The following is a 230,686-nucleotide window of genomic DNA, read 5'->3' on the forward strand; positions in this document are numbered from 1 at the left end:
CCGCGATCGGCAAGCATCGCACCCGCGATCGCTCGGACGAGCGTCGACTTGCCCGCACCGCTGGGGCCGACGATCGCCACCACTTCGCCCGGCTCGACCTTGAACGACACGGCATTGAGGATCGCGCCGTCCCGCGTGTCGTTGAGCACCGTGACGCCTTCGAGCGTAATCATTCCGCGCGGCGCCGGCAGCCGCGTCGGCTCGCCAGCTCCGACCACGCCGTCGAGCAACGCGCCCAGGCTATGATAGCTTTGCTGCGCCTGGACGATCGTCTTCCAGGTGCCGATCAGCTGCTCGATCGGCGCGAGCGCGCGCGCGATCAGGAAGGACGAGGCGAAGATCGCGCCGGCGGAGATCAGATTGTCGACCGCGAGCAGCGCACCCAGCCCCAGCGCGAGCGACTGGAGCGCGAGCCGGACGAACTTGGTCGCGGTGAGATAGCCGCCCGCGGCGAAGCTCGCTTCGGTCTGCGCAGTCAGCATCGCCTCGCGCTGGCGCAGCTGGCGGCGCACCATCGCCTCGCGCATGCCGAGCGCGCGGATACTGTCGCTCGCGGCGAGCACCGCATCCTGGCTGGCATAGGAAGCGGAAGCGATCGCCTGGGCGCGGTCGAGCCGCTTGCGCGTCGCGCGTTCATTGCCCCAGGCGAGCAGCGGCAGGACGGTGCAGCCAAGGATCGCGATCAGGCCGATGAATGGGTGCACGAGGAAGCAGACCAGGATGTAGATCGGGATCCAGGGCGCATCGAACAGCGCCAGGATACCGGCGCCGGTGAGCGCGCCGCGCAACGTGTCGAACTCGCGCAGCGCCTGGCGGGCGAAGGGCAGCTCGGGCCGGCCGAGCGTGGCGTCGAGGATCAGCGGGGCCAGCGCCGCATCGAGCTGCACGCCCGCACGCACCAGCAGCCGGCTGCGGATCCGGTCGAGCAGCGAGAGGGTGCCGAGCGCGAACAGCAGCACCAAGGTGAGGAACAGCAAAGTCTGCAAGCCCTGGGTGGGCACGACGCGGTCATAGACCTGCAGCATGTACAGGGTCGGCACGATGTAGAGCAGGTTGACCAGCGCGCTGAAGCCCGCGGCCGCCACGAAATGGCGACGGCACAGCGCGAGCGCCGCGCGCATCGTCCCGAGCGAGCCGGCGTCCTTCATGCGGCCAGCCCCGAACCGACAGCCGCGCGACCCCAGGGATCGCGCGGCATCGAGGAGGGTGCAGGTTCGAAGCGGTTCAAATCGTCACAGTCCGTGGCCCAGGTCCAGCAGCCTGCCGTGGGAGAACAGATCGTCGAGGAAATCGCCGATCGTGTCGAGCACCCCGCCGACACCCGGCTGATGGTCCGAATAATAGTCCGGCGAACCGTACTTGACCAGCTTGGCATCCGCCACGCCGAGCAGGGTCACGGTGCCGCCGGCGCTAAGCGTCAGGACGAGGTCCTTGATGCCGTCGCGGTTGACGTCGGAGATCTTGGCGCTGCGGATCGACACGCCGTCGTCGAGGATGATCTGGTCCTCCGCGGTGTTGAAATCGGCGATCAGGTCGTTGCCGTCGAGCCGGCCGAAATGGAAGCTGTCCGCTCCCGCGCCGCCATAGAGCGTGTCGTCGCCCAGCCCGCCGAACAGCGTGTCGCGGCCGGCGCCGCCCCACAGCACGTCGTTGCCGAGATCCCCGAACAGCACGTCGTTGCCGTCGCCGCCATCGAGCTTGTCGTTGCCCAGGCCGCCGTTGAGCAGGTCATGCCCGCCCAGTCCGTAGAGCGTGTCATTGCCCCAGCTGCCCGACAGATTGTCCTCGCCGGCAGTGCCGTTCAGCGTGTCGGCAAAGATCGTGCCGGTGCGGGTGATCCCGTCGGCAATGCCCTTCACCGTCACATCGACCGTGGCGGTGCTGGTCAGGCCATTGGCGTCGATCACGGTGTAGGTGAAGTGATCGACCGCGGTGGCGCCGGTGGCCAGCGCATCGAACGCGTCGGCATCGGCGACATATTGCAGCGACTGGTGCGCCGCATCGAACACGACATGGCCAAGCGTGCCGCTGGTGTTCACCGCAGTGATCGTCAGCGGCTGCCCGTCCGGGTCGCGATCATTGGCCAGCAGCGTCGCCCAGAGGTTGGCGGTGGTCGCGTCCTCGTTGACGGCGACGGCATTGCCCTGCGCCACCGGCGCTTCGGCGACGTTGCCGACTGCGACGGTGAAGCCCTGCTGCGTGCCAAGCCCGCCCGCATCGGTGACGCGCGCGGTGATCGCGTAGCTCGCCGCGGTCTCGTAATCGAGCGCCGCAGTGGTGGTGACCACCCCGGTCGCCGCGTTGACCACGAAGAGCCCGCCGGCATTGTCGATCAGCGCATAGGCGAGCGTGCCATGCTCGGGATCGCTCGCCGAAAGCGTGCCGACGACCGTGCCTGCCGGCAGGTTCTCGTTCAAGCTGCCGCCGCTGAGCGCCAGGGTCGTCGGCGACTCGTTCACATCGGTCACTGCGATGGTGAAGCCCTGCTGGCTGGTGAGGCCGCCGGTATCGGTAGCGCGGACGGTGATGGCATAGCTCGCCGCGGCCTCGTGATCGAGCGCCGCCGTGGAGGTGACCACGCCGGTCGCCGCGTCGATCGCGAACAAGCCGCCCGCATTGTCGACCAGCGAGTAGGTGACGTGATCGTTCGCCGTGTCGCTCGCCGCCGCAGTGCCGACCACGCTGCCGGCCGGCAGGTTCTCGGCGACGCTGGCGTTGCTCAACGTCACTTCGCTCGGCGCCCGGCCGAGATACAGCAGCGCCACCTGCGGATCGTGATCGGTCGGGCGGCTGCCGCCGAACTGCGAGTTCAGGTGGACCGAGTCATAGCCCGCGCCGCCGATCAGGCTGCTGGTGACCAGGATATTGTCGATCTGCTGGGCATTGCCCTCGAACATGTAGCTGTAGCGCTCGCCCGCGGTCAGCAGCGAATTGAGGTTGGTCAGCACCCCGCCCTGCGCCGGATCGGTGAGCTGGGTCTGCGCGGCCTCGAAATAGAAGCCGTTCCAGTCGCCCAGCACCGCGATGTTGAGTGCGGGATCGTCGGCGAGATGCGCCTGGACATAGGCCTGCACGCCCGCCGCCTGGGCGGTGCGCGCGGCGTCGCCGGCATTTTCCGCAGGCTGGTTGTCGCCCTGAAGCGGCTCGCTGCCGAGACGCGAGGTCAGGTGGACGTTGATCGTGGTGATCGTCTCGCCGGCGAAGCTGAACTGCGCGACCAGCGGGTTGCGCGTGCCGTTATAGGCGGGGCCGGTGATCAGCGCCGCGCTGCCCTCGACATAATCGACCCGGTCGATGTTGTAGAGATAGCCGGTGCGGATGTTTCCGCCGGGTTCGCCGCCGGTCGAGCCGGCCACGGTCGGCGCGATCTCGACATAGGCATAATGGAGCCCCGAGGTGGCGTAGATCGCATCGATCAGCCCCTGGGCAGTGACGGTGCCCGACAGGTCGGAGCCGCTGCCGGCGCCGTCGGCGTCCTGGATCTCCTGCACGGCGATGATGTCCGGCGCGCGGAGATTGTAGACGATGTCGCTCGCCAGGATGTCGAACTTGTGGTCCGACGTGTCGAGATTCTCGAGGTTGTAGCTGGCGATCGAGAGATGATTGGCGTCGCCTGCCAGCGTCGTCGTCTCGCGGGTCAGCGTGGTGTCGTTGGTGACGGTGACGGCGTCGGTGACCAGCACTTCATATTGGTCGAACGAATAGTTCACGATGCCGGTGACGCTGCTCAGCTGGTCGCCGATCGTGTAGCCCGGGTGGAAGCCGGAGAAGATCGCGCTGTCGTCGTCGATCTGGATCTTCTCGGGGTTATAGTCTCCGTCCGAGATGGTGATGCCGCCGCGATCGTTCATGCCGGTAGCGCCGACGCCGTGCGAGGCGACCACGTCGGTCTCGCCGAACGCCGTGGTGTTCGACACCGCCTGGGGCGTGTCGATCGTCACGCGCATGCCTTCGAGCGACTCCCAGAAGTCGAGCCCGTCGTGCAGCGGATCGAAGCTGGTGAGGTGGTCGTCGTCAAGCGTGTGGTTTGGCGGGAGGAGACCACCCACCCCGATCAGCACTGCAGCCGGCAGCGCATTGCCAATGCTCTCCACGCTGATCGCGGAGCTGACGATCTCGGTGACCGTCAGCCCGGCATCGTCTCCGGCATATTCGGAGACGGTGCCGCGCACCGACAGGCCGTCGCCGACATGGACGGTCGGCGCGGTGTTGGTGAAGACGAAGATGCCATCCGACGTCGCCGAATTGCCGTCGCCCACCGCCGACTGAAGGTAGAAGCCGTTGCTGTCGACCGCAGTGACGATGCCGGTGGTGATCACCGTCTGGTTCACATAGGCGGAGAGATGCCCCTCGCCCTGGATGGCGCCGATGCTGAGCGCGATCGGATCGTCATTGGTGATCGTGCCGGTGGCGCGGGCATCGTCGATCACGACGTTTGCAGAGGCGGGCGCGATCGTGACCGAGAGCGTCTCATTGCCCTCGCCCAGCGTGTCGCCGTTCACCGGAATGGTGATCGTCCGCGTGAACTCGCCCGCCGCGAAGGTGACCGTGCCCGACAGCGCGGCGCCGGTGCCGAGATCGTCGGCCGTCGCAGTGCCGTCGAGATTGACGGTGTAGTTGACGCTGGCGGCCGATGCCTGGCCGCCCGAGCGATGGACGGTGAACACCAGGTTGCTCGTGCCGCTGTCGCCCTCGACCACCCGGGCATCGTCGACGCGCAAATGGCTGTCGCCGGTCGCCGGCAGGAAGCCCTGGCCGGCATTGACGCTGCCGAAGCTCTGCGCATTGCCCTCCATCCAGTGGAAGTCCGCCGCGCTCGATCCGGTGCCGACGAGCTGGAGCGACAGGCCGATGGCCGGGGCCGGCTCTTCGGACACGCCGATATCGGTGCTGGTCACGCCTGCCGCCGGGGTGCCGGCCGCGGCGGTGAAGGTGCCCTCATAGGAAAGCAGCTGGATCACCGTGCCATCGGGCGCGATCAGCGCGACGCCGTCGATCAGGCCGTTCTGCAGCCCGTTGACCGGATAGGCGAACGAGACGGCGCCGAAGCCATTGCCTTCGTCGTTGATCACGCCGGTCAGGTTGGTGGTGGTGTAGGTCGGCGCGGCATCGGGCGTGTTGGTGCCGTTGTAGAGCACCAGCTTGTAGCCGCTCAGATCGGTGCCCGCGACGCCGGCGATCTCGATCGCCTCGCCGACATCGGTGCCGGCATTGTCGTAGTGGATCTCGTTGATGAAGACGTTCGCCGGGGGCGCCGGCGGTGCGATATCGTCATTGCTGATCGTACCGACCGCGCTGGCATCGCTCAGCGTCACGCCGCCGGTGGGGTTGCTGAGCGTGACGGTGAAGCTCTCATTCTGCTCGAACGCCGTGTCACCCTGCACGGCGATGCGCACCTCGGCGGTGGTCGCACCATTGGCGAAGATCACCGTGCCGCTGGTCGGCACGCCCGGGCCAAAATCCGCGGCGTCGGTGGTGCCGTTGCTCAGCGTCCAGGTCGCCGAGACCGCGCCGGCACTGCCGCCCGCACGCGTGACGGTGAAGACGATGTCGTGCGTGCCGCTATTGCCCTCCGCGGTGGTGGCATCGGCGATGCTCAGCGCGCCGGCCGAAGGCGGCACGGTTCCGGCGAAGCTCTGGCCGTTGTTCACGCCACCCGGCGTCTGGCCCGAGATCAGCGCCCAGTGGAAATCCCCGGCAGTCGTGCCCGCGCCGACCAGGCCGATCGAGGTGTTGGCCTGGGTGCCGTCCTCATAGATGCCGGTGCCGACATTGACGCTGGTCATGCCTGCGGCCGGGCCGCTGGCTGCGGTGAAGGTGCCTTCCCAGCTGATGAACTGCACGACATTGCCCGCGGCATCGACCAGCGCGACGCCGTCCGGCTCGCCATTGGCGCCGCTGCCGCCATTCTGGATGCCGTTGGCGGCATAGGCGACGCGGATCGTGCCGAAGCCGTTCTGCTGGTCGCCGACGATGCCGCTCAGATTGGTGGTGGTGTAGGCGGAGCGCTGGGTGGGGCTGCCATTGTAGAGGACGATCTTCCAGCCGGTCAGATCGGTACCCGCGGGCGCCGCGATCTCGACGAACTCGCCGCTATCGGTGCCGTCATTGTCGTAATGGACTTCGTTGATGAAGACATTGGTCGGCATCGATATTCCCCTCGATAGCGAAGCGCGTGCCGGTAGTCGGTCTGCCGCGACGACCGGCCCTGCTAACTAGCGAGTATGACAGCGTAATTGCGCCTGTCACCCATCCCGGCCGGTCCGGATTGGCGGCGTCGGCGAACGCCTGCACGGCGCATTTTTCGCAGTAAAGCGCGCCTCTTGGCCCGTTTCGCAGCAATTGCGGCGCGACCGACACCTGCATTTCCACAGGAATCTTTTCGCATTTGCGGCGAAATGCCCGGCGCAGGCGACAGTCTGTGAGGTGGTAGAATTGTACGACAATGCATCAAATACGGTGCAACAACTATTGCCCCACGCGCGCCTGTCCCATAGGATCGCTTCCGACAGATGGCCGTGCCTGCGCGCGCGAGACACATCCGCGAGAGGACCGCGATTGCGCAAAGCCATTCCCTCGAGCCCGAGCTGCCGGCGTCCGCGCCGACCGGGCACGCACCGATCCAAGCTGGCCAACTCCAGACTGGAGCGTGCGTAAAAATCAAAACGAGGAGAGGGTTATAATGAAAAGACAAGGCATCTTCGCGCTCGCGCTGCTTGCGGCGATCGCAGCGGCGGGCGCCACGGCATGGCAAGCCGAAGGCCAGGCGGACAGCGCCGGTTCGGTCGTCACCCCGCTGAGCGAGCAGGCCGAGACCAGATTCACCAGCCCGCGTTCCGCCGAGCCCGCCACGTCCGCGACCACTTCATCGCTCGCAACCAAGGTGGACGCGATCCGGCACGACATCGCCGCGACCACGGTCGACTCCACCGCCGCGCAGAAGAACAATTCGCAGACCGGGGTGCCCAACAAGAACCTCACCCTGGTTCCCACCAGCCCCTCGGCCCGGGTCGGCCGGCTTGCCCTGTTCATCATGGGCACCAACAGCACGGAGACCAAGGAACAGGAGATCGTCTATGCCGGCGCCAAGCGCGGCTACCATGCGATCGCCTTGGCCTATCCCAATTACGATGCGGTGGCGGTGCTCTGCGCGGGCGTGGCCGACACCGCCTGCACAGCGAAGGTGCGCCAGGAGATGCTGACCGGCGTGGACCTGAGCACCAAGGTCACCGTCGCGACCAAGGATGCGCTGGAGACGCGGCTGCAGAAGCTGCTCACCTATCTGAACGCCACCTATCCTTCCGAAGGCTGGGGCAGCTTCCTGTCGGGCACCGCGATCAACTGGTCGATGATCAGCGCGATCGGGCATTCGCAGGGCGCCGGCCATGTCGCCTATCTCGCCAAGCTCCATTCGCTCTACCGCGCGACGATGATCTCGGGCGTCGCCGACAAGACCTCCGCCGGCGCCGTTGCGCCCTGGCTCTCGAACACCAACGTCACCCCGGCAGCCAACCAATATGGCTTCTCGCACACCGCCGATGCAACGGTGGCGATCGCCACCGCCGAGAACAGCTGGAACGCCATCGGCCTGGCGAGCTTCGGCGCGCTCATCGCGACCGACGGCGTCGCCGCGCCCTATGGCAGCTCGCACAAGCTGAAGACGTCGCTCGCTTCGATTGGGGGCACCAACATCCATCTGTCGATGGCCGATGACGACAAGATGCCGTGCAACACCGACGGCACGCCCAAATACGAGCCGGTCTGGGATTACATGGCCTTCCCGTAAAGCCAGTGGGGAGCCGGTTCGCGTTCCGCGCGCCGCCTCCCCTCACTCAGTCGGCCTCGCGCCCGGCTTCCGCCAGCGTGGCTTCCAGCTGGCCGGGCGTGAACGGCTTGATCAGCACCGGCACGGTCTCATCCCCCGGCTGGAGGTTGGGCTCGGCATAGCCGGTGATGATCACCGCGGGCAACGCCGGGCGTATCGCGCGAAGCTGACGAACCAAATCGGTGCCGGAGAGGCGCGGCATCGCATAGTCGCTCAGCACCAGGTCGAACGCGTCGGGCCGCGTGCGGACCATCTCGAGCGCCGCGGCCCCCTCGCAGGCCTCGCATACGCTGTGGCCCAGATCCTCCAGCATCGCGGCGGTAGTCGCGCGGACCCCCTCATGATCATCGACGAGCAGGATCTTGAGCCGGCGCGCCGGCCCGCTCGACACAGCCTCGACCGCGCCGGCGTCGGGCGCCGCGACATCGAGCGCCGCGGGCAGCCATATCTCCACGCGCGTGCCGGTACCCACGTCGCTTGTCAGCCGGATCGCGCCGCCCGATTGCTTGGCGAAGCCATAGACCATGCTGAGGCCCAGGCCGGTCCCCTTGCCCACTGCCTTGGTGGTGAAGAACGGCTCCATCACCTGGTCGATCTGGTCGGCCGCGATGCCGCAGCCGGTGTCCGACACGGCGAGCACGACATATTGCCCGGGTGCGAGCGGAATGCCGGCGACATCCTCGCGCGCGCGCACTTCGCGATTGGCGGCTTCGATCGTGACCGTGCCGCCCTCGGGCATCGCGTCGCGGGCGTTGATGACCAGGTTCATGATCGCGAGCTCGAGCTGCGCCCCGTCGGCGAAGACGTGGTGCAGCGGATCCTCGCGCTGCCAGACGATCTCCACCAGCCCGCCCAGCGTATGCGCGAGCAAGCTGCCGACCGCATTGGCGAGATCGGCCACGTCGATCGCCGCCGGCTGCAGCTTCTGTCGTCGCGAAAAGGCGAGCAGGTGGCGCACCAGCTCGCTGCCCTGCTCGGCGGCGTGGCGCGTCATCTCGACCAGCCTTTTCTGGTCCGGTTCCAGCTGGATGCGCCGCTCGATCATGCCGATGCCGCCCAGCACGGCGGCGAGCAGGTTGTTGAAATCATGCGCGATGCCGCCGGTCAGCTGGCCAATCGCGTCCATCTTGCGGATATGGTTGAGCTGGCTCTCCAGCTCGCGCCGATCCGAGATGTCGAGCAAGGTACCGGCATATTCGAGCGGTGCGCCGCTGCTGTCGCGCACCAGCACCGCCTGGTCGAGGAAATGGCGATAGTCGCCGTCCGCGCAGCGCCAGCGATATTCCACCGAATGCGCCCCGCCCTCCGCGCGCGTCGCCAGTGCCGCCAGCACGCGTTCGCTATCCTCCGGATGCAGCCGATCGCTCCACAGGCCAGGCGTGCGCCGTACTTCGTCGAGCGTGTAGCCGGTCAGTGCCTCGAAATTGCCGCTGGCATATTTGGGAACGCGCACATCGGTACCGACGTCCTCGAGATAGAGGATGATCGGCAGCGATGCGATGATCGCGCCCTGGCGCTGCTCGGCCAGGCGCAGTTGCTGCTCGGCATGCAGCCGCTCGGCATTGGCGCGCAGATTCTCGTCGAGCAGGCGCTTCTGCTCCTCCGCATTGCGCTGCATTTCCTTGCGCATCGCATAGAGGTCGACGAACACCGCGACCTTGGAGCGCAGTACGGTCGGCTCGACCGGCTTGAACACATAGTCGACGGCGCCCATCGCATAGCCGCGCAGCAGATGCTCCATCTCCTTGTTGACCGCGGAGAGGAAGACGATCGGCACGCGCCGCGTCTGCTCGCGCTCGCGGATCAGCTGCGCAGTCTCATAGCCGTCGAGCCCGGGCATGTAGACGTCGAGCAGGATCACCGCGAATTCCTGGCGCAGCAGCTGGCGCAGCGCCTCCTCGCCCGACTTGGCGACGACGATCTCCGCCACATCTTCCAGCACGCTGGCAATGGCGATGAGGTTGCGCTCGTCGTCATCGACCACGAGCACGCGCACCGGATCGACCGGCAGCGGCTCCAAGGTGGTCGTGTTCTCCAGCGGTTCCATGATGATCATCGGTGAGATCGGAACGACCCGTCGCGTCATGTCAGCCATTCTCCACGACGATCAGGTCGGCGGACTGCCTGGCTTCGCGCGAGCGCGCGATCCAGACGCGCAGCAGCGCCAGCAACAGGTCGATGTCGACCGGCTTGGCGATATAGTCCGACGCGCCCGCATCCAGGCATTTCTGCCGGTCGCCCTTCATCGCCTTGGCCGTCACCGAGATCAGCGGCAGGCTGGCGAGTTGCGGCCGCTGGCGGATCTGGCGCATCGTCTCATACCCGTCCATCTCGGGCATCATGATGTCGATAAGCGCGATGTCGATGCCCGGCGTCTCCTCCAGGATCGTGATGCCTTCCATGCCGCGCTCGGCATGGAGCACCTCGACGCCGTAACTCTCCAGCACGCTGGTCAGCGAATAGATGTTGCGGATGTCGTCATCGACGATGAGGATCTTGGAGCCGGCCAGTTCGGGCACCGTGCGCAACGCAAGTTCCGCATCGGGCAGCAGCTCGATCACGGTCTTGCGTCCCTCGATCGTATCGGCGAGCTGCTTGAACACCGCCGCCAGCGCTTCGGCGCCCGCCGGCTTCTCGGTCACGCCCGCCGCGCCCAGGTCGATCGCGTGGGCGAGCTTGTCGGCGCCCGAGATGACGTGCACCGGCAGGTGCCGCGTCTGCGGATCATGCTTTAGCAGGTCGAGCAGCACGAACCCGTCGATATCGGACAGGCCCAGGTCGAGCGTGATCGCATTGGGCTGGAGCTTGCGCGCCAGCGCCAGCGTCCCCGCGCCCGCCGCCGAGATCACGCCCTTCAGCCCGGCACCCCGCGCGATGTCGAGCAGGATCGAGGCGAAGGTCGGATCGTCCTCGACGATCAGCACGAAGGGCGCCTCCTCCAGCGCGTCGCGGTCGTCGCTGAGCTCGAACGCGGCGGGCAGCGCGGGCGGCGCGATCGCACCGCTATTGTCGTAGCGCGCCTGGGTTGCGCCTTCGCTCGGCAGCGACACCGGCGCGATCGCCTGGGGCGGTACGAACAGCGTGAAGGTCGAGCCGCTGCCGGGCGTCGAGCGCACCTGCAGCTCGCCGCCGAGCAGCCGAGCGATCTCGCGGCTGATCGACAGGCCAAGACCGGTGCCGCCATATTTGCGGCTGGTGGTGCCGTCGGCCTGCTGGAAAGCCTCGAAGATCAGCTTCTGCTTTTCCTTGGGGATGCCGATGCCGGTGTCGGTCACCGCGATCTCGATCGCGCGATCGACGGTGCGCAGCACCGGGTGGTTGGTGCTCCACCCACCCTCGGCGGTGCGCACCGCCAGCGTGACCGAGCCTTGCGAGGTAAACTTGAAGGCGTTGGAGAGCAGGTTGAGCACGATCTGCTGCAGCCTCTTCTCATCGGTGCGGATGGTGGAGGGCAGCAGCGCATCGAACTCGACGTTGAAATCGAGGTTCTTGTCGGCCGCGAGCTGGCGGAAGGTCCGCTCCATGTGCTGGCGCAGGCTGTGCATCGGCATCTCGCCGATCTCGATCGACACCGTGCCGGATTCGATCTTCGACAGGTCGAGGATGTCGTTGATCAGGTTGAGCAGGTCCGAGCCGGCAGAGTTGATCGTGCGGGCGAAATCGACCTGCTTGTCGTTGAGGTTGCCCTGCGGATTGTCGGTCAGCAGCTTCGACAGGATCAGCAGCGAGTTGAGCGGCGTGCGCAGCTCGTGGCTCATGTTCGCCAGGAACTCGGACTTGTACTTGGAGGTGAGCGCCAGCTGTTCGGCCTTTTCCTCCAGCGCGCGGCGCGCCATTTCGATCTCGAGGTTCTTGGCCTCGACCTGCTTCTTCTCGTTCTCGAGCAGCTGGGCCTTCTCCTCCAGCTCCTCATTGGTGTTGTGCAACTCTTCCTGCTTGGTGGTCAGCTCGGTCTGGCGCGCCTGCAGCTCCTGGGTCAGCAGCTGCGACTGCTTGAGCAGGCCCTCGGTACGCATCGTTGCGGCGATCGTGTTGAGCACGATGCCCACCGATTCCATCAGCTGGTCGAGGAAGCTCTGGTGCGTCTCGTTGAACTCGCTGAACGAGGCGAGCTCGATCACCGCCTTCACCTCGTCCTCGAACAGCGCCGGCAGGATGGTCACGTTTGCCGGCCGCGCCTCGCCCAGGCCGGAGCCGATGCGCAGGAAGTCGGCGGGCACGTCCTCGAGCAGGATCGGCCGCTTGTCCGCCGCGGCCTGGCCGACCAGGCCCTCGCGCAACTGGAAGGCCGGCTTCAGCGCCTCGCGCCGCTCCGCGCCATAGCTGGCGGCCAGTTCGAGCACCGTGTCCTCGCCGTCGCGGTTGGTGACGTAGAACACGCCATATTGCGCGTTCACCAGCGGCGCGAGCTCGGACATGATCAGGTTGGACACGGTCGAAAGGTCGCGCTCGCCCTGGAGCATGCGCGAGAAGCGCGCGAGGTTGGTCTTGAGCCAGTCCTGCTCGGCGTTCTTGAGCGTCTGATCCTTCAGGTTGCGGATCATCTCGTTGATGTTGTCCTTGAGCGCCGCCATCTCGCCCGAGGCTTCCACGGCGATCGATCGGGTCAAGTCGCCCTTGGTCACGGCAGTCGCCACATCGGCGATGGAGCGGACCTGATTGGTTAGGTTTGCCGCAAGCTGGTTGACGTTATCGGTGAGATCGCGCCACAGGCCAGCCGCGCCCGGCACGCGTGCCTGGCCGCCCAGCTTGCCTTCGATACCCACTTCGCGCGCCATGTTGGTCACCTGGTCGGCGAAGGTGGCAAGCGTCTCGATCATCAGGTTGATCGTCTCGGCCAGCGCCGCGATCTCGCCCTTGGCGTCGAGGGTCAGCTTGCGCTTCAAATTGCCCTGCGCCACCGCGGTGACGACGTCGGCGATGCCGCGCACCTGGTTGGTCAGGTTGGTCGCCATCAGGTTGACGTTGTCGGTCAGATCCTTCCAGGTGCCGCCCACGCCGGGCACCTGCGCCTGGCCGCCCAGCTTGCCCTCGGTACCCACTTCGCGCGCCACGCGCGTCACTTCCGAAGCGAAGCCGTTGAGCTGATCGACCATCACGTTGATCGTATTCTTCAGCTCGAGGATCTCGCCCTTCACGTCCACCGTGATCTTCTTGGACAAGTCGCCGCGCGCCACGGCGGTGGTCACCTCGGCGATATTGCGCACCTGGCCGGTCAGGTTCGCCGCCATCAGGTTCACATTGTCGGTTAGATCGGCCCAGGTGCCCGCGACCCCGCGCACCTGCGCCTGGCCGCCCAGCTTGCCCTCGGTACCCACTTCGCGGGCCACGCGCGTCACTTCCGACGCGAAGGAATTGAGCTGGTCCACCATGGTGTTGATGGTGTTCTTGAGCTCGAGGATCTCGCCCTTCACGTCCACCGTGATCTTCTTGGACAAGTCGCCCAGCGCCACCGCCGTCGTCACTTCGGCGATGTTGCGCACCTGGCCGGTCAGGTTCGCCGCCATCGCGTTGACGTTGTCGGTGAGGTCCTTCCACGTGCCGCCGACGCCCGGCACCTGCGCCTGGCCGCCCAGCTTGCCCTCGGTGCCGACCTCACGCGCCACGCGCGTAACCTCCGACGCGAAGCCGTTGAGCTGATCGACCATCACGTTGATGGTGTTCTTGAGCTCGAGGATCTCGCCCTTCACGTCGACGGTGATCTTCTTGGACAAGTCACCCAGCGCCACCGCGGTCGTAACCTCGGCGATGTTGCGCACCTGGCCGGTCAGGTTCGTCGCCATCGCGTTGACGTTGTCGGTCAGGTCCTTCCAGGTGCCGGCGACGCCTTCCACCTGTGCCTGGCCGCCGAGCTTGCCCTCGGTACCCACTTCGCGCGCCACGCGCGTCACTTCCGAAGCGAAGCCGTTGAGCTGATCGACCATCGTGTTGATGGTGTCCTTCAGCTCCAAAATCTCGCCCTTCACATCGACGGTGATCTTCTTGGAGAGATCGCCCTTGGCCACCGCGGTCGTCACTTCGGCGATGTTGCGCACCTGGCCGGTCAGGTTCGCCGCCATCAGGTTCACATTGTCGGTAAGATCGGCCCAGGTGCCGCCCACGCCAGGCACCTGCGCCTGGCCGCCCAGCTTGCCCTCGGTACCCACCTCGCGCGCCACGCGCGTCACTTCCGATGCGAAGCCGTTGAGCTGGTCCACCATCGTGTTGATGGTGTTCTTGAGCTCGAGGATCTCGCCCTTCACGTCCACCGTGATCTTCTTGGACAGGTCGCCCTTTGCCACGGCGGTCGTCACATCTGCGATGTTGCGGACCTGGCCGGTCAGATTGCCGGCCATCAGGTTGACGTTGTCGGTCAGATCCTTCCAGGTGCCGGCCACGCCCTCCACCTGCGCCTGGCCGCCCAGCTTGCCTTCCGAGCCCACTTCGCGCGCCACGCGCGTCACTTCGGATGCGAAGCCGTTGAGCTGATCGACCATCGTGTTGATGGTATCCTTCAGCGCCAGGATCTCGCCCTTCACGTCGACGGTGATCTTCTTGGAAAGGTCGCCCTTGGCCACCGCCGTCGTCACTTCGGCGATGTTGCGGACCTGCCCGGTCAGGTTCGCCGCCATCAGGTTGACGTTGTCGGTAAGGTCCTTCCACGTGCCGCCGACGCCCGGCACCTGCGCCTGGCCGCCCAGCTTGCCCTCGGTGCCGACCTCACGCGCCACGCGCGTAACCTCCGACGCGAAGCCGTTGAGCTGGTCCACCATCGTGTTGATGGTGTTCTTGAGCTCGAGGATCTCGCCCTTCACCTCCACCGTGATCTTCTTGGACAAGTCGCCCGATGCCACCGCGGTCGTCACTTCGGCGATGTTGCGCACCTGGCCGGTCAGGTTCGTCGCCATCGCGTTGACGTTGTCGGTCAGGTCCTTCCAGGTGCCGGCGACGCCCTTCACCCGCGCCTGGCCGCCCAGCTTGCCCTCTGTGCCGACCTCGCGCGCCACGCGCGTCACTTCCGCCGCGAACGAGGCGAGCTGCTCGACCATGGTGTTCACCACCTTGCCCATGCGCAGGAACTCGCCGCGCAGCGGACGCCCGTCGATCTCGACGGTCATGGATTGCGAAAGGTCGCCCTTGGCCACCGCACCGATCACGCGCGCGACCTCGGCGGTCGGCTGAACCATGTCCTCGATCAGCTCGTTGAGCGCGCGCAGCTTCGCTTCCCAGCCGCCCGTGGCGCCACGGACATGGCCGCGCTGGGTGATCTTGCCTTCCTTGCCGACGACCCGCGAGAGCCGCTCGAACTCGTTGGTCATCTGTTCCTCGAGGGTGACGACCTCGTTGAACAGCATGGCGATCTCGCCATCGGCGCCGGGAAGATCCTCCGGCAGCCGAACCGAGAAGTCCCCGCGCCTTAGGCTACGAAGCGCAGATACGAGTCGGCGGCGATCCAGCATCTCCGAGGATTTTTCGTGCACCCAAGGCTCCAGGCATCTCCCACCCCGCTTGCAATTGGAACGACCCCCCGGCCGCTAGCCGCTGACATAGCAGAGCAATTCGCTTCGTCGCACGAAAAATCGCAACACGCCGTGCCGCCCTTGGCCAGGGGTTGCCTAATCCAGATCAATGGCTAGGAACGCGTTGCCGGTGGGGGCCGACGACCAGGGAGACCTCCCGGGCCATGCCCGCGCGCCGCGAACTATCCAGTTTCATCCGCTCTACCTTCCGCTCGGTCTGGGCGCTTGAACTGCTGTGCTTCCTGCGCAAGGCGCCCGACCGTGCCTGGAACCGTGCCGAACTGGTCGCCGCACTGCGCGCCAGCGACCTGGTGATCGACCAGAGCCTCGCCGCGCTCGCCGCCGCCGGCCTGGTGGTGATGCTGTCCGAGGATCAGGCGAAATATCAGCCGGCCAGCCCGACGCTCGATGCTCTGGCGCGCGAGGCCGAAGCGCAATATGCCAGCAGTCCGGACAAGGTGCGCCGGCTGATCGTCAGCGGGGATGGCGGGTTGAGTGCGTTCGCGGACGCTTTCCGCGTGCGAAAGGACTGACCCTTGGGCACGCTTGCTCCTGCCATCGTCTACATCTTGTGCTTCGTCACCAGCACGGCCTGTGCCTGGCTGCTCGGGCGGACCTGGCGTCGCAGCCACTCGCCCCTGCTGCTTTGGAGCGCGCTCTGCTTCGTGCTGCTTTCGGCCAACAACCTGTTCCTGATCATCGACCTGCTCGTCATCCGCGAGATCGATTTCCGTATCGTCCGCTCGCTGCTCGGGCTGGCCGCGGTGAGCGTACTGCTGTTCGGCTTCGTCTGGAACCTGGAGGAAGAACGCTGATGCTGCTCGTCTTCCTCTCCGGCGCGACCGCCATGGGCTTTGCGCTCGCAGGCCTGTTCTTCCTGCGCTTCTGGCGCCGCACCGAGGACAGCCTGTTCCTTTCCTTCGCCATCGCCTTCTGGCTGCTCGGCCTTGGCCAGGCGGCGCTGACACTGAGCGGCGCGCCCGTTGAAGAGCGCAGCTGGCTCTATCTGCTGCGCCTCGCCGCCTTCCTCATCATCCTTGCCGCGATCGCCCACAAGAATCGCTCGGCGCGCCGCTAAGCGAAACGACAAACCCCGCCTTGCCAGCGCGAAAGAAATTGCGGAATACAATTCCCACTAATTGAGTCGATTATAGTTCCTCCCGAGCCCCTGGGCTCTCGCAGGAGCAACTCATGTCCCCTTTCCGCTTCCTCGCCGCCGCAGCGCTGCCGGTCGCCCTTCTCGCCGCCGCCCCAGGCCCGGAGACGGCACCGCACCTTCCGGTCGGCTCGTTCGAGCAGCTGCCCAAGCCGCTTCCCCTGCCCTATGACGCGAATGCCAATGCGGATGCGGCGGTGGCGGCCGCCAAGGCAAGCGCCCGGCGCAGCGGCAAGCTGCTGCTCATCGATCTGGGCGGTAATTGGTGCCTCGACTGCCGCCTGCTCGCGGGTACGATCGAGCTGCCGTCGCTCAAGCCCTGGCTCGACCGGCGCTTCGAGATCGTCACCGTCGATATTGGCCGGTTCGACAAGAACCTGCAGATCCCCGCGCATTACGGCATCAAGAACCGACTGGAGGGCGTCCCCGCCCTGCTGATCGTCGATCCGAAGACCGACAAGCTGCTGAATGCCACCAGCGTCGCGGCACTGGCCGATGCCCGCAGCCTGTCGCCCCAGGGCCTGGCCGACTGGCTCGCCAAATGGGCGCGCAAGCCGCGGTGATGGGAAAGGGGCCGGCCGGAGCCGGCCCCCACGCGTCAGACCAGCTCGGCGAGCGCCGAACGGTCGAAGCCCTTCAGGCTGGCGACATCGCCGGTGCGGATCTTCTCGACCCAATGCGGGTCGCTGATCAGCGCGCGGCCGACGGCGATCAGGTCGAACTCGTCGCGCTCCATCCGCGCGATCAGCTTCTCGATGCCCGTGCCGGTCGAGGCTTCGCCGCCGAACGCCGCGATGAACTCGCCCGACAGGCCGACCGAGCCGACGCTGATCGTCGCGGCGCCGGTGAGCTTCTTGGCCCAGCCCGCGAAGTTCAGGCCTTCCTCGCCGTCGATCTCGGGGAATTCCGGCTCCCAGAAGCGGCGTTGCGAGCAATGGAGGATGTCCACACCGGCATCTACCAGCGGCTGCAGCCAGTCTTCCATGAGCTGCGGCGTCTCGGCGAGGCGCGCGGCGAAGTCCTGCTGCTTCCACTGGCTCACCCGCAATGCGAGCGGATAGTCCGGGCCGACTGCTTCACGAACGGCGGCGACCACCTCGGCGGCGAAGCGTGCGCGCTCCCTGATCGAGGCGCCGCCATAGCGGTCCGTGCGCTCATTGGTGCCGTTCCAGAAGAACTGGTCGATCAGATAGCCATGCGCGCCGTGCAGCTCGACCATGTCGAAGCCTATCCGCTTGGCGTCGGCCGAGGCGCGGGCAAAGGCGGCGACGGTATCGGCGATCGCTTCCTCGCTCATCGCTTGTCCACGCGGCTTGCCCGGGGCGAGCAAGCCCGACGGGCTCTCGACCTCGGTGCCCGGCTCCCAGCCGCTCTGGCTGATCGTCGAGCCGGTGTGCCAGATCTGCGGGCCCATCTTGCCGCCGGCGGCATGCACCGCCTCGATCACGCCCTGCCAGCCGGCCAGCGCCTGGTCGCCATGGAAGAAGGGTATCCCGCCCTCGTTGCGCGATGCCGGGCGCTCGATCACCGTGCCTTCGGACAGGATCAGGCCGACGCCACCCTCGGCGCGGCGCTGATAGTACGCGGCGTTGTGCTCGCCGGGGATTCCCTCGGGCGCGAAGGTGCGCGTCATGGGGGCCATGACGATGCGGTTCTTGAGGCTGAGGCTGCCGCGTTCGAAGGGACGAAACAGGATATCGCTGTCGGGCATGGGCTATGGAATCCGTGATGGTTGGACGCGCTAAGGTATATCATGTAAACCTAGGCGCAAGAACGCACCTTGGATCGCCTAGGTATATCGGAGGATACTTTGCCCGTCTGCGACCCCCAGCATTTCCAGGCGAACTGCCCCAGCCGCCAGCTGCTCGACCAGATTGCCGACAAATGGTCGATGATGGTGCTCGCCGTTCTCGATGGCGGGCCGATGCGTTTCAATGCGGTCAAGCGGCATCTCGAGGGCGTGACCCAGAAGGCGCTGACCCAGTGCCTGCGCCGGCTGGAGCGCAACGGCCTGGTCCTGCGCCGGGTGCTGCCGATGTCTCCGGTCGCGGTGGAGTATGAGATCACGCCGCTCGGCCGCTCGCTCCAGGGCCCGTTCAAGGCGCTCCACCTGTGGACCTATGAGCATATCGGCGTGGTCGAGCAGGCGCGGCAGGCTTTCGACGCGCGGGCGGCGGCGTAGGGACGAGCCTCGTACGCCCCCCTACCGTCATCCCCGCGAAGGCGGGGATCCAGGGTAGCTCGGGATAAGCGATGCAATAGAGAACAACCCAACCGGATGTGCCGAAGCGAGCCCGGCGCGCTCTGCCCGTGGCTCTGGATCCCCCGCCTTCGCGGGGATGACGGACGTAATTCGGGGGCCATCATGGGCACCCTACCCCAGCTTCGGCCGCCGGCAGAACGGCACCAGCACCAGCGCCGCCAGGAACATCATCGCCATGATCCGGAAGACGTCGTTGAACGCCAGCGTCATCGCCTCGCGCTGGACGAGGTGCCCCGCCACGCTTTGCGCCATCAGCAGCGCCTCGGCGCGGTCGGGCGTGTAACTGCCGGCATACGCAGCGAGATTGTTGATCAGCTCCGCGCCGGTGCGCCCGGCCACCCCTAGCGCCTCGCCCAGCCGCAGCATGTGGAGCCGGGCATTGTCCTGCAGCCAGGTATTGACCAGCGCGATGCCGATCGCCCCGCCCAGGTTGCGCATCAGATTGAACAGTCCGGACGCGTATCGTAGCTCGGGCCCTTCGAAGCCGGCGAGCGCCAGGTTCACGCTCGGCACGATGCACAGCATGATCGCGAAGCTGCGCACCGCCTGCGGCCACAGCAGCGCGTGGAAGCCCCATTCGGGGGTCATGAAGCTGAACAGCCACAGCCCCGCGGCGAACAGGCTCAGCCCGAAGGTGATCATGATCCGCGGGTCGAGCCGTTGCGACAGGCCCGCGGCGATCGGCACACCGAGCATCTGGACGATGCCGGCGATGAACACGGTCGAGCCGATCTCCGAGGCATTGTAGCCGCGCACCGTGCCCAGGAACACCGGCACGAGGTAGGTCGCCGAGTAGATGCCGAAGCCGATCACCAGGTTGAACACGCAGGCGAAGACGAAGGTCGGCTTGCGGAAGGGCGACAGGTTGACGATCGGGTTCTCCGATCGGAACGAGCGCTCGAGGAACAGCAGAAGTGCGACGAAGCTCAGCCAGGCGCCGGTGGCGATGGCGCGGTCCTGGAACCAGTCGTTCCGCGGCCCCTCCTCCAGCACATACTCCAGCCCGCCCAGGAATATCGCCATCGCAAACAAATGCGTCCAGTCGATCCGCTTGAGCATCGCAGGATTGGGCAGGTCGACACGGATCATCGTCACTGCCAGCGTCGCCACCACGGCGCCCGGCAGGATATTGACGTAGAAGATCCAGCGCCACCCCGCGGCGTCGGTGATCCACCCGCCCAGCGTCGGGCCCAGGGTCGGCGCCAGCACCGACACCATGCCCAGGATCGCCGGGATCATCGCGCGCTGCTTGCCGGTGAACATCGCGAAGCCGGTGGCGAACACCGTCGGGACCATTGCTCCGCCGACGAACCCCTGCAGCGCGCGGAAGGCGATCATCGATTCGATGCTCCAGGCGAGGCCGCACAGCGCGCTCGCCAGGGTGAACAGCCCGGCGGACAGCGCGAACAGCCAGCGCGTCGACATCGCCTGGGCAAGGAAGGCGGCGAAGGGGATCATCACCAGCTCGGCCATCAGATAGGCGGTCTGCACCCAGCTGATCTCGTCCGAACTGGCCGAGAGTCCCGCGCGCACTTCGTTCAAGGAGGCCGCGACGATCTGGATGTCGATCAGCGCCATGAACTGGCCGAACGCCATCACCCCGAAGATCAGGAACTTGGTGGAAGTCGGCAGCGCCTGGGGGTCGATACTCTGCGCCATGCCTGCCTCTTGCGAACTGTCCGGCATCCTTTATATGATGCACGTCATATAAAACAAGGAGCGCCTTCGAAATGCGCTATGCGCGCGAACATCGCGAACAAACCCGTACGAAGATTCTGAAGGAAGCCGCCGGCGCGATCCGGGCAAAGGGTCCCGAGGGCGTGGGGGTGGCGGCGCTGATGAAGCAGGCCGGGCTCACCCATGGCGGCTTCTACGCCCATTTCGCCTCCAAGGACGCGCTGGTGGCCGAGGCGATCGGGGTGATGTTCGAGGAGGCGCGCCACCGTTTCGACCGCGCCATGGCCGAGACCGACCCCGCCGCCGCCCTCTCCAACTATGTCGCCTTCTACCTCTCCGCCGGCCACCGCGACGCCCGCGGTCGCGGCTGCCCGGTGGCGGCCCTTTCGGGCGACATGGCGCGGCTGGAGCCCGGCGCCCGCGAGCGCTTCGGCAAGGGCATCGGCACCCTCGCAGGCTGGCTCGGCGAGGCGCTGGCGCGGCACGGCATCCCCCAACCGCAGGCGGCCGGGCGATCGATGCTCTCCGAGCTGGTCGGCGCGCTCCTCCTCTCCCGCGCCGTCGCCGACCCGGCCGAATCCGACGCCATCCTCGCCGATGCCGCTCTGGCGATCCGCACCCGCTACCAGCTCGCGGCAGCAGCATGACCGGGCTGGAACAGGTCGAGGCGCTTCTCGCCGCGGGCAAGCAGCCGCCGATCGGCGAGACGCTCGCCTTCGCGCTGGTGGAAGTCGCCAAGGGGCATGCGGTGTTCGAGGGCGTGCCCGATCGCCGCGCCTATAACCCCCTCGGCACCGTCCATGGCGGCTATGCGGCGACGCTGCTCGATTCGGCGTGCGGCATCGCCACCCATAGCGCGCTGGCAGAGGGGCAGAGCTACACCACGCTCGAGCTCAAGGTCGCCTATCACCGCGCGATGACCGAACAGACCGGCCTCGTCCGCGCGACCGGCACGGTCCTCTCGATCGGCCGTCGCGTCGCATTTGCCGAAGCCAGGCTCACCGATGCCGAAGGGCGCCTGCTCGCCTCCGCCACCTCCACTCTACTGGTGATCAGCCAATGAACGCGCCCGCCGAGATCGAATCCCAGACCAAGCCCCGCCGCCGCCTGCCCCGTGCCGCCCTGGCGGGCGGCGCCGCCGTGCTGGTCGCCGCTGCCGGCGCCCTGTGGATCGCCAGTCCCGCTTCCAGCGAAACCACCGACAACGCCTATCTGCGCGCCGACAGTACCATCGTCTCGGCCCGGATCAGCGGCGAGATCGCGCAGGTGCTCGTCCGCGACAACCAGGAAGTGAAGGCCGGCGATCCGCTGATCCGGATCGAGGACCGCGAGTTCGCGGCCAGGCTCGATGCCGCCCGCGCCGCGGTGCGCGATGCCGACGCAGGCGTCGCCGCAGCGCTCGCCGCGATCAAGTCGCATGGCGCCGAGACGAGGCTTGCCGGAGCGAACGTGGCCGTGGTGCGCACTTCGATCGCCTCGACCTCCGCTGAACTGCAGCGCGCCGAGGCCGATGACGTGCGCTACCAGGCGCTGCTCGCGCAAGGGTTTGCGACCCGGCGGGATGCCGAGCGCATCCGCTCCACGCTGCTCGATGCCCGCGCCAAGGCACGCCAGAGCGGTGCCAACCTCGCCGCCTCGCAGGACAGCGCCGGCGTGACGATCGCGCGCAAGGACAGCCTGCTCGCCGATCTGGAGCGCGCCCGCGCCGGCGCCGAACAGGCCCGCGCGGCGCTGCGCCTGGCCGAACAGGATGAGGGCTATACGCTGATCCATGCCCCGATCGCCGGCGTGATCGGCAATCGCCGTGCCCAGCCGGGCGACCTGGTCCAGTCCGGCACGCGCCTGCTCACGCTCGTGCCCAGCCAGCAGCTCTATGTCATCGCCAATTTCAAGGAGACCCAGACTGCGCGCATGCTCGCCGGCCAGATAGCCAAGGTACATGTGGACGCGCTGGGAGATACCGTGTTGACCGGCCATGTCGAAAGCTTCGCGCCGGGATCGGGATCGGAGTTCACGCTCCTGCCCTTCGAGCCGGGGTCGGGCAATTTCACCAAGATCGTCCAGCGCGTGCCGGTGCGCATCGCGCTCGACCGCGACCAGCCGGCGCTTGCGCGGCTGCGGCCGGGGCTTTCGACGACCGTCACCGTCCGCCTGGCACGATAATCCGGCGGCCCCGGTCGGGCCGTACGGGTTCCCGCGTCAGGAGCGCATCGGATCGAGAGCTATCGTGGCGCCTGTCCACCGTCCTTCGCTGGATGGCCTCACCCTCGGATCCAAATTCCGGAAAAGCTGGAACAGACCTGGGGGCTTCGCAGCCGACTGCGCAGGTATCATGCTGTAATGAAATTCAGGGTCGGACGACGCTGTAACGCAGCTGCACCTCTTGGCGCGAGCTGCTTCCTGCGCGCGACGGATCGGCGGCGACTTCCGAAACGCTGCGCGTCGTCGGCACCGCAGTCCGAGCTATAATCAGCAGCTCGCTGGTTCCCACCTCGTCGTCGACCTCGAACTTCTGGCCGCGGAGGGGCAGGCGCAGCGGGCGGCCGGGACCGGAATGTAGCGATATGCCGGGCAGTATCCGAGTCAGCCTGCCCTTGCTTCCCACTTCCCATATCTCGATCGTCGCGTCGCGGTCGGTGGAGACCGTGAGCGCCAGCGTCTCACCGGGCACATAGACCGGTTTTGGCCTGTCAAACGCGGCGCGCAGGCCGAGCGCACCTTTGCGTTCGCCATCGCCGGCCTGAACCTTCAGGTCGCGTTCGGGCCCGTCCTGGATTCCTACAACGCCAGTGGCTGCGACCAAGAGGACAGCCGACAGAAATCCGTTCATCTGCTCGCCTTTCCATGTTCAGCCGTGTCGGCCTCCTCCATCGCCTTGGCCTTGGCGAACCATTTCTGCGCCTCCTCCGGGCTGGCCGGCAGCGCAACACCGTCGAGCAGCAAATAGCCGACGTCTCTCGTGGCATCGATCGAGCCCGTTGCAGAGGCGCGTTCGAGCCAACCGAGAGCCTCGTTCACGCGCTTTGGGTCAGCCGGATCGCTCTGCCATAGCGCCCGGCCATGATAGGCCATACCGTCCCCGTCCCCCGCCTCCGCCGCCTTGCGCCACTCCACTCGTGCCTGCGCATCGCTGCCGTTCAAAGACAGCGCGCGGCCGAGTTGATAGTGTAGTCGACCGTTCCGCGGCGCCGCTGCGCTGGCTTGGTCGCAAAGCTCGACCGCAAGGGCGATGGCCTCGCGCTCGGTGGGAGGCTGCGGCGTCATCGCGGCTTCGCATCCGCGCGCATCACGCCCCTGCCAATACCGAAAACCTGCGCCACCGGCGGCAAGCAGTGCGACCATAATCACGGCGATTGTCGCGATGCGCCCGGCACCGATGCGACGGCGCACAAGCCACAGCGTCCGCGCGTCGCTCACTTCCCGGCACGGCCGCAGCCGCAGCGTGCCTTCGCGGTGCGCGGCATTCAGCAGATCGCGCACAGCCGGATCGGTGCTATCCCAATTGGCTTCGGGAAACGCGAAATCGATTGGTATGTCGAGCGTGGCGGCATGGTCGACCACCGCCTGCGCCTTCGCTGCAAAGCCTTCGATTGGCCCCACGACGCCACGTCCGCGATTGATTACCGTGCCGGTCGCGATCACCGGCGTTTCCGCTGACCCGATCGCGCGCGCGCGCTGGTCCGCGATCGCCAACGCCAACCCATAGCTCTTCCCACTGAACCCGCGGCCGGTGACGACCACCGATACACCCTCAAGGCGCGCCTCCTTCGGTTCGCCGCTGCGTGCGTCCATCAGTATTTCGATCGCAGTATCGGCCAGGCCGGGGCCTTGGACGAAGCGATCCGCGCGATCGAGCATCGCGACGCGCTCGACATGCACTGTCTCGAAGGTCACGCCACTGGGGGCGACGACGGGAAACAGGACACTGCGCAGCTGGGGCCTCGAACTGGCCATCTCAGTAGAATTCGATGAACAGCCCCTGCCCGCCAAGCTCGTCGCTGGGCGTGGTGCTGTCGTCTTCCCAAAATGCATCGCGGCCGCCAAAGCGGTCGAGCGGCCCTTCGATCCAGATCCGCCCGCCCTTGTCACGCAGCCTCACCGAAATGCCGGGGGGGAGGTCCTCCATCGCATCGGGCGTCAGCTGCAAAGTGACGAGCCATTTGCCGGTCGCGACATTGTGCGACAACCGTACTGTGAAGCCGGAGGCCGCGAACATCGAACTTTCCTCCTTGCTGTCGGCAGCGCGCCTCTCAATCCGGGTATCCCGGCCCCGCTCCGTCCAGCGTCGGCGCGCGGCCGCAGCGGCATCGCGGCGCAGATGCTGATAGAGGCCGCGCGCGGTAGGAGAAGCCCATACCAACTGCTTCGCGGCAGCGGAGAGCGGCGCCCCCCGGCTCAAGGTCTCGCGAACATCGGCGATGAACGCCAACTCATCGAACCCATGCTCTGGCTCAGACTGCCGCTCCAACACATTGTCGAGCAGTTGTCGCATCGCGGGGTTCATCGTGGCAGGCTTTCAAATCGCATCGGTCATTCCTTCGGAGAGCTTGGGGTCCAGGCAATCGCGCAGCGCCTCGAGCGCGCGGTCGAGGACCCGGTGGAAACGCCGCCGATCCAGCCCGTTGCGCTGGCAATAGCCGGCGGTGCTGAATTCGACCGGATCGGTCATCTTGTAGTGGACGAGCACGAACGAGCGCGGTTCTTCCGGCAGCGCATCCAGGCAATCCTGCAACGCCGCACCGGCCGCCTCGCTGCCCTCTGCATCATCCGCCTCGAGTACTAGCGCGACGGGTTCGAAGCCTTCTGGCATCGCCACCGGGCGGCACTCAGAACAGAACTCGTGGAAATATTCCTCGATGCTCTCAATCGTGCGCGGCAGGTTGCGATCGGCGCCGTGATGGGCGCGCAGATGCCCGAGCAGATCTTCGAAATGCTCCAGCGAACAGCGCCCGCCCGCGCCGAGCGGCCGATCGGACCCGCGCTCCACCTCTCGGCTGATTGCGTCGAGCCGACCCCATGTCTTGCCGCGGTGCTCGCTGCCGCCGATCCATGCATCGCGCATCCGCGTCAGCCCGCGCTTGACCACGACCATGCGCACCGCCGGTCCCTGTTCGCCAATCAGGTCGCTGCCCGCCGTGCCGATCGCGTGGCGCAGCGGCTCGGCACTCCCGAAGAAGCTGAGCGCCGTGTCGAACATACGCGGATTGCGCGACCGGCTTTCCATCAGCTCACGCGCAACCGCGCGCTGGAACGCCTTCCAGCTTTCATCGTCAATCTCGCCGTGTTCGGCCGCCGCAGCGATGATCGCCGCAAAATGCCGGGTGACGACGACGCGAACCGTATCGCGCAAATAGGGCCAGCGATTTGCCAGCCACTCCAACTCTTCTTCCGTCGCACGCATATCGCCCCCCACGAACCTTCGGGAGACACTCCCTTTACCCCTTCGGTTGAGTCAAGTGGCGATCCATCCACAGCGAATTCTATCGCATCCGGGTTCGCGGTGCCGTGCATCGATGCTCCCTTTCGCGTTCCGGGCGGGTGGATTCCCCCTCGTCATTGTGATGGGTGGGACGTCCGCGCGATTGTGCGCTCCCGCGTGGAGAAAATTCTGGATAAAGCAAAAGGCCCGCCGCGGGAGCGACGGGCCTTCTGGCAAGGGACGCAGCAACCCCCGAGCTTACTTGCAGGGCGAGTAGCTAGAAATCGTGCCGGTTACGATGCTCCCGCAGGCGCGCTGGCCAATCACCGTGTTGGTGACAGCACCCTTCTGGTGGACGTCGATGGTCAGATCGCCCTTGGTCTTGACTTGGCCAAGTACCGCGCCGGTCCAGATGTGCCCCTGGACGTCCTGGCCGATTACGGTGTTCGTCACAGCCTTATCCTGCTTGACGGTCAGGGTCGCCTTGCCGCCGATATCCACGCCCGCGCCGGCGGTCTGGGCATTGGCTGCGCCGGCAAAGCCCAGCGAAGCAATGGTGGCGGCAGCGGCGATGATGATCTTGGTGCGCATGATGATTTCCCTCTTTCCTCGACTTGACGGCGGAGGCCTGTCCTCCCGCTGACAGGATATTGGGTGGGGGCTTTCCGACGCTGTGCGGGCCTTCGGAAAAAATTTTGGACCCGCTTGTTCCAGCGCGTCCGGGCCAGGCCAAACGGCCATAACGTGGCAGCGACCATCCGACGCGAACAACCTTTGTCCGGAGCGCGCCGAACGCCACTCAACCTCGGTCTTCACCATATTTCGCGTCGCCGCGGCGGGGCTTGGGTGGCGCTCCCGGTCGATCGACGGCGCCATCGGAACCTATGGGACCATTTCCGACCACAGCTGCCACCAAGCCCATATCGGCATCGGAGCGCGGCGGGTGCGCATATCCTAATGCAGGCAAAAATCGCGCCCCGCGCCATTCCGCGCGCACAAAGCGATATTCCCCACCCAATACCGTCACGAAAGAAAAGGAGGACGGCATGTACGGGATAGGAATTCGACTGGCGCTTGGCACGCTAGCGGCGCTGCCGGGGTTGGCATCGGCGCAGACGGCGGGCGCCGGAGTGGACATCGGCGGAGGAGCGACACTCAGTGCGACGACCGGCAGCATCACCGTGGTCTCACTGGGTGGGAACACAACCGCTAGCAGCAACACCGGATCGATCACCAACACCCGCGCTGGCGGATCGGCGAGCGCGCGAGGAAGCACCGGAACGCAAGTCGTCGCCGCGCTTGGCTATGGCTCCTCCGCCAAAGTGTCAGTGGGCAGCATCAACGGCGCCCGCACCGGTGGGTCGGTGAGTGCGCGCGGCAGCGCCAAATCGGTCACCGCGATCAACATCATGCCCTATTCCACCGTCTGCGCGGCAGTTGGCTCGGTGGGGCCCGGCGGCAGTCACGCCTCGGGCTCGGCCGGCCACGTCGCCGTCTACAATTTCGGGTATTTCCGTCACACGCGGGTGCGCATCGGTACTTCCGGCGCCGTTTGCTGACCTAATCGAACCAGGAGAATGAACATGAAGAGGCTTTGCATCCCGCTCGCCCTCGCCGCGATCTTCGCCGCGAGCCCCGCCTGCGCACAGTTCTCGGGTTTCAACAAACCCCGGTTCGGCACCGGCAGCTTCGCCAATGCGCCCAGTTCGGCGACGGCAATCGGCGCATCCGAAGGCGCGCGGATAAACCGCATCCGCTCCGGCGCCGGCGCCAGCCAGTATCGCCCTGTGAAAACCTGCGACACCGACATCGCCTATGGCACCCAGGATGGACGCGGTCCGCAATTGACGTCGCGTCGCAAAGATACCTATGTCGATAATATCGAGGTCTATTCGGGCGGCTTTTGCACGGGCAGCAATCGCCAGCAGAAATAGGACGGGGGAAATCGGATGATCGAGAGTAAACTGCATCGGCTGTTCGCTTGCGCGATCGGATTTGGCCTGCTCGCGACATCGGCAGCGGCCCAGGATAGCGGCGCCGCTATTTCCGCCCGACCTAAATATGTGCCGGAGAATGCCTCCACCAACTTCGAAGCCTCGCTCCGCTGCATGGACGAACTGCTCAGCCGCACCCAATATACCCGCGGCGTACCGATCTATGCGCGCACATGGGACGAGGGTGGCGCCCCCAGCGGGGCCCAGACCCGCGACATGATCATCGCGGCTTTGGCGCGGATGACGGAGAAGAGCCGCTTCTTCGCCATCGGTGTCGAACCCAGTCCCGAGGTGCTGGCAAGCCTTCCTTCCACCTCGCTGGTGGTCGGCGGATCGGTCACCGCGTTCGAGCGCGACGTGACCGGGAAGAATTCCGGTGCCGGGATAACGCTTGGCCCGATCGGGCTGGGCTTCCAGAATGTGAAGAGCGGATCGGTGATGTCGATCACCGTCTATCTTCAGGATGGCAAGGGCGTGGTCCTACCCTCCACCATGCAAAGCCTGTCGATGGTGTTGACCAACCGCAATAAGAGCGGCGACATGAGCGGCGACGTGAAGGTCGGCGGCGGCTTCTTCCAGATGGGCTTCTCGCGCACCGACGGACCATTGTCCGCGATCCGCGCGCTGATCGATCTGGGGCTGATCCAGGCGGTGGGCGCCTATGCGCAGGTGCCGTATCAGCGCTGCCTTACGCTCAGCCAGACCGACCCGCGCGCCGTCGCCGACGCGCGCAAGGCGTTCGACAGAATGAAGCCAGCCCAACAGATCTCGCTGATCGCCGCCGCGCTCGCCCAGCGCGGCATCTATCGCGGCCCACTCACCCAAGTGCTTACCCCCGACCTGCGTGCCGCGATCGCCGAATATCAGGCGCAATCGCGAATCTCCGCGCTGGGCCTGCCCACTTTCGAAGTCTATTATTCGCTTTACGGGTCCACCTACGGCACCCCCGGTACCGCGCCGGTTCCGGTGGTCGCGGGCACGCCGGACAGCAACCCGCTGGGCATTCGCGTCGCACCTTCAGGGCCCTATTTCAAGGCTGCTAGCAACGGCGTTTTCGTGATCGGCAAGGGCTATCGCGCCAGTTTCGCGATCACGGTGGCGCGACCGGCGAATGTCGCTTGTTTCTATATCGACGCCCAAAAGCGCGCGACCAAGGTGTTCCCCAATCCCCAACGCCGCTCCGCAGTCCTGCAGCCGGGCGACACGCTTCAGATACCCGGACCAAGCGATGTTTTCGTGATCGCATCCGAAGTCGAAGACGCGATCGAAACCGTCACCTGTGCCGCCTCGAGTCAACCGGTCGAGCGCTTCCTGCCTGCTGGGCTCCAGACGGACTTTGCCCCCAGCGCGCCGCCGCTACCGGTGCAGGACGCAGAGAGTCTGGAAGCGGCGTTGCGCCGGACGGGCGCCCCTGACCTCTCGGTGCACACGCTGCGCTTCCTTACCAAATGCGTGAATCCGGAGACTCAGGGTTATCTGGCGCGTTGCAGCTGACGCGGGCGGTGATCGGTTACTTCGCGACGACGATCTCAACGCGCCGGTTGGCCGGGTCGTCTGACGGAATGCCCGGGCTCGGCTGGCGCTCCCCCATCCCTGCCGCTCGAAGCCGTTCGGCCGGCACGCCGGCAGTACGCAGCGCGGTAACAACGCTCATTGCGCGCCTGCCCGACAGCTTGAGATTATAGTCGTCGTTACCGCGCGAATCGGTGTGACCGACGATCACGAAGATGTTCTGCGCGAAGTCCGGTGCGCTCAGCACCTGGGCAATGCGGCCGATCATGAGGAGCGATTCTGGAGTCAACCGGTCGGAATCATATCCGAATTGGATAGATCGAAACTCGAGCGGTTGGCCAGCAGGCTTAGCTTGGATGGGCTGCGCGTTGTTGGGATAGAGCGGCTTGTTGTAATCCTGGCCGTTGTTCAGCCACAGCGAGCGCGCGGCCGGATCCGCTTGGCGCTGCGTCTGAATCTGCGCGTTGATCCGCGCACGGATTTCCTCCGGAGACATTTCCTGCGCGGCGGCCGGAGTGGCCGCTGCCAACGCCCCAAGAAAAAACCAGCCAAGTTCACGGATTCTCATAGAAGCCCCCCAAAGAACAACGTCGCTCGCAACGCTCCTGTTGTTAAAACCCTCAACGGTTCGAGTCGATAGGCCCCCGGTACAAAGTCACCGCAAGAATGCAGACCCTCAATCTGCACGTATGGCTTTGTCGTTGCCAAGGCGTTATCCATCTTTTTCGGGGGCAACATGATGATTCGCAAATTCCCGATGCCGGCCTTGCAATCTGGCGTGGTGCGCGCGGCGGCATGCTTATTGGCGCTGCTGGCGCTGTCGTGCTGGCCATTCCTTCCTGCATCGGCGCAGGGTACTCAGGTGCGCGTCGCGCTCGTCATCGCCAACAGCGCCTATGCCTCCGTACCCGCATTGCCCAATCCGGTCGCCGACGGCCGGCTCGTCGCCAAGTCGTTGAAGGCTGCCGGCTTCCAGAAAGTCATGTTGCTGGAAAATCAGGATCGCATCGGCATGGAGCGCGCCTTGCGCGATTTCGCCGCCGAGGCGGAGCGCGCGGATGTCGCGATGATCTATTATGCCGGGCACGGGATCGAAGCCAATGGTGAGAACTATCTAATCCCCGTCGATGCACGGCTGGCCAATGATCGCGACCTCGAGATCGAAGCGGTCAAGCTCTCGACGCTGGTGCGCATGGCCGAAGGGGCCAGGCGTCTGCGCATAATCGTGCTAGATGCCTGCCGTACACCGCCCTCCGGCATGAAGCGCGTCGCCTCCTCGCGCAGCATCAGCCGGGGGCTGGCGCCGGTCGAGCCGGAGGGAGACAGCCTCGTCGTCTACAGCGCGAAGGCGGGCACCACGGCAGCGGACGGCGCCGGTCAAAACAGCCCGTTCGCCGTATCGCTGTCACGTCGGATCGTTCAGCCGGGACGTGAGCTCAACATTCTGTTCCGCCAGGTCCGGGACGACGTGCTGAAGGAAACGAAAGGGGCACAGGAGCCCTTCACTTATGGTTCGCTGTCGAGCGAGGAATTCTATTTCGTCGCCCCATCCAAGGGACCGCTGGCTGCCATCGATATGGAAGCCGAGGCTTGGGGACTGTGTCGCGATGGCGCCACCCGGGCACCGTGCGAAAGCTATCTGAAGACCTATGCCAAGAACGGCCGCTTCATGACGCTGGCAGCCACGCGGATGAGCGACTTCTCGAACGCAACTGTACCGGCGGCGGCCGTAGCACGACCGCCAGCGGTGCCGATTGCGCTTGAGACGGTGAACACGCTCGGCATCAATGTTCGTGCGACGACCGACGGGTCCGGCATCCGCGTCGAATCGGTCGCCTCGTCGGGCGTCGCCTATGGCCAGCTGCTGGCCGGAGACCTGATCGTCGCGATCAATTCCAACGGCCTCCAGCGCGACGTCTCGGCCGGCAAGCAGCTCGGCGATGCGATGGCGGGCGGGCGGGTGAAGCTACTGGTTAGGCGCGGACCAACATCGACATTGGTGATCCTGCGAGCGCAGTGATTTCAGGGGGCACGGGAATGCGATTCAGGGCTTATACTTTAATGTTGTCTGCGCTGTTCGCTATCTGCGCCGCGCCCCAAGCGCTGGCCCAGAAGGAAGTGAAGTACGACGCCCGCTTCCGAGCCAAATATCCGGAGGTGGAGAAAGCTGGCACGATCGGCATTCTGCAGTTCAACGGTAACGACGGCGGCAACTTTACCTCGGCCCTGACGTCGCAGCTGCAGGCAGCGCAGATCGACGGCGCCCAGATATTCGATATCCGCACGCTCGACAGCCTGAACTTCAAGTCGGAAACGGCGATCTCCAAGTCCGAAGTCGCTGCAGCGATCCGCCTGGGGCAGAAGCTCGGCGTAAAGCTGGTCTTCACCGGCGTCGTCGCCGCGGCCTCGGTGCGCCAGACTGATTATGTCCGCGAAGAGAACGTCTGCGTCGAAAGCGCCGGCTTTCTGAAACCCTGCAAGCGATCCGAGACCAAGCGGATTCCGTGCAGCAAAATCGGCGGCTCCTACACCGTCACGCCTCAGGCAATCCGCGTCGATACCGGCGCGGTCGTCTATTCGGAAATGGTGTCGACGCAGGGCGAATATTCGGTCTGCAATGGCGAGCTCCAAGGCCAGACCGGCAATTTTTTCGGCCTATTCGGCAAGAAGGACAAGAATGCGCCGCCCCCCGTCTCGACGCCCGAGGCGCTGCTCAATCGGCTGCGCAACGACGCCGCCGCTATGATCCGTCAACAGGTCGCCCCCTTCAGCCGTTCAATCAACGTCACGATGAAGGACAAGGGCGCCGGCCTTTCCAAACCCGATGCAAAGAGTTTCGAGAACGCGCTCGCCTTTGCCAATGCGGGGCGAATGGACCGCGCCTGCAGCATCTTCGAGACGCTCTATGTAGATCCGAACAAGTCGAATGTGCCCCTCCTCTACAACATGGGCGTCTGCCAGGAGGTGCTGCTTCCGGACGAGCCGGCCGCGGCGCTGGAATTCTACGCCAAGGCCGATCAATTGCTGGAGCGGCCGGACAAGCTCGTTTCCGGGGCGTTCGTGCGCACCAAGGCGATGGTTGGCGAGGCCAGGGCGATCAATAAAGCCCGGCAAGCCGCTCCGCGAAAGAATTGACGGTGAAGCGACCGATTCGCCTCCTGCCGTTCTGCCTGGCGCTGTGCGTCGTGGCCGCGCACCAGGCGCAAGCGCAAGTGGCCCGCGTCATCGGCGGGCACAACGCGAACGAAGGCGACTGGCCGTTCCAGGCTCTGGTAGTGTCGGACAGGGGCGTATGCGGCGGCACCCTGGTGGCCCCGAATTGGGTGGTTACCGCCGCACACTGCACGACCGACGATAAGACCAATCGTCCGATCCCCGCCGAAGCTTTCACGCTACGCATCGGCTCCATCTATCCCAAAACCGGCGGCGAGACGCACTCGGCGCGCCGCGTGATCACGCATGAGGGCTTCGCCTTCCTCACCATGAACAACGACATTGCGCTGATTGAGCTCGACAGCCCGTCCGCGAAACGCCCAGTGCCGCTGGAAGGGGTGACGCTCCCGGTTCAAGGCGGCCGCAAAGTGAAGGCTGATGCCAGCCCTTGGGCGACCGTGATCGGATGGGGCCGGATGGTGCCGATCACAGGGGGAATCGCGACTGTGCTGCAACAGGCGTCGCTGCCGCTGGTGGATGCCGAACGCTGTAACCAATCGCTTTCGCCTCGCCTGAAGCGCTATGGCGCGATCGACCAGCGGCGGGTCTGCGCGGGGCTGACCGAGGGCGGCGTAGACTCGTGCAATGGTGATTCGGGCGGCCCGCTGCTTATCTCCGATGGCGACGGCGGTTGGGCCCAAGTAGGCGTGGTCAGCTACGGGGAGCCGCAATGCGGTGCGCCGAATTCCTTTGGTATCTACACGCGCGTTTCCAGCTTCGCGGACTGGATCGGGCGCAGCATCGGCATGGCCGTGCCGCCCTCGCCTCCGCCTGCGGCCACGCCCATGCTTGGCGCACCAGCCGCCGCGCCGACGTTGATGGCCGAAGCGGCCAAGGAGCGTGGTGACCTGTCGATCTCGATGTCGCGACGCAATCTTCGTATCGGCGACAGCTTCGTGCTCGAAGTGCGCAGCAGCTTTGACGGTTATCTCGCTCTCTTCGATCTGAATGCGAAGAATCAGCTGACCCAGCTCTTCCCCAATCCACGCTCGGAGGTTCTGGCGAAGAAGGGTTTTGTCCGCGGCGGCGCCGTCGTCCGCTTGCCCGACGCGACCTATGGCTTCGAGTTCCGCGCGGCCGATCCTAGCGGGCGCGGGCGCATCTTGGCGCTGGTCGTCTCCGATCCGGCGATGCTGAACGGGATCAAGGCTGGCGACGGGTTCCGGACCCTGGAGAATCCCGACGCGGCGCTCGCTCAGCTGGAACGAGCGGTTCGCCCGGTGCCTGCGACGAGCGACGGCGTGCGCAAATGGGGTGCCGCTTTCATCGACTATGTAATCGAATGACGCGCCTGCTGCTCCTTGCGATCGTCCTCCTCGCGACTTGGCCCAAGCCGGCGCTCGCCGATTGCGATGCCATAGCCGTACGCGCCCATGCAGCGTCCGAGAACGGCGATATCGAGACCTTGCGACAGCTCTATCGCGACAGCGAGTCGGAGAATTGCGCAGCGCTGCGTAAATGGATCGGGAAGCGCGCCGCCGACGCGATCTACAATCAAGCAACTGTCCGCGATCCCACCGACGAGCGACAATTGCTCGCCTCGCTCGAATATGGCCGTAGCTGGCAGGCGCTGGCGACGCTGGGAGACCTCGCCATTGGGCGCCACGATTACGTTGTCGCCGCGGGTCGCTATCAGGAAGCGCTGGTCGAAATAGCCGATGCAAACGCCACACCCGAGGCCCCGCCGGCAGAAGTCATCCTGGCGATCCGTCGACGAGCGGAACAGGCGGCACTGCTGTCGCCCAACTATGTGCCCAGCGCACGCGGCCGCGATGGCGCCAATGCCGGCCTTGCCGCGATGCGGATCCGCGGAATTGAAATCTCAGCCGTGGCGTTGCCGATTCAGTTCAAGTTCGACAGCACGGAATTCACCGAAGCGGGGCTCGCCGCAGTTGCCGATCTCTGCGACATCCTAAAGGCCGATCAGCAGAAGCTAGGCCGGATCACCCTTGTCGGCCATACCGACGCGACCGGCGATTCCGAGTATAATCGACTCCTTTCCGTCCGCCGCGCCCAGGCGGTGCGCGAATATCTGCGCGCACATGGAATTGGCGTGGATATCCAGGCGGAAGGACGCGGCGAAAGCGAGCCATATCAGCCCGACGACGCCGGCCACTACAGCCAGGCCGAGCGTGACCAGATGTCCCGCCGGGTCGAACTGCGCCGCCAATGAGCCTGTCGCATCGATGCGCCGTCGCACTGACGCTGTTGTCGTCGTTGGTCGCGCTCCCGACAGCCTGGGCAACGCCAGCGCGGCCCGTGTTCGCCCTGGTGATCGGCATCGACGCGTATGTGGGGGTTCAACCCCTGAGGGGGGCCGTCAACGATGCGCGCAGCATCGCCGATGCACTGCGAAAATCCGGTGCGCGCCAAGTCGTGGTGCTGCTCAATGCCGACGCGACGCGGCAGCGCATTCTCGACAATATCCGTGAACTCGGCGCACAGGCATCGCGTGAATCGGGCGCGCTGGTTATTACCTATGCCGGGCACGGCGCGCAGGAACCCGAGAAGATACCAGGTGACGAAGTCGACGGGATGGACGAGGTTCTGGTGCTCGCCGGCTTTCGCCCAAACACGGCGGACAATGTTCAGCGCATCCGCGACAATGACCTCTATGTTGCCTTGAAGGCACTCCCGCAGAATGTCGAGGTCCTATTCGTCGCCGATGCCTGCCACAGCGGCACGCTCACCCGCTCGGCCGATCCGCGTGCAGGCGAACAGAGCACTCGCTTGGCGAAGTACGGGCCGATCGTCGACGACAAGCTCGCTTCGCCTCCGTTGGCGAGTAAAGGCGAGGAAGCTGAGGACCTGCCGAATGTCGTTTTCGTTGCCTCCGCCTTGGACAGCGAAGTAACCCCCGAACTGATGATAGAAGGCAATTGGCACGGCGCGGTCAGTTGGTATTTCGCCAAGGCCCTGAGTGGTGCGGCGGATACCGACGGGGACGGCAACACCACACTGGCCGAGTTTCGTACCTACCTGGTCAATCGCGCGCGGTTAATCGCAGAGAGCCGCCAGACGCCGACGGTTCATTATGGCCCATCGCGTGGGCTCGATAGTTTTCCGATCCAGGATGTGTCGGCGACGAGAATGCCTGACGCAGCAAGCCTGCCGATGCTCAAGGTCTGGACGACGGGGGGGAGAGCACCTCCCCCCGGCGCGGTTGCTGCCACGACGCGTAACACCGCGGATCTCATTTGGGACCAAGTAGCGCGACAGGTAGTTGCAAACGCCAATGGCGATGTGGTCGCCGAACAGGGCGCGCAGCAGAATGAAGCGGCGTTCATAGCCGGAACGATCGATAAATGGCGCGTGATGCCGCACCTACGCCAGCTCGTTTCGTCGGGCCCGGTGATTCCACTCGATATCGGGCCGCGGGGTGCTGGTGCGCGTTATATAGGTGGGCGTGTCCGAATAGTGGTGGGGCCTCGCCCTTTGCCGCAACTACGGTACCTGACCATCGTTGATATCGCTGGGGACGGTACCGTGCAGAATCTCTACCCCTTTCCAGGCCGCCCTGCCGAAGCCGGCACCATTGCGCCAGATTTCACCATCGAGCGCGATCTGCGCGTACAGCCGCCCTATGGCGCCGACCATATCGTCGTTATTGCCAGCGCTGAGGAACCTGCCGCTCTTCGCGATGCGCTTCGGGGAATGGAAGGCCGTCAAGCGGCGTCCGAAGCGGCGCGTGCAATCGAGACTTCAATCAAAGGTTCAATCCATGCCGTAAGTCTGGTCGGTTTATACTCGGGACAATAGACTCTGTTTCCGTGACTATAGATCGAGGTGTCGCGGTTGATCGGGGACAGCCCCTGTCTGTTCGGCCTCAGCTATTTGGCAGCGAGCCAATTGATTTCAGAAAGTTGGGCGCTCCATAAGGCGGCCCGATCGGGCGGGCTGCAAGGTCGCGCTCCGCTGCGAGGTTCGGGGCATCGGCGCGGCGATAAGCGGCGCAGGATAGCCTCATCGAAAATCGGACCGCAACGGTTCGCTTGTGAAACGATGCGGCCCCGATCGATCACTGCAGATGAATTACAACTGACACGGCACGGCGGTTCTGGGCGTGTGCGGCTTCGTCCGAGCCGAGTGCTTCGGGCCGCTCCTTGCCATAGGAGATCGTCGTGATGCGGCCCGGTGCGATGCCCTGTTGCGTCAGGAATTCGGCCGCGGCCCGCGCGCGACGGTCACCCAGCGCCAGATTATATTCGCGCGTGCCACGCTCGTCGGCATGGCCTTCGACCAGGAAGGCGGCACGCGGATGCTGGCGCAGCCACTGCGCCTGGCGGGTCAATGTGGCGCGTGCGTCGGCCGACAGCGTATAGGCATCGAAGGTGAAGAAGACGCGGTCACCCGCTTGCGCCGCCAGATCGGCCTGGAGCCGCGCCAGCGCGGGATCCTCGCCGTTTTCGGCATAGGGATCGCCGCCACCGCCGCCGCTAGGCAGATCCGAAGCGTTAGCCGGCACCTGTCGCTTGGTGCAGCCTCCGATAGCAAGCGCGCCCATCACCACCGCCAGCATCAATTTCCTGCGCATACGCTCTCCGAGAAATGTTTCGGAAACATCCCTAGAGAGGCTTGGACTATCGGCGTTACTATAGGTTTTTTATGCATGGACCGCCGCACACCACGGCCATAGTCCCGGCCCCTAAGAACGCGTATCCTGCAGCCCCTCTTGCAGATCTTCCTTGGAAGAGGCGCGTTCCCACCGCGGCGGCGGGCAGGATGGTCGTCCCCCGGCCCAGGCCCGCCGCCCGGACCAGCCAGAGGCACCGCAACGAGCTTGATGACACCCGGAAGACCGAAACCCATCGCCCGCCTGCTCGCAGCGCGCCTGCACCTGGAGCGCGCCGACATGCTGCGCACGGCGATCGTACTGGCGCTTTCCGCTCTTGCCGCATTTGTCGTCTATCCGCTGGGCGAAGTCGCCTCCGCCCTGGTGTTCGTGCTCGGCATTACCATTGCAGGCGCCCTGAGCGGCCTGGCGTCTGCGCTGCTCGCGGCGCTCGCCGCCTTCCTGATCTACAATTTCTATCTGACCGAGCCGGCACTGACGTTCCGCATCGCGACCGGCGGCGACATCGCCCCGCTCATCGTGTTCAACCTGTGCGCGCTCGTATCCGGAGTGCTTGCCGGGCGGCTCAAGGACCATGCTCAGGCGGCACGCTCCAGCAATCTGCAGCTCAACAGCCTGCTCGCGCTGAGCCAGGAGCTGCAATCCGCCATTCGCTTGCCCGATATCGTCGTAACGGTAGAGCGCGCTGTCTACGACATCCTTGGCGCTCGTGCGGCATTGTTCCGTTTCGAGGACACCGCACTGCGCAATCTCTCGGTTTCCCCCGGGGAATCGGACTGGCGGGTCTTTGCCCACGGGGTCGCCGCGCACGCGCCGCTACCGGTCGAGAGCGCGCTGATCGGCCGACGCCTCGAGCCCGCGAACGCGCCCCATGCGGTGCTGGTGCTCGAACCGTTGCGACCAGGCAAGATCGAGCCCGCCTTTGTCGATGCGGTCGCCAACATCGTCGCGCTCGCGCTGGAGCGCGCCGCACTGTCCGAGCAGATTACCGAGCGCCGGGCCATCGCGCGCGCCGAGAAGCTGAAGACCGCCCTGCTCGCCTCGGTCAGCCATGATTTCCGCACGCCGCTCACCGCGATCAGCGCGTCCGCCTCGAGCCTGATCGCCTATGGCGACAAGCTCGATCCGGAAACCTCCGCGAGGCTGCTGCGCGGCGTGGTGGAAGAGTGCGAGCGGCTCAACCGCTACACCGCCAACCTGCTCGAGATGAGCCGAATGGAAGCCGGCGGGCTTGCCCAGCCGCTCCAGATCCTGGGCGTCGCCGAAATGGCCGCCGCGGCGCTGCACCGCGTGCGCCCGCGCGCCGGGGCGAGGCAAGCGACGCTCCAGGCGCCTGGCCCGGACCTGCTCGTCGCCGCCAATCCCGCCCTGTTCGAGCTCGTTCTGATCAACATCCTCGACAATGCGATCCTCTACAGCGAGGCGGATGCACGGATCGAGATCCTCATATCGACGGAGGATGGCGCATGCCGAATCGATATCGCCGATAGTGGCCAGGGCATTCCCGAACATGCGCTGCGGCGCGTGTTCGACCGTTTCTACCGCGCCGGCAAAAGCGAGACCGCCGGGCGCGGCAACGGTCTCGGGCTGGCAATCGCCAGGGGATTCGTCGAGGTATTGGGCGGCACGATCGACGCGACCATTCCGGGATTGGACAGCCGTGGCACCCGCATCACCATCCGACTTCCGGTCGCCGAGACATCGCAACCATGACGAACATCCTTCTGGTCGACGACGAACCGGCACTGATTGCCGTGCTGCAGCCGGTGCTCGGGGCCGAAGGCTATGGTGTGGCCATCGCCTCTGGCGGGGCGGCAGCGCTGCGCATCGCGGAGGACATCAAGCCCGACGTGGTGCTACTCGACCTCGGCTTGCCGGACATCGACGGCAAGGACGTGATCCGCACGCTGCGCGCCACCAGTTCCGTGCCGATCATCGTCATTTCCGCCCGCCACCAGGAAGGCGAGAAGATCGCAGCCCTCGACAACGGCGCCGATGACTATGTCAACAAGCCCTTCGAGATCGGCGAGCTGATGGCGCGTATCCGCGCAGCGATCCGTCGCAGCTCGAGCCTGAAGAACGCGCCCAGCACGTATCGTAGCGGGCCACTTGAGATCGACTTCCCGGCGCGGCGGGTATCACTGGGGGGCGATACGGTGAAGCTTTCTCCCAAGGAATATGACCTGCTGCGCACGCTCGCGCTCAGCGCTGGCCAGGTGGTGACGCACAAGCGGCTCCTCGCCGTGGGCTGGGGCAGCGATACCGCGGACAGCCAGTATCTTCGGGTCTATATCGGGCTGCTCCGCCAGAAGATCGAGGAAGACCCGAGCGCTCCCCAGCTCCTCGTGACCGAACCGGGGGTTGGCTATCGGCTCGCCAGCGCGAGCTGATCTGCGCGGAATCCCGCGCGCCCGCCAGGGCATCCAATATAGGGCGACCAAATAGTCGCATCAAAAACGGAACTGAGCCTTGGAAACCGTATCGATCATCCTGTTCCTGCTGCTCGCCGTCGTGGTCAGCGGCGCATTCGCGCGGATGCTGCCGTTCGGCATGCCGGTACCGCTGGTGCAGATATTGCTGGGTGCGGTGATCGGCCTTTCCACCGCGCACCGCGTCGAGCTGGATCCCGACCTGTTCCTCTTCCTGTTCCTGCCGCCTTTGCTGTTCTTAGACGGCTGGCGCATACTCAAGGATGAACTGTTCAAGGACCTGCCCACCGTGGTCGAGCTCGCCCTCGGGCTGGTGCTCCTCACGGTGGTCGGCATGGGGCTGCTGATCAACTGGATGATCCCGGCGATGCCGCTCGCCGTGGCCTTCGCCCTGGCTGCCGTCATTTCCCCGACCGATCCGATCGCGGTATCGGCGATCGCGGCACGCGTGCCGATCCCGAAGCGCATGATGCACATCCTCGAAGGCGAATCGCTGCTCAACGACGCATCGGGGCTGGTCTGCCTGCGCTTCGCCGTCGCTGCTGTGCTGACCGGCAGCTTCTCCGCTGGCGAAGCGGCTCTCACCTTCGCGTGGGTCGCGGGCGCGGGGCTGGCGATCGGTGTGTTCGTCACCCTCGCGGTCTCGGCCACCAAGGCCTGGGTGACGCGGCGCTGGGGCGAGGATACCGGCTCGCAGATCCTCGTCAGCCTCCTGATCCCCTTCGGCTCCTACCTGCTCGCCGAACATTTCCACGCCTCGGGCATCCTGGCCGCTGTCGCGGCGGGCGTAACGATGACCTTCGCCGAAATCTCCCGCCAGGCGATGGCAGTCACCCGCATGCGGCGCAACTCGGTGTGGGATACGCTGCAGTTCACCCTCAATGGCGTGATCTTCGTGCTGCTCGGCGAGCAGTTGCCCGGGATCGTGGCGGGTGCCAGCGAGACCGTGCTGATGACCGGCCACCACTCGCCCTGGTGGCTGGGCGTCTATGTCGTGGTAATCGTCGCAGGCCTCGCGGCGCTACGCTTCGCTTGGGTGTGGACCTCGCTGCGGCTCACGATCCTGCGCAACCGCACGGGCAGCCCGCAGGCGCGCAGCCCCAATTGGCGACTCGTCGCCGCCACATCCTTTGCCGGTGTGCGCGGCGCCATCACGCTCGCCGGCGTGCTGACCCTGCCGCTCGTGCTGCGCGACGGCACGCCCTTCCCGGCGCGCGACCTGGCAATCTTCCTGGCCGCGGGCGTGATCATCGTGTCGCTGATCCTCGCAAGCGTCGGGCTGCCGATATTGCTCAAGGGACTTGCTCTGCCGCCCGAGCCATCGCGCCAAGCGGAAGAAGAAGCCGCCCGCAAAGCCACGGCCGAGGCGGCGATCCGCGCCGTCGAACGGCACCAGCACGAGCTTGGCGAGGCGCACGACCATCCGGACCTATACGCCGCAGCGGGTGTAAGGGTGATGAGTTTCTATCGGGAGCGCATCGAAGGGCTGAGCGACAGCGGAACGGACGAAGCCCGTATGCAGGAACGTCTCGCCAGCGAACTCAGGCTTGTCGGCATCCGGGCGGAACGCACCCAGTTGCTCGAACTCGGCAGGAAACGCGCGATCGGTAGCGAGACCGCCCGCAAGCTCACTCGGGAGCTCGATCTGGCAGAGACACGACATCGCGAGTGAAACGTGCTTGAAACTCGGATTTCAGAGACTTGGCCGGAAGCCCTCGAATATCCTCGGCCCTTTTGCTCACGTTTCGCGTCCTCGGGCTCGAAATATGATCGAGGTGGCGCTGCGCATTCCGTCCGGCGCGCGGGTACGCCGTGTGCCTTTCCTGGAAAATCCCTGGAAAATCACGGACAAATGCCCCGGTCGTCAATGAAATCGGCATCACGGGATATGTCAGGTGCCGATAGGCGCTGGCCAGGCAGCCCTGGCGGCGGCGGCGAACCCAGCCAATATCGGCACCGGCGGCACCTGAATGCAGATGCCGCCAGTGCCAGGGGATCCTATTTGGCGACTTCGGTCTTGAGATTATCAAAAGCGACCGTGAACCATTCCAGATTGTCGATGAACAAGGCGGGGCTCATCCCGCCATCATCGAGATCGATATCGAACTGGAGCGTGGGGTCCCCGTCGGAATCGAGCGTGGCACGCCCGAACCGGCGCTTCTGGTTCCAGCTGTTGATCACCTGAAGGTCCAGCTTTTTCGGGGCGCGGGACGCGGCCAGGAACGACACCGACCGGCAATCGGCGTTGTTCTTGCAACCGAAGAACATCACCATCATCTTGTAGCCCTGAGAATCGATCAGGATCAGCGGGTCGCCGCTATTGTCCTTCTTCATCTCGGGCTTGTAGCCGTTGCTCTCCAGCGCCGCCTGCACGCTGGCCGGCGAGCGCGCCTCGACCGTCTGCGCCGATGCCGGCACCGTTCCCCATGCTGCCGCGGCCGCCGCGACGATCGCCAAACCTGTCTTGTACAAGATGCCCCTCCTGAAAAATCGTGGAGGTGACCAATTAGGCGATCGCGCGAAACGGCCTATCCCCTGTACGGGGGAGGTAGTTTCAGAGATGCAGCCCAATCATCGCCTGCACTGCCCATCATACGCCGACTGCAACATCGCGACGATATGCCGGGCAATCGGCTCGGCGCGGGGGGCTTCGGGGACAGGCGTCGCCTTGCTGACGATGCCGATCACGCGCTTGACGTCCTTGCACTGGGCCTTGCCGCTTTTGTACATCCACTCCTCTTTGAGAACGGTGCACACCTGGATCAGTCCCTGCGCCCAATAGGGGACCGCGAAACCCATTCCCACCACGCTGCCGGTGACGCCGGTGCAGGCGGTCTTGATCTCGGTCTTGAAGCTCGCTTCGCCGGAATCCATCGCCGCTTCGATGCGTTCTGCGCGAGCGACCCACCGGGCCCAGCCCTCGGTCTTGTCGCCGGCAATGGCGGGCGCGCTTGGAAGCATCAGCAGACTGGCGGCGAGTATCATGGTCAGGCGCATTATGATTCCCCTCTGGCGGGCCGGCCCGGCGGACCGGCGTCCCTTTGTCGCTAGGGCGCCGAAGACCAGCGGAGGATACCCCGTTCAGGGTAGGCAGATCAGGTCAGGCCGCGCTTGCGCGCCTCGATCGCGGCCTCGGCACGCGAGGTGATCTCCAGCTTGCGGTAGATGGTCTTCACATGGGTGGTGACGGTCTGCGGGCTGATCGACAGCATCTCGGCCACCTCGGCCGCCTTGAGCCCGCGGCCGATCAGCCGGAGCACCTCGGTCTCGCGCGGCGAGAGCGACGCGTCGCTCGGCTCGTCGCCGCGGAAGCGCTGGAGCAGGCGGCGGGCGATCCCGGGCGAGATCGGCACTTCGCCATGCTCGATCATCGCCAGCCGATGCTCGATGCCGGGGCCATCCTGATCCTTGAGCAGATAGCCCTGCGCGCCGGCAGCGAGCGCCTCCATCAGCGACTCATCGTCGTCGAACACGGTGGTCACGACGACCAGCGCGTCGGGATAGCGCGTGACGATCTCGCGGATCAGCTTGGCGCCGTTGCCATCGGGAAGGCCGAGATCGACCAGCGCGAGGATATTCTCACCCGGTCCGCGCGCGCGCAGCCAGGCACGGCCTTCGCGCAGCGACGCGGCGTCATGCGCGGTCGCGCCGAATACCTCGGCGATGCTGCCGACCAGCCATGCACGCGTCTCGGCGATGTCCTCGACGACGAGATAGCTGCGGGGCGATCGGCTCATCACCGGCACACCTATATCTCGGTAGCCGGAATGGCCCATAGCCCGCTCCCCTTCATTCGCGTTGACGCATGATAGCTTCTTTCCGGATTGCACGATGATACCCCGAACAGGGGATGCCGCCCTTTTCGAGGGAGTGCGAGACACTCGCAAACCTTGGGGGGCAACCAATTGCGAATCGTCTCTATCAGCCTGGCCGCCGCGCTCGCATGCGTCTCCGCGCCGGCACTCGCGCAATCGGACGCGCTCCTCCAGGACGCGATGGCACTGCAGGCGCAGGGCAAGGCGGAGGCCGCCTACCAACTACTCGCGCCCCAGGCGGACGCGCGCGCCGGCGATCCGGACTTCGACTATGTGCTGGGTCTCGCCGCGGCGGACAGCGGGCGCTACGCGGAGGCGATCACGGCGCTCCAACGCGTGCTGGCGGTACGCCCGGCCAATGCCCAGGCTCGTGCCGAGATCGCGCGCGTCTATGCACTCGCCGGTGATATCGACACTGCGCGCGCCGAGTTCGACACGGTCAACAACGACCCGACCGTCCCCGATCCGGTGCGCCAACGCATCGGCAAGCTGGTGCGTGACTATGAGAAGCAGATCGCAGGCGGTGGCAGTGACGTAACCGGCTTTGCCGACGCCGAGATCGGCTATGACAGCAACATCAATACCGCCACCGGACTGAGCTCGATCACGCTGCCGGTGTTCGCGTTCCTGGGGCCGGCGGCGCTGACCGGCCCGGCGACGCGGATGGATGACGGCTATTACCAGCTCCAGGCCGGGCTGAGCGGCTCGACCGCCGTCTCGCGCCAGACCAAGCTCTATGCCTCGGCACTCGGATCGTGGCGCGACAATTTCGCCAGCGACTTGTTCGACCAGGCAGGCATCACCGGCACCGCGGGCATGAGCCACGGCTTCGCCAATCACGACGTGCTCTCGCTTTCGGGACAGGTGCAGCGCTTCTGGCTGGACCGGAACGGCTATCGCACCAGCCTGGGCGCGATCGCGCAATATACCACGCGCCTGTCCCGCGGCAGCGCGCTGTCCGGGCAGCTCCAATATTTCCGCAGCAAGTATGACGGCGATCCGCTGCGCGACGCCGATCGCTATGCCGCAACGCTGACCTATGCCGATCGCTCGACCTTTGCCGGGCTTGGCGGCGGCATCGAGCAGACGGTGCGCAGCGGGGCGCGCAATCTCGGTTACTGGTTCCTGGCCGGCCAGGCGGGTACCGAGGCGCCGCTCGGCCACGGCGTCGCGCTGCTTGCCGGCGCCAGCGTGGAGCACCGCGACTATCGCGGCACCGAGCCGCTGTTCCTGAAGGGGCGCATCGACACCCAGCTCGACGCCTCGATCGGGCTGCGGCTGAAGCTCGCCGAGCAGCTGAGCCTGCGACCGCGCGTCACCTTCACCCGCAATTTCAGCAACATATCGCTCTATGCCTATTCGCGTGTGACCGGCTCGGCCGGCATCCGCTTCGAGTTTTGAGGGGAAACGACATGAAGCGCACCTCGCTGAAAATCCTGATCGCGACCGTCTCGTCGCTGGCGCTTGCGTCGCCGGTGTTCGCCGCCCCGCAGATCATCTTCACCACCGCCTCGCGCGACGGCACCGCGCTCGCGGCGGGGACACTGAACGGGCCGATGCGAGTCACGGGCGGCATTACCCAACTGCGGCTCGATGACGGCGCTATCGTCTCGTTCGTCGGCGACGCGGAGTTCAGCGTCGACGGCGATGGCCGGCTGGTCGTTACCTCAGGCAGCTTCACCGTGGGGGTCGGCGGCAAGCCCCTGACGATCCTCACGCCGAATGGCGGAACCGTGGCACTCCCCACGCTCGGTTCGGTGGCGGGCCTGCAGGTCGATTCGAAGGGCAACATCAGCGGGTTTTCGCTCTCGGGCTCGCTAAGCGTCTCTTCGGGTGGGGAAAAGCGCAGCTTCCCCGGCGGCAGTGCCTTTTCGGCGCAAGCGGGCAGCACACCGGAGGCCGTGGTGTCGGCCGGGGTGCAGCCGTTGAGCGCCGGGCAAGGCACGCTGATCGATCAGCCGGCCACGCTTGCCCAGGTGCTGGCCAATGCGGCACTGCTGCCGGGACTGATCGGGACGGGCGGCGTGCCGTTGGGGCAGAACCCGGTGATTCCGATCAGGACAGCGGGAGGCTTCATCCCAACGCCGGCTCCGCCCCCCTCGCCTACGCCAAGTCCGACACCTACTCCGGCGCCCACGCCTACCCCAACCCCAACCCCAACGCCAACGCCAACGCCAACGCCAACGCCAACGCCAACGCCAACGCCAACGCCAACGCCCATTCCAACACCCACGCCCACGCCCACCGCAACCCTGACTGTCGCGCCGTCGGGCATATTCTCCGGCGGCCCGTCGGATCCCAATCAGCTGACAATCGGACTGGCCGCTGACGGGCGCCCGGCCGATCTCGGCTTCTACGGTGCGCCGGGAACAGCACGGTTGATCGAATACACGGCGCGCGACGGGTGGATGATCGGTCGCTTCGGCGATGGCACCTTCGGCGCCGGCGCGAGCGCGCAGAGCTTTGGGCCCAACCAGGGCGTGCATTTCGCTGCGCAGCAGCCGCTCACCAATCAGCCCGCAAGCGGAGGCGTGCTCTATTCGGTGGTCGCCAACACCATTCCGACGCTGACCATAACGGGGGCGCCGGCGATCACTGCGAACCAGCTCGTGCTCAATCTGGGCGTGCTGTTCGGCAGCGCGCCGAAGTTCGGCTTCGACGGTTCCCTATCTGTCACCGCGGGCGGCGAGCAATCGCTGGTCGCCTTTTCGACCACGGGCGGCAGCGCCGCGCCGTCGCTCACCACGGTCGACAGCGCCACGGCGCGTCTCGGCCTCTACGGTAGTGCACCGCTCACCGCGGCGAGCGGCCCGCTGTGCGCCTCCCCGTCCGCCTGTCGGATCAACGCCAATTTCATCGCGGGCGGCGACGGCGCGGCGACCTTCGCGGCTGCCTATGGCATCGTAACCGCGCCCGGCGGCACCTCGCTGCTAAACGGCGCGGCCATCCTGAGCAGGAGTGGCACGGTCACCGTGCCGACGCCGCCTGCGGTGATCGCCTTCGAGAATGTCGCCGGCACCCGTTCGACCAACCAGTTCCTGGTCCGCGTGGATCCGCGCAACGTCATCGCGTCCTCGGGGCCGGTGACCGCGGTTACCGATAGTTCGGGCCTGGCCGCATATCGGAAGAACTCGACCACGGCCGAAAGCCCGCAGCGCGGCACCGCGACCGGCGGTGAAAGCGGCAGCGCCGACAATGTCGTATTCTGGGCGCGTTGGGCCGGCGGCACCACAGCGGGCGACTTCAACGGATCCTCGGGCTTCGATCTTTCGGCGAACCAGGGCTGGCACTTCGTCTACGGTACGGCGGTAAGCGCGATCCCTTCCGCCGGAGTCGCCACCTACACGCTGGCCGGCGCCACCAAGCCGACAATCATCGACGGGTCGCTGACGCCAGGCACCTTCAGCGGCAGCGCCGCGGTGGCGTTCGGAACCTCGCCCAGGCTGGGCCTCGACTTCACGGTAAATATCGGCGGCGTCGACTATCGCGCGATCACCACCGGTGGTGTCGCAAGCCCCTCGACCAGCCAGGTGAGCATCAACAGTGACGGCAGCTTCGAGAACTTCTCGAACATCGCCACCACCGGTACCGGCGCGGTCTGCCCGCACGGGACCTGCACGGCCGGGGTCATGGGAACGCTTGCGGGCGCGGGCGCCTCCCACCTCGCCTTCGACTATCTGCTCAGCGAAAGCGGGTCTGCCGGCCTGCGCACGGCAGTGAGCGGTGCGGCGGGGTTCCGGATGGGCAGTTCGAGCGGACTGCTCGCCAATGCCGACGCACCGACCGGCTTCAATTCGAGCTATACTGCGCAGGGGTCCTACGCTCAGATGGCAGTCGTCACCGCCAGCATTGTCTCGACCACCGACGGCAGGCTCACCTCGGCGACCGGGCCACAATCCACCCAGCGCGGCACCGCCACCGATATCGAGCATGGCGGAGCCGCTGGGGTGATCGGTTGGAGCCGCTGGGGCAACGGCACCGTGACGTTTTCCAGCTCGCCGATCCCGCTCGCGGGCGACCAGGGCATCCACAGCGTCTGGGGCAAGGCGCTCACCAACATGCCTACCTCCGGGAGCGCTACCTACGCGCTGGTTGGCGCCACCAGTCCGACCATGGGCAATGGATCGGTTGCGCCTGGCACCTTCACTGGCGCCCTTGCCGTGTCGTTCGCCCAGATGAAGGTTGGCTGGGAATCGACGATCGCGATCGGCGGCGCCAATTATGTGTTCAATTCGACCGGCGGCCTCGCAGCACCCTCGGTCAAGCTTGGCACCGATGGCCGCTGGATCGGTTCGTCCGCGCCGGTTGGCGGCATCGGCGGACGCGCCTATGGCTTTCTCGCCGGAGACGGCGCGAGCCATGCGGGCATGAGCTATTTCCTGCCGACCACCAGCAATGGCGCGGCGACGACGACGATCTCCGGCGTGGCTGCCTTCGCCAAGCAATAGAAGATGTTGCGCGGCAAGGTGAAGAAGCGATCGTCGTAGACAAGGAGCGTGCCGACGGGCACAAAGTCCGGCCATGGGGGGAATTGCTGTCGAGGCAGTAGATAGGCCGATCCGTCGACCGCAACGTCGGCTCCTGGAGTTGTCGCTGCTTTCGCTGCTCGCGATCGCCGTCGCGCTGATCACGACGCTGCGTCTGCCGATCGCCGACATCAAGATCACCCGCTATGACAACGCGCGGGTCACGCTGCACGTGGGCAATGCCTCTGCCATATTGCCTCGCGAAACGCCCGTGCAGCTCGTCCGGGCTGATGGCCGGACACTGGCACTGCGTATCGATGCATTGATGGACGGGATCGGCGCCAAAGGTAGCCGGGCGGAAAAGGAAGCCTGGTGGGCCCGACGCGAAGCGATTGCCGAAGCATTGCGCGCGGGCAGTGTCACGCTACGCTTCCCCGACGGTCGGACGATCCCGGCCACGATCCGCCCGCGGCGCCTGGACGACCTGACCGGCGGCTTCTGGGCCGCTCTAGCCACCGGCTTCGCGGCGTTGCTGTGCGGGATATGGATTCTGGTCCTGCGTCCCCGCAACAGCGCGGCGCGGACCTTCGCGGTAATGAGCATCGGCCTGTTCGGCGCCGGCTGTACCCTGGCTGCGGGCAACGATCCGTTGCTGCTGGGCGGCACTTATCGCTGGCTGATGCTGCTGGACCATGCCTGCGCCCAGCTTTTCGCCGCCGCGATCCTGATGCTGTTCTGCCGCTTTCCGACAGCGCTTGTCGGGCGCCGCTGGACCTGGCTGATCGGAATCGCTGCTGCCATCGTTCCCGTCGCCGATGCGTTCGACATGCCGGCCGACGCCATCCAGGCACTGTTCGTTGCGATCGCAGTGGAGTTCGTGGCGCTTGTCCTGCTGCTGATTGCGCAAGCCTGGGCGGTGCGCAACAACCCGGTGGGCTCCGCCGCGATGCGGCTGATAGGATCTTCCGCCATCCTGTCGTCCACGCTGTTCATCTGCACGGTCATCCTGCCGATGCTGTTCGCCGGAGCGCCGTTGCTGAGCGAGGCGATCGCATTGCCGCTGCTGTTGGTCATCTATGTCGGATTGGGCGCGGCCATAGCGCGCACGCGCCTGTTCTCCGTGGACGGCTGGGCCCCTGGCCTGCTGCTTTCGGTGGGCGCCGCGATCGCAGTGGCCGCGGCCGATGTTGCCATCCTGTCGATGGCTGCGGGGTCGCACGGTCCGGTATTGCCCATCGCGATCGTGGCGGTCGGGCTGATCTACCTGCCGATCCGCCTGGCGCTCTCCCGTCGCGCCGACCGGCGCCGCGATGCCACGGCGCGGCACAGCCTGGGGCTAGCGAGTGAGATTGCCTTCGCGCTCAGCCCGGAATCGCGCGCAGAGCGCTGGCAGTCGGGCCTCGCCGCGTTGTTCGATGCGCTCGAGGCGAGACCCGACGCCGCAGCCGTCGATCGCCCCAGCATCGTGGAAGACGGCATCGGCCTCAGGTTGCCGCCCGTCAGCGACATGCAGGGCATCATCCTGCGCTATGCGCAGCGCGGCGCGCGCGATTTCGACACGATCGACCTCGACCAAGCGTGCGCACTCATCGATGCGGTGGGCGCGCTGACCGAGGCGCGCGACGCCTATATGCGGGGCGTGGCGAAAGAACGGGCCCGCATTGCGCAGGATCTCCATGACGATGTCAGCGCGCGCCTGTTGACCAGCCTACATCGCCGCAACGCGAACATGATGCGAAAAGATGTGCGGGAAGCAATGGCGGATATCCGGGCCATCGTTGCCGGCACCGCAGAGACATGGCGCCCCTTGGAAGACGTGCTCGCCGATATGCGGTTTGAGACGATGAACCGCTTGGAAGCACACGACATCGCGCTGGACTGGCCGATCCTTTCCGGGCTGCTACCGAGCCACTTCATTGATTACGCAACGGCTCGGCATTTGACCTCGATCGTCCGAGAGCTCGTGAGCAACGTGGCACGGCACGCACAGGCGTCCAGGGTCTCGGTGGATGCCGTCGTCAATGTCGGCCGGCTACAATTGCAGATTAGCGACGACGGTGTTGGCCTGGATGCTGAGGCAGATTGGGGAAACGGACTGACAAACAGCGCCCGGCGCGCGGCCCTGCTCGACGGTGTTTTTCATATTCGAGGCGGCGAGATTGGCACCGTTGCATTGCTGGAGGTCGCGCTGGGGGACGAAAGCTCCCGCCAGACGTCACTCGGGGATATTTAGGAGCATAGCCCTTTATGTCGGGATCGGAGCTGCAACGCTCCTCCTGCCTTGCAAATAGGGGCAGTGGGATACCCGATCCGGCTTGAGATTATGCAAGCCAATGAATTTGAGCAAGCTTCTGAAAACGCTCAAGATATGAGACGTTTCAAGCTGCTTGAGACACTATGAGAAAGCGTAGTTGGCGGAGAGGGTGGGATTCGAACCCACGTTACGGTCTCCCGTAAACCGCATTTCGAGTGCGGCGCATTCGACCACTCTGCCACCTCTCCGCGAGGCGATTCTTACGCGGGCTAGCCCGTGTTGGTCGCTGTGAGCGGGGGCCACTAGCGCAGCGTTGCGGATACCGCAAGCACGTCCTTGTACCTAAACGAAGAGATATTAGATTGAAGCCATGACTCAAACGCCTGGTGCCTCGCCTCCTCCCTTCGAACCCGGAGTTCCGATGCCCCCGGTCGCCACCGCGCGTTTCGCCATCGGCGACGTGGTGTGCCACCGCCAGTTCGATTTCCGCGGCGTGGTCTTCGACGTCGATCCCGTCTTCGCCAACAGCGACGAATGGTATGAGGCGATTCCCGAGGACGTGCGCCCCCGCAAGGACCAGCCTTTCTACCATCTGCTCGCCGAAAACGCCGAATCGAGCTACATCGCCTATGTCAGCCAGCAGAATCTGGTGGCCGACGACAGCGAGGAGCCGATCGACCATCCGGCGATCAACGGCCTGTTCGACGGCTATACTGCCGGCCGCTACACGCTGAAGCGCACGCACCGTCACTAAACCGCCCTTATTGGGTGGAAACCCGGTTGACTTCCGCGGCGCCCTCCCTTAGCTGCGCCCTTCCTCCTGCCGGGGTGCAACCTTTGGCGGGCACAAGCTTTTGAACCAGAGAAGAGACCCGATGTTCGCTATCGTGCGCACGGGCGGCAAGCAGTATCGCGTTGCCGCGGGAGACAAGATCGTAGTCGAGAAGCTCGACGGTGAGGCCGGTTCGACGGTCACGCTGGGCGACGTGCTTCTGGCAGGCGAAGGTGGTGATCTGCAGTCGACGGACGGCATCACCGTCTCGGCAGAGATCATTGCGCAGGCGAAGGGCGAGAAGGTCATCGTCTTCAAGAAGCGCCGCCGGCACAACTATCGCCGGAAGAACGGCCATCGCCAGAACCATACCATCCTGAAGATCACCGCCATCGGTGCGCAGGAAGAGAAGAAGAAGGCCGCGCCCAAGGCGAAGAAGGCCGCCGCTCCCGCCGAGGCTGAAGCCCCGGCCGCAGAAGCGTAAGCGAAGATACGAGGAGTATAGACCATGGCACATAAGAAGGCAGGCGGTTCTTCGCGTAACGGTCGTGATTCGGCCGGTCGTCGTCTTGGCGTGAAGAAGTTCGGTAGCGAAGCAGTCGTCGCCGGTAACATCATCGTGCGCCAGCGCGGCACCAAGATTTATCCGGGCGTGAACGTGGGCATGGGCAAGGACCATACCCTCTTCGCGCTCGTGGACGGCCGCGTGTCGTTCAAGGAAGGCAAGCTTGGCCGCAAGTTCTGCTCGGTAGACATGATTGCGGAAGCTGCCGAATAACATCGGGTAACCGGCCGGGTTGCCCACCAGGGTGACCCGGGTTCGGCGAACGAACCAGCTGAAAAGGGAGACGGGTCACCCCGGCTCCCTTTTTTATTTCCTCCCTGACACCACGACGCAACAAGCTCGTCACACTAGCGTGGCGTGGGGCGTCGCAGGACCGAGGAGATGGTCATGTTCGTGCGAACGCAGAGACTGACATTGCGGCCCGGCTGGCCCGAGGACGCCCCTGCCCTGGCCCAGGCGATCGGGCATGAAAGCGTGGTGCGCAACCTGGCGCGCGCGCCATGGCCCTATCACATGGAAGCGGCCGAAACCTTCCTGACCAGCTTCGGCGACCCGCTGGAGCCCAAGTTCCTGGTGTTCGAGCACCAGGGCGGCGCCGTCCGCCTGGTCGGTGGCGTGGGCCTGAGCGCGTGGAAGGACGAGCCCAACGAACTCGGCTATTGGTTCACCCCCGATGCCTGGGGCCGCGGATTCGCCACCGAGGCCGCGCGCGCCACGCTGCATGCGGCACGGTCACGTGGCATCCGCCGAGTGACCGCGGGGCATTTCATCGACAATCCGGCCTCGGGCAAGGTGCTGCGCAAGCTCGGCTTCCGCCCGACCGGCCAGCTCGTCCCGATCTATTCGCGCGGTCGCGCCTGCGAAGCTGCGACGGCGCGCTACGAGATCGACCTTTCGGAGGGCGATTGTGGCGGCGGCGATGCGGACGACCGAATGGCGGCGTGATCATCCTCCCCGGGCCCGCCTCGGGGAGGACCGCCTGATGTCTGTGCTTTCGCCTTTGCAAAACCTGGCCTAAGCCGTGGGTTTACAGGGGCAACACCACACAAGATGACCGTCGCACCACGCAAACGCCTTTCTCCCGAAGAATCCCGCGACGCCGCACTGGAAGCCGCACGCGAATTGCTGCTCGAAGCCGGTCCGCAGGCGGTGACGCTCAAGGCGGTCGCCGCGAAGATCGGCCGCACCCATGCCAATCTGCTCCACCATTTCGGCTCGGCCGCCGGGCTCCAAAAGGCGCTCGCCGCCAATATTGCAGACGGCGTGACCGAGAAGATCGGCGCCGCGGTGCAGCGCGCCCGCGCCGGAACGGACCATGACGATCGCGAAGTCGTCGACATGACCTTCGATGCTTTCGACAAGGGCGGCGCCGGAGCGCTGGCGAGCTGGATGATCCTGACCGGCAACCAGGACGCGCTCGATCCGATCCTCGAGGCGATCCACCGGCTGATGGATCAGCTGGCCGAAGGCCATGACGACAAGACGCATTCGCTGCACGAGGAGACGCTGCAGCTGGTGCTGATGGCGCTGGGCGACGCACTGCTCGGCGCCCCGATGGCGCGCGCGCTCGGCTTGCCGCGCGACAAGGCGCGCGAGATCGCGGCGGCGCAGCTTTCGCGTACCATGGGCGAGCATCATCAAGACGGGGAACGCCACACATGATCCTGTTCTCGCTGGCCCTGCTCATGCTCACGGCGCCGGACAAGAGCTGCAACCTCTCGGCGCAATGGGGCACCAAGGCGCCGAAGAAGGGCGCCAATGCCTATGAGGTGCGCGACCAGAACGGCCAGGCCTTGTGGGGCTTCATCCGCGCCAGCGACACGTCGCTGGAGGATTTTGCCAGCGGTGCCGGCCGCGAGACGCCGCACCGCCCCATCGTCCTCTACGCCGCCGAGCCGAATTGCGCGGTAGTCGAGCACTATGCCGCGATCATCGAGGCGGCCGCCAATTGCACGCCGGACTGGTGCGTGGTGAGCTACAAACCTGCTCCGCCGCTTGCGACCCCGCCCGCATCCGCACCAGCCGCTTCGCAACGCTGAGCCGGTGCGGGCCGTTATGGCTCCATGGCCAGCGACATCCAGGGCGTCGGCGAAGGCGTGCATGACGAATGGGACGATAGGCTCGTCCTGAGCCTCGAGCGCGCGCTCGGGCCTGGTTATGCGGTGCACTATCCACCCATGCCGGGCTGTATGCGAAAGGCGATTCCGCAGGCGAAAATCCCGTTCTGCCACGTCGCGATCACCAACTGAGCGACGATCTGGGCGAAGTCGCCAAGGCGATCCTCAGCCTGTAGCGACTATTCCGTCGCCTCCCGCCCAGTCCTGCGCGCATGCTGCGCCACCGCTTCGTCCACTGCCGCCGCCAGTCCGGCGATCGTGAAGGGCTTGCGCAGCACGGTGCGGCCTTGGAAGATCGCCGCATCCGCCTCACCCGCGAAGCCGGTGACGAACAGCACCGCGACACCGTCTATCCGGCCCGCCAGCCCTGCGATCATCTCCGGCCCGGTCTGGCCGGGCATCAGCACGTCGGACACGATCAGATCGAGCGAAGACCGCCCGGCAATCGCTGCAGGTGCGGCGAGAGGGTCGTCGCAGCCGGTGGCATGGTGGCCGAGTTCCTGCAGCGCGCCCAGCGTCGCAGTGAGGACGCGGGGATCGTCTTCCACCACTAGTATCTCAAGCGCGCGACCGGTGTTCGCGGAGGCCTCTTCCGTCACCGGCGCTACCTCGGGTGCGAGTTCGCCCATGTGGCGCGGCATGTAGAGTGTCACGCGGGTGCCCTTGCCCGGCGCGGTATCGATGCCGATCTCGCCGCCCGACTGGCGAACGAAGCCGAAGATCTGGCTGAGCCCGAGCCCGGTGCCCTTGCCCACCGGCTTGGTGGTGAAGAAGGGCTCGAACACGCGTTCGGCCACTTCGGGCGTCATGCCCATGCCGGTGTCGCCGACTTCGATCGTGACATAGTCGCCGGCAACGCTCTCGCCGACCTGGTTCTCGGCCAGGCTGGTGCCGCCGGTGACGATGCTGAGCGTGCCCTGCCCCTCCATCGCGTCGCGCGCATTCACCGCCAGGTTGAGCAGCGCATTTTCGAGCTGGTGGCGATCGACCCAGATCCGCCAGCCGACGCCGGCGTCGCGCGTCTCCACCGCAACCCCGTCTCCCAGCGTGCGGTCGAGCAGCTCGGCCATGCCCTCGATCAGCGTGCCGGCTGCCACCGCTTCGGGCAGCAGCGGCTCGGCACGGGAAAAGGCGAGCAGGCGCCGAGTGAGTGCGGCAGCGCGATTGGCGCCCTCCATCGCATTCTCGATATGCTTCTGCGCATCGGGGCCGCCACGATGAAGGTGGCGCTTGGCAAGCTCCAACCCGCCCAGAACCACGGCCAGCATGTTATTGAAATCATGGGCGATGCCGCCGGTGAGCTGGCCGACCGCTTCCATCTTCTGCGCCTGGCGAAGCTGCTCCTGCGCCGCCTCGCGCTGCATTCCCTCGGCACGCAGCTGCTCGGTCGCCTCCGCCACCGCCTGCTGCAGCTCCTGCGAGCGTTCGCGCTCGGCATCGGCATTGGCATCGGCGACGGCGCGCTCGCCCTGTGCCTCGATCGCCAGCCAGCCGAGCAGCACTGCGCCGAGCACGATCAATATGCCGAAGCCGGTCAGCACCCGCGACGCGGTGCCCGAATTGGCAAGCGAGTCCGCCGCTGCCTTGGCGCGCTCGTTCAGCTGGACGCGCTCCGAATCGGCGACTTCGTTGAGCAGCGTCTCCAGCCGCGCCCGCGCCGGGCTCTGACGGACCTGGTAATAGCTGCCCCAGGCATCGCCGTGGCGCTTGTATGCCGAGTAGAGCGCGGTGGTGGAAAGCTCCTTGCCGCGGGCGTCGAACGCACGTTGCAGCTCGGTCATGCGGGTGCGCTGGCCGGGATGGTCCGCGGTGATCTGCCGCAGCCGGGCAAGCTGCTCGGCAGCGCGGCTCCATTGGTCGCCATATTGGCGGCCCAGCCCCTTGTCGGCGCTTACCACATAGCGGCCCAGCGCCGCCTCCGCCCCCGCAATCGCGCCGGAGAGCTGGCTGGCGCGCATGATCACGTCGAACGTGTGCTGCTGGCGGGCGATCGCCTGGTCGCGCGCCGCATCGCTGCGCTGCTGGAGCACAGCGACCGACGCGAGCACGGCGATGCCGAGCAGCGCGAGCGCGCCGAGCAGCATGAACCGCCAGTTGGTCGCCCGGATGGCGCGTTCCAGAGCGGGGTTACTCTCACTCATTACGCCGACGATTCTAGTCGAGCCGGGCAGTGTAGGAAAGCGCCCTCAGGCGATAACGCCCACGGCCTGGCCCGCCGCCTTGAACATGCCCAGCACACGCTGGATCTGCTCGGGCGTGTGCTCGGCGCAGAGCGAGCAGCGCAGCAGGAAGGTGCCGGCCGGCGTCGCCGGCGGGCGGGCGAGGTTCACATAGAGGCCGCCTTCGAGCAGCGCCTGCCACATCATCGCGCCCTGCACCTGGTCCTCCAGGATCACCGCGATGATCGCCGAATCCGGGTTCTCGGTGCCGAGCTTGAAGCCCATTTCCTTGAGACCGCCATGCAGCGTGCGGGCATTTTCCCACAGATGCGCGCGCTTGTTGTGGGCGTGCATCAGCTTGCGGATAGACATCGCCGCGGTGGCGACCACCGACGGCGGCAGCGAGGCGGTGAAGATGTACGGACGGCAGGCGAGGCGGATCGCCTCGAACTTCGGGTGGTTCGACACGCAGAAGCCGCCGACGGTGCCGACCGACTTGGAGAAGGTGCCGACGACGAAATCGACCTGGCCCTCGAGTCCCTGCTCCTCATAGACGCCGCGGCCGTTCGGGCCGAAGAAACCCATCGAATGGGCTTCGTCCGAGAGCACCATGCACCCGTGCTTCTTGGCGACTTCGACCATTTCCTTCAGCGGGGCGATGTCGCCTAGCATCGAATAGACGCCCTCGAGCACGACCAGCTTGCCGGCCTCCGGAGGAAGGCGACCGAGACGCTTGTCGAGATCCTCGACGCTGTTGTGGCGGAAGCGGACGATCTCGGCATTGCCCTGCTTGCAGCCGTCATAGATCGAGGCGTGGCTGTCCGCGTCGAGGATGACATACTCGCCCTTCCCCACCAGCGTGGAGATCATGCCGAGATTGGCCATGTAGCCGGTCGAGAAGACGATCGCGCCGGAGACATCGTAGAAGTCGCGCAGCGCCTGCTCGACTTCCATATGGTCGCGGAAGGTGCCGTTGAGCATGCGGCTGCCGTTGGTGCCGGAGCCGAACGCGTCGAGCGCGTCCTTGCCGGCCCGGATCACGTCCGGATCGAACGTCATGCCCATGTAATTATAGGTGCCGAGCAGGATCGTGTCCTTGCCCTTGATCACCGCCTCGGTGGGCGACTTCACCTGCTCCATCACCACCGCATAGGGATCGGTGACGCCGCTGGCGAGCAGGCGCTCGCGTTCGCCGATGATTGCGTCGAACTTGCTCATCAGATCGCGCTCAGGGGCGACCTCAGCGGGGTTCACGGGCAGTGCGTCCGGGGTGTTCAGGCCATCGGTCACGTCAAATCAGCCCTTGAGCTTCTGTACCGCGTCGACCAGCTGGCCGATATTCTCGATCTCGGCCTGCATGTTCATCGTGATGATGATGTCGAACTCGTCCTCGATCGCCGCGACGAAATCCATCACGGTCAGGCTGTCCCACTCGAGATCCCCCGCGAAGGTGGTGCTGTCGGTGAGCGCGACGCCCTTCTTGTTGAAGGGCTCGATCTGGGCGGCGATGGTCTCGAAGACGGAAGCGCGGTCGGTCATGGGGTCCCTCTACTGGTATCGTTTCGCAGTGCCAAGCGATTGCGGCGGAAACGGGCCGCCGACGGGGCAATGCGCGGCGCAAAGTGAAGGGAGTCTGGGGAAATCGTTTCACTTTGTTTTGGGGCAATCCCCGGTGGCGCGAAAGCGCTTTTCCCAAAGCGATGGGGCCCGCACCCGATCATGGGAAGACGAAACCAGACGAAATCCTACATTGCAAGCTTGTCGTCATCCCCGCGCAGGCGTGGATCCGGGGTTTCTCTGACGTACGGCTTGTGACTCTGGATCCCCGCCTGCGCCGGGATGACGGGATTGAGGTCCGGATTTGAGCCCCGGCGCATTCCCCGCTAGAGGCTCGCGATGCTTCGACTGTCCGGACTCTATCTGCCGCTCGACCACGCGCCCGAGGCCCTGCCCGCGGCGATCGCCACGCGGCTGGGCATCGAACCCGCCGAGCTGAAGAGCCACAAGGTTTATCGCCGCGGCAACGACGCGCGTCGGCGCAATGCGATCCAGCTGGTCTATACCGTCGATGTCGAGCTGGCCGACGAGGCGGCGGTGCTGGCGCGGTTTCCTGGCGACAAGGACCTGCGCCCCACCCCCGACATGGCCTACGACTTCCCGGTGATGGCGCCCACGGGCTGGAGCGGATTGCGCCCGGTGGTGATCGGCGCCGGGCCGTGCGGGCTGTTTGCCGGGCTGATCCTCGCCCAGATGGGCTTTCGCCCGATCATCCTCGACCGCGGCAAGGTCGTCCGCGAGCGGACCAAGGACACCTGGGGCCTTTGGCGCCAGGGCAAGCTCGACCCGGACTCGAACGTCCAGTTCGGCGAGGGCGGCGCAGGCACCTTTTCGGACGGCAAGCTCTATTGCCGGGTCAAGGATCCGCGCTTCCTGGGCCGCAAGGTGCTCGAGGAGTTCGTGAAGGCCGGCGCGCCCGACGATATCCTGTGGGAGGCGCATCCGCATATTGGCACGTTCCGCCTGGTCACCATGGTCGAGAGCATGCGCGCGACGATCGAGGCGCTGGGCGGCGAATATCGCTGGGAAACGCGGGTCGACGATATCGAGCTGGCGCGCACGCCGGACGGCAACCAGCGGGTGCGCGGGCTGCACCTGCATGACCTTGCCACGAGCGCGGGCAGATTCCTGGAGACCGACCATGTCGTGCTCGCGGTGGGGCACAGCGCGCGGCCAACCTTCGAGATGCTCCATCGGCGCGGCGTGCACATGGAGGCCAAGCCCTTCGCGATCGGCGTGCGGATCGAGCATCCGCAGAGCTGGATCGACCGGGCGCGCTTCGGCCAATGCGCGGGGCATCCGGACTTGGGCGCGGCGGCATACAGCCTGGTCCATCACGCCTCGAACGGCCGTTCGGTCTACAGCTTCTGCATGTGCCCGGGCGGGCGCGTGGTGGCCGCGACTTCCGAGGAGGGCCGCGTCGTCACCAACGGGATGAGCCAATATTCGCGCGCCGAGTTCAATGCGAACTCGGGGCTCGTCGTGGCGATCGATCCGGCGAAGGATTATCCGGGCGGGCCGCTGGCGGGCATCGAACTGCAGCGGCACTGGGAGGACCTGGCGTATATCGCCGGCGGCTCCAACTATCATGCGCCGGGGCAGAAGGTGGGCGATTTGCTCGCCGGCCGCGCCTCCACCGAACTGGGCCAAGTCATCCCTTCGTACAAGCCGGGGGTGAAGATGACCGATCTCTCGGAGTGTTTGCCCGGCTTCGTAATCGAGGCGTTCCGCGAGGCGCTGCCGGTGTTCGGGCGGCAGATCCCGAATTACGATCATCCCGATGCCATCATGACGGGGGTGGAGACACGCACCTCGTCGCCGGTGCGGATCACGCGGGGAAAGGATCACCAGAGTTTGAATGTGGCGCAGCTGTTCCCGGCTGGGGAAGGGGCTGGCTATGCGGGCGGGATCCTTTCCGCCGCGATCGACGGGATCAAGACGGCCGAGGCCGTGGCGCGGAGTTTGGTGGGGAGCTGACCAACCTATTCTTCGTTCGTCATGCTGAACTTGTTTCAGCATCCAACTCTCCACCAGCGATATCCCCTGCGGCACGTTGGACCCTGAAACGAGTTCAGGGTGACGATAGTAGTTGTGTATCGGCGGTGGCACTCGGCCGCCGATGCGCCGCAAGGCAGTTGATCACGCTCGCCACCACCAGCACGAAGGCGACTGCCTCCAGCACCGTAGGACCGCGATGCTCCCAGGCGAAGGCGTAGAGCAGCGCGAACAGCGTTTCGAAGGTGATCATCTGGCCGGCGAGCGTAAGCGGCAGCAACCGGCTCATATTGTTCCACAGCGCGTTGCCGATCACCGAGGCGAACAGCGCGACGCCGATCGATACGGCGGCGAACAGGGCCCACTCCCCCGCCCCATGGCGGCCGACGCCCAGCAGCAGCGCCAGCGGCACCAGCGCCAGGCTCTGCGCGCCGGTGACGATGCCGAGGAGCAGGCTCCAGTCGTGCGCCGACACGCCCTTGACCCGGCCGAGCATGTGGCTGTTGCCGACGGCGAACGCGCCCCAGGACGCCAGTGCCCCGAGCGAGCAAAGCAGGCCGGCGAGCTGCGCGGCCACCGGGCGCGTCGAGGGCAGGAACAACGCCTGCCCGCCGATGCACAGCACCCCACCCGCACAAAGCAGCAGCGAAGGGGCGAGCCGGGCGAGCGATACCGCGTCCTTTGCCCGGCTGCCGGCGATCGTCACCACTACGGGCAGGAAGCCGATCACCAGCGCGGTGATCGCCGCGCCGCCGAGCTGCACCGCGCTGGCAAGCAGGAGATAGTAGAGCGTGTTGCCGGCGAGGCTGAGCCAGACGAGGGCGCGCCATTCGCCTGTCCCGACATGCGCGACGACGCTGCGCCAGCGCGGGGTGATCAGCGCGGCCGAGAGCAGGCCGTACGCGAGATAGCGGCCAATGGTCAGTTCGAGCGGACTGAAGGCGCGGGCTAGTTCGGGGGCGAGAAACACCAGGCCCCAGAGTGCCCCGGCTGCGGCGCCGCACAGCATGCCCAATATCGTCGATCCGCGTTCGCTCGGCATGCCGCCTTCCCTTCGAAGCGGGGCATATCATCGCACGAACGGGCTGAGCGCTCTTGATTACCCGTTCAAATGCAACAAAAACTCGTCGCATGGCCAGCGAACAGGACAAACCCGCGCGGACGCTCGATTCCTTCGATCGGGCGATCCTTCGACTCGTGCAGGCGGGCAACAAGATGCCGCAACGAAAGATCGGCGAGGCGGTGAACCTGTCGGCGGCGGCAGTGCAGCGGCGGATCGCGGCGATGGAGGTTATGGGCGTGATCGCGCGCAACGTGGCGATCGTCGATCCGGAGGCAGTGCCGCTGACCATCACCTCGATCGTCGAGGTGCAGCTGGTCGATGAACGCGCGCCAACGGTGGAGCAGGCCAGACACCTGTTCCTCGACACGCCTGAGGTGCAGCAATGCTATTACGTCACTGGTGGGGTGAGCTTCGTGCTGGTGATCGTGACGTCGGACATGCGCGCCTATTCCGCGCTGACCAAGCGGCTCTTCGCCGAGAAGGATTTCATCGCCAGCTATCGATCGCTGATCGCGCTCGACCGGGTGAAAGCCGATACGGGCATCATCATTCCCTAGAAGTCAGGCGGCTTCGGCTTCGGCCTGTTCGCCGCCGCCGAGCGCCACCGCCTCGATCCAGCAATCGACCTGACCGGCGATCTGCTGGAGCAGGCCGGCGTGGAGATGGGTGACGTCGGCCATCTCGTCCGGACCGGCGAGATCGGCGACGTCGAGCACCCAGAGATGCTCCGGATTCTCGCGCGCGGCCTTGCGCCAGATCGCGTTGAGGCTGCGGCAGCGCTCGGGGGTCAGGTTGAGGCCGGCGCGATACTTGTCCGCCGGCGCATCCTCGGGCGGTAGGACGACCAGCATGCGACGCTCCTGCTCGATCAGCATGATCAGCGTGCGGATCACGCAGGTCCGGTAGAGGCCGAGATCGACCAGCGGCCAGCGCTCGCCCCAGCGATTGTCGAGATAATCGACCGCCGCGCCATAGACGAGGAAGGGTGGGAATGTCTGATCCCGCCAGCTGCCATCGTCCATCATGCGCATCATGAAGACGCGAGGATAATGGTCGAACTCGATCGCCGGGCGGAAGCGGCTGTAATGCGCGATGCCGCCGGACTGGCAATCGAACATGATCCGGACGGCCGGCTCCTGCATCACCGCGGGGAGCTGCTCGGCAAGGATGGCGCCGCGAATCTCCGGATCGTGGAAGTCGGCATCGGCGATCCAGTCCGGGTCGGTGCGGTCGAAACGGCCGTCCCAGGCGCTGGTGTCGAGTTCCGGCCATTTCGCGCGAACCTTTGACAACGCATAAGCTTCCAGGCCCATGTGCATGATCCGGCACGAGAAAGTGAAGTGAACGAGGCGTTCGTCAGCACGGTCGACCATGACGAAGCCGACTAGGCCGTGGCGGCCATAATCGTCCCAGGCGAAGATCGACCAGCTGTCATAGGCCATGACGTTGACGATCTGGGCCTCCAGCGCGGCCTGCTCGACGCGCGAGCCGGTATAGTTGAGCTGGTTCGATCGGTTGATCAGGTCGGTGATGCACGCCGCGAAGTCGAGATTGTCCATCAGATAGGGCGCGGTGGCACGGATGCCGCAGGTGCGAAGGAACTCGTGGTTCGACAGCGCAGGCACGGCGGCGCGATCGGCCTTGCGGCGCTCGAGCATGCGGTAGCGCGCGACGCGGCTCTTGCCCGGCGGCGTAGTCGCGAGGAGGCCGGCGAGATGGTCGTCCGCGCCCGGAGCGGTGATGTCGAGCAGCTGGATATCGGGGATGGCGTGGGCGACTTCGCGCAGGTTCACCGGGTTGTCGTCAATGAAGAGGACGTCGGCCGCGCGGAGCTGCATGTCCTCGACTATCGCGCGGATCGCCTCGGGCTTGGGGGTGAAGGCAATGTGCGGGAAGACGAACTCCTCCCAAAGGCCGAGCGATTCGAGCTGGGCCTGGGCGGTGGCGAAGTCGTTCTTCGAGCAGATTGACGAGACCACGCCGCGTGCATTGAAGGCGCGGACCAGCTCGGCGCGGTGCCGGTGAAGCGCCACGGCGTCGCCATCGGCGAGCGTACCGGCCCAGAGCGTGTCGTCGAGGTCCCAGATGATGAGCTTGAGCATCCTTCATTTTAGGACGCTCCGCGGCGCAGCGGGTTTAGAGCAGGCCCTGCTGGCGATACCAGGCGGCGGTGGCCGCAAGGCCGGCATCGGTTTCGACCTGGGGCGTCCAGAGATTGGCGGGCGGGCGCCGGGTGGAATCGATCACCCAATCCTCGTGGCAGAAATAGGCGACGCGGTCGGGCGTGAGCTTGGCGTTCTTGCCGCGCACCAGCCGATCGAGATGCGCGCCGGCCATCAGTAGCGGGCGGGGCAGAGCGAAGGAGGCGACGCGCTTGCCGAGCGCGGCACCTATGGCCTCGGCGAACTGCTTGTGACTCCAGCCGCTCGGCGTGCCGTCATCGGCGTCGAGGATCTGGTTGCAGCCATCGGTGGTGGCGAGCGCCAGCAGGAGGCGGCCGAGGTCGCTCACTTCGAGCAGCGAGACGCGGCCGCCGCGCGGCATCAGCGCGAGCCCCTTCTTGGCGAGCTTGAACAGCTCGAGCATCTCCAGGTCGCCGGGGCCGTAAATGGCGGGCGGGCGGACCATTGCCCAGTCGAGGCCCGAGGCCATGACCAGCTTGTCCCCTTCCGCCTTGGACCAGCCATAGGCCGAGAGTTCCGGCTCGCGCGCGGCGAGCGAGGAGACGTGGACGAAGCGGCGCACGCCCTTTGCCCTGGCGGCCTCCAGCATGTTGCGGGTGCCATCGATATTGCCGGTGGCGAAGCCGGCGCGATCGGGCGCGTTGACCACGCCGGCAACGTGGATGACAGCGTCGGCGCCTTCGCAGAGCCGGGCGAGCGCTTCGGTATTGTTCAGGTCCCCCTGGATCCAGCCGATGCGATCGCGCTCGGCCTGGGGACGGCGCGTCAGGGCGCGTACCTGGTGGCCGGCTTCAACCGCGAGGGCGATCAGGCGGGTGCCGACAAAGCCGGTGCCGCCGGTAAGGGCAATGATACTCACAGCAGCGCCATATGGCTGCGGTGCACGAGTGTCGAGCGCGGGGCATAGCCGAGCAGGTCGGCCTGGTCCTCGTTGCGACGGCCGAGGATGCGTGCGGCGTCTTCGCTGGGATATTCCGCGAGGCCGCGGGCGAGCGGCTTGCCGTCGGGGCCCGCGATCACGACCAGATCGCCGCGGGCGAAGCCCCCCTCGATACGGTTTGCTCCCGCGGCGAGCAGGCTTTTGCCCTGTTTCAGCGCCTTGACCGCACCTTCGTCGACATGAATGGTGCCGTGCGCGGTGATTCCGCCGGCCAGCCAGGCCTTGCGCGCAGGTGCGGACTTCTCCGCGACGAAAAGGGTGTGCCGCGCCTCGGTGGCGAGCGGGTGCTCGATCCGGCCCGAGGCGATGGCGAGATGCGCGCCGGCGGCATTGGCGATGCGCGCCGCGGCGATCTTCGAGACCATGCCGCCGGAGCCCATGCCCGAGGCCGAGCCCTTGTCGGCCATGTCCTCGATGCCTCCGTCGATCCGCTCGACGCGCGGGATATGGACAGCGCCGGGCAGCGCGGGGTTGCGGTCGTAGAGCCCGTCGACATCGGAGAGCAGCACGACGCCCCCTGCCCCCGCCGCCTGGGCGACGCGCGCGGCGAGGCGGTCATTGTCGCCGAAGCGGATCTCCTCGGTGGCGACGCTGTCATTCTCGTTGAGCACGGGCACGACGCCGAGCCCGAGCAGCCGGTCGAGCGTGGCGGCGGCGTTGAGATAGCGGCGGCGATCCTCGAGGTCGCCGAGCGTGACCAGCATCTGCGCGGCGGTGAGGCCGTTTGCCCCGAGCACATCGGCCCAGACGCGGCTCAGCTCGATCTGGCCGGTGGCAGCGGCTGCCTGCGCATCTTCCAGGCTGGCGCGGCCGCCCTTGGCGAGCTTGAGCCGGCGGGCCCCCAGCGCGATCGCGCCCGAGGAGACCACCGCGACCTGCTGCCCGGCGCGCGCCCGTTCGGCGATGTCGGCGGCGATGCCCTCCAGCCAGGCGCGACGCACGCTGCCGTCCGGATCGACCAGCAGGGCCGAACCGATCTTGACGACGATGCGCGGGCAGGATGCGGGCGGGAAGAGCAACATGAAGCCGCGTTAGCGGCTAGCGCCCTCGCCGCCAATCAGCCGCGCGCGAAGATTTCCTTGTGGGGAATGGTGATATCGAGCGAGGGCAGTTCGAGATCAACCGGATCGTCATAGCTTGTCTCGCTCCAACCCTTTGGGCCGGTGCGTTGAACGATCCGCAGGCGCTCGCTGGCGATATCGACGAATATGATCGTGTCGACACTCGGCAATGCCTGATATTCCGGCTGCTTGATCATAAGATCGGTACGGGCAGTGCCAGCCGACTGGATCTCGAAGATCACTCTGGGATCGTCGAAGAACTTGGCGTCGTCGTCCTTCGCCCCATCCCGCCCGCAAAATACGGAGACGTCGGGATAACGCACCGAGACATCTCGGGTCCGCGTCGCCATGTCCGAGCCATAGGGCGTGCAACCCGATCCACGGAGACGCTGTGCAAGCGCCATCTGGATATTCAGCTGAACCTTGGTGTGCCGCGCGGTACCGTCAGCCATCATCCGGATCACGCCATTGTCGAGTTCGGCCTTGTGCTCGCCGAAATCGATCTCGAAAAACTCAACCGCGGTCAGCGACGGATAATGAGCCTGCGTTGCCATTTGCAGACTATATGCGATTGCAGACTATCCCGAAAGCGCCCTCAGAGCGGCGACCACTCGATCGCTTCTTCGCCCTCGTCGTCCTCGGCCACCTTGGCGTGATCGACGCCGATCGCTTCGAGCAGCAGGTCGAGCACCCAGTCGACGCCGACGCCGCTGGCGCCGGAGATCGGGATAACCTGGCCGCCACTCGCTTCTTCCAGCTCGGCGGAGAGCGCGGCGATCAGTTCGTCGTCGAGCGTATCGATCTTGTTGAGCGCGACGATCACCGGCTTGTCAGTGAGGCCGGCGCCATAGTTTTCAAGCTCGCCGCGGACGATGCGGTAGCTTTCGGCCACGTCCGGGTCGTTGGCGTCGATCAGGTGGAGCAGCACGCGGCAGCGCTCGATATGGCCCAGGAAGCGATCGCCGATGCCGGCACCTTCCGCAGCGCCCTCGATCAGGCCGGGAATGTCCGCGACGACGAACTCGTTCATCTTGTGGCGCACCACGCCCAGCTGTGGCCGGGTGGTGGTGAAGGCATAGGCGCCGACCTTGGCCTGGGCGTTGGTCACCTGGTTGATGAAGGTGGACTTGCCGGCATTGGAAAGGCCGACCAGGCCCGCGTCCGCAAGCAGCTTGAGGCGCAGCCAGACATAGGCTTCCTCGTTCGGCCAGCCGGTGCCGTGCTGGCGCGGCGCGCGATTGGTGCTGGTCTTGTAGCTGGCATTGCCGCGGCCGCCATCGCCGCCGCGCAGGAAGACGACACGCTCGCCTTCCTTGGTGAGATCGAGCAGCAGCGTGCGCTCCTCGTCATCGGCAAGCACCTGGGTGCCGATCGGCACCTTGATGACCAGATCCTCGCCGCCGGCGCCGGTGCGGTTGGAGCCGGAGCCGCCATGGCCGCGCTGCGCCCGGAAATGCTGGGTGTAGCGGAAGTCGATCAGCGTGTTCAGGCCAGCGACCGCTTCGAAGATGATGTCGCCGCCCTTGCCGCCATTGCCGCCATCGGGGCCGCCATATTCGATGAACTTCTCGCGCCGGAAGCTCACGGCGCCGGGGCCGCCCGAGCCGGAACGGACGAAAATCTTGGCCTGGTCTAGAAAATGCATCGCCGCCCCATAGGCGAGAGTCGCAAATCCGTCACCCCATGGTGACGGACTATTTACCGCGGAGGGAGACGATCCCGTCGGAAATCATTGCGGGGATTGGGGCAAATGATCCGTGAAGCGATTATCGGTGCCGCGCTGCTGTGTGGTGGTGGCTATTATGCGATGTCGGCATCGCAGGGCGCGGACATCGTCCGCACGGTAAACGCCAGCCCGCACGATACGTGGCGCGGCTTCGATCTGGTGTTCAACCAGTCGAGGGGCAGCTGGACCGGTTATGGCCCGCAGGGCAGCACGCCCGGCAAGGGCATGAGCTTGCCCAATGTGACGAGCGTCGATTCGAAGGAGATCGACTATAGCGTGCGCAAGGACGGCGCCGAGGCGATCCACTTCAAGCTGCGCTTCGAACCGTTGGAGAATGGCCGCAAGACCAGGCTTTCGTTCGACGCCGACTTCAAGGGCCAGGCGGCGATGGCCAATTACAATCCCAAGGTGCGCGAGGCGATGGCGCAGGTGCTCGACGAGTTCATCGTCCAGATCGAGAATGGCAAGGCGATCAGCTCGGCAGAGCGGTTCATGGATTTCGATCGCCAGCTGCATGCCAACGCCAGCTATGCCGAAGCGCAACGGCAGAACGAGCAGATGCGGCAGCATGCGGCGCAATCGGCCGCAGCGGCCCCGATGATCGATCCCGACAAGGGCCGGCTGGACCCCAAGGGCGCCGATGCGACGCCCGGGAATCCGCGCCCGCGTTACTGACGCGCAACTTTCCTGCTGGCGCCGCACGGAACCGGGAGTATAGGCTTTCGGTTCATTGGGACGGCGCCGAGACGCGCCGGCGAGAAGCAATCAAGGCAACCGTCGCGCGCAGATGAACTCGATCGATCGGTACATGGCGCGGCTGATCGCGGTGCCCCTGATATCCACATTGCTGATTTCGGCGATGCTGCTGGTGCTCGACCGCATGCTGCGCCTGTTCGAGTTTGTCGCGACCGAGGGCGGTCCGGTGAGCGTCGTCTGGCGCATGCTCGCCAATCTGCTCCCCGAATATCTCGGCCTGGGCATCCCGATCGGTCTGATGCTGGGCTGCCTTCTCGCCTTCCGCCGGCTGGCCACCTCGTCCGAGCTCGATGTGCTGCGCGGCGTGGGGATGAGCTACACGCGCCTGCTCAAGGTGCCGTACATGTACGCCTTCGCGCTGGCGCTGCTCAACCTGGCGATCGTCGGCTATATCCAGCCGACCTCGCGCTATAATTACGAGCAGTTGCGCTTCGAGCTGCGCTCGGGCGCGCTCGGCGCCTCGATCAAGGTGGGCGAGTTCACCAGCTTCGGCGCGAAGATGACGCTGCGCATCGAGGAGAGCAAGGACGAGGGCCGCAAGCTTTCGGGCATCTTCGTGCAAATGATGACCAAGGACGGCACGCCGGTGGCGGTGACGGCGGAAAGCGGCCAGTTCCTGCGCTCCGACGATCCGGACGTGATCATCTTCCGCCTGAGCAACGGCACGCTCGTCCATCAGGACAAGGGCTCGCCGGTGCCGCGGGTGCTGACCTTCACCACGCATAATCTGCCGATCCCGCTGCCCAAATACGAGCAGTTCCGCACCCGGGGCGGCAAGAATATCGAACGCACCTTGCCCGAGCTGGCGGTGATCGGCCGCAATCCGCAATCGAGCGAGGAGGATCGCGAGACCAGCCGTGCGGCGTTCCACTTCCGCCTCGCCGAAGTCGCGTCGATGTTCCTGCTGCCCCTGCTCGCGGTGGCGCTGGGCGTGCCGCCCAAGCGCTCGACCTCGGCGCTGGGCATATTCCTGTCGATCGTGATGATCGTGACCTATCACAAGATCAACGAGTTCGGTCAGTCGTTCGGCAGCGGCGGAAGCATCGATCCCATCGTCGCGCTATGGGGACCCTTCGCGCTGTTCGCCGCGCTGGTGATCTGGATGTATTACCAGATCGCCTATGTGCCCGGCGCCCAGCCGATCGGCGCGCTCGAGAAGGTCTTCTCCAAGCTCACCAAGGCGATCCTGCGCTTCGTGCCGGGCCGCCGCCGCAAGCGGCGCCAGATCGACGAGGCCGCCGCATGATGAGCTCCTTCTTCCCGTCGCGGACCATGTCGCTCTACATGGCCAAGATGTTCCTGGTGCGCACCTTCTCCATCCTTGGAGCGCTGGTGCTGATCCTCCAGTCGCTCGACCTGCTCACCGAGAGCGGCGCGGTCCTCGCCCATGCCGGAAACGGCGATGCGGAGATCTGGCGCTATGTCGGCCTGCGCGTGCCGCAGATCGCGGCGACCTTCCTGCCCTATTCGGTGCTGCTGGGCTCGATCCTGACGCTTTTCCAGCTCAACCAGAACAGCGAAGTGACGGCGATGAAGGCCTCCGGCCTTTCCGCGCACCAGATCCTGGCGCCGCTGCTGCTGACCGGTGTCGCCGTCGCCGGAATCTCCTTCATGTTCAACGACCGGATCGTGACCCGCTCCACCGCGACGCTCGAGCAGTGGAAGAAAATATCCTATGCGCCGCTGCCCATCGATCGCGGCGATCGCAGCAATGTGTGGGTGAAGGGCGACAACAACCTGATCCAGGTGCAGCAGGTCCGCGGACGCGGCGAGGCCGCGCAGCTCTATGGCATCACCGTGTACGAGCGGCAGAACCGCTCGCTGGTGGGCATCCTGACCGCGCCGCACGGCGTGCGCGACGGCGATGGCTGGCGCGTGGACAATGCCGAGCGTTTCGTCGTCGCCAGCGGCCAGAAGACCAAGGTGGGCAACATCGTGATCGGCCATAATATCCGGCCGGACCAGTTCACCCTCGCCCATGTCGATGCCGATTCGATGGGGTTCTTCGCGCTCAACGAAGCGATCGGCGACCTGAAGGTCGCCGGCCGCCAGACCGACGCGCTGGAAGGATCGCTATGGCACAAGCTCTCGGGACCGCTCTCCGCGATCCTGATGCCGCTGCTCGGCGCGGTCGCCGGCTTCGGCCTGGCGCGATCGGGCAAGCTGTTCCTCCGCGCGGTGATCGGCATGGCGCTGGGCTTCCTGTACTTCGTCGCCGACAATTTCGCGCTGGCGATGGGCAACCTCGGCGCCTACCCGCCCTTCCTCGCCGCCTGGGCGCCGTTCCTGCTGTTCCTGATGATCGGCGAAGCGGTGCTTCTGCGGACGGAGGAGTAGCGGGCTACGCCTGTATTCCTCTTCTTCTCCCCTCCCTGGAAGGGAGGGGTCGGCGGTGGGTCGGCCTGCCACGGGCCTCGACTTCCGCGAGTATAGCCTGGGCCACGCCATCGGGATTGGCCGTCACCTCCGAATTCCAGAAACGTACTACTTTCCAGCCCAGCGATTCCAGGAAAGCCGTATGCTTGGTGTCATACGCTGAATCGATGTGCTGCCGTCGAGTTCGATAGCGAGCTTTACGCTGCGGCAGGCGATATCGAGGAAATAGGTACCTACCCGGTGCTCACGGGTGAAGCGTGGTCGGAAGACCGAGACCCGCTGCCAAACAAGCTTCTCAGCCTCAGTAGGATTATTGCGCAACGCGCGGGCGCGTTCGGTCATTTTGGGCGGCACGCGGGGCATTGCAAGAAACTGGCCCTGCGGCGCGTGGAGAGCAACCCATCCCCACCCCCTCCCTTCCAGGGAGGGGAGTCTAAAAAAAGCCGGGCATCGCTGCCCGGCCTTTCCGTTTCCCTCCCGCGGGAAGTTCAGCGGGCGCCCATCGTGCTGCGGGCAAGGCGGTGCATCAGCCCGTGCAGCGAGGGATAATTCGCCTTGTGATAGGACGACGCCTCTTCGAGTGCGCCGGCGATGCGGCGGTGCGCTTCGTCGAGCGCGTGATAGGGCAGGCTCGGCAGCAGATGGTGCAGCGCGTGGTAACGCAGCCCGATCGGCGCCCAGAGATAGGCGAGGAAGCCCGGCGTCGGCACGTTGACGCTGTCGAGATACTGCGCCGTCACGGTCAGCGGCTCGCCGTCATTCTCCCAGAGATGCGCGACGAGGGTGCGGACCTGGTTGATCACCGCCGCACCGGCGACGACCGCGAGATAGATGCCGAAGGCGCGCAGCGGGACCAGCCCCGTCGCGACCGCAGCGAGCAGCGCGATCGAAAAGATGCTGGCGCCGGCTTCCTGCCAATACCATTGGGTGCGGAACTCGCCCTCGGGCGCGCGGCGCTCGAACTTGGGGTTGATCTGCAGGCCCGAATATTTGGCGACGACGAGGCGACGCAGCTTCGGGATCACCAGCGAGAGTGGCGTGAGCACGCCGAAGCGGATCAGCATCGCCACCGGCAGCAGCAGCGAGACGAGCAGGAACATCGGCAACGTCCACGGCTTCATCAGCGCGAGCGGCAGATATTCGGGATCCTCGAGCGTGCCATAGCGCGTGCGGGCATGGTGCATGGTGTGCACGCCCTCGTACATGAACGAAGGCAGCAGCAGCGGCACGCCGACCAGCACGTTCCAGGCGAGGCGGAAGTTCGGCAGCAGCGAGTGCTTGAGATGGGTCAGCTCGTGGATGAACAGGCTGGCGCGATAGAGCGCGAGCACCGCCACCACACCGGCGAGCAACGCCAGCGGCACGCTCGGCACGAAGATGGCCGTGGCAAGCGCGCCATAGCCGATACCGGCCGAGAGCAGCATGTCCGTCCAGTAGATGCGCGGATTGGGGGTGTGCAGGTCGCGCGTCAGTTCGGCCGCGGCGCGCAGCATCGCGCGGTCGTCGGGCACGCCGGAAAGCTTGATACGCGCCGATGTCGTGGCCGTTTCCGGCTCTGCGTCGTGGATATTCAGGGCAAGCGATTTCGTCATGATGTCTGCCATTTGGCGAGAGATAGTGGCTTTATGGTGGCATTCCAGGGGTTAGGAGGAGGCACCTCACTCGCCGCAATGCCGTGCTTGACACTGGACGTTCGGCGAAGGACTGCATTGCGCTGAATCAAACCCAAGAAAGGGCTTACCCCTTGCCCAGCGGCCCGCTCAGCATCCGTCCCGTCACGACCAAGCGCGACACCAAGGCCTTTATCGAGGTCGCCTACACGCTCAATTCCGGCGACCCGCACTGGGTGCCGCCGCTGCGCGATGAAGTCGCCTCGACGATCAGCCCGAAGAAGAATGGCTGGTTCAGCCATGCCGAAGCGCAATATTTCCTCGCCGAGCGCGACGGCAAGGCGGTGGGCCGCATCTCGGCGCATATCGACCGGCTGGCGCTCGAGATGCCCGCCGAGCAGGGTTTCGGCCCGGGCACCGGCTTCTGGGGCTTTTTCGACGCCGCGGACGAGAATGCGGCCAAGGCGCTGATCAACACCGCCGAGGACTGGCTGCGCGGCAAGGGCATGACCAAGGCCCTCGGCCCGGTCAGCCTGTCGATCTGGGAAGAGCCCGGCCTGCTGGTGAAGGGGCATGACCACTCGCCCACCGTGCTGATGGGCCACCACCCGGCGCATTACCAGAAGTGGATCGAGGCGGCCGGCTACAAGGAAGCCAAGAAGCTGCTCACCTATGACCTGCGCGTCGACACCGGCTTCCCGCCGCTGATCAACCGCATCGTCGCGAATGGCGAGAAGAACCCCAAGATCCACATCCGCAAGGTCGACAAGTCGAAATTCGCCGAGGAAGCCGCGATCATCCTGGCGATCCTCAACGATGCATGGTCGGACAATTGGGGCTTCGTGCCGCTGACCCAGCCCGAGATCGACGATGTCGGCAAGAAACTGAAGCCGCTGGTGTTCGAGGACCTGATCATGATCGCCGAGCTCGAGGGGGAGCCGGTGGCGTTCATGGTCACCCTGCCCGATCTCAACGAAGCGGTGAAGCCGCTGAACGGCTCGCTCCTCCCCTTCGGCTGGGCCAAGCTGCTCTGGTGGCTGCACAAGCCCAAGGCGCGGACGATGCGCGTGCCGCTGATGGGCGTGGTCAAGCGGCTGCAGTCGTCGCGGATGGCGAGCCAGCTGGCCTTCATGATGATCGAATATATCCGCCGCGCGGCAGTGGCCAATTATGGCGCGACGCGCGGCGAGATCGGCTGGGTCCTGGACGACAATCAGGGCATGAACGCCATCGCCGATGCGATCGAATCGAAGATCAACCGCGAATATGTGATCTACCAGAAGCCGCTCTGAGGCTTCTGCACGGCCACGACCGGCCTGCTCCCGGTTGCAATGGGAGCAGGCCGGTGCCGGCCTAGGGAACCGGGGGAAAACACCCGCGGCGGCGAACGCTTACAAGCCGCCACGGGCGCCCTCCCTGGGCTTTCAGCGCGCCTGCTTCATCAACTCGAGGGGGTCCACGCCCTCATTGAGCCAATCTGCACGGGTGCGGCATACCCGCTTGGGCACCCGCGTTCCGGTGATCTCGGTGTCGATGCAGTATTTGCGGCTGTCGGCCTTCGGCGACTGCTGCTCCTGCCTGGGCTTGGCTGGGTCATTCACGACAGCGGCGGCGGGGGAGACGGCACCGGCGGCGAGCGTGACACCGGCCAGCAGGGCGGCAGCGGCGGAAAACAGGGTCTTGCGGTTCATGGCGGGGGGACTCCTTGGGAGGACGGAGCGCGTCGCGGCGAACTGGGGGATGCCGCCGTTCGCCGCCGCAGCTGGGATCAGTTCTTCTTGGCGGGATCGTAGTTGAAGCGGGCGATCCACTCGGCGCGGGTGTGGCACTCGCGCTTGGGCATCAGCGTGCCGGTGGTCGCGCCCTGCTGGACGCAATACTTCTTCTGCGCTGCCTTGTCGGCCTGGTCGTCCTGCTTGGCCTTGGCTTCCTTCGCCGGATCATTGGCGCGCGCCATGGCGGGCGAGACGGCGCCGGCGACCAGCATGGTGGCGGCTGCAGCGGCCAGGAACGCGGACTGGATGGGCTTGCTGTTCATATCCTAAACTCCTCTAACTCGGACAGGACAGGCGCTCATTCCGCCTGTTGCCTCCTGCTTCGCAATCGGCGTGCCAGTTTCGGTAGTTACGGGAATTCAATGACTTAGCGCATTATGACACAGTGATGACGTGCCATAACACGGCAATACACACCAAATGTTGGTGCGCAGGCGGAACGGCCGTCCGAAAACGGACACTGCGAGTGTCCGGAACCGGTCAGGATCTAGCGGAGGGAAACCCAGGTGGGAGCGTGATCGCTGGCCTTTTCGCGGCCGCGATGGGGCTTGTCGACGCCGGCGCCCAGGAAACGGTCGGCGGCGATCGGGCTCAGCAGCAGGTGATCGATGCGGAATCCCGCGTCGCGCTGCCAGGCGCCGGCCTGGTAATCCCAGAAGGTCCAGATGCCGCCGCTCGGGAAGCGGGTGCGCAGCGAATCGGTCCAACCCTGCGCGAGCAGCGCGCGATAGCGCTCGCGGCTCTCGGGCTGCATCAGCGCGTCGCTGGCCATCGCGCGGACCGAGAAGGTGTCGTCGTCATTGGGGATGACGTTATAGTCGCCGGCGAGCACCACCGGCCGCTCCTCGGCGAGCAGCGCCTGGGCGCGGTCGGCGAGGCGCTCCATCCATTTCAGCTTGTAGTCGAACTTGGGGCCGGGCTGCGGATTGCCGTTGGGCAGATAGATCGACGCGACGATCAGGTCGCCGATCTCGGCCTCAAGATAGCGGCTGTGCGCATCTTCAGGATCGCCGGCCAGGCCGCGCTGGCGCTCCACCGGCTGCTGGCCCTTGGCGAGCACCGCGACGCCGTTGAAGCCCTTCTGCCCGTGCCAGACGGCGCCATAGCCGGCCGCCTCGATGTCCTTCACCGGCAGCGTCTCGTCGGCGCCCTTCAGCTCCTGGAGGCAGACCACATCGGGCTGCTCCTCGGCGAGATACTCCAGCAGGCGCTCCATGCGCGCCTTGATGCCGTTGACATTGTAAGTGACGATCTTGGGCAAGGCGGTTCGCTCTAGACGGAGAAGCTGGTGCCGCAGCCGCAGCCCGAGGCGGCATTGGGGTTGGTCACCGCGAAATGCGCCCCGCCGAGATTGTCGATATAATCGACGCTGGCGCCGCGGACGAGATCGAGGCTGATCGAATCGACCACCAGCCGCGCGCCGTCCTGCTCGGCGACTGTGTCGTCGCCTTCCACTGCGTCCGCAAAGCCGAACTTGTACTGGAAGCCCGAACAGCCACCGCCCTCGACCGAGAGGCGCAGGATCGCCGGCTTGCCCTGCTTGGCCGCAATCGCCGCGACGCGCGCGGCGGCGGCGGGGGTAAAGCCGATCTCGGACTGGGTGAGCGTTGCCATGGGGTGGAGATAGTGGCGCGGGCGGCGGGTGGCAATGCGTCAGGCGCCGTCCGCCGGCTCTCCGCGGATCGCATCGGCGAAACGGCGCGTGAGCCGGGTGAACGCGTCAAGTTCCTCCGTGCTCCAATCCGCGAACACACCGCCCAGGATGCGTTCGCGCGCGACGTCGATACGGTCGGTCATCGCCTTGCCCGCGGGTGTCGCCACCGCCTCACGCACACGCTTGTCGGTAGCGCCGGCGCGGCGCTCGACCAGGCCGAGGCTCTCGAGCTTGGCGACCTGGCGGCTGACGGTGGTATAGTCCCTCCCCAGCCGGTCCGCTGCCTCGACCACGCCGATCGGGCCGAAGCGCTCGATCCCGACGAGCAGCGGGAACAGCGCGCGATCGAGCTTGATACCAGCTGCCCGGATCAGCAGCGCATCGCGCTGCGGGCGGTTCATCACCGAGAGAATGTCTAGCAGGGCGCTGTGCAGCACCGCCAGTTGCGAGGATATATGTGTATTTTGCACATTATTGCTTGACGGCACTCGATACCCTTTCCAATATATGTGCATAATACACATATTCGTGTCGAAGGGAACAGGCGATGAAGGCAGCGATGGTGACCCAGGCCGGGCAGAACGCGCCGGCCTATGGTGATTTCGAAGAACCGGTGGCAGGCGCGGGCGAGGCTATCGTCCATGTCGCCGCGGCGGCGATCAGCCCGCTGGTGCGCGGGCGGGCGGCGGGAACGCATTACAGTAGCGGCGGTGCCTTCCCCTTCGTGGCGGGCGTGGACGGTGTCGGCAAGCTCGACGACGGGCGCCGGGTCGCCTTCGCCTTGCCCCGCTCGCCGTTCGGCAGCATGGCCGAGCGGGTGGCAGTGCCGGTATCGCACATCGTTCCGCTGCCCGACGCGCTCGACGACGTGACCGCGGCGGCGCTGATCAACCCGGGCATGTCCTCCTTCGCGGCGCTGACCGAGCGGGCACGGCTGCAGCGCGGCGAGACGGTTCTGGTCAACGGCGCAACCGGCGCGGCGGGCCAGCTGGCGGTGCATGTCGCGCGGCATCTCGGCGCGGCGCGGGTGATCGCGACCGGGCGCAACGCGGCGGCGCTTGCGGCCCTGGGCGCCGATGCAACCATAATATTGGGCGACGACCTCGATGCGCTCGAGATGCAGTTCAAGGCAGCATTCGCGCAGGGCATCGACGTGGTGATCGACTATCTCTGGGGGTCGAGCGCCGAACGGCTGCTGATCGCTGGCGCCAAGGCTGGGCTGGACGCGGTGCCGGTCCGTTTCGTCCAGGTCGGTTCGGTGAGCGGCGGCGAAATCGCGCTACCGGGTGCAGTGCTGCGCGCTTCGGCGATAGAACTGATGGGCAGTGGCCTCGGCAGCATCCCGCTGGAGCGGCTGGTCGCGGCGATCGGGGGCATGCTGCAGGCGGCGGCGAGCGACGGCTTCGGCATTCCGGCGCGCGCGGTGCCACTGGCGGAGGTGGAGCAGGCTTGGGCATTGGAGGGCGGCGCGCGTATCGTGCTCACTGTATAGCGCGTGGCCGGAGCGGGCGAACAACCCGCTCCGGCGGAATTGGGTCTAGTTCGTCGCGCATCTCCAGCAGAGAAGCGGTCCATCCTCCTCGTCGATACGCATGCCCAGCTGCGTGAAACCTGCCTTGGCGAGGACACGCTGCGAGGCAAGGTTCTCCGTGCTGGTCTCGGCTGTGATCGCCTGCACACGCGGGTCCTCGCGCGCCCAGGCGACGATGGTGCGCACTGCCCGGCCGGCAAAGCCTTGGCCTCGCCGGCTCGGGGCGATGCCATAGCCGATGTCGATCACGCCTTCCGTGGGCGTCCGCGTGACCGAGCACAGGCCCACCAGTTCGCCTTGCTCGACGATCAGCCAGGATGCCGGGACGAAGTCCTGCGATATGCGCGCCGCGAGATCGGCCAGCATCCGGAGGATCTCGGGCGCGGCGACCGGCGTGTCGGCGAGGGCGTGGTTTCTCGGCGCGCGGCCGAGCAGCAGCGAGGCAAAATCCTCGCTATTCATCTCTACGATCATTGGTGTCTTTCGAATGAAGGGCGGCGCGGCATAGGCGCCGGATCCGCTTCAGCCGATCGGGATCGCGCGCGCTTCGCGCACGTCAACGCTCGGCCGCAGCAGCGGTCGGAAGCGGACGGTGAGCAAAGGCGTTCTCCTGGGCACGCGGCCGGGAATGGCTGCGCGCGTCATGGGCTTATCGCCGAGGCGCTCCAAAAGAAAGGGGGCCGCCTTCGCGGGCAGCCCCTCTCCTCTCCTACCTCGGAAAAGCTTACTTGCTGGTCGCCGGGCCGCCGACGCCGCCCTGGACGCGATCCTGCACCGCGACGAGATACTCGCCGGTCTGCAGGAACGGGATCGGGTTCACCGCCTTGCCGTCGACGCGCACCTCATAATGGAGGTGGCTGCCGGTCGAACGGCCGGTCGAGCCCATCAGGCCGATCAGCTGGCCGCGCTTCACGCGGGTGTTGTCGGCAACGAGGATCTTCGAGAGGTGGCCATAACGCGTCTCGATGCCGCGGCCATGGTTGATCTGGACGAGGTTGCCATAACCGCCCTGGCGGCCGGCATGGCTGATGATACCGTCGGCGGTCGCATAGATCGGCGTGCCGAGCGCGCCGGGGATGTCGACGCCGGCGTGCATCGCCGCGGTGCCGCGGAACGGATCCGAGCGGACGCCGTATTGCGAGGTGAAGGTCAGCTTGTCGACCGGCTGCATCGACGGGACCGAGATCACCGTCTGCTCGAGCATGTCGAGCTTCTTCCAGGTGACGAACAGCGCGCGGAACTGGGCATCGGCGGCTTCGGCCGAGGCATCGCTGCCGTTCGCATTGTCGTTGTCGATCGGCTCATAGGGGCCGCCCATCGCCGGCACGCTCACATAGCGCTCGGGCGAAAGGCCCAGGCGGCGGAGTTCGCCGGCGGTCTGGTTGTAGCGGGCTTCGCCGGCGGCGCGGGCCTTGCCGGCCATCGCGACCTGGCGGGCCTCGACCTGCTTGAGGGGTGCGAGCACTTCGTTGGCAACGGCGCTGGTGCGGCCGGAAGCGTTCGGCAGCGGCTGTTCGATCACGGCGCGGTCGCCCTTGCCGGTGAAGGTCGCGCTGATCAGCGCCTGATGCTGTTCGACGCGCGCGGCCTGGAGGCGGGCTGCCTCCTTGGCGGCAGTGACGTCGGCCTGCATCTTCTCGACCTGATCGCGCATCTGGGCGACCTGCGCCTCGGGCGACGAAGGCGTGCTGGCCACGCCGCTGATCGCGATCGCGCCGACGGCAGCCTGGGCCACGCCGTACGCCGAGAACACCACGGTGACCCCCGCCACGCCGGCGAGCAGCGCCTGGGTGCGCCCGGCGATGCTGAAGCGCTTCAGATCGCGACCGTCATGGAAGATAAAATCACGGGTGGTGAAAAAAGCACGGAACCGTCGTCCCAGCGTAACCGTTTTGTTGTTCGACGCCTTAGCCATGAGTCCCCGGCCAGTTCATGGAAGCAAGCACCGAAAAGCGACCCGGTTGCCGTACTTCAATTATCCCGTGTCTCAGCAAGCAGCCCCTCCGCCTCTGGACGGTGGCTTGTGACCCGAGGGATCACTCCACGGCAAGGGCTTGGTAATAATGTCGGGACAAACCGGCTGAACTGCGCGCCGAGTCGTTGAACGGTGGCTTAATCACCCCGTGGAAGTAGCGCGTCACCAGGGCCTGCCAGGTCGTTTCGGGGGCAAGTCCCTTTTCGCGACAGGCCGATTCGAACCACACCGTTCCGGACCTAACATGGCGGATCTCGTCGTTGAGAATGCGCATGAGGATGCTGCGTGTAACTATATCATCTATCGATGAAAACCGCTCGATCATCGCCGGCGTGACGTCCAGTCCGCGCGCCTCCAGCACCATCGGCACCACGGCCAGCCGCGCGAGTGCATCGTGCGAGGTCTCGGCGGCAGCGTCCCATAATCCGTCATGCGCAGGCATCGCGCCGTAGAAGCTGCCGAGCGTCTTCAGCCGCCGATCGAGCAAGGCGAAATGCATCGCCTCGTCCGCGCCGACATGCATCCAGTCGTCGGTGAAGCTGCGGGGGAACTGGCCGCCGAAGCGGCCGACCATGTCGAAGGCCAAGTCGATCGCGGAGAACTCGATATGCGCGATCGCATGGATCAGTGCGATGCGGCCGCGCTCGGAGCCGCCCTTGCCGCGCCGCGGCATGCGCGTGGGCGCCAGTAGCTCGGGCTGGTCGGGACGCGCCGGCCTGTCGGGCATCGAGACATCGAATTCGAACGCGAGCCGGCCCCGCCGCCAGTCGCGCGCGGCGGCGCGGGCTGCCTTTACCTTTTCGGCCGGCGCTGCGGCGCCGAGCACCGCGCGGCAGGCCTGGGCGATGCTGCGCTCGGCCATCAGGGCTTTGCGGGCGGCGCGCAGCTTGCCGGCATCGGCGGCGGGGCGGCGTTGCCAAATTGCAGCGGCATGGGGAACCAATTGTCGCGCCCGCCCTCGCCGCGCTTCGCCTTGGGCCAGTGCAACTGGCGGACCCAGGCGACCACGGTGGCATCCCGCGCCGTGTCGCCGGTCGAATCGAGCACAAAGGCATCGACGTTACCCGCCACATCGATCTTCGCGCAGACCATCGCCGCGGTATCCTGCAGGCTGGCCGGGATCGGTGGGAGCTTCTGCGCGTGCGCGGCAACCGGAGCGGCCAACAATGCGATCAGGGCGAGGAAACGCTTCATCGCCGAGCCTGCATTTCCTTGATCGATTCGAGCACGTCCACTGCATGGCCGGGCACGCGCACGCGGCGCCAGGCGCGGAACAGCGTGCCTTCCTCGTCGAACAGGAAGGTCGAGCGGTCGATGCCCATATAGCGCTTGCCGTAGAGCTGCTTCTCCACCCACACGCCGAACTGCTCCATCGCCGCGCCCGAGGTATCGGTGGCGAGCGGCACGGTCAGGTCGTATTTGTTGATGAACTTCTGGTGCTTGATCGGCGGATCCTTGGAGACGCCGACCACCTCGGCACCGAGCGCGGCGAACTCGGGCAGCAGCGCCGAGAAATCCTGCGCCTCGCGGGTGCAGCCCGACGTGTCGTCCTTCGGATAGAAATAGAGGACGAAGGGCTTTCCGATCTTGTCCGCCAGCGCGATCGCCTCGCCTTCGGTCCCGTCGAGACTGACCGCGGGGATCTTGTCGCCTTCCTCGATTGCCATCTGCTTCTCCTCAAGACCCGCCGCGCACCGCTGCCCAGCAATCGCGGACCTCCTGCCGGGTCTGCTCCAGCTGCGCAACCACCGCGTCCCAGCTCTCGAGCTTGAGCGCGCGGGCGATCAGCGCCTGCGTGGCGAGGCCGGGCGGCTGCGCATCGGGCGCGACCAGGCGCATCGTCACCAGCAGGCGGGTCAGGAAGTCATGCGCCGGGCGCATCGCGGCCGGCAGCAGCCCCTTCCTCACCAGTTCGTCGATTGCGGGCCCTAGCCGCGATTCGAAGCCTGTGTGATGAAGCAATTGCGTCACGTGCACCGCGAATTCGAGATCGACCAGCCCGCCATCGAGCAGCTTGGCATCGAGCGGCCCCTTGGGCGGCTTGTGGCCGGCCATGTCGGCGCGCATCTTCGCCGCTTCGGCGGGGATGTCGCGATCGGGCCGGGCGCCACCCAGAACCGCGTCGATGATCGCCTGCACCTTGCCGCGCGCCGCCGGCGAGCCATAGACCGGGCGAGCGCGAGTGAGCGCCATATGCTCCCAGGTCCAGGCGTCTCCGCGCTGGTATTTCTCAAATCCCTCGAGCGAGACGACCAGCGGCCCCTGCGCGCCCGAGGGACGCAGGCGGGTATCGACTTCGTAGAGCGGCCCGGCGGGAGTCGGCACCGAAAGCGCTGCGGTGACGCGCTGGCCGAGCCGATTGTAATACATCACCGCGCCGAGCGGCTTGGCGCCGTCGCTCTCCGCCGCATAATCGCCGGTGAAGAGATAGACGAGATCCAGGTCCGAGGCATGGGTGAGCGCCTGCCCGCCCATCCGCCCGAGCGCGAGGATCACCAGCTCGCTCTCCGGCACCGCACCATGATTGCGCGAGAATTCCTCGACCGTCGCCGCGGCCAGCGTCTCGATCGCCGCCTCGGCGACGCGGGCATAGCCGCCGGAGACTTCCAGCGGATCGCTGACCCCCGCGACGATTTGCGCGCCCAGGGCGAAACGCTTCTCGTTTACGAAGCGGCGGACGAACTCGAGCTGGAACTGATAGTCCGACCCCGGCTCCCAGCCGCGCATGCCGGCGGCGAGCGCTTCGACATCGGGAACCGGCTCCAGCGCAGTCGCGTCGATCAGCCCGTCGAGCAGTTCGGCACGGCGACCCAGCTGCTCGGCGAGCGTCGGCGCCAGCGCGAGAATCTGGCCGAGCAATTCGGCCAGGCCAGGTTGGGCTTCGAGCAGGCGGAAGAAATTGATCGCGCTCGGCAGGCGCGAGAGCATCGCGTCGAACCGCGTGATCGCGTGGACGGTGTCGGGCGCCTTGGCGAAGGCCTGGATGAGCCCGGGCAGCACGGACTCCAGCGCCTCGCGCGCCGCGGGCGTGCGGAGCGCCGGATAGGTGCCGCCGCGCCAGCCCTGGACGATCCGCGCGGCCGCGACCGGATGCTCGAAGCCGGCGGTCCCCAGTTCCCCCTCCAGCGCCTCCGTCTTGCTCGGCAGGCGCTGCTCGCCCTCGCCGGCCAGGCTGTCATAGACCGTGCCGACCCGCACGACATGCGGGCGCAGCAGGTCGGTCAAAGCGGTGCCATCGGCCAATCCCGCCAGGCGCGCGACATTGTCGAGCGAGGCCGGGTTCTCGGGCAGCTGGTGGGTCTGGCGATCGTCGACCATCTGGAGCCGGTGCTCGATCGTGCGCAGCGTGACATAGGCGTTGGTGAGGTCGCGCGCCTCGTCCTCGCCGATCCGCCCTGCCTCGGCCAGCGCGGCAAGCGCATCACGGGTGGCGGGGGCTCGCAGCGCCGGCTCGCGGCCGCCATGGATGAGCTGGTGGATCTGCGCGAAGAACTCGACTTCGCGGATGCCGCCCCTGCCCCGCTTCAGGTCATAGCCCGGGCCGAACAGCTGGGACTGCGAATAATGGTCGCGGATGCGGCGGCTGATGTCGCGGATCTCACGGATCGTGCCGTAGTCGAGCGCGCGGCGCCACACGAACGGGCGAATCGCATCCAGGAAATAATCGCCCAACGCCCGGTCGCCGGCACAGGCGCGTGCGCGGATGAAGGCGGCGCGCTCCCAAGGCAGCGCCTGGCTTTCGTAATAGGAGATCGCCGCCTCTACCGGCAGCACGATCGGGGTGGCTTCGGGCGAGGGCCTGAGGCGCAGATCGACACGCAGCACATAGCCGTCGCCATCGCGCGCCTGGAGCAGCTCCACGACGCGGCGGCCGATGCGCACCGCGGCTTCCTGCACATCCTCGCGCGGGCGGCAGGGCAAGGTCTCGGGGTCGAAGAGCAGGATCGGGTCGATATCCGACGAGTAATTGAGCTCGCGGCTGCCCTGCTTGCCAAGCGCGATAGCGGCGAAGCCCTGGGGGGAGGCATCGGGGGTGCGCTCAAGGATCGCCGTGCGAATGGCACGGTCCAGCGCATCGTCCGCGAAATCGGTGAGCAGGTGGGTGACGCGCGTGAGGTCGAACCGGCCGGACAGATCGCCGAGCGCGACGACCAGCGCGAGCCGCCGCCGCTCGATCCTCAGGCGCGCGCCCGGCGTCCGCTCCCCTTCGAAATTTCGCGCCGCGGCGAGGGGATCGGCAAGTGCCATCTCCAGGTTGCCGACCAGCTCGGCTTCACGGCCAAGCAGGTTCTCGAGGAAGGGAGCATGTGCCTGCGCCCGGGCGACGGCATCGGCAAGATCAGCGGAAGAAGAAGTTTCCGTCACGGAATCAGTCACCTGCGAAACGATGCGTTACAATCTGTCAAGCAACAAAAAGAGAACTGAATTGTTCTAGCAATATGAGCCACTCGACCTCATCGGCCACCGACGCCCAGCAGCCCGCATATCGGGTCGAGGCGCCGCGCGCCAGCGACGCAATCGCGCTCTCGCTGCGCGATGCCTATGCGCGCGAGCTCGGATTGCCCGACGACATGGCCGCGATGCTCCGGCAGCTCAATCGCGACGAATCGTACGCCAACTGAATTTCAAGTTCGGAGGAGTGAAAAGGCCGCGCTCCCTTTTGGGGAACGCGGCCTTTGAACCTTGGGGCTGAAAGCCGGCCTATTTCGCCGGCAGGTCGCGATCTCGGCTGAGATCGTCGACCTCGGCCATGATCGTGTCGAGCGCAGTCTTCCCCTCGGCGGTGCCAGGCTCGATGCGGCGCGACGGCAGCTGGCCTTCGGACAGGAGATGCTCGAGCGCGACTCGGCCACGCGCGACGCGGCTCTTGATCGTGCCGACCGCCACCTGGCAGATTTCGGCCGCTTCCTCGTACGCAAAGCCGCCTGCCCCGACCAGGATCAGCGCTTCGCGCTGCGGCTGGGGAAGATGAAGCAAGGCGCGCTGCATGTCGGAAAGCTCGACATGGCGATCCTGGCTGGCCGGGGCTGCGAGCAGCCGGTCGGCGACCAGATCGTCCCACTCGCCCTTGAAGCGCGCGCGGCGCATCTGGCTCAGATACAGATTGCGCAGGATGATGAAGGTCCAGGCACGCATGTTGGTGCCGGCCTGGAAGCGCTTGCGCGCCGCCCATGCCTTGAGCAGCGTCTCCTGCACCAGATCGTCGGCCAGGTCCCGGCTTCCCGACAGCGAGCGCCCGAAGGCGCGCAGATGCGGGATTACCGTTGCCAGCTGCTTCTTGAACTCGGGATCCGAGAGCGAAACATGCTCGTACGGCGCCTCGGTCCCCGTGTCCTCAGGCTCTTCCGACTGACTCATTCGATCCCGCTTGTTTAGGTGGGCCGGATGGAACCGGCCCTTTCCAGAAATAGGTGTTGCAGCAGCGATTGCCAGCATAGCATGCCCCTCGCTTTCGTTCTGCTCAGAAAAGAAGAATGATCGCGAACGCGACGATAACCAGTACCAGGCCGATGCCCAGTACATAGCGCGTCATATGCGGCGTGGCGCCGGCGCGGGCGTCTTCCGTGTCGAGATGGACGGATTTTTCGTTCTCAGCCATGCCATCTCAACCAACGAAATCCGTTTTGGGTCCGTACCATATGGAACCCGCGCCGGTTTTTTCGCAGGATATCAGGCGGGGACGGTCGCCTGATCGAAGAACAGCGCCTGGCTGATCGTCGTCTTCACGGTCTCCCGCTGGAACGGCTTGGTGATCAGGAAGGTCGGCTCCGGGCGCTCGCCGGTGAGCAGGCGCTCGGGGAAGGCAGTGATGAAGATCACCGGCACCGAGAATTCGGCCAGGATGTCCTTCACCGCATCGATGCCCGAGCTGTCGTCGGCCAACTGGATATCGGCCAGCACCAGGCCCGGCCGGTCCTCCATCGCCAGCGCCACGGCTTCGTCGCGCGTGACGGCGACGCCAGTCACCTCATGACCAAGGTCGCGGACGATCTGCTCGAGATCCATTGCGATCAGCGGCTCGTCCTCGATGATCATCACGCGGGTACGCGTCTGACGCTCGATCTCGGCCACGGCCTCCCCAACGAGTTTCTGCACCTGTCCTGCATCCTCTTCGATCAGATAGCCCGCGTCCTCGATGCTGAAGCCCTCCACGGTGGTGAGCAGCAGCGCCTGGCGCGACAGCGGAGTGAGTTGGGCGAGCCGCTTGCGGGCGATCGCCTCATTCTCATTGGTGGTGTCTTCGATGACGTCCTCTTCCTCGAGGTGCGTCGACTGCCAGATCGCCTGGAAGGTGCGATACAGGCCAAGCCGCGGATCGACTTCGCGGGGGAACTGATCCGGCGCTGCGACGATTGCCTCCAGTGCCGCGCGCACATAGCGGTCGCCATCGGCCTGGCTGCCGGTGAGCGCACGCGCATAGCGGCGGAGCAAGGGAAGGTGCGGCGCGAGTTGCTGTCCAAGCGACATTGTAGAGTCATTCTCCATACGAGTGCGGAACGGGGTTGTTTCATCCCCGTTCCAACCTTGCAAACTTCAATTTATGCTACCCGTAGGAGCCCCTCCCCGGAATATGCATCGCCTGTGGAACAAACGACGGGCTATTTGGTTTCATGGCGGATGCTGCGTAGTGTTGCTGCTCAGACGTCGGCGCCATGCGACCGGTGTCTTTCGTTCAATTCCGGACATTGCATCCGGAAGAGGTCGCTTTTAGTCCGGGCCGTGGCTGGGGCCATGGCACAGGGGGGAATTGGTGCGTTCCGCGGATGACAATATGAAAAAGCCGCCCAAGTCTGATGGCGGGAAGGAAACCGGTCGCCCGGGTCGCAATGTCGGCCAGGCGCTGCAACAGGCTTATGATGAGGCCTTGAGCGAAGCCGTGCCCGACGATCTGCTCGACCTGCTCAAGAAGCTCGATTAGTCCGGAGGTGATGGGAATCACGGACGACGAAACACGCGCCGGCGTTCGCCCGGCCGCGGCGCTGGGGGCTATGCCTACCGGCGCCAAGGTGTTTTTCTACCTGATCCTCAGCCTGTTGCCGCTGGCGCTGATCGCGCTGTTCACCACCCTGCAGAGCACCCGCAATTCGGATACCGAGGCACGCGCGCGCCTTGGCGCCGCGGCGAGCGAGAGTTCGGGCGTGCTGCGAGACCTGCTGGTCAATCACGTCAGTCAGCTCTCCAGCGCGATCGAGGCCCTGGAAGTCAATCCGCATGATGCTCCCGCCTGCACCCGCCTCGCCGGCACCTTCGCCACCGCTGCGGGCGCACGTTTCGCCATCACCGACAGCAATGGCCAGCTGATCTGCGGGCAGAATTTCGCGATTGCCGGCAAGCAGGTGCTCCAGCCGCGCCAGGTTCGCACCGCGCTCACCGACGACGGGATGACGCTTCGCATCGGCGGCAAGGCCGGGGGCACCGCCACCGCCTTCTATCCGGTCAGCGCGCTGGCGACGATCACCCAGCCAAGCGGTTTCGTGCCCGACTATGGCGCGGCGCTGGTCCGCCATGGCGACCGGCTGGCGCTGCGCAAGCTCGAAGGCGCAGGTCCGCTCGCCCGGCGCGAGACGATCCCCAACGATCTGGGCATCGACGGCGTATCGCTCGAAATGTCGATGCTCGGCACCCCGATCACCTCGCCGATGATCATCAATACCATAGTGCTGGTGCTGATGTGGCTCGCGGCCGCCGGGATCAGCTGGCTCGTGGTCGATATCCTGCTGATCCGCCCGCTACGTCGCCTGCGCACCAGCGTGGGCGCCTACAAGCCCGGCGAAGTGCTCGACATCAAGCGCCTGAGCGACATGCCCGCCGTCGAGATCCGCGAGCTGGGCGACACGTTCCGCGAGATCACCAGCACGGTGCAGGAGCATGAAAAGGACCTGGCCGAGGGCCTGCTGCGCCAGACCAAACTGACCCGCGAGGTCCATCACCGGGTGAAGAACAACCTGCAGGTGATTGCGAGCCTTATCAATTTCCACGCCCGCAGCGCCAAGAGCGAGGAAGCGAGCGAGGCCTATGCCTCGATCCAGCGCCGCGTCGATGCGCTCGCCGTGGTCCATCGCCACCATTATGCCGAGCTCGAGGAAAATCGCGGGCTCGACCTGCGTTCGGTGATCGGCGAGCTGGCTGCGAACATCCGTGCCACCGCGCCGGAGCGGGCCCAGGGATTGAGCGTCGTGCTCGAAATCCAGCCCGTGCTGGTAAACCAGGATGTGGCGATCGCCGTCGCCTTCCTGCTCACCGAGATCGTCGAGCTGGCGATGAACTGCAATCCAGCCGCGCACATCCGCATCGCGATCAAGCTGATCGACGACGACGATACCCGCGCCCTGTTGCGCGTGACTTCGCCTGCACTGGTGGAAAGCGCCATGCTCGAGGGCCTGGTGGAGAGCCGTTATGGCCGAGTGATCGGCGGCCTTGCCCGTCAGCTACGCACCAAGCTGCACCACGATCCGCTGACTGGCGCCTATGAAGCGGCGATCGCGATCACCGGCCGTCCCTGAGGCAAAACCCCGGATAAAAAAGTTCGAAAAAAATTCGAACTGCGTGGAACCCCAGACCGGATGGTCCGTTTTGTACTTCGGATAGTGACCTTTTGCCCCCCCGCTCTCGCTATCCAAGACATGGGCCCGGAAGCGTCAACCCTCCCCCCCCGGTGACGCTTCCGGGCCTAAAACTTTTCGGGGCCTCCCAATCTCCCAAATCACAGTGCCTGGCTCCGCCAGGGGCCGGCGATTTGCTCCGCAGACGGAACGTTTGCGCGGCGCCGCGCATTTGATTCCCGACCCCTTTGCGGTCCGGTATTTTGGAGAGAGTTATGCGTAAGATCATCGCATGTGCCGCCCTTGCGGGCGCGGTGCTGGTTTCGGCCTGCAACACGGTCGAAGGCGTGGGCAAGGACGTTTCCTCGGCGGGTTCCACCGTCGCCAAGACGGCCGACGACGCCAAGTAAGCCAGTCGCAAGAAGCTACGAAGGCCCCTCCCCTGCCCGGGAGGGGTTTTTCGTATCAGGCGACCTCGGCCGCTTCCGTCTTTTCCTGGGCAGTCCGCCGCCGGCGGGTGAACCAGATCGCTACCAGCGACAGGAAATAAAGGCCGACCAGCGGGAAGGCGAGCAGCAGCTGCGAGCCGATATCGGGTGGCGTCAGCACCGCGGCGATCGCGAAGGCAGCGACCACGGCATAGCGCCAGGCGCTCTTGAGCTGCTCATAGCTGACGATCCCCGAACGTTCGAGCAGCATCAGCAGCACCGGCAACAGGAAAGTGATGCCGAAGGCGAACAGGAACTGCATCACGAAATCGAGATATTTCTCGGCCTCGGGCAGCGCCTCCTGCGTGACGCCGCTGTTGCCCAGATTGCCCTGATAGCCGAGCAGAAAGTGCAACGCCGTGGGGATCGCAACGAAATAGGCGAGCGACGCGCCGCCAATGAATAGCAAAGGTGTGGCGAGCAGGAAGGGCAGCAGCGCCTTCTTCTCCTGCTTGTAGAGCCCCGGCGCGATGAACTGCCAGAGCTGGGTCGCGATCACCGGGAAGGACAGCATCATCGCGGCGAAGAACGCCACTTTCAGCTGCACGAAGAAGGCACCGAAGATCTGGGTGAAGACGATCTTGTTCTGCCCCGCCGCTGCGAGCGGATGGACGAGGACGCTGTAGATCTCCTTCGAGAAATACATCGAAACGAAAAAGGTCACGAGCAGCGCGGCCACGCAGTAAAGCAGGCGGCGGCGTAGTTCGATCAGATGCTCCAGGAGCGGCTGCTGGGTGTCGTCGATGTCCCTCATTCGGCTGCCTCGGCCTTGGGCTTGCGGGCGCGCGGCTTCGATGCGGGCTTGGGCGCAATCTCGGACGGAGCGGCAGCGGATGTCTTGCGCGCGCGTTGCTTCGGCGCAGGCTTGGCGACCGCCTCTGCCGCCTCGGTGGCGTTGGCAGGCGCCTTGCGGGTACGCTTGGGCTTGGGCGCGGATACACCGGGCGTCTCGCCGGTGATCGCCGGCTGCTCGACCATGACGGGCGCCGCATCCTCGGTAACGAGGTGCACGTCAGCCTCAGGCGCGGGAAGTGCCGCGGGCGGATGCTCGGACATGATCCGCGCATTTTCCTCGGCCCATTGCTTCTCCAGCTCGGCCAGCTCGGCTTCACGGACCATGGTGTCGAAGCCCGAGCGGAATTGGCGCGCAACGGCGCGCGCCTTGCCGAACCATTTGCCCACGAAGCGCATCGCCTTGGGCAGATCCTTGGGCCCGATCACCAGCAGCGCCACGATGGCGACCACCACGAATTCGGGCGCGTTGAAATCTAGCATCGATTAATTCGCCAGAAGCGGCCCCCGGCACGCAGGCCGGGAGCGGAAGATCAGAGCTTCTCGTCGCGCGCGGGCTCGGCCTCGCGCTGCACGGGCGGCTCGGGCGCGGCCTTGCCTTCGATACGGGTCGCCGGCTTGTCGTCGTCGTCCTCCGTCATGCCCTTCTTGAACTGCTTGATGCCCTTGGCCACGTCACCCATCATGTTCGAGAAGCGGCCGCCGCCGAGCAGCAGGATCGCGACCAGGCCCAGCAGAAGCCAGTGCCAGATGCTGCCCATACCCATAACGAAATCTCCTTGATTCAAGCCCTATCTAGGCTCCGACGGAACCTGCGGCAATGGCCGAACGGCCCCTATTCGTCGTCTGTTACACTTTCGATTTCGGCGGGTTCTGGGTCTTCGTTCCCTTCGCCGAGCGCTTCGATGGCGAGATCGACCGGATCGAGCAGGCCGGCGGCCTTGAGATCGTCCATCCCCGGCAGATCGCGCCGGCTGGACAAGCCGAAATGGGTGAGGAAGCCCGGCGTGGTGGCATACATGAGCGGTCGCCCAGGCACTTCGCGGCGTCCGGCGGGGCGCACCCAGCCCGCTTCCATCAGCACGTCGATCGTGCCCTTGGAGATCTGCACGCCGCGGATCGCCTCGATCTCGGCGCGAGTGACGGGCTCGTGATAGGCGATGATCGCCAGCGTCTCGATACCGGCACGGCTGAGCTTGCGGCTCTCCTCGCGGTCGCGGCGCAGCAGATGGGCGAGGTCGGCGGCAGTCTGGAAATGCCAGCGGTCACCGCGGCGGACCAGCTCGATGCCGCGTCCGGCATAGAGCGCCTCCAGCTCCGCCAGCGTCGCGCGTACGTCCAGCTCGGGGCCGACATGCGCGCGGATCTCCTCCACGCTCAGCGGGTGCTCGGCGGCGAAGATCACGGCTTCCACCGCGCGCGAGGCAGCATCCTGGGGAGTCATTCGGCGGCCTTGAGATAGAGAGGGGCGAAGGCCGATTTCTGCCGGAGCTCCACCCTGCCCTGCTTGGCCAGTTCGAGCGCGGCGACGAAGGACGAGGCGAGCGCCGACTTGGCGAACGGACCGCTCGCGTCCTCGGGCAGGAAGGACTGGAGCGTGCTCCACTCGATCCGCGTGCCGATCAGCGACGAGACGCGCGCGATCGCCGCCTCCAGTGTCATCACGTCGCGGTGGGCGACGACGTGCATCACCGGCCTGGTGCGCGCGCTGATCCGGCCATAGGCGGCGATCAGGTCGTATATCTCGGCTTCCCAGCGCGCCTTGCGCAGCACGCGAAGCCCCTCGGGTGCCGCGCGCAGGAACACGTCGCGACCGGTACGGTCGCGCGCCACCAGCCGCGCGCCGGCCTCGCGCATCGCGTTCAGCCGCTCGAGGCGCAGCTGCAGGCGCAGCGCCAGTTCCTCGGGGCTCGGCGTCTCTTCGGGATTGCGCGGCAGCAGCAGCGCGGACTTCAGATAGGCGAGCCAGGCGGCCATCACGAGATAGTCGGCGGCCAGTTCGAGCTTCAGCTCGCGCGCCTGGTTCACGAAGCCGAGATATTGTTCGACAAGCTGGAGGATCGAGATCTGGCGCAAATCCACCTTCTGCGTACGCGCCAGCGTCAGCAGCAGATCGAGCGGCCCTTCCCAGCCGTCGATATCGATCTTCAGAATGTCGGGTGTTTCGACGTCCATCGCCGGACTTAAGCAGTCCCGGCGCGCCCGCTCAATAGAGTTGGCCTTCGGAGGCGATATGGAAGGGATCGGTGCCCGGCGTGCAATCGGGCCGGATGGGCAGCCGCTCGACCAGCAGTTCGGTGTCGCGCATCTCCACATTGCCGTTCGCGGCGATGCAGATGTCGGAGCGAAACAGACTGGTCTTGAAAACGACTGATGCCGTTAGCAGGATCGTGCCCTTGTCGATTCCGCAATAGAGCACCGGCCGGATCTCCACCGCCGCGGCCGCGATCTCGGCCGGACCGGCATCGGCGTGCCAGGCCAGGTCCTGACCCGATTCAACGATCCGGAACCGCCCCTGCGGGCCGCCGACATGATCGAAGAAGAAGGCGGCATAGGCCGGCGCATTGTCGGGATCGACGTCTATGCCGAACCGAGCATTGTGCGCATAGATCGGCTTGTTGCTGTGATCGAGAAGCACCGCTTCGCCGCGCGCCATCAATGCGAACCGGCAATTGGGTACCCCCCGGCTCTGATCAACTATCTTCACCAGATCGGTATCGGCATGGAAGAGTAGCGGCGCGGACCAGACCTGCACCGTCTTGGGATCCAGCGGCGACGGCCGAACCTGATCGTTTACCGCTCCAAGTAACTTCTTCGCCTCGCCTTCCTCGACGTGGCGCCACGCATAACTACGAAGCTTCATGCTCGCTCCCCCGCGAGTGAACAATCCCCGCGAGAGAGCATGCAGGCCGGCTCCTGTCCCGGCAATGAACTGAATCAAATCAGCGCGAGCAATTCGTCCCGTTTTGCCACGAGTTCGCGGAAATCGGTGTCGGGTTCGTCGGCCCCCGTAGTCGCCATCGCGCGATCGAGCCGCTCGATGCACTCCGGCGTCGTATCGGGCAGCAGGCCGGTGATCTCTATCATCTCGTCCATCCGCGCCCAGCAATCGAGCACAACGTCGCAGCCCGCGGCCAGCGCCTGCGTCGCCTTCTCGCCGGGCGTGCCCGAGAGCGCCTTCATGTCTATATCGTCGGTCATCAGCAGCCCGTCGAAACCGATCCGGCCACGGATGATATCGCCGATCACCTTGGGCGAGAGCGTCGCCGGGCGCTCGGCGTCCCAGGCCTCGAACACGACATGGCAGGTCATGCCCATCGGCGCGTTCTTCAGCGCTTGGAAGGGGGCGATGTCCTGCTCCAGCGCGGCGGCATCGACCTTGACGCGCGGCAGTTCGAGATGGCTGTCGACCAGCGCGCGACCGTGGCCGGGCATGTGCTTGACCACGCCGACCACGCCGCCCCGACGCAGCCCTTCGATGCAGGCCTGGCCGAGCGCGGCGACCCGCATCGGCTCGGCGCCGAACGCACGGTCGCCGATCGCCTGGGTGACTTCGGGCGTGACCACGTCGAGCAAGGGCGCGCAATCGACGGTGACGCCCGCCTCCGCCAGCATCAGCCCAAGCGCGTGGTAATTCGCCCGCGCCGCCTCGATCGCCGAGATCGGCGCGATATCGTAGAGCCTGCCGAACACCTCGCCTGCCGGAAAGGCCGGCCATTCGGGGGGCACCATCCGGCTCACCCGGCCGCCCTCCTGATCGATCAGGATCGGCAGATCGGCCCGGCCGCTGAGCTCGCGCAGCTCCTCGGTGAGCGCGCGCATCTGGTCGCGGCTCTCGCAGTTGCGCTTGAAGAAGATATAGCCGAGCGGATCGGCGTCACGGAAGAAATCGCGCTCCTCGGCCGTGAGCGACAGGCCGGATACGCCGAAGATTACTGGCTTCATGCGCCCCTCCTAGCGAAGCGGGAGCCGCCGGATAAGCCCCTCCGAGCTGGTTGGCCATGCCTGCGCGGCATGGCCTCGACCTCAGTTCGCCACGTAGCAGTTCTCGCCGGCAACCTTGAGCTTGCCGCACAGCTCCTTGGCCTGGCCGTTCGAGCCCGTGTTCACCCGCAGGCGGAACACGGCCTTGCCGTCCTTCTCGCCGCGCTCGACCGACTTGCCGAGCGGCGCCAGATAGGAAAAGCGCTTCGAGAGCCGCGCCCAGGCGGCGTTGGCGCCGCCTTCGTCCGGGAAGGCACCGAGCTGGATCAGCGCGCCCGATCCCGCCGCCGACGTAGCGGCCGGTGCAAGCGCAGGGACGCGCTTGGGCTGGTCCGCAGCAGTCGTACCCGACGGGATGGCGACCTTGGCGGCCTTCTCGCCGGTCAGCGACGGTGCCTTGTCGGCGACCTTCCTGCCATCCACCGGCGCTTCGGGAAGCGCGTTGGTGTCGATGCTCGAATTACCGGCATTGCCCTGGCTGGTCGCGAAGACGGTGTCGCCCTCGCCTTCCACCTTCATGCCGCCCGGCTCGTCGGGCTTGACCTTGTACTCGCCCGCCGGCGCGGCGATCAGCTCGCCATTGCCGACCAGACTGCGTTGCTTCTGATACCAATAATAGCCGAACGCCACCGCGCCGATGACGGCGAGGAGCAGGAGGACGAGCAGAAGAATACGGCCGAAGGACGGGCCTTCGCGATAGTCCTCCTCCACCGTCTCGAGCCAGGGAAGGCGGTCATCGTCTCCGAATCCGGCCTCCCCCCCACGCATATTCATTCCTTACATCTCCTGGACGGCCTCTACGCCCATGATGCGGAGGCCATTGCGGATAATCTGCCCGATAGAACGCGCCAGATAAAGCCGCGCGCACGTTAACCCCGCCTGATCCACAATCAGGAATCGACGGCTCGCATCATCCTTCCCAAGATTCCACAGGCTGTGGAGCTCGCCCGCCAAGTCGTAGAGATAGAAAGCAATTCGGTGCGGCTCCCGGGCCGATGCCGCAGCCTCGACGATGCGCGGGAACTGCGCCGCCGCCTGCACCAGCCGAAGCTCTTGTGTATCAAGCAGAGACAGGTCCACATCGGGACACTCGATCCCCGCCTCGACGGTCCGCCGCTGCAGGGAGGCGACCCGGGCATGCGCGTACTGCACATAGAACACCGGATTGTCCTTCGACGCCTCGACGACCTTGGCGAAATCGAAGTCCATCTGGGCGTCGGCCTTGCGAGTCAGCATGGTGAAGCGGACCACGTCCTTGCCCACTTCGTTCACCACGTCGGCGAGCGTGATGAAATTGCCCGAGCGCTTCGACATCTTCACCGGCTCGCCATCGCGCAGCAGCCGGACCATCTGGACCAGCTTGACGTCGAACTTGGTCTCGCCGCCGGTCAGCGCCTGCACTGCCGCGACGATGCGCTTCACCGTGCCGGCGTGATCGGCGCCCCAGATGTCGATCAACGCGTCGGCCGACTGCGCCTTCTGGAAGTGATAGGCGAGATCGGCGCCGAAATAGGTCCAGGCGCCGTTCGACTTCTTGATCGGGCGGTCCTGGTCGTCGCCGAACTGCGTCGAGCGGAACAGCGGCAGCTCGACCGGCTCCCAATCCTCGGGCGTCTCGCCCTTGGGAGCCTCGAGTACGCCGTCATAGACATAGCCGCGCTCGCGCAGCCACGCCTCGGCCTGCTCCGGCTTGCCCGCGGCCTGCAGCTCCGCCTCGGACGAGAACAGGTCGTGATGGATGCCGAGCAGCGCCAGATCGGCGCGGATCATGTCCATCATCGCAGCGACGGCCTCCTTGCGGAAGATCCCCAGCCACTCGCTCTCCGGCGCGCCGACATATTTGTCGCCGAACTCGGCGGCGAGCTTCGCGCCGACGGGCTTCAGATATTCGCCCGGATAGAGTCCCTCGGGAATCTCGATCGTCTCGCCCAGCGCCTCGCGGTAGCGCAGCTGCGCCGAGCGCGCGAGCACGTCGACCTGGCCGCCGGCGTCGTTGACGTAATATTCGCGGATCACCTTGTGCCCGGCGAACTCCAGCAGGGTCGCCAGCGCGTCGCCCACCACCGCGCCGCGGCAATGGCCCATGTGCATCGGGCCGGTCGGGTTGGCCGAGACATACTCGACATTGACCGTCGTCCCCGCGCCCACCGTCGAGCGGCCATAATCGTCACCGGCGTCGAGGATCGTGGTCAGCTCGCCGCGCCAGGTGTCATCGGTGAGCGTGAGGTTGATGAAGCCCGGACCGGCGATCGAGACCGCCGACACTTCGTCCAGCTTCTCCAGCTCGGCGGCGATCTTCTCGGCAAGTGCGCGCGGATTGGTGCCGGCCGGCTTGGCGAGCACCATCGCGGCGTTGGTCGCCAGATCGCCATGCGACGCGTCGCGCGGCGGCTCCACCGTGACCGCGCGTCGCTCCAGCCCCGCGGGCAGGTCGCCGGCGAGGACGAGCGCATCGAGGGCCAGGTTCAGATGCGCGGTGAAGCGTACGTAGAGCGTCATTCAGGGTTCCAGCAATCAAGGAAGCGCGCGCCTTAGCGGATGCGGCTGAAACTTCACAGCCCCCGCCCAAACTTCCCTAAGCTCGCGCTTGCCGGGTATAAAAACAGCAGCCGAAGTTCCTACTATGTTCCATGCGGCTATGGCAGGTTCCGGGCCTGTAGGACAGCCTCTATTCGGCCGCGGCGACGGCGCGGGCCTTGCTCGGCTGGACTCCGTTGAGCAGCAGCGCGGCAAGCGGCGACCGCCGGACGATCAGGCGGTGCGCCAGATAGGAAAGCCATCCCGCCAGCCCCACCGTCAGCACATAGGCGGCATAGGGATCGAGCCGCAGCGGATCGAGCAGCATGTCGAGCAACAGGATCATCGGGAAGTGCAGCATGTAGATGGTGAAGCTTGCATCGGCGACGCGCCGGAACAGCGCCGGCGTCTCGCGGATCCCCAGCGCCGAACGCAGGATCAGCACGGTGACCGCGGGCGGACACAGCCCGGCGGTGATCACGTTGAGCGGGCTCATCGGCGTGGCGAACAGGCCGTCGCTCCCGCCAGGCAACATGCGCGAGGCAAGGCAGAGGGTGAAGACCAACGCGAGGACGGTGAGCGCCGGCCCGGTGCGCGCCGTCACCCGGCGAAGCAGTGCCGGCGCCCCCGCCAGCACCAGGCCGAACAGATAGAGCGGCGCGAAGCTGACGATCTGGTGCAGCGTCCAGACGGCGTTCCGATACGGCCCGGCAAACGCCGCCAGCGCGACGATCGACTGGACCAGGATGGTCGTCACCAGCCCCACGCCGAGGATCATCATCGTCACCGAGGGACGCTTGTCCTCGACCCAGGCATCGATCGCGGCGAACAGCCCGGTTTCCCGATCGGTGCGATACAGCCAGACGGTCAGCGGCGCGTAGAGCAGCAGATCGACCAGGAACCAGAAATGCCACCAGCCCAGCGCCGGCAGGCCCGGCACCGCGCTGCCATACCAATGCCAGCTGAGGCACATGCTCATCAGCGGCGCGAGGACGAACAGCCCGACGATCGCGGGGAAGCCGATCTGGAAGAGCCGCCGCGCCAGCCAGGCATCGGCGCCATGCTTGCGGACCGCGTACAGGCTGAGCAGCCCCGCCACCGCGAAGAAGGCCCCCATGCGGAAGTTGGCGGATATCCGGGCGATCAGATCGAACAGGGGCAGGTCGACTTCCTGCACCATGGTCGCATGCAGAAAGATTCCAGCGAGCATCAGCAATGCCCGCCAGTTATCCAGCCCGGCTATACGCTCGCCTTGCAAGATCATCCCCCAGGTGCCGCGAAATGCAGCGTGGCGAGGCTGATCTAGGTTAAACTACTTAATCAGTTGTTCCGGTTTCGCACCGAATTGGCGGACACCGCGATTTTTCAGGTCCTGCCCGGATTGCAGCGTTCCAGTACGGCGGGCGTGAAGCGCGCATCGAGCGTTCGGCGCAACGCGACCTTCCAGCGCCGGTATCCCTCGTCATTGAGGTGCAGCCCATCTTCCTTGAAGAATGGTCCCGGCCGGCCGTTCTGGAGCAGAAGCGGCACGATATCGACATAGGCGATGTCCGTCCGCTCCAGCGCGATACCCTTGGCCGCGACATTATACTGCTCCTGCCCCGCGCGCTGGTCCCACCGCGTCGGGCTGGGCTTGAGCGAGATCAGGAAGACCGGCGTCTTGCCGAACAGGCGCGACTTGATAGCCAGGAATTCGCGCAGATCGGCCACCGCGTCGTCCACGCTGCGGCCAAAGGCGAGGTCGTTGTCGCCGGCGTAATAGACGATCGCCTGGGGCGCGTGCTTCGCTTCGTCATGCGCGAAATGGAGATTGAGCTCGGACATCGTCGCCCCGGCGATGCCGCGGTTCTGCGCCGTCCAGGGCTGGAGGTCCTCCTGGAGCGAGGTCCATCGGCTCATCGACGAGCTGCCGACGAACCACAGCACGCACGCGCCCTCGCGCGCCGAGGCGCCGGGCAGCGGCTCACGGGCCCGCATCCACATATAGGTGCCGAAGATCCCCGCGAATATCGCGAGCGCGAGCATGCACTTGCCGAATGCGGCAAGCGCCGTGCGCCAGGGAGCTGCCAATACTGGTTGCGTGGACAAGCACGACCCTCAACTTGCAATCCGCGCAGCATAGCGGCTGCTGGTTAAGGACGGGTTGGCGGGCTTGCCTGCGATATCAGCGCATTACCCAGTTTCCCTCGCCGCGGATGACACCGATATCACCTTATCGGCCACGGCGGCGCGCTTTGCGGCGTCGAAAACGGGACGCACCGAGGAAAATAGCGCGTAGTTCCAATATCCTGGACTGACGTCATACCAGCACAATCTACGCCTTGACTGCATCTGACACCGGTATCAAGATAGATGGTGGAGAATGGATCAGGACAAACCTGACCATCATATGGGGAGAGGCGAAATGAAACTGCGCGCCACAGGTGCGAGCATCGCACTTATACTGGCATTGTCGGCATGCAACGGAAGCGACAGCGGCTCGGTCGCGACGCCGACGCCGAGCCCGAGTGCCACACCTACGCCCGGCGCCGCGGTTACGGGCGTCCTGCCCGCCAATGGCGAGACAGCCGCGTACAAGGACACGCTGCTCAAGCTGACCTTCGCCGGCGCACCGGTGGCGACCGGCAGCGGGAAGATCCGAGTCTACAAGAACGACGGCACGCTGGTCGACACGATCGACACCTCGGCGGACGTGGTCGTCGCCGGCGGCGAGACCCAGGTCGCGCTCGGCAACGGCAACACCGAGATCGACAAGATCGGCAACGGCGTGCCCAGCCTGACCCAGTATCGCTTCACCTATTATCGCCCGGTCAAGATCGCGGGCAACACCGTGTCGATCAAGCTGCACGACAATGTGCTGGCCTATGACACCTCCTACTACGTCACCGTCGACAAGGCGGCGTTCAACGGTTCGTTCAACGGTTCGAGCACCTTCCAGGGCATCAGCGGCGCGACCGCGTGGACCTTCAAGACCAAGTCGGCGCCGACCTCGACGACCGCCGTCACGGTGGATGACGACGGCGCGGCGGACTTCCGCTCGGTGCAAGGCGCGCTCAACTACATGATGACCGTGGGCTGCAGTTCGTGCGGCGCCGGCAACGCCGCCGCCAAGACGATCGCGATCAAGAACGGCACCTATGACGAGCAGCTGTTCCTGCGCAACGTCAGCAACCTGACGATCACGGGCGAAAGCCGTGCCGGCACGGTGGTGACCAACAACAATTGGGAAGCGTTCAATCCCGGCGTGGGCGGCAGCCGCGCGGCGGCGAACACCACCTTCACCAACATCGGCGGCGCGTCGGCGCTGGGCAACCGGCTCTCGCTGGGCGGCGGCCGCGCAGTGTTCCTCGTCGAGGGCGGCGACCTGATCAAGGTGAGCAACTTCACGATGCAGAACACGCATGTGAAGGACGCGACCCAGAACAGTCAGGCGGAGGTGATCTATTACAACTCCGCCAACATCAACGGATCGCGCTTCATCGGCACCGACATGAACTTCCTGGGTACGCAGGATACGCTGCAGATGAAGGGTTGGGTGTGGATCTACAACAGCCTGGTCGCCGGCGATGTCGATTTCATCTGGGGGTATCCCTATGCGATGGTGCTTGAGAATTCGGAGCTGCGCACGGTCTATGACCCGTCGGCACCGACTTCGGGCGGCTATGTCTTCCAGGCGCGCTCGGCAAAGGGCTATCCCGGCTTCGTGGTGCTCGGCGGATCGCTGACCGCCGATGGCACCGTGCCCGCCGGATCGACCTATCTCGCGCGTTCGGGCGGCGTGTACCAGGCGGGCGGCTATTGCCAGACGATGCTGGTGCTCGGCGGCGGATCGGCGGCGAACGGCACGCAATATTGTGACAATGTCGCCTATGTCGGCGTGAAGATGGGTGCCCATGTCGCCACGGCGGGCTGGTGGATCAATCCGATCCCGAACCTCTTGCCGAGCGCGAGCGAAGGCTGGCGCGAGAGCGGTTCGCTCAATGCCGCGGGCACCGCGCTGTCGATGACCGGCCGCAACACCACCTATGGCAGCAGCACCGCCAACCTTTCGGGGATCAACACCCGCGCCAAGGCCTTTGCGCAGTGGAACGGCACGGTCGGCTGGAACCCGGCACCCTGACCTATCCGGGCGCCATCGCGGGGACTTCCCCGCGATGGCGCCCGATATCTTCGCGGCGCCTCAGCTTCGCGGAGGAACGACTCGGTCGAGGTGGAGATAGCCCGGATCGAAATCGCCGATACGCGCCAGCTGATCGAAATCGAGGATACGGACCGCGCGCTTGGCGCGCTCGATCAGCCCTTCCTGCTCGAGCGCCTTGAGCGTCCGGTTGACATGGATGCTGGTCAGCGCGAGCGCATCGGCCAGCTGCTCCTGCGTCATCGGCAGCGTGAAGTCGCTGGCCGAGCCCAGCCCGGCAACCGACAGGCGGACATTGAATTCGCACAGCAGATGCGCGGTCCGCGCCCGTGCATCGCGGCGCCCGACATTGAGCGTCCATTCCCGGAAGATCGCGGCATCGACCAACGTCTCGTACCACATCGCCTGGCCGACCAGCGGATAGTCGGCAGCGAGCTGCTTGACTGCGGCGACTGGGATCATCGCGACTTCGACCGAGGTCAGCGCCTGGATATTGTGATCCGAACGGCGAAGGATCGAGTTGTGGAGATCGACCACATCGCCCTTCATGTGGATCGAGAAGATCTGGCGGCCGCCATTGCCGGCGATCTTGTGCCGGATCGCGAAGCCCGAGATCAACAGGCAGCAATGGGTGGGCCGATCGCCCTCACGCACGATATATTCATGGGCGCGCAGCGTGCGGACGATATGCGGAAGCGACAGGATCGCGGCCTGCTCCCGCGTGTCCAGCGACAGCCAGAGCTGCAGCTTTTCCAGCATCGGCGCGAGAGCAGAAGATGTCACGATTCGCTCCTTTCTGACGGGAGCGCATCGCATCTCTCAGCCATCGACAGCCAAGTGTCTGGCCGATGGTGAGCTTATCCTAGACCACAACCTTTGACGTGTCGCTGCATTATTAAACTAGGAAGCTAATCCATATTATCTTATGCGTCATCGATCGCCGGTTTCGTCCTTGAGCGCCCGCGGCTGGGAGGCCCTGTACTCTCGCTCGACGGAGGACGAACATGCTCAACGGACTCCCCATTCTCATCGTCGAAGACGAGCCGATCGTCGCCCTCGAGCTCATGCTCGCGATCGTCGAGCTGGATGGCCGGCCCGTAGGTCCCGTCGAAACCGTCGCGGCCGCTCTGGAACTGGTCAAGGAAGTGCCGGTCAAGGCCGCGATACTCGATGCGAACCTGGCCGATCGGGACGTCACGCCGCTGGCGCTCACGCTGATCGAGCAGGCGGTGCCGTTCGTGATCTACTCTGGAAAGGGATTGCCGGACGAACTGGCGACGCGGCATCCCGACCTGCCCCTCGTCATGAAGCCCGCCCGGCCGACCAAGGTCCTCGCTGCGCTGCTCCAGCAGGTCGCGCCAGGTCACGACATGCTCGACGGGGATCAATTGCACTAATCCACCCGCTAGCGGGGGTCCCCCCGGCGACTGAGCGCCGGGGACAAGGGCATCAGGCGCGCAGCAGATCCTGCATCGGCTTGGCCAGTTGCAGTTCCGGGAACAGCTTCCTGGTCGCGGTCTGCGGCATCAGGTCGAAATGCGCGGCGACGGTCGAACCGATCACCGTGTCGAGCCCGGTGGTGGGCTTGAGATCGCGATTCTCGTAGAGCGACGCGTCGGCCAGGCCCGGCCAGTCGGCGAGCACCCTGCCCCCGTTGACCGCGCCGCCCATCAGCATCGCGCACGATCCGGTGCCGTGATCGGTCCCCTGCGTGCCATTGACCTTCACCGTGCGGCCGAACTCGGTAGCGACCAGCACCACGGTGTTGCTCCACAATGGCCCCAGGCCCGTCTGCAACGCGCCGATCATCTGGTCGAGGCCGTTGAGCTGCCCCGCCAGGCGCCCCTTCTGCCCGGCATGCGTGTCCCAGCCGCCGGTCTCGATCATCGCGATGCGCGAGCCGTTCTCGGCCGAGAGCATCTTGGCGGCCAGCGCGCCGGTATCGGCGGCGTTCTTGCCGTTGTTCGAGGCCAGGTCGCTGGTCAGCACCTTGGTCGCGGTCGCCTGTTCCCAGATGCCGTGCAGTTGCTGGTCGCCCTGGTACATCTGGCTGACGCGCATCAGCAGGTCGTCCGAGGCGTCGGGCAGCGACGAGGGCGCATAGCTCGCGACTTCGACCGGGCCGCGCAGCGCCAGCGGCACCGTCGCGGCGAGCGCGATCGCCTTGTCGTCGGCCGGGAGCATCGAGAGCAGCCGGTTCAGCCAGCCGTCCTTGACCTGATAGGCCGAGGTGCCGCCGGTCTCGAGCACGTTCTGCCCGTCGAAATGCGAACGGTCGCGATAGGGCGAGGCGACGGCGTGGAGGAACAGCGCCTGCTTGGCGCCGTAGAGCCCGTAGATGTTCTTCATCGACGGATGCAGCGCGAACATGTCGTTGAGCTTGGGCGCGGTAGCGAAATCCTCGGCGAGCTGGCCGCGCTGGCCGGCATAGGCGGGGTCGCCCACCGGCGCGACGGTGTGCAGGCCGTCGGCGGCACCGCGCTGGATGATGAAGACGAAGCGGCGATCGGTCTTCGCCCGGGCAAAGGCCAGGTTCGAGCCGAAGCTGGTGGCGAGGACGGCGGAGGCGCCCAGCGCCACGAAGGTACGACGGGAAAGAGCAGTCATCGGACTTACCTCCGCATGAATTCGGGCGAGACGAGCATCAGGGCGAGGCCCTGGCCCGGACTTTCGGCACGGGCGATCGACTGGGCGGTGCCGGGGCTGAGCGCGCCCGGGAAGAGCTCCGTCGCACGCGCGCGGGCGTCGATCAGGTTCTTGGTGCGCTGGGCCATGCGCTCGGCCGCCTCGACGCGGCGCATCACTGCGTCCGGCCCGGCCCAGGCGCCGGCGACATCGTCCCAGCCCGCCGGCGAGCCCGGCTTCCAGGTCGGCTGGCCGAGCTGGCCCATCAGGCCGTTGACCGCATTGGCCTGCACCTGCTGCGTGCCGAGCGCGCGCATCGCCGAGATCGACCATTCCCAGGGTGACTTGAACTTGGCCGGCACCGGCGACCAGCATTCGGGCGCCGCGATCAGCGCACGGTAGACCGTAGGCAGGTCGCCGCCCGAGGACAGGAACGCCTTTTCGAGCCTGGCGACCAGCGCCGGGGGCGGATCGTCATTGGCGAAATGGCGGGCGAGCTTGGTGGCGATATGATGCGCGGTCGCCGGATGGGTGGCGAAGAAGTTCAGTACCGCGGCGGCCTGGGCCTCGCCCTCCTGCCCCCATTGCCTGCCCAGGATCGTGCGCGTGCCCGGCTCGTGCACCCGGTCGGCGAAGACGAAGCTGCCGGGCTCGCCGCCCAGATTGCCGGCCCCGCGCGCACGGCCGATCCCGGCCAGGGTGAAGCCGGTCATCGCGCGGGCGAATTCGGTCACGTCCGCCTGGGTGTAGACGCTGCGCACGCCGAGCGTGTGGAGCTCCATGATCTCGCGCGCGAGATTCTCGTTGAGCCCGCCCTTGCGCGCCTTTTGCCGTTGCATCGCCGGGCTGTTGGGGCCGACCGACACCGCCTGATCGAGATAGAGCAGCATCGCCGGGTGGCGCTCGACCGCGTTGAGCATGTCGCCGAACTTGCCCATCACATGCGGGCGGATCGCCTCGAACTCCAGCGTGCCGGAGAGGCCGACCAGCTCGAGCTTGTCGGCGGAGACAGCGAAATGGTTCGCCCAGAAATGGACCAGCCGCTCGGCAAAGGGCGTCGGCGACGTGATCGCGGTCAACGCACGGGCAGAGACCATGCCGACATAATATTGCTGCTGGACACGCCGCGCCTCACGCCGGGCGAGCATCGCCGCGTCCTCGCCCTGGTAAAGCGGCTTGGCCGCGGGCTGCATCGAGGCCCCCGGCTGCATGCCCTCCTGCATCGTCGCCGCACCTTCGGCCATCGCGGGCTGAGCAGCGGCAGGCTTGGCAGGCAGGGCAGGCTGGGGCTGGCCCTTCGGCTTGGGGTTTTCCAGGCGGAGCAGGCGCTGGCGCTCGTAGAAATCGGCGAGATCCCGCGCCACCTGGGTGCTCGGCACCTGCGAGGTGATCGCCTGGGGCCTGGGATCGAAGGCCGCGATCTGCGCGGCCAGCCATTTGCGGGGATCGCTCCCGGCATCCTCACCCGGGCGGGCGCCGAGTCCGAAGCGATTTAGGGCGATACTGGCGTCCGTCATGCGACTCCCCTGCGATCTTATATTTCAGGCCTAGACCTAAACTGTCGCAGAAGTTTGCCATAGATTCGGTTCACCGCCAGCCCGCCCCGCCTGGTCGCTTGCGTTTCCTGCACTCGCCGAGGCCGCGCTTTGCGGTTGCTGGATTTGCTGCATCGCAACATAAGTTGACGCAAGAACAGAACAATTTGGATGCCGATCTGGCTCTTTACCAACAAGGAGAAAGATCGTGACGAAATTCCTTTTCACGGCAGCTGCCGCCGCACTGACCTTCACTGCCACCGCCGCGATCGCCGGCGAGCGCACCTTCACCCATGAAGGCGTGACCTACACCTATTCGGTGACCAGCAAGGACAAGGCACAGGTCCTCGAAGGCAAGACCAGCCAGGGTGGCGAATTCCGCCTGAACGTGAAGAACGGCTGGGTCGACGGCTACGTCAACAGTACCCGCGTCTCGTTCCGCGCACCCAAGGAAAAGACGCCGGCGCAGCTCGCAGCGCGCTGAGCATTTCCCGCAAGGGGTAGAAGAGGCCGGGGCGGCGACGCCTCGGCCTTTTCTCGTAAGGGGAGGGACCTTTCCGCCAGCCGTCACCCTGAACTCGTTTCAGCATGACGAAGAAGGATTGCCTCTGCCCTAGAAACCTTCGGGCAGGTCGATCTTTCCGACAAGTTCGCGGTAGCGCGCCACGGCATAGCGATCGGTCATGCCGGCGATGAAATCGGCGATGTGGCGGCTGCGGGCGGGTTCCGCCGCCGGCAGCGCATCAGCCCATTCGGCCGGCATCTGCGCCGGATCGGCGCGGTAGAGCGCGAACAGGCCGGCCACCACAATGCTCGCCGCATCCGCCGCGGCGAGCTGGCTGGGATGGTGGTAGAGATTGGCGTACATGAAGCGCTTCAGGCCACGCTCCGCGTCGCGCATCGGCGCCGAGAAATGAGCGAGCACCTGGCCGGCTGCGCGCACGTCCGCCACCGTCTCGACGCCGCTCTCCTTGATGCGCGCGCGGGTGGCGTCGATCAGGTCGTTGACCATCGCGCCGATCTGGGCGCGGATCAGCTCCCCGATCAGGCGGCGGCGCTCGCAGCCCGGGAATTTTGCCTCGACCTGGCGCCAGCCCTGCTCGATCATCGGCACCTCGAACAGCTGGTCGAGCTGGAGCAGCCCGGCGCGCAGGCCATCGTCGATATCGTGATTGTCATAGGCGATGTCGTCGGCAATCGCGGCGACCTGCGCCTCGAGCGACGCCCAGCTCTCCAGTTCGAGCGGGAATTGCCGGTCGGCCTCGGCCAGCGCCCATTCGGGCTGGACGATCGGACCGTTGTGCTTCGCCAGACCCTCGAGCGTATCCCAGGTCAGGTTGAGCCCGTCCCAGGCCGGATAGGGCCGCTCGATCGCGGTCAGGGTACGCAGCGTGTTGCCGTTGTGATCGAACCCGCCCTGCCCCGCCAGCGCCTCGCTCAGCGCTTTCTCGCCGGCATGGCCAAAGGGCGGATGGCCGATATCGTGCGCCAGGCACAGCGCCTCGGTCAGGTCCTCGTTGAGCCCCAACGTGCGCGCGATCGCCCGGCCGATCTGCGCGACTTCGAGGCTGTGGGTAAGGCGCACGCGGAAATGATCGCCATCGGGCGCCATGAACACCTGGGTCTTGTGGCGCAGGCGCCGGAAGCTGATCGAGTGGATGATCCGGTCGCGGTCGCGCTGGAAGGCATCGCGCGGCCCGCGGGCGGTGCCGCCGGGCTCGGGATGGAGACGCCCGCGGCTGGCTTCGGGGGTGGAGGCCCAGGAGGCAATTGCTTTCACCGGGCGGCTCCTATCAGCCTCATCCTTCCTCGTCATGCTGAACTTGTTTCAACATCCAACGCGTCTCCAGCGATATCGCCCGCGGAGAGTTGGACCCTGAAACAAGTTCAGGGTGACGATATTTGCGGCACCCTGTCTAAGGTGCCAGCTTCGTCACCTTCTGCCCGGCTTCGCTGGTGAACACGAAGCCAGACACGCCCGCCTTGCCCAGCGTGTTGACGAAGGCCTGGGCCTCGGCGCTGGTCTTGAACGGGCCGGTGAGCACGCGGTTGGTGGCGCGTAGCGGCGCGGTCCAGGCGCTCCTGCCCTTCATCGCGGCGGGCGCCTTGGCGACGACACCCTTCCAGGCCTTGGCGAGAGAATCCGCATTCGCGCCGCCAGCGACCTGCACCCAGATGCGCGACGGGTCGGCCTTGGCCGGATCGGGCTTCTTGGGATCGGGCTTCTTCGCCTTGGGATCGGGCTTGGCGCCCTTCCCGGCATCCTCGGCCTTCGCCTTGGGATCTGGCTTGCCAGCCTTTTTGGGGTCCTCGGCCAGAGCCTTGGCCTTGGGGTCCGGCTTCTTGGGGTCGGGCTTGGCCGCGACCGGCTCGGGCTTCGGCTTGGGCGCCGGTGCCGGCCTGGCCTCGGCGACGCGCACCGGCGCGGGCTGCGGCTCGGCGACCGGCTCCTCGGGCGGCGGCGCCGAGACGGCGGCGAGCTCGTCGGCCGGAATGGTGATGTTGCCGACGATCGACGCCAGCACCGAATCCTCCTGTCCGACCTTGACCGGCCCTGGCGGCGTCGGCTCGGGCCGCGGCACCGGCTGCACGACCGGCTCGGCCCGAGCGAGCGTGACGGCGGGAGGCGTCAAGGTTGGCGTGAACGTGGGCGTGGCACGCACCAGGGTCGGCGCCGGCGCCGGGGTGGGCGCGGCGCGCGCCGGCACTGGAGCGGCAGCGACACGTACCGGCGCAGGCGGCGGCTTGCGCTCTACCACTTCCGCCGGCTCCTCTTCACGCCTGGGCACCGGGATCGGCTGCACGATTTCCTGCGCAGGCTGCACGAAGCGCGGCGGCGGCGGCAGGTCGGCGTCGGGCGCCGGCTGGGGCGCAGGTGCGGGCTGGCGGGCGGCGGCGATGGCGGCGAGCTTGGCGTCGCGCTCGCGCTCCTTCCTGGAGCGGCGGTCCTTGCCCGCCGGCGCGGGCTGCGGCAGCGGCTGGGCGGTGGCGACCTGGACTGGCTTCGGCGCCGGTACATAGCGTGGGAGTTCGGGCGCCAGGCGCGCATCGGCAAGGCGCGCCTGGGTCGGCGAGAGCTCGCCGAAATGCACCGCAAAGGCGCGGTCGGCCGGTGCCAGGATCGCGAGCCGGCGGAAGAAGGGCGAGAGCGCCTGCCCCATCGTACCCGGCATCATCGAGGAGGCGATCTTCTCTGCGCCCGCCGTGTCGCCATTCATCGCCAGGATGAAGGCGCGGGCGCGCCACGACGCACGGTCGCTACGGCGCAGCAGCGGCTCGAGCGTGCGCATCGCGTCCTCGCGATCCCCCGAGATGCCGAGCGACAGCGCATAGCGGCGCAGTGTCTCGTCGTCGCGCTCGCCGGCGGAAAGCGCGAGCTTATAGTCGCGCTGGGCGAGCGCCGGCTGGCCGAGCAGATCATAGGCGAAGCCGCGGTCGCTGGCATATTCGCGCGGATTGACGCCGCGCGCCTCTGCTTCCTGGAACAGGCGGAGCGCCTCGCCCGGCCGCTCCAGCCGCACGAGCGCCATGCCGCGCCCCGCCGCGATGCGCGGATCGCCCGGGCTGATCGTTTCGGCACGCTGGAAAAAGGCAAGCGCGGCGGAAGTGTCGCCCAGCCGCGCGCTGGTCATCCCTGCATCGAGCAGCGTGCGCACGTCGCGCGGATCGCCGGCGAGCATGCGGATGTCGTTCGCCAGCCGGTCCGCATCGGGATTGGCCTGGGCGACGACTTCGGCCTGGGCAAAGGCAGGGGCAGTCTGGGCAGCGGCCAAAGCCAGTGCCGCGACGCCGATAAAGCGAATCCGGTTCATGTCCCCGCCAGCCTGCGCATCATTACGCTGAACCGCCAATGGACGGCGCCGGCCGGCTCGCCGAAGCGGGGCCGGCCGGCGACGAATGGCTTACTGGTTGTTCTGGCTGCGCAGGAAGCGCGGAATGTCGAGCGGATCCTTGTCCGCTTCCTCATCCGCCTTGGCAGCACCGCGCGAGGCCATCGCCATGCGCTCGAACAGCGTGCCGCCGCTCTTCTTCGCCGGCTTCTCGGCCGGGATCGACGGCGCTGCGTCCTCATCGTCGCCGCCGGTCAGCCAGCGGCGGCGCGAGGCCGGTGCGGGGGCCGGCTCGTCGATCGGCGCGGTCGGCGCCTCGGGAACCAGGCTGTCGGCACCGAGCACCAGCTCGTCCTCGTCCTTGCCGTCATCGACCCAGTTCGCCTGGATCGGCTCGGGCTGGAGCTGCGGCTCGGGCTCATAGGCTTCGGGAACGGGCGGCGAGAGCGGCTCGGGCTCATAAGCCTCGGGAACCGGCGGCGAGAGCGGCGCTTCCTCGGCAACCGGCTCAGCCGCATATTCGGGCTCCGCCGCAGCGGCCGGAGCCGGCTCGGCAGCCGTGGTGCGGCGCGGCGTGGAGAAGGAGAAGACGCGCGGTTGCTCGGCGGCGCGGGGTGCGGCCATCGGCTGCGCATCGGCATCGATGCCGGTCGCGACGACCGAGACGCGGATCTTGCCCTCGAGCTCCGGATTGAAGGCCGAACCCCAGATGATGTTCGCGTCCGGATCGACCAGTTCGCGGATATGGTTGGCAGCCTCGTCAACTTCGAGCAGGCGCATGTCCTCGCCGCCGGTGATCGAGACGATCACGCCCTTGGCGCCGTTCATGCTCACGCCGTCCAGCAGCGGATTGGCGATCGCCTTCTGCGCGGCGATGAGCGCGCGGTCGTCGCCCTCGGCCTCGCCGGTGCCCATCATCGCCTTGCCCATCTCCTGCATCACCGAACGGACGTCGGCGAAGTCGAGGTTGATGAGGCCCGGCATGACCATCAGGTCGGTGATGCCGCGCACGCCCTGCTGCAGCACCTCGTCGGCCATCTCGAACGCTTCCTTGAAGGTCGTGTTCGCATTGGCGATCAGGAAGAGGTTCTGGTTCGGGATAACGATGAGGGTGTCGACATACTTCTGAAGCTCGTCGATGCCCGCTTCGGCCGAAGTCGCACGGCGCTTGCCTTCGAAGGCGAACGGCTTGGTGACGACGCCGACGGTGAGGATGCCCATGTCACGCGCCGCCTTGGCGATGACCGGTGCCGCACCAGTGCCGGTGCCGCCGCCCATGCCGGCGGCGATGAACACCATGTGCGCGCCCTCGAGTGCCTTCTGGACGCTGTCGATCGTCTCTTCGGCCGCGGCGCGGCCGATCTCGGGACGGCTGCCGGCACCCAGGCCCTGGGTGATCTTGGCGCCGAGCTGGATGCGGTGGCCCGCGCTCGACTGCTTGAGCGCCTGCGCGTCGGTGTTGGCGACGATGAAGTCGACGCCCTGCACGTCCGCGCGTATCATGTTCGCGATGGCGTTGCCGCCCGCGCCGCCCACACCGACCACAGTGATCTTCGGGGTCAGCTCGTCCACTTCGGGCGGAAGGAAATCGATACTCATCGCCTTGTTCTCCCTGCGCCTGCGTGGCTGTCACAGGCGCGTAATTTGGCCCCGTTCTGCACGATCACCGGAGGCGACTCTAGAGGGAACGCGAAGTTACCAACGCATTTCTTCTAATAATTAGCCCGGAACGCCGCGATTAGCCGCTGGATCAGGGCTCCGGGGCTCGCCTTGGTGACCAGCTGGTGATTCGGCTCGAGCGCGCGCAGGTCGATCGGATCGGACGCCGCGAAGCGCGCCAGGCCCGCCAAAGTGGCGAAGGCCGGCCCCGCATGCGCCTCCGGAAGCGCCACCAGACCCTTGGGCCGGCCGACGCGCACCGCGCTGCCGAGGAACTGCTGGGCATAATCCGCCACGCCCTTCAGCTCGGCGCCGCCGCCGGTCAGGACGATCTGGCGGCCGGCCGGATCCTCGAACGAGAGCTTCTTCAGCTCCTTCTGGATCTCGCCCATCAGCCGCTCCAGCCGCTTGCGGATGATCGCGTTGAGCTGCGCCTTGGTGATGCGCGGGCCTTCGCTGCCGTCATCGGGGATGGCGGGCACGACGTCGATCATCTCGTGATTGTCGCGGGGCGAAAGGTTCGCCGAGCCGTGGAAGCACTTGGTGCGCTCGGCCCATGCACGCGCGGTGCCGAAGGACGAGGCGATATCGTCGGTGATGTCGGACGAGCCCATCGGGATCGAGGCGAGGCCCGACAGCACGCCCTGCGCGAACACGCTGACATTGGTGACGCCCGCGCCGATCTCGACCAGCGCGACGCCGAGCTCGCGCTCCTCGTCGGTGAGGCAGGCCAGCCCGGTAGCGACCGGCGCGGCGATGATCGAGCGGACTTCGAGATGCGCCGAGCGGACGCAGTGATCGAGGTTCCGCACCGGCGCGCCGTCGGTCGCGACGACATGGATGTCGACGCCCAGGCGCTCGGCATGCAGGCCGAGGGGACGGCGCACCCCGGCCAGGCCGTCCACCGTATAGCGGGTCGGCTGCGCGTGGAGGACCATCTTGCCCTGCGGATCGATCGCGTCACGGCCGGCCTTGAGCAGCTCATCGACATCGTTCTGCTCGATACGGTGGCCGCCGAGATCGGATTCCAGGCGGACGATGTCGGAGATCAGGCCGCCCGCGGAGAAGCTCACCCAGACGTCCTCGATGTTCTGTCCGGCGATGCGCTCCGCCTGCTCGACCGCCTCGCGGATCGCCAGCTCGGTCGCATGCATGTCGGCGACATAGCCGCGCTTGACGCCGCGGCTCTCGCGCTGGCCGGTGCCGAGCACGACCAGCGTGCCGTCATCCGCCTTCTGCGCGATCAGCGCCGAGACCTTGGACGAACCAACGTCCAAAGCCGTGATCAGACCTTCCGGTGCAGCCTTCGCCATGTGCCCCTAATACCCCAAAAACGCTTAACCGACGATTCACCTTATGAATCAGTCTTTTGCCCCGAGCGCAACTCCGGTTTTCATCATAAGCCCGTCGGCGCGGGCCCCGCGAGCGCCGCGGGCTTGCGCACCACCAGCTTCTCGGTGTCGCGCATGTCGAACCCCAGATAGCCGCGGCCGAGCAGGCGCGCCGACCCGTCCTTCTCCGCGAACTTGCGCAGCGCGTCCTTCGCTTCCTGGTCGCCCTCGGGCAACTGGAGCTTCTCGCCGGTGTCGAAGATGATGTCCCAGCGGCGATTGCCGACCCAGGTCGCGGCGCGGACGAGCGGCTTGAGCGCGGGCGCCGAGTCCATCAGGTCGCGGCGTGTCGGCTCCTGGGCATTGCCGCCGTCGCCGATCAGCAGCGGCAGGTCGGGCATCGCCTCACGCGAGACCGGCTCCAACGGCACGCCGCTGGGGTCGATCAGCATCAGCTGGCCATGGTTCTGCCAGATCGCCGCTGGCTCGCGCTCGACGATGTCGATCAGCAGCTTGTCCGGCAGGCGGCGCGAGACACGCGCGTCCTTGATCCAGGGATAGGCGAGCAGCTTGTCGCGGACATCGGCCAGATCGACCAGCGGCATCGCGCGGGCATTCTGGTCGAGCACCTGCTGGTACACGGTCATGCGGTCCATCCGCTTGAGCCCGTTGATCTGGATCGTGTCGACGCGCAGCCCCGCCTCGCCCACCGCCTGGGCCGCACCCACGCCGATCAGCTGCGGCACGCCGAACCAGGTGGCGACGGTCAGCAGGCCGACCGAGAACATCGCGACGATGCCCCAGGTCGCGATACGGGTGAGCGTCGCCTGGCTGAACGGCAGCGCGGCGAGCGCCTGGTCCATCAGGCCGGGCCCCTTCTTGCGCGCGACCTGCTTGCGCTTCGGCGCGGGCTTCGCGCCGCGCCGCGTGGCCGTCCGCTTGGCGGGTTGGCGGCTCATCCGGCAATCGCCTCGTCGACGATCCGCTGGCAGAGCTGCGGATAGGAGATGCCGAGATGCCTGGCTTGCTCGGGCACCAGGCTGAGCGGCGTCATGCCCGGCTGGGTGTTCACTTCGAGCAGGAACAGCCCTTCCACGCCCTGGCTGTCGTCCCAGCGGAAATCCGAGCGCGAGGTGCCCTTGCAGCCGAGCAGCCTGTGCGCCTCGAGCGCGATACGCTTGCAGGCGTCGGTGATCGCGTCGGGCACCTGCGCGGGATAGACATGCTCGGTCAGGCCATCGGTGTACTTGGCGTCATAATCGTAGAAGCCACTCTTGGGCTTCAATTCGGTCACGCCCAGCGCCTCGCCCGCCAGCACGGCGGTGGTCAGCTCGCGGCCACGGATGAAGGGCTCGGCGAGCAGCTCGTCGAACTCCTGCCACGGACCCTTGGCGTCGGGCGCGATCGGGTTGCCGTAATTGCCTTCCACGGTGACGATGGCGACGCCGACCGACGAGCCTTCGTTGACCGGCTTGAGCACATAGGGCCGCGGCAGCGGATCGGCCTGGTACAGCTCTTCGGTGCGCACCATGCGGCCGCCGGGCATCGGGATGCCGTGCGGCACCAGCGCCTGCTTGGTCAGCTGCTTGTCGATCGCGATCACCGAAGTGACCAGTCCGGAATGCGTGTACTTCACGCCCATCAGGTCGAGCATGCCCTGCACCGTGCCGTCCTCGCCGGGGGTGCCGTGCAGCGCGTTGAACACGACGTCGGGCTTCGTCTCGGCGATCTTCGTCGCGACGTCGCGGCCCATGTCAATGCGGGTCACCTTGTGGCCCAGGCTCTCCAGCGCGTCGGCAATGCCCGCGCCGGACATCAGCGAGACTTCACGCTCGGCCGACCAGCCCCCCATCAATACGGCAACGTGCAACGCCTTCACTTGTCCACCCCTATGCGTTCTTGCCTGCGTCGTCGGCAAGCATGCCGACACGCTGGATTTCCCATTCCAGCTCTATACCCGACTGCGCCTTCACCTTGGCGCGGACTTCCTCGCCCAGCGCTTCGATGTCGGCGGAGCTAGCATTGCCCAGATTGAGCAGGAAATTGCAGTGTTTTTCGCTGACCTGCGCATCGCCGCGGCGAAGCCCACGGCAACCCGCATCATCGACCAGCCTCCAGGCGCTATGGCCCTGCGGATTCTTGAAGGTCGAGCCGCCGGTGCGCGACCTAAGCGGTTGGGAAGCCTCACGTTCCGCAGCGATACGGTCCATCTCGGCGCCGATCACGGCCTTGTCGCCGGGGATGCCCTCGAACAGCGCCTCGACCACTACCGCCCCTTCGGGCAGCTCGGAATGGCGATAGGTGTAGCCGAGTTTGGCCGCCGGCCAGGTCTCGATCGTCCCGTTTCGAGTCACCAGCGTGACTTCGACCAGAATATCGCTGGTGTCGCGGCCATAGGCGCCCGCGTTCATCCGCACCGCACCGCCGACCGTACCTGGAATGCCGCGCAGGAACTCCAGCCCCGCAATACCGGCATCGCGCGCAGCACTCGCCACGGTGATCCCCATCGCCGCACCGCCTGCGCGTACGCGCCATGAATCTTCTTTGGTGCCGGGTTCGATCGAGACCTTGGCCATCGCCTTGGGCAGCCGCACCACCACGCCGGGCACGCCACCGTCGCGGACGATCAAGTTGGACCCTACCCCCACCGGCAGCACCGGCACCTCCGGGTCGAGCGCCGCCAGAAACGCCGCCAGCCCCTGGACGTCATCGGGCCGCACCAGCCATTCGGCCGGGCCGCCGGTGCGGAACCAGATGAAGTCGGCAAGGCTGCCCTGATGCTCGACCGAGCCGCGCAAGGGAGGAAGCGCGGTGCAGACTTGGCTCACGCCGTCGCCTCCGCCCGGGCGTCCTCGATCGCGCCGGCCAGGTTCGCAGCCCATTTCGTGATGTCGCCGGCGCCGAGGCAGATCACCATGTCCCTGGGCTGGATCACGCCGGCAAGCGCGCGCGCCAGGCTGTCCTCGCTCTCGACCGAGGCGACCGCGCGGTGCCCGCGCCGCTGGACATTCTCGACCAGCGCGTCCGAGCTCACACCGTCGAGCGGCAGTTCACCGGCCGCATAGACCGGGGTCACATAGACCATGTCGGCGTCGTTGAAGGCCTGGGCGAACTCGTCCATCAAATTCTTCAGGCGTGTGAAGCGGTGCGGCTGGACGACTGCGATCACCTTGCCCTCGGCGCTCTCGCGCGCGGCGGCGAGGACGGCGCGGATCTCGACCGGGTGGTGGCCATAATCGTCGATGATCGTGACGCCGTCCGTCTCGCCGACCTTGGTGAAGCGGCGCTTCACGCCCCCGAACTTGGCGAAGCCCTGCTGTATCGTCGCGTCGGGGATGCCCAGCTCCAGCGCCACGCCGATCGCGGCGAGCGCGTTCTGGACATTGTGGCGGCCGGGCATCGGCAGCTCGATGCCTTCGATCGAGCGCGTAGTGCCGTCGCGGTGGCGGATGATCACTTCGAAGCGGTTGCCGCCATGATGCGGCGTCACGTTGACGCCGCGCACATCGGCGCTGGCGGCAAAGCCATAGGTGACGATCCGACGGTCGCGGACGCGCGGGATGATCGCCTGCACTTCGGGATGATCGAGGCAGAGCAAGGCCGCGCCATAGAAGGGCACGTTCTCGACGAACTCGACATAGGCATCCTTCGCCCGCTCGAAAGAGCCGTAATGGTCGAGATGCTCGGGATCGATATTGGTGACGATGGCATAGGTGCCGTCGAGGCGCAGGAAGCTGCCGTCGCTCTCATCGGCCTCGACCACCATCCACTCGCTGTCGCCCAGGCGCGCGTTCGAGCCATATTGGTTGATGATGCCGCCGTTGATCACGGTGGGATCGACCCCGCCCGCATCGAGCAGTGCCGCGACCATCGACGTCGTCGTCGTCTTGCCGTGGGTGCCGGCCACCGCGATGGTCGACTTGAGGCGCATCAGCTCGGCGAGCATCTCGGCGCGGCGCACCACGGGGATGCGGCGCTGATAGGCGGCCTCGACCTCCGGATTGGTGCGCACGATCGCGGTGGAGACCACCACCACCGCGGCATCGCCGAGATTCTCGGCATCATGCCCGATCGTCACCGGAATGCCGCGGCTGCGCAGGCCCTGCACGACATAGCCTTCGGCCACGTCGGAGCCCTGCACGATATAGCCGAGATTGTGCATCACTTCGGCGATACCCGACATGCCGATGCCGCCGATACCGACGAAGTGAATGATGCCGATGTCGGTTGCGACGCCCTTCATGCGCCCAAATTCCTCATGCGAACGCTGGCCTTCCTTGCATTGCGATGCGGCGAAGCCCGCTCGGGGCCTCCGGCGCGTGAATCGATTCGACGAGATCGGCGAGGTCGCGCGTGGCGTTGGGACGGCCCACGCTGCGCGCCCGCGCCGCTGCGTTCTCCAGCCCGACCGTGTCGAGCCCGAGCTTCTGGATCTGCTTGGCGAGCTCCGCTGCGGTGAAGCCCTTCTGCGAGATCGTCCGCGCCCCGCCCGCTGCAGTGATCTCGCGTGCGTTCGACGTCTGGTGATCGTCGGTCGCTGTCGGCAGCGGCACCAGGATCGCCGGGCGGCCCGCCGCGGTCAGCTCCGCGATCGTCGAGGCACCGGCGCGCGCGATCACGATATGCGACCAGGCGAGCGTATCGGCCATGTCGGTGATGTAGGTCGAGACGTCGGCCGGAATGCCGTGGTTCTGGTACTTGGCGCGCACCGTCTCGATATCCTCGAGCCGTGCCTGGTGCGTCACCTGCAGGCGGCGGCGGAAATGGACGGGGAGCAGCGCGAGGCCATCGGGCACCACCTGGCTCAGCACGGTCGCGCCCTGGCTGCCGCCGGTGACGAGCACGCGGAAGATGCCGTCCTCCTCGAGCAGCGGATAGGGCCGGTTGCGCAGCGCCAGCACCGCCTCGCGTACCGGATTGCCGACGAGATGCGTCTTGGCTTCCCAGCCCGGCTTCAAACGGTCGACCTGGTCGTACGAGGTCGCGATCGCATCGACCCGGCCCGCGACGAAGCGGTTCACCCGGCCGAGCACGGCGTTCTGCTCGTGGATCACGGTCGGCACGCCGGCACGGAACGCGGCGAGCAGTGCCGGCAGCGCCGGATAGCCGCCGAACCCGATCACCGCCGAGGGCTGCATTTCCTTGTAGAGCCGCAACGCCATCGAGCGCCCGGCCATGATCTTGCCGGCGGCGCGGATATAGCCGAGCGGTCCGCCGCCAAGACGCCCCGCGGGGAGGACATGTGTTTCGACGCCCTCGAACAAGCCGGGGAAGCGCACGCCGCGATCGTCGCTCACCAGGGCGACGTGGTGCCCCCGCTCGGCCAGCTCCGCGGCCAGCGCGGCAGCAGGCACCATGTGCCCGCCGGTGCCGCCGGCTGCGAGGACATAGCTTCGGGACTGAGTCATGCGTTGGTGCTCCAGCGGCCGGTATAGGGCGAGCGCTTCAGATACGGGTTTCGCCGCGTGAAGGCGAGAAGCAACCCATAGCCGATCGCCAGCGCGATCATCGACGATCCGCCATAGGAAATGAAGGGGAGTGTCATGCCCTTGGACGGCGCAATGCCGGTGTTCACCGCCATGTTGATCAGCGATTGCACGCCGAACTGCGCGGCAAGCCCGGCCGCGGCGAGCAGGCGGAAGGCGTCGTCTTCGTCGAGCAGCTTCATCAGCACGCGGATCACGATGGCGAGATAGAGCGTCACGATCACCGCGCAGGCGATCAGCCCGAACTCCTCGCCGATCACCGAGAAGATATAATCGGTATGCCCCTCGGGCAGCCGGAACTTCATCTGGCCGTTGCCGGGGCCGGTGCCGAACAGTCCGCCCGCGGTCAGCGTGTCGTGCGCCATCTCCACCTGGTAGCGCTCGGCGAGCGCGGCGTCCTTGGTGGGGAACAGGAAATTGTCGATGCGGGTGCGCGCGGTGCCGTAGAAGAGATAGGCCGCGACCACGCCGGCCACCGCGGTTCCGCCCAACCCGGCGATCGCCATGGGCGAGATGCCCGAGATCATCAGCAGGATCAGCCACACGCTGCCGAACACGATCGTCTGGCCGAAGTCGGGCTGGAGCATCAGCAGTATGCCGACCAAAGCGGTCAGTCCGCCGGTGAGGAACAACACCGGCAGCTGCGGATCCTTGGCGCGGAAGCTCAGCATCCAGGCGGTGGAGACGATGAACAGGGGTTTCAGGAACTCGGAAGGCTGGAAGGCAGCGAATTCCGGACCGATCCAGCGCTTGGCGCCATTCACTTCATGGCCGATGATCGGCACGAGCGCGAGGCAGACGAGGAAGATCCCCGCCCCGATCAGCGCGAGGCGCCGTGCGAGCGTCACCGGCAGCATCGACACCGTGATCAGCACGGGCACGGAGATGCCGACCCAGACCAGCTGGCGCCAGAAATAGTGCATCGCCGGCATGATGTGGCTGGCGTCCGAATAGCGGCGCGCGGTGGCCGGCGATGCGGCGGCGACTGCGACCAGACCGATCGCGATCAGCAGCAGCGCCAGCGTGAGCAGCACCCGGTCGACTTCCCAGAACCACATGCCGGCACGCGTCTTGCTCGCGCGGCCGAGTTGTGGCTGGCCGCGGCGGCGGGCCTCGGGCACCGCTTCCTGCGGCACGGCGTCGCTCATCCCAACGCCTCCACGGCATCGCGGAAGGCCTGGCCGCGGGCCTCGTAATCCTTGAACTGGTCGAACGACGCGCAGGCCGGCGACAGCAGCACCACTTCGCCCGGCCGGGCCTGGGCGGCGGCGCTCCGCACGGCAGCGTCGAGCGTGCCGGAGCGTTCGACCGGCATCTCGCCTTCGAGCAGCTTGGCGAACATCTCGCCGGCATCGCCGATCGTGTAGGCTTTCACGACATGCGGAAAGCCGGGCCGGCAGGCGTCGAGATCGTCGGTCTTGGCCTTGCCGCCGAGGATCCAGTGGATCCTGGGGTACGCCGAGAGCGCCGGCGCGGTGGAATCCGCGTTGGTCGCCTTGCTGTCGTTGACGAACAGCACGCCGTTCCTCGTCGCCACCCGCTCCATGCGGTGCGGCAGGCCGGGGAAGCTTTCCAGCCCCTTGTCGATCGCGGCGTTGTCGATCCCCAGCGCCTCGCACGCGGCGATCGCGGCGAGTGCGTTCTGGGCGTTGTGCGGGCCTTGCAGCGCAGGCCAGCGCGACTGGTCCATGCACACGCCCGGGGCGATCTTGGTCAAATCCTCGCTGCGGCCATCCACCGCTACCTGGCGCGCGATCGCCGCCGAGGGCGCGTCGCCGATACCGATCACCGCGGCATGGCCGGGCGTCTGCATCCCGAACAGCCGCGCCTTGGACGCGGCATAGGCCTCGAACCCTGCATAGCGGTCGAGATGGTCGGGCGTGATGTTTAGCAGCACCGCGACGTCGCAGTCGAGGCTGTGGGTCAGGTCGATCTGGTAGCTCGACAATTCGAGCACATAGACGCCGCCTTCGGGCAGCGGATCCTGCCCCAGGATCGGCAGCCCAATATTGCCGCCGAGCCGCGCGGGGATGCCGGCGGTTTCGAGGATATGGTGGATCAGCGCGGTGGTGGTGGACTTGCCGTTGGTGCCGGTGATGCCGACGACGCGGTGCGCGGGCATCTCGGCCCGCGCCTCGGCGAACAGCTCGATGTCGCCGATGATGGGGACATGCGCAGTCGCCGCCTTGAGCGCGATCGGATGGGTGTTGAGCGGCACGCCCGGCGAGACGACGACGCCTGCGAAACCGGTCAGGTCGATTTCGGCGGGATCGGCAAGCTCGGCACCTTCGGCCTTGGTCCGCGCAGCCTCATTCGAGTCCCACGCGACGACCTCCGCCCCGCTCGCGACAAGCGCGCCAACCGTCGCCAGCCCCGAGCGCGCAAGCCCGAGCACCGCATAGCGTCTGCCGCGCCAGGCGCTGCTCGTGATCACCGAAGCTTGAGCGTCGCCAGCCCCGCCAGCGCCAGTACGAAGGCGATGATCCAGAAGCGGATGACGACGGTGGGCTCGGACCAGCCGAGCTGCTCGAAATGGTGGTGGATCGGCGCCATCTTGAAGACGCGCTTGCCGGTACGCTTGAAGAAGAACACCTGGATGATGACGCTCAGCGCTTCCATCACGAACAGGCCGCCGATGATGCCGAGCACCAGCTCGTGGTGCGTCGTGACGGCGATCGTGCCGAGCGCGCCGCCCAGCGCAAGGCTGCCGGTATCGCCCATGAACACCGCAGCCGGCGGCGCATTGAACCACAGGAAGGCAAGCCCCGCCCCGACCATCGCGCCGCAGAAGATCGCCAGGTCGCCCGCACCCGGCACATGCGGGATGCCCAGATAGGTCGCGTAGATCTTGTTGCCGGCCAGATAGGCGATCAGCATGAACGCCATGCTTGCGATCACCACCGGCATGGTCGCAAGCCCGTCGAGCCCATCGGTGAGATTCACCGCATTGCCGAACGCCACGATCACGAAGGCGGCGAAGGCAATGTAGAAATAGCTGATGTCCGGGTGGAAGCCGCTGAAGAAGGGCACATAGAGCTGAGTGCCGTTCTGCGAGCAGATGATCGCCGCGGCGATGCCCGCGATGGCGAACTCGCCGATCAGCCGCACCTTGCCGGAAACGCCCGCGGTCTTCTGCTTCCGCACCTTGTCGTAATCGTCGAGGAAGCCGATCATCCCGAAGCCGAAGGTGACGAACATGCAGGCCCACACATAGGGGTTGCGCAGGTCCATCCACAGCAGCAGCGACAGCATCAGACTGGTCAGGATCATCAGCCCGCCCATCGTCGGCGTGCCGCGCTTGGCAAGGTGGCTCTGCGGCCCGTCATCGCGGATCGGCTGCCCCTTGCCCTGGCGGACGCGCAGCCAGCCGATGAAGCGAGGACCGATCACCAGGCCGATCAGCAGCGCCGTCGCCACCGCACCGCCGGTGCGGAACGAGAGGTAGCGGAAGAGATTGAGGAGGCCGGGAAAGCCCAGAGTCTCCGCGATCCAGTACAACATCAGGCAGGAGCCCTTTCCGCCAACGCCGCGACAACCGACCCAAGCCGCACGCCGTTCGACCCTTTTATGAGAACCGCGTCGCCGGGCTGGAGCATGGCATCGAGCCTGCCCAGCGCAGTCACCGCGTCGGGCACATGGACGAAATCGACGCGACCCTCAAGCGCCTCTGCGAGCGGTTCCATCGCTTCGCCGACGAGAATGGCATAATCAACCCCGGCCGCTTCGATCGGACCCGACAATTCGGCATGGAACGCATCCGAATGCGCGCCCAGCTCGCGCATCTCGCCGAGCACCGCAAGCTTGCGGCCCTTTTCGTGCGCGAGCACGTCGAGCGTCGCGCGCATCGAGGCTGGATTGGCGTTGTAGCTCTCGTCGATCACCAGCGCCTCGCCATTGCCCGCCGGCACCATCAGCCGCGCGCCGCGTCCGGCGATCCCGCCCAATTCGGCGAGCGCCAGCCCGGCCAGTTCCAGATCGCCATCCACCGCATCGACCGCGGCGAGGATCGCCATCGCATTCGAAACCCAGTGCGCGCCTGGCTGCGACAGCGTGAAGCTCAGCTCGCGCTGGCCGAAGCGCGCCGTGACGAAGGTGCCGCCGGTGCGCGTGCGCATCTGTTCGACCGCACGGTAATCGGCGCCGTCCTGCAAGCCGAACGTGACGATCTTCGCCGCGTACGGCCTGGCCGCGGCGATCAGCCGCTCGCGGTGCGGGCTGTCGAAGGGCACAACTGCAGTGCCGCCCGGCTCCAGCCCCTGGAAGATCTCGCCCTTGGCGTCCGCAATGGCCTCTTCCCCCGAGAAGAAGCCCATATGCGCGGGCGCGATCGTGGTGACGATCGCAACATGCGGGCGCACGAGTTTCGTCAGCGCCGCCAGCTCGCCCGAATGGTTCATGCCCATCTCGAACACGCCGTAGCGGGCGGTGCGCGGCATCCGCGCCAGGCTGAGCGGCACGCCGGTATGGTTGTTGTAGCTCTTGACCGAGCGATGCGCCTCACCCGGCGAATTGCGATCGAGCGCGGCGAACAGCGCCTCCTTGGTCCCGGTCTTGCCGACCGAGCCGGTGACCCCGATCACCTTGCCCTGCATCCGCGCCCGCGCCGCCACGCCCAGCGCATCGAGCGCCGCGGTGGTGTCGGCGACCCGTACATGCGGATTCGGCGTCGGTTCGGAGACGATCGCGCCTGCTGCGCCCTGCGCGAAAGTCTGGTCGAGGAACTTGTGCCCGTCGGTGCTCTCGCCCTTGAGCGCCAGGAACAGGTCCCCCTGCCCCACTTCGCGGGAGTCGAAGGCGACGCCCGAAGCCTCGAAGTCCGCGGAAGCCGTGCCGCCGGTCGCCTGCGCGATCTCGTCGGAAGTCCAGAGCCTCACGCCGCGCTCTCCCGCGCCACCGCGACATCGTCGAACGGCAGCACCATGTCGCCGACGATCTGGCCCTGCTCATGACCCTTGCCGGCAATGAGGACGATATCCTCGCTCTCGGCCATGTCGATCGCCGCCTTGATCGCCTCGCGCCGCCCGCCGATCTCGATCGCACCCGGCGCGCCTTCGAGCACTTGGGCGCGGATCGCCGCGGCATCCTCGGAGCGTGGATTGTCGTCGGTGACGATCACCACATCCGCGCCGGCCGTCGCCGCCTGCCCCATCGGCGCGCGCTTGCCGGTGTCGCGGTCGCCGCCGGCGCCGAACACGATGATCAGCCTGCCCTTGGTGTGCGGCTTGAGTGCCGAGATCGCCGCCTCGAGCGCATCGGGCGTGTGGGCATAATCGACATAGACCGGCGCGCCGGCCTTGGTGATCACCGCGCGCTCCAGCCGCCCGCGCACCGGCTGCAGCCGGCCGAGGTCGCTCAACGTCTGAGAAACGTCCCCACCCGTCGCCACCACCAGCCCCGCCGCGACCAGCGCGTTGGCGGCCTGGTAGGCGCCGATCAGCGGCAGGTTGACCTTGTAGGTCGTGCCGTCATTCTCGATCGTCAGCCCCTGGCCCAGCAAGGTCGGCTCGCGATCGATCAGGCGCAGCGTGCTGCCATGCTCGCCAACGGTGACCAGCTTGTTGCCCCGCTGCCGCGCCAGATCCTCGATCCGCAGCGCGTTGGGGTCGTCGGCCCACACCACCGCCGTGCCGCCATCCAGGTCGAGCACATCGGCGAACAGCCGCATCTTGGCGTGGAAATAGGTTTCCATGTCGCCGTGATAATCGAGATGGTCGCGGCTCAGGTTGGTGAACGCCGCCGCCCGCACCGGCAGCCCTTCGGTGCGGTACTGCGAAAGCCCGTGCGACGAAGCCTCGAACGCGACATGGCTCACGCCCTCGCGCGCCAGCCCGGCGACATTGGAGAGGAAGGTCACGATATCCGGCGTGGTCAGCCCGGTCGAAACCGTGTCGTTGCCGGTGGTGACGCCAAGCGTGCCGATCGAAGCGGCATGGAAGCCGCGCATCCGCCACAGCTGGCGAGTCATCTCGACGGTGGAAGTCTTGCCGTTGGTCCCCGTGACCGCCACCGCGGTCGCCGGGAAGGGCGCGAAGAACTTCGCTGCCAGCCGGGCGAACTTCTCGCGCGGGTTGTCGTCCGCGATATGGACTGCACCCTCGACCTTCACGCCGGGCCGCGCGACGATGGCGACGGCACCCGATTTCACTGCGTCGGCAATGAAGTCCTCGCCGTTGAACCGCGCGCCTTCGAAAGCGCCGAAGATGGTGCCGGGAGCGACCTTGCGGTGGTCGATGGCAAATCCGGTGACGACGGCGCTCTCCCCGCCCCCCGTCAGCGTGCCGAGTTTCATTCGGGATCCTTCTTGTCGGCGTCCGGGCCGGCCCAGATCAACGGCAGCAGCTCGCGCTCGTCAATATCGCGATTGGCATCGGGCACCACGCCGAGCAGCGAGCCGGTTCGGCTCACCACGCGCGCCACCACCGGCGCCACCGTCCAGGCGGCGGTCGTGCGGTAGACGCCGATCGAGGGGTTGGCTTTGGGCGAATCGAGCATTGCGATCATCACATAGCGCGGCGCGTCGATCGGGAAAGCCGCCGCGAAGGTCGAAACGTTGCGACTCTTGTCGTAACCACCGCCCGCAGCCGCCTCCGCGGTGCCGGTCTTGCCGCCGATGCGGTAGCCGATCGCCTCGCCCTTGCGGCCCGTGCCCTTGAGCACGATCAGGCGGAGCAGCTGGCGCATCCGGTCGCTGGTCGCCTGCTGGAATACCCGCGTGCCCTGGGGCACATGCGCCGGATCGACCTTGCGCAGCGTCGCTGCACGCAGGATCCCGCCATTCACCAGCGCGGCATAGGCGGTGGCGAGATGCAGCGGCGTCACTGCGATGCCGTGGCCGTACGCCGTCGTCATCACCGTCAGCCGGCCCCAGCTCGCCGGCCAGAGCGGCCTGGCCGCGCCCAGCTCGATCTCGGGCTTCTTGTCGAAGCCGAGACGGCGGAAGACTTCCTGCATCTTGGCCGCGCCCAGCTCGTCGGCGATGCGCGCGGTGGCGATGTTCGAGGAATAGATCAGCGTCTCGGGGATGTTGAGCCAGCGAAACTGCTCGTCGCCCGGATCGTCATGGATCTTGAAGCGGCCTACCTGCAGCGGCACCGTCGCATCGAAGCGGCGCGACATCGATGTGATCGTGCCGGTATCGATCGCCGCCGCCACCGCGATCGGCTTGAAGGTCGATCCCAGCTCATAGACGCTCTGCGTCACGTTGTTGCGCGGCGGCGGGCCGTCGATCTGATTGGGATTGAAGGCGGGCAGCGACGTCATCGCGATCACTTCGCCAGTCTGCACGTCGAGGATCACGCCCGCGGCGCCGCGCGCCTGGAGCTGCGTCATCGCCGTACCGAGCTCATTCTCCAGCGCCGCCTGCACGCGCAGGTCGAGCGAGAGCGCCACCGGCTCGCCGCGCTTGGCAGGGTCGCTCAGCTGCGCGTCGAGCACCTGCTCCATGCCGTAACGGCCATGGCCGGTGCTATCGATATAGCCGAGCACATGGGCGGCGAGTGTGGATTGCGGGTAGAGCCGGTCGTTCTCGCGCTGGAATTCGATCGCCGGCTGGCCGAGCGCGTTCACCTGGCTGACCAGCTCGGGCATCGCGCTGCGCTTCAGATAGGCGAAGCCGGTGCCCGACTTGAGGATCGCATAATAGCGCTCGGCGCTCTGTTCGGGCATCAGCGCGGCGAGTTGCTTGGCCAGTTCGGCCTTGTCCCCGATCACCTGGTTCGGGTGGATCGCGATCGTCCAGGCGTCGATCGAGCGGGCCAGCGGGGCTCCTCTGCGATCGGTGATATCGCCGCGCGGTGGCACCAAAGTCGTTGCGATGTCGCGCGCCGTCGCCGGCTCGGCCCAGATCGCGAGGAAGGCTAGCTTGCCGACCACCAGCAGCATGCCGAACCCGAACAGGATCGACAGGATCATCAGCCGTATCTGGGCAGTGGCGACAAGCGCCTGCCGGGCGTCGCCCGTACGGCCCTTGCGGGCCGGCGGGGCGACGACGACGATCAACGGAGTGCCAGCTTCTCGCGCTGGGCAAGCTTCTTCAGGTCGTCGATAGTGGAGGTGCTGAGCACGCCCTTGTCCACCATCGCCACGCGCTTGTCAGCCTTTTGCATGAGGTCGTGAAGCTCCCTGTCCTGCTGCGCCACGCTCTTGCCCGAAACCGGCGTCGCCGCTGCCGGGGCCGCCTGCACCGGCTGGGCCGATGCCGTCGCCACCGCTGCGGCAGGCTGAGCCACCGGCGCGCCGGTCGGAACGATCAGCGAAGCGTTCTGGAGTTGCGCAGGCTGGTCGAGGCTGGCCAGCGCCGTCTCGCCGCTAAGATACTGGCCGGGCGCCGGCGCGGCAAGCGCCAGCACGTCGCCGTTCCAGCGCTCGATCTGGGCGAGGTTGGCGCGCGTCTGGAACTCGGTTTCCAGGCTGCGGATATCCTTCTGCGCCTGCAGGATCGCGCCCTTCATCGCGTTGAGCCGGGTCTGCTCGGACGCGCCGTGCGAATTCACCATGTAGCATGCCGGTGCGACCACGACGCCGCACAGGAACCACCCCAATCCCTTGAAGCTCTGGGCCAACATCTCACGCTACTCCTTCACTGGACCACGGCGCCGCTGCAGTCCGCCGCGCGACGCGCAGCGTGGCCGAGCGGGCACGCGGATTACGGGAAACCTCTTCGTCGCCCGGCTTCACGGCCTTGGCGGGAGGTTCGAAACTGGGTTCGGCGCGCGGGCCGACTGCCGGGCGATGGCGCGAACCGGCGGGCTCGCTGCCGCTACGCTCGCGCAGGAAGCGCTTCACCAGGCGATCCTCCAGGCTGTGGAAGGTCACCACGGCGAGGCGGCCGCCGGGCTTGAGCACGCGCTCGGCCGCGGCCAGGCCTTCCGCCAGCTCGTCGAGCTCGCGGTTGATGAAGATGCGCACCGCCTGGAAGGTCCGGGTCGACGGGTCCTTCTTGTCGTGCGGCTTGTAGCCCAGCGCCTTGCGGACGACGTTGGCCAGGTCCGTGGTGGTGACCAGCGGGCGCGCGCGGACGATCGCGCTGGCGACGCGGCGCGAGCGCGGCTCCTCGCCATATTGGTAGAGGATGTCGGCGATCTCGCTCTCATCCGCTTCGTTCAGCCATTCGGCCGCGGTCATCCCCTCGCCGGCCATCCGCATGTCGAGCGGCCCTTCCTGCTGGAAGGAGAAGCCGCGCTCGGCCTGGTCGAGCTGCATCGACGAGACGCCGATATCCATCGTCACGCCGTCGACCGGCACCAGGCCGCGGGCCTCGAGCTCGCTTTCCAGCTGGCTGAACGGCGCCTCGATCAGGATCAGGCGGCCATCGGCCTGGGTGACGAGAGTTTGGCCGCCTTCGATCGCACGGGGGTCGCGATCGAAGGCGGCCACCTCGGCACCCCGCTCGAGGATGGCGCTGGTGTAGCCGCCGGCGCCGAACGTGCAGTCGACATGGCGCTCGCCGGGCACAGGGGCGAGGCCGTCGATCACTTCGGTCAGCAGCACGGGGATATGGGGTTCGGCCAGAGTGCCGGGACGCGAGCTCACAGCGTGACTCCCCTGGCCTGGCACAGATATTCGCAGATCTCGCGCAGCGTGGGGTCTGCCTGCGGATCGCTCATCAGGCGCTCGGGCGCCCAGATGTCGAAGGTCTCGCCGCTGCCATAGAACAGCGCCCATTTCTGGATGCCGGCCTTCATGCGGAAGAAGGGCGGGATCACGAAGCGGCCGGAATCGTCATAGGGGGCCTTTTCGACCTGGCCGAAGGCGCGGCGCTTGGCGCGGTAATCCACCTCCTCGCCACGGTCGGCGTCGAGCTGCTCGCGGCGGTCGATACGGTCGTATTTTTCCTTGGACCAGCTCAGGTCGTGCGCGGAGAGGCATGGGTCGAACGGGTGAAGACCCACGACGATCTGGCGGATGTCGGAATTGCGCTCGGCGGCAGCGCGCAAGTCAGCGGGGATGGCGACGCGGCCCTTCTGGTCCACCGCCTGGAGCGCAAATCCCTCGAAGAGCTCCCTGTCCGCCACGCCAAAAACCCCAATGGGCACAGCTTTCCCGCCTCCGGAATCGACCCCCACGGCCGCGCCGGCGTTTCAAATGACGATGGAAAGGGTGTGCCCCCTCTTAAGCATCTCGTTTTACCAACAAGTGCCCAGGGATACAACGGGAGAATTGGGGATGGAGCGGGAATTTGCCCCACTCAGCACTATTTTTGGGAGATATTCTAGCTTGAATCGTGTTTTGTTCGCATTTGTTCTCTTCTCCGGCTCCGTAGTTCCCGCAATCGCTACGGGGTTTTCCTGAAAGTGGGGGCAAATCCCCGGCGACCCCGGAAACGCCCAAGTGGCGCAATTTCCCTGGTTTTCTTGCGAGGCATGTAGCAGAGGCGGTTCGGGCCCGACAGGTGCAGGACTGCGAAAAAACGCAGAAATCCGGCGAGTCGCCGCGAAAGCGGTGCGCTGTTAACCAGGCCCGTTAGGAGTTCAAGGCTTTCCGGGCGCCGATTTCGAATAGTTGTGGATGGAATAGCCCCGGCTCGCCCATCCCTTTGACGATTCAATCCGGATTGGCGTCGTGGGGCGAAACCCCACGCCTGGAGCCCTGCTTACTGCGCGCGCTGCTGGGCCTGTTGCCGCCGCGCGATCTCCGCGGCATCGACCTTTTCGGTCGAGGTGGTGCTCGGCGCCGCGCCCAGTTCCGCGAGCGGCTCTTCCTTGGTCTTCTCGCCCAGCGTGTTGCCGACCCCGGTGATATTGGCGACGACGCTGGTATTGGCCCCGCCGATCGCCGAGATTCCGACGTCGTTCGAACGCCAGGCGACGACCGCGCTGGCAAGCACGATCAGCACCGTCACGACGGCGAGCCCGGTCAGACCAACGTAGACCCGTTGCATCGTCTGGGCGGTATCAGGCGATCCCACACTCATATCTGTTGCATAAATGTAACGCCGAACCGCCCCGCTGTCGAGACGTGTCGTTCAACCGCGCGCAAGCCACGCGGGAACGGGCAGGCCCTTCGCGCTAAGCCACTGCGCATTGTAGAGCGTTGAAAGGTAACGGAAACCCGTGTCGCACAGGATCGTGGCGATGCGCTTGCCCGGGCCCAGCTCCCTCGCCAGCCGCACGGCGCCGGCAACATTGATGCCCGAGGACAGGCCGAGGCACAGCCCCTCCTCCTTGAGCAGCCGCTCGACCCATTCGAGGCCTTCCTCGTCGGAGATGCGGAACTGCGCGTCGATCGGCGCGCCCTCGAGATTGCCGGTGATCCGCCCCTGGCCGATGCCCTCGGCCACCGAGCTGCCCTCGGCCTTCAATTCCCCGCACTCATACCAGCTGTAGAGCGCAGCGCCGTGCGGATCGCTCAGCGCGATGCACACCTTCTCGTCCTTGGCCTTCAGCCCCATGCCGACCCCGGCGATCGTGCCGCCGGTGCCCGCCGAGCAGGTGAAGCCGTCGATCCGCCCGTCCATCTGCGCCCAGATCTCTTCGGCGGTGCCGTGGATATGCGCCTTTCGGTTGGCGATATTGTCGAACTGGTTGGCCCAGATCGCGTTCGGTGTCTCCTCGGCGATCCGCCTGGAGGTGTGGACGAAATGGCCGGGGTTCGAATAGGGCGCCGCCGGCACCAGGACCAGTTCGGCGCCCAATGCGCGCAGCGTGTCCATCTTCTCGCGGCTCTGCGTCTCGGGCATGACGATGATCGTCTTGTAGCCCTTGGCATTGGCGACCAGCGCCAGCCCGATCCCGGTATTGCCCGCCGTGCCCTCGACGATCGTCCCGCCCGGCTGGATGGCCCCGCGCTCCTCGGCGTCGTTGACGATGTAGAGCGCCGCCCGGTCCTTCACCGAGGCGCCAGGGTTGGCGAACTCGCACTTGCCGTAGATTTCGCAGCCGGTGGCCTCGCTAGGGCCCTTCAGGCGCACCAGCGGCGTGTTGCCGATCAGTGCCAGCGTATCGGATGTGGAATGCATGGCCGCTAGATGGAGTGCTTTCCCGCGCGGGGCAAGCAAGCGCTGGCAGGGGCGCGCCAAGCCGGGCTTTCCACCTTTACGAAATGCTTATGCAGGCTCCCGAAATCCCTCTCGAAGCTTAATGGCCCCGCGCCCTATCTCCCGCTCCTGTTCAACCGGGAGTGCATATGGATCAGCGTTGCGAACATGTCCTGCGCGTCGGCCAGGATCGTGACGGCCATTGGGTCGTGCAGGAGGAGGACGGCCTGCTCGAAGGCCTGTTCCGCTCCCGGGATGCGGCGATCCGCTTCGCCCTTTCCGAATGTCGTGCCTTTCCCGGATCGCGGATGGTCCTTGCCACTGCGCCGCTCACTTCCATTCTCTGTCACTGAAGGACCCGACATGCTTGCCAGTCATTTCTCGCTCGGCGGCCTGCTCCGTCGCACCACCGAACCCGGCGGATCGCGCCACGGACCGTGCGACGCGCGGATTGCCAAGGCGCTCGCCGAGCTGCGCAACCACGGCCACCGCGCGGTGCGCCTGCTCGACCTCGACTGCGCTGATGGCGGACGCCTGCTCCGCGCCGCAGCCAAGGCGCGCGAACTCGGCTTCGTCGCGATCGAAGGCCGCGGCGTGAGCCTGTGGACCGCCGGCATCCGCCACGCCCGCTGGCAGGCCGAGATCGACGCCCATCCCTCGACCAGCCTGACCTTCGACATCGCCGAGCCGATCGCCGCACTCGCCGCCGAGCATGACGGCGCCGCCGACCTGATCCTGCTCTCCGAACCGATGCCCTATCCCGCCAGCCCGCTCGGCGCGGCGCTCGCCCGGATCGGCGGCCGGGTGCTCGCCGATGGCTAGGCCGGCACTCCCGCCCGCTCCAGGTGCGGCTCCAGCTTCCCCGCGAACCACAGAAAGAACATCCGATAGTCCGACGCCAGCGACCACAGCGGGTAGGTGAAGGTCGCCGGCCGGTTGTGCTCCACGCCGAAATGCGCCGCCCAGGCAAAGCCATAGCCGGCCAGCGGGATCGCCAGCCACCACCACCAGCCTGCCCCGCCCAGCGCAAGCAACAGGAACCAGAGCGTAAGGACGGTTCCGATATAGTGCATCGCCCGCGTCTGCGGCCGCGCATGCTCGCGCAGGTAGAAGAGCCAGAACTCGCGATAGGTGGTGATGGTGCCTGCCATGACGTCAGGCTAACGCGTGCACATGGATATGCGCAAGCACAGCTTCCCGCCCGTCACCGATGTTCGCACCCGCCTGCTCGTCCTCGGCTCGCTGCCGGGCGAGCGCTCGCTGGCCGAGCAGCGTTACTATGCCCATCCGCAGAACCAGTTCTGGCGGCTGATTTCCCCCGCCGCCGGCTGCGACCTGGCCGCGCTCGACTATGATTCCCGCCTCACCGCGCTCCGCCACGCGCGCATCGGACTGTGGGACGTGGTTGCCAGCGCGCATCGCACCGGCAGCACCGACGCGGCGCTCCGCGATGTCGAAGGCCATGACATCGCCGCGCTCGCCGGTACCCTGCCCGGTCTCCGCGCGATCGCCTTCAACGGCGCCACTGCCTTCAGGACCGGCACGAAGCAGCTTGGCGACGCGGCGCGTCTTTATGCCATAATTGCCCTGCCTTCTTCGAGCCCGCTCCACACGATCGGCTTCGAAAACAAGCTGCCGCAATGGGAGGCGCTCGCCGCGCACCTGACTTAATCCCATAGAAACACTAGGTATTTTCCGCTTGCCGGGATCGCCCCAATCGTGCCACATTTATGGCAAGATTAAGGCAAACTATGGCAAGGAGGGAATGCATGCGCGTCAAATTCCTCGTTTCGGTCGCCCTTCCGGCGGTTCTTCTCGCCGGGTGCGGCCAGCAAGGCGGCAGCTCGGCCAGCTACCAGCCCGGCCCGCAGGAGATGGCGGAGGCCGCCGACTATGCCGCCGCGCCCGACAACGCCGAGCGCTATGCGAAGAACGATGTTGCCGCGGTCCGCTCGGTTGCGCAGGAGCCGGTTTCCACCTTCGCGGTGGACGTCGACACCGCCGCCTATGCCAATGTCCGCCGCTTCTTGACGCAGGGTCAGGTTCCGCCCAAGGACGCCGTGCGCTCGGAAGAGCTGATCAACTATTTCCGCTATGACTATCCCGCCCCGTCGGATCGCGGCGCGCCGTTCAGCGTCACCACCGATCTCGCCCGGACACCCTGGAACCCGGAGACCCGGCTGCTCCGCGTCGGCCTGCGCGGCTATGACCTCGCCCGCGCCCAGCGCCCGCCGGCCAACCTCGTCTTCCTGATCGATGTCTCGGGTTCGATGGAAGAGCCCGGCAAGCTGCCCCTGGTCAAGCAGGCGCTCGGACTGGTCGCGGACAACATGAAGCCCGACGACCATGTCTCGATCGTCGTCTATGCCGGCGCTGCGGGCGTGGTGCTCGAGCCGACGTCCAGCGCCGGCGAGGTGCGCGAGGCGCTCGACGATCTCGCCGCGGGCGGCTCCACCGCGGGCGGCGAAGGCATCCAACTCGCCTATTCGATGGCGCGCGAGAATTTCCGCGAGGACGGCATCAACCGCGTGATCCTCGCCAGCGACGGCGATTTCAATGTCGGCATCACCGATCAGGGCCAGCTCGAGAAGCTGATCGAGAAGAACCGCGACGACGGCATAACCCTCTCCGTGCTCGGCTTCGGCCAGGGCAATCTCAACGATGCGATGATGGAGGCGATCGCCGACAAGGGGAATGGCAACTATGCCTATGTCGATGGGATCGAAGAGGCGCGCAAGGTGCTCGATACCGAACTCGCCTCCACCTTGTTCACCATCGCCAAGGACGTGAAGGTCCAGGTGGAGTTCAACCCGGCGATCGTCAGCCAGTATCGCCTGATCGGCTATGAGAACCGCGCGCTGCGGGAAGAGGATTTCAGCAACGATCGCGTCGATGCCGGCGATATCGGTGCCGGGCACCAGGTGACCGCGATCTACGAGATCGTGCCCGCCGGTTCCAGGGGCTGGCTGCCCGATCGCCACTTTGCCGCCAATCGCCGTCCCGAGGGCGCTGCCGGCGAGCCGAACGGCGACCTTGCGCAAGTCCGGCTGCGCTACAAGCTCCCCGAGGGCGGCGCCTCGCGGCTGATCACCCGCCCCGTCTCCGCCAGCCAGCTGCAGGGCGCGCCATTGCCGAGCGGCGACCTCGCCTTTGCCGTCGCGGTGGCCGGCTTCGCCCAGAAGCTGCGCGGCGACGATCTCCTCGGCGCGTGGAGCTTCGCCGATGTGAAGCGCCTCGCCGGCAGTCAATGGGGCTTCAGCCAGCAGGCGCGCTGGCGGAGTGAATTTCTGCATCTGGTCGATCTGGCGGCCACGCAGGACCGCACCGCTTCGGTGCCGCAGGAACACCGCCCGCTCTAGGCCAGGAGATCCGGCGGCGAGCTAGGGCGCCGCCGGCCGCCGCGGCCTGGCCTGTTCCCCCGGAGGCCGGGCCGCGGTTACCAGCCCGTGTGAAGAACGGAGAGCTTAGTGACTGTTCTCGACCGCATTCCCGGCGACGGCGTTGTCCGCCCCATGCATCGGCTCGGGGATCGGCTGCGAATTCAGCCCGTCCGCCGGCCGCGCGCCGGCACATCCGTGGAGCATTTTGTCGCCGATCTTCACCTCCGCCGTCAGCGGCCGGTCGATCGCCGGATCGCCGCCTTCGGTGCAACGCATGTTGGTGAAGGTGATCGTCACCGCCGTGCCCAGCGGATCCTTGGTGTTCCATACCGCCTTGTCGCCATCGACCTGTGGCGAGAGCGGATAATATTGGGTGACGCTGCCTGCCGCCCCGTGCCCGGCAAAGCGCGTGAGCGTGATCGAACCGGGCGCGACTTCGAGTGACCAGGTCAGCGCATTGTCGGTCGCCCGCAGCGGCTGGTCGAGCGACACCTCGCCGAGATGCGGCCCTGCCGGGCTCGGCGTGGCCGCGACAGGGTCCTGCGCTTTTTCCTTCGAACCGCAGGCGGAAACCATCAGCAACGAGGCAATGGCGAGTGCGCGCATTAACTATCCTCCTTGCGCGACGCTGCACGGCCAGCCCGGCGCCAGTCAAGATACAGAAACATTTGCCGACCCGGAACGGCTGTCGCGGGCACCGGTGTTCCTATATTGTTCCGGCGATGCCGGATGCGACTCGCCCTGTTCCCTTGCTCGCCTTCCCGCCCCGGCCGCTGCGCTGGCTCTATCTCGATCTCAATTCCTACTTCGCCAGCGTAGAGCAACAACTGGACCCCGATCTTCGCGGGCGTCCGGTGATCGTCGCGCCGGTGGACAGCGACACCACCGTCGCCATCGCCGCCTCGGTCGAGGCTAAGAGATACGGCATCGGCACCGGCACCCCGGTGTGGGAGGCCAAGCGCCTGTGCCGCGACCTCCTCGTCACACCGGCGCGGCACGAGAAATATGTCGAGTTCCATGAAGCGATCCTGGCCGAGATCTGGAGGCACATCCCCGTAACCCATGTCTGCTCGATCGATGAGGTCGCCTGCCGGCTGCTCGACAATGAGAACAGCGAAGAGGCCGCCGTGGCGCTCGCGCACCGGATCAAATCGGGCATCCGCGCAAACATCGGCATCTGCATGACCAGTTCGGTGGGCATCGCACCCAATCGCCTACTGGCGAAGCTGGCCTCGGACATGCAGAAACCGGATGGTTTGGTGGTGCTCAGTGCGAGCAAACTTCCCCAATGCCTGTATCCACTGCGCCTGCGCGACATATCGGGCATCGGCGCCAAGATGGAGAAGCGCCTGGCGCAGGACGGCATCCTCGACATCCGTCAATATTGCGAGCGCCGCCCCCGCGATGCCGGCAATGCCTGGGGCGGCGTCAATGGCGACCGGCTCTGGTACCTGCTCCACGGCGTCGAGCTGCCCGACAAGCCCAGCCAGAGCCGCACGATCGGGCACAGCCACGTCCTCTCGCTCTCCCGGCGCGGCCTCGAGCCGACCCGTCTCACCGCGCGCCGCCTCGCGCTCAAGGCAGCCAGCCGCCTGCGCCGCAAGGGCTATCGCGCCCGGCTGTTGGTGCTCCACGGCAAGTTCGAGGACGACAAGTCGGGCTGGCGCGCCTCGATCCGGCTGCCCGCCACGCAGGACAGCTTCGTCGTGCTCCACGCGCTCGACCAGCTCTTCCCCCGCCTGGCAGAGGCGGGGCGCGGCCGGCCCGGCGGCTTCCGGCTGCGCATGGTCGGCGTCACCCTGTGCGAGATCGAGACGGTGGAGGGGGAACAGGGCTCGCTCTTCGCCGCGCTCGACCCCGATGATCCGCTTGCCCGCGAGACCCGCACCCTGTCGCTCAGCCGGGCGATGGACCGGATCAACGAGCGGTTCGGACGCAATGCCGTGTCGGTCGGGCCGCTGCACGGCGGCAGAATCGATCGCGTCGGCACAAAAATCGCGTTCGGACGTATCCCGGAAATGAGCGAATTTCATGAGTGACACCGGTGGATGTCATTGATCCGCAACATTACGGATGCGTTATTGCGGCGCACAATTGGTATGTAACTCTATAACACGAATCGCTTGACGATTCTTGCTTGGTAAACGAAAGCTCCCGCCCGCTATGAACAAAGCCCCCATTTTTGCCGCCGCCGCTGTGCTCCTGTCACTTGCAGCCTGTGACCAGAAGCCGGAGGAAGTCACTTCGGTCAGCCAGGATCCCCAGGCTGAAGCGCTGAAGAACGCCCCCAAGGTCGAGCTGCCGCCGTCGATCGAGACCTCGGTTTCGATGCGCTGCAAGGACAACAGCATCGTCTTCGCCGACTTCTACAAGGGCGCCAAGCAGGTGCTGGTCAAGGAGACCAAGGACGGTCCGGGCCACATGCTCAAGGCACCCGAAGCAGGCCAGCCCTTCGTCGCCGACGGCGGCTACAAGGTCACCGGCACTGCGAAGAGCGCAACGATCGAGATCCCGGGCAAGGGCGCACGCGTCTGCCACGGCTGATCGCCAAATTCTGAATTCACCAAGGGCCGGCGGGCATTCCCGCCGGCCCTTTTTCATGCGAGGCTTTGCCGCGAAGGGAGCGAATCCAGGTGGCGACGATCGCGGTCTACAGCCTGAAGGGCGGTGTCGGTAAGACTACCCTGGCGGTGAACCTGGCCTGGGCCTCGGCCACGCTTTCGGCCCGCCGCACGCTGTTATGGGATCTCGATCCCCAGGCCGCGGCCACCTTCCTCGCCGGACCACAGGGCAAGACCCGCGACCAGGCCCAGGCGATCTTCACCAAGGACGTCGCCCCCGCCAAGCTGGTCCAGAACACCGGCACCGAGCGGCTCGACCTGATCGGCGCGGACTCCTCGTTGCGTGGTCTTGACCTGACTTTCCACGAGCTCGACAAGAAGAAGCGGCTGGCCAAGCTGCTCGGCGAACTCGACAAGGCCTATGACCGGGTGCTGCTCGATTGCCCGCCGGGCCTCACCGAGACGAGCGAACAAGTGATGCGCGCCGCCGACCTGATCGTCGTGCCGGTGATCCCTTCCCCGCTCTCCATGCGCGCTTTCGAGGAAGTCTCGGCGCACCTGGCCCGCAAGGGTGGCAAGGTGCCGCTGATGCCGGTGCATTCGATGGTCGATCGCCGGCGCAAGCTCCACGCCGAGGCAGTCGCCGCACATCCCGACTGGCCGGTGATCCCGATGGCGAGCGTCGTCGAGGCGATGAGCGTGCGCCGCGCCGCGCTGGGCAGCTTCGCACCGCGTACGCGCGGTGCCCAGGCCTTTGCCGAGCTGTGGCAGGCGATCGAGCGGCGGTTGGCGGGCAAGAAGCATTGAGCCGCGCCCAGCCCCCGCAGCAGGAACTCGATCCGGACTTGGTGCTGCGCGCCTATGCCATGGGTGTTTTCCCGATGGCCGATCACCGCGACGCGGCGAGCGTCTATTGGGTCGAGCCCAAGCTGCGCGGCGTGTTGCCGCTCGACGGGTTCCACTTCTCTCACTCGCTACGCAAGGTGATCCGCTCGGAGCGCTTCCGCCTGACCGTCGATGCAGCGTTCGGCCCGATCCTGCGGCTATGCGCCGAAAGCGCCGAGGACCGGCCGGATACCTGGATCAACGGCCCGATCGAACGCGTCTTCCTCGAGTTGCACCGCCGCGGATTCGCCCATTCTATCGAATGCTGGGACGGCGAGCGGCTCGCCGGCGGGCTCTATGGGCTCGCGCTGGGCCGGGCGTTCTTCGGCGAATCGATGGTCACCCGCGTGCCCAACGCATCCAAGGTCGCCTTTGCCCATCTGGTCGCGCGGCTGCAGGCGGGCGGGTTCACGCTGCTCGATTGCCAGTTCATCACCGATCACCTGACCACGCTGGGCGCGGTCGAGATCCCGCGCGACGATTATGTCGCGTTGCTGGCCGGGGCGCTGGGCGAGACGGCCGCCGGGCTCTCGCTCGGCGCGCCTTCGGTGGACGGCGACTTCTTCGCGCTCGACGCATTGCCCGACCCGCTACCGCCCGCCGCAGGTGCCGCAACCGTGTCCGGCCCGCTGTCGCGGAAAGTCATCGCGCAGCTCTTGGGCCACACATCGTAGATCGGGTGCTGGACGACGTTGAGCGCAGGACGCTCTGCGAAGAGCCAGCCCGAATGGACGCGGTGCCACTGCTTGTCGAGTTCGAGCACATCGACCTGGACGAAGGCGCCGGTGAGCTGGTCCGCTTCCCAGGGCGCGGTCCTGTCGCAGGCCTTGAGGCGGACGATGACGTCGCCGATCTGCACGGCTTGGCCGGGCTTCAACTTGAACTCGCGGGCCTCGCCATTGCGCTTGTTGAGCAGGCCGAGCACCGCGATGCGGTCCTTCATCGGCGTCGCGCCCGCGTCTTCGACCGTCTTGCCGTCGCGGCCGACGGTGATCACGTCGGAAGGCTGGCCCGCTGAGTCGCCGGTGGTGACGACTTCGTCGCTCACCATATTATTGGCCGTGCCACCACCGCCCGAGCATGCGCCGAGGGCGAGCAGCAGCCCGGCCGCGGCCGCTCCGGCGGGGCGCATGATCATGCGCCGGGGGTCCAGGCCTCGTAGTCGCCGGTGGCGGCGGCGCGGTGGCCGCCCTTCTCCAGCGCGCCGCTGGGGCGATAGGCGAGCTGCGAACCGGTGAGGTTCGGCTCTGCCGGGATTTCCCACGCCTTGGGCGCTGGCAGGGCCTGGTCGGGCGCCGAGTCGATCTGATGGTGCAGCCAGCTGAACCATTCCGGCGGCACGCGGCTCGCGTCGTTGGAGCCGTTGTAGATTACCCAGCGGCGCACGATGCCGTTGGGGTCCTGGCCGCCCTCGTAATAGACGTTGCCCAGATCGTCTTCGCCCACGCGGGTCTTGCCGCGCAGGCCCATCCAGGTGCCGAAGGTGGCGCCGTTCCACCAGGTGAAGGGATTGAGATTGAGACCCATGGGCGCGGATTAGCGAGGAGCGCAGGGCGAGGCAATAAATTACCGCGTCGCCGCGGTTGGCAATTCCCACGTCGCCGCGATCGGCTTTACGGCTTGTCCCAGCGCACCTTGTCGTCGGCCTTGATGCCCAGCTTCGCCGATACGCCGGCATTCAGCTCGAGCACCGCCGACACCGGCTCGCCCGACACCAGTGTCTCCTCGGAGAAGGGCACCGCATTCTCGGCGATTCGGGCGATCGTGCCGTCTCCGCGGATGAACAGGATGTCGAGGGCGGTGGGCGTGTTCTTCATCCAGAAGCGCGCCTCTCGCGGCGGTCCGTCTGCCGGATAGGGCGCGAAGAGCATGCCACCATCTTCGGGGATGTTAGTGCGGAACATCAGTCCGCGTTCCTGCTCGTCGGCGCTGCGGGCAAGCTCGGCATGGAAAACGCGCGGGCCGCCGGCGCTGTCGATGGTCACGCTCGTCTTCTGCGCCGCCTGCGCCGCAACGGGTCCAGCCACCGGCTCGCCCAGAGACACCCCCGAGACGAGCAACACCGAAGCGGCAAGCGCCGCTTCCAACCCACGCACGAACTTCATCTGACTAGCTCGTCCTTTCAACCGCCACGGCCAGCGGTCCTTTTTCGCCGTCGACGATGCGCGCGCTGAGCGGCAGGCCGGGCTCGATCTCCTCGATCTCCGCGCGGCGCAACGTCTCCATATGGACGAATATATCCGCCGAGTCGGAGTCGCGCACCAGGAATCCATAGCCCTTGAGGCGATTGAACCATTTGACGGTGACCGGCTCGAATGGGCCGGCGGTGGCGATCAGCTTCACCCGGTCGGCGCGGTCGGCCTGGCGCTTGGGCGCTTCGATCGCCTGGCTCAGGTCGATCGAGAGGATCTCGCGCGCCTGCAGCCCGCGCTGACGCTTGACTGCGGTGCACTCCACCCGCGCGCCCTCGGGCAACGAGCGGCGGCCGTGATCCTGAAGCACCGTGAAGTGAATGAGAATGTCGCCCACGAGTGCGTCATCGGCGACGAGAAAGCCGAAGCCGCGTGTGACGTCGAACCATTTCACGACACCGGCAAAGACCTGGTTGTCATCCCCCTGGTCCCCGCCAATCCCCTCTTCCAAGTTCGGCGCGTCTATATAGTCGTCCTGCGCAACCTGTTGGTCAGCACGCATTTTTAATGCCCCCCGGATGCCGACATTAACATAGTATTTTCCATAAATGGAATTGCCTTTGTTGCTGATCGGTATCAAGCGTCGCCAAGTGTGGCTTCCGGGTCATCCCCCGGCGCCATGCGGACGATCGCTCGGGCCAGACCGGGGGCATGGCCGGCGCGGATCATCGCCCCCATCCACTTCTCCTGCAGCACCCGGTCCGCCGCCTCTTGCGCATAGGGACCGATCCGCTTGCGCCGCGCAAAAGCGATTGCGCTGGCCTGGGCACCTTCCTCGATCGCGGGGGCCAGCGCCGCTGCGTCCCCCTCCTCCACGCCATCGAACCGCAGCGCCTGGCGTACGCGCCGCGCGCCTAGCCCTCGCCTTGCCATCGCCCCGGCCTTGGATTCGGCATAGAGCCGATCATTGACGTAGCCGAGCTCGGCCATGCGCTGGGCAAGCCCTTCAACATCGGACGATTTTTCTCCGTCCCAGCCCCGTTCCCGCAATTTTCGGGACAGATAGGAGGCAAGTTTAGCCCTTGTCGTAGCGTAACGTTCGACATAGCGGAGCGCATAACGCTCCAGATCGGCGCTGTTCAGCGGTGGCAGCGGGCGTCTCGGGGCGGTCATGCGCCATGATTGTGCCACAGTGGCAACCGATTTTGAACGCCAGTGCGTAGCAGAGGCTAGCCTCAAATTTCGTCGTGGGGGCACGACGTTGGCTACCACGCAGGGGCACGGAATAAAGAATGGTATTGGACGTTACGGGATCGCTCGAGGCTGAAAAGGAAGCGGGAACGCTCGCGCCTACGCCTACCGACGACAGCCTGCCGCGTCGCCTCGCGGATTTCGAAACGCTGGGCGAAGCGCTCGACTATGCCTCCCAGGGCAAGCGCGGGCTCAACTTCCACGATGCGCGCGGGAATCTCGTGCGCCCCTATCCGTTCGCGGAACTGCGTGAGGACGCCCTCAAGCAGGCCCAGCGCCTGATCGCCGCCGGCGTGAAGCCGGACGACCGCATCGCGCTGATCGCGGAGACGGGCATCGAATTCGCCTCGCTGTTCTTCGGCTGCATCTATGCCGGCGCCTGGCCGGTGCCGCTGCCGCTGCCGACCAGCTTCGGCGGCGCGCAATCGTACATCGACCAGCTCAGCGTCCAACTGCAGAGCTGCGACCCGTCGATGCTGATCTACCCGCCGGAAATCGGCGCGATGTGCGCGGAAGCCGCGCGCGCCAACGACGTGCCGGGAATCGACTGGTCCGAGTTCGGCCAGCGCGAGGCGAATCCGACGGCGCTGCCCCAGGCAAAGACCGACGACATCGCCTACCTGCAATATTCGAGTGGCTCGACTCGCTTCCCGCACGGCGTGGCGATCACCCACAATGCGCTGCTCAACAACCTGGCGGCGCACAGCCACGGCATGGAAGTGACCGAAGGCGACCGCTGCGTCTCCTGGCTGCCCTGGTACCATGACATGGGCCTGGTCGGCTGCCTGCTCTCGGTCGTCGCCAACCAGGTCTCGACCGATTACCTCAAGACCGAGGATTTCGCCCGGCGCCCGCTCGCCTGGCTCGACCTGATCAGCCGCAATCCCGGCACCACGCTCAGCTATTCGCCGACCTTCGGCTACGACATCTGCGCCCGCCGCATGTCGAGCCAGACCAAGGCCAGCGACCGCTTCGACCTCAGCCGCTGGCGCGTCGCCGGCAACGGCGCCGACATGATCCGCCCGGACGTGATGCAGTCGTTCGTCGACGCCTTCGCCGATGCGGGCTTCAAGGCGACTGCCTTCCTGCCGAGCTACGGCCTGGCCGAAGCCACGCTCGCCGTCTCGATCATGCCGCCGGGTGAAGGCATCATGGTCGAGCTGGTCGAAGAGACCCAGCTCTCGGGCGGCGAAGTCGCCCGTGGCGACCGCCCGCAGCGCTTCCGCGCGATCGTCAATTGCGGCGTGCCCGCACGCGACATGACGATCGAAATCCGCGAGGAAGACGGCACGCCGCTTCCCGAAAAGGCGATCGGCAAGGTCTGGTGCAAGGGCCCGAGCGTGATGGTCGGCTATTTCCGCGACCAGGAAGCGACCGACGCCTGTCTGAAGGACGGTTGGCTCGACACCGGCGACATGGGGTATATCAGCGAAGGCTATATCTACATCGTCGGCCGCGCCAAGGACATGATCATCATCAACGGCAAGAACCACTGGCCCCAGGATATCGAATGGGCCGTGGAGCAGTTGCCGGCGTTCAAGCAGGGCGACGTTGCCGCCTTCGCGATCACCACGCCGGGCGGCGAAGAGACGCCGGCGGTGCTGGTCCAGTGCCGCACCTCGGACGAGGCCGAGCGCCTGCGCCTGCGCGACGAGATCCGCGAGCGCGTCCGCTCGGTGACCGGCATGAACTGCGTGATCGAACTCGTGCCGCCGCGCACGCTGCCGCGCACCAGCTCGGGCAAGCTTTCGCGCGCCAAGGCCCGCAACCTCTACCTGAACGGCGAGATCAAGCCGTACGCGCTCGCCGCGTGAGGCTCAGGCCCGGCGGTTCGCCGTCGGGGCTCGCCATCCCTGTCTTCAATTCGGTCGCCACCCTGGCTTGTTCCAGGGTCCAACCTTCCACGAGCGATAGCCCGCGCGGCGCCTTTGGATGCTGAACAAGTTCAGCATGACGGCTTGGACCGATCCAACATCGCGCGCCGAGCCGACTCGCCAAAGGTCGCGAAGTACATGCTAATGGCGCGTTTTTGCGGCGCTTAAGTTGACTATTTTCCCGGAAACGCCGCGCATCTCGCAAGTTCCTTGCGTGCGCGTGATCCTATCTTTCCAACAGCGTCAAAGAGCGGGCAGACTGTAAATCTGCTGCCTCAGGCCAACACGCGAAATCCTACATTGCAAGGCGAGCCGGCGCCGGGTTCGCCACACACCCTGTCCTCGTTGGGAGTGACGCGGGAGCCGCCCGTACGGCGATAAAAATCAGCACTTTCCCCTGCCCGCCTAACCACTCGTCAACCAACCTCGCGCTACACCCGATGGGTGACCAGCCAGACGACCTCTCAATTCGCCCGGCCGCGCATCGATGCGCGAGCGCTTCTGGGCCTGTACGACCCGGCGGACACCACCGACTGGGGACCGATCCGCGCGGCCCAGCTGCATGCAGGCAGCCAGCTTTCGCTGTTCATGCTCGCCGCAAACGTTATCGGCGCCTCGCTCGTAACCATGATCCTCGCCCCGCTGGTGCCGCTGTGGCAGCTGGCAAGCTGGAGCGCGATCGTGGCCGCGGTGGGCGCCGCCGTCGCCTTTCGCCGCCTGGCCCGCCGCCACCGCGAAGCCGTCACCGCATCGCTAAGCGATGTACGCGACACGCTGCTCGATGGAGTCGCGCTGGGCGCGGTCTGGTCGATTCCGCCCCTCGCCTTCGGCAGCCTGGTCGATGCCAATGCCGCACTCGGCCTGTGGATCGTGCTGTCGCTGCTGATGACCGCCGGCGCAGTCGCCATGGCAGCGCTGCCGCTCGCCACCATTTCCTTCATCACGATCGTGGGCGCGGCGCTGGTCGTCACCCTGTCGCTGATCGCATCGCCGATGCTCGCCGCCGCCGCCGGGCTGTTCACCGTGCTGCTCGTCATGGCGACCTTCGCCCGCGGCAAGGCGCTGGTGGTGATCAGCGCCGGCGAGATCGCCATTGCCGACCGCGACGAGACGCTGAGCCTGCTCCTGCGCGAGACCGAGCGCGAGGGTGAGGCCGACTGGCTGTGGGAGATCGATGCCCAGCGCCGCGTCGCCCGGGCCAACCCGCGCTTCTCCAAGTCGCTGGGCGTCGACCCCAAGACGATCAACGGCACCCCATTCCTGCAGGTGCTGGCCGGTTCGACCTGGGAGGATGGCAATTTCGCCGCCGGCCTGCGCGAACTCGCCGAGAAGCTGAAGACCCGCGACGCCTTTCACGATCTGCTGCTTCCCGTGGTCGTCCGTGGCGAGGAACGCTGGTGGGAGATGTCGGCCAGCCCGCGCTATGACGATGCCGGTGTCTTCATCGGCTTCCGCGGCGTGGGCTCGGACGTGACCGAGGCGCGTGCGTCGGCCGACCAGATCAGCAAGATGGCACGGTTCGACACGCTGACCGGCCTGCCCAACCGCCTGCTGCTCAACGAGACGCTGGCGCGCGCGATGGCCGAGGCGGACAAATGGGGCTCGCGCTGCGCCTTCATGATGATCGACCTCGATCGCTTCAAGGCAGTGAACGACACGCTGGGGCACCCGGTGGGCGACCGGCTGCTGATGCGCGTTTCCGAGCGGCTCAAGCAGCTGATGAGCGACAATGAGATGATCGGCCGGCTGGGCGGCGACGAGTTCGCCGTGGTGGTGCGCGACGCGACCGATACGGCTGGCATCGAACGGCTGGCCCAGGCGATCATCGATACGGTCTCGCGCCCCTATGAGATCGACCAGAACACGCTTTTCATCGGCGCATCGGTCGGCCTCGCCGTCGGTCCGCGCGACGGGCGCACCACCGAGATGCTGATCCGCTCAGCCGACCTGGCGCTGTATCGTTCGAAGGACAGCGGCGGCGGCGCCTATCACAGCTATGAGCCGCAGCTGCACATGGCCGCCGAAGAGCGCCGCGTGCTCGAGATTGCGCTGCGCAGCGCGGTCGAGAATGGCGAGATGCAGCTGGCCTATCAGCCGGTGGTCAACGCGGGCACCGGCAGCCTGATGGGCTTCGAGGCGCTGCTGCGCTGGACGCATCCGGAGTTCGGCGTGGTCTCCCCCGCCAAGTTCGTGCCGCTGGCGGAGGATGCCCGGCTGATCCCGCAAATCGGCGAATGGGTGTTGCGCACCGCCTGCCAGGAGGCGGCGGGATGGGATTCGCAGATCCGCGTGGCGGTGAACGTCAGCCCGGAGCAGCTTCATTCGCCCGCCTTCGTCACCATGGTCGCGCAGGCGCTCGCCCAGTCGGGCCTGCCCGCCGAGCGCCTCGAGCTGGAAGTGACCGAGAGCGTGTTCATGCGCGAGGGCACCCAGGCGATCCAGGTGCTGGAAAAGGTGCTGGAGCTCGGTGTGAAGCTGAGCCTGGACGATTTCGGCACCGGCTATTCGTCGCTCGGCTACCTCGCCCATACCCGGTTCAGCACGATCAAGATCGACCGCAGCTTCGTGCAGGGCGCGTCCAAGGGCACCAAGGAAGCGATCGCGATCATCCGCGCGGTGGTGGCGCTCGCCGACAGCCTGGGCATGGCGACCACGGCCGAGGGCGTGGAGACGGAAGAGGAGCACCTGATGGTCCAGGACCTGGGCTGCTCGAAGGTGCAGGGCTATTATTTCGGCCGGCCGCTGCCGGTGCAGGAAGCGCGGATATTGGCGGTGCGGCCGCACGACGGCGCGAGCGCCGCGGCCTGAGCCGGGCGCCCGCGCTATCGATTACCCTGGCTTGCTCAGGGCGCCTTGCCCGGGTTGAGCTCTAGGTCGAGCTTGCCTGCGGCGACCTGGAGCGTGTTGCGCTGTCCGATGAGCGCGCGGAGTTCCGGACTCCATTCGTCGCCCTCCGCCTGGACGCGTTCGGCGATCTGGGCATCAAGCGCTTCCACCTGATCCTGTTGCGCCTGTAGCGTTTCCGCATTTTCCTCAGCCATCGTGTCTCTCCCGTCCGGCATGGACGCGGGGAGCCTATTCCAGTGGGAAGTAGCGGCAAGGGCATCGCACCGGATCGGATGCTTCTCATGCGCCCGCCATCGCAATTGCCAGCCAGGTCGCGCCGGGCGGCGCGCTTCCGGAACGCGATCCTGGCGACATCTGGGCGGTGGTGCTGGAAGACGGCCTGGAATGACCGGCATGGGCGCAAACCCGTTTTTGTCGACGGCGATCCCAAAGGGCTCACCCCGGTCCTGCCGCAGCCACCGCAGCATCGATGGAATGACCCTCGACATCCAGTTTTCCGTTTATATGTCATAGGCTTAAGATAAATTGAACACCGCCCTTGCCCACTCCAACGCACCGCGCTAGATGCGTGCCCGCACAGGGGCGTAGCTCAGCTGGTTAGAGCGTCGGTCTCCAAAACCGAAGGCCCTCGGTTCGAATCCGAGCGCCCCTGCCACTCTCTCAGAGTCGGCACGATTTACCTTTTAATTTCAGTATATTGCACCCAAAGTTCGAATTTCATCCACGATGGGTGGGTATCTCGAACCTTGAACCAAGCGATTGATAATCCAAAGAGATTATTTTCTCCGTAGTTCGAATCGACAGTGTCGTCGGCCAATCGCGATCATGGCGGCGGCTCAAGCCCTGCCGCAATAACGGCGCCACAAGTAAATCGGGCAGTCTGGCGACGCTTCGGGATGGCCCCTAATCGGCGCGCCTCTTCAGATTTCGTTGCACGTCCTCGATGAAATGCCCCGAAGAATTCGCAAGCATTCCGGATGATGTCGCTTGCCTCTCATCCGATAGGCATCTCCCGTAGAGTGGCTCCCAAACCGCCTTGGTCTCCTTTATCAAAGCGTCGGAGAACCCTTGGGATTTTCGATGTGAATGAACACCGCCATTGAAAACCCAACGCCTCGCTCTTTTCCTATTCATCGGGTCCTCCTCGCCGCTGTAAAACGCAACGCTTTGAAGGAGGCCCTCGTGGTTTGGACAATCATGCCTGGAAACCTTCACGGCACATCCGCGCAAGGATAGCAGACGTTCGCCATCTTGGAGTGCGAGACGACGGAGCCCGGGACGGTCCGGCAACGCTTCGCCACCGTCACCAGCGCGTCGTCCTTCGCTGCCAGATGCGCGCCCATTCCCACTCCTCCGCGCGATCGACCAGCCGCGCGCGTACCGGATTGAGCGATACATACCGCATCGCATGTGCCAGGCGCTCGTCGTCCATCACCACCGCGCCGAACCGCCCCTGCCACAAATGCCCGTTCCAGCGCGCCCGTGCGTTGATGAAACCGGTGTAGCGGCGATGCGCATCGGCGAACGTACGGCGCAGGCCGTCTTCGTCGACCGGCACACGATGACATGAACGTGGTTGGGCATCAGGCAATAGCCCAGATCTGCGAACCCGCGCGACGGGCCGCGTCGGCCAACAGGTCGCGATAGAGCACGAAATCGCCGTCCTCGAAGAAAGTCTGTTGCCGCCGATTACCGCGCTAGGTGACGTGATAGGGATAGCCGGGTAGGACTAGGAGAGGAAGGCGAGCCATGAGCGAGAATTTGGCGCGGTTTGGGGGTTTAGCAAACTGTCGCCGTAATACACCGTAGTACAAATCGGGATAAATCCAGGCGCTCACCACCTGGTCAGTAGCAAGCTTGATCTGAGATGGATCGAACGGCTCCAGCACCTCCAGGAACGCACGGTAATTCTCGGCGATCTTGTAAACACCACTCTCGATTTCGTGATCCCAGGATCTGCAATAGATTACGCAATTAGCTGTCTGTACTTAACGTTCTCGCCTTCGAATATCCTCCCCTCCGATTTTAAATTCGAAATTAAAAAATTCTCTCGCGCAGTTTGCAAATCGCCCCGCTCGAAAGCTACCTTGCCGATCATAAATTCCACCTCTCCACGATCTTGACGTTTTTGTGCAAAAGCGGGCGCCAGTGCCACCCACTTTTGAGCTTCATCGAGATCGCCTATTTTTATGGAACTTGCTACGCCGTATTCCAGTATCAAATATGCGTTTAATACATCTACCTTCGGCTCAGGAATATCGTTCCAAAGCTCATGAAGATTCTCCAGTACGGTGCTATACTCACCTGCTCCGATCAAAGGAGCGAGCCCCCTCAACGCAGACATAACGTCCATGACAAGTCCCTATTTTGTTGGAGGTAGGTATCTTACACCGGAGTTGCTCAATTTTGCACCGGACGATCGGTTTATGCTGAATAGGTCAACTGTATAGTTATCTGATTTCAGCATCCACTGGCGAACCTCTGGCGCCTTCGCCCCGTAGGTTCGACCGGTCGAGTTCCACCAGGTAACGGCATCAACGTTGTGAGACATATCTCCAAGCTTGAGAGGATACCACTGCCCGTCACTGGCCTGGAACATTTTCCCGAGGAACGGATCATCCATGATCGTCCCTTCGGCCTCCATTCGATTGATCACAGCTCTACCAGTGGCGGATGATTTGCCGGGGGTTCGCCCAACGGTACTGAGGCGATCCCAGGTCGTCACCTCATCGGCAGCGCCAAACCCCTTTGCCGCCCATGGCCCACCGAACTTGGCGAAGGCGGCTTCTGCAGCCACGCCCCACCAGGGGGAAGACACGAACCCGTTGCGACCTCCGGTCACAATGTAGGGGGATGAGGATCGTTCGGTCAGCAGGATTGTCGGCGGCGCCGCGGCGGTGGTTGTGAAGCCGAGGTTAGTTTCCCAAAGCCCGAAGGTCAGATTGCCAAAGCCTTGTGTGATATAATTGCTTGTCCCTCGCCGCTGGGCCTCCGACGCTTCCATAGAGTCGCCGCCCGCCATTCTGACGCGAATACCGGCATCGAGACTGGGCTGATTGGCGAACCATCGATTCAGGGATACGGTCGGCCATTCCCAATCGCCAAACAGCCAGTCGAGGAATCCCCCGCTTTCCGGTTCTGAAGGGGTATTGGGCACGACCGTCGTGTGACTGTCATCTGCCCACCGATAGGGACTGGATTCGGGTCCGCTTCCCTCCGGCGTCCATATATATTTTCCCGTCGCAGTATTCAGGACTCTGACTTCAACCTGGCCATTCGCATTAACCCGTCTTTCGGGGTCCTGCCCTCCGGCCGGTAGGGTCACCTGCGCCGAGAACGCCATCATCATCGGAGGGCCGCCAATCCAGACCTTGGTCGAACCTGCCCGCTTGCCCGTCACGACAATTTCGCCGTCCTGAGGCTCCGTTGCGCTCCCATCTTCCCTGCCGGGTGCGGGAGATCCGTCTACCGATCTGCGACCGTTCCTAGCCACGCCATTGGCCACCAGATCCCCGATCGTCTGCGCGATGATGTCCGGCAGTACCGCGATGATGTTGTCGCCGAAATCGGTGCCCTCGATCACGCTGCGCGTTGCGGAGCTGGCAATCGCGGATGCGGTGCGGACGGCGGTGCGTATCCCGAACTGGCCAAGCTTGGTGTTGCCGGTGCCGAACTCCGTGCCCAGCGCGTTGCCAACGCCCGCCGATACGCCAGCCGCCGCTAGGCCCGCGAAATCGAACTTCGACTGCAGGCCGGTTGCGATCCCAACTCCCTGGCCGATAGCGTTGCCGAGCAGCCCCTTGGTCACGTCGCCCAAGAACTTGCTGCCCGCGATCTTGTCGAGGCCCGGTATGCTGTCCAGCCCGCCAGCGATGCCGCCGGAGATGCCGGCCATCGCTACCGCCTTCCAGCTGAACTTATCCTGGATACCAGTAGCGAGCCCGAAGATCTGGCTGCCCGCACTCGCCGCGACACCGACCGTCGCGCCCGTTGCGATGCCTGCGGCGATGGCGCTCGTGGCCCCCGCTGCGGTGGTCGCTGTCACACCGAACAATCCGTTGAAGAAATTCGCGACCGGCGCCTTGATCACCAGCGTGATCGCGATCGCCACCACCGCCAGCATGATCGCCCCGAACACGCCGCAATTCTTCTTAGCCTTCGCTGGCGTCTGCGGCGTCGGGGTCGTCGGGCTGGTGTCACCCAGCGCTTCGGTGGGGTCATAGGGCCGGAACGTCGCCGCGGTGTTCGACGAGCGCATCACGCCCGCGGGGATCTTCAGGCTTTGGCCGGGCGAAAGCGCCGAACCGCCGGCCAGGCCATTGGCGTCGGCGAGGCGGAACCACAGGCTGGAATCGCCCCATAGCGCCGCGGCGATCGACTGGAGGCTCTCGCCGCCCTGGACGGTGTAGCTGCCGCCCGCGCCGCCCTGGCTGAAGCTGGTAACCGGATTGTAGAACTGGTCGAAATCGGCATAGGCCGCGCCATAGGTCGAGCCGCCCCGGAAGGCGCCGGTGCCCGTGGTGAGCGGGCGGCTGGCGACCGAGCTCAGATAATCGGTGTCGAGCGTGCCGTTATTGCCGGTATAACCCATCTGGCGGCCACCGAACCGGTACCAGGCTTCATGCGGATCGCCCTGGGCGACATAATCCGCCTCGTCGCGGCGGATGGTCTGGCCACTGGCGTCGTTGGTGAAGGTCACGCCGCGCGGGCGACCGTCCTGGATCCAGGCGCTGGTGAGCTGGCCAAAGCCGTTATAGCTGTAGGTAGTGGTGCCGCCGGTCGTGCCGGTCACCGTCGTGGTGTTGAGCGCGGCGCCGCCATACCAGACATAGGTGTTGCTGACGCCCGTGACCGAGAACTGCACCTGCGAGCGCCAGACATTGGTGGAACTGCTTACCAGCGCGCCCAGCGCATAGCTGCTGCCAGAGCCGTAGTCGTTATAGGTATCGGTAACCTGGATGATGCCGCCCTGGCGCTGGAAGACCTCTTCATAGGTCACCTGCCCCTTGGCGTTGTACTGGATGAGCCGGTCGTAGGTCGCCGAGTTCAGCGCGTTGGAATCATAATCCGGATCGGTCGACCAATCGATCTGCCGCTCGAGGCGCCCTTGGGCATCATACCAGTAATTCGCCTTGCGCGAGCCCGTTGCCGGCGGCGCGGTGACAGTGACGGTGCCGTCACCATTATCGGAATAGCCGCTCTGCGCGACGCGGACGTCCTTGATCTGGCCATCGTTCCAATAGGTGTAGTCCTCGCGGTTCTCGGCTTCGTAGGCGACGTCCTGATAGCCGTAATTGTAGCCGCCCCAGCCGCCATACATGTTGGGATCGTAATATTCGTAATAGACCTGGCCATAGGCCGTGGTCGTGGTGGTCGCCCGGACCCGCTGGCCCGCGGCATCGTAGAGCAGGTCGACGCCCTGGCTGCCGCGTACGATCGCCCCGCCGGAAAGCACGCCCTTGGCGGTCACCACCCGGTTCATGCTGTCATAGCGGTACCAGTAATCCTGGGTGCCGGTGAAGGAATAGGCGCTGCCGTTCTGATCGAGCGCATGGAAGGTGGCGACGCTGCGGCGGATGTTCGAATTGGCGTCATATTCGTAGGACGTCGATGCGGCCGGCATGATGCTGGTCGCTGCCGCCGACCAATAGGTTAGCCGCCCGAGCGAGTCATAGCTGGCCGACTGGCTCGAAAGGACGGTATTCGATGTCTGATACTGCCAGTCCGAGACCCAATATTGGTCGTAATAGCCATAGTCGTAATTATACTCGTAATGGCCATAATCGACCCAGTCGCCGCTCAGCCGGGTAAGCACCTCGTTCACGCTGTTGCCGAGCAGATCATAGGTATAGCTGGTGCGGTCCTGCTGGAAGGCGATCTGCGAAGCCGAGCTGTCCACCCCGATCGTTACCAGGCCGACCTTGCCGTTGTTGAGCCAGCTGTAATTCGCGACGGCGCTTCCCGAGACGCGCTGCGTCATCCGGCCCGCGATGTCATAGGTAACGCTGGTCTGGTTCCCCCCCAGGTCCCGTGACGTGATGGTGCGCCCGAACAGGTCGCTACGGTCCTCGGAATAGCGGCCGTTGATATAGGTGGTCGTGGTGAGCCAGCCGCCGAACGTTCCCATGGCGCCAGTCGAGATACCGGCCTGCCAGTTGTAGCTGGTCGTGGTGTAGTCGCCGCCGAACGCGACCTGCAGCGTCGCCCGGCCCATCAGGTCGAACTGCGTGCGCTCGCGACCGGCATAGCCGGTGACATTGTTCCAATGGCCGATGCGATTGCCAAGGATATCGTACGCGTAATAGTCGGTCACCGAGCCCGTCGAGTTCGCCGGGTGCATCGCGACGGTCAGGCGACCGAGCTGGTCATAGGCCATGCTGGTGTAGCGGCCGAGCTCGTCGTAGCTCGCGACCTGATCGCCGAACACATTGTAGCTAGCAGTGACCGAGGTTCCGTCCGCATGCCATTCGCGGGCGACCAGTGCATCGCCATCGCCATAGCCGGTGCCTGCGACCAGTTGGCGCGTGGTCTTGACGCCAGAACCGGTCCAGACGCTGTTGGCGTCCTGCGTGCCGATCAGGCGGCCGGCGATGTCGTAGAAGTAATTCTCGGTGGGCCGGGCCGTCGATTGGCCGCCATTCTCGGCCGTGACCCACACCGTCGGGCGCTGGATCTGAAGGACCCGGCCCATAGTGTTGTAGCTATAGTCGGTGCGGTGGCCATAGGCGTCGGTTTCCCACGTCACTTCGCCGAACGCCGTATAGCCGCGCTGGTTGTAGAGGTCGGTCCGCGCGCTGCCGACACTGGTCTCGCGCTGTCGCAGGATCGTGTTGATCACGAGCCCGCGCCCATCATATTGGATGACGGTGGCGTTCAACCCGTCGGTAGTGCCGTAGGCCACGGCCTGGGACTGGCTGTAGCCCGAAATATCGGTGCCTTCGCTCTCGACGATCATCGTCTGGTGGCCGGCGGCATCGTAGACATAATGGCGCCACACCCCGTCGCCCGCGTTGGAGCGGATCAGGTGGCCGGCATTGTCGTAGACGAACTGCTCCTGCCAGATGCCGTTGGTGCCGCGATCGGTGACCTCGCCGAATGCGTTGTAGACCATCCTGGTGTAGCTGCTATCGACCCAGCTGCTGCCGCTGACCGTGTTGATCGCCTGGCGGATGACGTTGCCGGACAGGTCATATTCGTAGGAAATGCCCTCGACCGCCGTGGTGCCCGCGCCCTGGTAACTGCCGTCGCCCAGTTCGCGCGTATAATATTCGCCGACTTTCCGGCCCACGGCGTCATAGAGATAGTTCTTGGACTGATTCTCAGCATCGGTGGTTTTGATCAGGCGTCCCGCCGCGCCGTAGAAGTTGCGGCTGATCCGATCGCCACCGGCGACATAATAGTCCCCCTGCCGCGTCATGGTGAGCTGGCCGAGCGCGTTATAGTAATAGCGTATCGTCGGCGTGCCGCCGCTGAAGGCCGGGCGGCTCTCCTGGATCATCCGGCCGGCATCGTCATAGGTATAGGTAGTCGTATCCGCGGCGCCCTGGGGCACACCGTTCACCTCAAGGCGTGCCTCGGTCTTGGTGACGACTTCGCCTAGCGCGTTGTAGGTGTAGCGGATCAACGAGATGCCGGATGCGTCGTACAGCTGTCCGTTCGACGTATTCAGCGACCATGCCGAGACACCATAGCGGCGCTCCGCCGTGCGCCGGCCCATCTTGTCATATTCGAACTCTGTGACCCGGTCGTCGGCCGTAAGGGCCGGCGTGATGTAGCTGCTGCTGGTGGCGCCACTGGTCTGGGTCGCGAAACGGCGCTCGCCCAGGACGTTGCCTTCGGCATCAAGCGTCCAGCGGGTGAGATAGCCCTCCTGATCGATCTGCGCGATCTTGCGGCTGTTGGCGTCATAGTAGGAATAGACGCTCTTGCCGGCCGCGTCGGTGGTGCGCACCAGGTCGCCGACCGCGTTGTATTCATAGGCGGTGCTCAGCGTGACGCCGGTCGAATAGACGTAGGAGCTGCCGTTCCAATGGCCGATGGTCTGGTCGGTAACCCGGGTCCAGATCAGGCGATCAGCGGCGTCATATTCATAGCCCGTCCCGCGGTAAATGCTGTTGGCCGGCGAGGGCGGCGTGCCGCCGGCAGTACCGGGCATCGCGATCATCGTCGCATAGGTGCGGCTCGCGGAGAGGTTGCCGACGGCATCATAGGTGAAGGTGCTCAGCACACCCTGCGGACCGCTCGAAAGCCCCGCTGGCGTCACCGTGGCTATCTTGCGGTCGAGGTCGTCATAATAGAACAGCGTGCGTGCGCCGGCCGCGTCGATGCTCTCGATCAGGTTGCCGCGCGTGTCGTAGCGATAGGTCTCGCTCGGCGTGACCGGAGTCGATGACAAGCCCACCGGAACCGCATCGATCCACTTGGAGGTCAGGCGATCGGCCCTGTCATAGGTGAACCAAGTGTCGCGCCGTTCGGCCTGACCGTAAGCCTCGATCTGATGCACGAGGTTCCCGCGCGCATCATATTCGTAGATGTTGCTGTAATAGCCCGAAGAAGTCTGATTCCCATATGCGTCATACACCGGCGCGTTCACATATTCATGGCGCAGCAGGCCGCGGCGATCGCTCCAATAGTTGGTAATCCCGCCCAGCTTGTTCTGGAAGGCACGGACGTCCCCAAAGGCGTTGTACCAGTTGGTCTCGACGCCGCCTTCGGCATCGGTGGTTACCAGCAGGCGCCCGAGCTTGTCGTAGCTGAACTGGGTGATCGCGTCGCGCGCATCGACCACATAGGCTGGCCAGTTGGCCGCCGCGGCGGTGTTGGTCGCCTTGTTATAGACCTGCTTGACGTAGCTGAGGTCGCCAAAGGCGTTGTAGCCGCGCTCGGTAACATAGCTTTCCGCATCGCGCGTGGCGATGACGCGGCCGGCATTGTCGTAATAGCTGTAACTGGTGAAACCGCGCGCGTTGGTGACGCTGATCTGCTCGCCGAACGCGTTGTAGGTGAAATCGGTGGGTGAGCCGAGCGCGTTGGTCTGGCGGACTACCCTGCCGGCATGGTCGTAGGTGAACGACGTCGTATGCCCGTCGGGATCGCTGACCGCGATCAGGTCTCCCAGGCCGTTGTAGGTGTATGTGGTGATCGCCTGCTCGGGCGTGCCGTAGGCGGCGTATTCCGCGGCTTTGCGGCCCGCCGCGTCGTAGACGTAATAGGTCCGGCTGTCGTCCTGACCGCCCTCCAAGAGGATGTCCCAGGCGAGCAGGCCATTGGCATGATAATAGAAGCGCCGCGTATTGCCCTCGCCGTTGATGGTGAGAGTGACGCGGCCGCTTGCGTCGTAATAGGTGCTCGTGGTGACCTCAGTGCCGGTTTGCGCGGCACTTGCCGTGTCGATCGTCCAATTATTATTGGCCGAAACGGCAGTATTCCAACGCACGACGAATATGATGCGCCCGGCGGCATCATAATCGGTGCGGGTCATGAAGCCTTCGGCGTCGACGGTGAAGCGCAACTGGCCGCCCGCATTGTAATAATAGCGGGTGATGCGATCGTCCGAAGTGGGATAGGCGGCCGCCCAATTGTCCCAATCGGCCTTGGTGTACAGCGCCGTCGCGGCGTTGAGCGTGGCATATTCGGTCTTGCGGATTACCTGGCCGAACGCGTCATAGACGAAACCGGTCACGCCGCCGCCGGAATCGATCGAATAGGCGACCCGGCCCGCGGTATCATAGACCGCCCAGCTAGTGCGGTTGGCCGTATCGCTGGCCAGTGCCGCCACCGCGCTCTTCACGCTGGCATAGCTATGGCTCGAGAGCGTGGGCAGCGTGCCCGCATAACGGGTGGTCTGGCGCACGAGGCCAAAGGCATCCGAACCGCTGCCATAACCATATTCGGTGACGTGGTTGAGCGCGTCGATCGCGAAGCGCAGCAGCCCCTGCCCGTCATAGACATACCGCACCGAGCGGTCGTTCGCGCTCGTGCCGACGCTGTCGATCAGGGTCTGGAGCGAGCCGCTCGCGCGATAGGCGGCGTTGGTCGCATTGGCATAGGCGATCTCCTGCACCTTGCGCCCGGCCCGGTCATAGATCGTGCGGCTGAGATAGCCCTCGCCATCCAGCGTGCCGATCGTCCGGCCATCCTTGTCGTAGAAGATGCGCGCGACGCTGTCCTTGGCGTCTGTCGCTGGAAGCACCGGTGAGGTCGGCGCCGCAGCCTGGAAGCTGGCGATCTGCCCCGCACTGAGCTTGTTGGCATAGCCAGTCGTGCGCACCAGCCGGCCCGACGCGTCATATTCGTACGCGGTGACCGAGCCATCACCCTCGATCGCCTCGATCACCCGGCCTTCCTTGTCGTAGACCGACCAAGTCCACAGATCCGAGCCGCTCACGGCCGGACGGATCGACGCCATGTCGATGTTCGAATTGGGATCGGCCAGCTGCGCTACGACCCCGGCACTCACGGCGATGGCGTGGTGCGTCGTCGCGACCAGCCGATTGTCTACGTCGTAGAGATATTCGGTGGCGCGGCCATATTCATCGACATCGGCGACCTTCCGGCCGAGCTTGTCATAGACATAGAAGGTCCGAAAGTTGGTCGCGTCGGTCATTACCCGCAGGCGGCCATCCTGGTCATAGGCGTAGCTTGTCGTGCCCTGCTGAACATAGGCGCCTGTCTCCAGGAAGCTGACCAGTTCGCTCATCTTGTTGTAGGTCGACGTCTGGACGAAGCCGTTGGTCAAGGTGATGACGGTCTGCGTCGCGGCGTCGTTGAAGCCGATGCTGGTCGTGTTGCCGTTGACGTCGGTGCTGGCGATCACGCGTCCGAGGCCGTCGTACACGAAGCTTTGCGGATTCTGACCGTCTACATATTGGCTGAGCAGCCGACCGGCGGAATCATAGGCGAAGCGCTCGTTCCTTTCGCCCCCCGCACCATTGTACCAGGCATAGCCGGTGTTGGCCGAAGCGGTCTGGCGCAGGATCACGTTGCCGCGCGCATCGAACGCCATCGAGCTGAGCTGCGCGCTCGATGTGTCGCCCAGCCCTGCGCACCAGCTGTCGAGCTGTGACTGGCTGAACGCCTGGTTTTGCGCGACGCCGTTCAGGTCGTAGCGGTTATCGGGGAATTCGCTGGTGAAGTAGAGCTGACCATAGCTATTGTACCAATAGCGCGTGACATTGCCCTCGGCGCTCACCGTGTAGACCAGCCGCCCGGCGCCGTCATAGGTGTAGCGGTTGGTGTGATAGGCTGCGGCGCTATCCGCATCCGACCCAATCTGTGTCTCGGTCAGCACCTGGTTCGCGGCGTTGTAGGTCCGCGTGACCACGTTCCCGAGCCGGTCGGTCGAGGTCAGCAGGTTGCCGTTGGCGTCGTATGTATAGGTCGATGCCTGGCCAGCGGGATCGGTGACGCTGATCAGGTCGCCATTGTCGTTGTACGCGAACTGCATGACCTGCGCCTGGGCAGTGCCATAGGCGGTCGTGATCCTGGTGAGCTGGCTGGCACGCTCGGTGGAGATGTCGCGAGTCAGCTTCGGCCCGCCAAAGATCAGCGAGCGGCCAGCCCTAAGTCCAAGGGGCCGGTCGATATAGGTGTATATTCCGCCTGTTTCCGGCCGATCATAAGTGCGAGTGATCTGGATGCGGGTCGCCGTGGTCGTGGAAAGCCCGGTGACATTGAACAGGCCGCCCACTTCCTGCGAGATGGTACCTGGCCCGGAAATGATGCGAGCGGAGGCCCAGCTATTGTCGCCCCACCCGCTTATATCCCCATAGGCGCCGATCGAGGTCGCCGTGCTATCGCCAACGCCCAGCAAGCTGACCGTGTAGGTGAAGGTGTCTCCCCGTCCGGCGGTGAGCGATCCATAGACCACCGGCCAAGTCGCACCAGGCTGGATGGTATATTGATAAGCTGTGCTGTTCTGGATGTTGCCAGCGCCCTGCCGGGCAGTGTCGTAATAGGACCAATTGGCTTGATCCATCAGGGAGAGATTGCTGGCCGTGTCGCTCTCATAAATCTCCGAATCCGCAGCGAGCACGCCTTCGCCCGCGCGCCATCCCGACATACGGTCCGGATAGAGGTAGAAGGAGAGCTGGTCGGCGTGGGTAACTACGCGGGTGATCTCGATGCGCGTGCCGGTGGTGGTCGAAAGGCCGGTGACGTACCAAAGGCCGCCGACCTCCTGCACGACTTGGCCCGGCCCGGAGACGATCCTGGCGGAAGATAGCGCATCAAAGCCCCAGGCATCGGCAGAATAGATGCCGAGCGACTGCGTGGTGGATGAGCCAACGCCTTGCAACGTGATGCTCCACGTCACCGTGCCCCCCGCCGGCGCCGAGACATAGCCTTGCGAGACACCCGCCCATGCGCCGGTGCTCTGGACGATGAACTGCGTCGCGGCACGGCCGTCGATGGTGCCTGGCGTCGATGTCAGATTGCCCGTCGGCCAGGTGCTGATCTCGCCGCTCCGGTCGCCCGAGGCATAGTCCAGGCGCGTGACCTGTCCGAGCGGATCGGTGATGGTGGTATAGTCGGCACCATAGCCGATCGAAGTCGTGCGGGTGGTGCTGCCGCTCACGGTCTCGGACCAGCTGGTGACGCGGTTGGCGCCGTCATAGCCAATCACGATCGTCGACCCATCGGTCTGCTCGATCCGCGAGATCAGGTCGGTGCTGCCGACATAGCTGTACCAGGTCGAATAGAAGGTGCCGCCGCCCGACGCCAGCTGCACCGCGACCTGCGAGAGCCGACCCTGGCTGTCGTAGTTATAGACGGTCGAGGTGCCGTCGCCCGAGATCACCTCGCTGATATGGTTGCCGCTCCACACATAGCTGAGCGTCTCGCCGTTCGCGGTGGTGATCGTGGTCAGCTTGTCGCCGGTATAGCCATAGCTGAGCGTATTGCCGGAAGTGTCGGCCTGCGTGCTGATCCGCCAATAGCTGCCATAGCTGGCATAGGTCTCGGTGACCTGGCTGTCGCCGTCGGTCCAGGTCCAGGCCGAGCCGTCATAGCTGAGCTTGTCGTAGCTGCCCGCCCCGTCGGACGTGACATAGGACGAGCCGTTCCAGCTGTACGTGATCTCGCTGCCGTCCCCCGAGCGGCGCTTGACCGTGCTGCCCCAGCTGTTCGCGGTGCCGGTCAGGTCGAAGACGCGCCGATCGGTGCTCTGCTGCCAATTGTCGCCATTGTCGTCGGTCTGCGCCCCCAGGCTGTTATAGGTGCGCCCAACGCCGGCATCGGGGCCGCGGCCGACCAGGAACTCGTCCTGCCGGTTGATCAGCAAATTGCCGTTCGCCGCATTGAGGAACAGCTGCTCCCCGCTGCGCCCGAACCCCGCCGAACCCAGCAGCCCAGATCCGCCCAGCACATTCCCCGAACCACGCTCGAAACCCGTGCCCGCACCGGTGAAGATGGCAACCATTTGTCCCCCCACAACCCAACACGGACAGCAGGATGGCCCGCCCGTTTGAGAGAGTTGTCAGCGGAATTTCGCGATCGTTTAGGCCTGGATTGGAATTTTCCGGTGAAAGGATGCGAACGGCGTTCGCCGGTCGCGCCCGGCGGCGATCATGCAGGCCGAATCATGTACGAACCGCCGGCTCGACTAACGATTCCGCGGCATTTCGGCTGGCTTTTCGCGAAGCAACGCGCCGGACGCGCATGGCGGAATTTATCAAGCGTCCAATTTCGTCGCGACGAAGTCCATCCTCGTCTTATCAAGGTTAGATTTCTGTTGCGCAAGCAACACATATAGACCTGAAAATATTTCGAACGACATTCAAAACATTTCAGCTTCTTTACAACCAAATCGGAGCCGAACAGTCTTGCACGCGAGAAGGCATATTCGGGGAAATCCTTCTCCATACCAAGCCAGGCAACCGCCTGAAGAATAACCAGGGAGAAATGACTTTGAATCAGAATTCGAAGCTGTGGCATCTTGCCCGCAGCGCGGCCCCGCTTGCGCTCGCGCTGGGCATGATCGCCGCCCCCGCCCACGCGCAGGAAGCACCCGCCACCGCCGAACCGAAGGCCGATCCTGACGTCGCCGAGGACAGCGCATCCATCACCGTCACCGGCTCGCTGTTCCGCCGCGCGGATGCCGAGACGCCGTCGCCGGTTACCGTGCTGACGTCGGACTCGCTCGCCAAGGCCGGCATCACTTCGATCACGGACGCGGTCCGCTCGATCTCGGCCGACAATGCCGGCTCGATCAGCACCGGCTTCACCAGCGGCTTCAGCGCCGGCGGCGCCGCAGTCTCGCTGCGCGGCCTTGGCGTTTCCTCGACGCTGGTGATCGTCGACGGGCTTCGTTCGGCCAACTTCCCGATCAACGACGACGGGCATAACGCCTATGTCGATCTGAATTCGGTCCCGTTCAGCCTGATCGAGCGCGTCGAAGTGCTCAAGGACGGCGCCTCGTCCACCTACGGCGCGGATGCGATCGGCGGCGTGGTCAACCTGATCCTGAAGAAGCAGTTCAACGGCGTCGCGGGGCTGGCCGAAGGCGGCATCAGCGGCCACAACGACGCCAAGCGCCTGCGCGGCAACCTGACCGTGGGCACCGGCAATTATGAAGAGGCCGGCTGGAACGTCTATCTGAACGGCGAATATCAGCGCGACGGCCGGGTCAGCGCGCACAGCCGCGGCTTCCCGTTCAACACCGCCGACCTGTCGCGCATCGGCGGTTTCGACGGCAACAATGCCGACGCCTCGATGACCGTGGCGTCGCCGACCGCCTATGTCACTCGCGTCGCCCAGACCAATCTCAACGATCCGTTCGCCGGAGCAGCCGGGACTCCACCGACGGGCCAGTATCAGGCGCTCAACCTCAACTGCCCGAACGGGACCTTCACCTCGACGACGGCAGGTGCGAGCGGCACCGGCTGCAAATACGACCTCAACGACATGTACAGCCAGATCCAGCCGCTGCAGGAGCGCTGGTCGGTCAATGGTCGCGCCAGCTTCCGCCTGAGCGACACCATCGAAGGCTATGTGACGGGCAGCTATTCGAACAGCTTCGTCAGCATCATCGATGCACCGCGCTCGATCAAGAACAACCAGCCTTTCGGTGCGTCACCGGCGCTGTCGACCAACAACCCTGGCGTCGTGCTCCCAGTCTATGTCTGCGCCGCCGGCACCAACTGCGCGACTGCGGCGGATCGTCGCCTTAACCCGAACAACGCCTATGCCGCCGCCTATGCCAATGATCCGGCCAATGGCGCCGCGCGCATCTACTATCTGTTCGGCGACATCCATGCCGGCAGCGAGCGCACCAACGAAGTGTTCCGCGGCACGATCGGCTTCAACGGCACGATCGGCGAGGACTGGAACTGGCGCGTCGAAGGCGTGGGCGCGAAGGACAAGCTCGAGATCACGCAGCACGGCTGGGTCAATGTGAACGGCCTGAAGCAGGCGATCAACACCGGCGCCTACAACTTCGTCAATCCGTCGCAGAACAGCCAAGCGGTGCGCGATCTGGTGTCTCCGGATATCGTCACGCCGTCGGAATCGTCGCTTGTGTCGCTCGACGCGTCCGTCACCAAGACGCTCGGGACGCTCGCGGGCGGGCCGCTCCAACTCGCGCTCGGCGGACAGGTTCGCCGCGAGACGCTGACCAATCGCAACCAGAATGCCAGGCTGGATACGCTGGGCCTTACGACCTCCTCGGCGTTCGGCAAGCACACCGTGTCGGCTGGCTATTTCGAGCTCGACGCACCGGTCACCAAGAGCCTCGAGTTCAACGTGTCGGGTCGCTTCGACCATTATTCGGAAGGGTTCAGCCACTTCTCGCCGAAGCTCGGCGCGAAGTTCACGCCGATCAAGCAGGTGGCGGTGCGCGGCACCTATTCGCAGGGCTTCCGCGCACCGACCTTCGCCGAATCGAACCCGCTGAGCAGCTTTGCCGGCTTCTCGAGCTATACCCCGCCGGCGAACTTCGTCGCGGCGCATGGCGGATCGACCAACCCCTATGCCCAGACCTATGGCGCGGGTCAGGCGGTGCAGGGCAATCCCGACCTGAAGCCGGAAAAGTCGCGCAGCTTCACGCTGGGCCTGATCATGCAGCCGGCGCCTTGGTTCAGCTTCACGATCGACTATTACAATGTGAAGAAGTCGGACCTGATCATCGCCGGCGCGCAGACCGGTGAGGCACGCACCGCTTACTATTCGCAATCGACCCTGGCGGCTGCGGCCGCGGCCGTCGCGGCGATCGGGCCAGGCTATTCGGTGAACCTGGTCGATGCCGTCGACCCGCTCTTCCCGAACGCGCTGCCACGCCTGTTGATCGTTAATGCGCCCTATGTGAACGCGAAATACTCGCAGACATCGGGCATCGACTTCTCGGCGACCGCGACGGTCCCGCTTTCCAGCGGCATCAAGTGGACCAGCCGGGTCGAAGTGACGGACGTCATCCAGTATGACCTGCACACAGAGACGCGGGTGCAGAAGTTCGCCGGCACGCTCGGGCCGTACGAGCTCTCGTCGGGCAACGGCACGCCGAAATGGCGCGGCAACTGGCAGAACACGCTCGACTTCGGCAAAGCTTCGATCAGCGCCACCGCCTATTGGGTGGGCCGCATTAAGAGCATCGCGCCGGACGAACGCGTGCAGCGCAACTGCGCGACCGGCAACCAGTACCGCACCGGAGACGCAGTGCTGGGCGAGCGGTTCTGCTATGTCGGCAGCTTCATCAACGTGGATCTGAACGCCACCGCGAACCTGGGCGACAACATCACGCTGTTCGGCAATGTCGGCAACGTGCTCAACGCGCGCGCGCCGATCGCGCCGGCATCTTATCCGAGCGCGCCCAATCGCCTGGTCAGCTGGCACTATGCCGGCCTGATCGGCCGCACCTTCCGCGCGGGTGCGTCCTTCCGCTTCTGATCGGACAATCTGCCCTGAACTATCGGCGGCGGCCTCTCGTGGGTCGCCGCCGTTTTCCAGATCGGCACATGTCAAATCGTGCCTGGCCATGTAGCGCTTCGTGACCTGGAAGCCCGCCTTCAGGCGCCCGCCAATCAATCCACCTGCGTAATCACATACGGATAGGGCTCACCCGCCGCATTCACGAAAACATATATTTCGTTACCGATAAATAACCGATAATAGTTTTCCGTGGATTCAGCGGCGCCTTCAAATAAGTCCATCACCAATTCGCGCGGCGCGCCATCTACCAATGTGTATTCAAAGTTCATATTCAATTGGAAAAGGAATTCTAGCTTCTGGCCGTCGTCAAGAGCCGACGGAGTCTCATCTTCCATCCGCCAGACAGGCTCCCCTCCTACCGCACCCAGCACAAGCCCCTGCTCCGCGGAACCCAGATCGATCTCCTTGAAAGAGATCAGGGGTTTATATTCCTCCAGAATATGGAGATTCTCGTTTTCGAAGAATTCAACGGAAAAATTCTTCTGATAGGATCGAATGAAATCCCTTGGGACAACCGCTCCCTTCAATTCCCCATCGATCATATCCGGTATGAGATTATCCTCATGTAACGACGACGTGCATTGAAACAGCGCAACAATCCCTCCCGCCCTGCTACAACCTTCGGGCATTTCCAACTGAAAGAAGAAAGTCTCAGGATTTCCGCAAAGCGAACATTTAGGGGGATTGAAATTCACAGGAACCAAGGGACGACCGCCGACGAAGGAGATTTGCTTGCCTTGCGGAACTTCCAAAACATTCAGAAAATTCTTATTCATATCTTAATTCCCAAATACTCTGGACGTCGTCTTACCGTTTATCCTGACCTGGTAGAGCAGCTCGTATGGTCGAGTTTCATTCGGCCGATACCGCGGCACTATGCGACCGAATACTTCGTCACCTGCCTGGACACGCTTGGCAATTGCCTTTTCAAACTCGCGATACGCCCCGCGATTAACCGAAGGCTTCTGCGGGAAGATGTTTTTTGATCTAGCGCCACCAGCGCCCCCGAGCAACTGCCCCCAGCCATGGCCAGCGTCGTCACCGGCATCGCCGAGCTTACGGGCAAACGCCCGCGACGCCGCGTTGGTCGGGGTGCCCGCACCGATATTTTCAGGCTTGATGTGCGCGAAGGTCGATAGCAACTCGCCCTTCTCACCGACCCTGGCGCGATAGGCTAGGCGCTTCCTGACATCCAGGCCGCGTTCGAAAACGTCCGACGCCCCCCCGGCTACCATATCGACGAGCGCGCCGCCGACCTGTCCTCCACCAAAGCCGATTTCGGGGGCGCCGATATTCAGTACGGCGCCGCCGAGATTGATGTTGAAAGCCCAGCCGTTCGCGTTCGCCAACATCGATACGAATGTCTCGGTTTTCTGGGCTACAAAGTCGGCTGCCATACCCTCAAGCTGGTCGCCGACTGCGCCCAAAGCGCGCTTGACGATGGTTTTGGTCGGCCCTCCAACAATAACCGACAACACACCGAAGCCAATATTCGCCAATATTGGATGATCGTTGTAATACTCGGTAAATCCATCCAGGGCTTGGATGCCGCCAGAGATCGTCTTGGAAACGATGGTTTCGCCACTGGGCCCCGCTGGCGCACTATCCATAACGAATACTGCGCTAAGCATGGGGACCTGATTGCCGTTTTTATCAAGCAAGTTCCCATTAGCATCTAAGGTTAACCCGTCAGGTAGCCCGGCATGACTATCGCTGGGCACAGGCACCATGCTGTCGAGGAAACTCTCGGCACGCTCGACGGCGGCATCCTCGGATATCCCGCCCGACCGCGTTGCATCATAGTCAACGAGAGAGGCATGGATGCCTGGAACGGCAAGCATATCCAGGATTTCGTTGCTGGTCATGCTCTTGCCGAGAAGAGCACCAACGAAGGTTCGCGATACTTGCGTGTCTTCCCGACTGCCGGTGATGCCGGCGCTATGCAGGATCTTGTTGATCCTGCCTTCCTCGATGGCCCCCTTCCCAAGCGAGACAGCGAACTGCGCCAGCGTGTCCGGCAACGCCGCAAGTATGTTGTCCCCGAAGTCGCTGCCGTCGATCAGCGATCGCGTCGCGGCGTTAGCGATGCCACCCGCCATGCCGGCGGCCAAGCCCTTGAGCGAGTTCTCCAGATGGAACCCCTTCAGGCTCCCATCGAACTTGAGGGCACCGCCCACAGCCGCCCCGGCAGCGGCTCCCACGCCGGCAGCCGCCACACCAGCCCAGTCGAATTTCGGCTGTAGCCCGGTTACGACCGCGATACCCTGGGATATCGAACTGGAGATCACGCCGTTGATCGCGGCGCTCGCGACCTTGCTGCCGGTATTGACGACCATACCGAGCTTATCCAGGCCCTGCGCCACGCCCGCGGTGATCGCGGTCATCGCGAGGCTCTTGAAGCTGAACTTGTCCTGGATGCCGGTGGCCACGCCAACGCCCTGGCTGACGACGTTGCCGGCCATCGCAGCGCCGACCGGCCCGATGACGGGCGTCAGCACGGCCGTCACTGCGATCGCCACCACCGCAAGCAGGATCTGCCCGAAGACGCCGCACTTGTTCTTCTTCGGGCTCGCCTTTTGCGGCTGCGGCGTGGTCGGGCTGGTGTCGCCCAGGATGCTCGCCGGATCATAGGGGTTGAACGTCGCTGCCGTGTTCGACGAGCGCATCACGCCCGAGGGGATGGTCAGCGTCTGGCCCTGGACCAGTCCGCCCGCGCCGCCCATGCCATTGGCTTCGGCCAGCTGGTACCAGAGCGAGCTGTCGCCCCAGAGCTGCGCCGCGATCGATTGCAGCGTGTCGCCGGTGCGCACCGTATAGCTTCCGCCGCTACCGCCCTGGCTGTAGCTGGTGATGCCGCTGAAGCTCTGGTCGAAATCGGCATAGGCCGAGCCATAGGTCTGGCCATTGGCGAAGGCGCCGTTGCCCGGCGTCCAGGTCCGCTGGTTGATCGAGCTCTGGTAATCGGTGTTCTGGGTTCCGTTGTTGCCGGTATAGCCCATCTGCTTGCCGTTGAAGCGGTACCACACTTCGTGCGGGTCGCCCTGGCTGTAGTTGTTGTCGGTCTCGTCGCGCCGGATCGTCTGGCCGTTCATGTCGTTGGTGAAGGCGATCGAGTGCGGACGGCCGTCGCCGACATAGACCGACAGCAGCTGGCCGTTGGCGCCGTAATAATAGGTCGAGGTCTGGGTGCCCTGCCCCGACTGGCTGTAGCTCGTGCTCGCCTGCACCGCGCCGGCATACCAGGCGAAGCTGTTCGAAGTGGTCGAGGAGGACTGGTAGCCGCCGTTCTTGTAGGTCGTCGTCGAGACGCTGACCGCCGAGCCCAGCGCATAGTTCGAGCCATAGCCGAAATCGGTCGAGCTATAGGTGGTGATCGTATCCGCGCCCTGACGCTGGACCGTCACGTCCGAGTAGACCTGCCCCTTGTCGTTGTAGCTCAGCGTATGGTCATAGGCCGCGGTGTTGCCGTCACCCAGCCAGTCGACTTGGTGATAGAGGCGCCCGGCGCCGTCATAATCGTAATTGGCCTTGAGCGCGCCGGTGCTCGGCGGCGCGGTGACGGTCAGCGTGCCGTCGCCATTGTCGTAATAGCCGCTCTGCGCGATGCGCACCGTCGAGAGGTGCCCGTCGGCGTCATAGGTGTAGCTCTCGCGGCTCTCCGCCTCATAGGGCACGTCCTGATAGCCGTAATTATAGCCCCCCCAGCCGCCATACATGTTGGGGTCGTAATATTCCCAATAGACCTGGCCATAGGCAGTCGTGGTGCGCGTGGTCTGCACGCGCTCGCCGGCCGCGTTATAGGCGATGTCGACGCCCTGGTACCCGCGCACCACCCCGCCGGACTGCTGCCCCTTTGACGTCACGACCCGGTTCATCGAGTCATAGCGGTACCAGTAATCCTGGGTCGTCTGGTACGACGCACCGCCATTCTGATCCAGGATGTAGTAAGTGGCGTAGGAGCGGCGGACATTGCCGTTCGCGTCATAGCTGTATGCGATGCTGGCCGCGGGCGTGGTGCCGTTGCCGCTCTCGCTCCAGCTCGCCATCCGGCCGAGCGCATCGTAGCTTGCGCTGCCGTTCTGATAGGTGGTTACACCGCTGGAATATTCCCAGTTGGAGACCCAATACTGGTCGTAATAGCCATAGTCATAGCCATATTCGTACCAGCCATTGTCATACCAGCCGCCATTCTCGACCGTGTACGTCTCGCTCAACTTGTTGCCGGCCGCGTCATAGGCGTAGCTGGTCTTGTTGATCTGATAGGTTTCGCCGAAATTGTTCTGCGCGCTGGTCGGCGAGCCATGGCCGCTGGTGATCGCGTTGACCAAGCCGGTGTTGAGATAGTCGTAGTTGACCGTCTCGCCGCCGGTGCGCTGGATCATCCGGCCGGCATAGTCGTAATTGTACCAGGTGCCGTGTCCGCCCAGGTCCGAGGTGTAGAGGACATGGCCGAACATGTCCTCCTGCTCGACCGAGCTGCGGCCGTTCGTGTAGGTCGTGGTCTGGTACCAGCCGCCATAGCTGCCCAGCCCGTTGGTCGATTGCCAGGACCAGACATAGCTGGTCGTGGTGGTATCGCCGCCATAGGCGACCTGGCTGATGACGCGGCCCTGCTGGTCATAGTCGGTCCGCTCGACATTCGACGTGTTATAATAGGAGTTCCAGTGCCGGATGCGCTGGCCGAGCACGTCATAGGCATAGGCTTCCCACTGGCCGCTCGGGCGCGTGACCTGCGTGAGCCGGCCCATATTGTCATAGGAGTTGACCGTCTGCCGGCCGACTTCGTCGGTGACGGTGCGCAGATCGCCGTAACGGTTATAGCCGTTGGTGACCACGCCGCCGTCGGCATGGAACTCGCGGGCGACCAGCACTTCGCTCTGGCCATAGCCGGTGCCGGCGAGCAGGCGACGCGTCGTCAGATTGCCATTGGCATCGCGCACGCCAACCGTGCGGCCGGAGATGTCATAGTAATAATATTCGGTCGGATTGGTCCAATAGCTATAGCCCGTTTCGGTGGTGACGATCACCGAGGGCCGCTGGATCGAGGTGACCCGGCCCATGCTGTTATAAGTGTAGTTGGTCTGGTTGCCGCGAGCGTCGCGTTCCCAGGCGGCTTCGCCGAACGCATTGTAACCACGCGCAGTGCTGACATTGACGATACCGCCGGATCCGCCGAGCTGGCGCTGCGTCTGGATCGTCGCGGTCGCCTGATTGCGCCGGTCATAGGCGTTGATCGTGACGTTGACGCCGTCGACATATGCCTGGCCCAGATAATAGGCGAAGCCATAGGTCGCCGCCGAGATCGCGCCATCGAGCGAGTTCGCGCCGATCCAGCTGCCCTCACTTTCGATCGTCGCGGTCTGGTTGCCGTTGCCGTCATAGACGTAATAGCGCCACACGCCGTCGCCCGAATTGGAGCGATAGAGCCGGCCCGCGCCATCATAGGCGAACTGCTCCTGCCAGCCGCCGTTGAGGCCGCGCTGCGATACGTCGCCATAGGCGTTGTACGCGGTCTGCTGGATATCGCCCTTGTTCCAGACCGAGCCGTTCCAGACGCCAATGGTCTGCGATGTCACACGGCCGAGCACGTCGCGCGTGTAGAGCACGCCTTCGTAGCTGGTGCTGGTATCCGAATGTTCGCGGGTATAGTTCTGGCGGACGATGTTGCCCATGGCATCATAGTAATAGGCCGTGGTCGCGCCGTTCGCGTCGACCATCCAGTCGAGCCTCTGGCCCATGCCATAGCCGTACCGCGTGACGCGGCCGCCCTGCCCGGCATCCTCGACGCCCTGCTCGGTCCGCGTCAGGTTGTTGAGACCGTTGTAATAGTAGCGAACCGTCGGCCGGACCGCGCCATAGACGTTCATTTCGTCGAAGGTGCTGCGGCGCTCGGTGATCAGCCGGCCGCTGGCATCATAGCTGTAATCGACATAGTCGCCGGTTGCCTCGGTCTTCCGAACGACCAGGCCGAGTTCGTTATAGCTATAGCTGACCGTCGCGGTGCCATAGGTGCCGTAAAGCTGGCCGTTCTCGTACACGCCGTAGGAATCGACGGTCGAGCGCTCCTCGGTGAGGCGGCGGCCGTTGCGGTCATAGGTGAAGTTGGTGACCCGGTCGTCACTCAAGACCGCAGGATCCCAATAACCGTCGATCGCCTTCAGCGTCCAGCGGCGCTCGTGCACGACATTGCCCTGCGCGTCGTAGATCCAGCCGGTGATATATCCTTCGGCATCGATCGTCCGGATCTTCTGCCCGACCGCGTCGAAGCGGTTGATCGTCACTCCGCCATTGGCATCGGTGATGCTCACCACATCGCCCACCGCGTTATAGGCGTAGGTCGTGGTGATCGCAGCGGTGGTAGTGACGAATACGGAGCCGTTCCAGCTACCGGTGCGCACCCCGCTTACCGTGGAGGTACGCATGCGGTTCACCTGGTCGTAGGTAAAGCTCGTCTCGCGATACTCCCCGCCGGGCGCCGCGGGCGGTGTGCCGCCGGCCGTCGACGGTTGCGAGATCGCCGCACCCCAGGTGCGCGACAGCGTGAGGTTGCCGACGACGTCATAGCTGTAGGTCGATAGCGTGCCGGTCGCGCTGATCTCGGCGATCTTGCGGTCCAGATCGTTATAATAGAGCAGCGTCCGCGCGCCATTGGCATCGACCGTCTCGATCAGGTTGCCGCGCGTGTCATAGGTAAAGCGCTCGATCAGGTTGGTGTAGAGCGCACCCGCATGATTGGACTGATCGAGATAGAGGACGGTGTCGCCCCGCTTCTCAGTCAGGCGATTGGCCCTGTCATAGGTGTAGGCGGTGTAGCGCTGCTCGGCGAGCCCGACCGCTTCGCGCATCCACACGCGGTTGCCGCGGGCGTCATAGCCGAACGTGTTGGTGACCGTCGCCGAGACGGTGCTGCCCCACATGTCGACCGAGGCCATGGGCAGCGTCTCCGAGACGAGCAGCCCGCGCCGGTCATAGGCGTTGGTGACGGTACCGCCGACCTTGTTGCGCACCGCGGTGCGCTGCCCGAAGGCGTCCAGCGTGTACTGCTCGTAATAGCCGAGCGCATCGATGGCCTTCGTCAGCCGGCCCAGCTTGTCATATTCGAACTGGGTGACGGCATCATGCACCGGATCCGCCGTGTAAGCGGGCCAGGTAGACGCACCGGCTGCAGCATATGCCCTGTTGCTGGCCTGCTTCACCCAGATGACTTCGCCGAAGCTGTTATAGCCGGTCTCGGTGACGTAGCTTTCCGCATCGCGCGTGGCGATGACGCGGCCAGCATTGTCGTAATAGCTGTAGCTGGCGAAGCCGAGCGCGTTGGTGACGACGACCTGCTCGCCGAACGCGTTGTAGACGAAATCGGTGGGCGAGCCTTGCGCGTTCGTCTGCCGCGTCACGCGGCCGGCATGATCATAGCTAAACGACGTCGTGTGCGCATTGGGATCGTTGATCGCGATCAGATTGCCCAGGCCGTCGTAATTGTAGGTGGTGATCGCCTGCTCGGGCGTATCGTAGGCGGCGTATTCCGCTATTTTGCGGCCGGCGGCGTCATAGACATAGAGGGTGCGACTATCGTCCTGCCCGCCCTCGGAGAGGATATCCCAGGCGAGCAGGCCCGTGGCGTAATAATAATAGCGGTGCGTATTCCCCGCGCCATTGATGGATAGGGTGACGCGGCCCTGCGAGTCATAATAAGTGCTCGTGGTGGTCTCGGTGCCGGTTTGCGCAGCACTGACCGTGTCGATCGTCCAGCTATTGGTAGCCGAAACGGCGGTGTCCCAGCGCACGACAACGGCGACGCGGCCTTCCGCGTCGTAATCGGTGCGCGTGATGAAGCCCTCGGCGTCGATCGTGAAGCGCAGGTCCCCGTTGGCAGCGTAGTAATAGCGGGTGATGCGATCGTTCGACGATGGGTAGGCTGCGGCCCAATTGTCCCAATCGGCCTTGGTGTACAGCGCGGTCACGGCGTTGGTGCTCGCGAATTCGGTCTTGCGGACGACCTGGCCCATGGCGTTGTAGATAAAGCCCACCACGCCGCCCATGCCGTCGATCGTATAGGCGACACGGCCCGCGTCGTCGTAGATGGCGAAGCTGAGGCGATTGGCCGGATCGCTGGCGAGCGCCGCGACCGCGCTCTTCACCGAGGCATAGGTGTAGCTGCCAAGCGCCGGGATCGCCCCGGCATATTGGACGGACTGGCGGACCATCCCATAGGAATCATACACCGTGCCGGTCTGGTAGACATATTCGGTGACGTGGTTGAGCGGATCGATGGTGAAGCGCAGATGACCCTGCTGGTCATAGACATAGCGCACCGAACGATCGCTCGCGTTGGCGCCAACACTGTTGATCAGCGTCTGGAAACTGCCAGACGCGCGATAGGCTGCATTGGTGACATTGGCATAGGCGATCTCCTGCACCTTCTGCCCGGCGCCGTCATAGACCGTTCGGGTGAGATAGCCTTCGCCATCCAGCGCACCGATCACGCGGCCGGCCTTGTCATAGAAGACCCGCGCGACGCTGTCCTTGGCATCGCTCGTCGGCAACACGACAGTCGTCGGCGCGGAGGATTGGAAGCTCGCGATCTGCCAGCCAGCCAACTTGTTGGCATAGCCGGTTGTCTTCACCAGCCGGCCCGAGGCGTCATATTCATAGGCGGTGACCGAGCCATCGCCCTCGATCGCCTCGATCACCCGGCCTTCCCTGTCATAGACCTGCCAGGTCCAGACGTCGTACGGATGACTGGCCGGACGGATCGTCGCGACGTCGAAATTGGCATTCAGGTTGGCGGCGACCTGCCCCAGCCCGGTTGTGCCCAAGGCATAGTGGACCGTCGCCACCAGCCGATTGTCCAAGTCGTAGCGATACTCGGTGACCTCGGTATTGTCGTTGATCTCGGCGGTCTTCCGGCCGAGATTGTCGTAGAGATAATAGAATGTCCGGTTGGTCGCGTCGGTGAACGCCCGAAGCCGGCCATCGCTGTCATAGCTATAGTGCTGCGTGCCGCTCTGCACGAAGGCACCGCTCTCGATATAGCTCACCAGCTCGCCGGCCTTGTTGTAGGTCGAGGCCTGGGTAGCGCCGCCGGCAAGCGTGACGGTCGTGGTGGTCGCGGCGTCGTTGAAGACGAAGCTGGTCGTGCCGCCGTTGATGTCGGTGCTGGCGGTGATCCGGCCCAGACCGTCATAGATATAGGATTGCTGGTTCTGCCAGGCCGCGACCTGGGTCAGCAGGCGCCCCGCGGTGTCATAGGTGAAAAACTCGTGCTGATAGCCATCGGCGACCGAAGGATTGCCCCGGCCATAGGACGCGCCGAAGCTGATCCGCTGCAGCAGATTGCCGCGCGCATCATAGACGAACTGGACGCTTTCGATCTGGGTCTGATCGGCGATACTGCCTGCCCAGCTCACCATCTGCGTCAGGTCGAGCTCGGTGGTCGAGCCGATGCCGGCTAGATCAAATTTCGTGCGATACTGGCTCGTCAGCCAGACCTGTCCCAAGCTGTTATAAAGATATTCGGTGACGTCGCCTTCGGCGCTGACCGTAAAGCATAGCCGGCCAGCGGCGTCATAGACGTAGCGGGTGGTATGGCTGGCCGCAGCGGAGTCCTTGTCCGAACCTACGCGCGTCTCGGTCAGCACCTGATGTGCCGCGTTGAAGGTGCGCTCGATCGTGCTCCCCAGCCGATCGGTCTCGAAAACCACATTGCCCCAGCTATTGCGCGTGTAGCTCGTCGTCTGCCCGGCGGGGTCGGTGATGGCCGAGAGGTTGCCGTCCTCGTCATAGCCGAACTGGACGGTCTGCTGTGCGGCGCCTGCATAGGCGGGCGGCGCGGTGATCTGGGTGAGCGCGCCCTGCCAGTTATAATATAGCGTCGTCGCCAGCCCGGCCGGGTCGGTCACGGTCGTGTAGCCGGAGCCATAGGCCAGGCTGGTCGTGCGCGTGACGCCCGACGACACCGTCTGCGTCAGGCTGGTGACGCGGTTCGATCCGTCATAGGCGATCGAGACATAGGAACCGTCGGTCTCGCTGATCGTCGCGACCAGCTTCGAACTGCCATGATAGGTATAGGTGGTCGAATAGACGCTGCCGCCGCCGCTCAGCTCGACATCGACCTGGCTCAATCGATCATAGCCGTCGTAATAATAGCGGGTGAGCGTGCCATCCCCAGAATTCACCTGGGTGATATGGTTGCCGCTCCAGGCGTAGGTCAGCGTCTCGCCATTCGCGGTGGTGATGGAGGTCAGCTTGTCGCCGGTATAACCATAGGTCAGCGTATTGCCGCTCGTATCGGCGACGGTCTTCAGCCGCCGCCACTGCGTCACGCCGTCATATTCATAGGTCTCGACCGTGCCGGTATCGCCATCGGTCCAGCGGAAGACTGACCCGTCCCAGGTGATCTTGTCATGGACGCCGCTGCCCTCGGTGGTCACATAGGCGGAGCCGCTCCAGTAATAAGTGACCTCCGAGCCATCTCCGAGGCGATGGGTGATCGAGCTGCCCCAAGTGTTGAGCGTTCCGTTGGGATTGAGCGCACGCTGGGTGCTCTGACGCCAATTATCGCCATTGTCGTCCGTGCCGGCGGCCAGGCTGTTATAGGTCCGGCCGACGCTCGCATCGGGCCCGCGGCCAACCAGATACTCGTCCTGGCGGCTGATCAGCAGGTTGCCGTTGGCAGCGTTGAGCAGCAGTTGCTCGCCGCTGCGCCCGAACCCCGCCGAACCCAGCAGCCCCGACGACCCCAGCGTGCTTCCCGAACCGCGCTCGAAACCCGTGCCGGCCCCAGTGAAGATCGCAACCATTCCATTCCCCAGCTCGATGGCGGACAGTGGGCGCACCGTCCGTTCGGAAGTAAGTCGGGGGAATCTCGCGATAGTTTAGCGTGATCGCCGCATTCGAAACGACGGTGGAAGCAATTGGCCTCGAAGTCGTTGAAATCCTGGCTTCCGCGTCGCTTCACCTTTTAATCCGTTATGGTTCCATCCCGGCGCATTGCGGACTTGGCGCGGCCGGGGAAATCCAGCAATTCGCCGGATCGATCGCGCGCTGCATCTGGCTCCTCGATACCGCGCCAGATTTGCAACGCGGCCCCGACGCGGCGAATTCTCCGCAGCTGAAAAATTGGGACCAAAGCCGTTGAAATCACGGCTATTTGCTTTGTCTGATCTCTATGCCGGATTATGGTTAACGTGATTGCGGGGAATCGTCGATTCGCCGTGGTCGATCAGAAAATCCGGGGGGATTTCGTGGAAGCTGACCGCGCGCTCAATTTGCTAGACGATATGTTGTGGAACTGCCTGATCGTCGCGGGGCCGGTTCTTGTTGCCACGCTCGTGGTCGGCGTTTTGATCAGCATCCTGCAGGTCGCGACCCAGATGCAGGAAATGACGCTGAGCTATGTGCCCAAGCTGCTCGTGGCCGCGCTGTTGCTGATCACGCTGGGGCCGTGGATGATCGCGCGGATCACCGATTTCGCGCGGGGGCTCTACCTGGTGATCCCGACGCTCGCAGGCTGATCATGGGCGACCTCACCGACCAGGCCGTGGCGGTGCTGCTGCTGAGCCTGCGCATCACGCCGACGCTCGGCTTCGCCCAGCCCTTCACGCTGCTGCGCATTCCGGCGACGGTGCGGCTGGCGCTGGGCATCGGCCTGTCCGCATGGATGGTAGCGGGCAACCCCGACGCGACCTGGCGCGCGCCCTTCTGGGATGGCGGCCTGCCGATGGCCGTCCTGGGCGAGCTCTTCCTCGGCATCGCGCTGGCGCTCGCCCTGCAACTCGCCTTCGCCGCCCTGCTCACCGCTGGCCGCGCGATCGATATCCAGGCGGGGTTCGGCCTGGCCGTGCTGGTCGATCCGACGACCCGTGCGCAGATGCCGCTCGCCGGCACGCTGTTCGCCTATGCCGGCGCCGCGGTGTTCTTCGCGATCGGCGGGCCCGAAGACCTGCTCGCGATATGGGCGGCCTCGGTCGAGAAGGTGCCGCTTGGCACTGCGTCGCTCGGTGGCGATCCGGCACCGATGATCGAATATATGGGCGTGGTGTTCCTGATGGCGATCGGCCTGGCCGGAATCGTGCTGCTGGTCCTATTCCTGCTCGACCTGATGATCGCCTTCCTGTCGCGCACGCTGCCGCAGATGAACGTGCTGCTGCTCGGCTTCCAGGTGAAGGCGATCGCGACGATGGCGGCGTTGCCGCTCGCCCTCTCCTTCTCGGGTGCGCTGTTCGCGCAACTGATGCGCACCGCGCTCGAAACCATGCCGCGGCTGATCTGACATGGCCGAGCAGGAACAGAATCGCAGCGAGGCGCCCACGCCCTTCAAGCTGAAGAAGGCGCGCGAGAAGGGCCAGGTCGCGCGCAGCGCCGAACTGGGCTTCCTTGGCGGGCTGGTCGCGCTCGCCGGTTTCGGCGCGGTGGCGGGACCGGCGATGGTCGGCGAGATCGCCGAGCTGATGCGCAAGGCCTTCTCAGCCGGGATCGACCGCGCGGGCGATCCCGAACAGGCCCAGGCGATGGTCGGCGACCTCGCCTGGGCGGCGGTGCGGCCGCTCGCGCTGCTGGGCGGCACGATCGTCGCGGTGGTGATCTTCCTCGAGATCCTTCAGCTGCGCGGGCTGATCTTTACCGCGCAGCCGCTCAAGCCGGACTTCAGCCGGCTCAACCCGGCGACCGGGCTCAAGCGGCTCTTCTCGATGCGCATGCTCAAGGAGACGCTGAAGACGGTGCTCAAGTCGGCGGTCTACGCCATTGCCGCCTGGTTCGTCCTCCACGACGCCATCGCGCGCTATGCCATCGCCGCAAGCGATGGCGAGCGGCTGGCCGAGGCGCTTGCCGGCGCCGGGCTGCGGCTGCTGTTCGTGTTCATCGCGATCGCCATAGGCTTTGTGATCCTCGACCAGATCCTGGTGCGCGGCGAGTTCCTCAAGCAGATGCGGATGAGCCGGCGCGAAGTGACCCGCGAATCCAAGGACCGCGAGGGCGATCCGCGGATCAAGCAGAAGCGCAAGCAGCTCCACAACGAGTTCGTCAAGCAAAGCAAGGGGTCGGGCGCGCTGCCGGGATCGGACCTGGTGGTGGTCAACCCCGAGCATTTCGCGGTTGCGCTACGCTATGATCCCGAGCGGATGATCGCCCCCGAGGTCTCGACCAAGGGCCGCAACCGCTTCGCGCTGGCGATCAAGGACGAGGCCTTCCGCCTAGGCATTCCCATCCTCGAGCGGCCGCCGCTGGCGCGCGCGCTCTTCCGCGCCTGCCAGGCGGGCGGTGCGGTTCCCCCCTCCCACTACGAAGCCGTGGCGGAGCTCTACATCGAGCTCCGCCGCGCCTCGCATCACCCGGAAGCCGCATGATGTTCCAGAAGCTGTTCCGCAACCAGAAGGACCTCGCCCTGGTCGGCGCCACGATCGGGATCCTCGTGATCCTGTTCGTGCCGATCCCGCCGGCGTTTCTCGACCTGGCGATCATCGTCAATTTCGGCTTCGGGCTGACGATCATGCTGCTGACCTTCTATGTCAGCAAGCCGGTCGAATTCTCCACCTTCCCCTCTCTGCTGCTCGTCGCGACGCTCTATCGGCTGTCGCTGAACGTCGCCGCGACCCGCCTGATCCTGACCGGCGGCAATGCCGGCGACGTGATCGGATCGATCGGCGCCTTCGCAGTGCAGGGCAATTTCGTCATCGGCCTGGTGGTGTTCTCGATCCTGGTCGTGGTCCAATATGTCGTCGTCACCTCGGGCGCACAGCGCGTCTCCGAAGTCGCGGCGCGCTTTACGCTCGACTCGATGCCCGGCCAGCAGATGAGCATCGACGCCGACCTCAACATGGGCCTGATCGACCAGAAGGAAGCGATCCGCCGCCGCGAGGGGCTGGAGAAGGAAGCCAGCTTCTACGGCGCGATGGACGGCGCCTCCAAGTTCGTGAAGGGCGATGCGATCGCCGGGATCATCATCCTGCTGATCAACATCATCGCCGGCTGGATCGTCGGCGTCAGCCAGATGGGCATGGAATGGTCCGAGGCGCTCGCACACTTCACCCTGCTGACGATCGGCGACGGCATCGCCACCCAGTTGCCCGCGCTGATCATCTCGATCGCGACCGGCATCATCGTCACGCGCTCGGCGGCCGACAAGCAGCTATCGACCGAGATATTCCGCCAGCTCGCCTCCGAGCCGCGCATCCCGCTGATCGTCTCGGCGGCGCTGCTCGCGCTGATGCTGATGCCGGGCATGCCCAAATGGCCGATCCTGCTGATCGGCGGGCTCGCCGCCGTCACCTGGTGGCGCCTGCGCCGCCGCACCGCTGCCGAGGAAGCCGCGGCCGAAGACGCAGCGAGCGAGACCACCGCATCGGGCGTCGCGCAGGTGCCCGCCGTCGAGATCCGCTTCGGCGCGGAGCTTGGCCGGATGTGGGAGAAGGAAGGCGCGATCATCCTCGAGCGACTGGCGGGCCTGCGCCGCGCGCAGGAGCAGGAACTCGGCATCGGCTTCCCGGCAGTCAAGCTGATCGACGGCCATGGGCTGGGCAGCTTCGAATATGAGATCCGCCTGTTCGGCGCGCGCTACGGCGCGACCGACATCCATCCGGACCGCATGCTCGCGATCGCCAGCCACGGCGCCAAGAACCGCCTGGACGGCGAGGAGGTCGTGGATCCGGCCTTCGGCATGCCCGCATTCTGGATCGGCGAAGGCCAGGCGCAAGCTGCGCGCGACGCCGGCTATACGATCGTCGATCCGATCACGCTGATGGTCACGCATTTCGGCGAGATCGTGCGCAGCGAGACTTCGACCCTGCTCACCCGCGCGACCGTGGCCGGGCTGCTCAGCGAAGTGCGCGAGCGCCAGCCCGGGCTGGTCGAGGACCTGGTCCCGAACACGCTGACGCTCTCCGATGTTCAGCGGGTGCTGCAGAACCTGCTCGCCGAAGGCGTGTCGATCGCCAATCTCGACCTGATCGTCGAGCATCTCGTCGATCTGGCACGGACCCAGAAGGACCCGATCGAGCTTACCGAGCAGATCCGCCAGCGAATGAGCTATGCGATCTGTCACCAGCTGCGCGGCAGCCATGGCGACCTGGCGGTGCTCAGCCTCGATCCGCGCGTCGAGAACCAGATCGTCGCGAGCATCGGCGCCAATGCCGGACACGGCTCGCTCGCGGTCGAGCCACGGCTGGCCGAACAGATCATCCGCCGCCTCGCGCCGATGAGCGAGGATATGTTCCGTCAGGGCCGTGCACCGGTGCTGCTGTGCGGCGGTGAGATCCGCCGCCACTTGAAGAACCTCACCCGCCGCAGCATCCCCAAGCTCTCGATCCTGTCGGTGAGCGAGATCCCGATGCGGGTGAGCCTGAAGTCTTTCGACGTGGTGCGGCTGGAGGCATGAGGCCTGGCGGGCGCTCCGCCCGCCAGGCCCGATTCATCGCCAGGAACGGCAGGCTGGGAAGTCCTGGGCGAGCCTTGTCGGTTCTTTCACGCGCGCTACCCCGGCCTTGTGCGACCCCCGGCACAAGTCTGGGGGCCGGATCGAGCCGCGATCCCGTCGGCCTTACCGCGATCCCAGCCGCGCCAGCGAATGCGCCAGGGTCTTGCCATCAGGGGTGATCGGAGTGTGCAACGCGGTCTCGAAGATCTTCGTCGCGCGCTCCTTGTCCCCATCTCCTGCAGAGAGCAGCACCGATGCAAGGGCTGCGGAGAAGCTTTCCCGATCCAGGCGCAACGCAACCGCGGTGCGCCGACGCGCTTCCTCGATCTGGCCGTCGAGCAGATCGACCACCGCGAGCGAGCCCTGCGCCTCGCCGAAGGTATCGTCGATCGCCAGCGCCTTTTCGAAGCGGGCGCGTGCGGTGACGCGGTCGCCGGCCAGGACATGGGCCCAGCCCGCGGCGATCCACGAGCCGAGATGCGTGCCGAACATCTCGGCGCCCTTGTCGAGATCGAGCGCGGCCAGCGCCTGATCGCCGCCGAGCATGCGCGTGAGTCCAAGGCCGATCCAGGCGCGTGGCGCCTGGGGGGCGCGGGCAAGCGCAGCCTCGAACAAGCTGGTCGCAGCCTCCGGATCGTCCTCGCCGAGTGCGAGCGTCCCCAGGGTGATGAGCGCATCGGGATGATCGCCGGCGACGCGCGCGGTGCGCTGTGCGAGATCGGTATCCTCGATATCGATAGCGAGTGTCGAGACGATCGCGTTGAGCCCGCGATGCTCGGGATGGATTTCGATCAGCGCGCGCGCGCGTTCCGCCGCGCGGTCGAACTGGCCGAGCTGATGGAGCAGCTGTACCTCGAGCTGCGCGGCCTGGGGCAGCTGATCGCTGGTCGCAGCGTCCAGCAGGGGAAGCGCGTCTTCGAAGCGCTGCACCATGGCGAGCGACCAGGCGAGGTTGAAGCGCACCGGCGGCGCATCGGCACCGGATTCCAGCAGCGCGGCGTAAATCTCCGCGGCGCGCGCCCAGTCGAGCTGGCGCATCGCGATCAGCCCGGCGAGATGCTGCGCCTGGAATGGCAGCGGCGCGAGCCGCGCGTGGCGCGTGAGCAAGTCGCCGGCAGCATCGAACCGCTCCTCGGCGAACGCGGCTTCGGCGGCGTCGGCAAGCAGCGGGAGGTTGTCGGGATCCTCGCTGAGCAGCGCCACAAGACGATCATGCCGGCTCTGCGCGGTTGCGCTCTGGTTCATTCTCGGGATTCCCTCAACTGGGCCAAGGCCCTGTCCATCAATTCGCGCCCTTCGGGCGTCTCGCCGATCATCCGGCTGACCTTGTCGACGATCGCGATCAGAGCCGGATCGTTGCCGACTGCCTCGCCGAACTGCTCGGCGAGCAGCCCGCGCACAACGGCGCGGCGCAATTCCTCTTCGCCAAGCGTATCGAGCGCGGCGAGCGCACGGATCCGGTCGAGCGGGCGCGCGGACCTGGCCTCGGACTTCGCCGCCTTCCCGGTACGCGACGTCTCGCGGTTGCGGCCCGCCCGCTGCAACTGCTCGCGCAGGAGCAGCAGCACCTGATCGACATTGCCGACGCGTGTCATGCCGCGCGCATCCTCAATGCGTCGTGCCCCGCCCGATCTGATCGAGCAGGAACGACGTTGCCGATGCCTCTTCCTCGAAGACCTGCGGTTCGGGAGCGCCCCCGACGAGCCGGCTGCATTCGTCGATGATCAGCTGCATGTCGCGATTGAGCGGAGGGTTCTCCGCGTTCACCGCGATGCCTTCGGTCAGTTCGCGGATCGCCTCGCCGAAATGGTCCTGGATCAAGTGGCGCAAGCCGCGGACGAAATGCGCGAGATAATGATCGCCGGGCAGGCTATCGAGCGGTTCCCAGGTGGCAAGCGCGCGCGCCGCCTCGCCCGAGGTCAACTCGAAGAAGCCAAGCTGGAAGCGCGCCAGCGCGAAGTCCGGGGCAAGCTCGATCGCGCGGCTGAGCGAAGCATGCGCTTCGATCGGGCGGCCCGAACCGGCAAGCATCGAGCCGCGCAGGAAGTGGAGCCGGGCGTCGTCGGGATATGCCTCGATCAGCCGCTCGGCCAGGCTGACCTCGTCGGCCGCGCTCGCGTGCATCGCGCCCAGCAGCTGCGCCATCTCCTCGTCACTGCAAAGCGTCATGTCCATCCTTTCCGTCATCGATATCCAATCCGGGTCCGCAGCTTGGCCAGCGCCAGGGAGTGTAGCTGAGAGACGCGCCCCTTCGAAAGCCCGAGCAGCTGGGCAATCTGGGTAAAGCTTACGCCGTTCTCATAATGCTGGCGAATGATCGCCGCCTCGCGCTCGGGCAGGCGCTCGATCTCGCGGGCGAGCTGTGCGTTGAGCTGGCGCCAGGCCAGGCTCTCATATGCATTGGGCCGCTGGTCGGCGCCGTCCTCGGGCGCGATCAGGTTCGTGCCCTCGAGCATCAGACCGATTGCGAGCGCCGCGGTCAGATCGGCGAGCGCACCGAGCGGATCGGTCTTGCCGGCATCGGCGGTGATCGAACGCAGGCGCTCCGCTTCGACCCTGCGGCGATAGCTGTACTGCGCGTCAATCTCGTTCATCTGCGCCGCACCATCGGCGATGCTGCCGATGATCCGGCGGCGCGCGAATGCGCCGAACGGGATGCCGCGCAGCGGATCGTAGCGATCGATCGCAGCGAGCAGCCCCTCATAGGCGAATTGCTCGAAGTCGTTCAGCTCCACGCCGCTACGCGGCCGCGCGCGGAGTTGGCGCTGGGCAATGGCACGCGCCAGCGCACGGTAGCGCGTGAAAATCTGCTCGCGGCATTTGAACTCCTGCTCGAAGCGGAAGCGCCGCCACAGCGACGCCTCGACCCGCGGCGGCACCAGCAGCAGGCCAAGGCCTGAAAAGGCGGCGCGCGGGCGCTGCTTCACCTGAAGCTTCCCAGCACGCCTTGCAGGATCAGGCCCCAGCCGTCGATCAGCACGAACATAAGGATCTTGATCGGCAGCGAGATCGTCGCCGGCGGGACCATCATCATGCCGAGCGCGAGCAGGATCGAAGCGACCACCAGGTCGATGAGCAGGAACGGCAGCAGGATGACGAAGCCGATGGTGAAGGCGACGCGCAGCTCGTTGAGGATGAAGGCGGGGGTAAGCTTGAGCAATTCGACCTGCTCGGGCCGATCGGGCACGGGCACCTTGGCGATCGCGTAGATCGCCTCGATGTCGCTGTCGCGGGTCTGGGCGAGCATGAAGGTCCGCAGCGGCGCGCTGCCCTTGTCGATCGCCTGCTCCACCGTCGCGGTACCCGCCATCAGCGGCTTGAGCGCGTGGGCGTTCACTGCGTTGAGCGTCGGGCCCATAGTGAAGGCGGTGAGGAACAACGCGAGGCTGATCAGCACCTGGTTGGGCGGGGTTTCGGGCATGCCGAAGGCGTGACGGACCATCGAAAGCACCACGACGATGCGGATGAAGCTGGTCATGCAGATGAAGATCGCCGGCGCGACCGCCAGCAGCGTGAGCAGCAGCATCGTGCGCACCAGATCGGTGCTTATGCCGGGCACGTTGGCGGCGAAGGCCGTGGCGGGTACAAACAGGCCGGCGGCGAGCAGGCCTGCCTTGAGCGTGGATGACAGGCGCATCACGCTGCCCCCTCCTGCGAGGCCGGCTCCGGATCCGCGCAGCTTTCGCGCAGCACCATCTGCTGCTCCTGCGCGCACAGGATCAGATATTCGCGCCCGTCGCATCGCAGCAGGCAGACATCGGCATATTGGCTGACGCGTCGCGTCTCGATCACTTCCACGCGGCGCTGCGCCGGCAACGTCGAGATCAGGCCGCGCAGCCGCGGAAGATCGATACGCCCCCCGCCCCGCTTGAGCGCGAAGGCAGCGAGCGCGGCCAGCATCAGGCACAGGATCAGCGCCATCACGATCCGCGTGAGCGACAGGTTGAGCGAGCCGCCGCCGCCCAGCCGCGCCGGATGCGCGAGCGCGACCGGCGACGAAAGCAGATACACTACGATACATGCGAACCCCGTAGTCAGTCGGGCCATTGCGCGATCTCGGTAAGGCGGACCCCGAACTTCTCGCCCACGGCGACCAGCTCGCCGCGTGCGACGGCGATGCCGTTGAGGCGGAGTTCGACCGGCGTGTTGAGCTGCGCGTCGAGCGATACCACCGCGCCGGTGGAAAGCGCGGTCAACTCGGCGACGGTCATCGGCGCAGCGCCGAGGAATGCCTCGAGCTGGACGCCGACATTCTCGATCAGCTTGCTGCTCACGCGCGGCGCCGCGGTATCGGCCTTGGGTGCGATTTCGGCGGCCTTGGTATCGGCGGCCAAGGTGTCGGTGGTTTCAGTCACGGGATCCCTCATCGGGCTGGAGCTTGGACGATCGAGAGCGCGAGGCCGCGCTCGGCTTCGACGACGGTGCAGCTGCCGCGCGCCAGCGGCACGCCGCCGACCGCCAGGGGCAGCACGTCTTCGGTTGCGCGGTCGAGCATGAGCACGTCGCCGCAACCGAGGCCGGAAAGCTCGGCGACGGTGATGCCGCAGCGGCCAAGCACTGCGGAGAGCGAGACCGGGATATCGGCGAGCGCCGCACTGCCTGCGCCGAGCGGTACGCCGGGCACGGGATCGGGGAGCGCGTCCTGCACGAAGCAGGCGAAGCAGGCGGACGAGAGCTCGAGTTGCAATGTCAGGCCGCGGGTGGCGGTGACGATCTCGAGCCGATGCACCACGCCCTCGCCGCGCCCCGCCTCGGACTGGTGCCAGACCGGCCTGCCGAGCGCGAGCCGCTGGACGAGGCGCGACTTGAGGCTGTCGAGGCACTCCTTGCCCAGCGCCTGCAGCAGCGCGAGATCATGTTCGTTGCGCTGGCCGGCAGCGGTCTGGACGCCGAGCACCATCGCGCCCAGTGCGGCGGCGCCCGCCGGCGGCAGGCCGATCGCGACGCCTTCGTCGCAGCCGTGCCACACGGCCTTGCGCAGTTCGCCCCGCGCCGCGGCGACGCGTGCCAGCGGCCCGGCCACGCGCATCGGCTCGCCGGCGAACCACTCGCCCGACCAGCTTTCGACCAAGTCGGCGAGCGCGCGCTGCGCCGCGACGGGCGCGACGGCGCCGTCGGGCAACCAGGATCGGCAGGGAAGCGTCATCCCTGGCCTCGGATGCCGAAGAGCTGCTGGATCATGTCGTTGGAGACGCTGACGATCTGCGACGAGGCCTGGAAGCCGCGCTGGATCAGGATCAGGTCGCCGAACTGCTTGGAAAGATCGACATTGGACGCCTCGAGCGACTTGGCCTTGACCAGGCCGACACGCGGATCGTCGCTGGCGAGATAGACGTGCTCGCCCGTCCCCGAATAGCTGAACAGCCCGCCATCCTTCTCGCTCAGCGACTGGGGATCGCGGAAGTCGGCGAGCGCGACGGCGCCGAGATCGACCTTCTGCTCGTTCGAATATCCAAGCTCGAGATGGCCCGTGGCATTCACCGTGACGGTGGTCAGCGCACCGACGCCGTGCCCGTCGATCGAGCTGGCGCGCAGGTTCGACACATCGGCCGAGGAATAGGACTGCACCGTCGAGAAATCGAACTTCACGGTGAAGTGGTTGGTCTGGTCCTCGATGTCGACCGTCGCGCTGGCCGGATCGATGATGCTGGCGTTGAACTTGATCTGCTTGGTCGCGACCACGCCCTTGTCGTCGCTGACGGTGAGGTTCCAGGTGCCCGCCACGGCATTTGGCGAGCTGTCCTTCTCGAACTTGGCGCTCCACTTATGCGCGCCGCCCTGGGTATCGTAGACAGTCAGGTCGTTGACCGTGACCGCCTGGGTGGCGGTGAGCGAGAGGTTGTCGGTGAACTTGACTGTGGTGGTGCCAAGCGGCGCGCTGGTGCGCGAATTGTCGATCGACAGGCTGACCGGCTTGCCGCTCGAATCTAGCGTCGCCAGGCGATATTCGGTGCCCGCGAGCACGATGAAGCCCTTGTCGTCGACCTGGAAGCTGCCGGTGCGGGCATACAGCATCTTGTCGCCGTCCATCAGCACCAGCATGCCGTTGCCGTCGATCGCGAGATCGAGGTCGTTGCCGGTCTGGCGTAGCTGGCCTGCGCTCATGTCGAGCCGGCTGTCGCCGATGCCGACGCCGTTGCCGCTGCCCTTGCTGTCGCTGCTGTGCGAGAGCCCGCCCTGGCTTCCGCTGCCATAATAGTTCTGGAAGGTCACCGTCGAGCCGCGGAAGCCCGACGTGTTGAGGTTGGTCACATTGTTACTGACCTGCTCGAGCCCGCGCGAATAGGCGTTGAGGCCACTGAGACCGATATAGATGGCTCCAAACATGGCTTAGTTCCCCTTCCTGACTTGCGAGATGCTGGCGATCGCTAGGTTGCTGATCGTGCGGGCGTCGGCGGTCTTGATCGTGATCCGCGGCGTGCCGTTGTCGAAGGTGATTGCAGTCACCGTGCCGGTGAGCGTGGTGGCGCCGGCCGGGATATCGACCGTGGTGCCAAGCAGGCTGGTGGCCTGGCTCGTCGCCTGGGCCGAGACCAGCACTTCGAGCCGGTCGTTCATCGTCTGGCTCTGCTGGATCTGCGAGAATTGCGCGAGCTGCGAGACGAACTGGAAATTGTCCATCGGCTTGAGCGGATCCTGATAGGTCAGCTGCGTCAGGATGATCTTGAGCAACGCGTCGAAACCCAGGCCGAAGGCATCGGTCGCCGCTGTAGCGGTGTTCGCGTTCTGCTGGGCGGTCTGGCCGGTATCGGCCGCCGTCACCGGAGCGGTCTGGGGTATCATCGTTCACTCTCCCGGGAGGATACGGCGTTGATCTGGATGCGGGCAGCGGACAGGCCGTGACGGCTGAGCAGCGCGGCGATCTCGTCGTGCAGCTGCCGGCGCTCGACTTCGTCCAGCCCTTCGACGCGCGCGGAGACCTGCAGCCCGTTCTCGAGCTCGCGCAGTGCGACGTACAACGGCGAGCGCGCGGCAGGCGAAGCTCGCAAGGCGCCGCGCTGCAGGGGGGTGAGCGCCTCGGCTTCCTCCGCCTTGCCCGTCGCCGCAAATGCCAGCCCCTCGGCCACGGTAGCGGGCGTTGCCGCGACCGGCGACGACCCGCTTTTGAGGACGCGCATCACCGGGCTATCCGGGGTCGCCGGCACGGCCTTCGCGCTGACACCTTTGCCCGCCGACAGGAACGCCTCCGCACGCTCCGCCGATAGTTCCGCCAGCGGCTCGGACGGCTCGACCGCAGCACCGTCGCCCGGCAGCATTACGGCCTGGTCCGGCGCCTGGCCGGCATGGCCGAAGAAGCCGTCCTGGTTGAACACGCGCGCGAGCGGCGCGGGCTGATGCGCCGCGGCGTCAGTCCCCGACGGCTGCTGCCCGGCGAGTTCGGGTGTCAGCGCCGGGCTCTCGGGGGCCGCGCCGGCGTCCGGCGTCGCGAGCATCGGATCAGCCGCTACAGGCGATCCAGCGGACGCGCCGAGCAGCTGCGCGAACAGGTCGCTCGGCGCCTGCCCATCCTGCGGGGCACCCGGATCGTTGCGAGCATCGAGCGGCGCGATGTGCTTTTGCGGCACGGGGCCTATCATGATCGTCTCCATTTCGAAGCAGTGCGGTCCGCAAGCGCCGCGAGTGCAGTTTCGTCGCGGTCGCGGCGCAGCGCGCGACGGCTGGTGTCGAGCGCGCGATCCGCGAGCCTGCAGCGGGCATCGCCGTCGTGCCAGGCGCTCTCGGCCGTATCCCGCGCCTCCTCCATCCGTTCGCGATGCTCCTGCGCCGCCTCACTCGCCCGGCCATGATCAACCAGCTCGCCAGCGAGCGCGCGCGCGAATTCGGGGGCGAAGTCGCTGCTGCCGAGATGCGCGTCCCAGGCGGAAGCCGCCGTCGCGGTGCGCATGTCGGCGCGGCGCGATGCATCCTCCGCCTCGCGCTCCCGCTCCTGCGCCACGATCAGTTCCTGGTGCCTGGCCATGCGCTGGGCGGTACGGAGCGCGGCGATGTCGGCCAGCGCACGGTGGGCGCGGCGGTCATGCATGGCTGGCACTGCCCGCTATGGCGCCACCCAGCGTCGGGTTGCCGAAGCCCCCACCGATCGCGGAACGCAGGCCGGAAAGCGTGTCGGCAAAGGCCGAGTTCTCGCCCTGGCCCTGCCGCAGAAAGGTCATCAGCTTCGCGCGCATCGCGATCGCCTGGTCTATCTCGGCACTGGCCCCGGCCTTGTAAACGCCGCTCTCGATCATCACCCGCGCTTCGTCGTAGACGCCGAGCTGGGTGACGGCGCTACGGGCGGCGTCGGCATGTGAGCGGTCCATCAGCCGCGCGGCTTGGCGGCTGATGCTGCGCGACACGTCGATCGCGGGGAAATGTCCACGCTCGGCGAGGGTGCGCGAAAGCACGATATGGCCGTCGAGCAGCGACTTCATCACTTCGACGATCGGATCGTCGACATCGTCGGTTTCGCTGAGCACGGTCATCACCGCGGTGATCGCCCCGCCGCCGCTGGTGGCGCCACAGCGCTCGACCAGCCGCGGGAGCGCGGCGAAGACGTTCGGCGTATAGGCGCGCACCGTCGGCGGCTCTCCCGCGGCCAGGCCGATCTCGCGTAGCGCCATGGCGAGGCGCGTGACGGAGTCGACCACCAGCAGCACATGCTCGCCCCGATCGCGCCAATGCTCGGCGATGCACAGCGCGACATTGGCGGCGCGGGCACGCAACGCTGCCGTCTCGTCCGAGGTCGCAGCGACCAGGGTGAAGCGATCCGCATCGGCACGCTTCGAAAGCGTGCGCCAGATGCCCTCCACTTCACGCCCGCGCTCGCCGACCAGGCAAAGCACGACGCGGTCGCATTCGATCTGCCCGGCAAGCTGATCGAGCAGGCTGGTCTTGCCTACGCCGGCGGCGGCGAAGATGCCGACGCGCTGGCCCTCGGCAAGGGTAAGCAACCCGTCGATCGCGCGCAGGCCGGTCTTCACCATCCGCGCAGGCGCAGCCCGGTCGAGCGGGCGCGGCACCGACCCGGCCAGCGGAGCCTGCGCCTCTGCCGCAACCCGCCCGTTGCCGTCGAACGGGCGGCCGAACGCATCGATCGCTCGGCCCGCAAAGCCATCGCCCACCGCCGCCGATCCGCCCCCCTGTAGCGCGACGACACGCGCGGCCGGCCGCACTTGGCGGTTCTGCTCGAGCGGCACCAGGATCAGCCCATTTTCATCCACCGCGGCGACTTCGGCGCGCACGGCGCCCCCTTCCCCGGCGATCTCGCACAGGTCGCCGACAGTGCAGGCCGGGCCGGTCGCCTCGAAATGCCCATGCGCGACCTTGCGCACGAAGCCGACGGGGCGGACCAGCTCGGCATCGCGCAGCCGCTCGAGGAAGGGATGGACAGTCACCCGGCCATCTCCGCGAGCAGGTCGGACAACGCCCGCCACTGCTCTCGCACGTCGAGATCGATCTGGCCGAGCCGGCATTCGATCCGGCTGGCGCCGGCGCGCAGCTCGCGATCGGTCTCGACCCGCAGTGTGTCCGCGCCAAGCGCGGCGGCAAGCGCCTGCGCGTCCGGGAAATCCTGGGGGCTCACGCAGATCGCCACCACGCTGGCGCGGCGCAGCACAGCGAGCTGCCTCGCGAGCATCGCCTCGACGGGGGCGGCCCAGCCTTCGGCATCGGCGAACAATTTGGAGAGTGCCGTCCGGGCCAGCTCGGGCGCAAGCCCGTCGAGCACGTCGAGCCGCGCGGCGAAGCGCGCACCGGCCTTGTCGAGCCCTTCTCGCAGCGCGGCGATCGCGTCATCTTCGCGCCGCTCGGCTGCGGTAAGCCCTTCGCGCCGGCCGTCCTCACGCGCGGCCTCGATCGCACGGCGGGCATCTCCCGCTTCTTCCTCACGCACGCGCTGGAGCCGTTCGATCTCGGCGATCAGCTGGGCGCGCTCGATCTCGCGCGGGTCCGGCGTCGGTGCCTCTTGATGCGTCACCGGTGCGCGCATGCCCGCGAAGCTGCGGACCGGGACGCCCGCGTCGGACTTGATCAGCGGACTCACAACGGCTTCCCGCGCGGACGCAGCAGCCCGCCCATCGCCTGGGCGAGCGTGGCGCCGCGGCTCTGCTCGGCGCGCGGCGCGGCCTTGCTCGCCGGCATCAGGAATGCGTCGAGCGCCTTGCGCCCGGCCACGGTGAGCCCGGTGTCGCTCGCCTTCAATCGCGCGGCGATGTCCGCCGAATAGGGCGAGACCGGCTCGACCGGTTTCGCCGGCGCCTTGCTCAACTCCTTGCGGACGCGGCGGCGCTCATCGGGGCCGAGCCGCACGAGCACGGCCTTGCGATCGGCGGCGGGCATGGTCCGAAGCTGGTCGATCAACATGTCGAGACGCCCCTCAGGCAGCAGCATCACCGGCCTCCTCGGTCAGGTTGAGCTGACGCCGCAGCCGCTGCGCGAACGCTTCGTGCTCCTCACCGCTCAGCCGGGTGCCGGGCCCGCGAAAACGCCAGATCAACAGCGCTGCCAGCGCGACGCCTGCGACCAGCCACAGCCAGATCGGCGGCCAGGCAAAGCCCGGCTTGGGCGGCACGGCCGCCGGCCCGGCTACCGCCACTGCCGCGGCAGGGACATAGCTGGCCTGGGCGATAGGCGACGCTGCGACGGGCGCGTCGATCGGCCCGGTCTCGAACGCCAGTGTGTCGCCGGCCCGATCGTTGATCCCGGTCGCCTGGACGATCGCACCACGCACGATCTGCTGGTCCTCGGGATTGATCGGTGCCTCGCTGATGAACAGCACGCGCACACGGTAGTTGCGCGCGGCGCCGTCGCCCGACGGGGCCCAATCGGCCGGCGCGATCGTAGCGGGATTGGCACCGGTTGCCGGATCCGACCCGGCGGATATGGCAGTGCTCGGGAAGACCAGCACGCGCAGGCCGAAGCGCACGCCGGGCATCTGCCGCTCGATCGCGCCCCGCGCCCGGGCGCGGTAGTAATTCTCCACCGCCGCGCGCTCTTCCATGTCCGCGGGGCGCTCCGTGCCGGCGGCGCTCTCGACGGCCGGCGCGGGGCTGATCACATGGCCGACCGAGTCGAGCACCACCACCTTGCCCTCGGGCAGGTCGGGCACCGCGGCGGCGACGAGCTGCTGGATGCCGGAGACGCGCGCGGCGTCGGCGGTCTGGCCCGGCTTCATCGTGACCGTGACGGCCGCCTTCGGCTCGACCCGATCGCCGCGAAACAGCGTCTTCTCCGGCAAAGCGAGATGTACGCGTGCGGTCTCCACGCCGTCCATCGCGGTGATCGTGCGGACCAGTTCGCCCTGCAACGCACGCTGGTAGTTGATCTTCTGCGCGAAGTTGGTGAGCCCCATGTCGGACTTGTTGAACAGCTCGAAGCCGATCTGGCCGCGTGCCGCCGCGTCCGAGCCGGCGATCGCGACGCGCGTCGCGTCCGCCTGGCCCTCGGGCACCAGGATGGTCGCGCCGCCGTCACGCAGGCGATAGGTACTGCCGCGCTTGTCGAGCTCAGCGACGATTGCCGAGGCATCGGCGGGGCGGAGATCCTGGGCGAGCACGACGTAATCGGTGCGCAGGAACAGGAAATAGCCGAGGCCGAGCAGCACCAGCACGACGGCAAAGGCACCACCGAGCAGGTAGAGCTGGCCGCGCTGGACGGCGCGATCGGAGACAGGATTATCCATCGGAATTCAGCCGATCAAAGGGGCATGTTCATGATTTCGCGATAGCCCTCGACGAGCCGCGAACGGACCTGCATCGCGAGCTCCACCGAGAGGCGGGCCTGTTCGAGCGCCATGGTGACCTGGTGCACCGGTACCGAGTCATCGACCGCGAACTGCTGGACCAACTTGTCGGCGGTGGCGATCTTGTCATCGACGCCGCGCAGGCCGCTCATCAGCACCTCGCTAAATCCCGGGCCGCCGTTCGGCTGCGCCATCGTGGTCCCGCCAGTATCGCCCAGGCGCATCGCGATCGGCGCCGCGTCTGCGCTGCCGATCGCCGCAATCCCTTCGACGCCGGTCACGACTGCTTGCCCAGTTCGGCGGCGCGCGAATACATTTGCTGCGCGATGCTCATCGCCGTGAGGTTGGCCTCATAGGCGCGCGAGGTCTTGATCAGCAGCGTCATTTCCGACGCGTGATCGATGTCCGGATAGGTTACGAATCCATCCGCATCCGCATGCGGATGCCCCGGCTCGTAGACGCGCCGCGAACCGCCAGCCATTGGTTCCACACCGAGCACCTCGACGCCGCCAGGCTTCTTGCCGTCCGCGCGCACCAGATGCGCGAAATCGACTTGCGGGCCCGAGAGTAGCCGCATCGGATGGAAGGGCTCGCCCGCTGCCGTACGGCTCGTGTTGATGTTGGCCAGGTTCTGCGCGATCACTTGGAGGCGCTGCCATTCGACGTCCAGGCCGGTGCGGCTGATAGCGATGGCGTCCATCTCAGCGGCCTCCCGACACGACGGTGCGCGCCAGATCCATCTGGCGGCCGAGGATGGAGAGCAGCGCGCCGTAGCGCATCGCGGTCTGCGAGGCGTTGGCGATCTCGAGATCGAGCCGCATCTCGCTGGCGATACGCGGCGTCGGTTCGAATTCCACCTTGGGCTCGACACCCGCGATCGCTTCGCGGCCTTGCGTCGCGGCGCTGCGCAGGCTGTCCTCGAAGCTGACACGGATCGGCCGATAATTGGGCGAATTCGCGTTGGCGATGTTCTGCGCCGTCGCCTGATAGCGCGCGGTCAGCCCGTCGAGCGCTTTCGCGATCAGCGCCCCCGAAATACTCTCCATGATCCCCACCCTCTTTGAAACGCTACTGAACGATGATCTCCGCGTGCAGCGCGCCCGCAGTCTTGATTGCCTGGAGGATGCCGATCATCCGCCGCGTATCGACATGCGCGCGCGACAATGCCTGGACGAGATCGGCGATCGACGTGTTCGGAAACCGGAACGACTGGTCGCCCACACCCTGGTCGACTTCGAGCTTGGTGTTGGTGACGACCAGGCTCCGCACATCGCTGGCAAAGCCGCCATAGAAGCCGCCAGGCTGCGAGGCCGAGCGTTCGGCGGTAACCGTCACCTTGATGTCGCCCTGTGCGATCGCGACGCTCGAGATCATCACGTCACCGCCTGCCACCACCGTGCCGGTACGCTCGTTGATCACCACGCGCGGCGAAACGTCAGGCTCGACGCGGACATTCTCGAGCTGCGCCACGAAGCCGGTCACTTCGGTGGGGGCGCCGGCGAAACGGATTCGAACCTCGTCGGCATTCTTGGCGAGCGCGGTGCCGAAGCCGAAGCGCGCGTTGATCTGCTCGGCGATACGCTGCGACGTCGAGAAGCTGGGCCGCGCGAGCAGGAAGGACAGTTCGTTCCCGCCGCGCAGCACCGCCGATTCGACCGCCGCCTCGATCGTCGCGCCGCCCTGGAGCACTGCGGTCGTCGGATAGTTGCGCTGCTGCTGGTTGAGATCGGCGTCGAAGCGATAGCCGCCGACGAGCAGCGGCCCCTGCGCCAGCGCATAGGTGTGCTGGTCCGGTCCGAGCAGCGGTGTCATGATCAGCGTGCCGCCCGCCAGGCTGCGCGCATCGCCGATCGACGAGACGGTGACGTCGATCCGGTCGCCGACATTGGCGGACGGCGGCAGCACCGCAGTGACCATCACCACCGCGACGTTCCGGCTGCTGATATCGTCTTCGGTGACGCTCGTGCCGAGGCGGCTGAGCACGTTGCGCAGCGCCTGGCGCGTCACCACGCTGCGCCGGGTGTCGCCCGAGCCGGCAAGGCCGGTGACAAGCCCGTAGCCGACCAGCGCGTTCTCGCGCCAGCCATCGAAACGGCCCAGTCCCTTGAGCGGCACCTGCTGCGCTATCGCCGGTCCGGCCGGCATCAGAAGGACAAGGAGGGCGGCCGTGGCGGCGGTTCCGAGGATACGCATCAACCCAGTCCCAGCAGAGAAAAGATACGGTTCAACAGGCCCGGCTTGGCGCTACGCGAGACGAATCCCTTGCCGTCATAGTTGATCTCGGCATCGGCGATCCGGCTGGAGAGCACGCTGTTGTCGCTGCGGATGTCCTCGGGCCGGATGCGACCGCGCACCGCGATCAACGTCTTCTCGCCGTTCACGTGCATCCGCTGCTCGCCGACGATGCGATAATCGCCATTGGGCAGCACTGCCTCGATCGTCACGCTTAACTGCGCGACCAGCCGCTCGCTGCGCCTGGACTCGCCGCGACCGGTATAGCCCCCGCCGAACGAGAGCTGGCCGCGCTCGTTGACGGAGCCGGCATTGAGCCCACCGGAAACGTCGGTGCTCTTGCGAGTGGAATTCTGGGTGGTGTTCGAGGCCTCGGCCACCTGCGAGACCACGACGGTGATCGCATCCCCGATCGCACTGGCGCGGCGATCCGCGGCCATCGACGACCAGTTGCCACCCTTGTAGAGATCCTGCGCGGCAGCGGGCGTCGCGATCAGCAGGGCGATTGCGCCCGGGGCGAGAAGGCGCTTCATCGAACGTCTTCCGCTTGGACCAGCGTGAGCGGCGCAGCGAAGACCTTGCCTTCTGAATCGCGGACGAAAAGCTTGCCGCCCGAGCGGCCTGACTGCATCGCCGTCACCGAACGCTCGATCGTGACCGGTCCGGCGGTCGAGCGCAGGGTGAGCGCCTTGCCCTTGCCGACGGCGCTGCCCGGCAGCCGCGCGAGCCGGCCAAGATAGCCTCCCGCCGGTACCGCTTCGGACGCCACCACCAGACCCGCACGATCGTAGCGAAGCGCCGCCGGCGCGCCCTTGCCGCACTCGGTAGCGGTGACGTCGCCAGTGGCGAGCGCGGTGCCGGCCGGTATCGCAGCGGCGGCGGCGAAGCATTCGCCGGAGACGCGCGCGGGACGCTCAGCGATCGCCGCGCGAATCCGCACCGTGCCGCCGGCGGGGGTCGCAAGCCGCAGACCCGGCACGCGGCGACGCACCAGCGCCGCGACATCAGCCGCGGGCATGTCGAGTTCGGTAACGCCGCGTGGCAGCCGCGCGACCACCAGCGCGGCGACGCCTGCCGGCAGCCGCGCCTCGACCAGGTCGCCGACACGCAACTCGGCCGCGTGCACCGGCACTAGCGGCTTGAGCACCGCCTCCTCGCCTGCCCCCGCCACGGCGGCAACGAACGCCAACATGATGACCATCCCCCCAGTCATCACGCTAGCGCCGCAGACCGTTCGCTACGCCCATCAGCTGATCGGCGGCCTGCACGATCTGCGCATTCGCCGCATAGGCGCGCTGGACGAGCATCAGCCGGACCATCTCGTCGGTCAACGCGACGTTCGATTGCTCGAGCGAGCCCTGGACGAGCATGCCCGCGCCATCCTCGCCGGGCACCGCCTCGGTAAGCGCGCTGCTATCGTCGACACGGTAGAGCCCGCCGTCGAGCCGGGCGACCGCCGAGGGATCGTTGATGCGGACGAGCTGGATCTGGCCGAGCTCGACCGGATCGGCGCTATCCGGCACGGTGGCGCGCACGGTGCCGTCGCTGCGGATTTCGAGCGCGGTGGCGTCGCTCGGCACCGTGATCGCGGTACGCAGCGCGATGCCATGGCTGGTTGCCAGCTGGCCGTCGTCGTTCACCTTGAGCGCGCCGCCGCGCCAGAGCAAAGTCTGGCCGCCGGGGCCCATCAGCTCGATGAAACCCGCGCCGTCGATCGCCAGATCGAGCGGCTGGCCGGTACGCTCCAGCTCGCCCTGCTCGTTGAGCATGAACTGGCTGTCCAGCATCACGCCGGCGGTATCGGACGGAAGCTGGGCAAGATCGGGCGTCGCCACATCCACCGGACGACTGGCGATCACGTCCGAGAAGCGCAGCTGCGAGCGCTTGAACGCAGGCGTGTTCACATTGGCGATGTTGTTGGCGATGCCGTCCAGCGCGCGCTGCTGCGTCTGAAGGCCCACCGCACCCACGTAGAAAGCGTCGCTCATCGTGTCTGTCCCAAGCTGGAGATCGCGCGGCCAAGCAGATCGTCATAGATCTGCACCAGTCGGGCCCCGCCCTCCGATTGGCGCAGCGCAGTCATCATCGACACCATCTCGTCGCCCATTTCGACGTTCGAACTTTCGACCATGCCCTGGCGGATGATCGGTCCGCTGACCGACTCCATCGCCCCTGCCCCGGCCGAGAAATAGGATTCGCCGACCGGCTCCAATGCCTGCGGATCGGCGGTGGCAAACAGATCGATCCGCGCGACCGGACGCCCGTCATCGAGCACCGTGCCGTCCTGCTGGATCACCGCAGTCTCGCGGCCAATCACCAGGTCGCCGCCGCCCTGCTGCTGCAGGACATAGCCCTGGGGCGAGACCAAAGTGCCATCCGCGGAGAGCTTGAACTGGCCCTGCCGCGAATAGACCATGTGATCGCCGGCACGCAGCTGGAAGAAGCCATCGCCGCTGATCGCGAGGTCGAACGGATTGCGCGTTTCGCTGAGCTTGCCCTGCGCAAAATTGCGACGCACCGCGACCTCGGGAAGCGGAGCCGCATCCTGCTCCGAAGCCCGGAGAAGTTGCGAAAATCCTACCTGACGCTTGAAACCTGGTGTGGCGATATTGGCGACATTGTGCGCCGCGACTTCCAGTTTTCTTTCAGACGAGCTAAGAATAGCCATCGCCGCATCGACGAGACCCGACATGCAAACCCCCCGGTTACTGTCCCGATATGAGACAGATAGGGGTGTTCTCCGTCAAGTGGCTGGAATAATAAATATTTCAACATGTTTCGGGCGCGACGCAACCTCAGAAACATCGCGATTCGCGGCAAAAGTGCCGGGAGGTCTCGACCTGCCAACAATAGGTCGAATCGCTTTTAAGCCATTTTGGCTTATTCTCTTTGGCGATTGTATGTGGCGTTTGGATTCGCTGGGGCCGCGACCGGATTTGGCGCACCTTGGGCGCCCTACAAAGCAGCAGGACGACGTCTTCCGCGTGCATAGATGCCGGCGGGCCGCAGCCCGCCGGTAGAGGGCAAGATCAGTCGGGGATACGAACGCCCGAGATGCGTGCGCCCGCGGGGAGCCCGCGTGCCTGACGCAGGAGATCGACGCTCACCGACCAATAGACTTCCATATCGATCAGCTCGAGATTTTCGGTCGTGTCCTGCCCGCCCAGGAACAGTGGGCGGACATAGCCCACGCACTGGTTCACGGTCGGCGCCGGCTTCCCGCCTGCGCGCCAATTCTCGAAGAACTCATCGGCGAGCGCGGCGTCCGGCGCATCGACCAGCTCTTCGTCATGGAAGGTCAACACGTTGCACGGAATCTCGAGCGCCGACGCCGTCCCCGGCTCGAACATCATCACACCGTCACGGCCATAGATGTCCGTCTTGCTGCTGGTCGCGAAGATCCGCCCCAGCCAATCGCTTCCGAAGACGGTTATGGCACCGGCGAACTCCGGAAAGCCCTCTTCCACCATCGCATTGTACTTGGGCAGCTGGATGGGATCGAACACCCGGTAGATCCCCCCATTGAACGAGACGCCGCCGAATCGCTCGAACAATTCGGCGAGCCCGTCGTCCCCCGGGCGGACAGGCAGCGGGACGGGCGGGCGATCGAAATCGGGAGTGAACGCCTCAGTGAAGTCGTCGAACACCTGCTACCTCGCAATGCTAGTGTATGATCCTGATGCCCGATACTCTCGTACCATTTGGCACGCCGCGCAACTGATTGGCGATCTGCGCACCAAAGCTTCGGTTCACACTCAGGTCCAGCGGCCGCATGTTGCGCAGCGCGTCGGCGCCGCCCAGCTGGAGATCGACGATGTGATCGACGTCCGCGCCCTTCGGGATGGCATTGCCGGCCTGGCGATAGCGGGCCGCAGCCGACGTGCCGCTGCGGACCGATGGAGTCACGCGCAATTCGGCCGAGTTGAGCGCGTTGACTTTCTCGAGCGCGGCGGCACGCTGTTCGGCGTTCCACCCGCTCTTCATCTTCACGGTCAGCTCGATGGCCTCCTCTGCCCGCGTGACGGCACGCGCAGCCTCGGCGCCACGGACGCCCATCGCAGCGACGCGGGTGCCGCGGATCGCAGTCGTCACAACGCTGGAGCTGCCCAGGGTTGCGACGGTCAGGCCGACCTCGCCCACGGCGAGCAGCCCCCAGCCCGCGGCTGCCCAGTAATTGCCCGACTGATAGGCCTCCCAGGCCGACTTGCCGCTACCATAGCCCGGCACCAGGATCTGAGCGGTCACGTCCGCCACCTGGCCGACCGTGATCCCACCATCGTCCTTGGACTCGCCGCCCGCGCTCGCGGACGTCGTGAGGGGCGAAACCGGCGGCACGATATCCGCACCGACGCTCAGCTTGATGCCCAGGCCCGGGATCTCGACCGTCCCGCCGGTGTAGACGAAGGTCTGTCCGCCGCCGGTCGACATGAAGCGCGTGGCGCCGCCGCTGTGCTCGAAGGCGGCCCAGAAGCTGTCGACCGTCATCGACGTACCGGTGAAGTCGATGTTTATGCCATCGGTGCTGGCAACCGCGACACCGTCCCTCGCCAACCATGCCGGCAGCGACGTCTGCATATATTGGTGATGGTCGGCGTCGTTTACGAAGGTTGGGTCGATGCCTGCACGCAGCTTCGGCTTGTCGTCCGGAGCGGCCGAGCCGCGGGCATTGGCGATGCCGCGATCCCGCATGGCAGTGATGTCGCCATTCACCAGCACGCCGTTATCCGTGACTTCGAAGGTAATGCCGTAATCGGCATAGGCCTTGAGGTCTTCCGGCGTACGCGTATCGAGCCAATATTGTCCGGCCGTCCTGACCTCGCTGACCGGCTTGATCGGCTCGGGCGCCTTGAGCGTGACGCCGCGCAACATGACATCGCTCAACGCCTGCCCGATGACATCGGGCAGCGACGCGACGAGGGTGTCGCCGAAGCTGGTGCCCTCGATCGCGCTGCGCGTCGCCGCGCTCGCCACCGCTGCCGCGGCGCTCTGGCCAAGGTGTGCGAAATGGTTGCCGATGCTGGTGTCGCCGATGGTGATCGACCCATCCGCATTGGTGACGTCGGTGAACGACTTGGCGCCGAACAGCTTGCTGGCCTCGAAGCTCGCCATCGCACCGATGCCCGCCGCGGCGACGCCTGCCCAGCTGAACTTGTCCTGGAGCCCGGTTGCGACACCGATCCCCTGGGTGACCATGCTGCCCGCCGCCGACGTGACGCCCGCGCGGATCACGCCGCTCTTGATCCCGTCGAAGATCCCGCTGCCGCCGATACCGGCGCTGACGCCGCCGCCGATCGCCGCGAGGCCGACTGCCTTCCAGCTGAACTTCTCCTGGATGCCGGTCGCTACGCCGATCCCCTGGCTGACCACCGAACCCACTGCCGCGGCGCCCGCGCCGATCGCGATCGCTCCGCCCAGGCCGATGCCCGCAGTGGTGGCGAGCGTGCCGCCGAGCACCGCCGAGATGCCGGCGCCGATCGACGAGATCGACGGCGCAAGCGCGGCTGCCGCGGCGCCGGCCGTGACCACCGTGACGGCGATCGCGACCACCGCGAGCAGCACCATGCCGAGCACGCCGCACTTGTTCTTCTTCGCCGCCGCCTGGGGCTGCGGCGTCGTCGGGGTGACATCGCCGATCGCTTCGGCGGCGTTGTAGGGCTTGAAGCCGGTTGCGTTGTAGCCCGTCTTGATGACGCCGCTCGGCAGCGTCAGCGTGCGGCCTTCGGCCAGCGCGGTGGCGCCGCTGATGCCGTTGGCATCGGCGATGCGGTACCACAGGCTCGAGTCGCCCCACAGCGCGAGCGCGATGCCCTGCAGCGTGTCGCCGGCCCGGACGGTATAGGTGCCGCCCGACGAACCCTGGCTGTAGCTGTTGATCGGATCGTAGCTGTTGGCGAAATCGGCGTAGGAGCTGCCATAGCTCGCGCCGTTGCGGAACGCGCCTGGCGTGGTCGGCGAGACGGTCTGCCGCTCGCCGATCGACTGCTCGGTCGTGACTTCGCTGGTGCCGTTGTTGCCGACATAGCCAAGCTGGCGACCGTTGAAGCGGTACCAGATCTCGTGCGGGTCGCCGTTCGACCAATTATAGTCCTGCTCGTCACGGCGAATGATCTGGCCTTCGCCATTGAGCTTGAACGAGATGCTGCGCGCGCGCGCGTCCCCGACATAGAGCGACGTCAGCTGGCCCATGCCGTTATAGTAGAACGTCGTGTAATAGGTCGTCGACTGGCCGGTGTTCGGCTTGTGCGCGATCTGCGACTGCACCGCGCCGTCCCACCAGGTGAAGCTGTTGGTGGTCAGCGTGTCGGGCGCGTTGGCGTTGTTGTTGTCGCGATAGTTGATCGTCGAGACGCTGATCGCGGCGCCGAGTGCATAGTTCGAGCCATAGCCATAATCATAATAGGTGTATGACTGATAGGTGTGGCCGTCATACTTCTTGGTCGAGCTGCTCTCGTACGTGATCTGGCCCTTGTTGTTGTAGCTCGCATAGCGGCTGTAGGCGATGGTCGAGCCGTTCGCCTCATAATCGTTCTGCGTGGTCTGGTGACCCATCAGGTCATAGTAGAAGCGCGAGCGGACCGTGCCGGTCGATGGCGCCGCGGGGATGGTGCCCGGGGGCGTCGTGATGCCGGTGTAATAGTCGTAATTCTCCATGACATAACCGCCCATGGAGGTCTGGATCTCGTACACGCGGCCGGCGCTGTCGTAGATGTAGTTCTCGCGGCTCTCATAATAGCTGCCGGGGTAGTAATAGCCCCACTCGTAATCATAATAGCCCGGCGAATATTCGGTGCGCATCACCGCGATGCGCTGGCCCGCGAGATCGTACAAGATGTCCTGCCCGCCACCGGTGCCGTACACCGATTCACCCCGGACGATCTGGCCGCTGCGCAGCACGCCCTTGTCGGTGACGACACGGTTCATGCTGTCGTAGCGGAACCAGTAATCGCTCGTCGTCGAATAGGACGAGACATTGCCCTGATAGTCGAGCGTCCGGTAGGTCGCCGTGGTGCGGCGGACATTGCCGTTCGCGTCATATTCATAGGCGATGTTCGCCGCCGGGATCGACGTCGTGCCGGCCTCGACGAAGGTCTTCAGGCGGCCGAGCGCATCATAGGTTGCGGTCGAGCTCTGGAGTGCCGCCGAGGTGGTGTAATAGCTCTCGTCGACCCAGTAGCTGTTATAGACATACCCATAATAGGGGTCGTATTCCTCATACCAGTAACCCGGCGTGTAATAGCCGGCCTCCTCGCTGGTCTGCTCGGTCAGGCGCTGGCCCAGCTTGTCATAGCTGTAGCTCGAGATCGTACGCGCCCAGTTGGTGTTCACCGCCGGAGTCGGCGTTCCCACGATCGTCGATGCGATCATGCCGGTGTTGAAATAATTGTAGGTCGTATAGACCCCGCCGGTACCCATCTGCGTCATGCGACCGGCTACGTCGTAGCTGAAGGACCACACATGCCCGCCGAGATCGGTCTTGGCAGTGCTGTGGTTGAAGATGTCCTTGCTTTCGACGAGCGTCTTGCCGTTGGCGTAGGTGGTCGTCTGCGTCCAGCCGCCGAACGTGCCGAGCCCGCTGGTCGAAATTCCGGCATTCCAGCCATAGGAGAAGCTGGTGACATCGCCGCCAAAGGCGAGCTGGCTGGTGATACGGCCGAGCGAGTCATACTCGGTCAGCGCCTTCTCCGGGGTGTAGCCGATGATCGGCGTGTAATATTCCCAATGGCCCCCGCCATAATAGCCGCCATAGGGATCATAGGGGTCATCGACCCAATAGGATTCCTCGGGGCCGTAGACCGGGTTCTGGTACAGGTTGTTCCATGCCTGGATGCGCTGGCTGAGCCCGTCATACGCATAGCTCTCGACCAGGCCGCCATAGTGCGAGATCGTCGTGACGCGGCCCATCGCGTCATAGTCCTGCGTGGTGACGCGGCCGATCTGGTCGGTCACCCGGCGGACATCGCCATGGATGTCATAGGCGTTGGTGACCTTGCCCCCGTCGGCGGCGAAGCTGGTCGCGATCAGCGCCGCGCTGGCGCCGTAGCCGGTACCGGCCAGGAAGGCGCGGGTCGACTGGTTGCCGTTCGCATCACGGCTCCCGATCAGGCGCCCGCCCAGGTCATAATAATAGTTTTCCGTAGGCCGCATGTTCTGCTGCGTGCCGTCGGCCAGCGTGATCGAGACCGTTGGGCTCTCGCTTTTGATCAGCTTGCCCATCGTGTTGTACGTATAATCGAGCGTCGCGCCGAGCGCGTTGGTCTCGCTCGCGATCTCGAGAAAGGCGTTGTAGGTCCGATTGGTGACGATCTGGTCGGTCGTCGAGGCGCTCAGCTGCCGCCCTTCCTCGACCACCTGCACCGCGAGGTTGCGCTTGTCATAGGTCGTGTAGCTGGCGTTGACCGTCGCCCAACCGACCAGCGTCAGCGCGCTTGCGAAGGACTGCCCGGTCAGGCTGGTGCCAGCCGAGGTGATGATCACGGTCTGGTTGCCGTTGCGATCGTAGCCGAAGAACTTCCATGCGCCGTCGCCGGCATTGGTCGCGCTCAGGCGCCCGGCATTGTCATACTGGTTCTCGGTCTGCCACAGCCCGTTGACGCCGTTCTTCCAGACCTCGCCATAGCCGTTATACTGCGTCTGGCTGTAGTCGAGCATCGCATAGGTGCTGCCGTTCCAGGTCGCGACGCCCTGCAAGGTCTTGCGCCCGACCAGGTCGTAGCGGGTGGCGATCGCGTCGGTGACGGCGCCGCCGGCGGCGGTGGCGCGGGTGTAGCTCTCGCGCTTGACCCGGCCGGCCACGTCATAGGCATAATAGCGGGTGAAGCCCGATGCATCGGTCATGCTGGCAAGGCGGCCGCCCGCGCCATAGCTATAGGTGGTGACGCGGGTTGGGGCATTGGTCGCGCCCGACTGGACGGTGCGCGAAAGGTTGCCGAGCGCGTCATATTGATACTGGGTGGTGGGCGCGACCCACTGGCCGTTGAAATCGACGAATGCCGCGCGGGTTTCCACCGACAGCCGGCCGCCGCCGTCATAGCTGTAGTTGGTCTGGTCGCCGGTGGCCTCCGTCTTGCGGATCACCTGGCCGAGGCCGTTATAGAGATACTGGATCGTCGCGGTGCCGGTGACCGAGGTCAGCGCGCCGTTGCTCGTGTTGATCGAGTAAGCCTCGACCGACAGCCGCGATTCCGAGGTCCGGTTGCCGTTGCGGTCATAGCCATATTGCGTGACCCGATCGGCGCCTGCCGTCGCCACCCCCGGCGCGCCGGCAACCGACGCCGTGCCGGTGAAGCGCGTGGCATAGCGGCGCTCGCTGGTGACGTTGCTGTCGGGATCATAGGCCCAGCTCGTCAGATATCCCTGGGCGTCGAGCTGCCCGGTCTTGCGCCCGAGCAGATCGTACCAGCTGAAGGTCTCGCCGCCATTGGGATCAGTGACCTTCTGCAGGTTGCCGTTCGCGTCATAGGCGTAATAGGTGACGAGGTCCGCCGCGGCATAACCGCTCGCATAAGTGCCCGAGATGACCCCGGCGACCTTGCTCCAGGTCAGGCGGTCGAGCGCGTCATAGTTGAAGAAGGTCTCGCGATAGGCGCCCCCGGGGACCGCCGGCGGCGTGGTGGCAACAGTGCCGGGCAGCGAGATCGAGCCGGCATAGACGCGCGTGCTCTTGAGGTTGCTGTTGGCGTCGTAGGTATAGGACGTATAGCTGTTCTCGCTGGCCGAGGTCTGCTGAATCTCGGCCGTCTTGCGATTGAGCGCATCGTAATAGCTCAGCGTGCGGGCGCCCGTCGCGCTGATCGTCTCCTTGACGTTGCCCCGCGCATCGTAGCGGATCGTCTCGACCGGGGCGACCGACGTCACCGTAACCAGATCATCGGCGATCACGTTCACGGCGTCGCCGCGCGTCTCGATCAGCCGGTTGTTCTTGTCATAGGTGTAAGTCGTGGTGCGGCGATAGCCGAGATTGTCGGCTTCGACCTTCTTGGTGCGATTGCCGCGCGCGTCATATTCGTAGCGATTGGTGACGACCGAACTGGTGAGGTTGCCATAGGCGTCATAGGTCGCCATCGGCAGCGTTTCGGTGAGCAGCTGCCCGAGCTTGTCATAGGTATAGGTGGTCGCGGCACCGGTGACGGCGCTATCGGTAGCCGACTTGGCGGTAACCGAGAGGCGGCTGCCGAACGCATCATAGCTATAGGTCTCGAAGAAGCCCATCGCGTCGGTGGCGCGGGTCGTCCGGCCCAGCTTGTCGTAGAGGAACGAGGTGACTGCATCCTCGGTGCCGTTGGCGGTGACCGAAGGCGGCGTCGCCATCGCCGCGCCGCCACTCACTTGGTTGAAGCGGCGAGTGAGCGTCGAGATCTCGCCGAACACCGTATATTGGGTCTCGGTCAGATAGTCGCCGGCGTCGCGGACATGCGTGACCCGGCCCAGCTTGTCGTACCAGCGATAGGTGGTGCCGCTGCCCGGATTGGTGACCTTCCAGGATTCGCCGAACGCATTGTATTCGTAGCTGGTGGTGCCGCCGAGCGCGTTGGTCTTTACCTTGAGCTGGCCGAGCCGGTCATAGCTGTAATAGGTCGGGTTCCCGTTCGGGTCCGACATCTGGATGAGGTTGCCCAGCCCGTCATAGGCATAGTTGGTGCTCGACGTTTCCGCCGTGCCCCAGGCGCGAACCTCGGTGACGACGCGGCCGGCCGCGTCATAGCCATAAGCGGTGATGACCTGGTCGCTGGTGCCATAGGCATCATAGCGCGCGTTGAGCCTGCCGGTCGGGGTGTAGTCGAACAGCGTGACGACGCCGAGCGCGTCGGTCTCGGTATAGACCTTGCCGTCCGGGTGATAGGCGAAGATGTGCGCGGCATAGTCGCCGGCGCCCGCCGACGCGGCATCGACCTGGCCGATCGTCGTCGCGTTCGAGACGGAGACGCGGTTGTTCCAGACGACTGTCGCCGCAACCTTGCCCGAGGCGCTGTAGTCGGTGCGCGAAACATAGCCTTCCGCGTCGACGACATAACGGGCTTCGCCGCGCGCGGTGTACCAGGTGCGGGTGATCCTGTCGGAAGCACCCCCGGCGTTGCTGCCCGACCAGCTGTTCATCGTCGCGACCGCCGGCAACGACCCGCTGACATATTTTGCCGCATATTCGACCGAGCGGATCACTTGCCCGCGATTGTCGTAGCTCAGGCCGGTGACGCCGCCATCGGCATCGATCGAGAAGGCCAGCCGCCCAGCGGCATCATAGACCGCCCAGCTGGTGCGGTTGCTGGCATTGCCCGCCATCGACGCGGTGAGCGCCTTGACGTTGTCGTAGGTATAGTCGCCGGTCGCGGCCATGGCGGCGGCGTAGCGTAGCTCGCTGATCTGCAGGCCGGCCGCGTCGTAATCATAGGCGGTGACCTGGTTGAGCCCGTCGACGGCGTAGCGAAGCAGCCCCTGCCCGTCATAGACATAGCGCATCACCCGATCATTGGCCGAGGTGCCGACGCTGGCGACCAGGTCGTTGAAGCTGCCGGTCGCGCGCAAGCCCGCAGCCACGGCATTGTACGACGCGATCTCTGCGACCTTGACGCCGGCCTTGTCATAGACGTTGCGGACAAGGAAGCCCTCGCCGTCCAACGTGCCGAGCATTCGGCCATCGCGGTCGTAGAAGCCGCGGGTCACGGCCGCGGTCGCGGTCGGCGCGGGGATATCGGTGAGCAGCGGCGGCGTGGTCTTGAAACCGGCGATCTGCCCTGCGGTCAGCTTGACCGCATAGGCCGTGGTGGTGACCAGATGGCCGGCATTGTCATAGGCCATGGTCGCCACGCTGCCGTCGCCCGCGATCGAGGCGACGACCTGGCCGAGCTTGTCGTAGACCGACCAGCTCCACAGGTCGGAACCGCTCGCGGCCGGGCGGATCGCGCTCGGCTCGAACACGCTGTCCGGGTTCTGGAGGATGGCGATCTGACCCGCGGTGAGGCGAGTCGCGTAGCGCGTCGTGGCCACGATCCGGTTGTTCGCATCGTAGCGATATTCGGTCATGTCGCCATAATGGTTGACCTCGGCGATCAGGCGGCCGGCCTTGTCATATGCATAATAGCGGTTGAGCCCGACCGGATCGGTGGACATGCGCAGCCGCCCGAGCTTGTCATACTGGTTGGTCGCGGTGCCGCCCGCGACATAGCTGCCGCTGTCGACCTGGCTGATCAGGTCACCGGCCTTGTTGTACGTGCTGACCGTCACATAGCCCGATGCGAGCGTGACCGTCGTGGTGGTCGCGGTGTCGTTGAAGACGAAGCTGGTGGTCCCGCCATTGACGTCCGCTGCCGCCGTCATGCGTCCCATGCCGTCATAGACGAACGTTTCGGCGACCTGTCCGTCATTGTTGCGGGAGAGCAGCCGGCCCGACTGGTCATAGGTATAGTAGGTGCGGCTCGCGCCTTCAGCCGCGGATTCCACGCCTGCGGTGTTGGCGATTCCGAAGCTGCGGGTCGAAGTGATGTTCCCGCGCGTGTCATAGGTATTGAGCGTGACCTTGGTCGACGAGCGATCGGCCAGGCCGTTGCGCCACGCGTCCATCGTCGCTTCGCTGAGCGCGCTCGAGCCGATCGCATAGCTGTGCTCGGGATATTCGATCGTGTACTGGACCTCGCCTGCCACGGTGTAGCGGTATTCGGTCACATAGCCTTCGCCGCTGACGACGTAGCGCAGGTGATTCTCGACATCGTAGACGAAGCGCGTGGTGACGCTCACCGCCGCGCCGCTCGCATCGGCCGCGATGTGCGTCTCGGTCAGGACTTCGTTCTTGCTGCCATAGGTGCGCGTGACGACATTGCCGAGCACGTCGGTTGCGGTCAGGACGTTGCCGTTGCCGTCATAGGTGTAGGACGCGGCGTTGCCGAGCGCGTCGGTGGTGGTGGTGAGGTCGCCATTCGCATTATAGGCGAACTGCGCGATCTGCTGCGCGGCGCCGCTCGAGGCGGGCGGCGCGGTGATCTTGGTCAGGTTCCCTGCGGCGTCATAATCGAGCCGCGTCACCTGCCCAGTCGCATCGGTGACCGTGGTGTAGCCGGCATAATAGGCAAGCGTGGTCACCCGGCTGACGCCCGAGCTGGCGAGCTGGGTCAGCGTCGCGACGCGGCCCGATCCGTCATAGGTGACGGACAGGCTCGACCCGTCCTTCTGGGTAATGCTGTTGACTCGGCCGGCGCCGTCATAGCCGTAGCTCGTCCAATAGGAATCCGCATCGCTCGGCAGCGTGTTGTCGGCGGGAGTGAGGTCGGTGCGGACCTTGGTCAGCTGCGAACCGGTATATTCATACCAGACGCGCGACAGCGCCTTGGCGGTGCCGGTCGAAAGGTCGGTATAGCCCGTGGTGACCTTGGTGATGTTGTAGCCGGACCAGCTATATTGCACCCAGGATCCGTCGGCGGTGGTCGCCTTGTCCAACTTGTCGCCTACATAGGTGTAGCTGATCGCGTTGAGGTCGGTATCGCCCTCCCAGACGATGCGCCCGCCATTGAGGTCGTCATATTTCTCGACGCGCTGCGTGCTGCCGTCGGTCCAGATCCACTGGTTGCCCGATTTGACGATCAGGTCATAGGCGCCGACGCCTTCCTTGGAAACATAGGCGGAGCGGCCGGCGTCCCAAGTGTAGATCGTCTCGCTGCCATCGGCGGAAACGCGGCGGACGGTGGAACCGGCGACAACCGTCGTCACGCGGCGATCGGTGCTCTGGCGCCACTTGTCGTTGTTGTCGTCGCCTGCGGTCGCCTGGCTATTGAAAGCGCGTCCAAGCCCGACATCGAGGCCGCGGCCGACGAGATACTCGTCCTGGCGCGACACCAGCAGGTTGCCGTTCGCAGCGTTGACGAGGACATTGTCGCCCCCACGCCCCTGCGATGCGCTGCCCAGAAGCCCTGAGCTTCCTAGAACCGAACCCGATCCGCGCTCGAAGCCCGTGCCAGTGCCCGTGAAGATCGCAACCATCCGCCCCTCCAGATCGACGAGGCAGCCGCTCTCTGCTGCCTGTGATTGGTAATCGGGGGATTTCCGGCAGAGTTTAGTGTTCTTGCTTCATTTCGGATTTATTTCTGAATTCTGTCCGCAAATCTGGAATGCTCGTTCCCGACTTTACCGGAGGCGAAGAATTCTGCCGCCTGTACCCGGGCCTCAACATAGCCACCGGTGCGTGGCGAGCAGCGCCAGTTGTCCGGCGTCGAGAGGCCCCCGCCCGATGACGTCCAGGCTATTCTCGACATGATGGCGCGTGCGCATGCCCAGCGCGATCGTCGATATGGCGGGATGCGACGTCGCGAAGCGCAGCGCCATGCCTGCGAGATCCGCCTCGCCGAAGTCGCGCGCCAACCGCTCGACGCGCGCAAGCGTTTCTTGGCGATGCTCGGGGTAGAAATGGGCCCGGCGCCAGTCTCCGGCCGGTATCGCGTCACCCGACAGCGCCGAGCGCCAGGCCAGCGTGCCATGATATAGCGGCGCACGGGCGATCACGCCTATCCCGTGGCGCCGGCAGAGCGGCAGCAATGCCCCCTCGCCGCCGGGATCGAAGATGTTGCGCATCAGCTGCACCGCATCGACTGCGCCCTGCGCCGCCGCATCGATGCCGGCATCGGTGTCGTGATCGAACAGCGAGATGCCGATGCCGGCGATCTTACCGTCCGCCCGAAGCCGGTCGAGCACCGTGCGCCAATCGCCTTCGTCCAGCCATTCCGGGCACCAGGCAGGGAGCTGCAGCAGTGCAAGCCGCTCGAGGCCCAGCGCCGCCAGCAGGGCTTCGACTTCGGCCCGCAATGCCCGGCCCGGATAGGCCAGGTCCACCGAAACATGCGGCGAGGGAAGGTCGAAGCGCACCAGCGAGGTCGCACGCGCGAGCACCTGGATCCGGTTGCGGTCGCCTCGCCTGCGAAGCACCGCGCCGAGCAGCGCCACGGCAACTGCATCGCCGGCGTCTATCTCTACGCCGTTCACGCCCCGATCGAACGCGAGCGCGAGCGCCGCCCGCGCCTCATCCGCATCGCATCCAGGTTGTGCCAGGCCGCCCGTTCCGATGGTCAGGTCGGACACCTCGATACCGGTGCGGCCGAGCGGGCGCAGGCGCATCAGCTTCGGTCCGACGCGGCGGTGATCACGACCTGGAAGCCCGGCACATCGCGATTGGCCCAGGATGCGCGGTGATAGGTTCCCGGCTGGACCGGCGTCGCGATACGGTGAATGCTCGCCGCGCCGGGCGAGACTTCCACCTTGCGCTCCGGATCGATCAGGAAGGGGAAGCGGCCGATCCGCATCGCCTCGAGCTGGGCCGGGCGATGCGCCCACAAGGCCTCCAGCGTCGCGCCCGCGCGCAGCACCTGCGTGTCGAGCGCGCAGAGCAGCGGGAATTCGCGGCGCATGAAGGCGTGGTAGATTTCCGCGTCGATATTGTCGGTGGGCGTCACGCACATCCCCGCGGGCCGGCCGAGCGGCCAGACGAAGCGGAACGCGGTGCGTTCCTGGACGCGGTCGACATGCCAGACCAGGTCGCCGGGCACGAAATAGCTGCGCACCGATATCGCCGGCCGGCTTCCCGTCAGTGCCTGCGCCAGCGTGGCGAGTTCCGCTATATCGGCGGCGAGCAAGTCGCGCTCCCTCCGGAAAGCGTTCGCGCCGAGCAATTGATCGGAGACCAAAGCGAGCGCCGCGTCTGGATCGAGCCGGTTGAAGTCGAGCTTGAACCCCGGCGCACGCAGCAGCCTGCGGACGAAGTCGCGATAAGGCGTGTCGTCGAGCCCGGGCCGGGGGATTTCGACCGCGCCCAGCGGCGCATCGAGCAGCCGGCGCACCGCTGCTGCCTGCGCGATCGGGACGATGGGTAGCGCAGGCAACAGGGCGGGCGTCCCCATCGGGAAGCCCGCCCCGCGCGTCAATTGCCGAACTGGATGCGCGCCCCGGTCATCACGCGCCGGCCACCATATTGCAGGCGCATGATCTTGGGCGTGCCGTCGGCGAAGTCGGTATAGCCGCCGGTCGAGATCGTCTGGGCCTCGCGCGTCATGTTGCGCGCCTCCATATAGACCTGGAAGTTGCGGTTGATGTTATACGAGACCTTGAGGTCGATATAGGCGCTCGAGTCCGTGAAGCGCGGCACGCCCGGATTGTAGCCCGGCGCCACTAGGCGGACATTGGTCCACTGCTCGCCCGGATAATTGATGTCGGTGGTGTTGCCGCCGCACGGCGTGATGCAGTTGAAGCGATCCGTGCGGTACTGATACGAGACGCGCATGTTGAGCTTGCCGTCGTCATACCAGAGCGAGGCATTGGCGTAATATTTGGACTCATCGGGCGGCAGCATCACATCGCCGGTGAGCGGATCCTGCTGCCCGCTGGTCACCACCGAGCTGAGTACCGACAGGTTGGCGTCGGTGCCGAGATATTTCAGCGGTCCCGGCAGGAAGCTGAACGCCGTCTTGACTCCGAACTCCCAGATGTTGCGCTTGTAGCCCGGGCCATTGGCATAGGTGGGCACCAGGAACTCGATATCGGCGAGCGGCTTGCCGGTGATCGGATCGATCTCGGAGCTGCCGGCATAGGGCTTGTCGAGCACGGTCACCTGGATCGGCTTGCCGATCTTCACGTCGAGCCGACCATAAGCGACCGAGAAGACCGTGTCGGCGTTCGGATACCATTCGAGCGAGGCGTTGTAGCTCCACGCGGTGAACGGCTTGAGGCCCGGATTGCCGAGGCGGCCCGAGCAGTCGAAGCTGTCGTCGGTCCCGGTATCGAGGATGTCGCGCTCGTCGACGGTGCAGGTGCCCGCCGGCACGAGATTGTCGATGTTCGGACGCGCGATCGTCTTGCCGCCATAGAGGCGGAAGACGACGCTCTGGTCGAAGCCCCAAAGGTTGAGGTTGACGCTCGGCAGCCAGTCGGTGGTGCTGCGCTGCACGTTGATCGGCTTGCTGAACGACTGGGTGGTGAAGCCCGCAGCCGCATTGGGGTTGGCCGGCGTATAGGCAGAGGTCACGCGGATCGCCGCGATCGTCTGCAGGCCCGATGCCTTGTCGGTGGTGAACACGCCGCGGATGCCGGCGTTGCCGTTGAACAACAGGCCGAACGGCAGGCGCTGCTCGAAGTCGAACATGCCATAGACGTTCTTGATCGTCTCGTTCACGCGGGTGACCGGCTGGGCGTACATCTTGCCATCGCTGCCCATGCAGGTCTTGAGGCAGTCGAAGTTCATGAACTGCGACGCGCCCAGCGCGCTGAACAGCTGGTCGGTGCGGATGCCCTGCCACGCACTGGGCAGGTTGCCGCGATTGGGCAGGCCGCCGAAATAGGCCGATGTCGCCGGTTCGAGCGTGCGTTCGAACAGCGCGCGCAGTTCATCCGGCGTCAACGTGTCGACACCCGAGCGAACGTTCGCCGGATTGGTGCTGGGCACGAAGCCATAGTTGCACGACAGCCCGCCCGCCGCGGACGATCCGGTGGTGGGCTGGCAGGCGCGATAGGTGCCGCGCACGATGGCGGTAGGCACGATCACTGCCGGGACGTAACCGGCTGTGCCGAAGGTGCCGACCGCAGTCGCCGCGGTATAGCCGCCATTGCCCCATTTGCTGATCGTGTTGTTGCGGTACATCGCGCCGACCTTCACGCGGCTGATGAACGGGATCAGCCCCTCGGTCCGGAAGGAGAGGTCGAACTTGGCATCCTTTTCGGACGCCTCGCCGAGCGACGGCGTGTACTGGACTGAGAAGCTCGGCGTGGTCAGCGGCATCTGCGAGACGAGATAGGCTGGAGTCGCCGGCCCGGTCGCGCTCGCGGCGACGGCATTCTGGCCGGTACACGTAGCGGGGTTGGTGCCGCCGGACACGCAGGCCGGCGCGCTCAGCTGAACGAAGTTGAACGGGTTGGTCTCGTCGTAATTGGCCGGCACCGCGATGTCCCACAGCCCGTTCGGCTGCAGCGCCAGCGTCGCGTCGCCATAGGTGTAGGTGCGCGAGGTACGCATGTCGGCGCGGCTGGAGCGGGCCTTGGTATAGGCACCCCACAGATCGATCTCGAGCCGGTCACCGCGATATTCGGCGCCGACCTGGGCGTATTTGCTCTTGATGTCGATCTGGTTCTCGATCTGGTCGATCGCCACCGCATTGTTGGTGGTCGTCATCTTGGTGACGTTGTGCGCGCTGTCGACGATGACGCTGCCCGGCACGATGTTGAGCACGTTGCCCGTCACCGCGTTGGTGACCGCAGTGGACCCGCTGCCGGTGGTGACTGCATTATAGCCATAGAGCGGATCGAACAGCGCATAGCCCGCGGGCGCATTCGGCGAGACGGTGCGGCGGCGCGGATAGCCGGCGGCACTATCGACGAAGGTGCCCGCGATGTTCTGGTTGAACAGAGTCAGCGGCGTGCGGCTGCGGTTCTGGTCGTGGACCGAGCGGTTGGCGATCGTGCCCTTGGCGAAGACCGTCAGATTGTCGGTGATCCGGTAATCGACCCGCGCGTCGAACGAGTAACGCTTCTCGGTCTGCTCGTTCATGAAATTACGGATCAGCGACGGCGTATAGTCGTTCCACTGGTTCAGGCAGGTCTGCTGCTCCAGGATGCGCTGCGTGTGCTGGGCGTTGATCACCGTCTGGGTGAGGCCCGCACTGTTGCCGGTCGGATTGTCCGGGAAGAGCTGGAGGCACTGCGCCTTGCTCGTCGCGCCGGCGGACATCTGGACCAGTTCGCGCGGGGTCAGCGTGCTGCCGTCGGGCGCCATGCTGTTGGCGAAGGCGACATCGGCCGCGTCGGTGCCCAGCGTCGCGGGGTTGTAGCTGAAGGTCTTGTTGGGCGAATTGTCGAAATCATACAGGCGGGAATAGCCGCGATTGTTGCTCGTCGTGTTCTCATAGGCGTGGCCGTTGTTCTGGACCTTGGCATAGCTGCCGCTGACGATCACGCCGAGCCGGTCGTCGAAGAACTTGTTCGCGGCCACCGCATTGAAATCCGGCGTCCAGTCGCGGCCGAGCGAATTCTGCCCGGCGCCGCCGCGCAGCGAGAAATAGGGCTTCTTGAAGTCAAGGCCGCTGCGCGTCTTGATCTGAATGCTACCGCCCAGCGAGCCTTCGGTCATGTCGGCGGTCGAGCCCTTGACGACATCGACGCTCTTGATCAGTTCGGCGGGAAGCTCGCGCATGTCGGCGTTGCGGCCCTGGCCCGATGCGATGGCGAGGCCGGCGGTGCTCTGCACGCCGACGCCGTCCAGTTCGACGCGGGTCAGGTCTGCGCCATTGCCGCGCACCGCTACGCCGTCGCCTTCACCGAATTCGTTGCGGCTGAGCGCCACGCCCGGGATACGCGAGATCGCTTCGTTGACGTTGCGGTCGGGAAAGGAGCCGACATCGTCGGCGACGATGGAATCGGTCGCGGTCTTCGCGTTCTTCTTGCGCTGGTTGGCCGATTGCTGGCTGGCACGCGAGCCGACGACGACGATCGCGTCATTAGCCTGCTGGGCCGGGTCATCGGCTTCGGCCGGCACTGCCTGGCCGCCCGCATCGGGCGCCGTCTGGGCATGGGCTTCGCTGCCATAAGCGAGCAACAGGCCGAGCACTGCCCAGGAAGCCGTAGCCGCAGCGCGACGGCGCGAATCGAGTCGCTTCATCAAATGTCCCCTCTCCTGCCCCGCCTTCACGGGGGCCTTGGACGCGGGTCATCGTTTTGATTGTCCCCGCGAGCGCCCCTCTGACCGTTTGACCCCCTGCCAAACTCCCATAATGTGAGACGCTTATTCAGCTTGTAGAACTTATCACATTTTTGCGCCGGCGCAACCCGGTTTGAAATAGTGTTGCAACATGTAGGATTGCGTCAGTCGACAGGTCCATGGAAGTCCGCTTCCACGATGCCCAGGCGCCAGCCGGGTGGCACCGCCTCGGCACCCGTATCTCCCGCCTTGCGCGCGGTATCGAGCTCGACGACCTTGCCGAAGCCGTCGCGGTCCTCGACCGGGCCGATCTGCTGGATGCGCAGCACCTGGCCCCTGCCGGGCGCGAAGGCGATATGGGCATAGCCAATCTGGCGTTCGGTCTCGCCTTCCCACAATGTCCGCCCGTCGAGCGTGATCCGCAGCTTGTAGCTGCGCGAGCGCCAGCCGATGAGCTTGAGGTCGATCTCGCTCAGCACTGTCGGCGCGGCGAAGCGATATTCGATCCAGGCGGTCTCGGGCCTGCCGTCGCTGTTCCAGCGCGACAGCTCATTGTCGTCGATCGAGCGATCGGCCGTGTCGCTATTCGACCCGGCAACGACGCTGGCGGGCAAAGCGGTCGTGCGGCTGATGCGGAACGAAGGCGTGCGAGGCGTCGGCCCGCGCTTCAGTTCGCCGGGCTGGAACCGCTCGGGAAAATCGCTTGAGAGCCCGCCCGGCGCCGGCGCGGGAAGCCGTGTCGGTATCGCCAGGGTGACCGGCGCGAACCCCTTTGCAGTGGCGGTGACACGCACCACCCCGCCCTGCGTGCCGGCGCGGAGCAGGACGCGGTTTACCCCGGCTTCGACCGGCAAGCTGCGCGAGAGGATGTAATTGTCGTCGCCCCGCGCGGCGCCGTCGGTGTGGGTGACCTGGTCCTTGCCCGGCGCCGCCGGCGCGGTATCGACAACCGGCACCGCGCGCGGCTTGCCCGAGCTGTCGCCCTGCGCGATGCCGCCGCGCCATTCGGCCGGGCCGTCCAGCGTGAAGCGGATCATGTCGTGCGCGGTCGGCACGCGCCGCCCTTTGGTATCGATGACCTCGACATCGACCAGCGCGATATCGGCGCCGTCCATTATGAAGCCGCGCGGCCCGGTATGCGGCGTGAGGCGTAGCGCGGCGGGCGGCCCCACGGTCTCGGCGCTGTCCTCCGAGCGGCGGCCATCGACATGGGTGGCGACGGCGAGCAGCGTTCCCGGCGCCCAGGCGACCTCGGGCCAGCTGAACAGGAACCCCGCGCTGCGCTGTCCCATGCCGAGCGACTTCCCATTGCGGAACAGCTCGACCGACTCCCCGTTCGAGACCACCGTCACCGGCTTCTTCGTACCGGGCGCATAATTCCAATGGCCGATGATGTGCGTCGCCGGGGTGACACTATCGACCCAGTCGGACCACATCACCTGGTGCGCGTAGAAGCCCTGCTTGGGCAAGCGCACCGCATCGACTTCACCGGAGCGGCGATAGTTGTTGTCGCCGCGGAAATGCGTGTTCGAGTCCGAGAAGACGATGTTGACCCCACCTGCGCTCACCCGTCGCCCGGTGCCCGGCCGCACGCGATAATAGTCGTACCAGCGGCGCACATCCTCGGCGGCGTGGCTGTCTTGGTTGCGGTTATAGTCCGGTGCGTCCGCATGGAAGGGCGGCGTGAAATCGTCCTGGAACGCCCGACCGCCCTCATCGCGCGAATATTCCATCGCCCACATCGGGATGTTGCCGCTCTTGTTGATGTAGAGCATCTCGCCGCCATATTCGGCGACCTTGCTGTCGAGCATCTCGCGCGATCCGATCGCACGGCCGCCATGCGGATCCCAGCGGTCGCGGATCGCCTTCATCTCGGCCATGTGCGCCTCGCTGATGCTCTCGTTGCCGCTCTCGTAGAACAGAATCGAGGGGTTGTTGCGGTTGTAGACTATCGCGTCGCGCATCACCTCCCTGCGCTGCTCCCAGCGCCGGCCGGTGACGTCGCCCTCGGCATCGCCCGCCGGCATCGCCTGGATCAGGCCGACGCGGTCGGCGGATTCTACGTCCTGCTTCGAGGGCGTGATGTGCATCCAGCGCACCAGATTGCCGCCGCTCTCGACCATTAGCCCGTTGGAGAAGTCACTGAGCCAGGGCGGCACCGCGGTGCCCACTGCCGGCCATTCGTTCGAGGTCCGCTGGGCATAGCCGTGCATCTGGATCACGCGGCCGTTGAGGCTGACCATCCCGTCGGCGAAGCGCGTCTGGCGGAAGCCGGTGCGGATATCGACGCTATCGACCGGCTTGCCATCCTCGATGAGGCTGGTGGTGACGGTGTAGAGATAGCCATAGCCCCAGCTCCAGAATTGCAAGCCCGAGAGCCGGCCGGAGGCGGCCAGGATGCGCGTCTCGCCGGGCTGCAGCAGCGCGGTACCACCGCCGAACCCGCCGACCCTGCGCCCGTCGCGGTCGCGGATCTCGACGCGGTAGCCCAGGCTGCGCGGGCGGATGTCGGCGTTGCGCACTTCGCTCTCGGCGTGGATCGTCGCGGCGCTGCGATCGAGGTCGAACGCGTCGGCCCAGACATATTGGCCGATGGTGCCCAGCCCGGCGGTGAGCGGCAGCGTCTGATAGGCGGGCCCAGTCAGGTGCAGGCGGACGTTCCTGGTTATGCCGCCATAGTTCACGTTGAAATTGTCGTTGTTCCACTGGAAGCCGCTGCCGGTGGCGCGCTCCTTGTACTTCCAGTCGCTGTCGACGCGCACCGCGACCAGATTCTCGCCGGGCACCAGCGCGGCGGTGATGTCCGCGCCGAACGCCGTCACGCCATTCTCCGACAGCGCGACCGAGCGGCCGTTTACCCACACTTCCGCCGCCTGGCGCACGCCCTCGAACTCGAGCAGCGCCCTGCCCGCCGCGCCCTTGGGCCCAAACCCGCCCTTCGGCAGGGTGAAGCGCTTGCGGTACCAGGTGATGCCGGTCGACAGCTGCTTGATGTCGCGCGCGAACGCTTCGGTCTCGTTGAAGGCGTTGGGCAGCGTCACCGCCCGCCAGCCGCCATCGTCGAAACCGGGCTTCTCGGCGCCGGCCTGCTCGCCGGTCGCGCTGCGCCAATCGGAATTGAAATTATAGGTGCCGCGCGGCGAGCGGACGAAGGTCGAGGCATACTGCGCCAGCGCGTCGATCGGCGTTGCCAGCGCGAGCAGGGCCAGGCAGGACAATCGGCGCATCTGCACTCTCCATATTTCCATATTATGGATGGTAGGTGCAATAATTGGAAACACTGGTCAAGCCAATGGTCAGGCCAATTATGTACCGACGATTTGCTCGAGCGACTTGCCTTCGTTGCGCGGCGCCCAGATCAAGCCGATCATGCCGCTCCCCACCAGGAAGCCGGTCAGGATCCAGGCAAGCGTGGTGAAGTCATGCGCGGCCAGCGTCGGCACCGCCAGGCTCCAGATGCCCAGGCCGATGCGCACCACCGCGAACGTCACCCCTTGCGCAGTCGCGCGGATCGCGGTGGGGAACAGCTCCGCCGACCAGAGCTGGAAGAAGCTCTGCGCGCCGAAACCCGCCGCCACGCCCATGATCACGACGTGGAGGATGACGATCTCGAGCCGGAACCCGAACAGCGCGAGCAGCGCCATGCCGATGACGTGCATCGCCGCCGAGATGCCGAACAGCAGCCGCTGGTTCACTCGGTCCGCCAGCGTCATGAAGATGCCGAGGATCGAGATCATCCCGATCAGGAAATAGCTCGCCGGCAGCATCGTCGCGGTCCAGGCGGGCAGATGGTTCTGCGCGATCAGATAGGGCGTGAAGAAGCCGTTATATCCCGCCCACAGGTTCCAGAAGCCGTACATGCCGGCCAGGAACAGCATCGCGCCCAAATAGCGCGGGCTAAGCAGCGCCCGCCAGTTCGCGGCGCCCGCCGCGCGGCTCTCTTCCCAGCGCGCGGATTCGCGCATCCGCTTGCGCAGGAAGGTCAGCGCGATCGCCAGCACCGCGAGATGCGCAAACAGCCAGCGTATGCCGGTAATGCCAAAGGGCTGGAGGAAATAGGCCGCAACGAGCACCGCCACGGGACCCAGATACCAGAGCAATTGCGCCACGCCGGAATGCGCGCCGCGCCGGGCATCGGGCGCCTGCTCCGCGATCAGCGACCAGGACGCAGGGATGTCCGCTCCAACTGCCAATCCCACCAGCACGAAGCCGAGCACGATCATCCACGGCGTGCTCGCGAACACCAGGAAGAGCATGCCGAAGGCATAGAACAGCATGTCGTACTGGTAGATCGTCTTGCGCCCGAACCGGTCGCACAGCACGCCGCCGATCAGCGCGCCCACGCCCGCCGAGATCGCATTGGCGCTGAACGCGCCGATCAGCCCGACGAACCCGTCGGACAGGCCGTAGCTCTGCCTCCAGAAGCCCAGCGCCACCGAACCGGCGACGATGCTGCCCGCGTCGATATAATTGGCGAGCCCCGCCAGGATCGTGTCGCGCCACCGATGCTCGGGCGCGGTCATCTAGAGGTCCAGCCCGAGCCGGTAGATGCGATTGGCATTGCCCGCGAACAGCGCGCGGCGCTCACCGTCCGTGAAGCCGGCGGTGATCGCGTCATAGGCGTCGAGGTGCTGCGCGAAGCTGCCGAACAGCTTGTCGGTCGGGAAGTCGCTCGCGAACATCGCGCGCTCGGCGCCGAAGATGTCGATCGCCTCGAGCACATAGGCCCGCGCCTGATCGAGCGTCCACGGCCGATGCGTGAAGCCCATGCCCGAGACCTTGGTCGCGACATTGGGGAGCGCCGCCAGCGCGCGCATCCCCGCGCGCCATGCCTCCCATTCGCCCGGCAGCGCCATGCCCGTATGGTTGACGATGACCGGGATTTCGGGATGCCGCGCGATCAGCCCGGCGAGCGCGGGAAACTGGCCGGGATAGGCCTGGAGATCGAAGCTGAATTCGTATTTGGCGAGCAGCGCAAAGCCGTCCTGCCACGCTTCGTCCTGCGTGACGTCGCGCGGCGAATAGGTGCGCTGCGGATCGGCATGCCAGTTGACGATGTGGCGGATGCCGCGGACGTTGCGATGCTCGGCATGTGCTTCTAGCAGGGCGTCGATCTGCGGATGATCGAGCGGCGCGAAGGCGATGATCGCATTGGGCATCCCGCGTTCGTCGGCGATGCCCTGGAGCCATTCGGTCTCTTCGAGCGCGAGGCTCGCCTCGGCGCCGGCATCGACATGGACGATCCCGCGCACGTCCCAGCCCGCGGCATCCGCCAGATAATCGTCGAGCAGATAGGTTCGCGCGATACCCTCGACGCTGCCGTTCGGCCCGTCATCGGCGAAGGGCGGCGTCAGCCACGGATAGGCGATCCGGTCGAGGTCCCAGAGATGCACATGGGCATCGACGAACGGCAGGTCGCGCGCCATCTCCCCTCCCCGTTTCGCTCAGTATGTCGTCCGCCCGCCCGACGTGTCGAAGGTCGAGGCCGTGGTGAAGCTGCATTCCTCGCTCGCCATGAACAGGATCATCGCGGCGCTTTCCTCGGCCTCGCCCAGCCGCCCCATCGGGATCTTCGAGCGCATGTAATCGACCTGGCTCTGCGGCAGCTGGTCGAGGATCGGGCTCTCGAAGGTCGCGGGCGTCAGCGCATTGGCGATGATCCCCTTGCCCGCCAGCTCCTTGCCGAGCGACTTGGTCAGGCCGATCACGCCGGCCTTGGACGCCGAATAGGCCGAGGCATTGGGATTGCCTTCCTTGCCGGCGACCGACGCGACGTTGACGATCCGGCCATAGCCATTGGCCAGCATGTGCGGCACCACGGCGCGGCAGCAATAGAACAGCCCGTTCAGGTTGATCCCGACGACCTGCTCCCAGCTTTCGATCGGATATTCGTGCACCGGCGCGGTCGCCCCGGTGATGCCGGCCGAGCAGACCAGGATGTCGACCCGGCCGAGCGCATCCGCGGTTTCCTGCGCGGCGCGTGCCACGGCATCGGCGTCGGCGACGTCGATCGCCGCAGTGGTCGTGGCACCGACTTCCGCGGCCGCCTCGGCGAGCGCGTCGGCGTTGACGTCCCACAAGGCGACCTTGCCGCCTTCGGCGACCAGCCGCTTGGCGACGGCGCGGCCCAGGCCCGATGCGCCGCCGGTGATGATCGCGGTGCGCCCCGCGAAACGTCCTTGATAGACACTCACCCGAGCACCGCGTCGCCGAGGTGGCGCCATGCGACGACCGGCTGCTGCTGCTCGCCGAGCCCGGCGATGCCCAGCCGCATCGTGTCGCCTGCCTTGAGGAAGATCGAGTCCGGCTTCTTGCCCTCGCCCACGCCCGGCGGCGTGCCGGTGATCAGCAGGTCGCCCGGATAGAGCGTCATATACTGGCTGACATAGGCGATGATCTGGCGGACATCGAAGATCATCGTCCGCGTATTACCGGTCTGCATCCGCGCGCCATTGACGTCGAGGAACATGTCGAGATCCTGCGGGTCGGCGATCTCGTCGGGCGTCACCAGCCAGGGGCCGACCGGGCAGAAACTGTCATGCCCCTTGCCCTTGCTCCACTGGCTGCCGCGCTGCTTCTGGTTGAAGCGCTCGGAGACGTCGTTGGCGATGGTATAACCCGCGACATAAGAAAGCGCGTCGGCTTCCTCGACATAGCGCGCAGTCTTGCCGATCATCACGGCGAGTTCGACTTCCCAGTCGCTGTGCGTCGAATCTCGCGGGATCATCACTTCGTCGTTCGGGCCGGTCAGGCTCGACAGCGCCTTCATGAACATCACCGGCTCGGTCGGGATCGGCAGGCCGGATTCGATCGCATGGTCCTCATAGTTGAGGCCGATCGCGACGATCTTGCCGATGCCCTTCACCGGCACGCCGAGCCGCGCGCCCGCGGGCACTTCCGGCAGCGTTGTCGGGTCGATCGCGCCCAGGCCGGCGATCGCCTCGACGGTAAGCTCGGCGATCGTGCCCGACAGGTCGCGGACCGCGCCATTGGCGTCGATCAGGCCGGGCTTTTCTTGTCCGCGGGGGCCGTAGCGGCAGAATTTCATGGGCTGGGTCTCTCGTGCTCAGTGCGTATGGGGTCGGTGCATGTCGAGCGCCCGGTTGAGCTCGACACCGAAGCCGGGCTTGTCGAGCGCGCTCGTGCGAAGGCGGCCATTCTGGGGAACGGGCTCGCCGATCAGCTGCGGGTGGAACATCGGCACCACTTCGGTTGGCCCCGGATGCATCATCAGGAACTCGGCGAACGGGCTGTTATGCCGCGTGACGACGAAGTGGTAGGAATAGACGCTCGATCCGTGCGGCACGACGAGCTTGCCAAGCGCATCGGCCAGCGCAGAGATCTTGAGCAGCTCGGTCACGCCGCCGCACCAGCCGACATCGGGCTGGATGATGTCGCAGCACTCCATCTCGAGCAGCATGCGGAAGCCCCAGCGCGTCGCCTCATGCTCGCCGGTGGTGACCAGCAGGCCTTTGGGGGCATTGCGCTTCAGCTCGGCATAGCCCCAGTAATCGTCGGGGCTGATCGCTTCCTCGATCCATTTGAGACCGCATTCATGCCACGCCCGGTGGGCGAGCCGGGTGGCGTAATCGACGTCGAGCGCCATCCAGCAATCGAGCATCAGCCAGAAATCCTCGCCGACGCGCGATCGCATCTCGGCCAGTTCGGCGATGTTCTTGTGCATCCCCTCCTCACCCTCGGCGGGGCCGTGGTGGAGGGGCATCTTGCCACCGATGAAGCCCAGTTCCTTGGCGATGTCGGGCCGCGCGCCGGTGGCGTAGAATTGCAGCTCGTCGCGCACCGCGCCGCCGAGCATCTGGTAGACCGGCTCGCCGCGCAGCTTGCCGAGCAGATCCCAAAGCGCGAGGTCGACGCCGGAGATGGCGTTCACCACCAGCCCCTTGCGCCCGTAATATTGGGTCGAGAAGTACATCTGGTCCCAGATCTTCTCGTACTCGGTCGGGCTGCGCCCCTCGAGGAAGCGCGCGAGATGCTTTTCGACGATATAGCAGGCCGGCTCGCCGCCGGTGGTCACCGCGAAGCCGATCGTGCCGTCCTCGGCCTCGATTTCCACCACCAGCGTGCCGAGCACGTTGATGCCGAAGCTCTGCCGCGACTGGCGGTATTCGGGATAGCGCGCCATCGGCGTGGCGATGTGATCGTCGATCCAGTGGCCAGCGCCCTGGTCGTGATAATCGGCGCCGCCACCCCGCACGGTATAGGCGCGCACCTGCTTGATTTTCGAAAGTCCGGCTGCGCCCACGCTTCGCAATCCCTTTCGCGCTCATATCCTAAATAGGAGCGCCCCTCGACAATATGTGAAAATTCCCGCGCGCTCCGTACCATCATGTGATACGCCGCCCGCTTAAGGATCAATGTTCGGTTGAATCAGAGCCTCAGCGGCTCCGCGGCCTCGCACTCTCCTGCGCTTTACTTTCTCACTTTATGGGATAGGATGTTACTTGATGAGACGTACAACGTCAAATGCTGATTCCGAGGCCCCCGATCAGGAGGGCGTTGCCAAGGGCGCCAAGGTGCAGGGCACCCAGACGCTCGTCCGCGGACTCGACATGCTCGACAAGGTGATCGACGGCCCGGTGAAGCTTGCCGAGCTGTCCGCGCGGATGGGGCTGACCCGCTCGACCACGCACCGGCTCGCCAACGCGCTGATCGACCGCGGCTTCCTCACCTATATGCAGCGCGACGGCTATCAGCTCGGCCCCAAGCTCATTCAGCTGGGCTTCCTCGCGCAGAGCCAGGCCGACATCGTCCAGATCGCGCGCCCGCGCATGGAAGACCTGGCGGCGCGCTCGGAGGATACGGTGCATCTCGGCCGCCTCGACAATGACTCGGCGCTGTATCTGGACAAGATCGCCGGCCGGCGCCGCGTCGAGATTTCCAGCCGCATCGGCGATCGCCAGCCGCTCACCTCGACCGGGCTCGGCAAAGCATTGCTGATCGACGAGCCGGAGGCCGATTGGGAACGCCTGTTCGACACCGACCAGGCGCATGGCGCCCCGCGCGCCGACCGCGCGACCTGGTTCGAGCGGATGCGCGGCTATGCCGAGGCAGGCCATGCCTATGACCTCGAGGAGAACGAGGATCTGATCCGCTGCGTCGCCGCGCCCGTGCGCGACGTGTCCGGAAAGATCGTGGCGGCGATCAGCGTGTCCAGCGCGGCGCAATATATGGACGACGACCGCATGGCGGAGCTCAGCGCCGAAGTGCGCGAGACCGCCAGGCAGATCAGCACCGATCTCGGCTGGAGCCCGGACGTCCGTCCGCCGCGCAGATCGAGACGTTAAGGGGAGAGAGTCGTGAAGCTGTTGGAAGGCAAGACCGTGCTCGTCACGGGCGCCTCGACCGGGATCGGCCGCGCGGCCGCGGTCGGCGCGGCCAGGGCGGGCGCGGACGTGGCGATCAACTATCACAGCCGCGACGACGATGCCGAAGCGTGCATTGCCGAGATCGAGGCGGCCGGGCAGCGCGGGATCGCGGTGAAGGGCGATGTCGCCGATCCCGCGACCGCCACGGCCTTTGTCGCCAAAGCGGTCGAGGCGTTCGGCAAGGTCGACGTGATGGTCTCCAATGCCGGGATCTGCCCGTTCCACAGCTTCCTCGACATGCCGGTCGAGACCGTCGAGCGCACCGTGCAGGTCAATCTACTCGGGGGCTATTTCATGTGCCAGGCGGCAGCCCGGCAGATGGTCGCACAGGGCCAGGGCGGCGCGATCGTCGCGGTCTCGTCGATCTCGGCGCTGGTCGGCGGCGAATACCAGACGCATTACACGCCGACCAAGGCGGGGCTGCACTCGCTGATGCAGTCCGCCGCGATCGCGCTGGGCAAGCACGGCATCCGCTGCAACTCGGTGCTGCCCGGCACGATCCTGACCGAGATCAACAAGGACGACCTCGCCGACGAGGCCAAGCGCAAGTACATGGAGAGCCGCGTCCCGCTCGGCCGGCTCGGCCAGCCCGAGGATCTTGCCGGGCCGATCGTCTTCCTCGCCTCCGACCTGGCCGCCTATGTCACCGGCGCGGCGTTGCTCGTCGACGGCGGCGCATTCGTGAACCTCCAATGAGGGGGCTGCTGCTCGCCGCCACGGGGCTCATGGCCTTCGCCTCCCCCGCTCTCGCCCAGTCGCGCATCTTCGTCGCGAGCGATTCGACGGCGCAGTTCTACGGTCCCGACCGCTATCCGCAGACCGGCTGGGGCCAGATGCTCAAATGCGGGCTCACCCCCGATGCCGAAGTGATCAACCGCGCTATCGGCGGGCGCAGCACGCGCACCTTCCTCTCCGAAGGACGCTGGGACACGCTGCTCGCCGACGCCAAGCCGGGCGACCTGGTGCTGATCCAGTTCGGCCATAACGACGCCAGCGCCAACAAGCCCGAGCGCTATGCCCCCGCCGCGACCGTCTATCGCGACAATCTGCTGCGGATGATCTGGGAAGCACGCGGCCACGGCCTCGTCCCCGTGCTGGTCACCCCGCCGGTCCGCCGCAACTTCGTCGACGGCAAGGTGAAGACCGATTTCGCCGCATACAGCCAGGTGATGCGCGAGCTGGTCGTCACCACCGGCACGCCGCTGCTCGACCTCGAGGCACGCTCAGCCGAGTATATCGGCCATCTCGGGCTCGACGGATCGAAGGGCTATTATCTCCACCTCCGCCCCGAGAATCATGCCCCGGGCTTTCCCAAGGGCGTCGACGACGACACCCATTTCAGCGAGCTCGGCGCCCGCGCGATGGCCGAGTTGGTCGCGCAGGAGCTCAAGGGCCTGAAGCTGCCGATCGCCGAGAAGGTGCTGGCCGAGCGTCCCGACCTGACCCGCACCACCCCGCTCGGCAGCACAGCCTGCCGATGAGCGCGCGCCGCCAGGTCGCGCTGTTCGTCACCTGCCTCGTCGATGCGATGCGGCCGCGGATCGGCTTCGCGGCGATCGACGTGCTGGAGGCGGCCGGCTGCGACGTGGTGGTCCCCCGGGGCCAGACCTGTTGCGGCCAGCCGGCGCTCAACTCGGGCGACCGCCGCGATGCCGAAGCGCTGGCCCGCGCGACGATCGCGGCGCTGGAGGGCTATCCCCATGTGGTCGTCCCCAGCGGCTCCTGCGCCGGCACAATCCGCGTCCATTATCCCGAGATCCTTGCCGACGATCCCGAGTGGCACGCTCGAGCGCAGGACCTGGCCGGCCGCACCTGGGAGATCCTCGCCTTCCTCGACCAGGTGTGCGGCTGGCGCCCTGAGGGCGTGACGCTCCCGCTCACCGCCACCTATCACGACAGCTGCTCGGGCCTGCGCGAGCTCGGCATCAAGGCCCAGCCACGCCGGCTGCTCGCCGCGGTCGAAGGCCTGCGCCTCGCCCCGCTCGCGGGCGAGGAGACGTGCTGCGGCTTTGGCGGCACCTTCTGCGTCAAATATCCCGCCATCTCGAACGCCATCACCGACGAAAAGGCCGTCGCCGTCGAGGCGAGCGGCGCGGAACTGCTGCTCGCCGGCGATCTCGGCTGCCTGATGAACATGGCCGGCAAGCTCCACCGCCGTGGCTCTGCTGTACGCGCGATGCACACGGTCGAGGTCCTTGCCGGCATGGGCGCCGGACCCGCGATCGGCGAGGAAGGATGAGCGCCGGCTTCAAGGCCCGCGCGGCGGAGGCGCTCGCCGATCCGCTGCTCAAGCTCGCCGTCGAACGCACCGCCGGTACCGCCGAGGCCAAGCGCGCCGCTGCCATCGCCGCCTTCGATCATTTCGAGCAAGCCCGCACCCGCGCCGCTGCGATCAAGGACCATGTGATCGCCAATCTCGGCGAATATCTCGCGCAGTTCGAGGCAAATGCCGTGGCCGCCGGCGCGCAGGTCCACTGGGCTGAGACCGCCGACGAGGCCTGCCGCATGGTGATCGACATCTGCCGCCGCGCCGGAGCGAAATCGGTCGCCCGCGCCAAGTCGATGCTGGGCGAGGAGATCGGCCTGCCTCATGCCCTGGCCGAGGCCGGGATCGAGCGGATCGAGACCGACCTGGCCGAGCACATCATCCAGCTCGCCGGCGAGCGCCCCTCGCACATCGTCTGGCCGGCGATGCACAAGACGCGCGAGCAGGTCTCCGCCCTGTTCCGCGCCCGCCACGCCGAGCCGCATGTCGAGGAGAGCATCGCCGCAATGGCGGAGAGCGCCCGACGCCATTTGCGCGCCGCGATGCTCGGCGCCGATGTCGGCATCTCGGGCGCCAATTTCCTGATCGCGGATTCGGGCGCGGTCTGCACCGTCACCAACGAAGGCAATGCCGAGCTGTCGGTCGTGCCGCCGCGCGTGCATATCGTCACCGCGGGGATCGAGAAGCTCGTCCCCTCGATGGACCACGCCGTCCATTTGCTGCGCCTGCTCGCCCGCTCGGCGACCGGCGCGGCGCTGACCCAGTACACCAGCTTCTACACCGGCCCGAAGCGCCCCGAGGACCCCGACGGCCCCACGGAGATGCACATCGTCCTGGTCGATAATGGCCGCACCAGGATGCGCGCGGAAGGGCTGGCCGAGATGCTGCGCTGCATCCGCTGCGGCGCGTGCATGAACCACTGCGTGGTGTTCCGGCAGATCGGCGGCCACGCCTATGGCGGCACCTATCCCGGCCCGATGGGCGCAGTACTGACACCCGCGCTCGACGGGCTCGCCGCGTCGCGCGACTCGCCCCAGGCCTGCACGATGAACGGCAAGTGCCAGGAAGTCTGTCCGGTCGCCATCCCCCTCCCCACCTTGCTGCGCGGCTGGCGCGAGAAGAGCTGGCGCGAGGGGCTGGAGCCCGTCTCGACGCGCGGCGCGGTACGGCTCTGGGCCTGGGTGGCGCGGCGCCCCCGCCTCTATCGCTTCACCTCCCGAATCGCTGTCCGCGCGATGCGGCTGTTCGGCCGGCGCTGGATCGCGACGCTGCCGCTCGCCGGCAGCTGGACCCGCCACCGCGACTTGCCCGCGCCGCAGGGCAAGACCTTCATGGAGCTTTACCGCGAGAAGCGCCGATGAGCGCCCGCGACGCGATCCTGCGCCGCCTCGGCACCGGTCCCGCCGCCGATCTCGCGGCCGAGGCGCGTGCGCTGCTCGACCGCCCCGAGCGCCCGCCCGTGGATCCCGGCGCGCTCGCCGCGACCTTCGCCGAGCGCCTCGCCGGCCCGAGCGTTGCTGCCACCCTCGCGCATGTTGCGGCGCTCGACGCGCTCCCGGCCGCCATCGCGGCCTATCTCGCGGACCACGCGCCCGCCCCGCGCCTCACCCTCCCGCCCGACCCGGTGCTGGAGGCGCTGGACTGGCGCGGCATCGCCCGCGACCCGACGCTGCCGATCGATGGCGCCGCCGTGCTGGCGGTAGCCACCGCCGCAGTCGCCGAGACCGGCACGCTCGTGCTCGACACCGGCCCCACCGCGCCGATGCTCCCCAATTTCCTGGCGCTCCACCATCTCGTCCTCGTCCGCGCCGAAACCCTGGTCGCGCATCTCGAGGACATCCCCCCCCCCACGGGCTGGCCGCGCGCGCGCTATTGGGTAACCGGTGTCTCCGGAACCACCGATATCGAGGGCCAATATGTCCGCGGCGCCCACGGGCCACGCTTCCTGCATGTGTTGCTGCTCGGACACGCCGCGAGTTAGTCAGACTAATTATCCAAAATTGCGCTTGCGATCATGCAAAACCGCGTCATACATAGTGGGACATAATAACAGAAAATGAGATTCCGTAGACGCCAACAGGCGCGGCGGAGAGGATAGCTAGAGAGGAGGGGAAGATGATTCGTCGTTCCTATTCCAACGTCCCGACGCTTACCGGTCGCGGCGTTTCGAGCCTGGCGCTGGTCGCCGCACTCGCCTGGGTTCAGCCCGCATTGGCGCAGGACGCGCCGAGCAGCGACACACCCGCCACTGCAGCCCAGGACAGCCAGGACGCCGAGATAGTCGTCCAGGGCTTCCGCGCATCGCTCAACAGCGCGCTCAACCAGAAGCGCAACGAGACGGCCGCGGTCGACTCGATCGTCGCCGAGGACATCGGCAAGTTCCCGGACAGCAATCTCGCCGAATCGATGCAGCGCGTCCCCGGCGTCGCGCTCTCGCGCGGCGATGGCGGCGAGGGCCGCAACATCGCGGTGCGCGGCCTCGGCTCAGGCTTCACCCGCGTGCGCATCAACGGGATGGAAGGCACCTCGCAGACCGGCTCGTCGGACATCTATGGCGCCGGCAATTCGGGCCGCAGCTTCGACTTCAACGTCTTCCCGACCGAGATCTTCTCGGCACTGTCGGTGCGCAAGACCACGTCCGCCGATGTCGAGGAAGGCTCGCTCGGCGCCACGGTCGATCTCAAGGCGCCCAAGCCGCTCGATTTCGCCAAGGACTTCGTCCTCAGCGCCACCGCGCGCGGGGTCTATAACGAGCTCAGCAAGAAGGTCGATCCGCGCGGCTCGCTGCTCGTCTCGAAGAAGCTTGGCGACAGCTGGGGCATCCTCGCCTCGGTCGCCTATCAGAAGCGCCATATCCGCGAAGTCGGCTATTCCGCGGTCGACGTGCTGTCGGCCAATACCAACGGTCTCGATCCGGACGGCGCCGGCCCCGCGGTCATCCAGCCCTTCTGCACGCCGATCGGCTATCTGCCGCAGAGCCCGGCCACCGGTACCAAGGGCGCGACACCGGCCCTGTGCAGCACCGACAATCCGCGCACCAGCACGGTGGCGGCCTATAACACCGTCACCGCCCTTCGCCGCGCGGACCTGCCCAACACGCCGGGCAGCGGCGCCTTCCTGCCGCGCCTGCCGCGCTATGTGAACTCGACCCAGGATACGGAGCGCCTCGGCGGCACGATCTCGCTGCAATTCTCGCCCGACGATGACACCGATATCAGCGTGGACGGCCTCTATTCGCGCTACGACGTGACCCGCCGCGACAATTATATCGCCGGCATCTCGTTCGGCCGCTCGGTCACCAATAACGGCCAGCCGATGGTCTCGGTGCGCGACATCCAGTTCGATACGCACGGTTCGCTGGTCTACGGCCTGTTCGACGGCGTCGACATCCGCTCGGAAGGGCTGGTCGATCACTGGATCTCGGACTTCAAGCAGGGCGACATCAATTTTCGCCACCGCTTCAGCGACAAGTTCGAGCTGACCATGTTCTTCGGCATGAACCAGTCGGTATGGTGGGGGCCCAAGCGCTTCCAGACCTTCATGGACATCATCGATGCCGACAATTTCAGCATCGATTTCCGCGATGGCGGCTCCACGCCCAAGATCAATTTCGGCGTCGACGTGTCGAACCCGAACAACTTCAACTATGCGCCGACGCTCGCCGACGGCACCGTGCTCGGCGGGTTCAGCTTCCAGGGCAAGCCGTCCAAGAACCAGACCGACAACATCACCGCCGAAGCCAATGGCGATTGGACCGTCACCGACGGCGTGAAGCTCAAGTTCGGCGGGCAGTATCGCAAGAGCGACTATAGCGCCTACACCTCGCTCCCCTACACCGCGCAGGCCGCCGTCCAGGCGCTGCCAGCCGGCACCACGCTGGCCAGCATCACCACTCAGATCACCGGGCTCGATTCGCTGTTCGGCGCCGGCGCTCCGGCGAGCTGGGCCGCGATCGATCCGGACAAATGGGCGCAGGTCTTCAATTACGACGCGATCCAGTTCTGTCGGACCGAATGCGGTGCCAGCGCCTCGCGCATCCGCGAGGAGATCAAGAGCGCCTATGGCATGCTCACCTTCGACACCGAGGATGCGCTGCCGTTCAAGCTGCGCGGCGACCTGGGCGTGCGCTATGTCCGCACCGACATGCTCGCGGCGGGCTATATCTCGGTGGCGGCGACGCCGGCGAGCTCGACGCCCACCGGCCTGCGCGGGCAATATGCCCAGGTGATGCGCGGCTATGACGACTGGCTGCCCTCGGGCAACGTCGTGATCGAGCCGATGGACAATCTGCTGCTGCGCATCTCGGCGGCGAAGGTGATGTCGCGCCCCGAGCTGGGCCAGCTCGCCCCGACCAGCGGCATCACCGCGACGACGCGCACCGGCAACATCAACAACCCGTATCTGGAGCCGATCCGCGCCGACACCGCCGACGTCGCGCTCGAATGGTATTTCCGCCCCGGTTCGCTGATCTCGGTCGCCTATTTCCGCAAGAACATCAAAACCTATATCCAGCGCGTCACCAGCCAGATCCCGTTCAACCAGCTCGGCCTTCCCGATGCGCTGCTCGCGGGTTCGTCGACGGCGCCGACCGAGATCTTCACGGTCGGCCAGCTGGTCAACACCCGGGGCGGCCCGCTGGAGGGCATCGAAGTCAACGCCCAGCTGCAGTTGAGCTTCCTGCCCAGCTTCCTCGGCAATATCGGCGTGCTCGCCAACTACACGCACGTCACCTCGCAGATCCAATATGTGCTGGCGAGCGTGAACGGCGTGCCGACGGTGACCACCACCGCCGACCTGGTGAACCTGTCGAAGAACACCGCCAGCGGCACCATCTATTACGAGGACAAGAAGTTCTCGATCCGCGCGACGGCCAGCTACCGCGATCGCTACATCCGCGCGATCCCGGCCTCGCCGGGCAGCGATCTGCAGGGCAATTCGCCCAACATGTTCGTCGATGCCTCTGCCTCGTTCGCGATCAACGACAATATCAAGCTGATCCTCGAGGCGCAGAATCTCACCGACGAGCGCAACAACCTCTACATCGACAGCACGCGACAGGACACGCTGTTCCAGACGCGGATCGGCCGTACCTATAATTTCGGTGTGAATTTCCAGTTCTAGAGTGCCTCCCTAAGGGCCGCCTTTCGGGGCGGCCCTATTTTCTTGCCGAGGGAAACCGATGCGTCTTTCGCCCATGCGCCTTCTGATGCCCGCTGCGCTCGCCACAACGGCGCTCGCCGCCCCTGCCCCGCTGCTCGCGCAGACCGCGCCGGCGGCAACCGTCACCATCCACGCGGACACGCCCGGCGCGAAGATCGACCGTCGCATCTTCAGCCAGTTCGCCGAACATCTCGGCACCGGCATCTATGGTGGCATCTGGGTCGGCCCGGATTCCAAGATCCCGAACACCAGGGGCTATCGCAACGACGTGGTCGCGGCGCTGAAGGCGCTGCACGTGCCCCTGGTGCGCTGGCCCGGCGGCTGCTTCGCCGACGAGTATCACTGGCGCGAGGGCATCGGCCCGCGCAAGCTGCGCCCGACCAAGGTCAACACCCATTGGGGCGGCGTCACCGAGCCGAACAGCTTCGGCACGCACGAGTTCATGGACTTTGCCGAACTGATCGGCGCCGAGGCCTATGTCTCGGGGAATGTCGGCAACGGCACGCCGCAGGAAATGGCCGAGTGGGTCGAATACATGACCGCGCCCGCCGGCAGCCTGGCTGACCTGCGCGCGAAGAACGGCCGGAAGGAGCCCTGGAAGCTGCCGATGTTCGGCCTGGGCAACGAGCTATGGGGCTGCGGCGGCAACATGCGCCCCGAATATGCCGCAGACCTGACGCGCCGCTACGGCACCTTCGTCAAGGTCCCCTATGAGACTAAGACGCTCAAGATCGCCAGCGGCGCCAATTCGGGCGATTACAACTGGACCGAAGTGATGATGCGCGACGCGGGCAAGGCCTTCGACGGCATCGGCGTCCATTATTACACCGTCCCCGGCACCTGGGGAAAGAAGGGCTCGGCGACCGAGTTCGACGAAGCCGACTATGCGCTCACCCTGTCCAAGACGCTCCAGATGGAGGAGCTGATCACCAAGCATTCGGCGATCATGGACAAATATGATCCCAAGAAGCGCGTGAACCTCGCGGTCGACGAATGGGGCACCTGGTACGATGTCGAGCCGGGCACCAATCCCGGCTTCCTCTACCAGCAGAACACGATGCGCGACGCGGTGGTCGCCGCGCTCAACATCAACATCTTCACCCGCCATGCCGACCGGGTCCGCATGGCCAATATCGCGCAGATGGTGAACGTGCTCCAGTCGATGATCCTGACCGATGGATCGAAGATGGTGCTCACGCCCACCTATCATGTCTTCGAGATGTACCGCCCCTTCCAGGACGCGGCGTTCCTGCCGGTCGACGTCACGTCGCCCTGGTACAACAAGGACCAGTGGGTGATGCCCTCGGTCAGCGTCACCGCGGCGCGTGGCGGTGACGGGCTGGTCCATGTCGCTTTGGTCAATGTCGATCCCAACCGCCCTGCCAGCATCAGCGCCGCGCTGGCCGGCGTGACCGCAAGCAGCGTCGATGGCCGCGTCCTCACCGGCGCGATCCAGGCGCATAACAGCTTCGACGCGCCCGACACGGTCGAGCCCGCGGCCTTCACCGGCGCGAGCGTCTCCGGCGGCACTTTGCGCGCAACGCTGCCGCCCGCATCTGTGGTGGTGCTGACATTGCATTGAGAAAAGGGGGAGGCGGGCCGCGATTCCAAACGGGACGCGGCCCGCTTTGCAATTGAGGGAGAGTTCGATGCGTACTGTGCTGCTGGCAATGCTGATGACCGGCGTGGCAAGTCCCGCGCTTGCCCAGGGCACGCCCACGCTCAGGGGCCGGCAGGTCGAGAAGCTCGATCGCGGCCTCGTCGCCGTCCCCGCGGCGTCCGGCGGCAACCACGTCTCGTGGCGGCTGCTCGGCACCGACGCCAAGGGCACGCGCTTCACGCTCTACCGCGACGGCAAGGTCCTGGCGCAGGTCTCCGCCACCCAGGCGACCAGCCTGCTCGACAAGACCGGCACCGCCACCTCGCGCTATGCCGTCGCAATCGCCGGAGCCAGGCCCGGCGCGACGGTCACGCCCTGGGCCGCCGGCTATCTCTCGATCCCGCTCGACAAGCCCGCCGACCGCGTCACGCCCGAAGGCGAGACCTACAGCTACACCGCCAACGACGCCTCGGTCGGCGATCTCGACGGCGACGGCCGCTATGAGCTGATCGTAAAATGGTATCCGACGATCGCCAAGGACAATGCCTTTTCGGGCTATACCGGCGAGACCCTGCTCGACGCCTACACGCTTGAGGGCAAGCGCCTGTGGCGCATCGACCTCGGCCGCAACATCCGCTCGGGCGCGCATTATACCCAGTTCATGGTCTTCGACCTCGACGGCGACGGCCGCGCGGAGATCGCGATGAAGACCGCCGACGGCACGGTCGACGGCACCGGCAAGGCGATCGGCGATCCCACGAAGGACTGGCGCCACGGCGACCAGCAGGTCGAGGTTCCCGATCGCACCGGCTCGACGGTGGCCGCCGACGGCCGCAAGACGACCACGCTCAAGGGCCGCATCCTCGCCGGCCCCGAATATCTCACGGTGTTCGACGGCCGCACCGGCCGCGCGCTTGCCACCACGCCCTATGCGCCCTCCCGCGATCCGAGCGGCGACAATCCGACGCTCGACCAGATGAAGGCGACCTGGGGCGATGGCTATGGCAACCGCTCCGAACGCTATCTCGCCGGGGTCGCCTATCTCGACGGCCACAAGCCCAGCCTGATCTTCGGCCGCGGCTATTATGCCCGCTCGGTCGTCGCCGCCTGGGACTATCGCAAGGGCAAGCTAACCAGCCGTTGGGTGTTCGACACCGCCACGCCCGGCAACGAGAAATACGCCGGCAACGGCAACCACCAGCTCTCGGTCGCCGATGTCGACGGCGATGGCCGCGACGAAGTGATCTACGGCTCGATGGCCGTCGACGACAATGGCAAGGGGCTCTGGTCGTCCGAGCTCGGCCACGGCGACACGATGCATGTCTCCGATCTCGACCCCAGCCGCCCCGGCCTCGAGAAATTCGGCGTGCACGAGGAGATGCGCAAGAGCGGCAATCGCGGCGCCGCGATGCTCGACGCGCGCACCGGCGCGCTGCTCTGGTCCACCCCAGCCGACAAGGACACCGGCCGCGGCATCGCGATCGACATCGACCCGCGCCATCCGGGCGCCGAGGCCTGGGCGTCGAACTCGCGCGAGCTCTACGACGTGAAGGGCAATGTGATCCCCGGTGGTCACCCCAAGGCCGCGAATTTCGGCATCTGGTGGGACGGCGACCGGTTGCGCGAGCTGCTCGACGGCAAGCGCATCACCAAATGGGACTGGACGACGAGCAGCGAAAAGCCGCTGCTCGATCCCGAGGGCGTCGTCTCGAACAACGGCACCAAGCAGAACCCGTCGCTCTCCGCCGACATCCTGGGCGACTGGCGCGAGGAGCTCGTCCTGTCCAGCGCCGACAGCAGGGAACTGCGCATCTACACCACCCCGATCCCGACGAGCTACCGGATCGTCACGCTGATGCACGACCCGGTCTACCGGCTCGGCGTGGCCTGGCAGAACACCGCCTACAACCAGCCGCCGCACCTCTCTTATTATCTGGGCGGCGAGTGACCGTCAGACCGCTCTTCTATTCCGTCATCCCCGCGCAGGCGGGGATCCAGAGCCAAGCAGGACTGGCCGGGCACAGTAACCCTGGATCCCCGCCTGCGCGGGGATGACGAAGGAAAGCGCCACCCGATGACGGACATGCCCCCATGCTGCTAATCACTCTTTTGATGGCCATGACCCAGCCCTCCCTCCATTTCGACCTGGCACCGGCCGCCGAGCCCGCGCCCGGCCGCATCGCCGTGCCCGCGGACAAGCCCTACACCCCCGGCAGCTTCGGTTACGAACCCGAGCGCCGCGGCGCCGAATTCCTGTTCTCCGCCGCGCTGCCCGAGGGCAATTACCGCGTGACCGTCCGCCTGGGCGGCCGCCGCACCGCCTCGCACACCACGATAAAGGCCGAGTCCCGCCGCCTGATGCTGCGCGCCGTCACCACTCGCCCCGGCCAGACCGTCACCGCGAGCTTCGTCGTCAACATCCGTACCGCCGCGCTCGCCCCGCCCCCGGCCAATGCGCCGGGGGGCAGCCAGGTGCGGCTCAAGCCACGCGAGGCGGGCAGCTACAGCTGGGACGACAAGCTCACCCTCGAATTCCTCGGCGATCCCCAAGTCGCCAGCATCGACATCGAGCCGGTCGAGGTGCCCACGGTCTTCCTCGCCGGCGATTCCACCGTCACCGATCAGCGCGCCGAGCCAGCCGCGAGCTGGGGCCAGATGCTCCCCGCCTTGTTCGGCCCCGACATCGCTATCGCCAACCACGCGGAATCGGGCGAGACGCTCAAATCCTTCGTCACTGAGCTGCGCCTCGACAAGCTGCTCTCGCTGGTGAAGCCCGGCGACTGGCTGCTCATCCAGTTCGGCCATAACGACCAGAAGGCCGAGTGGCCGCAGACCTATGCCGATCCTGCGGTCACCTATCCCGCCTGGCTGCGCACTTATATCGCCGAAGCCCGCCGCCGCGGCGTGCATCCGGTGCTGGTCACCTCGCCCGAGCGCCGCAACTTCGCGAATGGCCGGATCAAGCCGACCCTGTTCGACTATGCCGAGGCGATGCGGAAGGTCGCCCGCGAGGAGCAGGTGCCGCTGATCGACCTGCAGCCGGCGACGATCGCGCTCTACGAAGCGCTCGGCCCCGACCAGGCCCCGCGCCTGTTCAACGATGGCGGCAAGGACAAGACCCACCACAACAATGCCGGCGCCTGGCTGCTCGCCCGTGCGGTGGCGGCGAGCATGCCCCCGGAGCTCGCCGCCCACCTCTTTCCCGATGCCCGCGCCTTCGACCCCACGCGCCCTGCGCTCGACACGCTGGCGATCGCGCCGAGCATCGAGGCGAGCAGCCTCAGGCCGGCGGGAAGCTGATGACGAACTAGGATGCGCACCGGCCACCTCTTCGACGTCCGCGACCATGGCGCGCGCGGCGACGGCATCGCGCTCGACAGCCCGGCGATCAACGCCGCGATCCGCGCCGCCGAAGCCGCGGGCGGCGGCATCGTCCTCCTCCCGCCCGGCCGCTATCTCAGCTTCTCGATCCAGCTCAAGAGCCGCATCACCCTCGCGCTCGAGCAGGGCGCCACGCTGATCGCCGCCGAGAAGGGGCCGCTCGGCGCCTATGACCTGCCCGAGGATCGCGGCCCCCAACTCTACCAGGATTTCGGCCACAGCCATTGGCGCAACAGCCTGATCTGGGCCGAGGATGCCGAGGACATCGCGATCGTCGGCAAGGGCCGGATCGACGGCTTCGGCCTCACTCGCAACGGTCCCGGCACGCCCTGGAGCAAACAGGCCGGCGAGCGCCCACTCTCGATGGCGGCGATGCCCGTACCGGACGTCGCCCGGCTCGAGCAAAGCCGCCAGGCGATGCAGGGCATGGGCAACAAGGCGATCGCGCTCGCGCACTGCAGGCGTGTCCGCCTCGCCGACTTCACGATCTTCAAGGGCGGCCATTTCGCCATCCTCGCCAGCGAAGTCGACGACCTGGCCATTACCGGCCTGAGCATCGACACCAATCGCGACGGCATCGACCTCGACTGCGTCCGCCGCGCGACGGTCGAGCGCTGCCGGGTCAACTCGCCGAACGACGACGCGATCGTGCTCAAGACCAGCCTGGGCCTCGGCCGGCGCTCCTCCTGCGAGGACATCACGATCCACGATTGCCAGGTTTCGGGCTACGACCTCGGCACGCTCCTCGACGGCACTCGCGCCCGCACCCAGCTTCTCGCGCCCGACCGCGACCGCGTCACCGGCCGGATCAAGCTCGGCACCGAGAGCAATGGCGATTTCCGCCGCATCCGCATCCAGGGCTGCCGCTTCGAGCGCAGCCGGGGCCTGGCGATCGAAAGCGTAGACGGCGGCACGATCGAGGGCGTCCTGGCCGAAAACCTGGTGATGGACGACGTCACCACCGCGCCGCTCTTCCTCCGCCTCGGCGCCCGGCTGCGCGGCCCGGAAGGCACTTCGGTGGGCGCGATGCGCAACATCGAGATACGCGGACTCCATGCACGCGGCATCGACCCGCGCTTCGCCGCGATCCTTGCGGGCCTGCCCGGCCATCCGATCGAATGCGTCCATCTGCGCGACGTCGACCTCGGCTTCGACAGCGGCTTCCCTGGCCCCGTGCCGCCAGTCCCGCCCGAACTTGCCGACGCCTATCCCGA

The 230,686-nt window shown here is 65.9% G+C and carries 193 protein-coding genes, 2 tRNA genes and 2 pseudogenes (2 of these 197 running past the window's edge); 72 read left to right on the forward strand and 125 right to left on the reverse strand.

Annotated features, from left to right (window positions below):
- Nucleotides 1–1,148, reverse strand: the 5' portion of a protein-coding gene (locus tag AC1RPL_RS03380) for a type I secretion system permease/ATPase (RefSeq protein WP_493067843.1). It extends 583 nt beyond the left edge of the window; 1,148 of the gene's 1,731 nt are visible here — the first part of the coding sequence; it begins with the start codon at nt 1,146–1,148; the stop codon falls past the left edge of the window.
- Between the two features lie 84 nt (nt 1,149–1,232).
- On the reverse strand, nt 1,233–6,149 hold the full coding sequence (locus tag AC1RPL_RS03385) for a DUF8508 domain-containing protein (RefSeq protein ID WP_493067844.1): 4,917 nt from the start codon (nt 6,147–6,149) through the stop codon (nt 1,233–1,235).
- A 533-nt stretch (nt 6,150–6,682) separates the two neighbouring features.
- On the opposite strand from AC1RPL_RS03385, the gene AC1RPL_RS03390 reads away from it, so the two are divergent.
- Nucleotides 6,683–7,786 (forward strand): BPSS1187 family protein, encoded by a 1,104-nt coding sequence (locus AC1RPL_RS03390; RefSeq protein ID WP_493067845.1) that lies wholly within the window; start codon nt 6,683–6,685, stop codon nt 7,784–7,786.
- A 46-nt stretch (nt 7,787–7,832) separates the two neighbouring features.
- Here the strand turns inward: AC1RPL_RS03390 and AC1RPL_RS03395 are convergent, their stop codons facing one another.
- Nucleotides 7,833–9,881 carry a response regulator gene (locus AC1RPL_RS03395; RefSeq protein WP_493067846.1) on the reverse strand — a complete coding sequence of 683 codons (2,049 nt, stop codon included), beginning with the start codon at nt 9,879–9,881 and terminating at the stop codon, nt 7,833–7,835.
- 31 nt (nt 9,882–9,912) lie between these two features.
- Nucleotides 9,913–15,159 (reverse strand): HAMP domain-containing protein, encoded by a 5,247-nt coding sequence (locus tag AC1RPL_RS03400; protein ID WP_493067847.1) that lies wholly within the window; start codon nt 15,157–15,159, stop codon nt 9,913–9,915.
- Between the two features lie 329 nt (nt 15,160–15,488).
- On the opposite strand from AC1RPL_RS03400, the gene AC1RPL_RS03405 reads away from it, so the two are divergent.
- The 4 genes from AC1RPL_RS03405 to AC1RPL_RS03420 all read left to right on the forward strand — a co-directional run bounded on the left by AC1RPL_RS03405 (nt 15,489) and on the right by AC1RPL_RS03420 (nt 17,043).
- Entirely contained in the window at nt 15,489–15,857 is a 369-nt protein-coding gene (locus tag AC1RPL_RS03405) for a hypothetical protein (RefSeq protein ID WP_493067848.1), read from the forward strand.
- 3 nt (nt 15,858–15,860) lie between these two features.
- Nucleotides 15,861–16,139, forward strand: coding sequence for a DUF5985 family protein (locus tag AC1RPL_RS03410; RefSeq protein ID WP_493067849.1), 279 nt, complete (start codon nt 15,861–15,863; stop codon nt 16,137–16,139).
- Nucleotides 16,139–16,402: a DUF5985 family protein gene (locus AC1RPL_RS03415; RefSeq protein ID WP_493067850.1), complete on the forward strand. Its 264-nt coding sequence runs from the start codon at nt 16,139–16,141 to the stop codon at nt 16,400–16,402. The genes AC1RPL_RS03410 and AC1RPL_RS03415 overlap by 1 nt, the downstream gene beginning before the upstream one ends.
- 113 nt (nt 16,403–16,515) lie before the next feature.
- Nucleotides 16,516–17,043, forward strand: a complete 528-nt coding sequence (locus AC1RPL_RS03420) for a thioredoxin family protein (protein WP_493067851.1) — start codon at nt 16,516–16,518, stop codon at nt 17,041–17,043.
- A 35-nt stretch (nt 17,044–17,078) separates the two neighbouring features.
- Here AC1RPL_RS03420 and AC1RPL_RS03425 read toward each other — a convergent pair whose 3' ends face one another.
- A complete protein-coding gene (locus AC1RPL_RS03425; protein ID WP_493067852.1) occupies nt 17,079–18,191 on the reverse strand; it encodes an NADH:flavin oxidoreductase in 1,113 nt (370 codons plus the stop codon).
- 99 nt (nt 18,192–18,290) lie between these two features.
- Here AC1RPL_RS03425 and AC1RPL_RS03430 point away from each other — a divergent pair, with 99 nt between their 5' ends.
- Nucleotides 18,291–18,662 (forward strand): winged helix-turn-helix transcriptional regulator, encoded by a 372-nt coding sequence (locus AC1RPL_RS03430; protein WP_493067853.1) that lies wholly within the window; start codon nt 18,291–18,293, stop codon nt 18,660–18,662.
- Nucleotides 18,663–18,854: 192 nt separating this feature from the next.
- On the opposite strand, the gene AC1RPL_RS03435 is transcribed toward AC1RPL_RS03430, so the two are convergent.
- Nucleotides 18,855–20,402: a DHA2 family efflux MFS transporter permease subunit gene (locus AC1RPL_RS03435; protein WP_493067854.1), complete on the reverse strand. Its 1,548-nt coding sequence runs from the start codon at nt 20,400–20,402 to the stop codon at nt 18,855–18,857.
- A gap of 71 nt (nt 20,403–20,473) precedes the next feature.
- Between AC1RPL_RS03435 and AC1RPL_RS03440 the strand changes: the two genes are divergently transcribed.
- The 3 genes from AC1RPL_RS03440 to AC1RPL_RS03450 are packed head-to-tail and all read left to right on the forward strand — an operon-like array spanning nt 20,474 to nt 22,583.
- The gene (locus AC1RPL_RS03440; protein ID WP_493067855.1) at nt 20,474–21,067 is read left to right on the forward strand and encodes a TetR/AcrR family transcriptional regulator; all 594 of its coding nucleotides are present in this window, start codon (nt 20,474–20,476) and stop codon (nt 21,065–21,067) included.
- Entirely contained in the window at nt 21,064–21,483 is a 420-nt protein-coding gene (locus AC1RPL_RS03445; protein WP_493067856.1) for a PaaI family thioesterase, read from the forward strand. Before AC1RPL_RS03440 ends, AC1RPL_RS03445 begins: the two co-directional genes overlap by 4 nt.
- Nucleotides 21,480–22,583: an HlyD family secretion protein gene (locus AC1RPL_RS03450; RefSeq protein WP_493067857.1), complete on the forward strand. Its 1,104-nt coding sequence runs from the start codon at nt 21,480–21,482 to the stop codon at nt 22,581–22,583. Before AC1RPL_RS03445 ends, AC1RPL_RS03450 begins: the two co-directional genes overlap by 4 nt.
- Nucleotides 22,584–22,767: 184 nt before the next feature.
- On the opposite strand, the gene AC1RPL_RS03455 is transcribed toward AC1RPL_RS03450, so the two are convergent.
- The 5 genes from AC1RPL_RS03455 to AC1RPL_RS03475 all read right to left on the reverse strand — a co-directional run bounded on the left by AC1RPL_RS03455 (nt 22,768) and on the right by AC1RPL_RS03475 (nt 26,430).
- Nucleotides 22,768–23,250 (reverse strand): DUF4384 domain-containing protein, encoded by a 483-nt coding sequence (locus tag AC1RPL_RS03455; RefSeq protein ID WP_493067858.1) that lies wholly within the window; start codon nt 23,248–23,250, stop codon nt 22,768–22,770.
- Nucleotides 23,247–24,374 (reverse strand): tetratricopeptide repeat protein, encoded by a 1,128-nt coding sequence (locus AC1RPL_RS03460; protein WP_493067859.1) that lies wholly within the window; start codon nt 24,372–24,374, stop codon nt 23,247–23,249. Before AC1RPL_RS03460 ends, AC1RPL_RS03455 begins: the two co-directional genes overlap by 4 nt.
- Nucleotide 24,375: 1 nt before the next feature.
- Nucleotides 24,376–24,912, reverse strand: a complete 537-nt coding sequence (locus tag AC1RPL_RS03465; RefSeq protein WP_493067860.1) for a hypothetical protein — start codon at nt 24,910–24,912, stop codon at nt 24,376–24,378.
- A 24-nt stretch (nt 24,913–24,936) separates the two neighbouring features.
- The gene (locus AC1RPL_RS03470) at nt 24,937–25,821 is read right to left on the reverse strand and encodes a hypothetical protein (RefSeq protein WP_493067861.1); all 885 of its coding nucleotides are present in this window, start codon (nt 25,819–25,821) and stop codon (nt 24,937–24,939) included.
- A gap of 276 nt (nt 25,822–26,097) precedes the next feature.
- Nucleotides 26,098–26,430, reverse strand: coding sequence for a hypothetical protein (locus AC1RPL_RS03475; protein ID WP_493067862.1), 333 nt, complete (start codon nt 26,428–26,430; stop codon nt 26,098–26,100).
- A gap of 455 nt (nt 26,431–26,885) precedes the next feature.
- Here AC1RPL_RS03475 and AC1RPL_RS03480 point away from each other — a divergent pair, with 455 nt between their 5' ends.
- Genes AC1RPL_RS03480 through AC1RPL_RS03490 form a run of 3 tightly spaced genes read left to right on the forward strand, consistent with a single transcriptional unit; the run spans nt 26,886 to nt 29,327 of the window.
- A complete protein-coding gene (locus AC1RPL_RS03480; RefSeq protein ID WP_493067863.1) occupies nt 26,886–27,398 on the forward strand; it encodes a hypothetical protein in 513 nt (170 codons plus the stop codon).
- 24 nt (nt 27,399–27,422) lie between these two features.
- The gene (locus tag AC1RPL_RS03485) at nt 27,423–27,773 is read left to right on the forward strand and encodes a hypothetical protein (RefSeq protein WP_493067864.1); all 351 of its coding nucleotides are present in this window, start codon (nt 27,423–27,425) and stop codon (nt 27,771–27,773) included.
- A 15-nt stretch (nt 27,774–27,788) separates the two neighbouring features.
- Entirely contained in the window at nt 27,789–29,327 is a 1,539-nt protein-coding gene (locus AC1RPL_RS03490) for a DUF4384 domain-containing protein (protein ID WP_493067865.1), read from the forward strand.
- Between the two features lie 16 nt (nt 29,328–29,343).
- Here AC1RPL_RS03490 and AC1RPL_RS03495 read toward each other — a convergent pair whose 3' ends face one another.
- Complete coding sequence (locus AC1RPL_RS03495) at nt 29,344–29,913, reverse strand: OmpA family protein (RefSeq protein ID WP_493067866.1); 570 nt, start codon at nt 29,911–29,913, stop codon at nt 29,344–29,346.
- Between the two features lie 168 nt (nt 29,914–30,081).
- Between AC1RPL_RS03495 and AC1RPL_RS03500 the strand changes: the two genes are divergently transcribed.
- Genes AC1RPL_RS03500 through AC1RPL_RS03520 form a run of 5 tightly spaced genes read left to right on the forward strand, consistent with a single transcriptional unit; the run spans nt 30,082 to nt 36,317 of the window.
- Nucleotides 30,082–31,365, forward strand: a complete 1,284-nt coding sequence (locus AC1RPL_RS03500) for a caspase family protein (RefSeq protein WP_493067867.1) — start codon at nt 30,082–30,084, stop codon at nt 31,363–31,365.
- Nucleotides 31,366–31,406: 41 nt separating this feature from the next.
- The gene (locus AC1RPL_RS03505; RefSeq protein ID WP_493067868.1) at nt 31,407–32,480 is read left to right on the forward strand and encodes a hypothetical protein; all 1,074 of its coding nucleotides are present in this window, start codon (nt 31,407–31,409) and stop codon (nt 32,478–32,480) included.
- A 2-nt stretch (nt 32,481–32,482) separates the two neighbouring features.
- The gene (locus AC1RPL_RS03510; protein ID WP_493067869.1) at nt 32,483–33,844 is read left to right on the forward strand and encodes a trypsin-like serine protease; all 1,362 of its coding nucleotides are present in this window, start codon (nt 32,483–32,485) and stop codon (nt 33,842–33,844) included.
- Nucleotides 33,841–34,731 carry an OmpA family protein gene (locus AC1RPL_RS03515; protein ID WP_493067870.1) on the forward strand — a complete coding sequence of 297 codons (891 nt, stop codon included), beginning with the start codon at nt 33,841–33,843 and terminating at the stop codon, nt 34,729–34,731. Before AC1RPL_RS03510 ends, AC1RPL_RS03515 begins: the two co-directional genes overlap by 4 nt.
- Nucleotides 34,728–36,317, forward strand: coding sequence for a caspase family protein (locus tag AC1RPL_RS03520; RefSeq protein ID WP_493067871.1), 1,590 nt, complete (start codon nt 34,728–34,730; stop codon nt 36,315–36,317). Before AC1RPL_RS03515 ends, AC1RPL_RS03520 begins: the two co-directional genes overlap by 4 nt.
- A gap of 259 nt (nt 36,318–36,576) precedes the next feature.
- Here the strand turns inward: AC1RPL_RS03520 and pal are convergent, their stop codons facing one another.
- Nucleotides 36,577–37,092, reverse strand: coding sequence for a peptidoglycan-associated lipoprotein Pal (pal, locus tag AC1RPL_RS03525; protein ID WP_493067872.1), 516 nt, complete (start codon nt 37,090–37,092; stop codon nt 36,577–36,579).
- A 249-nt stretch (nt 37,093–37,341) separates the two neighbouring features.
- Here pal and AC1RPL_RS03530 point away from each other — a divergent pair, with 249 nt between their 5' ends.
- From AC1RPL_RS03530 to AC1RPL_RS03540, 3 genes are all read left to right on the forward strand, one after another.
- Nucleotides 37,342–38,844, forward strand: coding sequence for a sensor histidine kinase (locus tag AC1RPL_RS03530; protein ID WP_493067873.1), 1,503 nt, complete (start codon nt 37,342–37,344; stop codon nt 38,842–38,844).
- Entirely contained in the window at nt 38,841–39,521 is a 681-nt protein-coding gene (locus AC1RPL_RS03535; protein ID WP_493067874.1) for a response regulator transcription factor, read from the forward strand. The genes AC1RPL_RS03530 and AC1RPL_RS03535 overlap by 4 nt, the downstream gene beginning before the upstream one ends.
- Nucleotides 39,522–39,600: 79 nt before the next feature.
- A complete protein-coding gene (locus tag AC1RPL_RS03540; RefSeq protein WP_493067875.1) occupies nt 39,601–41,232 on the forward strand; it encodes a Na+/H+ antiporter in 1,632 nt (543 codons plus the stop codon).
- A gap of 326 nt (nt 41,233–41,558) precedes the next feature.
- Here the strand turns inward: AC1RPL_RS03540 and AC1RPL_RS03545 are convergent, their stop codons facing one another.
- From AC1RPL_RS03545 to AC1RPL_RS03555, 3 genes are all read right to left on the reverse strand, one after another.
- A complete protein-coding gene (locus tag AC1RPL_RS03545; RefSeq protein ID WP_493067876.1) occupies nt 41,559–42,032 on the reverse strand; it encodes a YbjN domain-containing protein in 474 nt (157 codons plus the stop codon).
- Nucleotides 42,033–42,131: 99 nt separating this feature from the next.
- The gene (locus AC1RPL_RS03550) at nt 42,132–42,557 is read right to left on the reverse strand and encodes a hypothetical protein (RefSeq protein WP_493067877.1); all 426 of its coding nucleotides are present in this window, start codon (nt 42,555–42,557) and stop codon (nt 42,132–42,134) included.
- 98 nt (nt 42,558–42,655) lie between these two features.
- Nucleotides 42,656–43,297: a LuxR C-terminal-related transcriptional regulator gene (locus tag AC1RPL_RS03555; protein ID WP_493067878.1), complete on the reverse strand. Its 642-nt coding sequence runs from the start codon at nt 43,295–43,297 to the stop codon at nt 42,656–42,658.
- A gap of 168 nt (nt 43,298–43,465) precedes the next feature.
- Between AC1RPL_RS03555 and AC1RPL_RS03560 the strand changes: the two genes are divergently transcribed.
- From AC1RPL_RS03560 to AC1RPL_RS03570, 3 genes are all read left to right on the forward strand, one after another.
- Nucleotides 43,466–44,776 carry a surface lipoprotein assembly modifier gene (locus tag AC1RPL_RS03560; RefSeq protein ID WP_493067879.1) on the forward strand — a complete coding sequence of 437 codons (1,311 nt, stop codon included), beginning with the start codon at nt 43,466–43,468 and terminating at the stop codon, nt 44,774–44,776.
- 11 nt (nt 44,777–44,787) lie between these two features.
- Nucleotides 44,788–47,823, forward strand: coding sequence for a hypothetical protein (locus AC1RPL_RS03565; protein ID WP_493067880.1), 3,036 nt, complete (start codon nt 44,788–44,790; stop codon nt 47,821–47,823).
- Between the two features lie 139 nt (nt 47,824–47,962).
- Nucleotides 47,963–50,074 (forward strand): sensor histidine kinase, encoded by a 2,112-nt coding sequence (locus tag AC1RPL_RS03570; RefSeq protein WP_493067881.1) that lies wholly within the window; start codon nt 47,963–47,965, stop codon nt 50,072–50,074.
- A gap of 179 nt (nt 50,075–50,253) precedes the next feature.
- Here AC1RPL_RS03570 and AC1RPL_RS03575 read toward each other — a convergent pair.
- Nucleotides 50,254–50,343 (reverse strand) — tRNA-Ser (locus AC1RPL_RS03575).
- A 122-nt stretch (nt 50,344–50,465) separates the two neighbouring features.
- Here AC1RPL_RS03575 and hspQ point away from each other — a divergent pair.
- The 7 genes from hspQ (at nt 50,466) to AC1RPL_RS03610 (ending at nt 53,681) form a co-directional block, all read left to right on the forward strand.
- Complete coding sequence (gene hspQ, locus AC1RPL_RS03580) at nt 50,466–50,849, forward strand: heat shock protein HspQ (RefSeq protein ID WP_493067882.1); 384 nt, start codon at nt 50,466–50,468, stop codon at nt 50,847–50,849.
- 121 nt (nt 50,850–50,970) lie between these two features.
- Entirely contained in the window at nt 50,971–51,351 is a 381-nt protein-coding gene (gene rplU / locus AC1RPL_RS03585; RefSeq protein ID WP_180144719.1) for a 50S ribosomal protein L21, read from the forward strand.
- Nucleotides 51,352–51,375: 24 nt separating this feature from the next.
- Nucleotides 51,376–51,645, forward strand: a complete 270-nt coding sequence (gene rpmA / locus AC1RPL_RS03590; protein WP_180144722.1) for a 50S ribosomal protein L27 — start codon at nt 51,376–51,378, stop codon at nt 51,643–51,645.
- 174 nt (nt 51,646–51,819) lie between these two features.
- Nucleotides 51,820–52,377 (forward strand): GNAT family N-acetyltransferase, encoded by a 558-nt coding sequence (locus AC1RPL_RS03595; RefSeq protein WP_493067883.1) that lies wholly within the window; start codon nt 51,820–51,822, stop codon nt 52,375–52,377.
- A 105-nt stretch (nt 52,378–52,482) separates the two neighbouring features.
- Nucleotides 52,483–53,094: a TetR/AcrR family transcriptional regulator gene (locus AC1RPL_RS03600; protein WP_493067884.1), complete on the forward strand. Its 612-nt coding sequence runs from the start codon at nt 52,483–52,485 to the stop codon at nt 53,092–53,094.
- Nucleotides 53,091–53,471 (forward strand): hypothetical protein, encoded by a 381-nt coding sequence (locus AC1RPL_RS03605; protein ID WP_493067885.1) that lies wholly within the window; start codon nt 53,091–53,093, stop codon nt 53,469–53,471. Before AC1RPL_RS03600 ends, AC1RPL_RS03605 begins: the two co-directional genes overlap by 4 nt.
- Nucleotides 53,472–53,495: 24 nt before the next feature.
- Nucleotides 53,496–53,681, forward strand: a complete 186-nt coding sequence (locus AC1RPL_RS03610; RefSeq protein ID WP_493067886.1) for a hypothetical protein — start codon at nt 53,496–53,498, stop codon at nt 53,679–53,681.
- 47 nt (nt 53,682–53,728) lie between these two features.
- Here AC1RPL_RS03610 and AC1RPL_RS03615 read toward each other — a convergent pair whose 3' ends face one another.
- The 3 genes from AC1RPL_RS03615 to AC1RPL_RS03625 all read right to left on the reverse strand — a co-directional run bounded on the left by AC1RPL_RS03615 (nt 53,729) and on the right by AC1RPL_RS03625 (nt 57,247).
- Nucleotides 53,729–55,690: an ATP-binding protein gene (locus AC1RPL_RS03615; protein ID WP_493067887.1), complete on the reverse strand. Its 1,962-nt coding sequence runs from the start codon at nt 55,688–55,690 to the stop codon at nt 53,729–53,731.
- 45 nt (nt 55,691–55,735) lie between these two features.
- A complete protein-coding gene (spt, locus tag AC1RPL_RS03620; protein ID WP_493069074.1) occupies nt 55,736–56,926 on the reverse strand; it encodes a serine palmitoyltransferase in 1,191 nt (396 codons plus the stop codon).
- Nucleotides 56,927–57,004: 78 nt separating this feature from the next.
- Nucleotides 57,005–57,247 carry an acyl carrier protein gene (locus AC1RPL_RS03625; RefSeq protein ID WP_493067888.1) on the reverse strand — a complete coding sequence of 81 codons (243 nt, stop codon included), beginning with the start codon at nt 57,245–57,247 and terminating at the stop codon, nt 57,005–57,007.
- A gap of 357 nt (nt 57,248–57,604) precedes the next feature.
- Here AC1RPL_RS03625 and AC1RPL_RS03630 point away from each other — a divergent pair, with 357 nt between their 5' ends.
- Nucleotides 57,605–59,242 carry an NAD(P)/FAD-dependent oxidoreductase gene (locus AC1RPL_RS03630; protein ID WP_493067889.1) on the forward strand — a complete coding sequence of 546 codons (1,638 nt, stop codon included), beginning with the start codon at nt 57,605–57,607 and terminating at the stop codon, nt 59,240–59,242.
- Nucleotides 59,243–59,336: 94 nt separating this feature from the next.
- On the opposite strand, the gene AC1RPL_RS03635 is transcribed toward AC1RPL_RS03630, so the two are convergent.
- Nucleotides 59,337–60,302: a DMT family transporter gene (locus tag AC1RPL_RS03635; protein ID WP_493067890.1), complete on the reverse strand. Its 966-nt coding sequence runs from the start codon at nt 60,300–60,302 to the stop codon at nt 59,337–59,339.
- Between the two features lie 89 nt (nt 60,303–60,391).
- On the opposite strand from AC1RPL_RS03635, the gene AC1RPL_RS03640 reads away from it, so the two are divergent.
- Nucleotides 60,392–60,880: an Lrp/AsnC family transcriptional regulator gene (locus AC1RPL_RS03640; protein ID WP_493067891.1), complete on the forward strand. Its 489-nt coding sequence runs from the start codon at nt 60,392–60,394 to the stop codon at nt 60,878–60,880.
- Between the two features lie 3 nt (nt 60,881–60,883).
- Here AC1RPL_RS03640 and AC1RPL_RS03645 read toward each other — a convergent pair whose 3' ends face one another.
- Genes AC1RPL_RS03645 through obgE form a run of 5 tightly spaced genes read right to left on the reverse strand, consistent with a single transcriptional unit; the run spans nt 60,884 to nt 66,152 of the window.
- A complete protein-coding gene (locus AC1RPL_RS03645; protein ID WP_493067892.1) occupies nt 60,884–62,425 on the reverse strand; it encodes an HAD-IIIC family phosphatase in 1,542 nt (513 codons plus the stop codon).
- A 34-nt stretch (nt 62,426–62,459) separates the two neighbouring features.
- Complete coding sequence (locus AC1RPL_RS03650) at nt 62,460–63,365, reverse strand: NAD-dependent epimerase/dehydratase family protein (protein WP_493067893.1); 906 nt, start codon at nt 63,363–63,365, stop codon at nt 62,460–62,462.
- Nucleotides 63,362–64,468: a glutamate 5-kinase gene (proB, locus tag AC1RPL_RS03655; protein WP_493067894.1), complete on the reverse strand. Its 1,107-nt coding sequence runs from the start codon at nt 64,466–64,468 to the stop codon at nt 63,362–63,364. The genes AC1RPL_RS03650 and proB overlap by 4 nt, the downstream gene beginning before the upstream one ends.
- Before the next feature lie 35 nt (nt 64,469–64,503).
- Nucleotides 64,504–65,061: a Uma2 family endonuclease gene (locus AC1RPL_RS03660; RefSeq protein ID WP_493067895.1), complete on the reverse strand. Its 558-nt coding sequence runs from the start codon at nt 65,059–65,061 to the stop codon at nt 64,504–64,506.
- A gap of 41 nt (nt 65,062–65,102) precedes the next feature.
- Nucleotides 65,103–66,152, reverse strand: a complete 1,050-nt coding sequence (gene obgE / locus AC1RPL_RS03665) for a GTPase ObgE (RefSeq protein ID WP_493067896.1) — start codon at nt 66,150–66,152, stop codon at nt 65,103–65,105.
- 105 nt (nt 66,153–66,257) lie between these two features.
- Here obgE and AC1RPL_RS03670 point away from each other — a divergent pair, with 105 nt between their 5' ends.
- The 3 genes from AC1RPL_RS03670 to lptG all read left to right on the forward strand — a co-directional run bounded on the left by AC1RPL_RS03670 (nt 66,258) and on the right by lptG (nt 69,326).
- Nucleotides 66,258–66,908 (forward strand): hypothetical protein, encoded by a 651-nt coding sequence (locus AC1RPL_RS03670; protein WP_493067897.1) that lies wholly within the window; start codon nt 66,258–66,260, stop codon nt 66,906–66,908.
- Between the two features lie 112 nt (nt 66,909–67,020).
- A complete protein-coding gene (gene lptF / locus AC1RPL_RS03675) occupies nt 67,021–68,235 on the forward strand; it encodes an LPS export ABC transporter permease LptF (RefSeq protein WP_493067898.1) in 1,215 nt (404 codons plus the stop codon).
- Nucleotides 68,235–69,326 (forward strand): LPS export ABC transporter permease LptG, encoded by a 1,092-nt coding sequence (gene lptG, locus AC1RPL_RS03680; protein ID WP_493069075.1) that lies wholly within the window; start codon nt 68,235–68,237, stop codon nt 69,324–69,326. Before lptF ends, lptG begins: the two co-directional genes overlap by 1 nt.
- A 4-nt stretch (nt 69,327–69,330) precedes the next feature.
- Here the strand turns inward: lptG and AC1RPL_RS03685 are convergent.
- Nucleotides 69,331–69,728, reverse strand: a pseudogene (locus tag AC1RPL_RS03685) (endonuclease domain-containing protein).
- A gap of 125 nt (nt 69,729–69,853) precedes the next feature.
- Nucleotides 69,854–70,957 (reverse strand): fatty acid desaturase family protein, encoded by a 1,104-nt coding sequence (locus AC1RPL_RS03690; RefSeq protein WP_493069076.1) that lies wholly within the window; start codon nt 70,955–70,957, stop codon nt 69,854–69,856.
- A 152-nt stretch (nt 70,958–71,109) separates the two neighbouring features.
- On the opposite strand from AC1RPL_RS03690, the gene AC1RPL_RS03695 reads away from it, so the two are divergent.
- Nucleotides 71,110–72,267: a GNAT family protein gene (locus AC1RPL_RS03695; RefSeq protein WP_493067899.1), complete on the forward strand. Its 1,158-nt coding sequence runs from the start codon at nt 71,110–71,112 to the stop codon at nt 72,265–72,267.
- A gap of 132 nt (nt 72,268–72,399) precedes the next feature.
- On the opposite strand, the gene AC1RPL_RS03700 is transcribed toward AC1RPL_RS03695, so the two are convergent.
- From AC1RPL_RS03700 to AC1RPL_RS03720, 5 genes are all read right to left on the reverse strand, one after another.
- The gene (locus AC1RPL_RS03700; protein WP_493067900.1) at nt 72,400–72,666 is read right to left on the reverse strand and encodes a hypothetical protein; all 267 of its coding nucleotides are present in this window, start codon (nt 72,664–72,666) and stop codon (nt 72,400–72,402) included.
- 77 nt (nt 72,667–72,743) lie between these two features.
- Nucleotides 72,744–73,013 (reverse strand): hypothetical protein, encoded by a 270-nt coding sequence (locus tag AC1RPL_RS03705; RefSeq protein ID WP_493067901.1) that lies wholly within the window; start codon nt 73,011–73,013, stop codon nt 72,744–72,746.
- Nucleotides 73,014–73,237: 224 nt separating this feature from the next.
- Entirely contained in the window at nt 73,238–74,011 is a 774-nt protein-coding gene (gene xth / locus AC1RPL_RS03710; protein WP_493067902.1) for an exodeoxyribonuclease III, read from the reverse strand.
- Nucleotides 74,012–74,022: 11 nt separating this feature from the next.
- Nucleotides 74,023–74,364 (reverse strand): iron-sulfur cluster insertion protein ErpA, encoded by a 342-nt coding sequence (gene erpA / locus AC1RPL_RS03715; protein ID WP_493067903.1) that lies wholly within the window; start codon nt 74,362–74,364, stop codon nt 74,023–74,025.
- A gap of 39 nt (nt 74,365–74,403) precedes the next feature.
- A complete protein-coding gene (locus AC1RPL_RS03720; protein WP_493067904.1) occupies nt 74,404–74,841 on the reverse strand; it encodes a MarR family winged helix-turn-helix transcriptional regulator in 438 nt (145 codons plus the stop codon).
- A gap of 110 nt (nt 74,842–74,951) precedes the next feature.
- Here AC1RPL_RS03720 and AC1RPL_RS03725 point away from each other — a divergent pair, with 110 nt between their 5' ends.
- A complete protein-coding gene (locus AC1RPL_RS03725; RefSeq protein ID WP_493067905.1) occupies nt 74,952–75,896 on the forward strand; it encodes a quinone oxidoreductase family protein in 945 nt (314 codons plus the stop codon).
- Nucleotides 75,897–75,941: 45 nt separating this feature from the next.
- Here the strand turns inward: AC1RPL_RS03725 and AC1RPL_RS03730 are convergent, their stop codons facing one another.
- The 7 genes from AC1RPL_RS03730 to AC1RPL_RS03760 all read right to left on the reverse strand — a co-directional run bounded on the left by AC1RPL_RS03730 (nt 75,942) and on the right by AC1RPL_RS03760 (nt 82,287).
- Nucleotides 75,942–76,409 carry a GNAT family N-acetyltransferase gene (locus AC1RPL_RS03730; protein ID WP_493067906.1) on the reverse strand — a complete coding sequence of 156 codons (468 nt, stop codon included), beginning with the start codon at nt 76,407–76,409 and terminating at the stop codon, nt 75,942–75,944.
- Nucleotides 76,410–76,457: 48 nt separating this feature from the next.
- Complete coding sequence (locus AC1RPL_RS03735) at nt 76,458–76,580, reverse strand: hypothetical protein (protein WP_493067907.1); 123 nt, start codon at nt 76,578–76,580, stop codon at nt 76,458–76,460.
- A 79-nt stretch (nt 76,581–76,659) separates the two neighbouring features.
- On the reverse strand, nt 76,660–77,850 hold the full coding sequence (locus tag AC1RPL_RS03740) for a M23 family metallopeptidase (RefSeq protein WP_493067908.1): 1,191 nt from the start codon (nt 77,848–77,850) through the stop codon (nt 76,660–76,662).
- Nucleotides 77,851–77,971: 121 nt separating this feature from the next.
- Nucleotides 77,972–78,772 (reverse strand): ferritin-like domain-containing protein, encoded by an 801-nt coding sequence (locus AC1RPL_RS03745; RefSeq protein WP_493067909.1) that lies wholly within the window; start codon nt 78,770–78,772, stop codon nt 77,972–77,974.
- The gene (locus AC1RPL_RS03750; protein ID WP_493067910.1) at nt 78,772–79,104 is read right to left on the reverse strand and encodes a hypothetical protein; all 333 of its coding nucleotides are present in this window, start codon (nt 79,102–79,104) and stop codon (nt 78,772–78,774) included. Before AC1RPL_RS03750 ends, AC1RPL_RS03745 begins: the two co-directional genes overlap by 1 nt.
- The gene (locus tag AC1RPL_RS03755; RefSeq protein ID WP_493067911.1) at nt 79,101–79,577 is read right to left on the reverse strand and encodes a peroxiredoxin; all 477 of its coding nucleotides are present in this window, start codon (nt 79,575–79,577) and stop codon (nt 79,101–79,103) included. The genes AC1RPL_RS03750 and AC1RPL_RS03755 overlap by 4 nt, the downstream gene beginning before the upstream one ends.
- 10 nt (nt 79,578–79,587) lie before the next feature.
- Entirely contained in the window at nt 79,588–82,287 is a 2,700-nt protein-coding gene (locus tag AC1RPL_RS03760; RefSeq protein ID WP_493067912.1) for a bifunctional [glutamine synthetase] adenylyltransferase/[glutamine synthetase]-adenylyl-L-tyrosine phosphorylase, read from the reverse strand.
- 62 nt (nt 82,288–82,349) lie between these two features.
- Here AC1RPL_RS03760 and AC1RPL_RS03765 point away from each other — a divergent pair, with 62 nt between their 5' ends.
- Nucleotides 82,350–82,532: a hypothetical protein gene (locus tag AC1RPL_RS03765; protein ID WP_493067913.1), complete on the forward strand. Its 183-nt coding sequence runs from the start codon at nt 82,350–82,352 to the stop codon at nt 82,530–82,532.
- A 79-nt stretch (nt 82,533–82,611) separates the two neighbouring features.
- On the opposite strand, the gene AC1RPL_RS03770 is transcribed toward AC1RPL_RS03765, so the two are convergent.
- The 3 genes from AC1RPL_RS03770 to AC1RPL_RS03780 all read right to left on the reverse strand — a co-directional run bounded on the left by AC1RPL_RS03770 (nt 82,612) and on the right by AC1RPL_RS03780 (nt 84,378).
- Complete coding sequence (locus tag AC1RPL_RS03770) at nt 82,612–83,268, reverse strand: sigma-70 family RNA polymerase sigma factor (RefSeq protein WP_493067914.1); 657 nt, start codon at nt 83,266–83,268, stop codon at nt 82,612–82,614.
- 103 nt (nt 83,269–83,371) lie between these two features.
- Entirely contained in the window at nt 83,372–83,509 is a 138-nt protein-coding gene (locus AC1RPL_RS03775; protein ID WP_277769608.1) for a hypothetical protein, read from the reverse strand.
- 71 nt (nt 83,510–83,580) lie between these two features.
- On the reverse strand, nt 83,581–84,378 hold the full coding sequence (locus AC1RPL_RS03780; RefSeq protein WP_493067915.1) for a response regulator: 798 nt from the start codon (nt 84,376–84,378) through the stop codon (nt 83,581–83,583).
- Nucleotides 84,379–84,682: 304 nt separating this feature from the next.
- Here AC1RPL_RS03780 and AC1RPL_RS03785 point away from each other — a divergent pair, with 304 nt between their 5' ends.
- From AC1RPL_RS03785 to AC1RPL_RS03795, 3 genes are all read left to right on the forward strand, one after another.
- Entirely contained in the window at nt 84,683–84,829 is a 147-nt protein-coding gene (locus tag AC1RPL_RS03785) for a NepR family anti-sigma factor (RefSeq protein WP_493067916.1), read from the forward strand.
- Nucleotides 84,830–84,839: 10 nt separating this feature from the next.
- The gene (locus AC1RPL_RS03790; RefSeq protein WP_493067917.1) at nt 84,840–86,414 is read left to right on the forward strand and encodes a sensor histidine kinase; all 1,575 of its coding nucleotides are present in this window, start codon (nt 84,840–84,842) and stop codon (nt 86,412–86,414) included.
- A 314-nt stretch (nt 86,415–86,728) separates the two neighbouring features.
- Nucleotides 86,729–86,863: an entericidin A/B family lipoprotein gene (locus tag AC1RPL_RS03795; RefSeq protein ID WP_493067918.1), complete on the forward strand. Its 135-nt coding sequence runs from the start codon at nt 86,729–86,731 to the stop codon at nt 86,861–86,863.
- A 55-nt stretch (nt 86,864–86,918) separates the two neighbouring features.
- Here AC1RPL_RS03795 and tatC read toward each other — a convergent pair whose 3' ends face one another.
- The 11 genes from tatC to AC1RPL_RS03850 form a co-directional block, all read right to left on the reverse strand.
- Nucleotides 86,919–87,695, reverse strand: coding sequence for a twin-arginine translocase subunit TatC (gene tatC, locus AC1RPL_RS03800; protein WP_493067919.1), 777 nt, complete (start codon nt 87,693–87,695; stop codon nt 86,919–86,921).
- A complete protein-coding gene (gene tatB / locus AC1RPL_RS03805; RefSeq protein WP_493067920.1) occupies nt 87,692–88,216 on the reverse strand; it encodes a Sec-independent protein translocase protein TatB in 525 nt (174 codons plus the stop codon). Before tatB ends, tatC begins: the two co-directional genes overlap by 4 nt.
- Nucleotides 88,217–88,266: 50 nt before the next feature.
- Nucleotides 88,267–88,500 (reverse strand): twin-arginine translocase TatA/TatE family subunit, encoded by a 234-nt coding sequence (locus AC1RPL_RS03810; protein ID WP_493067921.1) that lies wholly within the window; start codon nt 88,498–88,500, stop codon nt 88,267–88,269.
- Between the two features lie 68 nt (nt 88,501–88,568).
- Complete coding sequence (gene scpB / locus AC1RPL_RS03815; protein WP_493067922.1) at nt 88,569–89,177, reverse strand: SMC-Scp complex subunit ScpB; 609 nt, start codon at nt 89,175–89,177, stop codon at nt 88,569–88,571.
- Complete coding sequence (locus AC1RPL_RS03820; protein ID WP_493067923.1) at nt 89,174–89,908, reverse strand: segregation and condensation protein A; 735 nt, start codon at nt 89,906–89,908, stop codon at nt 89,174–89,176. The genes scpB and AC1RPL_RS03820 overlap by 4 nt, the downstream gene beginning before the upstream one ends.
- A gap of 31 nt (nt 89,909–89,939) precedes the next feature.
- Nucleotides 89,940–90,596, reverse strand: coding sequence for a hypothetical protein (locus AC1RPL_RS03825; RefSeq protein WP_493067924.1), 657 nt, complete (start codon nt 90,594–90,596; stop codon nt 89,940–89,942).
- Nucleotides 90,597–90,670: 74 nt separating this feature from the next.
- The gene (gene nagZ, locus AC1RPL_RS03830; RefSeq protein ID WP_493067925.1) at nt 90,671–91,678 is read right to left on the reverse strand and encodes a beta-N-acetylhexosaminidase; all 1,008 of its coding nucleotides are present in this window, start codon (nt 91,676–91,678) and stop codon (nt 90,671–90,673) included.
- An 81-nt stretch (nt 91,679–91,759) separates the two neighbouring features.
- A complete protein-coding gene (locus AC1RPL_RS03835) occupies nt 91,760–92,485 on the reverse strand; it encodes an SPOR domain-containing protein (RefSeq protein ID WP_493067926.1) in 726 nt (241 codons plus the stop codon).
- Between the two features lie 9 nt (nt 92,486–92,494).
- Nucleotides 92,495–94,216 carry an arginine--tRNA ligase gene (gene argS, locus AC1RPL_RS03840; protein WP_493067927.1) on the reverse strand — a complete coding sequence of 574 codons (1,722 nt, stop codon included), beginning with the start codon at nt 94,214–94,216 and terminating at the stop codon, nt 92,495–92,497.
- Between the two features lie 169 nt (nt 94,217–94,385).
- Nucleotides 94,386–95,498 carry an acyltransferase family protein gene (locus AC1RPL_RS03845; RefSeq protein WP_493067928.1) on the reverse strand — a complete coding sequence of 371 codons (1,113 nt, stop codon included), beginning with the start codon at nt 95,496–95,498 and terminating at the stop codon, nt 94,386–94,388.
- Nucleotides 95,499–95,599: 101 nt separating this feature from the next.
- Nucleotides 95,600–96,304 (reverse strand): GDSL-type esterase/lipase family protein, encoded by a 705-nt coding sequence (locus AC1RPL_RS03850; protein WP_493067929.1) that lies wholly within the window; start codon nt 96,302–96,304, stop codon nt 95,600–95,602.
- A 334-nt stretch (nt 96,305–96,638) separates the two neighbouring features.
- Here AC1RPL_RS03850 and AC1RPL_RS03855 point away from each other — a divergent pair, with 334 nt between their 5' ends.
- On the forward strand, nt 96,639–98,354 hold the full coding sequence (locus tag AC1RPL_RS03855; RefSeq protein ID WP_493067930.1) for a pectinesterase: 1,716 nt from the start codon (nt 96,639–96,641) through the stop codon (nt 98,352–98,354).
- A gap of 60 nt (nt 98,355–98,414) precedes the next feature.
- Here the strand turns inward: AC1RPL_RS03855 and AC1RPL_RS03860 are convergent, their stop codons facing one another.
- Nucleotides 98,415–99,155 (reverse strand): Crp/Fnr family transcriptional regulator, encoded by a 741-nt coding sequence (locus tag AC1RPL_RS03860; protein ID WP_493067931.1) that lies wholly within the window; start codon nt 99,153–99,155, stop codon nt 98,415–98,417.
- Nucleotides 99,156–99,376: 221 nt separating this feature from the next.
- Between AC1RPL_RS03860 and AC1RPL_RS03865 the strand changes: the two genes are divergently transcribed.
- Nucleotides 99,377–99,769, forward strand: coding sequence for a response regulator (locus AC1RPL_RS03865; RefSeq protein ID WP_493067932.1), 393 nt, complete (start codon nt 99,377–99,379; stop codon nt 99,767–99,769).
- A 52-nt stretch (nt 99,770–99,821) separates the two neighbouring features.
- On the opposite strand, the gene AC1RPL_RS03870 is transcribed toward AC1RPL_RS03865, so the two are convergent.
- Nucleotides 99,822–100,979 (reverse strand): DUF1501 domain-containing protein, encoded by a 1,158-nt coding sequence (locus AC1RPL_RS03870; protein WP_493067933.1) that lies wholly within the window; start codon nt 100,977–100,979, stop codon nt 99,822–99,824.
- A 5-nt stretch (nt 100,980–100,984) separates the two neighbouring features.
- Nucleotides 100,985–102,514, reverse strand: coding sequence for a DUF1800 domain-containing protein (locus AC1RPL_RS03875; protein WP_493067934.1), 1,530 nt, complete (start codon nt 102,512–102,514; stop codon nt 100,985–100,987).
- Between the two features lie 226 nt (nt 102,515–102,740).
- Here AC1RPL_RS03875 and AC1RPL_RS03880 point away from each other — a divergent pair, with 226 nt between their 5' ends.
- A complete protein-coding gene (locus AC1RPL_RS03880; protein WP_493067935.1) occupies nt 102,741–103,016 on the forward strand; it encodes a hypothetical protein in 276 nt (91 codons plus the stop codon).
- A 129-nt stretch (nt 103,017–103,145) separates the two neighbouring features.
- Here AC1RPL_RS03880 and AC1RPL_RS03885 read toward each other — a convergent pair whose 3' ends face one another.
- The 20 genes from AC1RPL_RS03885 to AC1RPL_RS03980 form a co-directional block, all read right to left on the reverse strand.
- Nucleotides 103,146–104,312 (reverse strand): deoxyguanosinetriphosphate triphosphohydrolase, encoded by a 1,167-nt coding sequence (locus AC1RPL_RS03885; protein ID WP_493067936.1) that lies wholly within the window; start codon nt 104,310–104,312, stop codon nt 103,146–103,148.
- A 136-nt stretch (nt 104,313–104,448) separates the two neighbouring features.
- Nucleotides 104,449–106,344, reverse strand: a complete 1,896-nt coding sequence (locus AC1RPL_RS03890) for a tetratricopeptide repeat protein (protein ID WP_493067937.1) — start codon at nt 106,342–106,344, stop codon at nt 104,449–104,451.
- A 90-nt stretch (nt 106,345–106,434) separates the two neighbouring features.
- A complete protein-coding gene (gene ftsZ, locus AC1RPL_RS03895) occupies nt 106,435–107,961 on the reverse strand; it encodes a cell division protein FtsZ (RefSeq protein WP_493067938.1) in 1,527 nt (508 codons plus the stop codon).
- 113 nt (nt 107,962–108,074) lie between these two features.
- A complete protein-coding gene (gene ftsA / locus AC1RPL_RS03900; RefSeq protein ID WP_493067939.1) occupies nt 108,075–109,334 on the reverse strand; it encodes a cell division protein FtsA in 1,260 nt (419 codons plus the stop codon).
- An 83-nt stretch (nt 109,335–109,417) separates the two neighbouring features.
- On the reverse strand, nt 109,418–110,311 hold the full coding sequence (locus tag AC1RPL_RS03905) for a cell division protein FtsQ/DivIB (RefSeq protein WP_493067940.1): 894 nt from the start codon (nt 110,309–110,311) through the stop codon (nt 109,418–109,420).
- On the reverse strand, nt 110,308–111,231 hold the full coding sequence (locus AC1RPL_RS03910) for a D-alanine--D-alanine ligase (protein WP_493067941.1): 924 nt from the start codon (nt 111,229–111,231) through the stop codon (nt 110,308–110,310). Before AC1RPL_RS03910 ends, AC1RPL_RS03905 begins: the two co-directional genes overlap by 4 nt.
- A 10-nt stretch (nt 111,232–111,241) precedes the next feature.
- Nucleotides 111,242–112,180, reverse strand: a complete 939-nt coding sequence (murB, locus tag AC1RPL_RS03915) for a UDP-N-acetylmuramate dehydrogenase (RefSeq protein WP_493067942.1) — start codon at nt 112,178–112,180, stop codon at nt 111,242–111,244.
- Nucleotides 112,177–113,595 carry a UDP-N-acetylmuramate--L-alanine ligase gene (gene murC, locus AC1RPL_RS03920; RefSeq protein WP_493067943.1) on the reverse strand — a complete coding sequence of 473 codons (1,419 nt, stop codon included), beginning with the start codon at nt 113,593–113,595 and terminating at the stop codon, nt 112,177–112,179. Before murC ends, murB begins: the two co-directional genes overlap by 4 nt.
- A gap of 13 nt (nt 113,596–113,608) precedes the next feature.
- On the reverse strand, nt 113,609–114,760 hold the full coding sequence (murG, locus tag AC1RPL_RS03925; RefSeq protein WP_493067944.1) for an undecaprenyldiphospho-muramoylpentapeptide beta-N-acetylglucosaminyltransferase: 1,152 nt from the start codon (nt 114,758–114,760) through the stop codon (nt 113,609–113,611).
- Nucleotides 114,757–115,986: an FtsW/RodA/SpoVE family cell cycle protein gene (locus AC1RPL_RS03930; RefSeq protein ID WP_493067945.1), complete on the reverse strand. Its 1,230-nt coding sequence runs from the start codon at nt 115,984–115,986 to the stop codon at nt 114,757–114,759. Before AC1RPL_RS03930 ends, murG begins: the two co-directional genes overlap by 4 nt.
- Complete coding sequence (gene murD, locus AC1RPL_RS03935; protein WP_493067946.1) at nt 115,983–117,272, reverse strand: UDP-N-acetylmuramoyl-L-alanine--D-glutamate ligase; 1,290 nt, start codon at nt 117,270–117,272, stop codon at nt 115,983–115,985. Before murD ends, AC1RPL_RS03930 begins: the two co-directional genes overlap by 4 nt.
- Entirely contained in the window at nt 117,269–118,339 is a 1,071-nt protein-coding gene (gene mraY, locus AC1RPL_RS03940; protein ID WP_493067947.1) for a phospho-N-acetylmuramoyl-pentapeptide-transferase, read from the reverse strand. Before mraY ends, murD begins: the two co-directional genes overlap by 4 nt.
- Nucleotides 118,339–119,712: a UDP-N-acetylmuramoyl-tripeptide--D-alanyl-D-alanine ligase gene (locus tag AC1RPL_RS03945; protein ID WP_493067948.1), complete on the reverse strand. Its 1,374-nt coding sequence runs from the start codon at nt 119,710–119,712 to the stop codon at nt 118,339–118,341. The genes mraY and AC1RPL_RS03945 overlap by 1 nt, the downstream gene beginning before the upstream one ends.
- Nucleotides 119,709–121,127, reverse strand: a complete 1,419-nt coding sequence (locus AC1RPL_RS03950) for a UDP-N-acetylmuramoyl-L-alanyl-D-glutamate--2,6-diaminopimelate ligase (protein ID WP_493067949.1) — start codon at nt 121,125–121,127, stop codon at nt 119,709–119,711. The genes AC1RPL_RS03945 and AC1RPL_RS03950 overlap by 4 nt, the downstream gene beginning before the upstream one ends.
- Nucleotides 121,124–122,836, reverse strand: a complete 1,713-nt coding sequence (locus AC1RPL_RS03955) for a peptidoglycan D,D-transpeptidase FtsI family protein (protein ID WP_493067950.1) — start codon at nt 122,834–122,836, stop codon at nt 121,124–121,126. The genes AC1RPL_RS03950 and AC1RPL_RS03955 overlap by 4 nt, the downstream gene beginning before the upstream one ends.
- Nucleotides 122,833–123,402, reverse strand: a complete 570-nt coding sequence (locus AC1RPL_RS03960) for a hypothetical protein (protein ID WP_493067951.1) — start codon at nt 123,400–123,402, stop codon at nt 122,833–122,835. Before AC1RPL_RS03960 ends, AC1RPL_RS03955 begins: the two co-directional genes overlap by 4 nt.
- A 1-nt stretch (nt 123,403) precedes the next feature.
- Nucleotides 123,404–124,369 (reverse strand): 16S rRNA (cytosine(1402)-N(4))-methyltransferase RsmH, encoded by a 966-nt coding sequence (gene rsmH / locus AC1RPL_RS03965; RefSeq protein WP_493067952.1) that lies wholly within the window; start codon nt 124,367–124,369, stop codon nt 123,404–123,406.
- Nucleotides 124,366–124,851: a division/cell wall cluster transcriptional repressor MraZ gene (locus AC1RPL_RS03970; protein ID WP_493067953.1), complete on the reverse strand. Its 486-nt coding sequence runs from the start codon at nt 124,849–124,851 to the stop codon at nt 124,366–124,368. Before AC1RPL_RS03970 ends, rsmH begins: the two co-directional genes overlap by 4 nt.
- Nucleotides 124,852–125,429: 578 nt before the next feature.
- On the reverse strand, nt 125,430–125,717 hold the full coding sequence (locus tag AC1RPL_RS03975; protein ID WP_493067954.1) for a hypothetical protein: 288 nt from the start codon (nt 125,715–125,717) through the stop codon (nt 125,430–125,432).
- 84 nt (nt 125,718–125,801) lie between these two features.
- On the reverse strand, nt 125,802–126,794 hold the full coding sequence (locus tag AC1RPL_RS03980; protein WP_493067955.1) for a cysteine synthase A: 993 nt from the start codon (nt 126,792–126,794) through the stop codon (nt 125,802–125,804).
- A 167-nt stretch (nt 126,795–126,961) separates the two neighbouring features.
- Between AC1RPL_RS03980 and AC1RPL_RS03985 the strand changes: the two genes are divergently transcribed.
- Both AC1RPL_RS03985 and AC1RPL_RS03990 read left to right on the forward strand, forming a co-directional pair.
- Nucleotides 126,962–127,165 carry a hypothetical protein gene (locus AC1RPL_RS03985; protein WP_493067956.1) on the forward strand — a complete coding sequence of 68 codons (204 nt, stop codon included), beginning with the start codon at nt 126,962–126,964 and terminating at the stop codon, nt 127,163–127,165.
- 10 nt (nt 127,166–127,175) lie between these two features.
- Nucleotides 127,176–127,634, forward strand: coding sequence for an SAM-dependent methyltransferase (locus tag AC1RPL_RS03990; RefSeq protein ID WP_493067957.1), 459 nt, complete (start codon nt 127,176–127,178; stop codon nt 127,632–127,634).
- On the opposite strand, the gene AC1RPL_RS03995 is transcribed toward AC1RPL_RS03990, so the two are convergent.
- On the reverse strand, nt 127,631–127,963 hold the full coding sequence (locus AC1RPL_RS03995) for an Mpo1-like protein (protein ID WP_493067958.1): 333 nt from the start codon (nt 127,961–127,963) through the stop codon (nt 127,631–127,633). The two genes, AC1RPL_RS03990 and AC1RPL_RS03995, sit on opposite strands and share 4 nt — an antisense overlap.
- A gap of 22 nt (nt 127,964–127,985) precedes the next feature.
- On the opposite strand from AC1RPL_RS03995, the gene AC1RPL_RS04000 reads away from it, so the two are divergent.
- Together AC1RPL_RS04000 and AC1RPL_RS04005 are read left to right on the forward strand one after the other, a co-directional pair.
- Nucleotides 127,986–128,483 carry a DNA-deoxyinosine glycosylase gene (locus tag AC1RPL_RS04000; protein WP_493067959.1) on the forward strand — a complete coding sequence of 166 codons (498 nt, stop codon included), beginning with the start codon at nt 127,986–127,988 and terminating at the stop codon, nt 128,481–128,483.
- A gap of 98 nt (nt 128,484–128,581) precedes the next feature.
- Complete coding sequence (locus AC1RPL_RS04005; protein WP_493067960.1) at nt 128,582–130,171, forward strand: vWA domain-containing protein; 1,590 nt, start codon at nt 128,582–128,584, stop codon at nt 130,169–130,171.
- A gap of 105 nt (nt 130,172–130,276) precedes the next feature.
- On the opposite strand, the gene AC1RPL_RS04010 is transcribed toward AC1RPL_RS04005, so the two are convergent.
- Entirely contained in the window at nt 130,277–130,798 is a 522-nt protein-coding gene (locus tag AC1RPL_RS04010) for a hypothetical protein (RefSeq protein WP_493067961.1), read from the reverse strand.
- A 116-nt stretch (nt 130,799–130,914) separates the two neighbouring features.
- Between AC1RPL_RS04010 and AC1RPL_RS04015 the strand changes: the two genes are divergently transcribed.
- From AC1RPL_RS04015 to aat, 4 genes are all read left to right on the forward strand, one after another.
- On the forward strand, nt 130,915–132,231 hold the full coding sequence (locus AC1RPL_RS04015) for a Y-family DNA polymerase (protein ID WP_493067962.1): 1,317 nt from the start codon (nt 130,915–130,917) through the stop codon (nt 132,229–132,231).
- Between the two features lie 124 nt (nt 132,232–132,355).
- Nucleotides 132,356–132,736: a hypothetical protein gene (locus AC1RPL_RS04020; protein ID WP_493067963.1), complete on the forward strand. Its 381-nt coding sequence runs from the start codon at nt 132,356–132,358 to the stop codon at nt 132,734–132,736.
- An 89-nt stretch (nt 132,737–132,825) separates the two neighbouring features.
- Nucleotides 132,826–133,560, forward strand: coding sequence for a ParA family protein (locus tag AC1RPL_RS04025; protein WP_493067964.1), 735 nt, complete (start codon nt 132,826–132,828; stop codon nt 133,558–133,560).
- A complete protein-coding gene (gene aat, locus AC1RPL_RS04030; RefSeq protein ID WP_493067965.1) occupies nt 133,557–134,312 on the forward strand; it encodes a leucyl/phenylalanyl-tRNA--protein transferase in 756 nt (251 codons plus the stop codon). The genes AC1RPL_RS04025 and aat overlap by 4 nt, the downstream gene beginning before the upstream one ends.
- Before the next feature lie 35 nt (nt 134,313–134,347).
- Here the strand turns inward: aat and AC1RPL_RS04035 are convergent.
- From AC1RPL_RS04035 to AC1RPL_RS04055, 5 genes and pseudogenes are all read right to left on the reverse strand, one after another.
- Nucleotides 134,348–134,776 (reverse strand): annotated as a pseudogene (locus tag AC1RPL_RS04035) (DUF2155 domain-containing protein); the annotation flags it as partial.
- The gene (locus AC1RPL_RS04040) at nt 134,773–135,165 is read right to left on the reverse strand and encodes an NADH:ubiquinone oxidoreductase subunit NDUFA12 (protein WP_493067966.1); all 393 of its coding nucleotides are present in this window, start codon (nt 135,163–135,165) and stop codon (nt 134,773–134,775) included. The gene AC1RPL_RS04040 and the pseudogene AC1RPL_RS04035, both read right to left, overlap by 4 nt.
- Before the next feature lie 86 nt (nt 135,166–135,251).
- Nucleotides 135,252–135,743 (reverse strand): DUF192 domain-containing protein, encoded by a 492-nt coding sequence (locus AC1RPL_RS04045; protein WP_493067967.1) that lies wholly within the window; start codon nt 135,741–135,743, stop codon nt 135,252–135,254.
- A gap of 4 nt (nt 135,744–135,747) precedes the next feature.
- Nucleotides 135,748–136,410 carry a cold-shock protein gene (locus tag AC1RPL_RS04050; RefSeq protein WP_493067968.1) on the reverse strand — a complete coding sequence of 221 codons (663 nt, stop codon included), beginning with the start codon at nt 136,408–136,410 and terminating at the stop codon, nt 135,748–135,750.
- On the reverse strand, nt 136,407–136,943 hold the full coding sequence (locus AC1RPL_RS04055) for a regulatory protein RecX (protein ID WP_493067969.1): 537 nt from the start codon (nt 136,941–136,943) through the stop codon (nt 136,407–136,409). Before AC1RPL_RS04055 ends, AC1RPL_RS04050 begins: the two co-directional genes overlap by 4 nt.
- 119 nt (nt 136,944–137,062) lie before the next feature.
- Here AC1RPL_RS04055 and AC1RPL_RS04060 point away from each other — a divergent pair, with 119 nt between their 5' ends.
- Together AC1RPL_RS04060 and AC1RPL_RS04065 are read left to right on the forward strand one after the other, a co-directional pair.
- Nucleotides 137,063–138,835, forward strand: a complete 1,773-nt coding sequence (locus AC1RPL_RS04060; RefSeq protein ID WP_493067970.1) for a fatty acyl-AMP ligase — start codon at nt 137,063–137,065, stop codon at nt 138,833–138,835.
- A gap of 504 nt (nt 138,836–139,339) precedes the next feature.
- Nucleotides 139,340–141,703, forward strand: coding sequence for a putative bifunctional diguanylate cyclase/phosphodiesterase (locus AC1RPL_RS04065; RefSeq protein WP_493067971.1), 2,364 nt, complete (start codon nt 139,340–139,342; stop codon nt 141,701–141,703).
- A gap of 35 nt (nt 141,704–141,738) precedes the next feature.
- Here the strand turns inward: AC1RPL_RS04065 and AC1RPL_RS04070 are convergent, their stop codons facing one another.
- Nucleotides 141,739–141,936, reverse strand: a complete 198-nt coding sequence (locus AC1RPL_RS04070) for a hypothetical protein (protein WP_493067972.1) — start codon at nt 141,934–141,936, stop codon at nt 141,739–141,741.
- A 384-nt stretch (nt 141,937–142,320) separates the two neighbouring features.
- On the opposite strand from AC1RPL_RS04070, the gene AC1RPL_RS04075 reads away from it, so the two are divergent.
- Nucleotides 142,321–142,397 (forward strand) — tRNA-Trp (locus AC1RPL_RS04075).
- Nucleotides 142,398–143,045: 648 nt separating this feature from the next.
- Here the strand turns inward: AC1RPL_RS04075 and AC1RPL_RS04080 are convergent.
- From AC1RPL_RS04080 to AC1RPL_RS04090, 3 genes are all read right to left on the reverse strand, one after another.
- The gene (locus tag AC1RPL_RS04080; protein WP_493067973.1) at nt 143,046–143,300 is read right to left on the reverse strand and encodes a transposase; all 255 of its coding nucleotides are present in this window, start codon (nt 143,298–143,300) and stop codon (nt 143,046–143,048) included.
- Between the two features lie 408 nt (nt 143,301–143,708).
- A complete protein-coding gene (locus AC1RPL_RS04085) occupies nt 143,709–144,095 on the reverse strand; it encodes a hypothetical protein (protein WP_493067974.1) in 387 nt (128 codons plus the stop codon).
- A gap of 9 nt (nt 144,096–144,104) precedes the next feature.
- Entirely contained in the window at nt 144,105–155,159 is an 11,055-nt protein-coding gene (locus AC1RPL_RS04090; RefSeq protein ID WP_493067975.1) for a LysM peptidoglycan-binding domain-containing protein, read from the reverse strand.
- 482 nt (nt 155,160–155,641) lie between these two features.
- On the opposite strand from AC1RPL_RS04090, the gene AC1RPL_RS04095 reads away from it, so the two are divergent.
- Nucleotides 155,642–158,620: a TonB-dependent receptor plug domain-containing protein gene (locus tag AC1RPL_RS04095; RefSeq protein WP_493067976.1), complete on the forward strand. Its 2,979-nt coding sequence runs from the start codon at nt 155,642–155,644 to the stop codon at nt 158,618–158,620.
- Nucleotides 158,621–158,754: 134 nt separating this feature from the next.
- On the opposite strand, the gene AC1RPL_RS04100 is transcribed toward AC1RPL_RS04095, so the two are convergent.
- Nucleotides 158,755–159,438: a hypothetical protein gene (locus AC1RPL_RS04100; RefSeq protein WP_493067977.1), complete on the reverse strand. Its 684-nt coding sequence runs from the start codon at nt 159,436–159,438 to the stop codon at nt 158,755–158,757.
- 3 nt (nt 159,439–159,441) lie between these two features.
- Complete coding sequence (locus AC1RPL_RS04105) at nt 159,442–169,461, reverse strand: DNA/RNA non-specific endonuclease (protein WP_493067978.1); 10,020 nt, start codon at nt 169,459–169,461, stop codon at nt 159,442–159,444.
- A gap of 80 nt (nt 169,462–169,541) precedes the next feature.
- On the opposite strand from AC1RPL_RS04105, the gene AC1RPL_RS04110 reads away from it, so the two are divergent.
- The 5 genes from AC1RPL_RS04110 to AC1RPL_RS04130 all read left to right on the forward strand — a co-directional run bounded on the left by AC1RPL_RS04110 (nt 169,542) and on the right by AC1RPL_RS04130 (nt 174,035).
- Nucleotides 169,542–169,799, forward strand: a complete 258-nt coding sequence (locus AC1RPL_RS04110) for a hypothetical protein (protein ID WP_493067979.1) — start codon at nt 169,542–169,544, stop codon at nt 169,797–169,799.
- Nucleotides 169,800–169,905: 106 nt separating this feature from the next.
- Complete coding sequence (fliQ, locus tag AC1RPL_RS04115) at nt 169,906–170,175, forward strand: flagellar biosynthesis protein FliQ (RefSeq protein WP_493067980.1); 270 nt, start codon at nt 169,906–169,908, stop codon at nt 170,173–170,175.
- Between the two features lie 2 nt (nt 170,176–170,177).
- Nucleotides 170,178–170,933: a flagellar biosynthetic protein FliR gene (locus tag AC1RPL_RS04120; RefSeq protein ID WP_493067981.1), complete on the forward strand. Its 756-nt coding sequence runs from the start codon at nt 170,178–170,180 to the stop codon at nt 170,931–170,933.
- A gap of 1 nt (nt 170,934) precedes the next feature.
- Entirely contained in the window at nt 170,935–172,008 is a 1,074-nt protein-coding gene (locus AC1RPL_RS04125) for an EscU/YscU/HrcU family type III secretion system export apparatus switch protein (RefSeq protein ID WP_493067982.1), read from the forward strand.
- Nucleotides 172,005–174,035 (forward strand): flagellar biosynthesis protein FlhA, encoded by a 2,031-nt coding sequence (locus tag AC1RPL_RS04130; RefSeq protein WP_493067983.1) that lies wholly within the window; start codon nt 172,005–172,007, stop codon nt 174,033–174,035. The genes AC1RPL_RS04125 and AC1RPL_RS04130 overlap by 4 nt, the downstream gene beginning before the upstream one ends.
- A gap of 162 nt (nt 174,036–174,197) precedes the next feature.
- On the opposite strand, the gene AC1RPL_RS04135 is transcribed toward AC1RPL_RS04130, so the two are convergent.
- The 35 genes from AC1RPL_RS04135 to rhmD form a co-directional block, all read right to left on the reverse strand.
- Entirely contained in the window at nt 174,198–175,319 is a 1,122-nt protein-coding gene (locus AC1RPL_RS04135) for a tetratricopeptide repeat protein (RefSeq protein ID WP_493067984.1), read from the reverse strand.
- On the reverse strand, nt 175,316–175,669 hold the full coding sequence (locus AC1RPL_RS04140) for a hypothetical protein (RefSeq protein ID WP_493067985.1): 354 nt from the start codon (nt 175,667–175,669) through the stop codon (nt 175,316–175,318). The genes AC1RPL_RS04135 and AC1RPL_RS04140 overlap by 4 nt, the downstream gene beginning before the upstream one ends.
- 13 nt (nt 175,670–175,682) lie before the next feature.
- On the reverse strand, nt 175,683–176,243 hold the full coding sequence (locus tag AC1RPL_RS04145) for a hypothetical protein (protein ID WP_493067986.1): 561 nt from the start codon (nt 176,241–176,243) through the stop codon (nt 175,683–175,685).
- Between the two features lie 14 nt (nt 176,244–176,257).
- Entirely contained in the window at nt 176,258–177,001 is a 744-nt protein-coding gene (locus tag AC1RPL_RS04150) for a sigma-70 family RNA polymerase sigma factor (protein WP_493067987.1), read from the reverse strand.
- Nucleotides 176,998–177,711, reverse strand: coding sequence for a flagellar type III secretion system pore protein FliP (gene fliP, locus AC1RPL_RS04155; RefSeq protein ID WP_493067988.1), 714 nt, complete (start codon nt 177,709–177,711; stop codon nt 176,998–177,000). The genes AC1RPL_RS04150 and fliP overlap by 4 nt, the downstream gene beginning before the upstream one ends.
- Nucleotides 177,711–178,085: a hypothetical protein gene (locus tag AC1RPL_RS04160; RefSeq protein ID WP_493067989.1), complete on the reverse strand. Its 375-nt coding sequence runs from the start codon at nt 178,083–178,085 to the stop codon at nt 177,711–177,713. The genes fliP and AC1RPL_RS04160 overlap by 1 nt, the downstream gene beginning before the upstream one ends.
- Before the next feature lie 23 nt (nt 178,086–178,108).
- Nucleotides 178,109–178,429, reverse strand: coding sequence for a FliM/FliN family flagellar motor switch protein (locus tag AC1RPL_RS04165; RefSeq protein ID WP_493067990.1), 321 nt, complete (start codon nt 178,427–178,429; stop codon nt 178,109–178,111).
- Nucleotides 178,430–178,437: 8 nt separating this feature from the next.
- Entirely contained in the window at nt 178,438–179,220 is a 783-nt protein-coding gene (locus AC1RPL_RS04170) for a FliM/FliN family flagellar motor switch protein (RefSeq protein WP_493067991.1), read from the reverse strand.
- Nucleotides 179,217–180,401, reverse strand: a complete 1,185-nt coding sequence (locus AC1RPL_RS04175) for a flagellar hook-basal body complex protein (RefSeq protein ID WP_493067992.1) — start codon at nt 180,399–180,401, stop codon at nt 179,217–179,219. Before AC1RPL_RS04175 ends, AC1RPL_RS04170 begins: the two co-directional genes overlap by 4 nt.
- Nucleotides 180,402–180,404: 3 nt before the next feature.
- Nucleotides 180,405–180,857, reverse strand: coding sequence for a flagellar hook capping FlgD N-terminal domain-containing protein (locus tag AC1RPL_RS04180; RefSeq protein WP_493067993.1), 453 nt, complete (start codon nt 180,855–180,857; stop codon nt 180,405–180,407).
- A complete protein-coding gene (locus tag AC1RPL_RS04185) occupies nt 180,854–181,651 on the reverse strand; it encodes a hypothetical protein (protein WP_493067994.1) in 798 nt (265 codons plus the stop codon). The genes AC1RPL_RS04180 and AC1RPL_RS04185 overlap by 4 nt, the downstream gene beginning before the upstream one ends.
- Complete coding sequence (locus AC1RPL_RS04190) at nt 181,648–182,097, reverse strand: hypothetical protein (protein ID WP_493067995.1); 450 nt, start codon at nt 182,095–182,097, stop codon at nt 181,648–181,650. Before AC1RPL_RS04190 ends, AC1RPL_RS04185 begins: the two co-directional genes overlap by 4 nt.
- Nucleotides 182,090–183,448, reverse strand: coding sequence for a FliI/YscN family ATPase (locus AC1RPL_RS04195; RefSeq protein ID WP_493067996.1), 1,359 nt, complete (start codon nt 183,446–183,448; stop codon nt 182,090–182,092). The genes AC1RPL_RS04190 and AC1RPL_RS04195 overlap by 8 nt, the downstream gene beginning before the upstream one ends.
- Entirely contained in the window at nt 183,445–184,095 is a 651-nt protein-coding gene (locus AC1RPL_RS04200; protein ID WP_493067997.1) for a FliH/SctL family protein, read from the reverse strand. Before AC1RPL_RS04200 ends, AC1RPL_RS04195 begins: the two co-directional genes overlap by 4 nt.
- A complete protein-coding gene (locus tag AC1RPL_RS04205) occupies nt 184,092–184,442 on the reverse strand; it encodes a hypothetical protein (RefSeq protein ID WP_493067998.1) in 351 nt (116 codons plus the stop codon). The genes AC1RPL_RS04200 and AC1RPL_RS04205 overlap by 4 nt, the downstream gene beginning before the upstream one ends.
- Nucleotides 184,429–185,733 (reverse strand): flagellar basal-body MS-ring/collar protein FliF, encoded by a 1,305-nt coding sequence (gene fliF, locus AC1RPL_RS04210; RefSeq protein ID WP_493067999.1) that lies wholly within the window; start codon nt 185,731–185,733, stop codon nt 184,429–184,431. The genes AC1RPL_RS04205 and fliF overlap by 14 nt, the downstream gene beginning before the upstream one ends.
- Nucleotides 185,734–185,747: 14 nt before the next feature.
- Nucleotides 185,748–186,074: a flagellar hook-basal body complex protein FliE gene (gene fliE / locus AC1RPL_RS04215; RefSeq protein WP_493068000.1), complete on the reverse strand. Its 327-nt coding sequence runs from the start codon at nt 186,072–186,074 to the stop codon at nt 185,748–185,750.
- The gene (flgC, locus tag AC1RPL_RS04220) at nt 186,071–186,493 is read right to left on the reverse strand and encodes a flagellar basal body rod protein FlgC (RefSeq protein WP_493068001.1); all 423 of its coding nucleotides are present in this window, start codon (nt 186,491–186,493) and stop codon (nt 186,071–186,073) included. Before flgC ends, fliE begins: the two co-directional genes overlap by 4 nt.
- A gap of 1 nt (nt 186,494) precedes the next feature.
- Complete coding sequence (locus tag AC1RPL_RS04225; protein ID WP_493068002.1) at nt 186,495–186,839, reverse strand: flagellar basal body rod protein FlgB; 345 nt, start codon at nt 186,837–186,839, stop codon at nt 186,495–186,497.
- A 22-nt stretch (nt 186,840–186,861) separates the two neighbouring features.
- A complete protein-coding gene (flgI, locus tag AC1RPL_RS04230) occupies nt 186,862–187,986 on the reverse strand; it encodes a flagellar basal body P-ring protein FlgI (RefSeq protein WP_493068003.1) in 1,125 nt (374 codons plus the stop codon).
- Nucleotides 187,986–188,558, reverse strand: a complete 573-nt coding sequence (locus tag AC1RPL_RS04235; protein WP_493068004.1) for a flagellar basal body L-ring protein FlgH — start codon at nt 188,556–188,558, stop codon at nt 187,986–187,988. The genes flgI and AC1RPL_RS04235 overlap by 1 nt, the downstream gene beginning before the upstream one ends.
- On the reverse strand, nt 188,555–189,217 hold the full coding sequence (locus tag AC1RPL_RS04240; RefSeq protein ID WP_493068005.1) for a hypothetical protein: 663 nt from the start codon (nt 189,215–189,217) through the stop codon (nt 188,555–188,557). The genes AC1RPL_RS04235 and AC1RPL_RS04240 overlap by 4 nt, the downstream gene beginning before the upstream one ends.
- 25 nt (nt 189,218–189,242) lie before the next feature.
- Nucleotides 189,243–190,013, reverse strand: a complete 771-nt coding sequence (locus tag AC1RPL_RS04245; RefSeq protein WP_493068006.1) for a flagellar hook-basal body protein — start codon at nt 190,011–190,013, stop codon at nt 189,243–189,245.
- Entirely contained in the window at nt 190,010–190,717 is a 708-nt protein-coding gene (locus tag AC1RPL_RS04250) for a flagellar hook-basal body protein (protein WP_493068007.1), read from the reverse strand. The genes AC1RPL_RS04245 and AC1RPL_RS04250 overlap by 4 nt, the downstream gene beginning before the upstream one ends.
- A gap of 337 nt (nt 190,718–191,054) precedes the next feature.
- Nucleotides 191,055–191,672, reverse strand: coding sequence for a T6SS immunity protein Tdi1 domain-containing protein (locus AC1RPL_RS04255; RefSeq protein WP_493068008.1), 618 nt, complete (start codon nt 191,670–191,672; stop codon nt 191,055–191,057).
- A gap of 16 nt (nt 191,673–191,688) precedes the next feature.
- Nucleotides 191,689–201,990 carry a LysM peptidoglycan-binding domain-containing protein gene (locus AC1RPL_RS04260; RefSeq protein ID WP_493068009.1) on the reverse strand — a complete coding sequence of 3,434 codons (10,302 nt, stop codon included), beginning with the start codon at nt 201,988–201,990 and terminating at the stop codon, nt 191,689–191,691.
- A gap of 183 nt (nt 201,991–202,173) precedes the next feature.
- Entirely contained in the window at nt 202,174–203,118 is a 945-nt protein-coding gene (locus AC1RPL_RS04265) for an aldo/keto reductase (RefSeq protein ID WP_493068010.1), read from the reverse strand.
- Nucleotides 203,118–203,897, reverse strand: coding sequence for a hypothetical protein (locus tag AC1RPL_RS04270; RefSeq protein WP_493068011.1), 780 nt, complete (start codon nt 203,895–203,897; stop codon nt 203,118–203,120). The genes AC1RPL_RS04265 and AC1RPL_RS04270 overlap by 1 nt, the downstream gene beginning before the upstream one ends.
- Nucleotides 203,898–203,917: 20 nt before the next feature.
- The gene (locus AC1RPL_RS04275) at nt 203,918–207,640 is read right to left on the reverse strand and encodes a TonB-dependent receptor (protein ID WP_493068012.1); all 3,723 of its coding nucleotides are present in this window, start codon (nt 207,638–207,640) and stop codon (nt 203,918–203,920) included.
- A gap of 203 nt (nt 207,641–207,843) precedes the next feature.
- Nucleotides 207,844–210,906 carry a glycoside hydrolase family 2 protein gene (locus AC1RPL_RS04280; RefSeq protein ID WP_493068013.1) on the reverse strand — a complete coding sequence of 1,021 codons (3,063 nt, stop codon included), beginning with the start codon at nt 210,904–210,906 and terminating at the stop codon, nt 207,844–207,846.
- 78 nt (nt 210,907–210,984) lie between these two features.
- Nucleotides 210,985–212,202, reverse strand: a complete 1,218-nt coding sequence (locus AC1RPL_RS04285) for an MFS transporter (RefSeq protein ID WP_493068014.1) — start codon at nt 212,200–212,202, stop codon at nt 210,985–210,987.
- Nucleotides 212,203–213,105 carry an amidohydrolase family protein gene (locus AC1RPL_RS04290; protein ID WP_493068015.1) on the reverse strand — a complete coding sequence of 301 codons (903 nt, stop codon included), beginning with the start codon at nt 213,103–213,105 and terminating at the stop codon, nt 212,203–212,205. It lies immediately after the preceding gene.
- A gap of 18 nt (nt 213,106–213,123) precedes the next feature.
- Nucleotides 213,124–213,873, reverse strand: coding sequence for an SDR family NAD(P)-dependent oxidoreductase (locus tag AC1RPL_RS04295; protein WP_493068016.1), 750 nt, complete (start codon nt 213,871–213,873; stop codon nt 213,124–213,126).
- Nucleotides 213,870–214,727 (reverse strand): 2,4-didehydro-3-deoxy-L-rhamnonate hydrolase, encoded by an 858-nt coding sequence (locus AC1RPL_RS04300; RefSeq protein ID WP_493068017.1) that lies wholly within the window; start codon nt 214,725–214,727, stop codon nt 213,870–213,872. Before AC1RPL_RS04300 ends, AC1RPL_RS04295 begins: the two co-directional genes overlap by 4 nt.
- An 18-nt stretch (nt 214,728–214,745) precedes the next feature.
- Entirely contained in the window at nt 214,746–215,942 is a 1,197-nt protein-coding gene (gene rhmD, locus AC1RPL_RS04305; RefSeq protein ID WP_493068018.1) for an L-rhamnonate dehydratase, read from the reverse strand.
- A gap of 202 nt (nt 215,943–216,144) precedes the next feature.
- Here rhmD and AC1RPL_RS04310 point away from each other — a divergent pair, with 202 nt between their 5' ends.
- The 11 genes from AC1RPL_RS04310 to AC1RPL_RS04360 form a co-directional block, all read left to right on the forward strand.
- Nucleotides 216,145–216,984: an IclR family transcriptional regulator gene (locus AC1RPL_RS04310; RefSeq protein ID WP_493068019.1), complete on the forward strand. Its 840-nt coding sequence runs from the start codon at nt 216,145–216,147 to the stop codon at nt 216,982–216,984.
- A 12-nt stretch (nt 216,985–216,996) separates the two neighbouring features.
- Nucleotides 216,997–217,761 (forward strand): L-rhamnose 1-dehydrogenase Lra1, encoded by a 765-nt coding sequence (gene lra1, locus AC1RPL_RS04315; RefSeq protein ID WP_493068020.1) that lies wholly within the window; start codon nt 216,997–216,999, stop codon nt 217,759–217,761.
- A complete protein-coding gene (locus AC1RPL_RS04320; RefSeq protein WP_493068021.1) occupies nt 217,758–218,546 on the forward strand; it encodes a rhamnogalacturonan acetylesterase in 789 nt (262 codons plus the stop codon). Before lra1 ends, AC1RPL_RS04320 begins: the two co-directional genes overlap by 4 nt.
- On the forward strand, nt 218,543–219,304 hold the full coding sequence (locus AC1RPL_RS04325; protein ID WP_493068022.1) for a (Fe-S)-binding protein: 762 nt from the start codon (nt 218,543–218,545) through the stop codon (nt 219,302–219,304). Before AC1RPL_RS04320 ends, AC1RPL_RS04325 begins: the two co-directional genes overlap by 4 nt.
- Nucleotides 219,301–220,692 carry a lactate utilization protein B gene (locus AC1RPL_RS04330; RefSeq protein ID WP_493068023.1) on the forward strand — a complete coding sequence of 464 codons (1,392 nt, stop codon included), beginning with the start codon at nt 219,301–219,303 and terminating at the stop codon, nt 220,690–220,692. Before AC1RPL_RS04325 ends, AC1RPL_RS04330 begins: the two co-directional genes overlap by 4 nt.
- Entirely contained in the window at nt 220,689–221,312 is a 624-nt protein-coding gene (locus tag AC1RPL_RS04335) for a LutC/YkgG family protein (RefSeq protein WP_493068024.1), read from the forward strand. Before AC1RPL_RS04330 ends, AC1RPL_RS04335 begins: the two co-directional genes overlap by 4 nt.
- Before the next feature lie 134 nt (nt 221,313–221,446).
- The gene (locus AC1RPL_RS04340; RefSeq protein ID WP_493068025.1) at nt 221,447–224,452 is read left to right on the forward strand and encodes a TonB-dependent receptor; all 3,006 of its coding nucleotides are present in this window, start codon (nt 221,447–221,449) and stop codon (nt 224,450–224,452) included.
- A 73-nt stretch (nt 224,453–224,525) separates the two neighbouring features.
- Nucleotides 224,526–226,073 (forward strand): alpha-N-arabinofuranosidase, encoded by a 1,548-nt coding sequence (locus tag AC1RPL_RS04345; RefSeq protein WP_493068026.1) that lies wholly within the window; start codon nt 224,526–224,528, stop codon nt 226,071–226,073.
- A gap of 67 nt (nt 226,074–226,140) precedes the next feature.
- Nucleotides 226,141–228,039 (forward strand): rhamnogalacturonan lyase, encoded by a 1,899-nt coding sequence (locus AC1RPL_RS04350; protein ID WP_493068027.1) that lies wholly within the window; start codon nt 226,141–226,143, stop codon nt 228,037–228,039.
- 170 nt (nt 228,040–228,209) lie between these two features.
- The gene (locus AC1RPL_RS04355) at nt 228,210–229,391 is read left to right on the forward strand and encodes a rhamnogalacturonan acetylesterase (RefSeq protein ID WP_493068028.1); all 1,182 of its coding nucleotides are present in this window, start codon (nt 228,210–228,212) and stop codon (nt 229,389–229,391) included.
- A 12-nt stretch (nt 229,392–229,403) separates the two neighbouring features.
- Nucleotides 229,404–230,686 carry the 5' portion of a rhamnogalacturonidase gene (locus AC1RPL_RS04360; RefSeq protein WP_493068029.1) on the forward strand. It continues 178 nt past the right edge of the window, so the window shows 1,283 of its 1,461 coding nt (coding positions 1–1,283); its start codon is at nt 229,404–229,406; its stop codon lies beyond the right edge, outside the window.

This window comes from Sphingomonas sp. GW821-FHT12D09 (assembly GCF_058807215.1).

Excerpts from the sequence above, each read along its gene's own strand:
- AC1RPL_RS03385 (WP_493067844.1), bottom strand. The coding sequence starts at position 6,149 with ATGCCGACCAATGTCTTCATCAACGAAGTCCATTACGACAATGACGGC.
- AC1RPL_RS03390 (WP_493067845.1), top strand. The coding sequence starts at position 6,683 with ATGAAAAGACAAGGCATCTTCGCGCTCGCGCTGCTTGCGGCGATCGCA.
- AC1RPL_RS03395 (WP_493067846.1), bottom strand. The coding sequence starts at position 9,881 with ATGATCATCATGGAACCGCTGGAGAACACGACCACCTTGGAGCCGCTG.
- AC1RPL_RS03400 (WP_493067847.1), bottom strand. The coding sequence starts at position 15,159 with ATGCTGTTCAACGAGGTCGTCACCCTCGAGGAACAGATGACCAACGAG.
- AC1RPL_RS03405 (WP_493067848.1), top strand. The coding sequence starts at position 15,489 with ATGCCCGCGCGCCGCGAACTATCCAGTTTCATCCGCTCTACCTTCCGC.
- AC1RPL_RS03415 (WP_493067850.1), top strand. The coding sequence starts at position 16,139 with ATGCTGCTCGTCTTCCTCTCCGGCGCGACCGCCATGGGCTTTGCGCTC.
- AC1RPL_RS03420 (WP_493067851.1), top strand. The coding sequence starts at position 16,516 with ATGTCCCCTTTCCGCTTCCTCGCCGCCGCAGCGCTGCCGGTCGCCCTT.
- AC1RPL_RS03425 (WP_493067852.1), bottom strand. The coding sequence starts at position 18,191 with ATGCCCGACAGCGATATCCTGTTTCGTCCCTTCGAACGCGGCAGCCTC.
- AC1RPL_RS03435 (WP_493067854.1), bottom strand. The coding sequence starts at position 20,402 with ATGGCGCAGAGTATCGACCCCCAGGCGCTGCCGACTTCCACCAAGTTC.
- AC1RPL_RS03440 (WP_493067855.1), top strand. The coding sequence starts at position 20,474 with ATGCGCTATGCGCGCGAACATCGCGAACAAACCCGTACGAAGATTCTG.
- AC1RPL_RS03445 (WP_493067856.1), top strand. The coding sequence starts at position 21,064 with ATGACCGGGCTGGAACAGGTCGAGGCGCTTCTCGCCGCGGGCAAGCAG.
- AC1RPL_RS03450 (WP_493067857.1), top strand. The coding sequence starts at position 21,480 with ATGAACGCGCCCGCCGAGATCGAATCCCAGACCAAGCCCCGCCGCCGC.
- AC1RPL_RS03455 (WP_493067858.1), bottom strand. The coding sequence starts at position 23,250 with ATGAACGGATTTCTGTCGGCTGTCCTCTTGGTCGCAGCCACTGGCGTT.
- AC1RPL_RS03460 (WP_493067859.1), bottom strand. The coding sequence starts at position 24,374 with ATGGCCAGTTCGAGGCCCCAGCTGCGCAGTGTCCTGTTTCCCGTCGTC.
- AC1RPL_RS03465 (WP_493067860.1), bottom strand. The coding sequence starts at position 24,912 with ATGCGACAACTGCTCGACAATGTGTTGGAGCGGCAGTCTGAGCCAGAG.
- AC1RPL_RS03470 (WP_493067861.1), bottom strand. The coding sequence starts at position 25,821 with ATGCGTGCGACGGAAGAAGAGTTGGAGTGGCTGGCAAATCGCTGGCCC.
- AC1RPL_RS03475 (WP_493067862.1), bottom strand. The coding sequence starts at position 26,430 with ATGCGCACCAAGATCATCATCGCCGCTGCCGCCACCATTGCTTCGCTG.
- AC1RPL_RS03480 (WP_493067863.1), top strand. The coding sequence starts at position 26,886 with ATGTACGGGATAGGAATTCGACTGGCGCTTGGCACGCTAGCGGCGCTG.
- AC1RPL_RS03485 (WP_493067864.1), top strand. The coding sequence starts at position 27,423 with ATGAAGAGGCTTTGCATCCCGCTCGCCCTCGCCGCGATCTTCGCCGCG.
- AC1RPL_RS03490 (WP_493067865.1), top strand. The coding sequence starts at position 27,789 with ATGATCGAGAGTAAACTGCATCGGCTGTTCGCTTGCGCGATCGGATTT.
- AC1RPL_RS03495 (WP_493067866.1), bottom strand. The coding sequence starts at position 29,913 with ATGAGAATCCGTGAACTTGGCTGGTTTTTTCTTGGGGCGTTGGCAGCG.
- AC1RPL_RS03500 (WP_493067867.1), top strand. The coding sequence starts at position 30,082 with ATGATGATTCGCAAATTCCCGATGCCGGCCTTGCAATCTGGCGTGGTG.
- AC1RPL_RS03505 (WP_493067868.1), top strand. The coding sequence starts at position 31,407 with ATGTTGTCTGCGCTGTTCGCTATCTGCGCCGCGCCCCAAGCGCTGGCC.
- AC1RPL_RS03515 (WP_493067870.1), top strand. The coding sequence starts at position 33,841 with ATGACGCGCCTGCTGCTCCTTGCGATCGTCCTCCTCGCGACTTGGCCC.
- AC1RPL_RS03520 (WP_493067871.1), top strand. The coding sequence starts at position 34,728 with ATGAGCCTGTCGCATCGATGCGCCGTCGCACTGACGCTGTTGTCGTCG.
- pal (WP_493067872.1), bottom strand. The coding sequence starts at position 37,092 with ATGCGCAGGAAATTGATGCTGGCGGTGGTGATGGGCGCGCTTGCTATC.
- AC1RPL_RS03530 (WP_493067873.1), top strand. The coding sequence starts at position 37,342 with ATGACACCCGGAAGACCGAAACCCATCGCCCGCCTGCTCGCAGCGCGC.
- AC1RPL_RS03535 (WP_493067874.1), top strand. The coding sequence starts at position 38,841 with ATGACGAACATCCTTCTGGTCGACGACGAACCGGCACTGATTGCCGTG.
- AC1RPL_RS03550 (WP_493067877.1), bottom strand. The coding sequence starts at position 42,557 with ATGCGCCTGACCATGATACTCGCCGCCAGTCTGCTGATGCTTCCAAGC.
- AC1RPL_RS03555 (WP_493067878.1), bottom strand. The coding sequence starts at position 43,297 with ATGAGCCGATCGCCCCGCAGCTATCTCGTCGTCGAGGACATCGCCGAG.
- AC1RPL_RS03565 (WP_493067880.1), top strand. The coding sequence starts at position 44,788 with ATGAAGCGCACCTCGCTGAAAATCCTGATCGCGACCGTCTCGTCGCTG.
- hspQ (WP_493067882.1), top strand. The coding sequence starts at position 50,466 with ATGACTCAAACGCCTGGTGCCTCGCCTCCTCCCTTCGAACCCGGAGTT.
- rplU (WP_180144719.1), top strand. The coding sequence starts at position 50,971 with ATGTTCGCTATCGTGCGCACGGGCGGCAAGCAGTATCGCGTTGCCGCG.
- rpmA (WP_180144722.1), top strand. The coding sequence starts at position 51,376 with ATGGCACATAAGAAGGCAGGCGGTTCTTCGCGTAACGGTCGTGATTCG.
- AC1RPL_RS03595 (WP_493067883.1), top strand. The coding sequence starts at position 51,820 with ATGTTCGTGCGAACGCAGAGACTGACATTGCGGCCCGGCTGGCCCGAG.
- AC1RPL_RS03600 (WP_493067884.1), top strand. The coding sequence starts at position 52,483 with ATGACCGTCGCACCACGCAAACGCCTTTCTCCCGAAGAATCCCGCGAC.
- AC1RPL_RS03605 (WP_493067885.1), top strand. The coding sequence starts at position 53,091 with ATGATCCTGTTCTCGCTGGCCCTGCTCATGCTCACGGCGCCGGACAAG.
- AC1RPL_RS03610 (WP_493067886.1), top strand. The coding sequence starts at position 53,496 with ATGGCCAGCGACATCCAGGGCGTCGGCGAAGGCGTGCATGACGAATGG.
- AC1RPL_RS03615 (WP_493067887.1), bottom strand. The coding sequence starts at position 55,690 with ATGAGTGAGAGTAACCCCGCTCTGGAACGCGCCATCCGGGCGACCAAC.
- spt (WP_493069074.1), bottom strand. The coding sequence starts at position 56,926 with ATGAGCAAGTTCGACGCAATCATCGGCGAACGCGAGCGCCTGCTCGCC.
- AC1RPL_RS03625 (WP_493067888.1), bottom strand. The coding sequence starts at position 57,247 with ATGACCGACCGCGCTTCCGTCTTCGAGACCATCGCCGCCCAGATCGAG.
- AC1RPL_RS03630 (WP_493067889.1), top strand. The coding sequence starts at position 57,605 with ATGCTTCGACTGTCCGGACTCTATCTGCCGCTCGACCACGCGCCCGAG.
- AC1RPL_RS03635 (WP_493067890.1), bottom strand. The coding sequence starts at position 60,302 with ATGCCGAGCGAACGCGGATCGACGATATTGGGCATGCTGTGCGGCGCC.
- AC1RPL_RS03640 (WP_493067891.1), top strand. The coding sequence starts at position 60,392 with ATGGCCAGCGAACAGGACAAACCCGCGCGGACGCTCGATTCCTTCGAT.
- AC1RPL_RS03645 (WP_493067892.1), bottom strand. The coding sequence starts at position 62,425 with ATGCTCAAGCTCATCATCTGGGACCTCGACGACACGCTCTGGGCCGGT.
- proB (WP_493067894.1), bottom strand. The coding sequence starts at position 64,468 with ATGTTGCTCTTCCCGCCCGCATCCTGCCCGCGCATCGTCGTCAAGATC.
- AC1RPL_RS03660 (WP_493067895.1), bottom strand. The coding sequence starts at position 65,061 with ATGGCAACGCAGGCTCATTATCCGTCGCTGACCGCGGTTGAGTTTTTC.
- obgE (WP_493067896.1), bottom strand. The coding sequence starts at position 66,152 with ATGCATTTTCTAGACCAGGCCAAGATTTTCGTCCGTTCCGGCTCGGGC.
- AC1RPL_RS03670 (WP_493067897.1), top strand. The coding sequence starts at position 66,258 with ATGATCCGTGAAGCGATTATCGGTGCCGCGCTGCTGTGTGGTGGTGGC.
- lptF (WP_493067898.1), top strand. The coding sequence starts at position 67,021 with ATGAACTCGATCGATCGGTACATGGCGCGGCTGATCGCGGTGCCCCTG.
- lptG (WP_493069075.1), top strand. The coding sequence starts at position 68,235 with ATGAGCTCCTTCTTCCCGTCGCGGACCATGTCGCTCTACATGGCCAAG.
- AC1RPL_RS03690 (WP_493069076.1), bottom strand. The coding sequence starts at position 70,957 with ATGACGAAATCGCTTGCCCTGAATATCCACGACGCAGAGCCGGAAACG.
- AC1RPL_RS03700 (WP_493067900.1), bottom strand. The coding sequence starts at position 72,666 with ATGAACCGCAAGACCCTGTTTTCCGCCGCTGCCGCCCTGCTGGCCGGT.
- AC1RPL_RS03705 (WP_493067901.1), bottom strand. The coding sequence starts at position 73,013 with ATGAACAGCAAGCCCATCCAGTCCGCGTTCCTGGCCGCTGCAGCCGCC.
- erpA (WP_493067903.1), bottom strand. The coding sequence starts at position 74,364 with ATGGCAACGCTCACCCAGTCCGAGATCGGCTTTACCCCCGCCGCCGCC.
- AC1RPL_RS03725 (WP_493067905.1), top strand. The coding sequence starts at position 74,952 with ATGAAGGCAGCGATGGTGACCCAGGCCGGGCAGAACGCGCCGGCCTAT.
- AC1RPL_RS03730 (WP_493067906.1), bottom strand. The coding sequence starts at position 76,409 with ATGATCGTAGAGATGAATAGCGAGGATTTTGCCTCGCTGCTGCTCGGC.
- AC1RPL_RS03735 (WP_493067907.1), bottom strand. The coding sequence starts at position 76,580 with ATGACGCGCGCAGCCATTCCCGGCCGCGTGCCCAGGAGAACGCCTTTG.
- AC1RPL_RS03740 (WP_493067908.1), bottom strand. The coding sequence starts at position 77,850 with ATGGCTAAGGCGTCGAACAACAAAACGGTTACGCTGGGACGACGGTTC.
- AC1RPL_RS03745 (WP_493067909.1), bottom strand. The coding sequence starts at position 78,772 with ATGGCCGAGCGCAGCATCGCCCAGGCCTGCCGCGCGGTGCTCGGCGCC.
- AC1RPL_RS03750 (WP_493067910.1), bottom strand. The coding sequence starts at position 79,104 with ATGAAGCGTTTCCTCGCCCTGATCGCATTGTTGGCCGCTCCGGTTGCC.
- AC1RPL_RS03755 (WP_493067911.1), bottom strand. The coding sequence starts at position 79,577 with ATGGCAATCGAGGAAGGCGACAAGATCCCCGCGGTCAGTCTCGACGGG.
- AC1RPL_RS03765 (WP_493067913.1), top strand. The coding sequence starts at position 82,350 with ATGAGCCACTCGACCTCATCGGCCACCGACGCCCAGCAGCCCGCATAT.
- AC1RPL_RS03770 (WP_493067914.1), bottom strand. The coding sequence starts at position 83,268 with ATGAGTCAGTCGGAAGAGCCTGAGGACACGGGGACCGAGGCGCCGTAC.
- AC1RPL_RS03775 (WP_277769608.1), bottom strand. The coding sequence starts at position 83,509 with ATGGCTGAGAACGAAAAATCCGTCCATCTCGACACGGAAGACGCCCGC.
- AC1RPL_RS03780 (WP_493067915.1), bottom strand. The coding sequence starts at position 84,378 with ATGTCGCTTGGACAGCAACTCGCGCCGCACCTTCCCTTGCTCCGCCGC.
- AC1RPL_RS03785 (WP_493067916.1), top strand. The coding sequence starts at position 84,683 with ATGAAAAAGCCGCCCAAGTCTGATGGCGGGAAGGAAACCGGTCGCCCG.
- AC1RPL_RS03790 (WP_493067917.1), top strand. The coding sequence starts at position 84,840 with ATGGGAATCACGGACGACGAAACACGCGCCGGCGTTCGCCCGGCCGCG.
- AC1RPL_RS03795 (WP_493067918.1), top strand. The coding sequence starts at position 86,729 with ATGCGTAAGATCATCGCATGTGCCGCCCTTGCGGGCGCGGTGCTGGTT.
- tatC (WP_493067919.1), bottom strand. The coding sequence starts at position 87,695 with ATGAGGGACATCGACGACACCCAGCAGCCGCTCCTGGAGCATCTGATC.
- tatB (WP_493067920.1), bottom strand. The coding sequence starts at position 88,216 with ATGCTAGATTTCAACGCGCCCGAATTCGTGGTGGTCGCCATCGTGGCG.
- AC1RPL_RS03810 (WP_493067921.1), bottom strand. The coding sequence starts at position 88,500 with ATGGGTATGGGCAGCATCTGGCACTGGCTTCTGCTGGGCCTGGTCGCG.
- scpB (WP_493067922.1), bottom strand. The coding sequence starts at position 89,177 with ATGACTCCCCAGGATGCTGCCTCGCGCGCGGTGGAAGCCGTGATCTTC.
- AC1RPL_RS03820 (WP_493067923.1), bottom strand. The coding sequence starts at position 89,908 with ATGGACGTCGAAACACCCGACATTCTGAAGATCGATATCGACGGCTGG.
- AC1RPL_RS03825 (WP_493067924.1), bottom strand. The coding sequence starts at position 90,596 with ATGAAGCTTCGTAGTTATGCGTGGCGCCACGTCGAGGAAGGCGAGGCG.
- nagZ (WP_493067925.1), bottom strand. The coding sequence starts at position 91,678 with ATGAAGCCAGTAATCTTCGGCGTATCCGGCCTGTCGCTCACGGCCGAG.
- AC1RPL_RS03835 (WP_493067926.1), bottom strand. The coding sequence starts at position 92,485 with ATGCGTGGGGGGGAGGCCGGATTCGGAGACGATGACCGCCTTCCCTGG.
- argS (WP_493067927.1), bottom strand. The coding sequence starts at position 94,216 with ATGACGCTCTACGTACGCTTCACCGCGCATCTGAACCTGGCCCTCGAT.
- AC1RPL_RS03845 (WP_493067928.1), bottom strand. The coding sequence starts at position 95,498 with ATGATCTTGCAAGGCGAGCGTATAGCCGGGCTGGATAACTGGCGGGCA.
- AC1RPL_RS03855 (WP_493067930.1), top strand. The coding sequence starts at position 96,639 with ATGAAACTGCGCGCCACAGGTGCGAGCATCGCACTTATACTGGCATTG.
- AC1RPL_RS03865 (WP_493067932.1), top strand. The coding sequence starts at position 99,377 with ATGCTCAACGGACTCCCCATTCTCATCGTCGAAGACGAGCCGATCGTC.
- AC1RPL_RS03870 (WP_493067933.1), bottom strand. The coding sequence starts at position 100,979 with ATGACTGCTCTTTCCCGTCGTACCTTCGTGGCGCTGGGCGCCTCCGCC.
- AC1RPL_RS03875 (WP_493067934.1), bottom strand. The coding sequence starts at position 102,514 with ATGACGGACGCCAGTATCGCCCTAAATCGCTTCGGACTCGGCGCCCGC.
- AC1RPL_RS03890 (WP_493067937.1), bottom strand. The coding sequence starts at position 106,344 with ATGAACCGGATTCGCTTTATCGGCGTCGCGGCACTGGCTTTGGCCGCT.
- ftsZ (WP_493067938.1), bottom strand. The coding sequence starts at position 107,961 with ATGAGTATCGATTTCCTTCCGCCCGAAGTGGACGAGCTGACCCCGAAG.
- ftsA (WP_493067939.1), bottom strand. The coding sequence starts at position 109,334 with ATGGCGAAGGCTGCACCGGAAGGTCTGATCACGGCTTTGGACGTTGGT.
- AC1RPL_RS03905 (WP_493067940.1), bottom strand. The coding sequence starts at position 110,311 with ATGAGCCGCCAACCCGCCAAGCGGACGGCCACGCGGCGCGGCGCGAAG.
- murC (WP_493067943.1), bottom strand. The coding sequence starts at position 113,595 with ATGAAGGGCGTCGCAACCGACATCGGCATCATTCACTTCGTCGGTATC.
- murG (WP_493067944.1), bottom strand. The coding sequence starts at position 114,760 with ATGACTCAGTCCCGAAGCTATGTCCTCGCAGCCGGCGGCACCGGCGGG.
- AC1RPL_RS03930 (WP_493067945.1), bottom strand. The coding sequence starts at position 115,986 with ATGAGCGACGCCGTGCCGCAGGAAGCGGTGCCCGAGGCCCGCCGCCGC.
- mraY (WP_493067947.1), bottom strand. The coding sequence starts at position 118,339 with ATGTTGTACTGGATCGCGGAGACTCTGGGCTTTCCCGGCCTCCTCAAT.
- AC1RPL_RS03950 (WP_493067949.1), bottom strand. The coding sequence starts at position 121,127 with ATGAAACTCGGCACGCTGACGGGGGGCGGGGAGAGCGCCGTCGTCACC.
- AC1RPL_RS03960 (WP_493067951.1), bottom strand. The coding sequence starts at position 123,402 with ATGTTGGCCCAGAGCTTCAAGGGATTGGGGTGGTTCCTGTGCGGCGTC.
- AC1RPL_RS03975 (WP_493067954.1), bottom strand. The coding sequence starts at position 125,717 with ATGCAACGGGTCTACGTTGGTCTGACCGGGCTCGCCGTCGTGACGGTG.
- AC1RPL_RS03980 (WP_493067955.1), bottom strand. The coding sequence starts at position 126,794 with ATGCATTCCACATCCGATACGCTGGCACTGATCGGCAACACGCCGCTG.
- AC1RPL_RS03985 (WP_493067956.1), top strand. The coding sequence starts at position 126,962 with ATGGATCAGCGTTGCGAACATGTCCTGCGCGTCGGCCAGGATCGTGAC.
- AC1RPL_RS03990 (WP_493067957.1), top strand. The coding sequence starts at position 127,176 with ATGCTTGCCAGTCATTTCTCGCTCGGCGGCCTGCTCCGTCGCACCACC.
- AC1RPL_RS03995 (WP_493067958.1), bottom strand. The coding sequence starts at position 127,963 with ATGGCAGGCACCATCACCACCTATCGCGAGTTCTGGCTCTTCTACCTG.
- AC1RPL_RS04000 (WP_493067959.1), top strand. The coding sequence starts at position 127,986 with ATGGATATGCGCAAGCACAGCTTCCCGCCCGTCACCGATGTTCGCACC.
- AC1RPL_RS04005 (WP_493067960.1), top strand. The coding sequence starts at position 128,582 with ATGCGCGTCAAATTCCTCGTTTCGGTCGCCCTTCCGGCGGTTCTTCTC.
- AC1RPL_RS04010 (WP_493067961.1), bottom strand. The coding sequence starts at position 130,798 with ATGCGCGCACTCGCCATTGCCTCGTTGCTGATGGTTTCCGCCTGCGGT.
- AC1RPL_RS04015 (WP_493067962.1), top strand. The coding sequence starts at position 130,915 with ATGCCGGATGCGACTCGCCCTGTTCCCTTGCTCGCCTTCCCGCCCCGG.
- AC1RPL_RS04020 (WP_493067963.1), top strand. The coding sequence starts at position 132,356 with ATGAACAAAGCCCCCATTTTTGCCGCCGCCGCTGTGCTCCTGTCACTT.
- AC1RPL_RS04040 (WP_493067966.1), bottom strand. The coding sequence starts at position 135,165 with ATGGGTCTCAATCTCAATCCCTTCACCTGGTGGAACGGCGCCACCTTC.
- AC1RPL_RS04045 (WP_493067967.1), bottom strand. The coding sequence starts at position 135,743 with ATGAAGTTCGTGCGTGGGTTGGAAGCGGCGCTTGCCGCTTCGGTGTTG.
- AC1RPL_RS04055 (WP_493067969.1), bottom strand. The coding sequence starts at position 136,943 with ATGACCGCCCCGAGACGCCCGCTGCCACCGCTGAACAGCGCCGATCTG.
- AC1RPL_RS04060 (WP_493067970.1), top strand. The coding sequence starts at position 137,063 with ATGGTATTGGACGTTACGGGATCGCTCGAGGCTGAAAAGGAAGCGGGA.
- AC1RPL_RS04070 (WP_493067972.1), bottom strand. The coding sequence starts at position 141,936 with ATGGCTGAGGAAAATGCGGAAACGCTACAGGCGCAACAGGATCAGGTG.
- AC1RPL_RS04085 (WP_493067974.1), bottom strand. The coding sequence starts at position 144,095 with ATGGACGTTATGTCTGCGTTGAGGGGGCTCGCTCCTTTGATCGGAGCA.
- AC1RPL_RS04090 (WP_493067975.1), bottom strand. The coding sequence starts at position 155,159 with ATGGTTGCCATCTTCACCGGTGCGGGCACGGGTTTCGAGCGTGGTTCG.
- AC1RPL_RS04095 (WP_493067976.1), top strand. The coding sequence starts at position 155,642 with ATGACTTTGAATCAGAATTCGAAGCTGTGGCATCTTGCCCGCAGCGCG.
- AC1RPL_RS04100 (WP_493067977.1), bottom strand. The coding sequence starts at position 159,438 with ATGAATAAGAATTTTCTGAATGTTTTGGAAGTTCCGCAAGGCAAGCAA.
- AC1RPL_RS04105 (WP_493067978.1), bottom strand. The coding sequence starts at position 169,461 with ATGGTTGCGATCTTCACTGGGGCCGGCACGGGTTTCGAGCGCGGTTCG.
- AC1RPL_RS04120 (WP_493067981.1), top strand. The coding sequence starts at position 170,178 with ATGGGCGACCTCACCGACCAGGCCGTGGCGGTGCTGCTGCTGAGCCTG.
- AC1RPL_RS04125 (WP_493067982.1), top strand. The coding sequence starts at position 170,935 with ATGGCCGAGCAGGAACAGAATCGCAGCGAGGCGCCCACGCCCTTCAAG.
- AC1RPL_RS04130 (WP_493067983.1), top strand. The coding sequence starts at position 172,005 with ATGATGTTCCAGAAGCTGTTCCGCAACCAGAAGGACCTCGCCCTGGTC.
- AC1RPL_RS04135 (WP_493067984.1), bottom strand. The coding sequence starts at position 175,319 with ATGAACCAGAGCGCAACCGCGCAGAGCCGGCATGATCGTCTTGTGGCG.
- AC1RPL_RS04140 (WP_493067985.1), bottom strand. The coding sequence starts at position 175,669 with ATGACACGCGTCGGCAATGTCGATCAGGTGCTGCTGCTCCTGCGCGAG.
- AC1RPL_RS04145 (WP_493067986.1), bottom strand. The coding sequence starts at position 176,243 with ATGACGCTTTGCAGTGACGAGGAGATGGCGCAGCTGCTGGGCGCGATG.
- fliP (WP_493067988.1), bottom strand. The coding sequence starts at position 177,711 with ATGCGCCTGTCATCCACGCTCAAGGCAGGCCTGCTCGCCGCCGGCCTG.
- AC1RPL_RS04170 (WP_493067991.1), bottom strand. The coding sequence starts at position 179,220 with ATGACGCTTCCCTGCCGATCCTGGTTGCCCGACGGCGCCGTCGCGCCC.
- AC1RPL_RS04175 (WP_493067992.1), bottom strand. The coding sequence starts at position 180,401 with ATGTTTGGAGCCATCTATATCGGTCTCAGTGGCCTCAACGCCTATTCG.
- AC1RPL_RS04180 (WP_493067993.1), bottom strand. The coding sequence starts at position 180,857 with ATGATACCCCAGACCGCTCCGGTGACGGCGGCCGATACCGGCCAGACC.
- AC1RPL_RS04185 (WP_493067994.1), bottom strand. The coding sequence starts at position 181,651 with ATGATAGGCCCCGTGCCGCAAAAGCACATCGCGCCGCTCGATGCTCGC.
- AC1RPL_RS04190 (WP_493067995.1), bottom strand. The coding sequence starts at position 182,097 with ATGCATGACCGCCGCGCCCACCGTGCGCTGGCCGACATCGCCGCGCTC.
- AC1RPL_RS04205 (WP_493067998.1), bottom strand. The coding sequence starts at position 184,442 with ATGCTGCTGCCTGAGGGGCGTCTCGACATGTTGATCGACCAGCTTCGG.
- fliF (WP_493067999.1), bottom strand. The coding sequence starts at position 185,733 with ATGGATAATCCTGTCTCCGATCGCGCCGTCCAGCGCGGCCAGCTCTAC.
- flgC (WP_493068001.1), bottom strand. The coding sequence starts at position 186,493 with ATGGACGCCATCGCTATCAGCCGCACCGGCCTGGACGTCGAATGGCAG.
- AC1RPL_RS04225 (WP_493068002.1), bottom strand. The coding sequence starts at position 186,839 with ATGGAGAGTATTTCGGGGGCGCTGATCGCGAAAGCGCTCGACGGGCTG.
- flgI (WP_493068003.1), bottom strand. The coding sequence starts at position 187,986 with ATGCGTATCCTCGGAACCGCCGCCACGGCCGCCCTCCTTGTCCTTCTG.
- AC1RPL_RS04235 (WP_493068004.1), bottom strand. The coding sequence starts at position 188,558 with ATGAAGCGCCTTCTCGCCCCGGGCGCAATCGCCCTGCTGATCGCGACG.
- AC1RPL_RS04240 (WP_493068005.1), bottom strand. The coding sequence starts at position 189,217 with ATGTTGGCGTTCGTTGCCGCCGTGGCGGGGGCAGGCGAGGAGGCGGTG.
- AC1RPL_RS04245 (WP_493068006.1), bottom strand. The coding sequence starts at position 190,013 with ATGAGCGACGCTTTCTACGTGGGTGCGGTGGGCCTTCAGACGCAGCAG.
- AC1RPL_RS04250 (WP_493068007.1), bottom strand. The coding sequence starts at position 190,717 with ATGTCGGGTCTCGTCGATGCGGCGATGGCTATTCTTAGCTCGTCTGAA.
- AC1RPL_RS04260 (WP_493068009.1), bottom strand. The coding sequence starts at position 201,990 with ATGGTTGCGATCTTCACGGGCACTGGCACGGGCTTCGAGCGCGGATCG.
- AC1RPL_RS04265 (WP_493068010.1), bottom strand. The coding sequence starts at position 203,118 with ATGCGCCTGCGCCCGCTCGGCCGCACCGGTATCGAGGTGTCCGACCTG.
- AC1RPL_RS04270 (WP_493068011.1), bottom strand. The coding sequence starts at position 203,897 with ATGGGGACGCCCGCCCTGTTGCCTGCGCTACCCATCGTCCCGATCGCG.
- AC1RPL_RS04275 (WP_493068012.1), bottom strand. The coding sequence starts at position 207,640 with ATGAAGCGACTCGATTCGCGCCGTCGCGCTGCGGCTACGGCTTCCTGG.
- AC1RPL_RS04280 (WP_493068013.1), bottom strand. The coding sequence starts at position 210,906 with ATGCGCCGATTGTCCTGCCTGGCCCTGCTCGCGCTGGCAACGCCGATC.
- AC1RPL_RS04285 (WP_493068014.1), bottom strand. The coding sequence starts at position 212,202 with ATGACCGCGCCCGAGCATCGGTGGCGCGACACGATCCTGGCGGGGCTC.
- AC1RPL_RS04290 (WP_493068015.1), bottom strand. The coding sequence starts at position 213,105 with ATGGCGCGCGACCTGCCGTTCGTCGATGCCCATGTGCATCTCTGGGAC.
- AC1RPL_RS04300 (WP_493068017.1), bottom strand. The coding sequence starts at position 214,727 with ATGAAATTCTGCCGCTACGGCCCCCGCGGACAAGAAAAGCCCGGCCTG.
- AC1RPL_RS04310 (WP_493068019.1), top strand. The coding sequence starts at position 216,145 with ATGAGACGTACAACGTCAAATGCTGATTCCGAGGCCCCCGATCAGGAG.
- AC1RPL_RS04320 (WP_493068021.1), top strand. The coding sequence starts at position 217,758 with ATGAGGGGGCTGCTGCTCGCCGCCACGGGGCTCATGGCCTTCGCCTCC.
- AC1RPL_RS04325 (WP_493068022.1), top strand. The coding sequence starts at position 218,543 with ATGAGCGCGCGCCGCCAGGTCGCGCTGTTCGTCACCTGCCTCGTCGAT.
- AC1RPL_RS04330 (WP_493068023.1), top strand. The coding sequence starts at position 219,301 with ATGAGCGCCGGCTTCAAGGCCCGCGCGGCGGAGGCGCTCGCCGATCCG.
- AC1RPL_RS04335 (WP_493068024.1), top strand. The coding sequence starts at position 220,689 with ATGAGCGCCCGCGACGCGATCCTGCGCCGCCTCGGCACCGGTCCCGCC.
- AC1RPL_RS04340 (WP_493068025.1), top strand. The coding sequence starts at position 221,447 with ATGATTCGTCGTTCCTATTCCAACGTCCCGACGCTTACCGGTCGCGGC.
- AC1RPL_RS04345 (WP_493068026.1), top strand. The coding sequence starts at position 224,526 with ATGCGCCTTCTGATGCCCGCTGCGCTCGCCACAACGGCGCTCGCCGCC.
- AC1RPL_RS04350 (WP_493068027.1), top strand. The coding sequence starts at position 226,141 with ATGCGTACTGTGCTGCTGGCAATGCTGATGACCGGCGTGGCAAGTCCC.
- AC1RPL_RS04355 (WP_493068028.1), top strand. The coding sequence starts at position 228,210 with ATGACCCAGCCCTCCCTCCATTTCGACCTGGCACCGGCCGCCGAGCCC.